Consider the following 230,686-nt stretch of genomic DNA (forward strand, 5'->3'; position numbering starts at 1 on the left):
CCCGCGCCCGGGTCGTCCGTCCCCGCGTCGCCCGCGCCCGGGTCGTCCGTCCCCGCGTCGCCCGCGCCCGGGTCGTCCGTCCCCGCGTCGTCGGACCCGGCGTCCACGAGCCGGTTCTCCTCGTCCGCGCCCCAGCCGGGCACATGGCCCTCGCGCTCGTACGAGTCGTACGCGGACCGGCCCAGGATCCCCGCCCAGCTGGCCGCCTCGACCCCGGTGATCTGCCACTCCCGCGGCGCCACGCCCGCGCCTGTCCGGGCGTCCGGGTCCCAGTCACCGGTGCAGGCGCTCAGGGAGGGGGAGTCCTGGCCGTCGCCGCGCGTGGCCCACGCCCCGGCCCTGAGCCCCGGCACCGAGGACGGGCCGATCCAGTCGCAGCGCCGCGCGGCGGCGCCGGTCAGGCCGGCCCCGCCCTGGCCCGGGGCGGTGGCCACGACCCGGGCGGGCGGGTCCAGCGGGGGTCCGCCGCAGTGCTGGGTCCTGGTGATGGCGTTGGCGACGTGGACGGCGGTGCGGAAGCCGGTGAGCGCGGTCGTGGCGTCGGCCCCGCCCGCCTCCGCTGCGCGTCCGTCGGTGACCTTGGCCGTGACGTACAGATCGGTCGTCGGGCGGACCCGGCCGTCCAGCCCGCCGAGGCAGTCGGCGACCAGCCAGGCGCCGCGCGCGCCGTACCGGCCGGTGGTGCCGGGCGCCGTGAAGGTGGCGCCGGGGCCGGGGCCGATGAGCTGGCGGGTCCGCATGCCCTGGGGTACGCCGGAGACCAGCGCCTCGGCGTGGACGGTGACCTCGTTGCCGCCGCCCCAGGACAGCGAGCAGTCGAGCAGGGAGCGGCTTTCCTGGCCGGGGGCGAGCATGGTGCCGTACTGCTCCAGCTGACCGGGGCGGGCGTCGCGTACCAGCCGTTCGAGGTCGCCGTACGGCAGGACGCCGTCGCAGGCCTTCCGTAACTGGTCACGGTTGGCGGCGAGATGGCCGCCGCCCTGTGCGCCGATCGCGATCACGGCACCGGTGACCAGTGCCGTGATCAGTACGAAGAGGGTCGCGTAGCGCAGCCACGCACGGTCCGTTGATCCGCCCATCCGCCGGTCACTCCACTCACCCCCTGATCGACTCCGTCCCCCCGGGCCGGGCGGGGACCGTACAAGGTGTGGCTCAGAAGACGGATTCGGCCTCGTCCATGCGGTGGTCCGGGACGGTCTTCAGCTCGGTGACCGCCTCGGCGATCGGCACCATGCTGATGTCGGTGCCGCGCAGCGCGGTCATCATGCCGAAGTCGCCGCGGTGGGCGGCCTCGACGGCGTGCCAGCCGAAGCGGGTGGCGAGCACGCGGTCGTACGCGGTGGGCGTGCCGCCGCGCTGCACGTGGCCGAGGATGACCGGGCGGGCCTCCTTGCCGAGCCGCCGCTCCAGCTCGGCCGCGAGCCGGTTGCCGATACCGGCGAACCGCTCGTGCCCGTACTGGTCGATCTCGCCCTTCTGGTAGTCCATCGCGCCCTCGGCGGGGTGCGCGCCCTCGGCGACACAGATGACGGCGAACTTCTTGCCGCGCGCGAAGCGCTCCTCGACCATCTTGACCAGCCCGTCGACCTCGAAGGGCCGCTCCGGGAGGCAGATGCCGTGGGCGCCGCCCGCCATGCCGGACTCCAGGGCGATCCAGCCCGCGTGCCGCCCCATGACCTCGACGACCATGACCCGCTGGTGCGATTCGGCGGTGGTCTTGAGGCGGTCCATGGCCTCGGTGGCGACGCCGACGGCGGTGTCGAAGCCGAAGGTGCGGTCGGTGGAGGAGATGTCGTTGTCGATGGTCTTGGGGACGCCGACGATGGGCAGCCCCGCGTCCGACAGCATGCGGGCGGCGGTCAGGGTGCCCTCGCCGCCGATCGGGATCAGCACGTCTATGCCGTAGTCGCGGGCGTGGTCCTTGGAGGTCTCACAGGCCTCGCGCAGCCGGGCGCGCTCCAGGCGGGAGGAGCCGAGGATGGTGCCGCCGCGGGCCAGGATGCCGCTCACGTCGTCGAGGTCGAGCTTGCGGTGACGGCCGTCGAGGAGTCCCTTGAAGCCGTCTTCGAAGCCGATCACCTCGTCCCCGTGGCCGGCGACGGCACGGTGCACGACCGACCGGATCACAGCGTTGAGGCCGGGGCAGTCGCCGCCCGCGGTGAGAACTCCGATGCGCATCGTGCTGTGTCTCCTGCTCCCTACGGGTAGATGTGAGCCAGTCCGATTGTTTCATGGGCGGGGTAGTGCTGTGTCCCCCATGCCGCGAGCGCCTTAACCACGGCCGCAGGTATTGTCAAGAAGACTGGGCCACCCAAATTGGCCAATTTGTATCCGAAGGATGCATGTAAGGAAAACGCCGAGGAAACGGAGAGCACGCGTGACGCGCAGCGTGTACGTGACCGGGATCGAACGGGGTGACGGCCGCCAGGTCGTCGAGCTGGGGGTCATGGAGCTGCTGACCCGCCATGTCGACCGGGTCGGCGTCTTCCGCCCCTTGGTGCACGACGACCCCGACCGCCTCTTCGACCTGCTGCGGGCCCGCTACCGGCTCAGCCAGCCGCCCGCCTCGGCGAGCGGCATGAGCTACGAGGAGGCGGCCGCCCTCCAGGCCGAGCAGGGCTCCGACGAGCTGGTGTCGCGGCTGGTCAGCCGCTTCCACGAGGTGGCCCGCGCGTACGAGTACGTCCTCGTCCTGGGCAGCGACTACGCCGGCACCAGCCTCCCGGACGAGCTGGGCCTGAACGCCCGGCTCGCCAACGAGTTCGGCGCCTCGGTGATCACGGTCGTCGGCGGCCAGGACCAGAGCGTGGAGGCCGTGCACGCCGAGGCGCACAACGCCTACCGCGCGTACGAGGCGCAGGGCTGCGACGTCGTCGCCGTCGTCGTCAACCGGGCCGCGCCGGACGACCGCGCGGAGATCGCCGAGCGGCTGGCCGCCCGGCTCCCGGTGCCCGGCTACGTGCTGCCCGAGGACGGGGCGCTGTCGGCACCCACCGTCTCGCAGATCGTGCGCACCCTCGGCGCCGACGTCCTGCTCGGCGATCACGCCGGACTCTCCCGGGACGTGCGGGACTTCGTCTTCGGCGGCGCGATGCTGCCCAACTTCCTGCCCGCCCTCACCGAGGGCTGCCTGGTGGTCACGCCCGGCGACCGCGCGGACCTCATCGTCGGCTCGCTCGCCGCGCACAGCGCGGGCGCCCCCGCGATCGCCGGGGTGCTGCTCACCCTGGACGAGCGGCCCGGCCCCGACATCCTGGCGCTGGCGTCCCGGCTGGCCCCCGGCACCCCGGTGGCGGCGGTGGCGGGCGGCTCCTTCCCGACCGCGGCCGAGCTGTTCGCCATCGAGGGCAAGCTGAACGCGGGCGCGCCGCGCAAGGCCGAGACCGCCCTCGGCCTCTTCGAGCGCCATGTGGACACCGCCGAGCTGACCGACCGCATCGCGGTGGCCCGCTCCGGCCGGGTCACCCCGATGATGTTCGAGCACGAGCTGATCGAGCGGTCCCGGTCCGGCCGCCGCCGGGTGGTGCTGCCCGAGGGCACCGAGGAGCGGGTGCTGCGCGCCGCCGACGTCCTGCTGCGCCGCGATGTGTGCGACCTCACACTGCTGGGCGACGAGGAGACGATCCGCAAGCGCGCCGCCGAACTGGGCATCCAGCTCGCCGAGGCGCAGATCGTCGACCCGCAGACCTCGCCGCTGCGGGAGCGCTTCGCGGAGAGCTACGCCAAGCTGCGCGCCCACAAGGGCGTCAGCTACGAGCTGGCCTACGACGTGGTCGCCGAGGTCTCGTACTTCGGCACCCTGATGGTCCAGGAGGGCCTGGCCGACGGCATGGTGTCGGGCGCGGCGCACTCCACCGCCGCCACCATCCGGCCCGCCTTCGAGATCATCAAGACCGCGCCGGGTGCGCAGATCGTCTCGTCCGTCTTCTTCATGTGCCTGGCCGACCGGGTGCTGGTGTACGGCGACTGCGCGGTCAACCCGGACCCGGACGCCGAGCAGCTGGCCGACATCGCCATCCAGTCGGCCACCACGGCCGCCCGGTTCGGGGTGGAGCCGCGGATCGCGATGCTGTCGTACTCCACCGGCACCTCCGGCTCCGGCGCCGACGTCGACAAGGTGCGCAAGGCGACCGAGCTGGTGCGCGAGCGGCGCCCGGATCTGCTGGTGGAGGGCCCGATCCAGTACGACGCCGCGGTGGACGCGGCGGTCGCGGCGACCAAGCTGCCGGAGTCCGAGGTGGCGGGCAAGGCCACCGTGCTGATCTTCCCGGACCTCAACACCGGCAACAACACCTACAAGGCCGTGCAGCGCTCGGCGGGCGCCGTCGCGGTCGGCCCGGTGCTGCAGGGCTTGCGCAAGCCGGTGAACGACCTGTCCCGCGGGGCCCTGGTCTCCGACATCGTGAACACCGTCGCGATCACGTCCGTCCAGGCCCAGTCCCAGATCCCTCCGGCCGTCCCGGCCGACCCGACACAGAAAGCGCAGACCGCGTGAACGGCTCCCGCGTCCTCGTCCTCAACTCCGGCTCCTCGTCCGTCAAGTACCAGCTGCTGGACATGGCGGACGGCGCCCGGCTCTCCTCCGGTCTGGTGGAGCGGATCGGGAACGGCCCCGTCGCCGACCACACGGCCGCGCTCAAGCAGGTCGCCGAGGAGCTGACGGCGCAGGGCCTGGGCCTGGACTCGCCCGAACTGGCGGCGATCGGCCACCGGGTGGTGCACGGCGGCACCCGGTTCACCGAACCCACCCTGATCACCGACGAGGTGGTCGAGGAGATCGAGAAGCTGGTCCCGCTGGCCCCGCTGCACAACCCGGCGAACGTCACCGGCATCAAGGTGGCCCGGGCGCTGCGCCCGGACCTGCCGCAGGTCGCGGTCTTCGACACCGCGTTCCACTCCACGATGCCGGAGTCGGCGGCCCGGTACGCGATCGACACCGGCACCGCCGACCGGTTCGGGGTGCGGCGGTACGGCTTCCACGGCACCTCGCACGCGTACGTGTCCCGGGCGACGGCGAAGCTGCTGGGCAAGGACGTCACCGAGCTGAACACGATCGTGCTGCACCTGGGCAACGGCGCCAGCGCCTCCGCCGTGCGCGGCGGGGTGTGCGTGGACACCTCCATGGGGCTGACCCCGCTGGAGGGCCTGGTCATGGGTACCCGCTCGGGTGATCTGGACCCGGCGGCGATCTTCCATCTGTCCCGGGTGGGCGGGATGTCGATCGACGAGATCGACACGCTGCTCAACAAGCGCAGCGGGCTGCTCGGGCTGTGCGGGGACAACGACATGCGCGAGATCGGCCGCCGCATGGGCGAGGGCGATCCGGCCGCGCAGCTCGCGTTCGACGTCTACATCCACCGGCTGCGGAAGTACGTGGGCGCGTACACCGCGGTGCTGGGACGGCTGGACGCCATCGCGTTCACGGCCGGCGTGGGGGAGAACTCCCCGGCGGTGCGGGAGGCCGCGCTGCGCGATCTGCCCGCGTTCGGCATCGAGGTGGACGCGGTGCGCAACGCGGTGCGCGGCTCCGCGGCGCGGCTGATCTCGGCCGGGACCAGCAGGGTCGCGGTGGCGGTGGTGCCCACCGACGAGGAGCTGGAGATCGCGAGCCAGACCTTCGATCTGGTCAGCGACTAGCCTTCGGATCGGCTTCGACTCGCCCTGAAATATTCCGCTCCGAAACAAACCGATAGGATCAGCCTCATGCGCCGTTCCAAAATCGTCTGCACACTGGGCCCCGCCGTCGACTCCTACGACCAGCTCAAGTCGCTGATCGAGGCCGGTATGAACGTGGCCCGCTTCAACATGAGCCACGGAAGCCACCCGGAGCACGAGGAGCGCTACCACCGCGTTCGCAAGGCGTCCGAGGAGACGGGGCGCGCGGTCGGCGTCCTCGCCGACCTCCAGGGCCCCAAGATCCGGCTGGAGACCTTCGCGGACGGACCCGTCGAGCTGGTCCGCGGGGACGAGTTCATCATCACCACCGAGGACGTCGAGGGCGACCGGACGATCTGCGGCACCACCTACAAGGGGCTGCCGGGCGACGTCTCCAAGGGCGACCAGATCCTGATCAACGACGGCAACGTCGAGCTGCGGGTCACCGCGGTCGAGGGCCCGAGGGTGCGGACGATCGTCATCGAGGGCGGGGTGATCTCCGACCACAAGGGGATCAACCTGCCGGGCGCGGCGGTCAACGTGCCCGCGCTGTCCGACAAGGACATCGAGGACCTGCGCTTCGCCCTGACGATGGGCTGCGACATGGTCGCGCTGTCCTTCGTCCGGGACGCGGCCGACGTCCGAGACGTGCACCGGATCATGGACGAGGTGGGCCGCCGGGTGCCGGTGATCGCCAAGGTCGAGAAGCCGCAGGCGGTCGCCAACATGGCGGACGTCGTCGCGGCGTTCGACGGCGTCATGGTGGCGCGCGGCGACCTGGCGGTGGAATACCCGCTGGAGAGGGTCCCGATGGTGCAGAAGCGGCTGATCGAACTGTGCCGCCGGAACGCCAAGCCGGTGATCGTGGCGACCCAGATGATGGAGTCGATGATCACCAACTCCCGGCCCACCCGCGCCGAGGCGTCCGACGTCGCCAACGCGATCCTGGACGGCGCGGACGCGGTCATGCTCTCCGCCGAGTCCTCGGTCGGCTCGTACCCGATCGAGACGGTCAAGGTGATGTCCCGCATCGTCCAGGCCGCCGAGGAGGAGCTGCTCTCGCGTGGCCTCCAGCCGCTGGTGCCCGGCAAGAAGCCGCGCACCCAGGGCGGTTCGGTGGCCCGCGCGGCGTGCGAGATCGCCGACTTCCTGGGCGCGAAGTCGCTGGTCGCCTTCACCCAGTCCGGCGACACCGCGCGGCGGCTGTCCCGCTACCGCGCCCAGCAGCCGATCGTGGCCTTCACCACCGATCCGGACACCCGTAACCAGCTGACGCTGAGCTGGGGCGTGGAGTCCTTCGTGGTGCCGTACGTGGAGCACACCGACGCGATGGTGGACCTCGTGGACGCCGAGCTGTCCAAGCTCGGCCGCTACTCCACGGGCGACATCATGATCATGACGGCGGGCTCGCCCCCCGGCGTCCCCGGCACCACCAACATGGTCCGGGTGCACCACCTGGGCGGCGAGAGCCGGTAACCACGCGGCTCCGATCGAGCGGCCGGGCTCCCTTCGGGGGACCGGCCGCTCAGCTCATGGCCCAGACGTACCGGTCGTCGACGGACGGCTCGCCGGCGGTACGGTCCGCGAACAGCTCCGCGATGTGCCGCGCGTCCACGGTCCGCGCGGCCCCGTCCGTGATCCGCACCCTGGCCCCCGCCTCGTCCAGGACCTCCACCGCCTTCCCCGGCAGCACGCGGTCGGTGATGTGCCGCGCGGACAGGGTGACGGCGGCGTCGAGGGCGGCGTCGGTGATGGTGACCTGGTGGTGGGCCTCGTACTCGCGGCGCAGCAGCTTCAGGATGCCGACGGCCTCGTCATGGGTGGGCTCGCCCACCGGGACGGTCTGGAAGTGCGCGCCGACGTCCCGGAGTTCGCCGTAGGCCCTGGGATCGGTGACGGCGATGATCCGCGGCCCCTTCCGCACCAGCGCGCGCAGCGCTTCGGCGTCGCCCGCCCGGACGTCGTCGACGAACAGCACCGTACGGTCCGGGTCCTCCACCGCCTCCCGGGCGGCCGTCGCCACGTCGACGGCCCGCAGCCGCACCTCGGCCAGGCCCGCCGGCACGTCGCCCTGGGCGATGCGCTGGGCGAAACCCGCGACGATCGACGTGCGCCCGGTGCCCGGCTCCCCCACCAGCAGGGCGTGGTGACGGGACTTGCGCATCAGGATCCGCATGATGTGCTGGATCTCCCGCTCACGCCCGACGACCACGGGCGGCGGCTCGGGGAGCGGTGCGGTGAGGATGCGGATGATCTCCTCCCGCACCTGCTGCGGGGTGGCGAACTCGCGCAGCAACCTCCCCCCGGTCCCCTCCCCCTCGCGCATCAGGCCCAGCAGCAGATGCTCCGTACCGATGTAGTTGTGGCCGAGCGTCAGAGCGTCCTTGAGCGCCATTTCCAGCGCCATCTTGGCCCGGGGCGTGAACGGGATGGCCCCGGTCGGCGGCTCGGTGCCGGAACCGGCACTCCTGATCAGCCGCTCCCGGACCGCGTCCCGCGTGATGCCGAGGGTGTGCAGAGCGGTCGCGGCCACGCCCTCCGCCGCGAACAGGCCCAGCAGGATGTGCTCGGTCCCCAGATGGGTGTGGTGGAGCTTCCGCGCGGCCTCCTGGCCCTCCATCAGGGCATGGCGCGCCCGGTCGGTGAACCGCGCGAAGAACTCGCGGGCCCCCCTTCCGGCAGGATCGCGGACCCGCTCCCGCATGGCCTCCAAGTCGATGCCGTAGGTCCCCAGGACCTCGATGGCGATGCCGTCCGGCTCACGCATGAGGCCGAGCGCCAAGTGCTCCGGACCGATGTGGTTCATGCCCAGATCGATGGATTCCTGGTGCGCGTCCTCCAGCACCCGCTTGGCCTCGGGGGTGAAGGGGAGGGTCCCGCGCGGCGTCACCGTGCCCCTGCCGAGGGTGCGCTCCACCTGCTCGCGCACCCCGGCCACGGGCACCCCGAGGCTTGCCAGGAACTCGGCGCCGGGGCTGTGCTCCTCCCGGATCAGGCCGAGCAGCACATGCTCCGTACCGATGTGGTGGTGGTTGTGCTCCCTGGCCTCTTCCTGGGCCAGCACCACCGCCCGCCGCGCCCGGTCGGTGAAGCGCTCGAACATCCCTCACCCCACAGCCTGGAGTACGGACAGATCCCGCCGGGCCCGCAGCGTGTGCGGATGGTCCGGGCCCAGCACCCGCTCCCGGTCGGCGACCAGCTCGCGCAGCAGTGCCGCCGCCTCGTCGCGCTCGCCCGTCCGGGCCAGGTTGTGGGCCAGCACATGGCGGGTGCGCAGCGTCGCCACGTCGTCCTCACCCAGGACGCGCCGCCGGTCGAGCAGCAGCAGCCGCAGCAGCCGTATCGCCTCCGGACGCCGCCCCGACTCGCCCAGGTTGACGGCGAGGAACTGGCGGCTGCGCAGGGCGTCCGGGTGGTCGGGGCCCAGCAGCCGGGCCTGCTGGGCGTGGATCTCCCGCAGCCGGTCCGCCGCGTCCCCGGGCGCACCGGCCCCGCCGCGCGTGTGCGCGAGCCACTGACGGGTGCGCAGCACCGCCGCGTGGCCGGTGCCCAGCAGGCTCTCCTGCTCCTCCAGCAGGGCGCCGAACGCCTCCGCCGCCTCCGCGTACTTCCCCGCCTCGCACAGCGCCACGGCGGCCTCGTGCCGGGCGGGGTGGTCGGGGAGCCGGTGGGCGCGGTTGCGGGCGAGGGCGAGCAGGGCGGCGTTCCGCGAGCCGCGCTGGAGGGGCGCGGGCAGGCCCTCCGCGGTCATGGTGGTCTGGAGCCGCCGGTAGACCTCGTCGATGCTGAGCAGTTCGGGCCCGCCGGCCACGCCGTCCCGCAGCAGCCGGATCAGCCGGCCGGTGAACGCCGTGTTCTTCTCGCCATCCTGGATCAGGGAGACCTCGTTGCCCTGGGAGGACGCCATCACATACGTGCCCGCCACGTCGACCTGCCCCATCACGGCGGCCTCGGGCCCGGCCATGGTGCCGCTCAGCGCGCGCCCGGAGAAGCAGCAGTCGAGGATGATGACCTTGGAGGTGGCGCGGCTGTCCAGGACGACATCACGCAGTTTGCGGTATTCCAGGGAGCCGAATTCGGGATCCGCCCATTCGCTGTCGGCCAGCGACAGATACAAATCCTGCCGCCTGGGGGCGATCAGGCCATGGCCGACGTAATAGACCAGCAGCAGGTCCTCCGCCTCGGCCGCCGTCGCCCGTAAGGAACGGCCTACGCGCTGAATATCCCCGCTGTCCAGCAGCACGGTGCAATGGCGGTCGGGGACGGCCCCGTACGCGGGATCGGTGAGGGCCGCGGCCAGATCCTCGATGGTGTCGCGCACCACGGGAAGGTCCGGAAGCTTCGGATCGGAATAGCGACTTGTGCCGATCAGGACTGCCCGCGAACGCTCGGAATCGGGCAACCGCATGGCTATTCCTCTTCTGCGCGCAACGCCTGCCGGAGAATCTCCTCGACGGACTCCTTGGTCACGTGCCGGGCGTCGATCTCCAGCCGCCGCCCGTCCGGGCGGTGGACCGTGACCTTGATGCCGGAGCGGCGCGGCTGGGCCAGCCAGGCCCGCAGCGAGGACGCGAGGACGGAGAGGGCGCCGCCCGCGCCCAGCGACACCACGAGCAGCTCCGCGGCCGCCCCCATCTCGCCCTCGCGCGGCGGTGCCGCCTTCGGCTTGACCCGGCCCGCCAGTTCGGGCTCGCCCTGCAGCCACTCGGCAAGCTGCTCCAGGCTTTCGTCCGGCTCCGGGCCGTCGACCGAAATATGGCTCTCCACCGCTGCCCCCCGTTTCCCCCCGGCGCGCGCCAAGCGGCATGGTGCGCGTCCGTGCGAACACTCAAGGTAATGATAGGGCCCGGCACGGACAAAAGCGCCCGCGGGCGCCGGGCGGTCGGCCCGGTGCCCGCGGGCGGCGCCCTCCGAGGAGGGCCTTGCGGCTCCCGAACAGGTATGTGGTTGTGCGGGGGTTATTCCCCTGTGTTGTACACGTGCATTCCCGGGATGGTCAGTTCGCCGCCGAACTGACCGGCCTGGGTGACCGTCACGTCGGTGAAGAACACCTCGGGGATGTTCACCGGCGGCGGGCTCTTCGGGCTGAAGGTGATCGGGATGATGCCCAGGAGGTTGCCCTTCAGCTCCTCGGTGTACATCGTGACGGTGCCGTTGCGGAAGGTCGAGGTGGAACCCTCGCGCGCCGCCACGTTGGTGGTCGTCCCGGCCGGGCCCTTGACCAGCTGGTGCAGGTCCTTGATGTCCACGCCGTCGGCGGTGAACTTGAGGACCTTCTTCGACTGGCCGTTGTGCGTCCTGACCTCGACGATGCCCTGGTAGTCCAGGCCGTGCAGGCTCAGCAGCGTGGACTTGAGGGTCCAGGGGTCGTCGGGCAGCGGGCTCGCGGTCGGCTCGTCATCGGCGTTGTTGTACGCGTCGGCGTCGAACTCGGGGCAGGGGTAGCCCTCCTTGCCGCCGTCCGCGCCGTCGCCGCTCGCCGACGGGGAGGGCTTCGGCAAGGTCTCGCCGGCCTTGTCCTTGGCGTCCTCGGCCGCCTTCTTCGCCTTGTCGACGGCGTCCTCGGTGGCTTCGCCGACCTTGTCCACCGTGTCCTTGACCGGGTTGTCGGCCTTCTCGCCGGTGGACGGGGAGGGGCTGGGCGAGGCGGAGGAGGCCGACGGGCTGGGCGAGGCGCTCGGCTCGGCCGACGCTCCGCCCTCGTCGGCCGTGGCCTTGTCGGCCTCGTCCGGGGTGAAGATGTCGTGCAGCTTGTCCCCGAGACCCAGCGGGTCCAGCGGGTTCGTGGTCTCGGACTCCGACGGACTCGGCGAGGCGCTGGGCTCCCCGGACTCCTCGTCGTCCCCGGTACCCGACGTGCCGGACGGGCTCGGGGTGGGGGTCGGCTTCGACGGTGTGGCGTCCCCGCCTCCGGACGAGCCGGACGCGTCGGACGGGGCCTTGGAGCCGGAACCGGACGTACCGTCCTGGTCCTTCGAGCCCGAGTCCTTGCCGTCCTTGCCGTCCTCGCCGCCCTTGTCCGCGTCGTCGGACGCGTCCTTCTCGCCCTGGGCGTCGTCCTTGTCGGCCTCATCCGGCTGGGAGACACACGGTCCGGCCTTGTAGCGGTCCTCGGCCCGGGTGGTCGCCGACGCCAGCTGCGGGGTCAGCCCCATGCCCATGAGCACGGCCGTCGGCATGGCGGCCAGCGCTATCGCCTTCCCCGCGGGCACCTGAAGGCGAGTGAGCACCGACTTCCTCGGCGCCGCATGCCGCGGTCCGGTTCTCGCCCGGCGCGGACTTCCGTCCGCGGCCTGCTCCTCTTCACCCCGCACGGTGCCTCCCATTCGTGGCTTCCTGGTCCGGTGCGGGTCCGGCCCCCGCCGGCTCCGGCACACCGCCATCGTCGGCGCCGTCCTCGGGCCCGGTTCCCGGTCCCCCGGCCGGCTGTGCCGCGGGGGCCTCGCCCGGTGCCCAGGCGACGCTCATGCCCCCACCGAAGAGGGCGAGCAGGAATCCGACCAAGAAGCCGCCGATGTTGGACACGGGCAGCGACACCAGGCCGAGCAGGATCGAGGCGACCCCCGCGAAGACCCGCACCATGGGCTGGAACCACATGGTCATGCCCAGCAGCACCAGCAGTACGCCGATGATGAGCGAGGCGGATCCGGCCGTGGTGGACAGGTTGATCGTGAACCCGCCCGCGTTCAGGTCGTTGTACGGGAAGTACATGATCGGCAGCCCGGCCAGGGTGGTGAGCAGCCCCGCCCAGAACGGACGCTGCCAGCGCCATGCCCTGAAAGTCTCCCGCCAATGGCTGATACGGTCACGCGCCCCCGGCGACTCGGCACTCATTGAAAACAGCTCCCTGGGGCTGGCGATCCAGTCGATCGCACGTCGTTCTCCTGCGGTACTGAACTGCGTGGCGCCTCAAGCGCTACTGGGCGTTGCCGGGTGAGGGGCAGCGCCGCGGCCCCCCACCCTTCCAGCTCAGCGCTTCAGAAGCACTCGTTCTTGCCCTTGCTGACCTTCATCGAAAGCCCGGAGAGCTTGAACGTGCCCGCGCTGGTCGCCCAGGCGGTCTGCTTCACACCGATCAGCGTCGCCGAATCGGCTTGCTGCGCGAACGAGCCGGGAAGGGCCTTGTCGCCCTTGTTGATCCCCGGACCCTTGTTCGCGTCGCCCGCCGCCACGCCGATGTCGATGCCGCGGAACGTCGCGTCGGCGTCCAGCTGGTCGAGGTCGATGAAGAGGTTCTTCGCCTCGACCGTCTTGCTGCCGTTACCGGCCGACAGCTTCAGCGACACATCGCCGAAGACCGGGACCGGGACGACCACCGACTGGCACAGGCCCTTGAGCTTGGCGCTCTTGAACGCCGACACCGCGACGGGGATGTTCTTCCCGCCGTGCTGGGTGTCTATGGCGCCGTACTGCGCGAAGCCCGTGCCGTCGAGCCGGTCGACCGCGACCTTGAATTGCTGGCCGGACACGTTGAACGAGGCCGCGAGCGCACCCTGTGACAGGGCAACGCCGATCGCGGCCGTGGCAGCAACGCTCGGGACCATGACAACGGCGAACCGCTTCCATCTTGTCCCGCCACGAGCCAGGGACTCCATGACTTTCCTCCTTCTCGGACGTACATCTCCGGCCGGGGCCGCGGCCCCGAACTGGGATGGGAGAAGTGCTACGTCCTCGGGAAGGAGAGCGCCCACGTCTCACAGGCGCGAACTGCACCCGCCGAAACACCGGCGATCACCCCCGAGCGACAACCACTGGCCACGCTTTCTCGCGCAACCTCCTGGACAGGCCCTGCCCGTTGGGCAGAGACCCCCCTGTCCACGGCCGGCGCCACTGCCGCCGGCCTGCTCGGTGGGGACCCACCCGCAGCACCGCGCCGACCGGCTGCCGGGCTTCGATGAGGATGGACCGAGCTTGGCTGATCGTGGTCCATTCACGGCCGGGGCACAAGGGGTTCGTTACTAGCGAGTAACGGACGGATAACCGATCCACGGCAGGCCGGTCCAGACCGGGCACGCAGGGTCGTCGCCCGACGGCCGGAAAGAAGGGGAGATTTAACGCCAAGAACGGACAAAGCCCGGGCGCCCACTTACTACCAGTAACAGCAGCCGCGTTTACCAAGTTTTGGTAAAGCGCGGCCGCTGTTCCGTTTGAGAGCCGAGAAGTCAGAACAGGACGCGCGCCAACGCGCTACGAGCTGTGACCACTCGGGGATCGTCACCGCCGATCACCTCGAAGAGGCCGAGCAGATGGAGCCGCGCCGCCTCACGGTCCTCACCCGCCGTACGCCGCACCGTGTCGACCAAGCGACCGAAGGCGTCCTCCACATGACCGCCCACCAAGTCCAGGTCGGCCGCCGCGATCTGCGCCGCCGGATCCGCCGGGCTGTCGGCGGCCTCCTTGCGCACCTGCTGCGCGTCCAGACCCTGCACCCGCTCCAGCAACTGGGCCTGGGCCAGACCGAGCTTCGCCTCCGCGTTGGCCGGGTCGTCGTTCAGCACGTTCTGGTACGCGCGGACGGCACCGCCGAGGTCGCCCGCGTCCAGTGCATCGTGGGCCGCGGCCAGCGCGCTGTCGTACGGGCCCGCGGGGACCGGGGCCTCCTGCTCCGCGTCCTCCGCGCCCGCCGCCTCGGCCGGCGCGCCCACGATGCCGAACTGCTGCTCCGCGGCCTGGATCAGCTGGTCCAGCACCTGGCGGATCTGCGCCTCCGGCGCCGCGCCCTGGAACAGCGGCACCGGCTGCCCGGCGACCACCGCGAACACCGCGGGGATCCCCTGCACGCCGAACTGCTGGAAGAGCATCTGGTTGGCATCGACGTCGATCTTCGCGAGGACGAACTTCCCCGCGTACTCCCCGGCCAGTCGCTCCAGGATCGGTCCGAGCTGCTTGCACGGCTCGCACCACTCAGCCCAGAAGTCGATGACGACCGGTACTTCGGTGGAGCGCTGCAGGACCTCCTGCTGAAAACCCGCCTCGTCGACGTCGAAGACCAGGCGCGTGGGCGCGGGCGCGCCCGTGCGGGCGGCGTCGGCCCGCGCCTTCTCCGCCTTCTGCTTCGCTTCCCCGGCCGCCTTCACCGCGGCGAGGTCGACCACTCCACTCATGGACATGTTCCGTGGCTGCATGGTCCTATCCTCCCCTCTCGACGCGGTGAATGGAAAAGCGCCTCGGCCGATCCGAAGGACAGGCCTGTCTTACGCTACGAGCCGTAGCGTAACCGGCCGGGACACCCGCGTCTACCTGCGAGTAGGGTCGTGCGCCATGAGCCCGCCCAAGCGGCGCACAGGGCGCCCCCGCAGCGAGGAGGCCGACCGTGCCATCCTCGGCGCGACGCGCGCCGCCCTGGTCGAGCTGGGCTGGGGAAGGCTCACGATGGGTGACGTCGCGGCCCGCGCCAAAGTCGCCAAGACGACCCTCTACCGGCGCTGGGCGGGCAAGAACGAGCTGGTCGTGGACGCGGTCGCGGCCGTCTTCGACGAGCATCTGCGGTCGGCCGACTGCGGCAGCCTGCGGGCGGACATCGAGAACGTGGTGGTGCGCTTCGCCGAACTGCTGGAGCTGCCCGAGACCAAGACGGCGCTGATGGCCGTGCTCGCCGAGGCCACCCACGACGAGGCGCTGGGCGCCCGGGTCCGGTCCGCGATCGTCGACCGGCAGAAGCGGCTGGTGCTGATCGGCCGGGAGCGCGCCCAGCTGCGCGGCGAACTGCCGCGCGAGGAGGATCCGGGTGCGGCGGCCCGCAACGCGGATCTGATATTCGACGTGATCGCCGGATCGGTGGTGCACCGGCTGCTGGTCAGCGCCGAGCCGGTGGACGCGGAGTGGGCCCAGGGCTTCTCGACGCTGCTGCTGCACGGGCTGACCGTGGCGGCGCTCCCCGGTGGCACGCCACCGGGGAGCGGGCCGGAAAGCGGCTAGTGCCGCGTCAGCCAAGGTTCACCCCGCTCGCCGCCCTGGCACGGCCATCTGCGGCGTTGCCGAATCGACCGAGTAGGCCCGCCCCCGGACTCCGTCCGGGAGGTGCCCCCGCGAGGCCGATCCGGCGCCTTGCATCTGACCGCACCAGGACGCCTCGCTACCGGGCAAACCTTGGCTGACGCGGCACCAGGGGTGTCTTGTCGATCAGGCCGGATCAGCGAGCGGCGTCTGGTGCGGGGGGCACCTCCCGGCGGTAGCCGGGGGAAGCTCGCAACCCGCGTGAGGAGAGCGCGGCGGCGCTGCGCGCGACGAGCGCGGGGCCGCGAGATGCCGCCCGCCGCGGCAGCGGCTGATGTCACAGCGGCGCCGGGAGCCCGGCATGATCGGCAAGACACCCCCTGGGGCGGTCAGAACCCGGCGGGCTCGGTGTAGACCCCCCACTCCTCGCGCAGCGCGTCGCAGATCTCGCCGAGCGTGGCCTCGGCGCGCACCGCCTCCAGCATCGGCTCGATCATGTTGGAGCCGTCCCGGGCGGCGGCCATCAGCGCCTTCAGCCCCTCGGCGACCTGGGCCTCGTCCCGCCCGGCCTTACGGGCCCCCAGGACCCGTACCTGCTCGCGCTCGACCTCGTGGCTGACCCGCAGGATCTCCAGGTCGCCGGTGACCGAGCCGTGGTGGCAGTTGACGCCGACGACCTTCTTGTCCCCCTTCTCCAGCGCCCGCTGGTAGGTGAAGGCGGACTCGGCGATCTCACCGGTGAACCAGCCGTCCTCGATGCCGCGCAGGATGCCGGAGGTGATCGGCCCGATGGGGTGCTGCCCGTCGGGGACGGCGCGGCGGCCGCGCTCCTTGATCTGCTCGAAGATCTTCTCGGCGTCGGCCTCGATCCGGTCGGTGAGCGCCTCGACGTACCAGGAACCGCCCAGCGGGTCGGCCACGTTGAGGATGCCGGTCTCCTCCATCAGCACCTGCTGGGTGCGCAGGGCGATCTCGGCGGCCTGCTCGCTGGGCAGCGCCAGGGTCTCGTCCAGGGCGTTGGTGTGCAGCGAGTTGGTGCCGCCGAGCACGGCGGACAGCGCCTCCACGGCGGTCCGCACGACGTTGTTGTACGGCTGCTGGGCGGTGAGCGAGACGCCGGCGGTCTGGGTGTGGAAGCGCAGCCACTGCGCCTTCTCGGACGTCGCCCCGTAGACGTCGCGCATCCAGCGGGCCCAGATGCGGCGGGCCGCCCGGAACTTGGCGATCTCCTCGAAGAAGTCGACGTGGGCGTCGAAGAAGAAGGACAGGCCCGGCGCGAAGGTGTTGACGTCCAGGCCGCGGGACAGGCCCAGTTCGACGTAGCCGAAGCCGTCGGCGAGGGTGTACGCCAGCTCCTGCGCGGCCGTCGCCCCGGCCTCGCGGATGTGGTAGCCGGAGACCGAGAGCGGCTTGTAGGCGGGGATGCCGCTCGCGCAGTGCTCCATCAGGTCGCCGATCAGCCGCAGATGGGGCTCGGGCGGGAACAGCCACTCCTTCTGCGCGATGTACTCCTTGAAGATGTCGGTCTGCAGCGTGCCGTTGAGCACCGCCGGGTCCACGCCCTGGCGCTCGGCGGCGACCAGGTACATGCAGAAGACGGGGACGGCCGGGCCGCTGATCGTCATCGAGGTGGTGACGTCGCCGAGCGGGATGTCCTTGAACAGGACCTCCATGTCGGCCGCGGAGTCGATGGCGACACCGCAGTGGCCGACCTCGCCGAGCGAGCGCGGATCGTCGGAGTCGCGGCCCATGAGCGTCGGCATGTCGAAGGCGACCGAAAGACCGCCGCCACCCGCCTTGAGGATCATCTTGTAGCGCTCGTTGGTCTGCTCGGCGTTGCCGAAGCCCGCGAACTGGCGGATGGTCCAGGCGCGGCCGCGGTAGCCGGTGGCGTAGAGGCCGCGGGTGTACGGGAACTCCCCGGGCCAGCCGATGCGCTCGAATCCCTCGACCGTGTCACCCGGCGCCGGCCCGTAGACCGGCTCGACCGGGTCCCCGGACAGGGTCGTGAAGTCCGCGTCGCGCTTGCGCGCCGCGTCGTACCGGGCCTGCCAGCGACGGCGGCCTGCCTCAATGCCTTCGGCGTCCATGTGTCAAATTTACTAGGACGTCCAAGTAATTGTCGATGGCTGACGGCACCGGACGGGCCGACCGGGTGAGCGATCGGCCCGTTGTCACAGGTCAGAGCGGTTCAGGCCTTCGCGGTCTGCGGCGCGGCGCCGCTGACGAGCGGCTCCAGCTCGCGGGAGACCTTGCGCTCGACGAAGAACGCCGCGGTCGGGATGGTGCCCGCGAGCAGCACCCAGGCCAGCTTGCCGAACGGCCACTTCGCCTTGGAGCCCATGTCGAAGGCGAAGACCAGGTAGAGGACGTACAGCCAGCCGTGCGCGATGCCGACGACGCTGGTGAACCCGGCCGCGCCGTCCACGTCCAGCAGATACTTGGCGATCACGCCGAGCGTCAGCAGGATCAGCAGCACACCGGTGATGTAGGCCATGGTCCGGTAGCGGGTCAGGACGCTTCGTTTCATGCGGTTGAGCGTAACCGCCCGTTCCGGGGCGATCTTCGCCGCCCCCGACCCCTCACTCGCCTTCGAAGTCCTGGGCGGCGATCCGCAGCGGGCGCAGCATGCGGAAGATCTCCCCGCACTCCTCGGCGTCGTACACCCCGAGCCCGAAGTCCATCGCCATCAGGTCGCGGGTGGCCGACTCGACCACCTCGCGGCCCTGGTCGGTGATGGTGGCCAGGGTGCCGCGGCCGTCGGCCGGATTGGGGCGCTTGGCGACCAGACCCGACTTGACCAGGCGGTCCACCGTGTTGGTGACCGAGGTCGGATGCACCATCAGCCGCTCGCCGATCTTGGACATCGGCAGCTCACCGGATTTGGAGAAGGTGAGCAGCACCAGCGCCTCATAGCGCGCGAAGGTCAGTCCATAGGGCTTGACCACCGCGTCGACCTGGCCGAGCAGGATCTGCTGGGCCCGCATGATCGAGGTGATCGCGGCCATCGACGGCACGGACCCCCATCGCTGCTTCCAGCGCTCGTCGGCGCGGGCGATGGGGTCGAACGGAAGGCTGAGCGGCTTCGGCACGGTACCGACCCTACCGGCCGGTCATATCGCGGTCAGCCCGGTCTCACCCCTCGAACCGGGGGTCCTGCCCGCCCCAGCACACCGTGCGCCGCACCTCCAGCGCGGCCAGGAGCGAGCACAGCGCGCCGACGCCGCCCGCCGGCACGCCCACCGGCAACGTCAGCCGGCCCGACCGCGCGGCCCCGACAGGGCCCCCGCCGGCACCTCGCGGCGGTCGGCGAACAGCCGCCGGACGGCCGCGCGGCGACTCCCCGAGCAGCGCCCCGCCGCCGCCCCGGACCCTGAGGTTGTCGTCATGCCCTGCCCGCGCGGGCGGCCCGGCTCCAGAGGACCGGCGCTACGCCGAGAGGTAGCGCTCCACCGTGTCCACCTTCTGGTTGAGGCCGTCCGTCACGCCCTGGCGGATGTCGGCCTTCAGGACGACGGAGACGCGCGGGGCACGCGCCTCCACCGCCGCCACGGCGCGCTTGACCACGGCCATGACCTCGTCCCAGTCACCCTCGATCGAGGTGAACATCGCGTCCGTGCGGTTCGGCAGGCCCGACTCGCGGACCACCCGCACCGCGTCCGCGACGTACTCCCCCACGTCCTCACCGACGCCCAGCGGGGTCACCGAGAAGGCGACGATCATACGTTGACCACGCCCTCGCGGCGGGCCCGGGCCGCGATCACACCGGCCTCGGCCTCGCGCTTGAGCTTGCGCTCGGCGAAGAAGCCGCCGGTGGGCAGGACGGAGAGGACGAAGTAGAGCGCGGCGGTCTGCCAGCCCCACTTGGTCTTGTTCCAGGCGTCCGCCCAGAAGACCACGTAGAGGATGAAGAGGACGCCGTGCACCATGCCCATCACCGGCACCGCGTTGAAGTCCGTCGTGCGCTTGAGCACCGAGCAGACGAGCAGCAGCAGGAAGGACACGGCCTCGGGCGCGGAGACCAGGCGGAGCCGGCGCAGCGCGGTGGCGGTCTTGAAGTCCACGAGAGCACCTTCGCATGAGGAGACACGGACAACGGATCGGAACAGGCGCTTGTGAAGCCATGCACAAGCGCTCCTATTGTCGCAGCCTCACCCGCGATCATTTCTCCAGGGTGGCGGGACCGATACCGTCGGCTCCGTGGCTCACTTTCGGCTCCAGGGATCCAGGGTGCTCGCCGTCGACCTGACCGGCGACTCCGTGAAGGCGAAGAACGGCGCGATGGTCGCGTACGAGGGGGACATGACCTTCAAGAAGAGGACGGGCGGCGGTGAGGGGCTGCGCGGCATGGTGACGCGGCGGCTCACCGGCGAGCAGATGGAGGTCATGGAGGTGAAGGGGCACGGCACGTGCTACTTCGCCGACCGGGCGAGCGAGATCAACCTGGTGTCGCTGCACGGCGAGAAGCTGTACGTGGAGTCCGGGAACCTGCTGTGCACGGACGCGGCGCTGCGCACCGGCACCTCCTTCACCGGGCTGCGCGGCTCCGCCCAGGGGAACGGGCTGTTCACCACGACCGTGGAGGGCACCGGCCAGGCGGCGATCGTCTCGGACGGCACGGCGATCGTGCTGCGCGTCACCCCGCGGACCCCGCTCCAGGTCGACCCGGGCGCGTACGTCGCCCACACCGGCGACCTCCGGCAGCACTTCCAGTCGGGCGTGAACTTCCGCGCGCTGATAGGCGAGAGCGGGGGCGAGGCCTTCCAGATCCGCTTCGAGGGCGAGGGACTGGTGTACGTGCAGCCCAGCGAGCGCGACACGATCGGGGGCGAGGTCTGATGCCGTTCACCACGCTCACCTCCCGCATGGTGGAGGCCCAGGTGACGCCGGGGCAGACGCTGTTCAGCCAGCGCGGCGCGATGCTGGCGTACCGCGGCCAGGTGCGGTTCACCCCCAGCATCACCGGAGGCCAGGGCGGCGTGATGGGCATGATCGGGCGGCGGGTGGCCAACGAGGCGACGCCGCTGATGACCATAGAGGGCCAGGGCACCGTGATGTTCGGCCACGGCGGCCACCATGTGCACGTGATCGACCTGGCCGGCGACACGCTGTACGTGGAGTCGGACCGGCTGCTGGCGTTCGACGGCTCGCTGCGCCAGGGCACGATGTTCCTGGGGTCGCAGGGCGGGGTGATGGGCCTGGTGCGCGGCCAGGTGACCGGGCAGGGGCTGTTCACCACCACCCTGGAGGGGCGGGGTTCGGCGGCGGTGATGGCGCACGGCGGGGTGATCGAGCTGCCGATCCAGCCGGGCCGTCCGGTCCATGTCGATCCGCAGGCCTATGTAGCCCACCGGGGTGATGTTCGCAATAAGCTCTCGACGGCCCTCGGCTGGCGCGACATGGTGGGCCGCGGCTCGGGGGAGGCCTTCCAACTGGAGCTGTCCGGCACCGGCACGGTCTACGTCCAGGCATCGGAGGAGAAGCTTTGAACGGCCCCGTCATCCACGACGCGTACACGCTGCCCGCCGACGACAACGTCAATCCGTTCGCCTTCAGCGTGGAGCTGGACGGGCAGTGGTTCCTGCAGAAGGGGAAGATGGTCGCCTACTACGGGCAGATCGGCTTCCAGGGGATCGGGCTCGGCCGGCTCGACCGGCTCGTCGCGGGCAGCTTCCACTCGCCCCTGCACGCCGCCGAGTGGGTGGTGGCCGAGGGCAAGGGCAAGATGGTGCTCGCGGACCGCGCCTTCGACGTCAACTCCTATGACCTGGACGAGGGGAACCTGACCATCCGGTCGGGCAATCTGCTCGCCTTCCAGCCGTCGCTGGCGCTGAAGCAGTCGATCGTGCCGGGGTTCCTGACGCTCATCGGGACGGGGAAGTTCGTGGCGGCGTCCAACGGACCCGTGGTCTTCATGGAGCCGCCGATCCGGGTCGATCCGCAGGCGCTGGTGGGCTGGGCGGACTGCCCCACGCCCAACCACCACTACGACCACGAGTATCTGCGCGGGGTCATGGGCGGCATCCGGGCGCACACCGGACTCGGGGGCACATCGGGTGAGGAGCACCAGTTCGAGTTCGTGGGCGCCGGGACCGTGCTGCTGCAGTCCACGGAGGAGCTGATGGCGGAGATAGCCGTCGGCGAGACAGGGGGTACCGGTTCGTGAGCGCGAGGACGCGGAGTGTAACGTCGAACAGGTGACCTCTAGTCCGAGACATCCATTGGTTCGGAATTCAACTTCTATAGGTAGAATACATCCCATGGAGACCGAGAACGGCACGCACTGGCTCAGCGACGAGGAACAGCGCGCCTGGCGCACCCACCTGGACGTCAGCCGGCTGCTGACCTACCAGCTCGAACGGGACCTCCAGCCGTTCGGCCTGACCATGAACGACTACGAGATCCTGGTCAACCTCTCGGAGTCGGAAGAGCGCCGGATGCGGATGAGCGACCTCGCCTCCGCCACCCTGCAGTCCAAGAGCCGTCTCTCCCATCAGATCACCCGGATGGAGAACGCCGGGCTGGTCCGCCGCGAGAACTGCGAATCCGACCGGCGCGGGCTGTACGCCGTCCTCACCGAGCACGGCTGGGACACCATGCGCAAGGTCGCGCCCCATCATGTCGAATCGGTGCGCAAGCACTTCATCGACCTGCTCGCCCCGGCGGACCTGGAGTCGCTGTACGGGGCGCTGGTGCCCGTGGCCGACCATCTCCGCGCCGAGCGCGGCCGGGTCTAGACCGCCGGAGCCTCAGCCGCGAGCGGCAGCCGCACCTCGAACAGTGCGCCGCCGCCCGGCGCCTCACCCACGGTCAGCGTGCCGCCGTGCCGCAGCACCACGTCCCGCGCGATGGCGAGGCCGAGCCCGGCCCCGCCGTCGTCGCGGCTGCGGGCGTCGTCGAGCCGTACGAACCGCTCGAAGATCCGCTCCCGTTCGGCCTCCGGCACCCCGGCGCCGTCGTCGGCGACCGCGACCACGCCCTCGGCGCCGTCCGCCCGCACCGACACCCGCACCTCGCCGCGCGCGTGCCGCTGCGCGTTGTCGACCAGGTTGCCCAGCACCTGGGTGAGCTGCCCGCGCGAGCCCGTGGCGGCCACCTCCGCCAGGTCGGTGCGCACCGGCACCCGGTCCCCGGTCCGCTGCTCCACCGTCTGGCGCACCAGCGTGTCCAGGGCCACCCTGCCGTCCCCCCGGGGCCGCTCCCCCGCGTCCAGCCGGGCCAGCAGCAGCAGATCGGCCGCCAGCCGCTGGAGCCGCACCACGTCCTCGACCGCGCCCGGCAGATCCAGCAGTTCGGGGTGGGCCACACCCACCTCCAGCTGGGTACGGAGCGAGGCCACCGGGGAGCGCAGCTCGTGCGAGGCGTCGGCCACGAACGCCCGCTGCCGCTCCACCGACGCCTCCAGCGCGGTCAGCGTCTCGTTGGTCGTCCGGGCCAGCCGCGCCACCTCGTCGTGCGAGCCGGGCTCGGGCACCCGCCGGGACAGATCCGTGCTCGCCGTGATCGCGGCCATCTCCCGCCGGATCCCCTCCACCGGCCGCAGCGCGCGCCGCGTCACCAGCCAGGTCACGGCGGCCACCACGAGCAGCAGCAGCGGCAGCCCGATCAGCATCGCCCGCCCCACCGTGCCGACCGCGTCGCGCTGGGTGGCCAGCGGCGCGCCCGCGTAGACGGTGACGTCCCCGCCGTGCGGGTCGGTGGCCTCCACGGCCGCCCAGCGGTAGTCGGCGGTGGTGCCGTCGATCCGGGCGGAGCCGTCGGCGTACCGCACGTCCCCGTCGACCTCGCCCTCCTCGCGCTCGCTGTCCGGCGGCACGGACACCGCACGCACCGACGGGCTGCCCGTCCCCGTCACGGCCTGAAGATCCTCGCTGACCGCCCGCACCCGGTGCTCGTCGTCGACCACCTGCACCGGGGTGTCGTCGTCCAGGTCCAGGGCGCGGTAGCCGGTCCCTGCGGCTATCTTCGAGGCCACCCCGCGCGCCTCCACCTGGGCGTGCAGCCCGGCCTGGTCCGCCAGGTTGCCGCGCAGCACCTGGAGCACCGCGAGCCCCGCGGCCACCAGCGCCACGGCCACCACCACGGTCGCGCCGAGCGCGGCCCGCGCCCGTACCGAACCGAACGCCCTACGCACGGAGCCGGTACCCCGCTCCCCGCACGGTCTCGATGAACCCGGGCCCCAGCTTGCGGCGCAGCGTGCTCACATACACCTCGACGATGTTGGGGTCGCCGTCGTACGCGAAGTCCCAGACGTGCTCCAGGATGTCCGCCTTGGAGCAGACGTCCCCGCCGTTCGCCGCCAGGTGCTCCAGCACCGAGAACTCCTTGGCGGTCAGGGACACCTCGTCCCCGTCCCGCTCCACCCGGCGCGCGCCCCGGTCCACCGTGAGCGCCCCCACCCGCACCACGGGCGAGGCCCCGGCGCCGCGCCGCCGCAGCAGCGCCCGGATGCGGGCGACCAGCACGACATACGAGAACGGCTTGGTCAGATAGTCGTCGGCACCGGTGTCCAGGCCCTCCGCCTCGTCGTACTCGCCGTCCTTCGCCGTGAGCATCAGGATCGGCACCTCGCTCCCGGCCGCCCGCAGGGCGCCGCAGACGCGGTAGCCGTTCAGCCCCGGCAGCATGATGTCGAGGACGATCAGGTCGTACGTGCCCTCCTGGGCCCGGTGCAGCCCTTCCCGTCCGTCGTGCACCACATCCACCGCGAACCCCTCGGCCCGCAGTCCCTTGGCGAGCGACAGGGCGAGCCGCCGCTCGTCCTCCACGATCAGCAAACGCATGGGGTCAGCGTCGCAGAGCCCACCTGAAGGATTCTTCAGGTGGGCTCCGGGACGCGGCTTCGCTACGAGCCCTCGGTGACCCCCGCCACCAGCTCGTCCGCCGCCGCGTACGGGTCCAGCTCGCCCGCGACGACCCGCTCCGCCAGCACGCCCAGGCGGCGGTCGCCGTGCAGATCGCCGATCCGGGCCCGCAGCGCGGTCACCGCGATCGTCTCGACCTCGCCCGCCGCCCGCCGCATCCGGCGCTCGGCCAGCACCCCGTGCTCCTCCATCCAGGCCCGGTGCTTCTCCAGGGCCTGCACGACCTCGTCGGTGCCCTCGGCGCGCGCCGCCACGGTCTTCACGATCGGCGGCCGCCAGTCCCCCGCCGCCCGGGCCTCGCCCAGGCCCAGCATGTGGTTCAGCTCCCGGGCGGTGGCGTCGGCGCCCTCCCGGTCGGCCTTGTTGACCACGTACACATCGCCGATCTCCAGGATCCCGGCCTTGGCCGCCTGGATGCCGTCGCCCATGCCCGGGGCGAGCAGCACCATCGTCGTGTCGGCCTGGGCGGCGATCTCCACCTCCGACTGGCCGACGCCGACCGTCTCCACGATGACCACCTCGCATCCGGCCACGTCCAGCACCCGGATGGCCTGCGGGGCGGCCCAGGCGAGGCCGCCCAGATGGCCGCGGGTGGCCATGGAGCGGATGTAGACGCCGGGGTCCGAGGCGTGCTCGGACATCCGGATCCGGTCACCGAGGAGCGCGCCGCCCGAGAACGGCGAGGAGGGGTCGACCGCGAGCACCCCGACCCGTTTGCCCGCCCTCCGGTACGCCGAGACGAGCGCGGAGGTCGACGTGGACTTGCCGACCCCCGGCGAACCGGTCACCCCGACCACGTACGCGCCCTGCGCCAGCGGCGCCAGCGCGGCCATCACCTCGCGCAGCCGGGGTGAGTCGCCCTCGATCAGCGAGATGAGCCGGGCGACCGCGCGCGGCCGCCCCCGCCGGGCCTGCTCCACCAGCGTGGGCACATCAGCGTCAGCCATGGATGCCGCGCTCCTCATCACTCGTACGGACAACAATCACTCGTACGGAAGAACCGCACGGGCCGGTTATGCCCCCGGGACGCGGACGATCAGCGCGTCGCCCTGGCCGCCCCCGCCGCACAGCGCCGCCGCCCCGACGCCGCCGCCGCGCCTCCGCAGCTCCAGGGCCAGGTGCAGCACGATGCGGGCGCCGGACATGCCGATGGGGTGGCCGAGGGCGATCGCGCCGCCGTTCACGTTCACCTTTTCGGGGGAAACGCCCAGGTCCTTCATCGACTGCACGGCGACCGCGGCGAAGGCCTCGTTGATCTCGATCAGGTCAAGATCGTCGACCGTCAGCCCCTCCTTGCCCAGCGCGTGCGCGATCGCGTTGGACGGCTGGGACTGCAGCGAGTTGTCCGGCCCGGCCACATTGCCGTGGGCGCCGATCTCGGCGATCCACTCCAGGCCCAGCGCCTCGGCCTTGGCCCGGCTCATGACGACGACGGCGGCCGCCCCGTCCGAGATCTGCGAGGACGACCCGGCCGTGATCGTCCCGTTCCCGCCGCCCGCGAAGGCCGGGCGCAGCTTGGCCAGGGACTCCACGGTGGTCTCGCCGCGGATGCCCTCGTCCTTGGCGAAGACGACCGGGTCGCCCTTGCGTTGCGGGATCTCGACCGGGGTGATCTCGGCGTCGAACAGGCCGTTCTTCTGGGCGGCGGCGGCGCGCTGGTGGGAGCGGGCGGCGACCTCGTCCTGCTCGGGGCGGCCGATGCCGAGCCGGGTGTTGTGCGCCTCGGTGGACTCGCCCATGGCGACGTTCTCGAAGGCGTCGGTCAGGCCGTCGTGGGCCATGGCGTCGAGCATCTGGATCGCGCCGTACTTGTGGCCGTCGCGGGAGCCCGGCAGCAGATGCGGCGCGTTGGTCATGGACTCCTGGCCGCCGGCCACCACGATGTCGAACTCCCCGGCCCGGATCAGCTGGTCGGCCAGCGCGATCGCGTCCAGTCCGGACAGGCACACCTTGTTGACGGTGAGGGCGGGCACGCTCATCGGGATACCGGCCTTGACGGCCGCCTGACGTGCGGGGATCTGCCCGGCACCGGCCTGCAGCACCTGCCCCATGATCACGTACTGCACCTGATCGCCGGTGACCCCGGCCCGCTCCAGCGCGGCCTTGATCGCGAAGCCGCCCAGGTCGGCACCGGAGAACGAGCGGAGGCTGCCGAGGAGGCGGCCCATGGGGGTACGGGCTCCCGCCACAATCACTGAGGTCGTACGAGTCATGGTGCGTTCCTCCACGAGGAGAAGGAAGTTAACGAGGGTTATCGTCAATGTACTGACGAGTACCCGCCCGGTCACCGCCCCATCGGTGTGATCGCGCGCACGTTGCGTAACCGGCCGTGCAGCGGTGCACTAAGCCCATGCTGACGAGAATCGACCACATCGGGATCGCCTGCTTCGACCTGGACAAGACCGTCGAGTTCTACCGTGCCACGTACGGCTTCGAGGTGTTCCACACCGAGGTCAACGAGGAGCAGGGGGTCCGCGAGGCCATGCTCAAGATCAACGAGACCTCGGACGGCGGGGCCTCGTACCTCCAGCTGCTGGAACCGACCCGGGAGGACTCCGCGGTCGGCAAGTGGCTGGCGAAGAACGGTGAGGGCGTCCATCACATCGCGTTCGGCACCGCCGACGTCGACGCCGACTCCGAGGCCATCCGCGGCAAGGGGGTCCGGGTGCTGTACGAACAGCCCCGACGTGGGTCGATGGACTCGCGCATCACCTTCCTCCACCCCAAGGACTGCCACGGGGTGCTGACCGAACTCGTGACCGCGGCGACACCCGGTGAAGCGGACCACTGAAGCGGACCACTGACCTACCCCTTCCCCGGCCGGTAGAGTGCAGGCTCGGCCGGGGTACGGGAATCGAAAGGGATCGGGGCCCGGCCCGGGCTGAGCCGATGATCTGACACCATTTCTTCGGAAGGGCCAGCTCCGGTCCGCCCGGCACGCATCACGCCGGGTCGGGGCCGCGAGGGACCGCAAGGGACTGCCAGGAACCGCGCGGTACGGAGCCGGCCGCCAACGCGACCAGGGGACGGATGGGACCGCGCAGTGCGGGGCTACGACCGCTACGAGCCTGACGATCACCTCTCGAAGTTCGAGGCCGAGATGGAGCGGCTGAAGAACGAGCGGGAGAAGGCCGTCCAGCACGCCGACGACCTCGGCTACCAAGTCGAGGTGCTGCGCGCCAAGCTGCACGAGGCGCGGCGCGCGCTGGCGAGCCGTCCTGCCTACGACAGCGCCAACCTCGGCTACCAGGCAGAGCAGTTGCTGCGGGACGCCCAGCTCCAGGCGGAGCAGGTGCGCGCCGACGCCGAGCGCGAGCTGCGGCAGACCCGTGCCCAGACCCAGCGGCTGCTCCAGGAGCAGGCCGAGCAGCAGGCCCGGCTCGAAGCCGAGCTGCACGCCGAGGCGGTGGCCCGCCGTCAGCGCCTGGACCAGGAGCTGGCCGAGCGCCGCGCCACCGTCGAGTCGCACGTCAACGAGAACGTCGCCTGGGCCGAGCAGCTGCGCGCCCGCACCGAGGCACAGGCCCGCCGGCTGCTGGAGGAGTCCCGGGCCGAGGCCGAGCAGGCGCTCGCCGCCGCCCGCGCCGAGGCGCAGCGCCTCGCCGACCAGGCCAGGGACCGGCTGGGCTCCGAGGCGGAGACGGCCCGCGCCGAGGCCGAGGCGATCCTGCGCCGGGCCCGTACCGAGGCCGAGCGGCTGCTGAACAAGGCGGGGGCGCAGGCCCAGGAGGCCACCGAGCACGCCGAGCAGCTGCGCACCTCCACCGCCCAGGAGTCGGACCAGGCCCGCCGGCACGCCGCCGAGCAGACCCGCGCCGCGGAGGCGCGGATGCTGGAGGCCGAGACGGCGCTGCGCGCGGCGCGCGCCGAGGCCGAGAAGGTGCTCGGCGAGGCGAAGGACGCGGCGGCCAAGCGGCTTTCGGCCACGGAATCGGACAATGAGCAGCGCGCCCGCACCGCCAAGGCAGAGGTCGCCCGGCTGGTCGGCGAGGCCACCAAGGAGGCCGAGGCGATCCGCGCCGAGGCCGAGCAGCTGCGGGACGACGCCCGCGCCGAGGCGGAGCGGCTGATCTCCGAGGCCGGTGAGGACGCCCGGGCCCGGGTCGCCGAGGACTCGGCGGCGCAGCTGGCCAAGGCGGCGCGCAGCGCCGAGGAGGTGCTGTCCCGCGCCTCGGAGAAGGCGCAGGCCACCACCAAGGCGGCGGCCGAGGAAGCGGAGCGGATCCGGCGCGAGGCCGAGGCGGAGGCCGACCGGCTGCGCTCGGAGGCGCACGACACCGCCAACCAGCTCAAGGGCGCGGCGAAGGACGACACCAAGGAGTACCGCGCCAAGACCGCCGAGCTGCAGGAGGAGGCGCGCCGGCTGCGCGGCGAGGCCGAGCAGCAGCGGTCGGAGGCGATCGCCGAGGGCGAGCGGATCCGGGCCGAGGCGCGCCGCGAGGCGGTCGAGCAGATCGAGGAGGCGGCCAGCACCGCCGAGGAGCTGCTGACGAAGGCCAAGCAGGACGCGGAGGAGACGCGTTCGGGCGCGACCAACGAGAGCGAGCGGGTCCGCACCGAGGCCATCGAGCGGGCGAACGCGCTGCGCCGGCAGGCGGATGAGCTGCTGAAGCGGGCCCGCGGCGAGGCCGAGGAGCTGGTGACCTCGGCCGAGGAGCAGGCCGAGCGGGTCAAGGAGGAGGCGGCCCGGACCGCCGAGGAGCTGCGCGAGGAGGCCGAGCAGGCGGCCGAGGCGCGGCGCAGCGAGGCCGAGGCCGAGCTGACCCGGCGGCACGAGGAGGCGGAAGCCCGGTTCAGCTCCGCCGAGCAGGAGCTGAACGACGCGCGGACCGAGGCCGAGCGGCTGCGCCGGGAGACCACCGAGGACATCGAGCGGCAGCGCTCGGAGTCCGCGGAGCGGCTGGAGGCCCTGCGTCAGCAGGCCGAGGAGGAGGCCGACCGGCTGCGCGACGAGGCCGCCGCCGACGCGTCCAACGCGCGCGCCGAGGGCGAGTCGGTGGCGGTGCGGCTGCGGAGCGAGGCCGCCGCGGAGGCCGAGCGGCTGCGGAGCGAGGCGCAGGAGACCGCGGACCGGGTGCGGGCGGAGGCGGCGAGCGCGGCCGAGCGGATCGGCGCCGAGGCCGCCGAGGTCCTGGCCGCCTCCCAGGAGGAGGCGGCGCGCCGCCGCCGCGAGGCCGAGGAGCTGCTGGGCGACGCCCGCGAGGAGGCGCAGCGGGAGCGTACGGCGGCGCGCGAGCAGGGCGAGGAGCTGCTGGCGGCGGCCCGGACCCGGGTGAGCGAGGCGCAGGCCGAGGCGCAGCGGCTGGTCGAGGAGGCCGAACGGCACGCGGCGGACCTGGTGTCGGCCGCCGAGCAGCACGCGCAGTCCGTACGGGACTCCGTCGCGGGGCTGCACGAGCAGGCCGAGTCGGAGATCACCGGGCTGCGGCAGGCCGCCGAGCACGCGGCGGAGCGCACCCGGCACGACGCGCAGGAGGAGGCCGACCGGGTCCGCGCGGACGCGTACGCGGAGCGGGAGCGCGCCTCGGTCGACGCCTCACGGGTGCGGCGGGCCGCGCACGAGGAGTCGGAGGCCGCCAAGGCGCTCGCGGAGCGTACGGTCGGGGAGGCGATCGCCGAGGCGGAGCAGCTGGGCGCGCGCTCCCGCGACGAGGCCAACCGGCGCCGCTCGGAGGCCGCGGAGCAGGCGGACCGGCTGCTGGCCGAGGCGAACCACGAGGCCGAGCGGCTGCGCGCCGAGGCCGACGCGACGCTGGACGAGGCCCGCAGGAGCGCCAACAAGAGCCGCGCGGAGGCCGCCGAGCAGGCCGACACGCTGATCAGCGGCGCCACGGAGGAGGCGCAGCGGATCGTCGCCGAGGCCACGGCGCGGTCGCAGGCGCTGCGGACGGAGGCGTCGGACGCGCGGGCGACCGCCGAGCAGGACGCGGCGCGCACCCGGGCGCAGGCCCGCAGCGACGCCAACAACATCCGCGCGGAGGCGGCGGCCCAGGCCGACCGGCTGGTCACCGAGACGTCGAACGAGGCGGACCGGCTGCTCGCGGAGTCCACCGCCGAGGCCGAGCGGCTGCGCGCCGAGGCCGCGGAGACGGTCAGCTCGGCGCAGCAGCACGCGGCGCGCACCCGCGCCGAGGCCGAGCGGGTCGCCGCGGAGGCGGCGGCCGAGGCGGAGCGCATCCGCACCGAGGCGCAGAACGAGTCCGACCGGCTGGTCGACAAGGCCCGCGAGGACGCCAACAAGCGCCGCTCCGACGCGGCCGAGCAGGCGGACCGGCTGGTCACCGAGTCCGCGGCGGAGGCCGAGCGGCTCACCGCCGAGGCCCAGGAGTCCGCGCTGCAGGCGACGGCCGCGGCCGAGGAGCAGGCGGATGTGATGGTGGGCGCGGCCCGCCAGGAGGCCGAGCGGCTGGTCTCGGAGGCCACCGCGCGGGCCAACGGTCTGGTGGAGAAGGCCCGTACGGACTCCGACACCATGCTGGCCGAGGCCCGCGGCGACGCCACCGCCATCCGGGAGCGCGCCGAGGAGCTGCGGGCGACGACCGCGGCCGAGGTGGAGGAGCTGCACGAGCGGGCCCGCCGGGAGTCGGCGGAGCAGATGAAGGCGACGGGCGAGCGGGTCGACAAGCTCGTCGCGGCGGCGACCGCGCAGCTGATGAAGGCCGAGGAGAAGGCGAAGACGCTGGTCTCGGAGGCGGAGACCGAGGCGAGCCGGGTGCGGATCCAGGCCGTGAAGAAGGCCGAGGGACTGCTGAAGGAAGCCGAGCAGAAGCGGATCGAGGCCGAGAAGGACGCCGAGCGCACCAAGTCCGAGGCGACGGCGGAGGCGAAGGAGATCGTCGACGAGGGCAAGCGCGAGCTGGAGCTGCTCAAGCGCCGCCGCGAGGACATCAACGCCGAAATCACCCGTGTCCAGGACGTCCTGGAGGCGTTGGAGTCTTTCGAGACCCCCGCGTCGGGCGGCGCGGGCGGCAAGGACAATGGCGGAGTCAAGACGGCGGCGGGAGCGGGAGCGACGCGGTCGAGTGGAAAGCGGTCCGATGGGTAGGGGAACACGGTCCGACGGATAGGTCCTGTCCGGCGGATCTTCGCGGATCAGCCCGCGGCGTCTGGTGCGGTGGATCGCAAGGCGGAGGGTCGTCCTCGTACCGGGTCGTACTCGGACGACGCGACAACGCAGCGAGGTGCCGTGCCAGGCGTCGCGGGCCCGCGAAGATCCGCCGGACAGGGCCTGGCTGCACCGGGCGTGTCGTGTCCGTATCATCCCGACGAGTGACAAGGTCTCCGTCTTACGTCCACTCAAAAGGCTGGACATTCTCCAGATCAAACGGACGTTGACTCGATGACACGCCGTTCGGCCCCCTAGGATTTGCTCTATCACCTCACCGGTCTCTTTCGACAGGAACCCCATGAGCGACACTTCCTCCCCCTTCGGCTTCGAGCTCGTGCGGCGTGGGTACGACCGCGGTCAGGTGGACGACCGCATTACCAAGCTCATCGCCGACCGCGACAGCGCGCTGTCCCGCATCACCTCGCTCGAGAAGCGCATCGAGGAGCTGCACCTCGAGACGCAGAACGCGCAGGCCCAGATCAATGACGCGGAGCCGTCCTACGCGGGCCTCGGCGCCCGGGTCGAGAAGATCCTCCGCCTCGCCGAGGAAGAGGCGAAGGACCTGCGCGAGGAGGCCCGCCGGGCCGCCGAACAGCACCGTGAGCTGGCCGAGTCCTCCGCCCAGCAGGTCCGCAACGACGCCGAGGCGTTCGCCGCCGACCGCAAGGCCAAGGCCGAGGACGAGGGCGCGCGGATCGTCGAGAAGGCGAAGGGCGAAGCCACCACGCTGCGTCAGGAGGCTCAGAAGGACGCCCAGTCCAAGCGCGAGGAGGCGGACTCCCTCTTCGAGGAGACCCGCGCCAAGGCCGCGCAGGCCGCCGCCGACTTCGAGACCAACCTGGCCAAGCGCCGGGAGCAGTCCGAGCGCGACCTGGCCTCCCGTCAGGCCAAGGCCGAGAAGCGGCTCGCGGAGATCGAGCACCGCGCCGAGCAGCTGCGCCTGGAGGCCGAGAAGCTGCGCACCGACGCCGAGCGCCGCGCCCGCCAGACGGTGGAGACCGCGCAGCGCCAGGCCGAGGACATCGTGGCCGACGCGAACGCCAAGGCGGACCGCATCCGCAGCGAGTCCGAGCGCGAGCTGGCGGCGCTGACCAACCGCCGCGACAGCATCAACGCCCAGCTGACCAACGTCCGCGAGATGCTGGCCACGCTGACCGGCGCCGCGGTGGCCGCGGCCGGGAGCCCGGGCGAGGAGGAGGCCGTCTCCCGCGGCGTCCCTGCCCAGCAGACCCGGTGACGCTCGGTCACGACTTAGCGCTTCGTGCCCCGCGCCGCCGACAGTAGCGGCGCGGGGCACACGCGTGTCCGGGCGCCCCGCCCCCTCGGGCGTGGCTCGCGTTAGCCTCAGAAGCGTGGACGACCTCAGCCTCGCCGCGCTCGGCTTCGGCGACGTGCCCGCCGAGGCACCGCTCAGCTATCCCGGGCGGCCCGTCACCACGCCGACGCTGCTCACCGGCGGCCGGCTGCACCCCCTCGACCCGGCGCTCCTGGCCCGGTACCGGCACCGGCATCCCGTCATCGCGGTCGGGTCCAATGCCTCGCCCGCCCAACTGCACCACAAGCTCAGCCGGCCCGGACGCCCCGCCACCGTGCCCATGGTGCCGGTCCGGGTGCACGGGATCATGGTCGGCTGCTCGGCGCACATCGCCCGGTACGGGTACGTCGCCTCCGCGCCGTACGGCGAGCCGGGCGCCCGCTCGCCCCTCGTCGTCAGCTGGCTCGACGACGCTCAGCTGGCCGTCGTGGACCGCACCGAGGTGCCCAACTACCGGCGGGTCCGGCTGCCCGGGGCGGACTTCCCCATGGTGCTGCCGTCCGGGGAGCGGCTGGACGCGGCGTATCTCTACGTCAGCACGCACGGCGTCCTCACCGCGCCCGGCTACGGCGGGCGGCCCCTGCCGGGCGGCGGCGACCAGGGCGCGCTGCTGACCCGGCTGCTCGCCTCCTCCGCGCGGCTGCGGGGCCTCCTCGGCCCCGATCCCGCCGCCTGGATCGGCCGGGCGGGCGCGGACGCGGCGGTGCGGACGGCGGGCACCCGGGTGTTCCACGACGAGGGCTGGGCCCGGCCACAGGATCACGATCCGCTCTCAACCCTGCCGTGACGGGAACCGCCAGGTGGCCGATAGGCTCCTAAGCCTCACGGGGGGCGAGGCGCCCCGACCCATTCGCACGAGGGGCGGAGCATGATCGAGGCAGTCGGCCTGACGAAACGCTATGGCGACAAGACGGCCGTGTACAACCTGTCGTTCCAGGTGCGGCCCGGCGCCGTCACCGGCTTCCTGGGTCCGAACGGCTCCGGCAAGTCGACCACGATGCGCATGATCCTCGGACTCGACGAGCCCACCGCGGGACACGTCACGGTCGGCGGCTACCCCTTCCGCAAGCTGCCCAACGCCCCGCGCCAGGTCGGCGCGCTCCTCGACGCCAAGGCCGTGCACGGCGGCCGCAGCGCCCGCCAGCACCTGCTGTGCCTCGCCCAGCTGTCCGGCATCCCGGCCCGCCGGGTGGACGAGGTGCTGGGCGTGGTCGGCCTGCAGAACGTCGCCCGCAAGCGCTCCAAGGGCTTCTCGCTCGGCATGGGCCAGCGCCTGGGCATCGCGGCCGCGCTGCTCGGCGACCCGCAGGTGCTGCTCTTCGACGAGCCGGTCAACGGTCTGGACCCCGAGGGCATCCTGTGGGTCCGCAACCTCATGAAGCAGCTGGCCTCCGAGGGCCGCACGGTCTTCGTCTCCAGCCACCTCATGAGCGAGATGGCGCTCACCGCCGACCAGCTGATCGTGATCGGCCGCGGTCAGCTGCTGGCGGACATGAGCGTCAAGGACTTCATCTCGTACAACTCCGCGGACTTCGCCCGGGTCCGCACCCCCGACGGCGAACCGCAGCAGCGCGAGAAGCTGACCGCCGCGCTGAGCGAGGCCGGGGGCCAGGTGCTGCCGGAGCAGGACGGCGCCCTGCGGGTGACCGGGCTGCCGCTGCCGCGCATCAGCGACCTGGCGCACTCGGCGGACGTCCGGCTGTGGGAGCTGTCCCCGCACCAGGCGTCGCTGGAGGAGGCGTACATGCGGATGACGCAGGGCGCCGTGGACTACCGCTCGACGGCCGACCAGCGGGCCGGGCTGCAGCAGCCGCCCGCCGGCTACGGCCCGCAGGGCGGGGCGTACGGCTACGCGCCGGGCGCGCCGGGCGTTCCGGGGCAGCCGCCCGGGCCGTACCCGCCCGGGACCGTGATGCCGGGGTACGCCGAACCGCCCGCCCCGGCGCAGGGCGCCGCCCCGGGCCAGGGCGCGGCCCCGGCGCCGCCCGCCGCCGCGCCCGCGCAGCCGCCGGCCGCTCCCCCGGTCCAGCCGCCCGCCTCCGCACCCGCCGACCTGACCAAGCGTGACAACGAGGACGCCCGATGACGACGCCGTACCAGCAGCAGGGCCAGGCGCCCGTCCCGCCGCAGACTCCGCCCCAGACTCCGCCCCAGGCACCGCCGCAGCAGCCGTACGCGCAGACGCCGCAGCAACCGCAGCAGGCACCACAGCAGGCACCGCAGCCACCGCAGCACCAGGCGCCGCACATCCCGCCGGGGTACGTCTCGCCGCCTCCCGGCGCGCCCGCGCAGCCGTACGCCGCCGTGGGCACCTACACCTCGCCGATCCCGATCCAGCGCACCCACCTCGGGAACGCCCTCGCCTCCGAGTGGACCAAGATCAAGTCGGTGCGCTCGACGATCTGGACGCTGAGCGTCATGGCCGCGCTGGTCGTCGGGATCGGCTTCCTGACGTCGGCGAGCACCGACGACAGCGACTACACCAGCGCGCCCACCACCCTCCCCGGGTTCTTCGGCGCCCTGCTCGGCCAGCTGTGCATCGTCACCCTCGGCGTGCTGGTGATCTCGTCCGAGTACGGCACCGGCATGATCCGCACGACCTTCACCGCCTCCCCGGCCCGCGCCCGGGTGCTGACCGCCAAGGCGCTGGTCTTCTTCGCGCTCTCGTTCGTCACCACGACCCTCTCGCTCGCCCTCGTGGCCTTCATCAGCTCCGGGATGCACAGCGGTCCGGGCGTCACGGATCCGACCAACGACCAGCTGATCGGCGCGACCCTCGGCGTCGGGCTGTATGTCTCCCTGCTGGGGCTGCTCTCGCTCGCCGTCGGCAGCATGCTGCGGCACTCGGCCGGTGCGATCACCACGATGCTGGGTGTGGTGCTGCTCCCGTCGATCCTCCCGGCGTTCCTGATGATGTCGCCGAGCCTTGCGGAGCTGGGCACGCAGATGCAGAAGTACTCCTCGCCCTTCGCGCTGGCCGCGCTCTTCCAGATCGATGACTCGGTGGGCTCGGGCTGGTCGCAGCTGGGCGTGCTGGGTGGCGTCACCGCGGCGGCCTTCGTCGGGGCGTTCGTGCTGCTGGAGAAGCGCGACGGGTAGCGACGACGGCGCGCGGCCGCCGCGGGCTCAGTACCGCGGGGCGTTACGGGACCGCTGGAGCTTGGCGCTCCGGCGGTCCCGCGCGTTCCAGCAGGCCTTGTGCCAGTGGCGCCGGTCGTCCACGCCCATGTGCCGCTGCCAGGCCACCACATGCGGCACCCCGGGCGGGATCTCCTGGTCGCATCCGGGGCAGCGGTAGTGCTTGGCGGCGGCCCCGCCGCCCACCATCCGCACCACCCACTCCTCGCCCTGCCAGCTCTCGGTGCGCTCCAACCCGTAACGGTCCGTGCCCAAGCGGTCAACGGACTTCTCGCCACCTCGGGGACGGTTTCGGCGTGGAGACACGGGGCACCTCGACAGGGCTGGGAGCTACTGACTGTGACCAGCGTACGCGCTACGGTCACGCACCCGGTAAGTCGTCATCCACAGCCACCCTCAGATCATCATGAAAGATACGTGCCAGACCGTGCCCTTGGCACGTGTCAGACGTTAATGCCAGTGAGGGGGATGCCCACGTCGGCGATGGAGCCACGACAAGGGAGGCAGCAGGCGATGCGTGTGGGGGCTTTCATTCTGGCCGCTCAATTTCCCGGCCAAGGACAGGAGGAGGCGCTGCACCGGGCGGTCCGCTCGGCCGAACTGTCCGAGGCCGCCGGGCTCGACGCGGTCTGGCTCGCCGAGCACCACTTCGTGCCGTACGGCGTCTGCCCGTCCGCCGTCACCCTCGCCGCGCTCCTGCTGGGACGTACCCGGCGCATAGGCGTCGGTACTGCGGTGAGCGTACTTCCGACCGCGCATCCCGTCGCGCTGGGTGAGCAAGCGGCACTGCTGCATCTCAGCTCCGGTGGCCGCTTCACCCTCGGCGTCGGGCGCGGTGGCCCCTGGGTGGACCTGGAGGTCTTCGGCGCCGGGCTGGGGGCCTACGAGCACGGCTACCCCGAAGCGCTCGACCTGCTGCTGCGCTGGCTGCGGGAGCCCCGGGTGGGGGCGGACGGGGAACGCTTCGCGTTCCGCGAGGTCCCGGTCGTACCGCGCCCGGACGACCCGGGCCGGACCGGCGTCCCGCCCGTGATCATGGCGTGCACCTCGCCGGGCAGTGTGCGGCTGGCCGCCGAGCGCGGGCTGCCCATGCTGCTCGGCATGCACTGCGGGGACGAGGAGAAGGCCGAGGCGGTCGGTCTGTGGAAGAAGTCCGCGCTGGCCGCGGGCCGTTCCCCCGAGGAGGTCGCGGCGGTGGCGGCGGAGCACGTCTCGGCCGGGGTGGTGCAGATCGAGGACGCGCGCCCGGCGGCCGTTGAGACCCTGACCAAGGCGATGCCGGGATGGTTACGGCAGGGGCTGGGCGCCCATGTCACCGTCGACGGCCGGGAGCGCCGGATGCGCGACCCCGTCGGCTACGCGGAGCTGCTGTGCGAGCTGCACCCGGTGGGCCCGCCCCGGCTGTGCGCCGACCGGCTGGCGGCGACCGCGGAGCGCACCGGCATCACGCGCTTCGCGCTGATGGTGGAGGGGTCGGGCGATCTGGCGGCCACGGAGCAGAACGTACGGCGTCTCGGTGGTGAAGTGCTGCCGCTCCTGCTCTGACACACCTCCCCCTGGTGGAGCGGCAGCGACATCGCGTCAGCAGTCGCGCAGCGTGGGCGACTGGTTCAGCAGCTGGCCCCGGATCGAGGTGAAGCGGGCCAGGCGGTCGTCGGACGACGCGTCGAGCGGGAAGACCGCCACCCGATGGCAGTTCTGGAAGGCGAGCCGCACCCCGAAGTGGCGCTGCAGCGCGCCACGTATCGCGTCACTCGCCAGCGCGCGGAGCAGCTGCCCGCGGGCCTGCTCGTCCGGCGGCGGCGTCTGGTTGTCGGCGAACTCCCCGCCGTCGACCTTCAGCTGGGCCACCAGAGAGCTGATCATCTCCCATGCGTACGGTAGGGAGTTCCGGACGCAGTCGACGAATGCGGCTTCGTCGACCTCGCCTCGCTCGGCCTGTTCCAGAAGGGCCGGTGAGACGTCGAGCGACATGGGTTCTCCTCTCGCGACCCCGAACACGGGGTCTCAGGGATGGGATGGGCGGACGGCGACGCAGCGTACCCGTCCGGCGACCGCCCGCTTCAAAGGTATTCCGGCCTCTGTGCCCGCACCACCAGAATGGGCACACAACCAGCCAATGCTGAACGGGTCCATCGCCGGACGAATCGCGTGGAGCCTTCGTGGTCGAGTAGCGTTGCGGACCATGCGTCTCGTCATCGCCCGGTGCTCCGTGGACTACGCCGGCCGCCTCACCGCCCACCTTCCCTCGGCACCCCGCCTGATCCTCGTCAAGGCCGACGGCAGTGTGTCCATTCACGCGGACGACAGGGCCTACAAACCCCTCAACTGGATGTCTCCGCCGTGCACACTGAAGGAAGGCGATGACAATGTGTGGACGGTCGTGAACAAGGCGGGCGAGAAGCTCATCATCACCATGGAGGACGTTCTCCATGATTCCTCGCATGAACTCGGGGTGGACCCCGGGTTGATCAAGGACGGCGTGGAAGCCCATCTGCAGGAGCTGCTCGCCGATCGGATCGAGACACTGGGCGATGGCTGGACGCTTATTCGGCGTGAATACCCCACTGCCATTGGCCCCGTGGACATTCTCTGCCGTGACGCGGACGGCACGACGGTGGCCGTCGAGATCAAGCGACGGGGTGAGATCGACGGCGTCGAGCAGCTCACGCGCTATCTCGAACTGCTCAACCGGGATCCGCACCTGGCCCCGGTGAAGGGCGTCTTCGCCGCCCAGGAGATCAAACCGCAGGCCCGTGTCCTCGCCACCGACCGTGGCATCGGGTGCGCCGTCCTCGACTACGACGCGCTGCGCGGCATCGAGGACGACAAGCTCCGCCTCTTCTGACCCCCCGGCCCACCCATTCCGGCCACGGTGGCCGATCACGCCCCGGCCGATTCGCTGCGCCTGTCCCCCACCGGACCCCCGTACGCCCCGAGGGCGTACGGGGGTCCGGCCTTACGCCGTGGTGCTCGATGCGGTCGTGGTGGACGTCGACTGGCTCGGGAGCGGGCCGCCGGCCGTGTTCGACGTGGTGTTGGTCGGCGACGTCGTCGGGGTGTCCGTCGGGGTGTGGGGCGGCGGCGTCGTGGGGGATGTGGAGGGGTCCGTCGGGGTGTGCGTCGGCTCCTGCGTGGGTTCTTGCGTCCTCGGCGGCGACGTCGGCGCCGACGGGCTCTGGGGCTGCGTCGGCTCACCGCTCGTGGACGGATCCGTCGGCCCACTCGTCCCGCTCGGGGTTCCGCTGCTCGTCGGTACCGAAGACGGCGACGACAGCGGCACATTGCTCGGCCCCGGCTGGGGCGCCCCCTGGCTGTGGGCGTTCGACGGCTCGTCGGCCGTCAGGTCCTTGTCGTCGTCCTGCCGCGAGGCCGACTCACGCGGCTTGACCCGGTCGGGCGCGTCCTTGTCGTCATCGCCGCCGAAGGCACCCAGAGCGGCGACGGTGCCGAGGACGGCCACCAGCAGCGCACCGGCGCCCGCCGCGACCAGGTTGCGCCGGGCGCCGGTCAGCGCGAGGGCTCGTAGCCCCTTCTTCTTGGCGGGCGGTGCCGCGAGCGTCGTGGTGGCGGCGGCAACCGGGGGTATCTTCGTGGTCTCGGCCACCACCGGGGTGACGACCGTGGTGGCGTTCTCCCCCGGAGCCGGGGCCGGCTCCGGTTCCGCTGCCGGCTCCGGTGCCGCTGCCGACTCCAGTGCCTCCGGACGGGTCCACGCGACGCCCGGGCCGAACGCACCGGCCATCGCCGCGCCCGTACGGTCGCTCACCAGCGCCAGCGCCCTGCGCCCCGCGACCATGCCGCGCTTGTCGGCGAGGGCGCCGCGCAGCCCGATGGACGCCTCCAGCTCGGCGCGGGCCCGGTCGAGGTTGCCGGTGCACAGGGCGAGGACGCCCAGCTCGTGGTGGAAGTACGCCTCGTCGGCGACCTGTCCGGCCAGCCGCGCGGCCTCCTGGCCGTGGCGTACGGCGCGTTCCCAGGCGCCCCAGTGCAACGCCGCCGCGAAGGCGGGGGCGGCGGCCCGGGCCAGCTCCACGGCGGCGTCGGCGTGACCGGCTTCCCGGTCGGAGACCAGGGCGGCCATCGCGGCGAGTATCGCGTCCGCCTCGACGGCGACCCGCTCGGGGGCCACCGAGGGGTGACCGGCCCACCAGGTGTAGTGATGGGCCACGGTGTGCGCCCGCCCGGCGGACTCGGCCGCGTCGCCCGCGTACCCCTCCGCCGCGAGCTGGGCGGCCACCCCGGCCGCCAGCCGGTAGTGCGGGCCGACGGTGGTGGCCAGGCCGTGGGCGAGGAGTTCGCCGAGGGCGGCGTCCGCGTGCGGGTCGTCGGTGAGGGCGGGCAGATGGGCCTGGTGCGGGCATTCGCCGCCGAGCGCGACCGCGAACCGCAGCGCGTCGCGGGCCGCCTCGCCCAGCCCCGCGGCGAGCAGCGCGGCCGGGGCGGCGGCTTCGGGGATCGAGGGCAGCGGGGCCGCGTCCTGCGGCTCGGCGTCAGCCTCAGCGGCGGCGGCACCCCCCGCCGTGTCCGCCACCGCCGCCTCGCGCTGCCGCAGCAACGCCCCCGCCTGTACGAACCGCAGCGGCAGCCCCTCCGACTCGAACCACAGGTCCGCCGCCCAGCTCGCCTCGTCCTCCTCCAACGGGCGCCGCAGGGCCCGCTCCAGCAGCTCCAGACCGGCGGTGCGGCTGAGCCCCGGGAGGGAGACCTCTTCGAGGTGCGAATCGGCGGACGGGGCCGGGACGTCCGGCGTGGCGGAGATCAGGAAGGCGCATTCCGGCGTCGCGTCGAGGAATTCGTCGAGCGCCGCGCCGCCGAACTCGATGTCGTCGAGGACGACGACCGCGCCGATCTCCTGCACCGCCTCCAGCAGTTCCGCCCGTTCGGGCCGGTGGAGCGGGGCGCGGTAGACGGCGGCGTACAGGTCGTACAGCAGGTCGGTGGGGGTGCGTCGATAGCCGGAGAGCCGTACGACGCCGTCGGGCGCCAGGCGTTCGCAGTCCGCGGCGACGGCCTCCAGCAGCACGCTGCGCCCGGCGCCGGAGGGTCCGGTGACCCGTACGGAGCGGCCGCGGGCCAGCAACCGGGCCAGCCGCTCGCGCTCCTCGTCCCGCTCCAGCATCGGCAGGTCGGGCACCACCGTGCCGGACGGCCGGGGCGGGGCCGCGGCGCGGCGCAGCTCGGCGCGCTGGTCGGGGGTGTGCCGCTCGGGCCGGGCGGGCCGGGCGGACCGCTCGGCGGGCGGGCAGGGCTCCACCTCGCTGCCGTCGACGGGGTTGACGGTCAGCAGATGGTCGCCGGCGACGATGCGTACGGTACGGACCGGCCCGGGGTCGGCGGTGCCCTCCGCCCCCCGCAGGACGGCCGAAGCACCGCCCCGGGCGGGCCGCCGGGCGGGCAGGCCCGACCGCGCGTCCGCGCCCGGCTGCTGCTGCGGCGCGGCGGCGGCCTCCGCGTCCCGCGGCTGCTGCGGCGCGGCGGCGTCCGCGGAACGCGGGCTCGGGTCGTCGTGGCCGTGCTCATGCGGTGCGCGGTTGTGCTGCTCCATGGCCCTGTGCCCCCCAGATGCGTGGCGCGCCGGTGTGTGCCGCCGTAGGGATGATGTCCGGCGAGTACCGGACAAGACCTCGTCACAGTATCCACCGGGCCCGGAACGCCCCGCGCCACCCCGGGATTCAGACGCGGGGCAGGCTCTCCGCCTCGAGGCCGCCCTCGATGGCCAGGATGCGGTGCAGCCGGGTGGCCACCAGCAGCCGCTGCATCTGGGGCGGCACCCCGCGCAGGACGAGCCGGCGGCCCGCCCGGCCCGCCCTCCGGTGCGCCCCCATGATCACGCCGAGCCCGGTGGCGTCCCAGGAGTCCAGCTCGGTCAGGTCGAGTACGAGATCCCCGCCGCCGGAGTCAACGGCGGTGTGCAGGGCCGTACGGGCGTCCGCCGCGCTCCGGACGTCCAGGCGGCCCCCGACGACCAGCTCGGCGTGGTCGCCCCTGATGTGCATATGCGCTCCCCTGGATGGTGCGTCGTCGTGTCGTCAATGCGCCATTTCTCTCTACAGAACTGACTGCCTCTCACCCGAGGAAGTTGCCGTCTGTAGGCGAACCGATACCGAATTCACCCGAGAGGGTGAGTTACGGGCCTGGCGCCGCACCAGGGCCCTCAGTAGCGGTAAAAGCCCCCACCGCTCTTGCGGCCGATGTCACCCGCGTCGACCATCCGGCGCATGATCTCCGGTGGCGCGAACTTCTCGTCCTGGGACTCGGTGTAGATGTTGTCGGTGGCGTGCAGCAGGATGTCCACGCCGGTGAGGTCGGCCGTCGCGAGGGGTCCCATCGCGTGACCGAAGCCCAGCTTGCACGCGATGTCGATGTCCTCGGCCGTGGCGACCCCGGACTCGTACAGCTTGGCGGCCTCGACCACGAGTGCCGAGATCAGGCGCGTGGTGACGAAGCCCGCGACATCGCGGTTGACGACAATACAGGTCTTGCCCACGCCCTCCGCGAACTCCCGTGCCGCGGCGAGCGTTTCGTCGCTCGTCTTGTAGCCGCGCACCAGTTCGCACAGCTGCATCATCGGGACCGGCGAGAAGAAGTGGGTGCCGACGACCCGCTCCGGGCACTCCGTCGCGGAGGCGATCTTGGTGATCGGGATGGCGGAGGTGTTGGACGCCAGGATGGTGTCGTCCTTGACCAGGCCGTCGAGGGTGCGGAAGATCTCCCGCTTGACCTCGATCTTCTCGAAGACGGCCTCCACCACGACATCCGCGTCGGCGGCGGCGTCGAGGTCGGTCGTGGTGGTGATGCGGGCCAGTGCCCGTTCGGCGTCCCCGGCGTCCAGCTTGCCCTTGGAGACGAACTTCTCGTACGAGGCGCGGATGCCGTCGGTGCCGCGGCGCAGCGCCTCATCGGTCACATCGCGCAGTACGACGTCCCAGCCCGCCTGGGCGGAGACCTGCGCGATCCCGGACCCCATGAGTCCGGCTCCGATGACCGCGAGCTTCTTGGCCACGACACACACCCCTTCGTCGACGTTCGGTGTGCGTGGACCTTAACGCCCGTTCACCCCTTCGGGCACCCCTTGGTAAGGCGCGTCACGGTGTGTTCTTCACCGCATAGTTGAGCACCGTGTCGCTGAGAAGCGACTCCATGACGTCGACCGCCCGCAGGGCGTCCTCGGCGACCTCGTCGGTCCCGCCGCCTTCCGCGAGGGCGCGGATGATGGAGCGCTGAACGGCGTTCTGGAGTCCGACGAGTTGGTGGGCGATGAACTCGGGGGTCGGGTCCTGCGGCGCGGCGGCCGCCTCCTCGCGCAGGGTCACTCCGAGATGGCCGACCGTCTTCCCCTGCATGGTGAAGAGCCTGGCCATGAGCGTCGGCGAGTCCACCATGACCTGACGGAACCGCTCGTAGCCCTCGCTCAGCCCGACATAGGGCTGGCGCTCGCGGATGTCCTGGCGCAGCTGCTCCAGCAGCGCCCGCGCCGCCGACTGGCCGACCGCGCGCTCCCGTACGAGGCGGGAGGGGCGGTCGACGACCTCGTCCTCGCGGTCGACGAAGAGGTCTTCCTTGGTCGGGAAATAGTTGTAGACCGTGTTGACCGAGACCTCGGCCGCCTCGGCGATCTCCGCGATCGTGACCGCGTCGAAGCCGCGCTCCATGAACAGCCCGGTCGCCACGTCCGAGATGTACTGCCTGGTCTGCCGTTTCTTCCGCTCCCTGAGCCCTTCCGCCATGCCCTCATCCTAGCTTCGCTGGGCTCACTTTATTTTTGGTGTCATTGCAAAGTTTAAGTGACTCTGCTTTTCTTGGCGGCATGCCAGTCATCGCCACGAGCGGGCTCGCCCGCACCTTCCACACCAAGCGCGGCCCCGTGGAGGCCGTCCGCGGCATCGACCTGACCGTCGAGGCCGGGGAGATCCTGGGCTTCCTGGGCCCCAACGGCGCGGGCAAGACCACCACGCTCCGCATGCTCACCACACTGCTCCCGCCCACCGGCGGCAGCGCCACGGTCGCCGGGCACGACCTCGCCACCGACCCGGGCGGGGTGCGGCGCCGCATCGGGTACGTCGCCCAGTCCGGCGGGGTCGACCCCACCGTCTCCGTACGGGAGGAACTGGTCACCCAGGGCCGCCTCTACCGGCTCCCCCGGCGCGAGGCCGTGGCCCGCGCCGGTGAACTGGCCGACGACCTGGGCCTGACCGGGTTGCTGGACCGCCCCTGCGCCGCCCTCTCCGGCGGGCAGCGGCGCCGTCTGGACATCGCGCTGGGCCTCGTCCACCGGCCCGGGATCCTGTTCCTCGACGAGCCGACGACGGGGCTGGACCCGGCCGGGCGCGCCGATCTGTGGGACCTCATCCGGCGGCTGCGCGCCGAGCAGGACATGACCGTCTTCCTGACCACCCACTACCTCGACGAGGCGGACGCGCTCGCCGACCGGCTCGTGGTCGTCGACCAGGGCCGGGTGGCCGCCGAGGGCACGGCGGCACGGCTCAAAGCCGAGTACGGCGGCTCGCCGGACGCCACGCTCCAGGACACCTTCATCGCCATCACCGGGCGCCGCGCCGCCCCCCACGACCCCGCCCCGCTCGCCGTCTGACCCCGGGAACTCCCATGCCTCACGTCATCTCCGACACGGCCCTGATCTTCCGCCGCTACGCCCGCCAGACCCTGCGCTCCAAGCCCGCCATGGTCTTCGGCCTCGTCCAGCCGCTGCTGTTCCTGGTCTTCTTCGGTCCGCTGCTCACCGGCATACCGCTGGGCGGCGAGGGCGACTCCTGGCAGACCATCGTCCCCGGCATCCTCATCCAGCTCGGCATGTTCAGCGCCTCGTTCGCCGGGATCGGCATCGTCTTCGAAAAGCGCACCGGCGTCATCGAGCGGATGCGGGTCACCCCGGTCAGCCGACTGGCCCTGCTCATGGGCCGGGTGCTCAAGGACGTCGTGCAGCTCCTGCTCCAGTCCGTGGTGGTCGTCCTCGTCGCCGTCGCCATGGGCCTGCGCGCGCCGCTGCCGGGCGTCCTGATCGGCCTCGGCTTCGTCGCCGCGCTGACCGTCTCGCTCGCCTCGCTCTCGTACGCGCTGGCCATGCGCGTGGAGTCGCCGCAGGGCTTCGCCCCCGTCATCAACTCCGTCACCATGCCCGCGATGCTGCTCTCCGGCATCCTGCTGCCGATGTCGCTCGGCCCGCGCTGGCTCGACATCACCTCGCACCTCGTGCCGTTCCGCTACCTCGTGGACGGCGTACGGGCCGCCTTCGCCGGGGACTACGGGGACGGCAAGATCGGGCTCGCGTGCCTGGTCGCCACCGGGCTCGCCGCTGTCGCCGTGACCCTCGGCACCCGGCTCTTCCGGCAGGCCGGCGCGTAGGCTCGGCCCCATGGTCAATCTCACCCGCATCTACACGCGCACCGGGGACAAGGGCACCACCTCCCTCGGCGACATGAGCCGCACCGACAAGACGGACCTGCGGATCGCCGCGTACGCCGACGCGAACGAGGCGAACGCGGCGATCGGAGTGGCCATCGCGCTGGGCTCGCTGCCGGCCGGGATCACCGAGGTCCTGGTCCGGGTCCAGAACGACCTGTTCGACGTGGGCGCCGACCTGTCCACCCCGGTGGTCGAGAACCCCGAGCATCCGCCGCTGCGCGTCCGGCAGACCTACATCGACAAGCTGGAGGCGGACTGCGACCGCTTCCTGGAGGAGTTGGAGAAGCTGCGCAGCTTCATCCTCCCCGGCGGCGCCCCGGGCGCGGCCCTGCTGCACCAGGCGTGCACGGTCGTACGGCGCGCGGAGCGCTCCACGTGGGCGGCCTTCGCCGAGCACGGCGACACCATGAACCCGCTCACCGCGACCTACCTCAACCGCCTGTCCGACCTGCTCTTCATCCTGGCCCGCTCGGCCAACAAGGAGGTGGGCGACGTCCTCTGGGTCCCCGGCGAAAACCGCTGAGGCGGGGCCTGCCCGAACGGGGTCGGCCCCGGACCCCCGGGCGGCCTCCGGAGCCCCCGCAACGAGGCCGCTGCCCACAGACGCGGTCGGCGCCGCTGGCGCAGCGCCCAGCCCGCTCGGGCTACTCGGTGCACTGTCGGTCGTGCATGGCCGCGTGTCCTGGCACGGTGGCGAGGCCCTCCGCGGAACGATCCCGGCTTACGGGCCGGGGCGCGCATCCCCGACAGACGTACCGCGTCCGTCCGGGCCCGGTCGGGGTGGACTCGTGGACCGTCGAGAGTTCCTCGTCCCTGCCGCAGCAGTCGCAGCGCCCGGGCGCGCCCGGTTGCAAGGCGGCGTCGGAGCGGCCAGCGTTGTGGATGCGCAGCAGTTCCTGACCGGTGTCGCACAGGCGGTCGCTGGTGCGGCAGGTAGGGCAATCCATCCCGTGTTCAAGGACGAGAGCGAACGCGACCTCGGGGGTGTCGGCCATCACGACCGTCCCGGCTGGATCGCGCGCCCCGTCTCCCGTGCGCGGCGCATGCTGCCAATGACGGCGAACACGTCGACCTGCTTCGGAAAGCTGGGCGCGCAGCCGGGGCACGCGTACGTGGTGCGGCCTCCGACGCTGGCGCCGTGCTCCATTCCGACGACGACCGGCTCGTCCGCCGACTGCTGGCAGCGCGCGCAGATCTGCCTCGTCATCGCTCGTCTCCCGGCTGGACTCCCAGCTCGGCCAGCGTCGCGGCGCGCAGCGCCTCGTAGAGGAAGACCGGGTCGGTGAGGTACTGATCACGCTGAGGTGGCACGCACCAGTGCACACCGGGCCCCTCCCCGCGGCTGACGGGCGGCACGCCCACGAAAACCGCCTGGGGCCCGTCTCCGAGTACGTCTGCGTACCGCAGGTTCCAGCCCGCGGCGGTGCCGGGCGGGATGAGGAAGTAGAGCCGGGCGCAGTCGGGGTCCGCGATGACCGCGCCGGCCGCTTCACCGAGCAACTCCAAGGCACGGTTGCCTGCGGCGGACCGCACTCGCACGGCGTCCCACCATTGGCCCGCACGGAGTGCCTCGATTTCAGTACCGTTCGGTGGTGTCCACTGGCTCGCCGTCTTCATGATCGCGTCGCCTCTCGTTCGACAGGTTCTGTCCACCGATACAACTGGGCACGGATGTTGGGAGACAGGGCTCCAGTAGGGGCCAGGTAGGGGCCAGCATGGAGCGCGTGACCATCGGGGAACGGATTCGGGAACGCCGGACCGAACTCGGCATGGGTCAAGGTCAGCTCGCCGTGAAGGTGAACCAGTTGGCTGGGCTGACGTCCGGAGGGTTAACCCGGAACGAGATCAGCCGGTACGAGAGAGGTCTTCGTAAGCCGCACGACTGGTTACCGTTGATCGCACGGGCGCTCGGAGTGTCCATCGGTTGGCTGACGGGCGCTCCCGCCCCTGCCCCGCTGGCATTGGCCGACGCGCTGGCCCAGCTCGAACAGGACCTCGGCATGACGATCAACCGGCGCACGTTCCTCACGGACAGCAGTGGCCTCGCGCTGTCCGTGATCCCATCCGGAGATCCCGGCTCCAAGGCCGTGCCCCCCGAGGCTGTGGCGTACTTCCGGCGTCAGCTCGATGACCTCTGGCGAGCCGACGCGGCACAGAGCCCGCGCCGGTTGATCCCGACCGCGGCCGCGCAATTCCAGATCGTCGCGCACCTGGCTACCAACAGCCACGGCGACCTCCGCAGGCGGCTATGGCAGACAGCGGCGGCTTTCACCGGACTGATCACCTGGCTCTACCAGGACGCCGGTCAGCTCGATCAGGCTTCAGCCTGGGGCACCCGCACGCTGGAGCTGGCCCACCGCGCTCACGACAAACAGCTCGTGGCCCATGCGCTGACCAACCGCGCCATGGTGGACATGGACCTCGGCGACGGCCCCACAACCGTAGAGATGGCCAGCGCGGCCCTGGCTGACGAGAAGCAGCTATGCGCCAAGGTCAAGGTCCAGGCACTTCAGCAAGCGGCCCACGGGCAGGCCCTGGTCGGCGACCGCAGAGCCTGCGACCAGCTACTCGACCGAGCTGGTCGACTCATTGATCGAATCGATGACGATCACCCGTGGGGCGTCGCGACCAGGACCCCGCTCTACCTGGAGATCCAGCGGGCCACCTGCTACAGCCGAATGCAGCTCGGCTCGGAAGCCGTTCGGCTGTGGGACCAGGTCATGCCCTCTGCGGAGTGGCAGAACTCCGGTGTCTTCGCCGCCCGTCAGGCGGCCGCGCTGGCAGACAGCAGGCGTCCTGACGAAGCGGTCGCAGCCCTGGAGGCTGCGGTACACGTAGCGGAAGAGGTCGAGTCCGCACGACTGCGCAGGGAATTGACGACCGCCTGGGAACGCCTGGCGCCGTGGCACCTCGCACCGCAGGGCCAAGAGGTGCGGGCGCTGTTCGACGGCATTGGGCTGCGGACCGCGCACTGAGGGTAGAGGCACCCCATGGCAGAACGAGACCCGCTGACAGCAGAGGAAGTCCAGGCGCATCTGGAACGCTGGGAAGGCTGGTCCGGGGACACGAGCCGGATCGGAAAGACCTACCAGCTCGATTACTACACGAGCATCAAGGTCATCAACGAGGTGGCCGAGGCCGCGCAGAAACTTCAGCACCACCCGGACATCGACATCCGGTGGGAGCGGCTGCACTTCAGCATCACGACGTACAGCGCTGGAGCGATCGTCACCCCGCTGGACTTCAAACTCGTGGCAGAGATCGAGCGCGTCACTGCCGCGCACGGGGCGAAGACCGCCCCCTAACTCGCGTCCGTGTACGTCCCGCTTGACGTTGGGGCCACCTTGGTTGGCGATGAGGGCGTTGGTGGGCATCCCTGCGCGCGAGAGGGGTGGGAACCGGGTGCTCGGCGCTGCGTTGTGACGGTCGGGCGTTGGCCCGGTGAGCTCGGAAGAACTGACCAAGCAATCATGTGAGAGCGTCCGCGTCCCCTGGAGAACGGGGACGCGGGACGCACTCCACTCGCCTGCGACCTGTGTAAACGGCCAATGGAAGTCGCCGGCATCGCGGCCCCGCGGGCGCGGCCCCGGAGCCGGGGCCCGGGACGCAGTCCCAGTAGGGCCCGGGGCAGAGCCCCAACTCAGAGCCAGGCGCACCCCCAGGCTGCCCAGGGGGCGTAGCCCCGACCGGGGCCCGGGTCACAACCCCGGGTGGGCCCAGGGGCGCAGCCCCGGAGCGGGGTCCGGGGGTGTCGCCCGCGGTTTCGGGGAGGGGCTAGCGCGGGGCGGGTTCGGAGGGCTCGCGCTTCGGCCAGAGGGTGTAGGACAGCCCGATGATCACGTTGATGCCGATCACGAGCAGCATCTTCGACTGCCACTCGCGCAGCGAGCCGATGTCGCCATCGTCGCCGACGTACCAGATCGCGCCCTGGAGCAGCGCCATCGCGATGGCCGCCGCCAGGATCCAGCGGGCGGCGGTCTTCCATTCGTGGGCCGCTCGCGCCATGCCGTACTTCGGCGGCTTCACCGGCGGCGGGCCGTGGAAGAAGCGGTGGGCCACCCGCTGGTCGACCCAGCGGATCGTCTGGTGGCCCAGGGCGACCGAGAAGCCGATGTAGACCGCGGCGAGCCCGTGCTTCCAGTCCGGTTCGGCGCCGTTCTTGAGGTCGATCGCGGTCGCCACGAACAGCACCAGCTCCAGCATCGGTTCGCACAGCAGCACGCCCACACTCGCGCGCGGCATCTTGGCCACGTACCGCAGCGCCAGCCCCACGGCCAGCAGCACCCAGAAGCCGACCTCACAGGCGATGATCAGCGCGACAATCACGGTCTCTCCTCTCGCTCTTCCTCACCGTCCCGCGCGATCCGGGCGTTCGCCTCGTCGCCCGTGACGAGACCCGGGTGCATCCTTCGATGTACGACGGGTGCGAGGAGGACCGGCCCGGAGGGGGAGGACCGGGGGCGCGCCGCGTGCTGTGATGGGGGCATGCCGCACCGCCTGCCGCGCCCCCACCGCGACGACATGCTCATCGGCCTCGCCGGGGTGTTCGGCGGGGTGCTGCTGTGGGCGCTGGGGCTGCACAACAATCCGCCGTTCTTCGGTACGCCCCGGTGGTTCGGGCTGGTCGCCCTGGTCGTCATCTCGGGGGCGGAGCTGCTGCGGCGTACGGCGCCGGTCGCGGGGCTCGGCATCGGGACCGTCGCCGTGGCCGTGGACCTGTGCAGCGGCGGGCTGGCCGCGACGCTGCTGATGTACACGGACCTGATCTACGCGTGCGTCATGTACGGCACCCCCGCCACCGCCCGCCGCGTCCCCCGGCTGTGCGTGCTGGTCACGGCGCTGGCGACGGCCGTGCCGCTGGCGGTCCTCCAGGAGCCGGAGACGCTGCTGATCGGCATGCTCGTCGCGGTGTTCACCATCAGCCCGGCGTGGACCGGGGTGCTGGTCCGCAACCACCGGGAGGAGGCCGCGGCCGAGCGGCTGCGCGCCGAGCAGACCGCGCTGCTGGCCGAGTTGGACCGCCGGGAGGCGGTCACCGCCGAGCGGGCCCGCATGGCCCGCGAGTTGCACGACATGGTGGCGGGCCACCTGTCCGCCATCGCCATCCACTCCACCGCCGCCCAGTCGCTCAAGGACCCGGCCGCGACGGAGGAGGCGCTCGGGGTCATCCGGGAGAACAGCGTGCGCGGACTGGCCGAGATGCGGCGGCTGATCGGGCTGCTGCGGGACACGCGCGACGCGGACCGGCCCTCCGCCGCGCCCACCCTCGACGCGCTGGACACCCTGCTGGAGCAGGCCAGGAGTGCCAGTTCACCGGGCGGGCAGGACTTCGTCCTGTCCGACGAACGCCCGCCGGACTCCGCCCCGCTGCCCGCCCCGGTCGAACTCGCCGCGTACCGCATCGTCCAGGAGTCGCTGACCAACGCCCTCAAGCACGCCGGGCCCGGCAGGGTGGATGTGACGCTGACGCACTCGGCGGACGGCGCGGACGGTGCGGACGGCGCCCTGGAAGTCCGGGTGACCAGCCCGTACGGTGAACGCCCCGCGCCCCGGGCACCCGGATCCGGCACCGGACTGGTCGGGATGCGGGAACGCGTGACGCTGCTCGGCGGCACCCTCGACGCGGGCCCCGCCCCCGGCCCCTCCGGCACGGTGTGGCGGGTGCGGGCCGCCCTGCCGCTGGGTGACGGGGCATGACGACCATCCATGACGGCACAGGAGTCGCGGTGCATCCGAAATCCGAGGAGCCCATCCGGGTGCTCGTCGCCGAGGACCAGGCCGCGGTGCGCTCCGGGCTCGTGCTCATCCTGCGGTCGGCGCCCGGCATCGAGGTGGTCGGCGAGGCCACCGACGGCGAGGAGGCCGTGGCGCGGGCCCGTGCGCTGTGCCCCGACGTGGTGCTGATGGACGTCCAGATGCCCCGGCTCGACGGGGTCTCCGCGACCCGTCAGGTGGTCGCCGAGGGGCTGGCGGACGTGCTGGTGCTGACCACGTTCGACCTGGACGAGTACGTCTTCGGCGCGCTGCGCGCCGGGGCGGCCGGCTTTCTGCTCAAGGACAGCGACGCGGCACGGCTGGTCGAGGCGGTCCGCACGGTCGCGCGTGGTGAGGGGCTGATCGCGCCCGCGGTGACCCGTCGGCTGATCGCGGAGTTCGCCAGGTCCGGCGCCGGGACGGCGGCCGATCCCGCCGTGCTCGCCGCGCTCGCCGCGCTCACCCCGCGCGAGCGCGAGGTGCTGGGCTGTCTGGGCCAAGGGATGTCGAACGCGCAGATCGCGACGCACCTGACCATGGCGGAGGCGACGGTGAAGACCCACGTCAGCCGGCTGCTCGGCAAGCTGGACCTGCGCAGCCGGGTCCAGGCGGCCGTCCTGGCGCAGGAATTGGGGGTGTGAGCCTTAAGGCTACGCGACGTTGACGCGCTGGCCGGGCGGGGCGGCCTCCAGCCAGGCCAGGAAGCCGGTCAGGGCGTCGTCGCTCATCGCCAGCTCCAGCCGCGTACCACTGTGGCGGCAGGCCAGGATCACCGCGTCGGAGAGCAGGGCCAGCTCTTCCTCGCCCTTGGGGGTACGCCGCTCCAGCACCTCGATCGAGGCGCGCTCGAGCGTCCGCCGAGGCCGGACCGCGTACGAGAAGACCCGGAACCACTCGATCCGGTCACCGTTGTAGCGGGCGATCCCGTACACCCACCCCTTACCGCTGGGCTCCGCCTCGGGTCCGGGCGCGCCCCAGCGCATGGAACAGTCGAAGGTGCCGCCGGACCGCTGGATCAGCCGCCGCCGCAGCCCGAAGACGAAGAGTCCCGCCACCACCAGCGCGACGACCACGCCGCTCACGAGCAGAGCGAGGACCATCTTCACCGACCTCCTCGCCTCATCCGGAAAAACCGCACCTGCATCGCCTCAGCCGCGGACCACTGAAGAGGAGCTCCAGCGAGGTCCGCGGCTGAGGTTTTCCGACCGTACGTGACAGGCTCAGTGCACTCCCGCCACCGCACGCAGCCGGACGTCGGCGCGCCGCTCGGCGGCGGCGTCCGCCTCCGACTTGGCGCGCTCCAGCGCCCGCTCCGCGCGCTTGACATCGATTTCGTCGGACAGCTCCGCGATCTCGGCCAGCACCGAGAGCTTCTCGTCCGCGAACGAGATGAACCCGCCGTGCACCGCGGCGACGACCGTCCCGCCGTCGCTCGTACGGATGGTCACCGGGCCGGACTCCAGCACACCGAGCAGCGGCTGGTGGCCGGGCATGACGCCGATGTCACCCGATGTGGTGCGCGCGATGACCAAGGTGGCCGTGCCGGACCAGACACTACGGTCCGCCGCGACCATCTCGACGTGCAGCTCAGCAGCCAACGTGGCTCCTCGGGTCTGAGACCTGCCGGGGACGACAGGGCTTTCGTCAAAGAATAACGGGCGTACGGAGAGGGGTGGGACCGGGCCCACCCCTCTCCTCAAGGCAGGACGCTCAGGAGACGCCCAGCTCCTTGGCCTTCGCCTTCAGGTCGTCCAGGCCACCGCACATGAAGAACGCCTGCTCCGGGAAGTGGTCGAACTCACCGTCGGCGATCGCGTTGAACGCGGCGATCGACTCGTCCAGCGGCACGTCCGATCCGTCGAGCCCGGTGAACTGCTTCGCCGCGTGGGTGTTCTGCGACAGGAAGCGCTCGATGCGGCGGGCGCGGAAGACGGTGAGCTTGTCCTCCTCGCCCAGTTCGTCGATGCCCAGGATGTTGATGATGTCCTGGAGGTCCTTGTACTTCTGCAGGATCGACTTCACGCGCGAGGCGCAGTCGTAGTGGTCCTGCGAGATGTAGCGCGGGTCCAGGATCCGGGACGTCGAGTCCAGCGGGTCCACCGCCGGGTAGATGCCCTTCTCCGAGATCGGCCGGGAGAGCACCGTGGTCGCGTCGAGGTGCGCGAAGGTGGTCGCCGGGGCCGGGTCGGTGAGGTCGTCCGCGGGGACGTAGATCGCCTGCATCGAGGTGATCGAGTGACCGCGGGTCGAGGTGATGCGCTCCTGGAGGATGCCCATCTCGTCGGCCAGGTTCGGCTGGTAGCCCACCGCGGAGGGCATGCGGCCGAGCAGGGTCGAGACCTCGGAACCTGCCTGGGTGAAGCGGAAGATGTTGTCGATGAAGAACAGCACGTCCTGCTTCTGCACATCGCGGAAGTACTCCGCCATGGTCAGACCGGCCAGGGCGACGCGCAGACGGGTGCCCGGGGGCTCGTCCATCTGGCCGAAGACCAGCGCGGTCTGCGGGAGCACGCCGGACTCGGCCATCTCCTCGATCAGGTCGTTGCCCTCACGGGTGCGCTCGCCGACACCGGCGAACACGGAAACGCCCTCGTGCAGCTTGGCCACACGCATGATCATTTCCTGGATGAGGACGGTCTTGCCGACGCCCGCGCCGCCGAACAGACCGATCTTGCCGCCCTTGACGTACGGGGTCAGCAGGTCGACGACCTTCAGGCCGGTCTCGAACATCTCGGTCTTGGACTCGAGCTGGTCGAACGCCGGGGCCTTGCGGTGGATGGCCCAGCGCTCGGTGACCTCGGACTCGGCCTCGGGCTCGTTCAGGATCTGGCCGAGGGTGTTGAACACCCGGCCCTTGGTGACGTCGCCGACGGGCACGGTGATCCCGGCGCCGGTGTCGGTCACCGCGGCCTGGCGGACCAGGCCGTCGGTGGGCTGCATGGAGATGGAGCGCACCAGGCCCTCGCCGAGGTGCTGCGCGACCTCGAGGGTCAGGGTCTTCTTCGCCCCGTCCTCGGCCGGGTCGGCGATCTCGACGTGCAGCGCGTTGTAGATCTCCGGCATCGCGTCGACGGGGAACTCCACGTCGACGACCGGGCCGATGACCCGCGCGACGCGGCCAGTGGCCACGCCAGCAGGAGCGGTCGGCTCAACAGTGGTGGTCATAGTTGTCAGTCACTCCCCGCAGAGGCGTCGGCCAGAGCGCTCGCGCCACCGACGATCTCGCTGATTTCCTGGGTGATGTCGGCCTGGCGGGCCGCGTTGGCAAGCCGCGTGAGCGACTTGATGAGCTCATCGGCATTGTCGGTCGCCGACTTCATCGCCCGCCGGGTGGCCGCGTGCTTGGAGGCGGCGGCCTGGAGCAGGGCGTTGTAGATACGAGCCTCGACGTACCGCGGCAGCAGGGCGTCGAGGACGTCCTCGGACGACGGCTCGAACTCGAAGAGCGGCAGCAGCTCGCCCTTCTTCTCCTGCCCCTCCGCCGACCCCGCGGCGCCAGCCGCTGATGTCGCTTCGAGGCTGAGCGGCAGCAGTCGGTCCTGGACCGGGGTCTGCGTCAGCATCGAGACGAACTCGGTGAACACGATGTGCAGCTCGTCCACGCCGCCGTCGGCCGTCTCCTGGAGCACGGCCTCGATCAGCGGTCCGGCGATCTTCTTGGCGTCGGCGTAGGTCGGGTTGTCGGTGAAGCCCGTCCACGACTCCGTGACCTTGCGCTCACGGAAGGAGTAGTAGGCGACGCCCTTGCGGCCGACGATGTAGGTGTCGACCTCCTTGCCCTCGCCGGTGAGCCGCTGCGTGAGCTGCTCGGCCGCCTTGATGACGTTGGAGGAGTAGCCTCCCGCGAGCCCGCGGTCGCTCGTGATGAGCAGCACCGCGGCACGGGTCGGGTTCTCGGCCTCCGTGGTCAGCGCGTGCTGGGTGGTGGAGCCCTTGGCCACGGCGCCGACCGCGCGGGTCAGCTCGGTGGCGTACGGGGTCGACGCGGCCACCTGGCGCTGCGCCTTGACGACCCGCGAGGCGGCGATCATCTCCATCGCCTTGGTGATCTTCTTGGTCGCGGAGACGGACTTGATCCGCCTCTTGTAGACCTTGACCTGGGCACCCATACTCAGCCCTCGCCCAGCAGCTTGCCGTCCGAGGTCTCGAACTGCTTCTTGAAGCCGTCGACGGCCTCGCCCAGTGCCGCGATCGTGTCGTCGGACATCTTGCCGCCCTCGACGATGCTGGTCAGCAGTCCCTTGTGCTCGCGGTGGAGGTGGTCCAGCAGCTCACGCTCGAAGCGGCGGACGTCCTCGACCGGCACGTCGTCCATCTTGCCGTTGGTGCCGGCCCAGATGGAGACGATCTCGTCCTCGGTGGAGTACGGGGCGTACTGGCCCTGCTTCAGCAGCTCGACCATGCGCGCACCGCGCTCCAGCGACGCCTTCGAGGCCGCGTCCAAGTCGGAACCGAAGGCGGCGAACGCCTCCAGCTCGCGGTACTGGGCGAGGTCCACGCGGAGGCGGCCGGAGACCTGGCGCATGGCCCGGTGCTGCGCGGAGCCACCGACTCGGGAGACCGAGATACCGACGTTGAGGGCCGGCCGCTGGTTGGCGTTGAACAGGTCGGACTCGAGGAAGCACTGACCGTCGGTGATGGAGATGACGTTGGTCGGAATGAACGCCGACACGTCGTTCGCCTTGGTCTCGACGATCGGCAGACCGGTCATCGAGCCGGAGCCCATCTCGTCGGAGAGCTTGGCGCAGCGCTCCAGCAGCCGGGAGTGCAGGTAGAACACGTCACCCGGGTAGGCCTCACGCCCCGGCGGGCGGCGCAGCAGCAGCGACACGGCGCGGTACGCGTCGGCCTGCTTGGACAGGTCGTCGAAGACGATCAGGACGTGCTTGCCCTCGTACATCCAGTGCTGACCGATGGCCGAGCCGGTGTAGGGCGCCAGGTACTTGAAGCCCGCCGGGTCGGACGCCGGGGCGGCGACGATCGTCGTGTACTCCAGGGCACCGGCCTCCTCCAGCGCGCCGCGCACGGACGCGATGGTGGAGCCCTTCTGGCCGACGGCGACGTAGATGCAGCGGACCTGCTTCTTCGGGTCGCCGGAGCGCCAGTTGTCGCGCTGGTTGATGATCGTGTCGACGCACAGCGCGGTCTTGCCGGTCTGCCGGTCACCGATGACCAGCTGACGCTGGCCGCGGCCGATCGGGGTCATGGCGTCGACGGCCTTGTAGCCGGTCTCCATCGGCTCGTGGACCGACTTGCGCTGCATCACCGTGGGGGCCTGCAGTTCGAGGGCTCGGCGGCCCTCGGTCTCGATCTCGCCGAGGCCGTCGATCGGGTTGCCCAGCGGGTCGACGACGCGGCCGAGGTAGCCCTCGCCGACGGCTACCGAAAGGACCTCGCCGGTGCGGTGCACCTGCTGGCCCTCCTCGATGCCGCTGAACTCGCCGAGGACAACGGCACCGATCTCGCGCTCCTCGAGGTTGAGGGCGAGGCCGAGGGTTCCGTCCTCGAACTTCAGCAGTTCGTTCGCCATGGCCGAGGGAAGACCCTCGACCCTCGCGATGCCGTCGCCGGCAACGCTGACCGTACCGACCTCCTCGCGCGAGGCCGCGTCCGGCTTGTACGCCTGGACAAAGTTCTCCAGCGCGTCCCGGATCTCCTCCGGCCGGATCGTGAGCTCCGCCATCTGGGTTCCCTGCTCTCCTTGTTGGGCCCGAAGTAAGTGACTACGGCCCAACTCGGGCCGCTTACATGCTTGTTGAGTTGGTGGCTGGATCAGCCGGCCATCCGCCGGCTCGCCTCTTCGAGGCGGTCAGCGATGGTCCCGTTGATGACCTCGTCGCCGATGCGCACGACGACCCCGCCGAGGACCTCGGGGTCCACGTCGAGATTGAGGTGCACCTGGTGTCCGTACAGTGCCGCCAGGGCGGCGCCGAGGCGCTCCTTCTGCCGGTCGCTGAGCGGAACCGCCGAGGTGACGACCGCGACCATCCGGTCCCGGCGCGCCGCGGCGAGCCTGGACAGCTCGTCGAGACCCGCCTCCAGGCTACGTCCGCGCGGCTGGGTCACAAGACGCACGACAAGCCGCTCGGTGACCCGGTCGGCCCGGCCGCCCAGCAGCTCGCGCACCAGTCCGGCCTTGGCCGTACCGCTCGCGCGCCGGTCGGCCAGCGCCGACCGCAGCTCGGACGAGGAGGAGATGATCCGGCCGAACCGGAACAGCTCGTCCTCGACGTCGTCCAGGGCACCGGCCCGCTGGGCCGCCACCAGGTCGGCGCTGCTCGCCAGCTCCTCGACCGCGTCCGCCAGGTCGCGCGAGCGCGACCAGCGGGAGCGGACCATGCCGGAGACCAGGTCCAGGACCTCGCCGCCGACCTGTCCGCTCAGCAGGCGCCGGGCCAGTTCGGCCTTGCCCTCGCCGGACTGCGCCGGGTCGGTGAGGACCCGGCGCAGCGAGACCTCACGGTCGAGCAGCGCGGTGACGGCGGCCAGCTCGTCGGCGGCGACACCCGCGTCGACGGACGTGTTGTCCATCAGCGCGTCGAAGCGCTCGCGCGCGGCAGCCAGTGCCTCCCTGCTCGCTCCGTTCATCGTCCAGCCTCGGCCTTCGAGCCGTCGGCCGCCTTGGCCTCGAGGTCGTCGAGGAAGCGGTCGATGGTGCGGCTCTGCCGGGCGACGTCCTCGAGGGACTCGCCGACGATCTTGCCGGCCAGGTCGGTGGCGAGCTTGCCCACGTCCTGGCGCAGGGCCGTACCGGCCTGCTTGCGCTCGGCCTCGATCTGGGCGTGACCGGCCGCGATGATCTCCTCACGCTGCCGCTGTCCCTCCGCGCGCATCTCAGCGATGAGCGCGGCACCCTGCTCCTGCGCCTCCTGGCGCAGTCGGGCGGCCTCGTGACGGGCGTCGGCGAGCTGGGCGCGGTAGTCCTCGAGGACCTGCTGCGCCTCGGCCTGAGTTGCCTCGGCCTTCTCCATTCCGCCCTCGATCGCCGCGCGGCGCTCGTCCAGAACACGGTTGATGTTCGGGAGGAGCTTCTTGGCGAAGAAGATGAAAACGATGGCGAAGGCGATCAGGCCGATGACAAGCTCTGGGATCGGCGGGATGAGCGGGTTCTCCTGCTCCTCCGCCAGGTGTACCAGGGCGTTCACATCATTGCCTTTCGTCGGATTCAGCTGGGCTTAGGCCGAAGCGTCAGCTGGTCGGGTAGACGAACGGCATAACCAGACCGATCAGGGCCAGCGCCTCACAGAGCACGAAGCCGAGGATCTGGTTGGCGCGGATCAGACCGGCAGCCTCGGGCTGGCGGGCCATGGCCTGGGTGCCGTTACCGAAGATGATGCCGACGCCGACACCGGGGCCGATCGCGGCGAGACCGTAACCGATCGAGCCGAGGTTGCCCTTGAGCTGGACAGCGGCGAGGGACGTCTCGAGAGCGGACATGCCGTTTCTTCCTTCTCTTTCACGGACCGGTGGGGGTTGGCCACCGGACACCCTTAAGGACGGGAGCTGACGTGGTACTCAGTGGTGCTCGGCGAGAGCACCCTGGATGTAGCTGCACGCCAGCAGGACGAACACGTAGGCCTGAAGGGCCTGGATGAACAGCTCGAAGGCGGTCAGCAGGATGGTCATGACGAACGAGACGCTCGCATAGGCGATCCCGATGCCATTCAGCAGGTACCAGCTGGCGATCGTGAAGATCAGCAGCAGCACGTGGCCCGCGAACATGTTGGCGAAGAGCCGGACGGCGTGGGTGAACGGCCGGATGATCAGGTTGGAGAGCAGCTCCAGCGCCATGACCACCGGCAGGACCCCGCCGAGCGACTTGTCGTAGCCGGCGATGTTCTTCCAGCCACCGACGAAGCCGTGCTTCTTGAAGGTGAGGCTGACCCACAGGATGTAGACGATCGCCGCGAGTCCCGCCGGGAAGGCGATGACCGACGTCACAGGGAACTGGGCCAGCGGGATCACGGACCAGAGGTTCATGATCCAGATGAAGAAGAACAGGGAGACCATGAGGGGGACGTACTTGTCGCCCTCCTTCTTCCCCAGGGCCTCGTAGACGACGCCGCGGCGTACGAAGTCGTAGCCCGCCTCGCCGATCATCTGGAGCTTGCCGGGGACGACCTTGGCCTTCCCGAACGCGGCCCAGAAGAACACGACCACGACGACGGTCCCCAGTAGGGCCAGCAGCATCGGCTTGTTGAACTCGAAGCCGCCGATCGTCGCGATCGGCTCGAACGTGAACGAGTGAAGCCCTGGGGCCGGGAAGCCGCACCCGTCGAAGATGTGGCAATCGGTCTCGAAGGCGAGCGTCTGGTCAGGACTCACCGCGAGCTCCTTCAGCGTGGCGCATGGGTACGGCAACCTCGATGTGTCGGCGCGGCGCATGGCCACGGAACGGCACTGGACTGGTTCTTACGAATGTGGGGGCGGCTTGTGGGCACAAGACCGATGGGCTCACGGGCAGCAGCTGCATGGGCCGCCGATTCCGTCCCGTGGAATCCGGGGGTTCAGCCGCCTGCGCCCGCTGTGCCTCAGATGAAACCGGACGATAGCAGGTGAGCGCAGGGGTCTTTATAGCGGCCCTACAGATCACGACGCGGACCCGGCGGGGGAGGCTTCCTTCTCCCTCGCCGGCTTCCGTTCGTCCTCGGCTTCCGGTTGCACGTAGAGAATCTTGGCCTTCATATGAGCACGGGTCTGCGCCGCGATCCACGTCAGTGTCGCAGCGAGCAGGGAGAACGCGAACGCCCGGGTGTTGAAGAGGGTGGTGTCCTTGAAGACGGCCAGCACAACCGCGATGAGCAGGAACTGCACCATGTAGAGCGCGAGCCCCATCATCTGGAACAACTGCGGAAGATACTTCGCGGTGCGCACGAGCACGATCAGGTCGATCGTCATGACCGCGGCCACGAGAACGGTCCCGAAAGCGGCCCCGATCGCGCCCTTTCCACCGGCGAGCACAGAACTGGCGGCAACGGCGACCACCCCGACCACGGCGGTGGGCACGGCGCAACTGAGCAGCGTTCTGGCGTCGTTGGACTGCATGAAGGGTTTCTCCGGCAAGAGTCGGAAGCAACGATTCGTCGTGGACGAGCGTATCCCCGGGTAAGGGAAGAACCTCACGGTGAAGGACCGTCGCACTACGGTCCCTGGGCTCTAGCACCGGGTTTAGTGAACGGTATCACAAACTATTTGATGAGGTCTTTACCTGTCCGATGTGCTGCACATCACACATGCGGGTGACGCAGTGCGCATGTGTTGACGCACTGCGTCACCGCTACTGCGGGGTTCCGATCTTCCTGCGATGAGTGAAGCGGGACCGGTCGCCGATCGCCGTGGCGCCGTTGAGCCCGGCGGGCAGCGGCTCGGGCGCGGCCGTCTCCGGCTGCTCCGGCTGCTCCGGTCCGGGCGCCCCGGCCGCCCCGGGCTCTTCCGCCCGGGCCGCCGGCGCGGTCCCGGCCGTCCGCGCGGGGACGGCCCGGCGGCGGTAGCGGGGCGGTACGAACGCCTCCGCCCACCGCGGCACCCGCGGGGTGAACCGCGGCAGCAGCAACAGCACCAGCCCCACCGCGCTCAGCACGACGATCGCGAGCACGAACCACACACCGGCCGAGTTCACCGAGTACGCGACCGCGCCGAAGGCGATCAGCGCCGACCAGAAGTACATGATCAGCACGGCCCGGCTGTGCGAGTGGCCGATCTCCAGCAGCCGGTGGTGCAGATGGCCGCGGTCCGCCGCGAACGGCGACTGGCCGCGCCAGGTGCGCCGGACGATGGCGAGCACCAGGTCCGCGAAGGGCACCGCGATGACGGTGAGCGGCAGCAGCAGCGGGATGTAGACCGGCACGGTGGCGTGCACCGCCGCCGTCTCGGATCCTGCGAACAGCTTCATCGCGTCCGGGTCCACCTGACCCGTGATGGAGATCGCACCCGCCGCGAGCACCAGCCCGATGAGCATCGAGCCGGAGTCGCCCATGAAGATCCGCGCGGGGTGGGCGTTGTGCGGCAGGAAGCCCAGGCACATGCCCATGAGGACGGCGGCGAACAGGGTCGCGGGGGCGGCGGCCTCCAGCCCGTAGCCGAACCAGATCCGGTACGCGTACATGAAGAACGCGGCGGCGGCGATGCAGACCATGCCGGACGCCAAACCGTCCAGCCCGTCAACGAAGTTGACCGCGTTGATGGTGATGACGACCAGAGCCACCGTCAGCAGCGTGCCCTGCCAGGGTGTCAGTGAGACGGGTCCCACACCGGGCACCGGCAGCCACAGGATGGTCAGGCCCTGGAGCACCATCACACCGGCGGCGATCATCTGGCCGCCCAGCTTGATGAGCGCGTCCACGCCCCACTTGTCGTCCAGCACACCGAGCAGCCAGATGAGCCCGGCGCCGGAGAGCAGCGCGCGCGGCTCGTTGGACGTTTCGAAGACATCCTTGAGATTGGTGAGGTGAGCGGCCACCAGCAACCCCGCGCACAGGCCGCCGAACATGGCGATGCCTCCGAGCCGCGGAGTGGGCTCACGGTGCACATCGCGGGCCCGGATCTCCGGCATCGCACCAGCGGCGATGGCGAACTTCCGCACCGGCCCGGTGAGCAGATACGTCACCGCGGCCACGATGCACAGAGTCAGCAGGTATTCACGCACCTATTCCCCAGACGTCGCGAGGCAGATCAGGGCCACACCCTAAGAGACCTCACCCTAGCCTGCTCCGGTTCCCGATGTGCCGGGGACCGGCAGTGGCGCACGGTGTTCCACGGCCACCTCGTCGAACCTTCTGCGCATGTACGACAGATCCTCCAGCAACCCGGCGGAGGTGACCGGGCGCGCCCGCTGTGAGGTGGCGATCCGCCCGATCGGCAGCGCCCCGGTCCGCTCCCACAGCAGCCTGCCGTCATCGCCGATGCGACCGCGGGTCTCGCCCCGGTTGTCCGGGTGCAGGCAGTACGGAATGTCGAGGTAGCCCGCGCGGAAGGCGCGCAGCAGGGCCTCCCCGATGTCCGGGTGGAGGTTCAGCACCGCCTCGGTGAGGGCGGCGGCCTCGCGGTAGGTCTGGGTGTCGGTCCCGGGGTCGGGCGCCCGGCCGGTGCGGGCGGCCGCCCGGTCCGCGTACTCCAGCGCGGCCACGTTCTCCTCGATGGTCGGGATGCGCCGGGATTCGGCCACGGTCTTGACGATCAGCCGCTCGGCCCCGCTCGCCACCGCCAGTTCGGCCGCCTGCCCCAGCAGGCGGTAGGCGCCGTGCTCGGTCGTCGGGTACAGCCCCATGTACGCGTACACCACCACGTGCCAGTCGTCGGTGGGCAGCAGTTCGCCGCACAGCCGTCGCAGCGCCGCCACCGCCTCCCGGTCCTGCCCGGGGTGGGTCTGCTGGGCGTAGCTCACGGACACGCTGCGCACCCCGTGCCGGATGAAGAACAGGGCCTCCAGCACGCTGATGGCGATCAGCTGGCTGGGCGGGCACAGCTGGCCCAGCATGCAGCCGCCGAAGGTCTCCAGATGCGGTTCCACGCCGCGCTCGCGCAGCCCCGCGAACACCTCGCAGCTCTCCCGCCAGTTCCGTACGGACTCGGCCAGCGGGGTGCGTCCGTAGGGCAGGCAGTACGACACCGGCCCGCCCTCGCTGGCGCCCAGCCCCAGCCGGGTCAGCGTCCGGAAGATGTCGGCCGGGGCGGCGGAGCCGTGCCGCACCTGGACCGGGAAGCCGGGGCCGCTCGCCGCCGAGAGGACCCAGCGGGTGACGCGCTCCTCATGGCTGACGATGGGGTAGCCGTTGAGGTCCTGGCCGTCGCGCAGCGCCCGTTCGACCGCCCGGAGGTGGCCGACCCGGGTGTGGGCGTCGAGCGTGATGGTGCCCACGGTGAACGCGTCGGCGGCCCGGGTGGCCGCCAGGCCCTCCCGCATCCGGCGCGGGTCGCCGAAGCCCATGCGCGGCTGCACCACCAGGCGGCCGTCTCCCCCGTGGGCGCGCACGAACGCGCCGAACCCCTCGCTCATCGGGCCGGGGCCCGGCCCGCGAGGGCGGGCGGGCCCGCCCGGAGGGCGTGGACGAAGCCGCGCAGGGCGGCGGCGGGGTCGGCTCCGTCGTCGAAGACCGCGTCGTAGCCCGCCGCCATCAGCTCGGCGGCCCGTTCGCTGTCCTCGCCCCCGGTGACGCCCAGCTTCCCGCCGATGACCACGGGGGTGGTGGCGAGCGGGCCGGCGGCGCGCAGCCGCCGGATGACCCGCAGGCCGTCCTGGTGACCGTGGCCGTTGACGCTGCTGATCACGACCATCTCGGGCCGCACCGCGCGGCACTCCTCCGTGAGGACGTCGTCGGGGACGCAGGGGCCGAGGTTGACCACGCGGTAGCCCAGCTCCTCGATCAGCAGTTGCAGGAACACCAGGTTCCAGGTGTGCGCGTCCGAGGCCATCGAGGTCACGACGACGGTCCGGGCCGCATGGTCCGGCGCCCGGCCCCCGGTCGTCTCCGGCGCCCCGCTCATCGGCCCTGCCCCGCGCATCGGCCTTCCAGGGGCAGCGGGGAGCGGATGTGCTCGATGCGTGAGACCGACAGGACCCGACCGCCGCGGACCACGGCCTCGGCGGGCGCGGGGCGGCCGAGGAACATCAGCAGGCTGGCGGTGGGCCCGTAGGCGCCGGTGTGGGGGATGGCGACGACGTCACCCTCCCCCAGCTCCGGCAGCTCGACCTCGCGGGCCAGCAGGTCACCGGGGGTGCACAGCGGCCCGGCCAGGGTGCCCTTGCCGGTCACCTCTCCGGCCCCCTCGACGCGTACCGACACCGGCAGGATCCGGCCGAGCCCGGACATGCCGCCGAAGGTGTTGATCCCGGCGTCGAGGATGACGAAGCGGCGGTCCCGGCTGGTCTTGACGTTGCTGACCGAGGCCAGCAGGGTGCCGCTGTCCCCGACCAGATACCGGCCGGACTCCACGGCGATCCGCGGCTCCCCCTGCCGCCAGCGCGGGAACCGCAGGTCCAGCGCGGCCTCCAGCTCGCCGCGCAGCCTGGGGTAGGCGTCACGGGCGCCGTGGCGGCCGTACGGCGCGGCGAAGCCGCCCCCGATGTCCAGCAGCCGCACGCTCACGCCCAGTTCGGCCTCGGCCCGGGCGGCCACCTCGATGGTGTGCCGGAACTCCTCGATCAGGGCGTCCTCGTCCTTGGCGTTGCTCTGCGAGAACAGGTGCAGACCGGCTATGGACGTGCCGGGCACGGAGCGCAGGCGCGGTGCCAGTCCGGCCACCGTCTCGCTGTCGATGCCGAACTGGGTGGGCTTGCCGGTCATGCGGATGCCGGTGCTGGCGCTCGCGGTGGCGCTGTTGATACGCAGCAGGCAGTCGGCGACCACTCCGTGGGCGCGGGCGGCCGCCCCGATGTGCTCCAGGTCGCCCGAGGATTCGGCGGAGAACGTCCGCACCCCGCGGGCGATGGCCTCGCGCAGCTCCCCGGGGGTCTTGCCGGGCCCGGTGTAGAGGATGTCGGCGGGCGGATATCCGCCCGCCAGGGCGGCGGCCAGCTCACCGGTGGAGCTGATCTCGGCCTTGCAGGCGGGGCCGTCGCCCTCGCGCAGGGCGCGCACCAGGTCGACGTGCGGGTTGGCCTTGAAGGCGTAGTAGACGTCGACGCCCTCGGGCAGCCAGCCGAACAGATCCCGCCGGGCGGCGTCGATCCGGTCCAGGTCGTAGACGTACAGCGGGGTGCCGTAGCGCCCGGCGAGGTCTTCCAGCGTCTCGTACCGGCTCACGTCTCGTCCTTTTCCAGCAGGGCCTCCAGTTCCTGGCGGGCGTTCTTGCCGTGCAGGGTGAAGGGGAACTCGGCGAGCACCCGGCAGACGGCCGGGATGCGGGTGTGGTCCAGGCGCAGCATCAGCTCGTCGGTGACGGTCTGCGCGTCGAGGTCGCCCTCGACGAACAGCGCCAGGTCGTGCCGGTCGTTCGGGGGCAGCGCGGCCGCGGCGCGGACGCCGGGGATGTCCATCGCGGCGCTTTCGATCTCCAGCGTGCTCATCCGGAAGCCCTTGCGCTTGAACATGTCGTCGCGGCGGCCCTCGAAGTACAGATAGCCGTCCGCGTCGAGGCTTCCGTAGTCGCCGGTGTGCAGACGGGGTTCGCCGGTCTCCGGGTCGGGGCGGAAGGTGCGCGCGGTGACCTCGGGGTTGCGCCAGTAGCCGCCCATGACGTGGGGGCCGGCCGCGACGATCTCGCCGACCTCGCCGGTGGGCACCGGGCGGCCCTCGGGGTCCAGGACCAGCACCCGGGTGCCGGGCAGCGGCAGGCCGACGGAGGCCGGCCGCTCGGTGTCCTCCTCGGGCGGCCGACGCGGTCGCCCGGCCGGAGGAACTGCTCGGCACGCACTTCATGAACCCGTCGTACCTGATCAAGATGGTGGAGGTGAGCCGGGGCCCGCGCACCGGCGACGCCGCCGTGGACGCGGTCGTCGCGCTGCTGGGCGCCATGGACCGGCGAGCCGTCCTGGTCCGGGACGCCCCGGGCTTCGTGACCAGCAGGCTGCTCCACCCGATGATCAACGCCGCGGCGCGCGTCGTCGGCGAGGGCACCGCCACGGTCGAGGCCGTGGACGAGCTGATGGAGGGGTGCCTCGGACACCCCACCGGCCCGCTGCGCACCGCCGACCTGATCGGCCTGGACAACCTGGCCGACTCCCTCGCCGTGCTGTACGAACGCACCGGCGACGAGGCGTGCAAACCCTGCGATCTGCTGCTGGCGAAGGTGCGCGACGGCGACCTCGGCCGTAAGTCCGGCCGCGGCTTCTACTCCTACGGAAAGGCGAAGTCCTGATGACCGACCAGCCCACCACCGCCCCAGTGACCGCCGCATCCATCGAGCAGGAGCTGCTGGGCTTCCTGGAGGAGCGCACCAAGACCTCGGTGCCGCCGACCCAGGACCTCTTCGCCTCCGGACTGGTGTCCTCGATGTTCGCCATGGAACTGGTCGTGCACCTGGAGCAGAACTACCAGGTCGCGATCGTCGGCGCAGACCTGAAGCTGGACAACTTCCGGACCGTCGCGCAGATGACCGAACTGGTGCTCCGGCTCCGTGACGCGTCGGCGGCGGTCGGCGGTGCCTGAGCGGCGTGCCGACCCGCTCGCCGGCGGGCTCGCCGACGAGCTGAAGGCCCTCGACGAGCTGATCGGCGACCAGCCCGAGCACTGGGACCTCGACGGGCAGATACCCCGCCACCTGCTCAGCACGCTCGGCGCCCAGGGATGGCTGTGCGCCGAAGTGGCCACGGCCCACGGCGGGCGGGGCCTCAGCAGCCGGGCCAACGGGGAACTCACCGCCCACGTGGGCAGCCGGTGCAGCTCGCTGCGCAGCGTGATGACCTCCCAGGGCATGGCCGCCTGGACCATTCAACGGCTGGCCGACCCGGACCAGTCCGCCGAGCTGCTGCCCGAGCTGGTCAGCGGCCGGCTGGCGGCGGTGGGGTTCAGCGAGACCGACGCCGGTTCCGATCTGTCGACGATGAGCACCACCATCACCCTCGACGGTGACTCGGTCGTCCTCGACGGCCACAAGGTGTGGGTGACGGGCGCGTCCTACGCGGACCTGCTGGTCGTCTTCGGTCAGTGCGAGGGCGGCGCGGCCGCTGTGGTGGTGCCCGCCTCGGCGCCCGGTGTGACGGTGGAGCGGGTCGCCGACCCGATGGGATGCCGGGCCGCGGGCCACGCCAACCTCCGGTTCGACTCGGTGCGGCTGCCCGCCACCAGTGTGCTCGGCAGCCCCGGCGCACCGCTTCCGCTGCTGGTCACCACCGCGCTCGCCTACGGCCGCATCTCGGTGGCCTGGGGGTGCGTGGGCATCCTGCGCGCATGCCGCAACACCGCGGCCAAGCACGCCGCCACCCGCAAGCAGTCCGGCAGGCCGCTCAGCGAACACCAGCTGGTCGGGCGCCATCTGGCCGAACTGTTCGTCGCCGAGCAGACCGCGTCCCGGGCGTGCGAGCACGCCAGCGAGTGCTGGGACGCGGGCTCTCCCGACATGGTCATCTCCACCGTGCTCGCGAAACACGTCAGCGCCGGTCACGCCGCCACGGGGGCCGCCGCGGCGGTCCAGGTGATGGCGTCGGCGGGGGCCCGGGACGGCCATGTGGTGGCGCGCGCGTACCGGGACGCGAAGCTGATGGAAATCATCGAGGGCAGCAACGAGATCTGCCAGTTGATCCTGGCACAGCACGCCGTTTCCACGGCGGAATGACGAAACAGGGGGAATGATCCGTGTCTGAAAAACCGGCCACGGTGAAGTGCTTGGTCTGGGATCTGGACAACACGCTCTGGCAGGGCACCCTGCTGGAGGACGATTCCGTGACGCTGCCGGACGCGGTGCGGGAGCTGATCGTCACACTCGATTCCCGTGGCATTCTGCAGTCCGTCTCCAGCAAGAACGACTACGATCTCGCCTGGGCCAAGCTCGAAGCGCTCGGAATCGCCGAATACTTCGTCCTGCCCCAGATCGGCTGGGGACCCAAGTCGAACGCGGTGCGCACGATCGCCGAACGGCTTAAGTTCGCGCACAGCGCCATCGCGTTCATCGACGACCAGCCCGCCGAGCGCGCCGAGGTCACCTTCCATCTGCCGGATGTCCGGTGTTACGAGGCGGACCAGCTGCTCACCCTGGCGGGCCTGCCGGAATTCAGCCCCGAGACGGTGACCGTCGATTCCCGGCGGCGCCGCCAGATGTATCAGGCGGGATTCCAGCGGGAAGCCGAACAGGCCGCCTTCAGCGGTCCGGACGAGGAATTCCTGCGGTCCCTGAAGCTGGAGATGACCATCGGGCGGGCGACCGGGGAACAGCTCTCCCGCGTCGAAGAACTCACCCTGCGCACCAGCCAGATGAACGCGACCGGGGTGCACTACTCCGACGCGACGCTGCGCGGACTGCTGGCCGACCCCGGCCATGAGGTCCTGGTGACCACCATGGCGGACCGATTCGGCCCGCACGGCGCGGTCGGTGTGATGCTGCTCGAGACCCGGCCCGATGTCTGGAACCTCAAGCTGCTGGCCACGTCCTGCCGGGTGGTCTCGTTCGGAGCGGGCGCGGCGATCCTCAACTGGCTGATCGACGAGGCGGCCCAGGCCGGCACGCATCTGGTGGCGGACTTCCGGCGCACGGACCGCAACCGCATGATGGAGATCGCCTACCGGTTCGCCGGCTTCACCGCCGACCCGTGTGCCTGTGGCGCCGGGCTGCCCGAGCCGGGCGCGCCGGAGATCGAGCGGCTGCACCTGGTGCCCGAGCGGCGGGAGCCGCACCCCACCCTGACGCTCACCGCTCCGGCCCTCGCCGCGGACCATGCGGCGGCAAGGGCCTGAACGAGGCGCTCGGCTTCAGAGCTTGCGCAGCAGGGTGATGCCGTCGGCCACCGGAAGGAGCGAGAGCTCCACCCGGTGGTCGTCGCGCAGGGAGGCGTTCAGTTCGCGAATGGCGACGGTGTCGGCGTCCTGTGCGGCGGGGTCGATCACCCGGCCGAAGAAGAGGGTGTTGTCCACGGCGATGAGCCCGCCGGGCCGCACGAGGTCGAGAGCCGCCTCGTAATAACGGCGGTAGTTCGTCTTGTCGGCGTCGATGAACACGAAATCGAATGCGCCCGCCCCGACTTCGGCGAGCAGTCCGGAAAGCGTTTCACCGGCGTCGCCGATACGGACGTCAATACGGTCCGCGACATCCGCTTTGGTCCAGTACTCGGCGGCGATGTCGGGCCATTTGCTGGTGATATCGCAGGTGACCAGGCGTCCGTCCGACGGGATCGCGCGGGCCATGCACAGGGTGCTGTAACCGGTGAACGTCCCGATCTCCAGTACGTTACGGGCCTCGATCAGGCCGACCAGAAAGGCCAGGAACTGGCCCTCTTCGGCCATGACCTGCATGGCCTGCCCCATGGGCAGTTCACCGGTGAGTTCCCGGAGGTCACGCAGAATGTCGTCTTCCCGCAGCGATACCTCGCGCACGTACGACAGGATTTCCGATGAGGACTCGACTTGATTCGCCATGCCCTCAAAATATTACCGGACATCAGGACAACGCAAGGGCAGGCAAATTACTGAGCATAGGGCGGAAAAGCGGCGGCCAGTTCCCTGACTTCCGCGCGCACCCCGCGCGTCCCGGGCGCGGATTCCTCCTCGCGCAGGGCGATCGTCAGCAGCGCGCCGATGCGTTCCATCTCCCCCTCCCCCATGCCCTGCGTCGTGACCGCGGCGCTGCCCAGCCGCAGTCCCCGGACGCAGCCGCCGGGTGCGGTGGCGGAGGCCAGCGCACAGGTGTCCAGGATGATCCCGGCGGCCGCGCACCGGGCCTTCGCGTCACGCCCGTCGAGCCCCAGCGGGGACACATCGACGGTGATCATGTGGGTGTCGGTGCCTCCGGTGGCCACCGTCAGCCCCTCCGCCGCCAGCCCGTCGGCGAGGGTGCGCGCGTTGGCGACGACCTGCCGGGCGTACGCGGCGAACGCGGGCGTGGCGGCCTCACCGAACGCCACCGCCTTGGCCGCCACACTGTGCATCTGGGCGCCGCCCTGGGTGAAGGGGAACACGGCCCGGTCGACCCGCTCGGCCAGGTCCGCGCCGCACAGCAGCATGCCGCCGCGCGGCCCGCGCAGCACCTTGTGCGTGGTGGCGCACACCACGTCCGCGTACGGCACCGGGCTCGGCGCCGCCTTCCCGGCCACCAGACCGATCGGGTGCGCGGCGTCGGCGACGAGATACGCGCCCACCTCGTCGGCGACGGCCCGGAAGGCGGCGTAGTCCGGATGACGGGGGTAGGAGATCGAACCGCACACGATCGCCTTCGGGCGGTGGGCGAGCGCCAGCTCGCGCAGCCGGTCGTAGTCGATCAGCCCGGTGGCCGGGTCGACGCCGTAGCCGATGAAGTGGAACCAGCGGCCGGAGAAGTTCGCCGGGGAGCCGTGGGTGAGGTGGCCGCCGTGCGGCAGCGCCATCGCCAGCACCGTGTCACCGGGCCGCAGCAGCGCGGCGTACGCGGCGAGCACCGCGGAGGAGCCCGAATGCGGCTGCACATTGGCGTGGCTCGCGCCGAACAGCGCCGTCGCCCGGCCCTGGGCCACCCGCTCGGCGAGGTCGACCTGCTCGCAGCCGCCGTGGTGACGGGCCCCGGGATAGCCCTCGGCGTACTTGTTGGCCAGCGGTGAGGCCAGCACGGCCAGCACGGCCCGCGAGGTGTGGTTCTCCGCGGCGATCAGCTGCAGACCGCCCCGGACGCGCTCCAGCTCGCCCATGATGATGCCGGCCAGCTCGGGGTCCTGCCGGGCCAGCTCGCCGAAGTCGGGCCCCCAGGGGACCGCGCTGACGGCCATCGCGTGCTCACATTCGTCGGGCGTCACCCCCAATGTAGGCCCGCGGCCGAAGCAGCGCGCGCCGCCACCGACAGCCAAGGCCGGAGCCTCGGCCGGAGCCGGGGGCTACGCCGGGGCCGGGACCCCCGTCAGAGCGGTGACGACCGGGTCCAGCGCCTGGTTGATCTCGTCGCCGATGGAGCGGAAGAAGGTGATGGGCGCCCCGTACGGGTCGTGCACCTCGTCCGCCTCCTCGTTCGGCGCCAGCAGCCAGCCGCGCAGCGCGGCCGCAGCCTGGACCAGGGAGCGGGCGCGCTCGACCACGCCGCCCGCCTCCTCCGGGTCGGGCAGCGTCGCGGGGTCTATGGCCCGTACCAGCCGGGTGAACTCCTTGAGCGTGAAGGTGCGCAGCCCCGCCGAGTGGCCCATCGAGATGACCTGGGCCCGGTGGTCGCGGGTCGCGGTCAGCACGAGGTCGGCGCGGATGACGTGCTCGTCCAGCAGCTCCCGGCCGAGGAAGCCGTCCGGGTCGGCGCCGAAGTCGGTCAGGACGGTGGCGGCGTGCGCCTCCATCGGCGCGCCCTCATGGCCCCAGGTGCCGGCGCTCTCCACGATCAGCCCGCTGGTGCGGGCGGTGCCGAGCCGGTGGGTGAGGGCGTGCCGGGTCAGCCGCTCGGTGATCGGCGAGCGGCAGACGTTGCCGGTGCTGACGTGGAGGATGCGGAACGAGGTCTCGGGGTGCTTCGCCCGGTGTTCCGCTATGCCACGGCCCGTCTCCGGGGCTGTCAATTCGCCACCTCGAGGTCGGGTACGACCTCACGGAGCTGCTCGGCGGTCAGCGCGCCCGCCCGCAGCAGCACCGGGACCTTGCCGGTGACGTCGACGATGGAGGACGGCACCGCCGCCGGGGTCGGGCCGCCGTCGAGGTAGACCGAGACGGAGTCGCCCAGCATGTCCTGGGCGGCGTCGCAGTCCTGCGGGGACGGGTGTCCAGTGAGGTTGGCGCTGGAGACCGCCATCGGGCCGAAGTCGGTCAGCAGCTCGATCGCGACCGGGTGCAGCGGCATCCGTACCGCGACCGTGCCCCGGGTCTCGCCCAGGTCCCAGGTCAGCGACGGCTGGTGCCGGGTGACGAGGGTGAGCGCGCCGGGCCAGAAGGCGTCGACCAGTTCCCAGGCCATCTCGGAGAAGTCGGTGACCAGGCCGTGCAGGGTGTTCGGGGAGCCGACCAGGACGGGGGTGGGCATGTTGCGGCCCCGGCCCTTGGCCTCCAGCAGATCGCCGACCGCCTCCGCGTTGAAGGCGTCCGCACCGATGCCGTAGACGGTGTCGGTGGGCAGCACGACCAGTTCGCCGCGGCGGACGGCGGACGCGGCCTCGCGCAGGCCGGTCTTGCGGTCGGTCGCGTCCCCGCAGTCGTATCGCCGTGCCATTATCGGTCCTCCTCGTACGTGGCCAGTGTGTGGTGCGGTGCCGCGGTCACGGCATGGCCTTCCGCGCGGTGGCGAATCGAGGCCGTTTGTTCAGGTCGGGGTGGTCGGCGGCGTCCGCCCAGCCACGCTCCTCCGTGAAGATCCACGGCACCTGGCCGCCCTGGGTGTCTGCGTGCTCGATGACGACCACGCCGCCCGGGCGCAGCAGCCGGTGGGCCGTGCGCTCCAGGCCGCGGATCACATCGAGGCCGTCCTCACCGGAGAAGAGCGCGAGCTGGGGGTCGTGGTCGCGCGCCTCCGGCGCCACGTACTCCCACTCGGTCAGCGGGATGTACGGGGGGTTGCTGATGACGAGGTCCACCTGCCCGTCCAGCTCGGGCAGGGCCGTCAACGCGTCTCCTCGCTGGAGAACGACGCGGGACCCCTCGACGTTCTTGCGGGCCCACTGCAGGGCGCCCTCGTCCAGCTCGACGGCGTGCACCCGGGAGCGGGGCACCTCCTGGGCGAGGGCCAGGGCGATGGCTCCGGAGCCGGTGCACAGGTCGACGATGAGGGGTTCGACGACGTCCATGGCCCGGACCGCGTCTATGGCCCAGCCGACGACCGACTCGGTCTCCGGGCGGGGGACGAAGACGCCGGGGCCGACCTGCAGCTCCAGGTAGCGGAAGAAGGCCCGGCCGGTGATGTGCTGCAGGGGTTCGCGGGCCTCGCGGCGGGCGACCGCCTCCCAGTAGCGGGCGTCGAAGTCGGCGTCGGGGACGCCGTGCAGCTCCCCCCGCTTGACGCCGTGCACGAAGGCGGCCAGCTCCTCCGCGTCGAAGCGCGGGGAGGGCACGCCCGCGTCGGCCAGCCGCTGGGTGGCCTGGGCCACCTCGGCGAGCAGCACATTCACTGAATTTTCCTCCAGCCGGTCCGTAGTTGCGAAGAGGAAGTCCTACTGGGCCGCGGCGAGCTTCGCCGCCGCGTCGGCGTCGACGCACGCCTGGATGACGGGCGCCAGCTCTCCGTCGAGCACCTGATCCAGGTTGTACGCCTTGAAACCGACCCGGTGGTCCGAAATGCGGTTCTCCGGAAAGTTGTACGTACGGATGCGCTCGGAGCGGTCGACGGTGCGGACCTGGCTGCGGCGCGCGTCCGACGCCTCCCGCTCGGCCTCCTCCTGGGCGGCGGCCAGCAGCCGCGAGCGCAGGATGCGCAGCGCCTGCTCCTTGTTCTGGAGCTGGCTCTTCTCGTTCTGGCAGGAGACGACGATGCCGGTGGGCAGGTGGGTGATGCGCACCGCGGAGTCGGTGGTGTTCACCGACTGGCCGCCGGGGCCCGAGGAACGGTAGACGTCGATCCGCAGGTCGTTGGGGCCGATCTCGACCTCGACCTCCTCGGCCTCGGGTGTGACCAGCACACCGGCCGCGGAGGTGTGGATGCGGCCCTGGGACTCGGTCGCGGGCACGCGCTGCACCCGGTGCACCCCGCCCTCGTACTTCAGCCGGGCCCACACGCCCTGGCCGGGCTCGACGGTGCCCTTGGCCTTCACGGCCACCTGGACGTCCTTGTAGCCGCCGAGGTCGGACTCGTTGGCATCGATGATCTCGGTCTTCCAGCCGATCCGCTCGGCGTACCGCAGATACATCCGCAGCAGGTCGCCGGCGAACAGCGCGGACTCCTCGCCGCCCTCGCCCGCCTTGACCTCGAGGATGACGTCCTTGTCGTCGCTGGGGTCGCGCGGGACCAGCAGCAGCCGCAAGCGGTCGGTCAGCTCCGCGCGGTGCAGCTCCAGCTCCTTGACCTCGTCGGCGAAGTCCGGGTCGTCCTGGGCCAGCTCCCGGGCCGTCTCGATGTCGTCCCCGGCCTGCTTCCAGTCGCGGTAGGTGCCGATGATCGGCGTCAGCTCGGCGTAGCGCTTGTTCAGCCGCTTCGCCTCGCGCTGGTCGGCGTGGACCGCGGGGTCGGCGAGCCGCTTTTCGAGGTCGGCGTGTTCGCCGATCAGTTCCTCGACCGCCTCGAACATGAGGGCTCCCTGAGTGGGTCTGCGTGGACGCGGGGGGGTACGGGACGGACATGACGGCCGACGGGCCGGTCGACGGGCCGCGTGGCGGGCCGGGCGACGGGTCGGCCGACGCAAAACGCCGGTCCGGTCGCCCCTGCGCGGGGGCGACCGAGGACCGGCGCCGTGCGGGTCGCTACTTCTTGGCGGACCCGGCGTTCTTGCCGAAGCGGGCCTCGAACCGCGCCACACGGCCACCGGTGTCGAGGATCTTCTGCTTGCCCGTGTAGAACGGGTGGCACTCGGAGCAGATGTCGGCACGGACGGTGCCGCCGCTCATGGTGCTGCGGGTGGTGAAGGACGCGCCACAGGTGCAGCTGACCTGGGTCTCGACGTACTCGGGGTGGATGTCGCGCTTCAAGGGATTCTCCTGGTTCCTCGGGAGGGCTCCGGGTCGACGGGCGGGTTTGCACGTCGTGAACCGGGGCCGACGATCCAGTTTGCCAGCACTGGCCGCATCCCCCAAAACCGGGGGTGGGACCGGGATATTCCCGGCCCCGTCCGACATCCGCCGCGGGGTCCTACTTGACCACCTTGCCGGCGTCGTTCGCGTCGCCCGCGGACCCCTTGGTGGCGGCCGCCGGGATGGGCCGGTCCGCGCGCAGCGCCTTCCAGATCAGCTTGGTCTTCGACTCCATGGGCAGCACCCGGGCCGGGTCGTTCGGGTCGTACTGGACGGGCAGCGTCGTCATCTTCATGTTGCCCGAGCCGATGCCCTGGAGGCTCTTGGCGAAGCCCGACAGCTTGTTGACCGAGGCCAGCTCCGAGTCGGTGGTGAGCGCCTTGGTGGAGGTGTTCGCCAGGTCGTACAGCTTCTTCGGGTTGCCGAAGAGGTCGACGTGCTTGATCTGGTCCAGGAGCGCCTTGACGAACGCCTGCTGGAGCTTGATCCGGCCGAGGTCGCTGCCGTCGCCGACGCCGTGCCGGGTCCGCACCAGGCCCAGCGACTGCTCGCCGTTGAGGGTGTGCGGACCCGCGGCCAGGTCGAGGTGGCTCTTGGGGTCGTGGATCGGCTGGGTGGTGGTGATGTCGACGCCGCCGAGGTCGTCGATCAGCTGCTGGAAGCCGGAGAAGTCGACCTCGAGGAAGTGGTCCATGCGTATGCCGCTCATGGCCTCGACGGTCTTGATGGTGCAGGCCGGGCCGCCCGCCTCGTAGGCGCTGTTGAACATCGCCGCCTGGACGGCGGGGGTCTCCTTGCCGTCCTTGACGCACGAGGGGCGGTGGACGAGCGTGTCGCGCGGGACGCTGATCACGCTGGCCTTCTTACGGCCCTTGTAGACGTGGACGATCATCGCGGTGTCGGAGCGCGAGGTGCCCTCGTCCGTGCCGTACTTGGCGTTCTTCCCGGCCCGGGAGTCGGAGCCGAGGACGAGGATGTCCATGGAGCCGTTGTCGACGTTCTTGGGGCGGTCGGATCCCAGGGCGGCGTTGACGTCGACGCCGGTGAGGTTGCCGTTGAGCTTGTAGTAGAGGTATCCGGCCCCGGCGCCACCGAGGACCAGGACGGAGGCGACCGACAGGACGGTGACGTGCGTGGCCCTGCGGCGGGCACTGGGCCGCCTTCGGCGGCGGCCGGAGGGGCGGCTGGAGGCGCCTCCGCGGGATCGGTGGCGGCCCGGGTTCACCGGCGTGCTCTGCTGGTCGTCGGCCATGTGCTCCTCAGTCCTCGTATCCCGGGTACCCCCTGCCGTCACGGTCAGGCGTGGCGTCGCGGATTCGACCTGACAGATGACAGGCCGAGCGCCAGGGTTGCATATAGAGTTCTGCTCGTTTTCCTCTGGGCCGACCGGGGCGCCCTTCGTCCCCTTCGTCCGCCTTACCGCTCTCACCTGCGCTTTCGCAGGTGATAAGGGCATCGAGACCGTTCCGTGACTGTCCCTTTTGATGTGGTTCACCTCTCACAAAAAACCGAGGCCTCCCCGCGCTGCGGGAAGGCCTCGGATGACGGAGCGTGATCAGCTCCTGGGAGATCCGTGAGCGGTCAGTCGCCGTTGTTGCCCGGGGTGGGCGTGGTCTTGGCGATCTGCATCAGGAACTCGGCGTTCGACTTCGTCTGCTTCATCTTGTCGAGCAGCAGCTCGATCGCCTGCTGCGAGTCGAGCGCGTGCAGCACCCGGCGCAGCTTCCAGACGATGTTCAGCTCCTCCGGCGCCAGCAGGATCTCTTCCTTACGGGTGCTCGACGGGTCGACGTCGACCGCCGGGAAGATGCGCTTGTCGGCGAGCTTCCGGTCGAGCTTGAGCTCCATGTTGCCGGTGCCCTTGAACTCCTCGAAGATCACCTCGTCCATGCGCGAGCCGGTCTCGACCAGCGCGGTGGCCAGGATGGTCAGCGAGCCGCCGTCCTCGATGTTCCGCGCGGCGCCGAAGAACTTCTTCGGCGGGTACAGCGCGGTCGAGTCGACACCACCGGACAGGATGCGGCCGGAGGCGGGCGCCGCCAGGTTGTACGCGCGGCCCAGACGGGTGATGGAGTCCAGCAGCACGACCACGTCGTGGCCCAGCTCCACCAGCCGCTTGGCCCGCTCGATCGCCAGCTCGGCGACGGTGGTGTGGTCCTCGGCGGGACGGTCGAAGGTCGAGGAGATGACCTCGCCCTTGACCGAGCGCTGCATGTCGGTGACCTCTTCCGGCCGCTCGTCGACGAGGACGACCATCAGATGGCACTCGGGGCTGTTGCGGGTGATCGCGTTGGCGATCGCCTGCATGATCATGGTCTTACCGGTCTTCGGCGGGGCCACGATCAGACCGCGCTGGCCCTTGCCGATCGGCGCGACCAGGTCGATGATCCGGGTCGTCAGGCCGCCGGCCTCGGTCTCCAGCCGCAGCCGGTCCTGCGGGTAAAGCGGCGTCAGCTTGCCGAACTCGGGCCGCCCACGGCCGGTTTCGGGCGCCATGCCGTTGACCGAGTCGAGGCGCACCAGCGCGTTGAACTTCTCGCGGCGCTCGCCCTCGCGCGGCTGGCGGACCGCGCCGGTGACGTGGTCGCCCTTGCGCAGACCGTTCTTGCGGACCTGGGCGAGCGAGACGTACACGTCGTTCGGGCCCGGCAGGTAGCCGGAGGTACGGATGAACGCGTAGTTGTCGAGGATGTCGAGGATGCCCGCGACCGGGATCAGGACGTCGTCCTCGGAGACCTGCGGCTCGTTGCCGAAGTCGTCACGGCCCCGGCGGCCACGGCGGTCGCGGTAGCGGCCGCGGCGCCCGCGGCGCCCGCCCTCGAAGTCGTCCTCCCCGTCGTCGGGGCGCTGCTGGCCCTGGCCGCGCCCGTCGCGCTGCTGACGGCCGCCACCGCTCTGCTGGCCGTCGTCGCCCTTGCCGCCGCGGCCGCGGTCGCGCTGGCCGCCGCGCTCACGGCGGTCGCCCTTCTGGCCGCGCTCCTGACGGTCGCCGCCCTTGGCGCCCTTGCCGTCGGCGGAATCCGCCGCCACGTCGCCCTTGGCCTCGGAGCGGGCCGAGGTGTCGGTCCGGGGCTCCGTGCGGGTGTCGACCGCGGTGGCCGTGCCCCCCGCCTCGGCGGTGGCGGTGGCGGGCGCGGTCGCCCGGCGGCGACGGCGCTCACCGGCCGGCTGCTCGTCGGCGGCCGGCTCCCCGGACTGGCCCGGGATGTCGATCTGCGCTTGCGCCGCGGCCTTGTCCGCCTTGCCGCCCTTGCCCGACTTCTCGGCATCCGCGGCCTGGTCGGCCTTCTCGGCCTTGGCGGCCTTCTCCTGCTTACCCGCGTCCGCGCTGTCGTCGCCCGTACGGGCCTTGGAGGTCGCACGGCGCTTCGGCTTGGTCACCCCCTCGGCGGCGGACGGGGCGGCCTCGGAGCCCTGGGCTCCGCCGCCGGATGCGGCCTGCTTCTCCTTGATGACCTCGATCAGCTGGCTCTTGCGCATCCGCGCGGTGCCCTTGATGCCCAGGCCCGAGGCGAGCTGCTGCAGCTCCGCCAAGACCATGGCGTCAAGGCCGGTGCCCGAGCGGCGCCGCCGCGGGGCAGTGCCAGTGGCAGCACCGGTGGCAGGCGCGGAAGCGTCCGTGGCGGGCGCGGCGGCATTGCCGACACCGCTGTCGGAGGTGCCGGAGGCGTTCACGCCCATCAGATCGGTGGTGTCGCTCACGAAGGGTCCTTCCCTGGAGCGGGCGTCGGCCTGTCTGGCTCGGCGACCGGTTGTGCTGTCCGGCTGTGGTCCTTCCGTTACGGACCGGGCCGGGGCGGTGGTCCGCCGGTACGGCGGAGAGAACATTCATGGTTCCGGCGCGACGGAGGGTTCACTCGAATCCGCCACGCCGATTCCGGTGCGTGCACGACACTGCTCAGGCAGGCTGCTCAGGCAGTGTGGGAGGCTCCCGGAAGAAGGGTGGTCCCGGATGGGGACACTGAGCACTGAGCCTCCGCTTACATCCAAGAGGCTTCAAGTGCAGACTTGAGGTTAACACTACCGGATCCAACAAACATTCCCCCTCTCCAACCGGCAATCGAGTTGTGCGGGGCCCGGGGAACGCCCCGGGCGGCTGGTCAGCTGAGCGGCAGGACGCTCGCCCCCCCGGCGTCGAGAGCCAGCCGGTTGGCCGCCCATCCCTCACCCGCCAGCCGTGCGACCTTGTCGGCCGCACCGTCCTCGACCAGCGCGAGCACCGTGGGGCCCGCGCCGGAGACGACCGCGGGGACGCCGTCCGCACGCAGCCGGTGCACCAGGCTCACGCTGTCGGGCATCGCCGGAGCGCGGTATTCCTGGTGGAGCCGGTCCTCCGTCGCCGCGAGCAGCAGCTCGGGGCGCCTGGTCAGGGCCTCCACGAGCAGGGCCGCCCGCCCCGCGTTGATGGCCGCGTCCACATGCGGGACGGTGCGCGGCAGCAGTCCGCGGGCGGTCTCCGTGAGCACCGGCTTCCCGGGCACGAAGACCACCGGAACGATGGAATCGGCAGGGTCCATTCTGATCGCCCGGGCGGCTCCCGCCTCCGTCCAGGCGAGGGTGAAGCCGCCGAGCAGACAGGCGGCGACGTTGTCGGGGTGGCCCTCGATCTCGGTGGCCAGCTCCACCAGCGCCTCGTCGTCGAGCTTCTCGGCGCCGCCTATCGTCACGGCGCGCGCGGCGGTGATGCCGGCGCAGATGGCGGCGGAGGAGGAGCCGAGCCCGCGGCCGTGCGGAATGCGGTTGGCGCAGACCACCTCGAGGCCGCGCGGCTGCCCGCCCAGCAGGTCGAAGGCGGTACGGAGGGACCGTACGAGCAGATGACTCTCGTCGCGCGGCAGACTCCCGGCGCCCTCGCCCGCGATGTCGACGTGCAGACCGGAGTCGGCCACCCGGACCACCACGTCGTCGTAGAGCCCCAGGGCGAGACCGAACGCGTCATAGCCGGGACCGAGATTGGCGCTCGAGGCGGGGACGCGCACTCGGACGGCGGCGGCGCGGAACGCTGGACCGGCCATCGCTCGATGACTCTCCTTGTGTGACGTGAGATTGCTCGAAGAGGTACGGAACACCGCGGGGGCCACCGTGACGGGACGGCGACGCCATGAACGCTCTGCGTCGGGGCGGATTCAGTACAGCCTATCGAAGGAAGGTTCTGTGGCGACATAGGGCGCACGGGAGGCGCACGATGCGTGTCGCACTCCCTGTCGTCGACCGGGTCCACTCTACTGGAGGGTTTCCCATGCCCTCATCGTTCCCGCGCATCTCGTCCACCACTCGAGTGGATCTTGAGATCACCCCATGGGACGGAGGCGGCAGGAAACGGCCACACACCCCCTGACGTGGGCCGCAGCCGGGACCGCGGGCTCAGGGCGCGGACCGGAGCGCACCTTCCGGACCGGGACCGCACGGCCCCTGACGCGGAGATCCACGGGCCGGGCCGGGGACGCCGAAGACGGCGCCCCGGCCCGCCGCGCGTGCTACGCCAGCCCGAGCCGCACGGCCGCCGCGTCGGCGTCCACCGGCACGATGACCGGCTGCGGGGCGCCCGCGACCGCCCAGTCGGGGTCCTTCAGGCCGTTGCCGGTCACCGTGCACACGATGCGCTGGCCCGGGTCGACCTTGCCCTGCTCGGCCGCCTTCAGCAGCCCGGCCACGCTCGCCGCGGAGGCGGGCTCGACGAAGACGCCCTCCTGGGAGGCGAGCATCCGGTAGGCGGCGAGGATCTGACGGTCGGTCACCTCGTCGATGAACCCGCCCGACTCGTCCCGCGCCCGCTCGGCCTGGGTCCAGGACGCCGGGTTGCCGATCCGGATCGCGGTGGCGATGGTGGCCGGCTCCTTGACCGGCTCGCCGCGCACGATCGGGGCCGAGCCCGCCGCCTGGAAGCCCCACATCCGGGGGGTACGGGAGGCGGGGCCGCCCTCGGCCGCGTACTCCTGGTAGCCGCGCCAGTAGGCGGTGATGTTGCCCGCGTTCCCGACCGGCAGGACGTGGACGTCGGGCGCGTCGCCGAGCATGTCGACGATCTCGAACGCCGCGGTCTTCTGCCCCTCGATACGGGCCGGGTTGACCGAATTGACCAGCGCCACCGGGTACTTCTCGGACAGCCCGCGCGCGAGCGTCAGACAGTCGTCGAAGTTGCCGTCGACCTGGAGGATCTTCGCGCCGTGCACCAGCGCCTGGCCCATCTTGCCCAGCGCGATCTTGCCCTGTGGGACCAGCACCGCGCAGACCATCCCGGCCCGCACCGCGTACGCCGCGGCCGAGGCCGAGGTGTTTCCGGTGGAGGCGCAGATGACGGCCTTCGCACCGGCCTCCTTGGCCGCGCTGATCGCCATCGTCATGCCGCGGTCCTTGAAGGACCCGGTGGGGTTGGCCCCCTCGACCTTGAGGTGGACCTCGCAGCCGGTGCGCTCGGAGAGCACCTGCGCGGGCACCAGCGGCGTCCCGCCCTCGCGGAGGGTGACGACCGGGCTCGTCTCGCCGACCGGGAGGCGGTCGCGGTACTCCTCGATGATGCCGCGCCAGCCGTGCCACTGGCGGGTGCCGGACGTGCGAGGCCCGGCGTCAGCAATTGCGTTCATGATTTCCCTTTTTCTCCGCTCGCCCTCTACTCGGCCTCTGCTCCGCCTCTGGCCTGCTATCGGCCCGCTACTCGCCCTCGACCCGCATGATGCTCGCGACATCGCGGACGGTGTCGAGCCGGCGCAGTGTCTCGACGGTCGCCGAGAGCGCGGCATCGCTCGCGCGGTGGGTCACGACGACGAGGGACGCCTCGCCGTCCTTCCCCTGCTGGCGGACCGTATCGATCGACACGCCGTGCTCGGCGAAGACTGTCGCGACCTGAGCGAGAACACCCGGTTTGTCGGCGACATCGAGGCTGATGTGGTAGCGCGTGACGACCTGCCCCATGGGGCTCACCGGCAGGCGGCTGTACGCCGACTCGCCCGGCCCGGCGGAGCCCGCCAGCTTGTTGCGGCACGCCGCGACCAGGTCGCCGAGGACGGCCGAGGCGGTCGGCGAACCGCCCGCGCCCGGTCCGTAGAACATCAGCTGACCGGCGGCGTCGGCCTCCACGAAGACCGCGTTGTACGCCTCGCGGACCGAGGCCAGCGGATGGGCCAGCGGAATCATCGCCGGGTGCACCCGCGCGGTCACCGACCGGCCGTCGGCGGCCCGCTCGCAGATCGCCAGCAGCTTGACGGTGCACCCCATGCGCTTGGCGGAGGCGATGTCGGCGGCGGTCACCTCGGTGATGCCCTCACGGTGCACATCGTCGAGGGTGACCCGGGTGTGGAAGGCGATCCCCGCCAGGATCGCGGCCTTGGCGGCGGCGTCGAAGCCCTCCACGTCGGCGGTCGGGTCGGCCTCGGCGTACCCGAGGGCGGTGGCCTCGTCCAGCGCCTCGGAATACCCGGCTCCGCTGCTGTCCATCCGGTCGAGGATGAAGTTCGTGGTGCCGTTGACGATGCCGAGGACGCGGTTGATGTTGTCGCCCGCCAGCGACTCGCGCAGCGGCCGCACCAGCGGGATCGCGCCCGCGACGGCCGCCTCGTAGTAGAGGTCCGTGCCGCGCGCCTGGGCGGCGGCGTGGAGCGCCGCGCCATCCTTGGCGACCAGCGCCTTGTTGGCCGACACCACGCTCGCGCCGTGCTCGAAGGCGGTGGTGATCAGCGTACGGGCGGGCTCGATCCCGCCGATGACCTCGACGACCACATCGATGTCCCCGCGCTTGACCAGCGCGGTCGCGTCGGTGGTCACCAGCTCGGCCGGTACGCCCTCCCGGACCCGCCCCGGGCGGCGCACCGCGATCCCGGCCAGCTCGACGGGAGCGCCGATGCGCGCCGCGAGGTCGTCCGCGTGCGTCGTCATGATGCGCGTCACCTCTGAGCCGACGACTCCACAGCCCAGCAGCGCCACTTTCAGCGGACGCGTACGCATCATCCGACCTCGCTTCTCATCCATCTAGGTGGTGCACCAGTCTCATGCACTGGACGGGGTTTCCAGGCCCCGGGTCCAGTATCCGAGATTTCTTTCCCGCCGATCGATCTACGCCGATCGATCTACGCCGACCGATCCCGCTAACCGACGTCGAGCCGCAGAAGATCCTCCTCCGTCTCCCGGCGGACGATTTCCCGCGCCTCACCACCCCGGACGGCGACGACCGGCGGACGCAGCGCGTGGTTGTAGTTGCTGGCCATCGAGCGGCAGTACGCGCCCGTGGCCGGGACGGCGATCAGATCGCCGGGCGCCAGGTCGGCGGGCAGAAAGGCGTCCCGTACGACGATGTCGCCGGACTCGCAGTGCTTGCCGACGACCCGGGACACCATCGGCTCCGCCGTGGACGAACGGGAGACCAACGACACCGAGTACTCCGCATCGTAGAGCGCCGTACGGATGTTGTCGGACATGCCCCCATCGACGCTGACGTACGTCCGCAGTCCCGGCAGCTCCTTGACCGTACCCACCTCGTACAGCGTGAACGCCGTCGGCCCGACGATCGCCCGCCCCGGCTCGACGGACAGCCGCGGCACCGCGAGCCCCGCCACCTCACATTCGCGGTGGACGATCTCCCGCAGCGCCTTCGCGATGTCCTGCGGCTCCCTCGGATCGTCCTCCGGCGTGTACGCGATGCCGAGGCCGCCGCCGAGGTCGATCTCGGGCAGCTCCACCCCGTGCTCGTCCCGGACCTCCTTGAGCAGCCCCACGACGCGGTGCGCGGCGACCTCGAAGCCGGAGGTGTCGAAGATCTGCGACCCGATGTGCGAGTGCACGCCGATCAGGTCGAGCCCGTCGAGCTTCAGCGCCCGCCGCACCGCCTCGGCCGCCTGCCCGCCCGCGAGCGGAATGCCGAACTTCTGGTCCTCGTGGGCGGTCGCGATGAACTCGTGCGTATGCGCCTCGACGCCGACCGTGACCCGGATCTGCACCTTCTGCCGCTTGCCCAGCCGCTGCGCGATGTGCGCGACGCGGACGATCTCCTGAAAGGAATCGAGCACGATGCGCCCGACGCCCGTGCTCACGGCCCTTTCGATCTCCCTGCCGCTCTTGTTGTTCCCGTGCAGCGCGATCCGCTCGGCGGGCATCCCGGCGGCGAGCGCGGTGGCCAGCTCCCCCTCGGAGCAGACGTCGAGGTTCAGCCCCTCCTCGTGCAGCCAGCGCACGACGGCGCGGCACAGGAACGCCTTCCCGGCGTAGAACACGTCCGCGTCCTCCCCGAACGCCTCCCGCCAGGCCCGGCAGCGGGCGCGGAAGTCGTCCTCGTCGAGGAAGTAGGCGGGCGTCCCGAACCGCTCGGCGAGCGTGGCGACGTCGATCCCGCCGACGCTCACCACTCCTTCGTCACTCCTGGTGACCGTCCGGGACCAGACCCGGGCATCGAGCTGATTGAGATCGGCGGGCGGCGCGGCGTAGTGCCCCTCGGGCAGAACATCGGCGTGACGGGGCCCGGCGGGGTGGGCGGAACGGCTCATGCTGTCTCTCTCATTGATCAAATGCGTTTCGGGGCGCTGATGCCAAGCAGGCGGAGGCCATTGGCGAGCACGATGCCGGTGGCCTCGGCGAGACGTTTTCGCCGCGTACCGGGAAGGAAGGCGTCAGCGGTGGCAACGAGGTGACGAGCGACCCGATCAGGCGCCCGGTGCCGGGCGGCGGCCTCGACGGTACGGGGAAAGTCGCCGAGCAATCCAAGCAGCACGGCGTCGTCAGCACTCTCTCCACCGTCGACCGCACCCTCGACGGCCCGATGGGCGAGGGCATGCGCGTACCGCACCCGGAAGAGCGGATTCCCCTCCCGCTGCGACAGTAGGTGCGCCGGCTCCAGATCCGGAAGGTCATGCGCGGCGGGCCGCAACAACCCCCACCGAGCAGCATCGGAACCCAGCCGAGTGAGCAGCTCCCGCGCCCCGACCCCGGCCCCCCGCACAGCGACAACCTCCCCGCCGACCTCTACGTCGGCGGACCCCCCGCACCCCTCAACAAGCCCGATGACCACATGCAGCACCAGCGCCGCCCGCACCTCGTCGGCGGGCGCGAAGCGCGCGCGCACCCCCGCGAGCCCGTCCCCCAGCCCGTACGCATCCCCCTGCTCCAGCACGACCGCAAGCAGCTGCTCATGCGCCCCGGCCTCAAGGGTGATGTTCAGGAATCCAGGCCCGGCGATCTCCACGGCCGCGACCCCAGGCGCAGAGACGAGCCGCCGCCGCAAAACCTCGGCGATGCCCGCGGCAGCCCCTGGCCCCCGCCCCCGCGCGAGCTGCAACGCCACGTTGGTCGCGTAATCCCCGCACCCGGGCCGCGGCGGGGTCTGCACCTTCACCCGCTCCGGCACATCGACACACAGCTCGTCGGCCTCGACGGCGCGACGCACAGTGTGCAGCACAGTGCGGGAGAGCTGGGCGGGTGTCACGGCACCAGCGTATGGGAGGAGGGGGGTGCCTCCGCGAACCGGTTTCGCCCCTCGGACGACCACGCACCGTCTCGCGGAGACCGTGGGCTCGGGAGGCCCACCGACCAACCCACGACCTCGGCTAGCCGGTGGGCCCCACAGCCGGCTCAGCATCACCGGGCGCCGCCGCCCCAGCGGTCCCTCGCTTCATCAGCCGCCCCACGAGCGTCACCAGCTCGGCAGGCTCGAAGGGTTTCGCCAGAAAGGCATCCACCCCCAGCGCCTGTCCCCGGTCCACTTCCACCTGCGTACACGCACTGATCATCGCGACCGGCACCTGCCGGGTCCGCGCGTCAGCACGCAACCTGGACGCCGTCTGCAGCCCATCCAGTCTGGGCATCACGACGTCGAGAGTGATCACATCGGGCCGCACCTGGTGAACGATCTCCAGGCACTCGGCACCATCGGCCGCGGTCACGACCTCGAAGCCCTCCAGCTCGAGGTTGACCCTGATCAGCTGCCGGATGACCTTGTTGTCGTCGACGACAAGGACCCGGCCGGACAAGCCAGGCACACCCTGAAGGGTAGGCGCGCCCCCGCCCCCGCGTCCGCGTTTTGCCCACTTCCACCCCGTGCGAGGGACCTTTCCCCCACTCCCCTGCACCCCGCCCTCCCCATGCGGTATACCCCCCTCCGCTCCCGCCCGCCCCCTGCCTCCGCCCGCTCCCGATAAGCGTTCATGACCACCCTCTGCGAGCTGATAGTGTTCTACCTGTCGCCGCGAGACAGCAGCGACAGGCAAGCCCCCGTAGCTCAGGGGATAGAGCAACGGCCTCCGGAGCCGTGTGCGCAGGTTCGAATCCTGCCGGGGGCACCTTGGTGAGGTGCCTGAGGATCCCGTTACCAGCGGAAACGCTGCGATCGGGATCCTTTTCCATATACAGGCGCGCGCCGCCAGGAGCGGCCCCACGCCAGGTCCTGTAGACGGGTGCGGCCTACTCCTCTTCCAAATTGAAAGCGCGGACGCCACGGCCATTGAAGAATGAGGGCCATGGTTGCAATCATCCGCACGGATGCCAGGGAAGAGAAGCACATCAAGTCGTGGTGGCGCCCACGAGCGGACGGCAGCGCGCCTCGATGGGTTACGACCCAGTATCACGAGCACTGGCGAGGTAGACACGTCACCCTGATCGTCACGGGTTCACATCGAGGCGCCCCTCAGGTGACCTATGTTGCACGGGCCAGCAAGGTACCCGGCCCCGGAGATGACCTGAAGAGACGCATTGAGGTCACACGCCCCTACCGCCTGGCCTCACCAGTTCCATGGTCAGCACTTGAGGAAGCAGTCCCTCCGCTCTCTCGGCGATATTTATTGCGTGATGGCGCTCTCCCTGACGGCGCCGGCAGGCACCTACTGAGAGCTCTGCGGCAACTGGCCAGCGATGTGGGTCCCCATCTTGAAGCTCTCGGAGCAAGGGACGAGTCCACAATTGTGGACACACCCGCAGCCAGATTGTTGATTGACGAGCGTGACGCGAGCCTCACCTCATTTCGCATGGCGGATTTCGACCCAGCAGAGCTCGTTGATTGGGACGCATCCGACGAAGCCGACGACGTTCCCTTCATCGCCCGGCTCCAGACACGCAACGGCCCCGCTCACGAGGACGACCTGATTGCGCACGACGCACAGCGCTTTGGCGACTGGCTAGGACCAGAGGACTGGCTGCAGAGGTCAGCTTGGGCCGGATTCAGACAAGGCGAGCAACGCCTTGTCATCTACAACGCGAATCGGAAAGCCGCAGAGAAGACCCTCGGTGTCGACCTCATCTATTACCACGAGACGCGCGACTGCTTCGTGCTGGTTCAATATAAAAGGATGTCGAAAAGCGGGACATCCGAATGGCGCTACTACCCGAGCGGCGACAGCAACCTTACTGAACAGCTTGAACGCATGCGGGCAATCGACGACGAATGCGGCAAGCTGAGGTGCGATACAGACGACTATCGCCTCAGCGCTAAACCTTCATGGCTCAAGCTATGCCAAGGTGACTCCCTCATGACAGACGCAAGAACTCTGACACCTGGCATGTACCTAGCGCGCGAGCACTTTGATCAACTCCACAAGAAATTTCGAGCTCCAGGGCAACCGAAATCCTTCAGCCGTAAGACAGTCGAGCGCTATCTCGACAATACTGAGTTCACCGACCTTGTCGCCGGCGGATGGGTAGGAACGGCAGGTTTCGGATCAGAAGGAGTGCAACAGCAACTCGAATTGAGTCTCGACGGTAGTCGAGAAGTAGTGTTCGCAGCGGTGTCCGGCCCTTCTCCATCCAAGCCACAACGAATGCAGCGACGTCGAGACAGAGGCGCAACCGCCCAGCGTCCGTGATGGCCTCACGCCTCGCCCCCGCAAAGACCAACGCCCGCCCCGGGCTGCACGCTTCACCACGTCCTTCCATCCACCTCCACACCATCAGGAATGGTCTAGCGTGACAATGAGCACTGTCCCTTGTACGCCCCGTCCCCAAAGGGGAGGCCCCACGTGCACATCGCGCCCCTCAGCCCCGAGGACCCCACCGAGCTCGGCGGGTACGAGTTGCTCGGCAGGATCGGGCACGGCGGCATGGGGCAGGTGTATTTGGGGGAGTCGCCGGGCGGGGAACCGGCTGCCGTCAAGGTGATCAAGCCGTCTGTCGTGGACTCGCAGACGCGGCAGAGGTTCGCGCAAGAGGTGGAGATCCTCAAGGCGGTGTGGGGCGCGCGGATAGCCGCCCTGATGGACGCCGACGTGGAGGCGGACCCCCCGTGGCTGGCCACCGAGTACGTGGAGGGGCTGGACCTGAGTCGGCACGTGGGCACTCACGGTCCGTTGTCCGCCCTGCTCACCGCCTCTCTGGGCGCGACACTCGCCGAGGCGCTGGCGACCGTACACAAGCAGGGTCTGCTGCACCGCGACCTCAAACCCGCCAACGTGCTACTGGGCCCGAACGGCCCCAAGATCATCGACTTCGGGCTCGCCGTGTTCGCCGAGTCGAGCGTGTCGCTGACTTCCCCGAACACGGTCGTCGGCACCCCTTCCTGTATGCCCCCCGAGCAGGCGAACGGCGAAAGGCCGCTGACTCCCGCGGTCGACGTGTACGCGCTGGGTGCCGTGCTGCTGTTCGCCGCCTCGGGCCATCTCCCCTACCGGGCCGACAACATCCACGTCCTGTTCCACCAGATCATCGACCCCACGACCGCTCCGGATCTGTCCGGGGCGCCGGAGGAGCTGGGGCCGCTGCTGACGGCGATGCTGGCCCACCAGGCCCAGGACCGGCCCCCGCTCGACGACGTGGTGCGGCAGTGCCGGACGCTGATCGAAGCGCAGGGGCTCAAGGTTGCCCAGGCGCGGCGCAGGCTCACCAGCTACACAGCCGCTCCAGCGCACCTCCTGGACGAGCTGCTCGGCGGCCCCCGAAGCGAGGCGTCATCGCAGACGCTCTCGAATGGCCAGCAGGTCTCGGATTCCCAGCCACTCTCGGAAGCGGCCAACGCCCCAGCCGACGCTCCGCCCGGCCGACAGCAGCCTCCGGTACCGCCTCCGGCCGCCCCGAGCCGCCCTGACCGCGCTTCCGCAGACGCCGCCGCACGGCCTCCCGTCCGTCCGCAGGACCGCAGCGGCACCGGGCGGCGATCACTGCGGCACAGTGCCCAGGCCCGTATCACCGCACAGCGACTGCGCGAGGCATACGCCGCCAGTGCGTCCTTCTGACCCATACACCCGTCTGACCCGCGATACTGAACAGGCCCTTGACGGGCCCCACGTACGACCGAACCGCCTCAGGAGGCCACGGGTGACCGCCGTCCAGACCAGTGCGGAGCGCAGCGGCGCCACAGCGGACCGGACGGTGCAGGAGCAGTACCCGGCCGGTGCCCAGGTCCTCGTACGGGACGAGGAGTGGCTGGTCAGGAGCTCCGCGCCAACGACGGACGACGGCACCAAGCTTGAGGTCGTCGGGGTGTCGGAGTTCGTACGCGACCAGGAGGCCGTCTTCTTCTCGGGCCTGGACCGGATCGAGCTGCTGGACCCGCGCGACACCCAGCTGGTCCGGGACGACTCGCCGAACTACCGGCGCTCCCGCCTGTTCCTGGAGGCCGTGTTGCGCCGCACCGCGCTGCCCCAGTCCGAGCGCCGCCTCGCCCTGGCCGACTCGTTCCTGCTGGATTCCCTGCCGTACCAGCGGCGCCCCGCCGAGCTGGCCCTGTCCGGCGCGAACCTCCGCCCGCGCCTGCTGATCGCCGACGTGGTGGGCCTGGGCAAGACGCTGGAGATCGGCTTGACGCTCGCCGAGCTGATCCGCCGCGGCCGGGGCGAGCGCATCCTCGTCGTCACCCCGCAGCATGTGCTGGAGCAGTTCCAGCAGGAGCTGTGGACGCGGTTCTCCATCCCCCTGGTGCGGCTGGACTCGGTGGGCATCGAGCGGATTCAGCGGGAGATCCCGGCCGGCCGCAACCCCTTCACCTCCTTCAAGCGGGTCATCGTCTCCATCGACACCCTGAAGAACACCAACCAGTACCGGCACCATCTGGAGCAGATCCGCTGGGACGCCGTCGTCATCGACGAGTCGCACAACCTGATCAATCGCGGCTCCCTGCGCAACCAGCTCGCGCAGATCCTCGCCCCCCGCACCGACGCCCTGATCCTGGCCTCCGCCACCCCGCACAACGGCGACGCGAGGTCGTTCGCCGAACTGATCGGCCTGCTGGACCCGGCGGCCATCCGCGACCCGGAGAACTACCGCGCCGACGACATCAGGCACCTGTTCATCCGCCGTACGAAGATCAGCCCCGAGGTCCGCGAGCAGATGAAGGGCCAGTGGGCGGACCGCGGCCCTTCTCAATCGGTGCACTGCCCGGCGACCCCCGCCGAAGAGAAGATCTTCGAGGAGCTGGCATCCGTCTGGCTCCCCCACGACGGCGGCCCCTCGGTCAGCTCGGTCCCCCTCTTCCCGTACACGCTGCTGAAGTCGTTCCTGTCGTCCTGCGCGGCGCTGCGGGCCACCGTCTCCGCCCGCATCAAAACCCTGGAGAAGAAGGACGCCCCGCGGGCCACGGCCGACGAACTGGCCGCCCTGGGACGGCTCTCGGAGCTGGCCGCCGATCTCACCGAGGCCGATTCGGCGAAGTTCTCCGCCCTGGTGCACCAGCTCAAGGAGGAGATCGGTGTCGGCCCCACATCCGACGCACGGGTCGTGGTCTTCTCCGAACGCGTCCAGACCCTCCAATGGCTGGCCGGGGTGCTCCCGGCCGCGCTCGGCTTCAAGGGCCGGGCGGCCCGCGACTGCGTCCGCGTCATGCACGGCGGCCTCTCCGACGAGCAGCAGATGGCCCGTGTGGAGGAGTTCAGCCTGGCCGACACGCCCGTACGGGTGCTGCTGACCGGCGATGTGGCCTCCGAGGGCGTCAACCTGCACCGCCAGTGCCACCAGCTGGTGCACTACGACGTGCCGTGGTCGCTGATCCGCATCGAGCAGCGCAACGGACGAATCGACCGTTACGGGCAGGCCCGGCCGCCGCAGTTCCGCGCGCTGATCCTGACCAGTGAGGTCGAGGGCGCCAAGGACGACACGGTCGTCGCCGAGCGGCTGCTGGGCCGTGAGGACGAGGCCCACCGCTCCCTGGGCACGGCGGAGGCCGTGACCGGCCTGTACCGGGCGGAGGCGGAGGAGAAGTCCCTCATCCAGGACCTGCTGCGCGGTAAGACCGTGGACGAGTCGCTGGACTCCCGCCGCCCCGGCGCGGACGACGAGGACTCGGGCATGGACGACTTCCTCGCCGACTTCTTCGGCCCCGTAGGCGAGGAACCGGCGGACCAGTCCGGCCCGGAGGACTCCGCGCGTACGGGCGAGTCCGGCGCGGCTTCGGCGGCGTCCGCGCGCGCCGCCGGATCTCCCGTGCTCCCCCGCCTCTTCGACTCGACCGCGCACTTCCTGGACGAGGCGCTGGGCGAGGTCTACCCCGACGCCCACGACCGGCTGGAGCTGGACCGCGACCCGCAGTCGGGCCTGCTCTCCTTCCAGCCGCCCGCGGATCTCGTCCACCGCCTCAAGGCCCTGCCCATGGATTACCTCCGTGAGCAGCGGCTGCGCGAGCGGCTTCTCGTCACCTTCAACCGCCGCCTGGCGGAGCACTCCCTCCAGCGAGCCCGGGAGTCGTCCACCTCCAGCTGGCCGGAGATCTCGCTGCTGACGGACCTGCATCCGGTCGTCGAATGGCTCACCGACAAGGTTCTCGTCCGCCTGGGCCGCCAGGAGGCCCCGATGATCACCGCAAACGTGGCGGAGCCGATCTACCTCGTCCAGGGCGTGTACTCGAACAAGCTCGGCAGGCCCACCGTCGTCAAGTGGATGGGCGTGACGCGCAGGGGCGCGGTCGACGACGACATGGTGTCGCTGCTGCGCCGCTGCGGGGTCGGCCCGAGCATGGCCAACAAGCGCCACTTCCGCGAGCCCAGGCCGCTCCACGAAGCCCTGCCCGACGTCCTGAGCGCAGCGGAGGCGTTCCTCGACGAGCGGCGGGACGCCTGGGACGAGCCGCTGCGCGAGCCCATCGCGGAGTACAAGCGCCGCCTGGCCACCTGGGACCAACCGACCCTCGCCGGGGAGCGCGCCAAGGAGCGCCTGGCCGACCTCGCCGACTCCCTGCTGACGACGGGCCGGCCCATGCTGCGGGTCCTGGCGGTGCTCCTTCCGGACCCCGACCGCAAGCCGGACCCCGCCCGCAAGCGCGACGCTGACGAGCCGCCGCCCGTCGTCCTCGGTCCCCCGCCGCTGTCCGTGCCCGCCGCCTGGTGGCTCTCCGCCCCCGTGACCCGCTGAGAGAAACTGTCATGACGTACGACTCCCTGGTCAACCGCGGCGACTACTTCTCGGCCCACTACCTGGCCGAGGTACTGCCCAAGGACCTCAAGTCGGGCCTGCTCCAGGCGTGGAAGGAGCGCGAGGACGCGGCGAAGTCCGCCGCGCCGAGCGACGCCCCGGAGCCCGGAGAGCCGGAGACGGCGGCTCCCGGCCGCGGGGAACTGCCGGTGACGCCCCGGGCCGGGCTGCGGGAACTGCGCCGCTCCTACTTCAGGGCCCGCTCCTTCTTCGCTCTTCCCGAGGACGAGGACGGCATCGTCGCGGCGCGCGACACCGACGACGACACGCTGACGTACGGTTCCCCGCAGTGGCGGGAGCGGGTGCAGGCCCTCAACGCCGAGGTGCTGCGCGCCCTCGGATACGACGCGAAACCGCGCACCCTCACGGTGGAGCGCGCGCGGCAGACGTACGAGGTCCCGGTCGCGCATGCCGAGAAGGGCCTGGTCGCCCTGGACTGCGGCTGGGCGGCCGAACCGGACGCGGCCCTCGACTCCGAGGGCCCCGGACGGCTGCTGGAGAAGGTCGCGCTCGACGGCTCGACCACCCTGCCCACGGGCTCGAAACTGGCCTCGTTCCTGTTCGCCTGCGAGGAGCCACCCCGGTATGTGCTGCTGCTCGGCGGCGGGGTGATCGTGCTCGCCGACCGCGCGGTGTGGGGCGAGGGCCGCTACCTCGCGGTCTCCCTGGACACAGCGTTGCAGCGCAACGACACCAGGGCAGGCGGCGAACTCGACACCGTCGCGGCGCTGTTCGGCGCGGACTCGCTGCGTACACCGGAGGAGGGCGGCGAGAACCCCCTCGCCGAACTCCTCGGCAAGTCGGCGAGGCACGCGGTGGGCGTCTCCAGCGAGCTGCGCGACGGGCTGCGGACGAGCGTCGAGCTGATCGCCAACGAGGTGCTGGCCCGGCTGCATGAACAGGGCATCCGCCCCGAGGACATCGGCGAACTGCCCGAGCTGGGCCGCCAACTGACCCGCGAGTCGCTGCGCTACCTGTACCGCATCCTGTTCCTGCTGTACGCCGAGGCTCGCCCCGAGCTGGGCATCCTGCCCGCCGACTATCCGGAGTACCAGCAGGGATACGGGCTGGGGCGGCTCGCCGAGCTGATCGCCGACCGGCAACCGGTCGGCGAGGAGGCCCGCAGGGGCGTCTACCTGTACGAGTCGCTGGACCTGCTGTTCCACAAGGTGCAGGACGGCTACCGCCCGCGCCGCACCCACGGCGTGGCGACGGATCCGGCGGACGAGAAGACCAGCGAGGACGTCGGCCTGCGCTTCGAGCCACTGCACAGCAAGCTGTTCGAGCCGGAGTCGATCCGCCTGATCGGCGCCGACACCCTCCCCGACCCGCGCCACGACTCCGACGAGGCGTTGGCCCGGGGCGAGTCCGTCCGCTACCTCGACACGCGGCTGCGCAACGCCACGCTGTACGAGGTGCTGCACCGCCTGATGATCACGCAGGGGAAGAGGGGCGAGCGCGGCGGCTTCATCTCGTACGCCCAGCTCGGCATCAACCAGCTCGGCGCGGTGTACGAGGGCCTGATGTCGTACAGCGGCTTCATCGCGGGCGAGGAGCTGTACGAGGTCGCCAAGGGCGGCGACCCAAAGGACGGCTCCTGGCTAGTGCCGAAGTCGAAGATCGACGAGTACCCGGACTCGGTCTTCGTCACCCGCCGCGATCGGGACACGGGCGAGGTGATGCGGGCCCGGTACGCGCCGGGTGAGTTCGTGTACCGGCTGTCGGGCCGCGACCGGCAGACCTCGGCGTCGTTCTACACGCCCGAGTCGCTGACCAAGGTCACCGTGCAGCTCGCCCTCCAGCACCGCCTGGACCAGGACGGCACGGACACCGAGGCGCGGGAGCTGCTGGACTGGCGTATCTGCGAGCCGGCGCTCGGCTCCGGCGCGTTCCTCAACGAGGCGATCAACCAAGTCGCCGCAGAGTATCTGCGGCGGCGGCAGGGCGAGTTGGGGCGGTCGATCGACACCGACCAGTACGCCGTCGAGTTGCAGAAGGTGAAGGCGTACATCGCGCTGCACAACTCATATGGCGTCGACCTCAACGAGACGGCCGTGGAGCTGGCCGAGGTCTCCCTGTGGCTCAACACCATGCACCCGGGCATGGAGGCCCCCTGGTTCGGCCTGCACCTACGGCGCGGCAACTCGCTCATCGGCGGGCGGCGCGAGGTGTACGCGGCGGACCGGCTGAAGAAGGGCGGCTGGCTCGGGGCTACTCCGGAGCGCTTCCCGCTGGCGGACGCGCTGAGGGGTGAGCCGTTGCCGGAGGGCGCGGTGCACCACTTCCTGCTTCCGGCGAAGGAGTGGGGCGCGGTCGCGGCCGAGAAGGAGGCGAAGGCGCTGGCGCCGGAGGCCGCGAAGGCGCTGGCCGCGTGGCGGAAGGCGATCACGAAGTCTCCGACGGCGAAGCAGACGGCCCGCCTTCAGGGGCTGGCCCGACGGGCCGAGTACCTGTGGGGGCTGGTGGTGCGGCGGCTGGAGCTGTCCGAGCGGGACATCTCGCGGCGGATCGGGGTATGGGGCGCGGAGGACGAGTGGCTGCGCAAGCCGGAAGTCGCGGTGCAGCGGGAGAAGGTGCTGGCGGACCTGCACGCGGAGGACACCCCGTACTGGCGGCTCAAGAAACTCATGGACGCCTGGTGCGCGCTGTGGTTCTGGCCTGTGCAGAGCGCTTCACTGCTGAACGGTACGGATGAGCAGTACGCGCGCGCGGAGGCGCTGGCGGAACGGGCGGCGGAGTTCGAGGCGGGGGCGGAGTCTGGTCCGGCTGCGGCTGGTGAGGAAGACTCCGGGGTGCTGATGGCGTGGGAGGCGGACGCCCTTCCCGGCTTCGGCGCTGAGCCGAAGCAAATGGCGCTGACCCGCGACTCGGTCTCCCGCCGCCGTACAGGCCGCCGCGTGGAGCAGGTCAAGGGCCAGCGCCGCCCGGTTATCCCCTTGGCGAACCTGGACGACTGGCTCGACTTCGCGGAAGCGCTGCTGGGCACGCAGGACGTGCCGGACGAATCGTTCGTCTCAACGTTCGAGACGCTGGACGACCTCTACGTGTACGAGGAAGAACTGCCCGAGTGGATGGGCATGGACCGCTTCCATTGGCTGGAGATCCGGTTCCCGTGGACGGCGGTCGCGAAGGATGTCGCGAAGGCGCAGGGGTTCTTCCACTGGGAGCTGGAATTCGCGCAGGTGTTTGCGCGGGGTGGGTTTGACTTGCAGGTGGGGAACCCGCCGTGGGTGCGGCCGCGGTGGCAGGAGGACCTGGTTCTTGCGGAGTTGGAACCCTGGTTTGTGCTGGCGGACAAGCCGAGCACGGCGGAATGGCGCCTCCGCAAGGATGACGTGCTGGCCACGCGTGCGGACGGCCAAGATTTCCTCCTCAACGAGCTGACCGCCCATGCGGGGGCCGTCGCCACGCTCGGCAGCCCGGCTACGTATCCGCTCCTTATTGGTACGCAGGGTGACCTCTACCGGGCGTTCATGGCTCGTGTATGGCAGCAGATTGCAATGCACGGCAGTGCAGGCCTGATCCACCCGGATACGCATTTCGGCGGCGTACGTGAAGGGGTCATCCGGTCCGCCGCGTATCGGCATCTTCGGGTCCACGCCCACTTTGTGAACTCAGCAAACTGGGCATTCGAGGACCTCAACCGTTCCGCAGAGTTCGGAATGCACATCTACGGCACACCGCAGAAGCCTGACTTTCTTCACCTCAGCGAGCTCCGCGACTCGAACGTTCTGCCCGATTCACTGATCCACGACGGAACAGGCTCGGCGCCCGGCATCAAGCACAACGGCTCGTGGGACATCCGGCCGCACCGCCAGCGCGTGGTGCATGTGAACGTAGACTTGCTCACCAGCTGGCAGGATTTGACCGGATCGGCGGGTCAAGCGGCACAGGCCCCTCTGCTGTACCCGGTCCTCGTCGGTGAGCAAGGGGCGATCGAGGCGCTGACCGCCTATGGGCGGAGTCTGGACGATCACGACCCGATGATCTCAAGCGGGTACCACGAAACCGGAGACAAGAAAGCTGGGCGGATCCGCTGGAGCAACCGGGCTGTCTCCGATCTCACAGACGTAATCCTCCAGGGGCCGCACTTCGCATCGGCGCTTCCCTTCTCAAAGGAGCCGAGGATCCCCTGCCGGAGCAATCGAGACTGGAACTTGCTCGCGCCGTCCAAGCTGCCCGAAGCATACGTTCCCGTAACCAACTACGTGCGGGGAACCGGCGAAGCAACGACTGCGCAAGACTCCTACCGACTGGCATGGCGAGTCATGATCCCCTTCGACAGCAGCCGCTGTCTGCACGCCGCGCTCATCCCGCCCGGGCCCAGCCACGTCCACACCGTGCACTCGACGGCTCTCGAAGACAACCACTTGACCACCCTCAACGCGGGCTTCTGGGCCACTCTGCCACTCGATTACCTGCTGCGCATTACCGGCCGCTCGCACCTGCAAGTCGCCGAGGCCCGCAAGATGCCAGCCCCCGACCCAACGCACCCCCTCGCCCCTGCCCTCCTCCTTCGCACCCTCCGTCTGAACGCCCTTACCACGCACTACGCACCGCTCTGGGCAGAGCTATTCGACCCCCGCTGGGCGGGCTACGAGGAGTGGGCCAACCCCCACTGGCCCGTGCTGAAGCCCCTCGCAGCTGGCCTCAACCCGGCCTGGGAGTACAGCACCCCGCTCCGCAGCGAGCACGAGCGTCGCGCCGCGCTTATCGAGTTGGACGCTCTCGTCGCCGTTTGGCTCGGTATCACCGCCGACCAACTCGCCGCGATTTTCAAGTCGCGCTACCCGCAACTGTACGACTACGAGTCGGCGACCTACTTCGACGCCAACGGCCGGAAGGTCGCCGCCGACTTCAACACGTACGGCCACGGCCAGACCAAGCAGGATTACCTCGATCTCCTCGCCCACCTAGAGGACCCGGAACGCACCCCGCCCCCGGCCGGCTTCCAAGCCCCGTTCTACAAGGCGGATCGTGAAGCGGAGATGAGAGCCGCGCACGCGCACTTCCAGGCGCGGCTGGATGCGGAGATCGCCGCCGGGCGCTGGGCACCGCCGGTTCCCGAAGGAGCAAATGCGTAGTCGGTAGGTAGCGGCTCGGCGCAGGTCTGCCCCTGACACGTCGTGTCAGGGGCAGACCTCAACGTTCGAACGCCGGAAGGCGCTACCGGGCGGCGAAATTGACGAACGCGGTCCAGGCAGAAGCCCCCACCATAAGACCCGGGCGGGTTATGTCCTTCGAGTCGCGCACATGGATGGCCTCAGGACAGGCAGCCACCTCCACGCAGTTGCCGCCTCCCGCACTGTGACTTGACTTGCGCCACACCATGGCGACTTCGACGCACTCCCCACCCGACCCCGTGCTGTAGCTGCTCTTGAACCACGCCAACTCAGGCGCGGCTGCAGTGGTCCGCTCCACGTTCATAGGTCTCCCAGCAACTTCTCGATGAAGGCAAGCGATGCGCGCGGAGTGAGCGCTTGGGCCCTGAGAATGCCGTACTGCTCCTCGATCTCTCGGACTTGTTTGCGCTCTGAATACAGACGGCTGTCCTTGTGCCCCTCCACGTAGGCGATCCTCCGCCCATCGCGTGTCTCAATCAAGGTGAAGGGGCCATCAAGCCCGGCGTGTTCCTCCACCTCTGTTGGCATCACCTGAATTTCAACGTTGCGGCACTGTCCGTAGATCATGAGTTGCTCAAGCTGTCCGCGCATCACCGACCGGCCACCGAGCGGCCTCCGGAGCACAGCCTCCTCGATGACGAAGCTGATGGTGGGCGGCGGCGTCTGTGCGAAGAGCTCCTGGCGGGCTAGGCGCGCCGCCACCCGTTGCTCGATGACCTCCTCCAGCAGCAAGGGCCGCCACATGGTGAATACCGCGCGGGCGTAATCCTTGGTCTGCAGCAGGCCGGGCACAGCTTTAGTCGCGTACACATGCAGCTCGACCGCCCCAGCCTCGAACCTCGCCGCGTCCTGGAAGAACGGCGGGTACTGCGCCTTCTCCATCTCCTCCTTCATCTCCAGGAGGACGCCACCCGCGTCCAGCACCTCGTCCGCCCGGTCGATCAACCGGGGCGGGGGGATCCGCCGACCCTGCTCGTAGGCGGCGATCGTGGACACCGAGTACCCGACCATCGACGCGAACTCCGGGCGTTCCAGACCCGCCCGCAGCCGACAGCACTTCAGCTGCCGCCCGAACACCCGCACAATGCCCGAGTTGACCTCCGGTTCCGGGCCCGGATCAGGCTGCTGCCCATCCCCCAGGCCCGCCGCCCCCTCGTTCTCCACACCCATCGGTTCGCTCATCTCCATAACCGCCTCTCCGGCCAACGCAACCCCGCGTCGTTCGTCACGCTCCGCCCCGCCTACACGCGCATTCCGGCCACGTACAGCGACAGCCCGTGTGCGCGTCGTATCTGGTCACGCTAAGACCACGCCGGAAGCGTGGACCACATGAACAGCGAGAATTCCCCCGTACAGGGGGCCACCACCCACGCCCCCAAGCCCGCTCCCGCCGAGACCGACCCCGCCCAGACCAGCCACCCCCACCTCCTCCGCGAGTTCTCGATGCGGTTCACGTCCTCGCGGCACGGTGCTCGCCTCGCCCGTCGCCTCGTCTCGCACCGGCTGGACACGTGGGGCCACCCGTACGACGGCCGCGCCAACGAGACGCTGACGCTGATCACCGCCGAGCTGACCGCGAACGCCATCCGCCATGGGCACGTACCCGGCCGGGACTTCCGCGTCCGTCTGACCGAGACCGGGGATACCCTCCGCGTCGAGGTCACCGACACCCGTACCGAACGCGTACCGCCTCTGACCACCCAGGAACCGCCGGGCGACATCGAGTCGGGCCGGGGCCTGCTCATCGTCGTCCAGCTGGCGACCCGTTGGGCGGTCGCCCCGCGCGAAAGCGGGCCCGGGAAGACTGTATGGGCGGAGCTGCGCATCCGCTGAGGGACGCGTAGCCGTCACCGGCCAGCCGTTTTCACGCCGACGGCCAGCGGTTTCCACAAGTGGAAGCGCCCGTTGTCAGTCCCGGGGACTAACGTCGTGCGTTCCGTGTAGGGCGTGAGCCCGCACGGCCCGACCACACCACGGAAGCCCAGGGGGGACGCACCGTGACCACCACGCCCAACGACTCGACCGGATACCGGATCTCCATCGTCGACGAGGACCCGTTGCGCGCACGTAAGGAGGCGCGGGAACTCCTCGCCGAGATCGCCGACGCCGATCCGGGCGCGGCCCTGGACGTGCCTCGGAAGGGCACGCCCGAGGACACGGCGCTCGGGGCCCTGGACAAGGGCGGGCTGTCCGTCGACACGATCGGGGTGCTGATCAGCGCCGGCTCACTGGTCGTGGCCGGGGTGCAGCTCTGGCTGTCCCGCGTACCGCAGCGGACGATCATCGCCAGGCGACCCGACGGCGCGAGCCTTCAGATCACGGGCAGGGAGGCGCGCGAGGACGACGGGCTGATCGATCGGTTCTTCGCGGCCGACGGCGAGCCCGCCGACGGCCGCGAGGGCGACGACGGCGACGCGACGACGGCGGGTTGAACGCGCATGGCCGACAACGACCGGTACGCGATGCTCGTCGGTGTCTCCACGTACGACAGCGACGCCTACCACGATCTCCCGCCCGTCCGCGCCGACCTGCACTACATGCGGGCGGTACTGGAGAACACCGAGATCGGCATGTACAACGACTGCGCGATGGTCGCCGAGCCGACCCGCGCCGAGATGCTGCACGCCATTGAGAAGTTCCTGGAGGAGCGACAGCCGAGCGAGACGGCCCTGCTGTACTTCAGCGGACACGGAGAGTTCTGCGAGGACGACAACCAGCTGTACTTTCTCACCCGGGACGCGGACCCGGACGACCTGCCGGGCACGGCGGTACCGGCCGAGTTCCTGGAGCGGATGCTCCAGTCCTGCCGTGCCTCGTCGAAGCTTGTCCTGCTGGACTGCTGCTCCAGCGGGTCCGTCGTCCAGGGCTGGACCGCCAAGGGCGCCCCAGGCGATGCCGACGAGCGGCCCGCGCCCAGCACCCTGCTGCGGCCTACGGGCGTGTACTTCATCACCGCGTCCGACGCGTTGCAGTCCGCGTCCGCGATGGCGCCGTCCGGGTCCACGCTCGGCACGTCCCGGTTCACCGGTGAGATCGTGGAGGGACTGCGGAACGGGCGGATCAAGGGCGGCGGCTGGATCACACCGGACGACCTGTTCGACTACCTGACGGCGCAGATGGCGCGCAACGGCGTGCCGGAGGAGCAGCGCCCCACCAAGTCCACGATCCGGGCCACCCGGAGCCTGCCCTTCGCCCGGTCGGTGGCGCGTACCGTCCACCTCCCGACGCCGCCGCGTGACGCGACGGAGGTGGCGCGGCGGTCCCCCGCCCTGCTGAAGGCCCGGGAACTGGCGGCGCTCGACGCGCGGGACGGCGTGGACTGGCAGCGGCTGCTGCACTACTACGTGCAGTGCCTCACCGCCGAGGCGGCGGCCGGCATGCTGCCCGACCGCGATAAAGAACGGGATTCGGGGTACTTCCTGCTCGGCAGGGACGAGGAGATCATCCAGTCGGGGCGGGGTTCGACCTTTCGGGCACCCGGCAAACTGTCCAGGCCGCAGGCCCGGCAAGACCGGGGCACCAGCGACGCGGGAACACAGCAGGAGTACTGGTACGGCTATCCGGCCATCACGCTCCCCGTACGCGAGGGAGGCGGCCGGGGACGCCGTACGCCCGTGATGATCGCGCCGCTGTTGATCCAGCAGATGGACCTCGCGCCGGACGAGAACGGCCAGGACGTACTCCGGCCGACCGGGGTGCCGGCCCTGCACACGGGCGTCGTCTCGGAACTGCTCGACACGGACGACGCGGCCGACCTCATCGCAGGCTGGCAGCCGACCTGGCAGGAAGGCAACGACGCGCAGATGCTGCGGGCCGTGCGGCAGTTGCTGGAGGAACTGAAGCTGCCGGAGCTGGAGCCACTCGATCCGTCCGCGCTCAGCGAGCGGACGGTGAATGAGGCGCTGCGGCCCGGCGCGCACAACGCGGCCGTCCTGTTGGTGCCGTCCGGTGCGGAGGCGAACGCGACGCAGGGGTTGGTGGACAACCTGCTGCAGATGTCGACGCGGACCGGGCAGATCCCCGGCACCGCGCTGGACGCGCTGCTGAGCAGTGGCGAGGCGGACGCGGAGACGGAGTCCCCGGCCGTCGTGGTGGCGCCGGGGCCGTGCAACGAGAGCCAGGAGCTGGTGGTCTCATCGGCGATGACGCGGGCCCTGACGGTCGCCACGGGGCCGCCCGGTACGGGCAAGAGCGAGGTGGTCACAGCCACCGTCACCACCTGTGTCGCCGCCGGGCAGTCGGTGCTGGTCGCGTCCACGAACAACGAGGCGGTGGACGTCGTCGCCAAGCGCTGCGACGACGTAGCGCCGGGGCTCATGATGCGGACGGGCAACGCGAAGGCGCTGAAGGAGGAGGCCGAGAAGCTGGAACGGCTGCTCGGCGAGCCCATCGAGGCCCCGCGGCGGGGTTCGGCGACCGTGGGCGGGGAGCTGCGCAATACCCGTACGCGGGCCGCCCGGCAGCGGGAGGAGGCGGAACGCCGTGTCGGCGAGGAGAGGCGACTGCTGGACCTGCTCCGGGAGCGGAAGGAACGGGCCGACGCGCTGGAGCTGCCGCTGACACTGCTGGAGTCCGCGTGGGCGGCAGCGACGGCCGGGAACGGTGCGGCCGCGCTGGGCCGCTGGGAGGGCAGGGCCCGGAAGGCGGCCGGGGCCCACCGGTGGCTGCTCGGTGGGTGGCGCAGGGCGCGGGCACTGGCCGCGCTTGTCGCGGCAGCCGAGACCTCAGAGGGCGAAGGCCCACCGTGGCCGGGGTGGGCGAACGAGCGGCCCGTGCCGCCGGAGCTGCTGGAGGCCCTGGCGGATGCGGTGGCCGTGGAGCGTCGGCTGCGGGAACTCGTACCCGGGCACACCGAGTGGGACGAAGACGGGCTGAAGCAGGAGCGGTTGGAGACGGCGGGTGCCCTGTCGGAGCTGTCCGCGGACCTGTCCCGGGCGGTGTCGGCGGAAGCGCTGACGCAGGCGCGCGGGCTGATAGGGCAGCGGCTCCAGGCTCTGCGGGCCCGTCGGGGATTCCGGAAGAGCCAGCAGAACCTGATGGCGCACCTCAAGGGCTGGGCCATCAGCACCCACTCGGTGCGGCAGCTCGAACTCACCCCGAAGATGTTCGACCTCGTCGTCATCGACGAGGCCAGCCAGTGCTCGATACCGTCGGTGCTGCCGCTGCTCTTCCGGGCCCGGCGGGCACTGATCATCGGTGACCCGATGCAGCTGGGCCACATCGCCGACATCGCGCCGCAGCAGGAGCGGCAGGCGCGGGTCCGGGCCGGGCTGAGCGCGGCGCAACTGGAGGACCATCGGCTCACGTATCACGTGCACTCGACGTACCACGCGGCCGCGCAGCACGGTGACACCGCCCTGCTGCTCGACGAGCACTACCGGTGCCACCCGCGGATCGCCGACGTCGTCAACGGCTACTGCTACGCGGGCCAGTTGCAGGTGCTCACCGACGTACGGCGGCAGGTTCCGGCACTCGACCCGGTGGGGGCGGCCGATCCGGCGCCGGTGCTCGGCTGGGTGGACGTACCGGGCGGCGAGTCGGCGCGGGGCGGCGACGGACAGTCCTGGCGCAACGACGCCGAGGCCGGGGCCGTGCGGCGAGTGGTGGACGAACTGCTCGCGCGGCTGCCGCAGGACGCGACGGTGGGCGTGGTGACGCCGTTCCGGGCGCAGAAGCAGGCGCTGGCACGGGTGTGGCGCGACGACGACCGGGTGCGGGTGGGGACGGTGCACGCCTTCCAGGGCGGGCAGCGCGACGTGATGGTGCTGAGCCCGGTGGCCACGCTCAACACCCCGCCGAGGACGACACACTGGGTGGCCGGCCAGGTCAACCTGTGGAACGTGGCGATCACACGGGCCAAGTCTCAACTGATCACGGTGGGCAGCCACGCGTTCTGGCAGGGGCAGAGCGGTCTGCCCGCGATGCTCGCCGGGCGCTCGGTGCCGCTGGGGGCGGGGCCCGGTGACGATCACGGCGTGGGCGCCGGGGACGCCGTCGGTGGCACGCAGGGTGCGGTCGGTCCGGGGACCGCGTTCCGCGAGGAGCTCGCCGACCGGCTTCAGCAGTACCTCGGCGAGCGTGGCATCACCGATGTGGAGCGCGCGGCAGTCGTCGGCGGCCACGCGGTGGATCTGCTGTTCACGGGGGACGGGGAGAACACGGCGGTACTGATCGACACGGGTCCGCCGCCCGGCCAGGACCCGGCACGGCACCTGCGGCTCACCCACGCCCGGGGTGATCTGCTCACCGGGCTGCCGTCCGGTGGGCACGGGGCGAAGGCGTGCGAGGTGGGCCGGGTGGTGCGGGTTCCGGCGTGGCGGATCCTGGCGGGGGAGGACATGCTTGCGCCGCTGTTCGACTGAGCCCGCCCGCGCTCAGGTCGTAAGGGACAGGGTCGGGGCAGCTCTACCGAAGGCTCCGGACGACGTAGGTCATGTGCTGGACATTCCCGGCCCGCAGCCAGTCCATGACCTGCCCCGTGCCTTTGCTGGACGCCAGAGGGCCGTCGGCACAGTCGCGCAACCAGGTCTCCCCGGCGCTGGCAGACGCTCCCCTGAACTCAGGTAGATCGCGGAACCGGCGCGCCGCCGCCCGGACGCTCGCCGTACGGTCGGGGCCGCCGTTCAGCACCTTGCACAGCACGAACCAGTCGTCGGTGGTGTAGCGGAGGAGGCCCCACGGTGGGCCTCCGCCGCCCTGCACTTGAGCAAGAGCAGTGACTGACTGCACGCCGTAGTCGCCATACGTGAGCCGCGACAGATAATCGCGGCCGCTCGCCTGCACCTCGCTCCACATGTGCCAGTCGGCACGGGGTTCTTCGTGAAGCTCTCCCAGTTCCAGCATGTCGTCCGTGGCCCGGGGGAAGCTCCCGCCGAGAACGGCGGCCGTGCGCCAGGTCGTCAGGGGGCGCAGGGCGTCCAGGGCCCGCAGGGCCTCCTTGCCCGCGTCGGGGCGGCCGGGAAGGACGCTGCCCAGGTCCAGCAGCAGATCGACGGGCACGTCGGGTGCGGCCCGGCCCAGGAGTTGGCCAACTGCTTCGGTCGTACGACCGTCCCACTCCCCCGACACGCCTACGCGAATGCCGACCCCGCAACCGTAGCGGTGAGCTGTCCCCAGGGCGGCGGACTGCTGGGCCATACCGCGCTCGGGCCCGGTGACCGGGCGGAGCAGGCGGGAGAGCCCGGTGCACTCGGAAAGGATCTCCGCGAGTGCCGGTACCTGCACCTCCTCGGCGAACGGGGCATCGAGCCAGCCGGGATGACGGCGGTGTGCTCCTCTCACCTTGTTCAGTTCCCTCTGCCAACGGGCCTTCGTCAGCCCCGACGCGGGCGTTCCGGGGCACGGCGGAAGGTTCCACAGCGGGGCGATCGCGGCCTGTATGTCCGGCCGGACATCTTCGTAGGCCATCCGGGCCTGCTGCCGGACGGGTAGGACGGGAACGTAGAGCGGTTCGGCCATCGCGGCTCCCCCTCGGCACTGCCCGCGCACTTTCCCTTCTCGTCAGGATCGGCGGACGGCAAGACGCCGGAAAGAGAGCCCTTTCGGCCCGGATGACTGGAACCGGCAAGTACCTGGTACCGCTGTGACGCAGGATGTACTGTTTGTGATGCTCGGTGGCCGGTCACTTCATGTGAACGGCGCACGTGGGGGACTGAGTGCTGTTCAGCCAAGTGCGTGTGATCCGTCCGCCGTGCGCCGGAGCAGTCCGCCGGGCCCTTGGCGCCCCGGCCGTTCACGATTGGCGCGAGGCTTGAACCACCGCTTAATGAGGCTGACGGTGCGCAACTTCCGCACCCTGACCGATACCAAGCTGCCGCTCGGGCCCTTGACCGTCATGGTCGGCCCCAACGCGGCGGGCAAGTCGAACGTCCTGCATGCTCTGGAGTTCCTGGGCGATGTGACCCGGAAGGGGATCGAGCCGGCGCTTGAAGAGCGGGGCGGTTTCGATGTCCTGGCCTTCCGCGGCGGTCGGAAGCCGGTGTCACGGATCACCGTTGGCGTTGAAGGCATCTGGTCCGACTTCGCGTCGGAGGAAGCGCCGGACCGCTACGAGCTGAGCGTCTCGCGCACCCGGCTGCCGGAGGGATCCCGCGAGCGTTACTCGACACATCGACGGGAGCGCTTCACGCAGCATCCGGTGAAGGACGCCGAGACGTCGGTGGAACTGACGAGCGGTTCCTTGACGGTCAGCAGCCCGTTGGAGGCCGACGGCGCCAACGGCGCGGTCAACGTCGGACGCATGACATCCGCCTTGCATCAGGATCGGCTGCTGTCGCAGTCCGATGACAGCCCTTCCGCTGTCGCCGTCGGAGCGGTGAGGCGGCACCTCTCCCAGATCCGGGTGTTCGACCCGGACGTGCGCAAGGCCCGGCAGCCGTGGGGAATCAGCGATTCCGGCCGGTACCTGAAGAGCGACGCGTCCAACCTCGCGGACTTCCTGCGCGGGCTCAAGGAGGACGGCGACGCCTGGGAGTTCCTTCTTGAGGACGTCCGGAAGGTCGTCCCTCAGATCCGCGACATCCATCTGGTGAACCCTCCGGACTTCGCCTCGTACCGAACGGCGGTGGAACTGGAGGAAGAAGGCCTCCGGGGCCGCACGCGCCTGACCGAGGCATCGTGGGGCACCGTCCGCATTCTGTGCATGCTCGCGATCTTCCATGACCCGAATCCGCCGCTGCTGACGTGCATCGAGGAGATCGATCACGGCATCCACCCGCACGCGCTGGCCTTGATGGCGGAACGGCTCCGTGAGGCGAGCGAGCGGAGCCAGTACCTGGTCACCACGCATTCACCGATCTTCGTCAACGAACTGGAGCCCGAGGAGTTCGTGCCCTGCGAACGCCGCACCAGCGGCGCCTCCGTGATTCCGGCACGGAGGCTGAGCGACACCCGCCGGGTCGTGGAGGTGTCGGAGTACGAGCCCATAGGGAATCTGTGGTTCTCGGGTTCTGTGGGCGGCACGCTGTGAGCCGCGCTCCGGGCCGACAGCGGTCGGTCATCGTGGTCGCCGGCGAGAGCGAAAACGACCGAAGAGTGCTCCAGCACTTGATACCCGCTCTTTTCCCCAGGTGCCCCAAAGTCGTGACGATCAACGACAAGATCAGGCTCGCGCCTGCCCAGTTGCAGCTCAGCCCCCGGATCGAAACGTTACGCAAGAACGCGCGAACCAAGGCGGCATCAGTCGGGGCCGAGCTTGCGGGCATCGTCATTCACGCCGACCTGGACAAGGTCTCGAACGAGACGTACGACCAGGTCCGGGACAAGATCACGGCCCAACTCCGGAAGAACATCCCCTGCGACACTGCACTGGCGCTTTCCGCTGTGGAGATGGAGTCCTGGCTGATGCTCTTCCCCGCCGCCTTCCCCAAGGTGAGACGCGGCTGGGAAATGAGACCGGAGGACTGCCGGAAGGACCTCACCAAGTTGGCCAACCCGAAAGAACACCTCAAGAAGCACCTGGGCAAACCTCCGTACCGGGAGTCGGACTCCCCGACAATCATGGCAGCGGCCGTGGAACTCGGTCACGTCAGCGCTCGCCCGAGCGGCAACAACCGGTCATTCCGCGACTTTGCCGACGAACTGGCAGGCTGGAAGAAATAGGCATCGGGCTCGTGGCTCGGCTCACCGGCGACAGGGGCTGTCAGCGCCCCCCTATACGGTGGTATGGATCACCAGGGCACCAGCATCGCAAGGGGGACCGTCGTGAAGCCCACCATGGCCGCCGCGCAGCTGCGCGGCAGTCTGACGCAGTACCTCACGACGACGTACGCCCTCGCCGACGAGGACACTCGAAGCGCCCTCGAACGCTTCCTCGGGCACCCCGAGACCGGGATCTTCCGAGGTCCGTATCTGCGGATCAGGACGCCGTTCCACGTCGCCGAAGACGGCTGGCAGCGGGACGTGGAGGGAGCGGCGGGGTTCCCGGGGTTCGTGCCGTGGCGGCACCAGGCGAAGGCGTGGGCCCGGCTGTCCACGCTGCGCGGGCCCGCCCAGCCGACTCTGGTGACGACCGGCACCGGCTCCGGCAAGACGGAGTCGTTCCTCGTCCCCGTGCTGGACCACTGCCGACGGCGGAAGGCCGAGGGGCGCGGCGGGGTCAAGGCCGTTCTGCTGTATCCGATGAACGCGCTCGCCACCGACCAGGCGGGGCGCATCGGGGAGTACCTGGCGCGGCCGGAGCTGGCGCAGGTCACTGCGGGCCTCTACATCGGCGACCGGCCCGACACCGACTTCCGGCGGGTGATGACGCGCCGGGAGGAGATGCGGGTGTCCCCGCCCGACGTGCTGATCACCAACTACAAGATGCTGGATCTGCTGCTCCAGCGCGGGGAGGACCGGAGCCTGTGGGAGGGCGCCGACCTCACCTATGTCGTGCTCGACGAGTTCCACACGTATGACGGCGCCCAGGGCACTGACGTCGCGATGCTGTTGCGCCGACTGGCCGCCGCCACCGGAGCGTCCCGGCCCGGCAGGCCGCTGGGGTCGATCTGCCCGGTGGCGACCTCGGCCACGCTCGGCGAGGGGGCTCCGGACAGCCGGGCCGGGGGCGTCCTCGACGTGGCGGAGCGGGTGTTCGGGATGCCGTTCCCCGCGGACGCGATCATCGGCGAGGAGCGGATGACCGCCGATGAGTTCACCGGGTCCGTGGACTACGAGCTGGACGAGCCACCCTCCCCGCAGGAGGTGGTGGCGGTGTCCGGCGGGCCGGACGTGGAGGCACACCCCGACCTGCTGGATCTGGACGCCCTCGCCACGAGGCTGCTGGGCCGCTCCGGGCTGGACGCCTTCCGCATCGGGCGGCTGCTGAAGCGGCACGACTTCACCCATGGCGTGCTGTCCCTGCTGAGCGGGGAGCCGCTGGACGAGTGGGCGCTGCGGGACCGGCTGGCCCGGTTCGGCTACTCCTGGGGCCGTACCGCGCGGGAGAACCCGCGGCTGGTGCTCCAGGCACTGGGCCGGTTCGTGGCACTGCTCTCGGCTGCCCGCGACCCGGAGTCCGATGAGCGCAGGCCCCGGCCGCTGCTGCACATCGAGGCGCATCTGTGGGTGCGGCCCGTGACGCGGGTGCTGCGTGGCGTGGGGCGCGCCCCGGAGTTCCGCTGGTACGAGGACGACCGGACCGCCGCCCGGCGGGCCGCGCTCAGTGCCGCGCCACCCGGCGACGAGGATCCGGACACCTCGTCCGGGGGCTGGCCGTCGTCCTCGGCGAGCAGCCCGCAGCCGCTGCCCGGTGCCGATACGGCGCCACGCCCCGCCCAGGTACACCTGCCCGCCGTGTACTGCCGCAACTGCGGGCGCTCCGGGTGGGCGGCGCTGTCCCCCGAGGCCGACCCCCAGCAACTGGTGACGGCGCAGGACCGCATCTGGCGAGCCGCCGTGGGGCGGGACAAGCGGCGCATCCGTTACTTCATCTCCGCCACCCACGGCGAGCGGCAGCAGGCGCTCGACGCGCTGACCGGGGCACGGCCCACGGACGGCAAGGGCGACCCGCTGTCGGTCGTGGTGCTGGACGGCGGCCAGGGCACCTACCGGCTGCCCACCGCCGGAGACGAAGGCGAGCTCGTCGACGCCTGGTTCGCGCGGGCCCTGCTCGACAAGAAGACCGCCGACCGCGCAGCGAAGGACGACCGCTGCCCGGCCTGCCACACCGACAACAGCATCCGCTTTCTCGGCACGGCCCAGGCGGCCCTGGCCTCGGCGGCCGTGACCCAGCTGTTCACCGGCGGCGACATCGCGCTCGTACCGGAAGAGCGCAAGACGCTGCTGTTCAATGACTCCACGCAGGACGCGGCGCATCGCGCCGGGTACGTCGCCAACGCCTCGTACAAGTTCTCGCTGCGTTCGCTCCTCGCCCACAACCTCGACGACTCGGGAGCGCCGACCGCCCTGAACGAGCTGATCGGCCATGTCCTGGACTCGGTGGACGACCCGGACGCGCTGGCCGCCGTGGTGCCCCCTGACCTGCACGACGAGCCGGGCGTCGACCGGCTGCTGTCCGGCCGCGGCACCGGCGACGCGCGGACCTGGAAGCTCATCGGGGAGCGGCTGGCCTTCGCGACCGTGATGGAGTTCGGGCTGCGGAGCCGCATGGGGCGCACCCTGGAGCTGACCCGCACCGCGGCCGCCGAGGTCGTCGTGGCCGAGCCCGACCGCGTCACGGACCTCGCCCGCGACCTGCATCTGTCCCTGCCCGGCCAGCTGCTGGCGGGAAACGGCCTGCCCACGCCCGAGCGGTATCTGGCGTATGTGCGCGGGCTGCTGGAGCGACTGCGGATGCGCGGCGCCGTACGGCACCGCTGGCTGGACACCTGGATCAAGGAAGCCGGCAGCGATCGCTACCTCATCTCCGGGCGCAGGCCGGACGGCATGCCGGCCTTCCCCGAGGGGGTCGCGCCGCCGCGCTTCCTGCTGGACGGGCAGAAGGACCGGTCCGAGTTCGACGCGATCACGGGACGTCTGGGCTGGTACCAGGACTGGACCCGCAGGTGCCTGGGGCTGGACGCCGCCGGGGCCGTGGAGTATCTGCGCAGGCTGCTGCCCGCCCTCGCCGAGGAAGGCGTCCTGGCGGCGCGGGCCACCCGGGACCGGCAGACCCGGGTCTACGGGCTTCAGCCGGGGCACATCCAGGTGCGGCTGCTCGGCGACGCGGTCGTCAACAAGGCCTTCGTCAGCTGCGAGGACTGCGGCTGGCAGCAGGTCGTAGCGCCCGAGCGGCGCACGCGCTGGTACGGGCATCCCTGCCCCAGGTACCGCTGCGGGGGGCGGCTGACCGCGCCCCAGCCGGGCATGCCCCGCAACGGAGCGGGGCTCCCCCACCTCGGCGGCGTCGTGCAGGAGCGGGACTACACCGGCGACTACTACCGCCGCCTCTATCTGACGGGCGGCACGTTCCGTGTCGTCACCGCCGAGCACACGGGCATGCTCAGCCGCCCGGAGCGGGAGCGGGTCGAGCGCACCTTCAAGGCGGGAACGCACTACACCGACCCCAACGTGCTGTCGTGCACGCCGACACTGGAACTCGGCATCGACATCGGCGATCTGTCGGCCGTACTGCTCGGCTCCCTGCCCGCTGGGCCGGCCAACTACGTACAGCGCGCCGGGCGGGCCGGACGGCACACGGGCAACGCGCTGGTGGTCGCCTTCGGCGGACGCAAGGCACGCGACCTGTACTACCTGGATGACCCGAAAGAGATGATCGCCGGGACCATCCTGCCTCCTGGCTGCTACCTGTCTGCGGTGGAGATCCTGCGCCGCCAGTACACGGCCCGGCTGCTGGACCTCGCGGCCCGTGGCGACCTGAGGACCTCCGACGGCGAGGTGCTGGCGCCGCTCCCCCGGCTGTCGTCGGCCCTGTTCGGAACGAGCGGATGGTGCCAGGACCTGGCCGATGCCGCGCAGACCCGTGGCACCGAGTTCGTCGAGGAGTTCCTGGCCCTGTTCCCGGACAGCAGCGGCGGCCGAGAGCCCGACGGCTCCGACGGCGCGGGCGTCTCGGCGTACGCGGCCGAGGCACTGAGGGCGTATGCGACCAGCGGCATCGTGCGCGCCCTCCAGGAGGCCGAGGAGGACTGGACGGGGCGGCGCGAGGAGCTGCGACGCAGGATCGCCGCGATCGACGAGGCCGCCGGGCAGCTGGCCCGGTCGGACGAGACACAGAACCACGAGCGGCGCGAGTTGCTGGCCGAGCGCCGCGGCGCCGGGGACCTGCTGCGGGAGCTGAGCCAGTCAAGCGCCCACGCCACCCTGGTGGAGCTCGGTCTGCTGCCCAACTACAGCCTGACCGACACCACCACGCAGCTGGAAGCGACGCTCTACTGGTCCGAGAATCCGAGCGAGGAAGACGGCGAACAAAAGGCAGGCGCCGAGGAGGGACCGGTCCGCAAGATCTACCGCAGCGAGACGCGGGACTACGAGCGGTCCCGCAAACTGGCGCTCACCGAACTCGCCCCTGGTAACTACTTCTACGTCAACGGCTACCGCCATGCCGTACGCGCCCTCGACATCGGCAGCCCCGACCGCAGGGCCTGGTCCGTGTGGCGGCTCTGCCCCGCCTGCGGATTCGTGCGCACCGAGCACGAGGACGCCGAGAACAACACCGACCCGTGCCCGCGCTGCGGCGGGCGGGAAATCGCCGACGCGGGCTGTGTGCAGTACGTGCTCCAGCCGAGGCGAGTGTTCTCCCGCGACAAGCGAGACGACGCCCGGGTGCGCGACGACCGCGATGAACGGGATCGCAAGCACTACGCGGTCCTCACCACCGTCGACATCGATCCGGACCGGCTCGCTCCTGGTTCCTGGCGGCACGACACCGCGGTCTTCGGAGTGGACTTCACCCGCCATGCGAAGATCCGGACGCTCAATCTGGGGCTGGACCGTGAGGACGGCAGCAGCACGGTGCCCCTGGCGGGGCGGGACGTGCGGATCAACCCGTTCTTCGTCTGTACCAGTTGCGGCGGGGCGACGGCCGATGGGCGTCCCGTGGTGGACGTGGAGCAGCACGCGCTGACCGAATCGGGAGCGGCGAGCACCCCGGCCGCGAGGCACCATCTGCTGTGGTGCCCGCGTCGCCGCGTCAGGGGCTCCTCGACCGGCGCGGAAGGGCAGGGCAGGGGGCAGGACGTGCCGCTGCTGCTCGCGCACGAGCTGACCACGGAGGCGGTGCGCATCCTGCTGCCCGCGTCGATGGCCCGGGTCAAGGAGCGACTCGCCTCGTTCACCGCCGCGCTGTTCGCGGGCATAGCGGCCCGCTACGGCGGCGATCCCGACCACATCGACATCGCCGAGGCGACGATGCCCGACCACGCCGGCGGCATGGGCGCGGACTGGCCGAGGCGCTTCCTCGTCGTGTACGACCGGCTGCCCGGCGGCACCGGATACCTGCACCGGCTTGCGTCCGCCGACGGCTTCCGGGAGGTGCTCCTCAAAGCGCGTGAGGTCATCGAGGAGTGCGCGTGCCGCGAGAAGGGGCTCGACGGCTGCCACCAGTGCCTGCTGCGACGGGTCCCGGCCGCCGACTACGACAAGGTGAGCCGCAACGAGGTCCGGCAGATGCTGGACGAATTGCTCGGCGCCGACGGCGAGCGCTGGCGGACCTCGCGGGTCGCCACGACACGGCACATCCCGTTGCAGCGGCAGGCCGAGAGCGACCTTGAAGTCCTGTTCATCGACACGCTCCAGGACTGGGCCAAGCTTGCCGAGTCCAAGGCCGCCGCGGACACGTACACCACATCAGCGGGCACGTACGCCCTCGATCTGCGGCTGACGGCGGCGGACGGCACGACGGTGAGCTGGCGCGTCTCCCAGCAGCGCGCGCTGGACGGCACCCGGCCCGATTTACTCCTCGAACGGCTCGACGCCCCCGGCCCGCGCGTGGCCCTGTATCTCGACGGCTACGCCTACCACGCCACCCGCGAGCACAACCGGCTCGCCGACGACGCCATGAAGCGGACCCGGCTCAGGGCCGAGGGTCTGCGGGTGTTCCAGCTGACCTATTACGACGTCAAGGAGTGGCGTCAGTATGTCAAGGACACCGGGTACGCGGCAGCAGGGCCGAGCGATCCGGTGTGGGAGCCGTACGGCACGAACGGCCGGAAGCGCGCCCGTGACTACTACGAGCGCGTGGGCCGGGGTCTGCCCGGTGAGCTGGCCGAAACGATGTGGGTCAATCCGGCCCAGCTGCTCCTGGCCTATCTGCGCGCCCCGGAACCCGGGCGCTGGCAGCGTCGGGCGGAGGCGGTGGCCGCGGGCCTGAGCGGGATGGACGGCACGCGTACCGCCGCCCTGGTCGGTGAAGGCGTCGGCGAGGGCATCCGGGAGGTGCTGCGCGGCGGCGCTCCCTCCGGGGCCGCCGGGCCGGTGCGGCTGCTGTCCGGCCCGGACGCATCGGGCTGCAACCTGGTGCTGGCCGCAGACGGCAGGCGCACACCGCCGGTGTGGACGGGACTCGCCCTCCTGGACGACGGCGATGCGGCTCTGGCCGACGAGCAGGTGCACAAACGGCGCTGGCGGGCCTGGCTGTACTGGAGCAACGTGCTGCAGTTCCTGGAGCACGGCGGCGGGGACAGCGCCCAGCTGACGACGAGCATGCTCGACGGTTTCACCACCGAAACGCTCATCGTGACGGGCGGAGTGGGCTGGCTGACGTCGACGCGGATCCCGGTCCCGGCACAGGCGGAAGAGCCCGCCGTCCCCATCGTCGCCGCACCGGCCGTGCCCGCTCCCACCCGGGGTGAGAAAGTCCCGCGCCAATCCGAGGCGGGCGAAGCGACCACGGACACCGGTCCGAAGCGGGACCCCGGCTGGGACCGGGTCATCGAATACCTCGATCCGGAGGAGCCGGGGCTCGCCGACCTCGCGCACGCGCTGGCGGGCGCGGGTGTGCCCGCGCCCCAGGACGGCTACGAATTGGACCGGCACGGGTGGCAGGCCGAACTGGCCTGGCCCGACGCACGTATCGGAGTGGTCCTGGCACCCCGTGCGGACCGCGACGAGCCAGATCACGAGGCAGCGGACCGGGACAAGGCGTTCGCGGCCGCGGGCTGGGAGGTCCGCACCGCCACGGCATGGGACGGGGCGCGACTGAGCGACCGCCTCACCGGCCAGGAGCACAACAGCACGGTCACCAGGAACGGGGAGTCGAAGCGATGAACACCTCGGGCGTCACTCTGCGCCTGCTCGACAAAGCCGACAAGGAGATCCTCAAGCTCCCCCGTACGGTCAAGGGCGCGTTCTTCGACTTCCAGCACAAGTTCAAGACCAACCCGCACACCGCAGGGCTCAAACTCCAGCAGCTCAAGGGCGACAGCAGGCTGTGGTCGGCGAGAGTCAACGACGAGTACCGTGCACTGCTGCTGCGGCTCGCCGAGGACGACTGGCTGATCGTCTCCGTCAAGCACCGCAAGGACGTCTACGACCGGCTGTCGTACGGCGTCAACCAGGTCACCGGCGGTATCGAGTATGTGGACCTGGAGGTGGTGGAGGACAGCGTTCTGCGCCGTCTGCCGACTCCGCCCGCTTCCAAGCCCGCACCCGATGCGGCCGAGGCGTCTGCCCCACCCGAGTCGGCACGGCCACTGTTCGCCGACTGGACCGACGAACAACTGCTGGACCTGGGCGTCGCCGAACCTCTGCTTCCGGTCATCCGCACGCTCACCACCGAGGACCAGTTGCTCGGTCTGGTCGAGTACGCGCCGCAGCTCACCGGCGAAGTGCTGCTATCGCTGTTCGACGGGGCGTCCTACGACGACGTCCTCGATCAGGTGACGAAGCCTATGGCCACCGCCGAGCCGGTCGACCGGGAGGACTTCGCGGCAGCCGCACAGCGTCCGGCAACGGTCGTCACTACGACGGACGAAGCCCTTCGGGAGGCGCTGGAAAGCGGCGACTTCGGCCGCTGGAAGGTCTTCCTGCACCCCACTCAGGCCAAGCTGGTCGAACGACGCTATAACGGCCCCGCCCGGGTGGGCGGCGGCCCCGGTACCGGCAAGACCATCGTCGCCCTGCACCGGGTACGGCATCTCGTGCGGCAGCTTTCCCCCGGCCGCGACAAACCCGTCCTGCTGACGACCTACAACAAGAACCTCGCCGCCGACCTGCGCTCCCGGCTGCTGGAACTGGGCGGGGAGGAACTGCTCGCCCGGGTCGACGTGAGCCACGTCGACCAACTGGCGCTGCGGATCGTCCGGGAAGCCGAACCCGGCAACGGCAAGCAGACCATCGACGACAGCCAGGCGGTACGGGAATGGCGTGCGCTGCTCGATGAGCTCGGGGAGAACACCTGGGACCCGGAGTTCCTGCACGAAGAGTGGACGCAGGTCATCCTCGGACAGGCGGTCGGCACCCGCACCGACTACTTCCGTGCCCGGCGTGCCGGTCGCGGGCGGAACATCGGCCGCGCTGAGCGCGCCGAGATCTGGCAGCTCGCCGAACGCTTCACCCAACGGCTCGACCGTCTCGGACGGCAGACCTGGGATCAGGTGGCCGAGCGCGCCGCTCGACTGGAAATGGGCCGTGAGCAGCGCATCCTCGCCATCGCCCGCCAGCGGGAAGAGGCGGGCGGCCTCGACAACGTCCACCTTGCGGACGGCTCGGGGGGTTGGCTGCGTTACCGGTACCGACACATCGTCGTGGACGAAGCTCAGGACCTGCGGCCCGCCCACTGGAAGATGCTGCGGGCGATGGCTCCCCATGGGGCGGACGACCTGTTCCTGGTCGGCGACACACACCAGCGCATCTACAAGAACCAGGTGACGCTCGGCAGTCTGGGCATCCATATCCGCGGTCGCTCCTCGAAGCTGAGCCTCAGCTACCGTACGACCCGGCAGATCCTGAGTTCCGCCTTGGCCGTACTCGGGGAAACCGAGTACGACAACCTCGACGGCAGCGCAGAAACGCTGGCCGGCTATCGGTCGGTGCTAAGCGGCAGCCGACCGTCCGGGCACCCGTTTCCGGACTGGGCCTCAGAGCGGGACGGCATCGCCGCCCTCATCAAGGAGTGGGACGCGGAAACGGATCCAGATACTCCGCATGAGCAGATCGCCATCTGCGTGCCGACCAACCAGATGGCGGCCGAGGTGGGCCACACACTCAAGCTGCACGGCATCCACTCGGTCGAAATCCGTTCCGACGGCCCGCACGGCACCGGCGGAGTGCACATCGGCACCATGTTCCGGTTCAAAGGGCTGGAGTACCGGCGAATGATCATCGCCGGTGTGACGGATGGTCTCGTGCCCCGGGAGGCCGTGAACGCGTTGCGCGACACGAACCCCGTGCGATACCGGCACGAGATTCAGCGAGCCCGCTCCCTGCTGTTCGTAGCGGCCACCCGGGCACGCGACACCGTGGACCTCTTCTGGCACGGGACCCCCAGCCCATTTCTGAGTTCCTCGTTGACAGACGCGCAAGAGAGAATCGGCCGATAAATTTCGGCGAGGCCAGGCCCCAGGTGAGGTACAGACGCAGGCAGAACCCGCTCGGCATGGCCGCGGGTACTACCCCCGGCCATGCCGAGTGAAGGAATAAGGTGCCCCCCGAATGCCCGCCCTACATCACAGGCTCTGTTGACGGAACCATTCCAGCGTCTCGGCAAACCGCACCAGCCCACCGCCGCGCAGGACGCCCAGCGGAAAGCTCGGCCGTCGCCGGGGCAATTCCGCATCGGGGACGGTCAGCGTCACTCCAGGAATCGCCCGGATGCGGTCACGAAGCTCCGCAAGCAGCCCCGGCCTGGTGAACGGCTCCCGCCTCGCCAAGTACGCGAAAACGACTTCGACGACCCCCGACCGCGGATAGATACTCACGGGCCATGTCGAACCCTGCGAGCCGTTTCCATCGCGGAGCATGGGCGCACAGCTCGTCTCCTCGGCGAGGCCGTATCCGAGCCACCCTCCATCCGCCTCCCACTTACGCAGCAGGGTCAGCAACCCATCAGCCAGGTCGGGGTGGTGAGCGCTGAGCAACCTGCCAAAGTTCTCCGCACGGTCGGTGATGGTGCTCTCGGCCTCGGATGCCGCCGCCTCCTCGAACACCTCGCGGGGCCTGTCAAGACCGGCCAGATCGGCCAGCTCTTCCGTGGTCAGCTTCTGTTCATGGTCGGCCACCGCACCGTTGAAACGGACGCCCTCACGCTCGAGCGCCTCACGCTGGGTCTCCTTACGGCCGTCGAGCCAGGCGAAGTCGGGAGAAGACGTGCCGTTGGCCCGAAGTACCCGATGGGCGTGGGGGACATCGGTGCGGGTGGCCAGATAATTTCCGACAGTCTGAGGAGAGCCGGCTCCGGTCACCGCGGCGAGGTCCTTATATGTGGTCCACCTGCCGGAGGGCAGGGCCGCCAGCACCTTCCTCAACCGCAGCCACTCCGAGCGCTCACCGGACTGACCGCCGTCGCCCGCGACAGGCCCGGGCCACATGCGCACCGCACGATCGGCGAGTCGGCCGGCGCGGCTGAGAATCTCCTTCCTCCCCCAGCGTTCGGTGGCGGCAATCTCCCGATTCATCCGCAGGGCGCTCTGGTCGAAGATCTGCTGCTTGCGCTCGTAGGGGTGGTTGGACAGGCGTGTGTTCTCACCAGTAAGGGTCAGATTGCCCAGAGTGTGTACGAGCGTCTCGTGCAAATCCTCCGCCCGCTCCGCCTCCTCTGCATCCTCGGCGAGCATGGCGAGCCATTCCTGTCCGGGCCGTTGCGGAAGTACGTGCTCGATGGTCGCCCAGGCCCGCGAGAAGTCGACCGGCTCCGGAGCCATGTAGTCCTCCTCGAACCGCCGGAGCACGTAGGCGCGATGGCGGCTGCTGCCCTGCCAGTAGAAGGGCTGGGTACGGATCGCCTCACGCAGGTCCTCGTCCCGTGGCCACCCCCGCCGCAGGCCGGACAGATAGCGGCGTACAGCCTCCGGCAGCGAACGGTCCCGCTCAATACCCGAAGGCAACGTGGCCAGAATCTGCCGAACGCTGTGCGACGGTTCCCGACAGATCATGCGCCGGACCAGGAAGCTCTCCACAAAGGCGAGCGCTTCGACAGCCTCCCTGGGCTCGACCGTCCCACGATCCACCCGGTCCAGAACATGGAGTGCCGGAGGATAATGGGCTTCCCCGCTCCACTGGACAAGACGCTGCAGCACCGCGCGCAACTCGCCGTCGGGCTCGCACTCGGGCTCGAAGACCCGCATGAGCAGGTGGCCAAGGCGCCGGAGTCGAGCCAGATCGTCCCGTAGCCCTTCCTCACCGGAAGCAGCGACAATCCGGCCCATTCGGCGTTGTTGTCCCTGGTAGACGTCGCTGACGGTGGCCCGCGACTGTCCCTGCAGAACGAGGTCCAGCCACGCCAGAGTGGTCAGTCGCTCGGGCCCGAGTTCCGTCTGCAGAGGAAGCCATAGCTTGTCGTACACATGCTCGCCCAGACGCGGGAGCTGCATGAACACATAGTTGCGCAGGAGGTCGGCCTGACTCAGCGGCTTGCCTGTGTTGTTCAGGGACTCGAAGATTCGAAAAGCGTTGTCCTGTGGTCCGGCAGTGATCGTCACCAGCGTAAGCCGGTGCCGCAACGCCTGGTCGATGTGACGAACGGTGTCCCACTCGCCGACGGGGTCATACTCGGCCAGCGCCGCCAGGAAGAACCGGTAAGCGACGCCGATACTGTCGTCCCCACCCGCCCGGGGATCATTGTTGACACATGCGAGGTACGAAGGCCGGTCGGCCTGTGTCGGGAGCAGGCGGTAGGAGTCGAGGCCACCGTAGTCCTCTTCGTTGATCAGGTACCTACGGTGAATGAGATCGGCCTTGGTCTTATCAAACGTCCGCACGTGATCACGAAGTGCACAGGCAAGCAGCATCAGCGTGGTCAACCGCTGCTGACCATCGATGACGACCCAGCGTTGCACAGTGTCGGGCATGGGCGGGCGGGGATCGAGCACCAGCGAGCCGAGGAAATGGCCGCTGAGGGCCTGTGACGCGTCCGAGCCGATCGTCGCCTGCTCCACCAAGTCGTCCCACAGCCGTTGATGGTCGTCGACATCCCAACTGTAGGTGCGCTGATACAGCGGAACCTGAAATTGGTTGTCCCCCTGTATCAGCCGCTCGAAGGTTGTCTCCCGTGCTTCCACCTGTCCTCCGCCTCCCCCTGTGCCGGGACCTTCCGCCCGGCGCCCCTAAGGCTGACAACCTAACGAGGATGCATCGTGGGGGCAGGGTTACCTGAGCATTTCGGGTTTCTCCGCCATCTTGGCCGAAACCCGTGATACGCCCAGGTAGGCCCGCAACGGTCCACGGACGCCGGACATACAGCCACACCGCTGGAGCTACCGGACCATCCGGAAAACAGTCCGCCCCATGTCATACGACGATTCTCAACCGGCCATGGGCCTTGACCCGCAGTCTTGGACACGGGCTATGCGGCTTGGGCCAGGGTAGTTGATGTTGTGTCGAGTGCTGTCTCGTAGGCGATGGGACTGCGTTGTCCGAGGCGGGAGTGGCGGCGTCGGGTGTTGTAGCGGTTGAGCCAGCGGAACGCGTCGAGGCGGGCCTCGCGTTCGCTGGACCAGGTCTTGCGACCCTGAAGGGTCTCGCGTTTGAACGTCGCGTTGAAGGACTCGGCAAGCGCGTTGTCCGCCGAGCTGCCGATCGCGCTCATGGACTGGCGGACGCTTGCCTGGCGGCAGGCGTCGGCGAAGGCCCGGCTGGTGTACTGGGCCCCGTGGTCGGTGTGCATGATCGCCCCGGCAAGGCTGCCGCGGGTCCGTTCGGCGGCGGCCAGGGCCTCGATGACGAGGCCGGTGCGCATGTGGTCCGCGATGGCCCAGCCGGCCAGGCGGCGTGAGGCGAGGTCGATGACGGTGGCCAGGTAGAGGAACTTCCCGCTGTCCAGCGGGAGATAGGTGATGTCGCCGACGTACTTCGTGTTCGGCTCGCTTGCCGTGAAGTCGCGGCCGATGAGATCCGGGGCCTTCGCCGCGGCCGGGTCCGCAACGGTGGTGCGGTGCCTGCGACGCAGCCGCACGCCTGCCAGGCCGATGCTCCGCATCACACGCGCGATCCGCTTGTGGTTGATGCGCTCGCCCGCCTCGCGCAGTTCGGCGGTGATCCTGGGGACGCCGTAGGTGCCGTCCGACTCGCGGTGCACGGCCCGTATCCGGGTGGCGAGGCGGGCGTCGGCCGCCTGCCGGACGGCCCGGTCCGCGGCCGTCCGACGCCAGTAGGAGAAGCTGGAGCGGGCGATGCCCAGGATGGTGCACAGCCGCTTCACGCCGTAGCGGCGGTGGTGGTCGGCGACGAACTGGAAGCGGTTCACCAGCGCGTCTCCCCGGCGAAATACTTCGCTGCCTTGCGCAGGATCTCGCGTTCCTCCTCCAGCTCACGGACCTTCTTGCGCAGGGCTGCGTTCTCCTCCTCCAACGGCGTCGGTGGCTCGGTCGGCACCTCCGCCCGGCGTCCCCGAGGCCGGCTCGCGCCAGCTGCCCGCACCCAGTTCCGCAAGGTCTCGGGATTGATCCCCAGATCGGCGGCGACCTGTCGGATCGTCGCCTCGGGCCGCGACTGGTACAGCGCGACCGCGTCCGCCTTGAACTGCGGCGGATAGTTCTTCATGACCACGAGATGTCCGTTCTCAGATCCTCAGGATCCAGTGTCTCGTGTGTCCAGGATCAAGGGTCAAGGCCCCGTCGGACGTCCCGGGCTCCGGTCGTACAGGCGCGGCTTTAAGGAGCCGGTTGTGGGTTCACAGACCGTGCTGGTCGAGGAGCAGTATCAGGTTGCGTTTGCGCTTCTGGGCGGTGCGCAGGGCAGTGGCGTACGCGGTGAACTCCTCCGGTGTTCCGAGGCAGCGGTGGCAGTCGCGGATGCTCAGCAGCAGACTGACGAGTTCCTCGTACACCGCGTTGCCGGTCTGCTTGGTCAGCGGATCGATCAGGCGCAGGTAGACGCCGAGCGCGTCGGCGGGGCGGGTGGGGCGGGCCTGGTCGGCGAGCGTGAGCCACTGCCGGTCGTCGGCGTCGGTCTCGGTGGCAGCCTCCCAGGCGGCGTCGACGTCCTTGTCATCGAGCAGCGCATCGATCAAGAGGGGGCCGCCGTACCGGCCCTGTTGGCGCCGCCCCGCATCGGCGCGTAGCAGGGCGAGCGCCCCCTCACGCTCGGCCTGCCAGCAGTCCGCAGCCCGGGCAGCGGCTCGCAGTTGCTGGTACGCGAGCAGGGTGCGGCGGGCGCCGAAGTGGTCGCGGCGCAGGACAACAGCATCGGGGAGCCGGTCCGCCTGCGCGTAGCGTTCACAGAGGTAGTCGACAAGGGCCGTGTCGACGGCGGCGAGGTCGCGGGCGTCCTGGATGCCGCGTTCCGCCCAGCGCAGAGCCTCGTCCGGGCGCCGGGCGGTGCCCAGCTCTTGGGCGATGACCAGATGCGTGCGGCCGTTCGGTGACAGGTCGGACGCGTGCACGGCGATCACCGCGTCGACGTCACCTCCCGCCTTGGCCACACGCTCCATCAGGTACTTCTCCGCCCAGCCGCGGCGGTTGCCCTGCCACGCCTCGACCGCCGACTTCCGCAGGACGGTCATTCCCGTGTCGCCGAGGATTTCCTCGTAGTCGAGCGGATCGATGTCCGTGAGGCCGTCGCCCACGTCGCCGAGCGCATGACCGACCAGCCAGCGCGAGCTCCTCGGGATCAGGGCGTGCCGCACGGCAGGCTTCGAGGTGGGCGTCGGCGAGGTCTGTACCGACCTGCCCGAGCCAGCCGTCGGAGTCGTCGACGTTCTCCACCGCGTCGGCGAGCAGCTTCATCGCCTCCCGCGCCAGGCTGATCGCGTCGTCGGCCCGGCCCGAACCGGTGAGCGCGCCGATCGCGGACACCGCCTGCCCGGCCTGGTCGGCGTAGGCGCGGGCGTCGGCGTACTCGACGTACCCATATTGCGCGAACGGTGAGATGTCCAGCAGATCGCGGATACGGGCGCGGACCGCGGCGAGGTCTTCGCGAGCGCTGGCGGCTCGAAGCTGCAGGCGGCGCCGCAACTGCCGGTCCTCGCCGATCTGTTCCCGCATCAGAGCGAGCAACTCATCCTTGGACAGGTCGGACAGCCACCCGTCAAGGTCCTGCGCACGGTCCTGGGCCGCCTTTCGCTGCCGCGGCAGGCTCTCCCGTTGGGCGAGCATGGTCAGGCCGAGGGCGACCAGGTGCTTGCAGAAGTTGCCCTCCATACCGTACGGGCAGTCACACTCGCCGGACAGCCCGCCGGGCCCGTCCAGCGCCAACGCCACCTCGTACCGCTCCGTGCCATGGACACTCGCGGTGACCCAGCTGGCACCGACCTCGACTCCGCACACCGCGTCCAGGTAGCCGAGCCCCCGTTCGAAGGAGCGTGGACCGGCCAACGCCCGCAGAGCCGACTCACTGAACCCTTCCATGGCCTTCCTCCGCGCTCGTGCCGTCCGCTGCCCCGGCAGCCGCTCTCCAGGAGGCTTGCCCGCCGCTCCCCCGGGTTACTGCCACGCGCGGACCATGTCTTCCGGGCCCCAGTGCGCCGCGAGCGGCAGGCCGTCCTCAATGCCGCAGCGGGAGACGGCGACGAGCGGGGTGTCCGGTTCGGCGCCGGGCACCGCGAGCATGTCCCGGGCCAGAGAGTCGTACTCGCGTCGGCCAAAGGGCTGGGACTCCAGCCACTTGATGGAGCCGATGAAGTGCACCGCGCTCGCCACCGGTTCGCGGTCGGCACCGATCAGGTCGATCTCGGGGTTGTTCTGCCGGTTCCACCAGCCGCCGACCGCTTCCGTGTGGGGCCATCTGTCATCGGGGAGCAGGCGCAGCAGCGACTCACGGATGACCGGCTCGACCGCACGTCCTCGCCAGGTAGTCCACGAGCGCTCGATGCGCTCCAAGGCGAGATCTCCGCGGCCGCGTTCGATGAGCGGGATTCCCCGTTGCAGGAAGGCCAGCCAGAAGCGGAGGTAGGGGTCAGCAATGCGGTAGCGCTTGTTCTTGGTGTCGGCCTTGGCCGATAGCGGCAAGTCGGTGGCGAGGACGCGCTTGGCCTGCAGGGTCTGCAGCAACGGGGACAGCGTCCCCGAGGGCAGCGCGCCAGCGCCGCCGGCCTGCGCGGCGATGGTGGAGAAGGTCCGCTCGCCACTGCCGACCGCCTCCAGCACCGCCCGCGCGTGCGAAGCCTCGGGGAACTCCCCCAGCAGCGACAGTTCGCCCGCTACCAGCAGCGGGGACAGCGGGCTGGCCACGGCCTCGCGTAGGAAGTCCGTACGCCCCATCCCAGGCCGCCACGACTGGACGATCTCGGGGAAGCCCCCGGTGATCAGTAGGGCGTCCACGGCGTCCGCCGCGTCCAGGCCCGTCATCACCTGCACGTCGGCCAGGTGCAGCGGCCGTACGGTCATCTTCGCGGCCCGGCCGAAGAACGGACGGCCGTAGGACTGCAGCGCCTCCATCACTGACATATCGCTGCCCACCAGGATCAGCAGGACCGGCTTGGCAGACAGGTGGCGGTCCCAGACCGTCTGCAGCGCCCCTTCGAATTCCTGGTCCTGCTCCACCAGCCACGGCACTTCGTCGATCACCGCGATACTCGGGGCATCGTCCGGGATGGCGACGGCCAGAGAACGCAGCGCCTGGTTCCAGTCCGCAGCGTGCAGTCCGGCCACCAGTTCCGCACCGGGCAGCGGGGACTGCGCAAGCGCCGCTGAGAAGTCCGCTCGTTCGGCGACGGCGTTACGGCCCCGGGTCGCCTGGAAGACCACGTACGGAACCCCGGACCGGTCACAGAACTCCTGGACCAGACGAGACTTCCCCACCCGACGCCGCCCCGTCATGATCACAGCCTGGCCCCGGGTGGCTCCCGCGCCCCCGGTCACGAGACCCAGTTGCCTGGTCAGCAGGTCGAGGTCAGCAACCCTGCCCTTGAACTCCATCCCCGCTCCGCCTCTCCAGTCAAACATAGTTTCGATCTTACGTAGATTGAATCTTACTTAGATGCTAGCCCCCTTCTTTGAGCACCGCAGGCGACACGTCTTCCCCCTCGGGTCGCCAGAGCCAGAATGGCTATGTCCTCGGAAAGCTCCGGAACCTCACGGCATCGACCAGGCGATCAGGGAGCGAGCATCCGTCATGGTTTGGCCGACAGGCCCCTGCCTTTTTTGAGACGTTGCGTCAGTTCAACAAGATCCTGGGGAAGAACTTCGTCACGAAGTACGGGACCAAGCAGGGAATCATCGTTCTCGGCCGAGTGGCACCGTTCGGTATAGGCGCTGTGATCGGCGGGGGCGCCAACGCCGCCGTCGCCGCTCTTGCGGTGAAGGCCGGTCGTCGCGCGTTCGGCCCGCCCCCTACGTCGTGGCCGGGCTGACGCGCGGCACGCCGCCAACCACCGAGCACTCGCACGGCTGACCTTCGGTGCGCCCCAGGGCATCGAGCGCCCCGCCTCCGCCATCGGAGTCGACGGCACTGCGGCGTGCTGGGGGCGCCCACTTACCGCGCCCCCGCCCGATGGAACGGCCCATCGCGATCGGCCCAGTCATCGCCGGGCCCGGCCGGTCGAGTGGGCGTATTCGGTGGGGGTCTGGCCGTACTGCTTCTTGAAGGCACGGATGAAATGGCTGCTGTCGGTGAAGCGCCACTGTGCGGCGAGTTCCGAGACGTTCGGCCGGCCGCCCGGGGCCGCCAACGCGAGCCGGGCTTGTTCCAGCCGCCTGCGGCGGATGTACGCGGCCACTGACTCCTCGGTCCGGGCGAACGCCCGGTGCAGCGTCCGTACGGAGACGTTCAGTTCGCGGGCCAGGGCCGCGGGGGAGAGATCAGGATCGGTGAGGCGGCTGTCCGCGATGTCCATGGCCGCTTGGGCCAGCGCGGGGGCCAGCAGGGGCTCACGGTCGTCGAACGCTTGCATGAGCACCCCCTTGACCAGTTCGATCAGAGAGTTGCGAGCGGCTCGGACACCGGCAGCGGAGAGGTCGTTCAGCGTCGCGTCGACGATTTTGGTGTACGCCATGAGCAGACGCAGTTCGGGCGAGTCGGCCGAACCGACGATCGCCCGGTCACGGATCAGCGGCCTGAGCTGCGACGCCGGCAGGATCAGCACTTTCGCCGTCGTGCGCGGTTGCATCTCGAACCGCACCGGAGGGCCGTTGTGCCGCACGATGAACTGCCCGCCCGGTACGGAGGCGTCGCCCTGGCCGCGCGGACCGATGAAGCGCCACTCGCCACGCCCCATCACATGCACCAGGACCCGGTCGTCGAGGCGGTGGGAGGCACCCCGGGTGCCGCCCGCCATCGACTCGCCGTAGAGTCCCGCGACCACCGTGTCGTGCACCTTGGACGCGCGGACCCTGACCCGGAAATCACCCGAGCCGAGCGGCTCCATGGGCGGCAGCGGCAGCGTCTCCCCGATCTGCGCCTCCCATCCGCGCCGGAAGACCTCGAAACCGTCCCGCGCGGTGCGCGGAGCCGTGACGTCCACGAAGAAGTTCCTCGCCGGCCCGCCGAGCCGCGGTGCGGTGTCTCCCGTGTCGCTCATGGTCATACGGCACGCATCTTCCTGGCACGGATATGCCATCAGAGTAGCGCGATGGTACAAGCGCGCACCGTGATGATCTGCCTAGGCTGAGGGGCGCGGACGATACCGAAAGCGCGGAGGACGATGCCGAAAGCGCGGAAGCCGGGGCGCGCCTCTCCCGAAACGGACAGACGGCGTCCCGGGTCCAACGCCGTGCCGCTCATGGAGCCGTCACGTCGCCGGGCGTGTGAAATTCCACGGGCTCGCTTTCATGCTTTCCGCTCCCCTGGTGAATCCTGAAAGGTTTTTACTGCCATGTCTGACACGAATGGTGGCACCGACGTCGCGTCGAGTGACCCCGCAGCCGATGCCGCGGCCGTCTTCGACCTGCTGATCGGCTTGGTTCGCGCCCAGGTCCTGAGGGGTGTGGCGGCGCTGCACATCGCCGATCACCTCTCCGACGGAGCCTTGACGGCCGGGGAAGTGGCCGAGCGTGAGGGAAGTCATCCGCAGGCCACGTACCGACTGATGCGCGCCGCCTCGTCGTTGGGCCTGCTCAGCCACGAGGGGGAGCAGCGTTTCGCTCTCACCGGCCGGGGCCGGCTGCTGCGTTCGGATGTGCCCGGCTCCCTGCGCTCCTTGGTACTGGCCCAGACCGGCTCGGCGCACTGGCGGTCCTGGGGCCACTTCCCCGAGGCCGTGCGGCAAGGGGAGAGCCAGACCAAGCAGGCGCTGGGGATGGACGTCTTCGAGTATTTCGGGCAGCCGGAGAACGCCGAGGAGGCGGCTCTCTTCGCTCAGGCGATGGGCGACATGTCCAGCCTGGTGACGCAGGGCGCCGTGGCCGCGGTCTCCACCGCCGGTGTGTCCACCGTTGTCGACGTCGGCGGTTCGAACGGTGATTTCGTCCTGGCGCTGATGGAGGCGAACCCCCAGCTCAACGGGCAGGTCCTCGATCTGGCTCACGTCGTCGACGGCGCACGCGCCGAGGCCGAGAAGCGTGGTCTGTCCGACCGGTTCTCCACGGTGGCGGGCGACTTCTTCGTGGAGGTTCCCCCGGCGGACCTCCACCTGCTGAAGACGATCCTGCACGACTGGGACGACGCCCAGTGCACGACCATCCTGCGGCATTGCAGGGACGCCGTGAACGAGGGGGGACGCGCGCTGGTCGTCGAGATGGTCATCGGCGAGATCGGTCAGCCCGACGCGGCCGCCCTGTCCGACATGGCCATGCTGACCATGACGAACGGCATGGAACGCGACCTGGACGCGTTCGACGCCCTCTTCTCGGCCTCGGGGTGGCGCCGGTCGAAGACGTACCCCGTGGGCGGCGGGTACTTCGGCATGGAGCTCGTCGCCATCTGACGCCCCCACGCGCGGATACTCTCGCCGGTGGCCCGTGACGGGCCACCGGCGAGCCGCGTGTCGCGCCCCCGTACGTCGCGGGGTCTTCGCGCGGGTCAATGACTCCAGGAGACCATTCCGTCCGCGGCGACCAAGGCGGCCAGGACGGCGAGATCGGTGACGCCGAGTGCCATGCCGAACCAGGCTCGTCCTCGCCGTGACGTGCCGCGGCACAGGGCCAAGGTGGCCAGCACCATGGCGATGGGGCCGAGGAAGATGTTCGCCACCAGGAGACCCGGGAGGCCGAGCATGAAGGACGCGACAGCCATGTCGTCGGCGTCCCGGACACCGGTTTTCTTCGTGGTCGTACCTGTCGGGCCGGGCTTTACCGGGACGGTCGACCGCATGTCAGGAATCTCCTTCGCCACGTCCGGAGAGGCGTTCTCGCACCGTGAAGACGACCAGCCAGGCGATGATCAGTGAGCCGGCGACCAGGCTGACGGTGACCGGGATATGGGCGACGGCGCCCACGAAGACCCCGAAGAAGAGCAGCGCGAAGACAATCGGCACCATGGTCTGCCTCGTTCCACTTCTCACCGCATGGCGGTTTCTCGTTCGGGCTGCGGGTCGGCGCTCGGGGCCGCCGGTTCCTGGGGCCGGGGGGCCGGGCGGCGTCCGGGGAGCCACCAGTTCCAGCGGCCCATGAGACGCATGGACGCCGGCACGAGCAGGAGTCGCACGAGGGTGGCGTCGAGGATGATGGCGACGGCCATGCCGAACCCGAGTTGCTGGATGGGGACGATGCCGGCGAATCCGAAGGCCCCGAAGACGGCGACCATCAGCAGTGCGGCGCCTGAGATCAGGGGGGCGGTGCGGGTGAGACCGCGGGCCACGGACTCCGTGTTGTCCCCGGTCGCCAGGTATTCTTCGCGGACCCGGTCGAGGAGGAAGACCTCGTAGTCGGTACTGAGGCTGAACAGCAGCGCCAGCAACAGCACGGGGACGAAGTTCTGCAGGTAGTTGGTCTGCTCGAAGTTCAGCAGGTCGGTACCCATGCCGCGCTGGAAGACGAGTACGAGGACACCGTAGGTCGCGGCGATCGACAGCAGGTTCATGGCGATGGCCTTCAGCGGCAGCAGGAGCGACCGGAAGGTCAGCAGGAGTACGACGTACACCGCGGCCAGCATCACCATGATGACGATGGGCAGGCCATCCTGGATGACGTCGTTGGCGTCGAGGCCTTCGGCCGTTTCGCCGCCGATCACGGCGTCCAGTGAAGCGGGGAGCTTGTCCGCCTCGTCCTGGACGCGGTGCAGCAGACTCCGCGCGGCATCACTGGATGCCTTGGTGTCCGGGACGACCTCGAAGACGACGGTCCGGTTGTCGCCGGCGACGTAGTGGCGGATCGTGTCGTGGGCGTCGTCGGGCAGCCGGTTCATGACGGGGTCGGCGAGGGCCGTGAAGGGGGCCTTGGGGCTGACCGCCTTCAGCGCGGGCAGGGCCGAGTCGACGCGGTCGACATGCGGCAGCTCCTCCAGGCGGTTGCTGAACCCGGTCAGCTCCTGGGCCTGCGCCGATGTCTCCAGGGGGCTCTTGGAGGTGATGACCACCTGGAGGGGCGAGGTGGTGCCCACCCCGAACGCGTCCTGTACGTGGTCGTAGCCGACCCGGACCTGTGAGGTGCCCGGGAGGATACGGGCGTCGGGGGAGAACGTGCGCAGCTGCGCGGCCGGCGCGGCCAGTGCGAGCAGCGCGATGCTCGTCGCACCGAGGAAGAGCACCGGGCGTGCCATGACCTTCAGGGCGATGCGGTACCAGCGGCTGGACTCCTCGCCTGCCACCGCGCTCGCCGCGCCCGCGTCCGCGTCCGGCCGGCGGCGGGGAAGGCGTATGCGGCCGGCGTTGATCCGGTTTCCCAGGATGTGCAGCAGGACCGGGAGGAAGACGACCGCCGTCAGCACGGAGAAGGCGACGACCACGGTGGCGCCGAGGGCGAGGGAGAAGATGACGTTGAGATCGATGAGGAACAGCGTGCACATCGCGAGGACGATGGTCACGCCGGAGGCGATGACGGTGTGCCCGGAGGTGCGCAGGGTGGCGGCGACGGCGGTTTCGACGCTCTGCCCCTTGGCGAGTTGCTCCTTGAACCGGGTGATCATGAAGAGGGAGTAGTCCACTCCGACGCCCAGCCCCAGCATGGTGGCCGCGTTCTCCACGAACACCGACAGTTCGTAGTGCTGGGAGATCGGTGCCAGCAGGCCGAGCGTGAAGACGATGGCGGAAACGCCCACCGCGAGCGAGACCAGGGCCGCGGCGACGCTGCGGAAGAGGAGCAGCAGGATCACGATGATCAGGGGCATCGTGATCAGCTCTGCCTTGGTCAGGCCCTCCTGGCTGAGGGTGTTGACCTCGCCCCAGAAGGAGGAGGGGCTCACCAGGGAGACCTCAAGTCCCTTGGCCTCGAAGCGGTCCGTCAGGTCCTCCTGGACCTTGGGGAGTTCGCGGCGGGCGGCGCCGTCGTCGAGGTCGAGGGCCAGCGAGTCGGTGACGGTCCGGTGGTCGTCGCCGGCGTACGGGGACCTGTTCTCGGCATCGAGCGTGGTCCATCCGCTGACGTCCGTGACCTTCAGCGTCTTGTCCCCCTGGACGTAGCGGGTGACGTCCAGGGCCCGTTCCTCGAATCGGGGGCTGTCGGTCTTGTGTGCCTTGTCGTGAATGACAAGGGTGACCGTGGTCTTGCCCCGCCCCTTGAATCCGTGTTCGAGCTGGCGGGCGGCCTTGTCCGAGTCGGACCCGGACACGTACCAGCCTCCCCCGCTCAGCGAGTCGGCGATCGACGAGGCGCCGAGTCCGCTGACGGCCAGGGCCACCAGCCACAGCGCCAGCAGCGGCCAGCGCGCCTTGCCGATCGCCCGGGAGATTCGGGCCGCGAACCCGCCGGTGAGCGGCGGAGGTGAGGTGTGCGGAGTCATATGAGGCCTTACGGTGGAGGATCTGAGGAGAACGCTGGATAATGACTGACCCCGAGTCTTTGACCGACCCCGAGTCGGCGACTCTCGGTCGGTTAGTATTCTTGGAGGTCATATGGGAGTCAAGTCTCGGCGCGCCGAGTACGCAGCACTGACACGTGCCGCCTTGCTCGACGCGGCCGCGGAGTTCTTCGCCGAGAAGGGTTTCGACGTCACGTCCATCGACGAGATCGCCACCGAGGCGCGTGTGAGCAAGGGGGCCGTCTACCACCACTTCGCCGACAAACGGGCCATTTTCGACGAGGTCTTCCAAGTGAGCCAGGCGGAGGTTCTGGCGCACGTCAGAAAGGCGATCACCACGGCGAGCGGCGACGAGGACGACCGGCAGCCGTGGCTGGTCGCCGTGACCGCCGTACAGGACTTCCTGGACAGCTACGTCACCGACGCGCGCAAGCGGTCGCTGCTGCGGCAGTCCGCCAGCGTGCTCGGCGTGCGCCGTTGCCGGGAGATCGACGACGAACTGGCGCTTCCCCTGGTGCTGGGGCTCCTGGAGGAGCTGCGGGCCCGTGGAGAACTCAAGGATGTGTCGATCAAGATGGCGGGCACAGTGATCTTCGGGACGCTGTGCGAGGCGGCGACCACGCTGGCCCTTGCCGACGACCACGAAAAGGCCGGCCGTGAGGCATCCCAGGTCGTCAGCCACATGCTGTCCGGCCTGCTCAAGAATGCCTCTTGACGGCACGAAGGGATGCCGGCGGGAAAGCGGCGCGCACAACGGCGGGCCCGTAACCCCAGCGACTCAGGGTTACGGGCCCGCGATGACGGGAATCGGCCGACGTTCCCGGCCGTGCTGATCACACGGAACGGGAGTTGCCCTGCTCCGGCGACGCGGCGGCGGGTCCGCGGATCGGGTCCACCGGGTCCATCGGGTCCATCGGGTCCGGAGACCGGACGGTCAGCCGCGCGCCGCCCTGGCGAGCGAGACGAGTTCGCGCAGACCGCCGAGCAGGGTGAAGGGCCACCGCGCCGCCGCGCTCCACCGCCCCGCGGCGCGGCGCGTGGCCCGGTGCACATCCACCACGACGTGGCGGCGCACGGGTTCCCCGGCGAGGATCTCGGCTGACATCCGGGCGCTGAGCGCGCCGAACTGCAGCGAGGCGTAGACGAGTTGCGGAACGCTGTAGTCCGTCTCGCCCAGGTGTGCGCGGGCGTTGTCCAGCATTTCCACCGGGATGAAGCGCACCGGGATCGCCTTGAACAGCAAGGACCACACCATGGCCTGGTCGACCATGGCCGAGGTGATCTTCCCGTCGAACGGGCGTGCGTGGGGCTTTCGGTAGTCGTAGAACCGGATGTACTGGGTGCCGGCCATGTCGTATCCGGTCAGCACCGGCCGCCCCGCGCGCGCCGCGGCCTCGTGGAGGCGGTACTTCGCCTGCCACCCTGACCGTTCGGTGACATCGACGCCATCGATGACCACGGCGCACCGGCCGACCAGATCCTGGGCGTTGTCCTCGGTGACACCGTCCGTCACCACCTCCACGCGGGCGTGCGGGTTGATCTCCGTCACCCGCCTGGCCGCGACCTCGGCCTTGTGCCGGCCGATGTCGGTGTACGCCGCGTGCTGACGGTTGAGGTTGTTCAGCTCGAACTCGCCGACATCGACCAGGATGAAGTCCTGGACACCGAGGCGGGTGAGGGGTTCCACCGCCGCGCCCCCGGTGGAACCGCAGCCGGCGATCAGAATCCGCGCCCGGGACAGTTCGTCCTGCGCCCGGTCGGATATGAAACCGCGGTTGCGTTCCGTGAACTCCTGGTAGAACTCCCGCAGCATGATGTCTTCCGCCATCAGGCAGCCACCTCTACAGGGATCTCCACGTGTTTGACCGTCCCGGACAGCTCCGCCATGAGCCCCCGCAGAGCGCGGATCGGCGAGGCATCGGCGACGGCCTGTTCCAGGAGCTTGCCGCGCTTCGCGATTTCGTCGAGCTCCGGGGTCCACGCGCAGAAGGGGAGGACCTTCTCGCGCGCGATGTACATGGGGTGCATGAGGTCCCGCCGGCTCAGTGCCGGCGTGGTGCCTGTCAGCAGATGCACATCGAGTCCGAGGAGCACGAGGTGGCGCAGGGCCACATGCTCTTCCACATCGCCGACCAGCAGCTTGATCGAGCCGCCTGACGCGTGGACGGCCATGGTGATCCCGGCCAGCAGTTCCAGGGTGATCCGCAGACGCTGCGCCCGATCGGTGACGTCGTGCGCCTGTACGAAACGCTTCACCTCCCTGATCTCGTGCGTGTTCAGCGCCGCCGCGTCGGGCAGCACGGTCTGCAGGCGCATCGCGTGCGCCTCCTCGCAGGGGAACAGACGGCGGTCCGGGGCGAGCAGTGGGCGCGGCTCGGGGTCCTTGCCGTGGGCGAGCGCCACATATCCGAGGATCCGGCCGCTGTCCGCGTCCGTGGTGATGACGTGGGTGTCGGCGTCGTGGAACTCCCGGATCGGCTCACAGAACAGTGACTGCTCGAAGACCACGTCCTCGCTCGCGTACCCCGCCCGCAGGTATCCCGACAGGCGGAACCCGGCCAGCCCCAGAAGGTACCGTTCGGGAATCGACGCGGTGTGCGCCGCGATGGTGACAAGCCCCCGCCCATGAGCGGACCGGTGTAAGAGCGCGTCGTTCTTCTCCAGCTCCGCGGCCATGCGGTGGTAGCTGAGCCGACTGTGCATGCGGAGGATGTCCTGGATGTAGCGGCGCCTCACCTCGTCGGTCAGAAGAGCCGACGCGTGTCCCTCGGGGAGTTCGAGCGGGACACTCCGCGGGCCGGGCACGGAGGCGGATCCAGCCGTGACCCGATGCTCGTTCATATCAGAAGTCTTCTTCCTCATACAGGGCCTCGGTGATAGCCAGCGCGAGGACCTCTGGGGTGCCCTCGTAGATACGGGCGCCGAAGGACTCACGCACGAGCTTCTCCATCCCGTACTCGCGCAGGTAACCACGGGCGCCCATCAGCGACATGGCCTCCTGGGTCACCTCGATGGCGGTGCGGTCGGCGAAGAGCTTCGCCGTGGCCGGCGCGAACACCGGCGCCGGAATCTCGGTGTCGGCGGCCTGAGCCGCCTGGAGGTACATCAGCCGGGACGCCTCGATCTTGGAGGCCATCTCGGCGAGCTTGCGGGCAGAGAACTGATGCTTGTACAGGGGGATGCCGCCCTGGACGCGGTCGGCGCACCACTGCTTGGCGATGTCGAAGGCGCCACGGGCGATGCCGGTGGAGAGGGCGGCAACGGTGGCGCGGGCCATGTTCATCTGCTGGATGTTGATGAGCATGCCGTTGCCCTCGCCCCCGACGACATTCTCCGCGGGCACGCGGACATTGTCGAAGATCAGCTCGCTTCCGAGGCAGGCGCGGTAGCCCATCTTGTCGGCGACCGGACCGCGGGTGACGCCGGGAGAGTCGAGCGGGACGATGAACGCGGTGAGTCCGGTGGCGCCGGGGTGTCCTTCGATGTTGGCGTAGATGGAGCCGAACTCCGCCACCTTGGCATTGGTGATGAACCGCTTGCGGCCGCTGAGGAGGTAGCTGTCACCGTCCTTCCGGGCCCGCATGACGTCCCGGGCGTGCTCGGCGTTCTCCGGTATGAGCAGATCGCACCCCGCCTCGTCCTCGGTGATGCCGTTGCAGGCCAGGACCGGCTCGTCGCCGGAGAACAGCGGCAGGAAGCGGGACTGGAGATTGGTGTCCGCGGACAGCAGGACGGGCGCCTGCCCCAGGAGCGTGGCGCCGAAGATCAGTGCGGTGCCGGCGCAGGCCGCGGCGATCTCCTCGAGCGCCACGGCAACGCCGAGGACACCGAGGCCAAGGCCCCCGTACTCCTTGGGGACCACGAGACGCAGCAAACCGGCCTCGTGCCCCTTGCGGACCAGCTCCCAGTCGAAGTCCTCCGCCGCGGCGCGGTCGTTGTCCGCGACGCGGGGACGGACCTCCTTCTCGACGAAATCCCGTACGTGCTGACGGAGTTCCTGGATCTGGAGCGGTTCGGTGAGGAAGTCGACAGGCTCAAGGCCGGCGGTGTTGTTCATGACTCTACGGTGCTCTTTCGTGTTGCCTGGCAGGGGGTTTTCAAGATCACGTACGGGGCTCCCCGCACGGGTCAGACGGGCAGACCTTCCGATGCGGCGATGTCGGGATACTGGTCGAACGCGGGCTGCAGCAGCGGGACGAACTCGAGCACCTTGGACACGCTGCCCTTGATACGGACCTTTCCGGTGGCGAGGGCCACAGGCATCAGCAGCTTCCCCAGCCACAGGCTGTGTGCCGTGTCGCAGCTCATCTTGATGCGGATATTGGCGGGCTGCGAGGGAGCGCCGTCCTGCACCGCGTCCGGCGTGACGGAGAGTTCGATATCCGGTTTCGTCTGGATGAGGTGCAGCGTGATACCGGCGTCACGCATCCGCTGGGTGAATGTTTCGTCCTTCAGCAGAAGGCCGAAGAGGTCCGTGAAAATGCGGCGTGCTTGATCACTGGATTCAAACACAGGCATGACAGTCTCCTCGTATCGAGATGATGGAATGACGCCCGTGACCGGGCACGCGCGGGAGTGGGCAGGAAGGTGAAAGGGCGGCGCAGGCCCCTCTTGCTCTGGAACCCGCGGGCAGAACGCGCACAGCGGCCGCCGCGTACAACATTTTTCCGTTTCCCCGATTCCCACTTTCTCCGCACCGAGCCCTCCGACTCCCGCGAGGGAGGGGGAGGTCCCCGGGCGGCGACCACCGGTATACCGCATCCGGTCACATACTCATATTCGGTCGCCGACGCTCGGTCAGTGCGATTGGACCATGGCACCAAGGCCCCGCCGCGTCAAGTTACTTGCTGGTCACACGCCTGAAGCTCAACAGTCGCTCAGATACCGGGCGCAGGAGCGAAGACGTCGACCCGCCCCCGTCGTCACTCCTGGCACGCAAGACGTACCGGAAGGCCATCAGGTTTCAATTGGGCGCGCACTGAACGCATTTGACGGCAACGGCAGGCGTGCCGACCCCCTCGCACCGGGACCGGGAGCGGAAACCGGAAAGCGCTTTCCCCCTTGATACCGACCGAGATGGCCGGCTCCAAGCCGGTCGGATACCACACCGCCGAAAGGCGTTCCCGCGCGCCCGTGAGCCGCGACATGTAGTGAAACCTCTAGTTCGCGGCTGTAGTAAGATCCCTAATCCAAGCCCCGGTCCCGGCGAGGGCATCCGGGTCGGCGACCGCCGCACCGCACGCGTTTTGAGATGCGCTTCGGCGAGATATGCGCGGCCGGACGCCTCCGAAGGCCACGGGGTCATCAAGACCGGACGCCTGAATCCGTGAGTTCACCCCGGCCCCTTACGGGCACCGAGCAGATGGCGCGTCGACTCCGCGGCGCGGACCGCCGCGTCCCCACAACAGTTGTTGAACAGGACGTGAACTTCGTCGGCATGGCCGGCCATGCCGCGCAGGCGCGGAGCCCATTCCTCCAGTTCCCCGGGCGCGTAGGTGTGACGGAAGCGCTCCTCCTTGGTGCCGGTGCCCCAGGCATTGTTGCGGCCGTGGAAGCGGACTACCGCCAGGTGGGGTGAGGTGACGGGGGTGACCGGGGGGATCGAGGTGGGGAGGGTCTGGACCACGTCCACGGCTACGGCGGACATGCCCCAGCCCCTGAGCATCGCCTCGGTCTCGGCTCGCTCGCCGTCCTGCCACCAGCCGGGGTGGCGGAACTCCACGGCGACCGGCCACCCGGCCGTACGGCGTGCGCATTGGGCCAGGAACGCCTTCGACCGTGCGTCGCCGGGGGCGAACCAGGGCGGGAACTGGAAGAGGAGGGTGCCGAGGCGCCCAGCCTTCTTCAGCGGTTCGAGCGCTCCGGTGAAGCGTTGCCACACCTCGTCCAGCAGCGCCGGGTCGATGGCCCGGTGCCCTGCCCGGCAGCCACCGGACAGGGCGGGACGCAGGTCGGCGGGCAGGGCGTTCGGGGTCGTCGGGTGGCCGGTGAGCAGGGAGAACGCCTTGACGTCGAAGCGGAAACCGTCCGGGGTGCGCTCGGCCCACAGGGCGCTGTTGCGGGTGCTGGGCAGCGCGTAGTACGTGGCGTCGACCTCGACCACGGGGAACTGGGCGGCGTAATACCGCAGTCTGCCCTCGGCATCGCGCTGCCCCGGCGGGTACCAGCCGCTGGACAGCAGCGCGCGATCCGTCCATGAACAGGTGCCGACCAGAATCTCACCCATGCCCTGCCGACTACCCCAGGTCGGGGTCGACGGCACCGCCGGGTCCGAACCTCACGCGTCGCGTACGTTTCGACCGCGACCACGAAGTCCCGCTGGGCTTCCCACCGACCGGGAACGCTGGCGCCGTACCGTGACACATGGTCAAGGGCTGACAGTGGCGTTGAAGGACACACGTGCGGCGCCGCACACCTTCCGGGAGGACCTGTGTTTCCGCCTACCGTCATTGTGGGTCTGCACGGAACCCTCAAGCGCGATGCGTGGTTCGACCAGGTCGTGGAGCAGGACGACGAACGTTCCGTTGAGGAGGATCTTCTCGGGCTCGCGATTGATCGGGCTGGTTCCTACGGCTGGCAGTCCCTGACGAGCCGGCTTCACGAGGGTGGAAAGGTCATCGCCCGCCATGAGCCCACTTCCTGGGCCCAGGAGGAGGTCGGCGGCGACTGGACGCAGGATGGCAGGGTCCATCAGCTGGCCTGGCTGCGGGCTGGAGTCCTTACCGATCCTCCGCGCCTCGGCCTGCCCGTCCGGCCGATCGCTTTGGTGTTGGCCGAGACGCTGGCTCGCGTGGGCACGGTGACGTTCACCGGCCTGCACGCCCTGCTGCCGCTGCGGGCGGCCGAACGCAACACGGCTTTCCACCAGACCGAGTTGGCACCGTGGTTCGGCCTGGCCGATCCGGATGCCCGGTACGAGGTGGTGGTCACCGTCTCCTGCCACCCCCAGGAGGGCGGGGCGGGCGAGCGGGATGTGATGGCCATCTGTGAAGCGGTGCGGGAGATGGCGCAGGGGGCGGTGGATGTCTCCGTCTCCGTGGCGGGAGGCGATCTGCCGGGGTTGGATCTCGATCTCGACCGTGTGCCGCACACCGAGGGGATGCGTGAGGTGATGCGGTTGAGCTGCCGTACGCGGGAGTGGTCACCGGACATCGCGGTGTGGCTGGTGGAGATGGTCGCTGACGGTTCGCGTGGGGCGGGGCGGTCCGTGCCGGCCGTGGTGACGGTCTCGTTGGCATCTGCCCCGACCTAGGGGCAAGGGCGCGTTTCGCACTGGCTCCGTCGGGCCGGCTGCGGCATTGGGAGCGCGCCCATATCCCCTTCACTCCCTCACGAACGACGGAGGAAGATCACGCATTCCTGTGCAGCGACGTCAACTTCTCCTGAGCCGCCGCCCGTCGCGCCCCGCCGGAGCCATCGCCTCCGGCGGGGTTCGACGATTCGGCGGTCTCGTCCGGCGTATCCGGGGAACTAGGTATCCCCAGTCGTTGAGAGGAGTTGGAGACATGACTCACTTGGCCGGCGGGATACGGGCGGGCGCGATCGGTGCCGTGGGGCTCCTCGCGTGCGGCGTGCTGACCGCGTGTGGGAGCGACGGCGACTCCGGGGGCAAGGACCGGAAGACCTCGTCGGCGGCGGCGAGCGGCGGTGGAAGCGGCAACGGCGGCACGACCGCCGTCCGCACCGCGTACCGCAAGACCGCCGAGGAGGAAACGGCGCGGATGACCCTCCGGACGGAGACGTCGGCCGCCGGGAAGTCGGCGGTCGCGCGGGGTGAGGGGGCCATCGACCTCGAGGACGGCGACAGCACCATGACCATCAGCGCCGGTGGTCAGAAGGTCGAGCAGCGCGTCGTCGACAAGGTGGTCTACCAGAAGCTTCCCCCCAAGCAGCGCGCGCAGGTGCCCGGTGACAAGCCGTGGATCAAGATCGATCTGAAGAAGGCGGCCGCCGAGCAGAACAGCGGCAGCAGCAACCAGATCAACGACCCCGCGCAGTCCGCGTCGTACGCCAAGGGCATCACCGACCGGAACACCGAGAAGGTCGGCACGGGCACGGTCGACGGTGTGAAGACCACCCGCTACCGGGTCACCGTCGACATCGACAAGCTCTCCGGCGCCGCCGCGTTGAAGCGCCAGGTCGGCCCCACCGTCCCGATGGACGTCTGGCTGGACGACCAGGGCCGCATCCGCCGCCAGCAGATCACCATGAACATCAAGCCCACCGATCAGCCGAAGGGGACGGCCGCCCCGAAGAAGCTGACGGTGCGCACGCTGATCGAGTTCTCCGACTTCGGCACCGAGGTCGACCCCAAGGCCCCGCCGGCGGGGCGGACCACCGACATGACGGGCAAACGGTGAGCGAGCATCCTCCTTGAAAATGGCCTTTTCCGCCGCACAGGGCGGCGGGCGCGTCACCTCATCGAGATCTCAACCGGGGTGCTCCTCGAAAACGCAGGCCGAGCAGATCACAGTCCCCGGTGGTCCAGGATGCGCATCAGGTTGCGCTTACGCTTCTGCTCCGTGCGGAGCCGGGCGACGTACGCGGTGAAGTCGTGCGGCGTGCCGAGTTCTTCGTGGCAGGCACGGGCCTTGGTCAGCAAGTCGGCGATCCGGGCGTAGGTGCCGTTGCCGGTGTGCCGGCAGCACGATTCGATCTGCCGCGTGTAGACCGCGAGCGCCTCGGCGGGCCGTGTGGTCGCCGAGGCGTCCGCGAGCCGCAGCAACTGGTCAGCGGTGGCCAGACCGGGTGCGGCCGCCCACGCGGCGTCGAAGTCGGCGTCATCGGTCAGCGCGTCGATGAGGACCGCGCCGCCCCACTGGCGTTTCCGGTTCCCCTCGGCGTCCACGCGGAGCTGCTCGAGTGCGGGCGGCCGCTCGGTGTCCCAGAGTCCGACCGCTCGGGCGGCGGTGCGCAGCGCACGGTAGGTGTGCAGGGACCGGTCCGACTGGAAGTGGTCGCGGCGGACGGTGAGGGCGTCGGCGGGGCGGCCATCGCGCGCGTAATGTGCTGCGAGGTGGTCGACGAGGCCGCGATGGGGACGTTCGTCCTCGGCCGCGGCATGGCGCAACCCGCGTTCGGCCCACTCCAGGGCCTCGTCAGGACGCCCTGCCGCGTCGAGTTCCTCGGCGATCGTCAGGTGGGTGTATCCGTTGGCCTCGAGCGAGGCAGCACGGACAGCGATCAGCTCGTCCAGGTTGCCCACGGCCCGCGCCAGGGACTCCAGGAGGGACCGTTCCGCCGAGCCGGACGGATTGCGGCGGTGGGCCTCCGCTGCCAGGGCGCGCAGCGCGGCCAGACCTTGGACGCCCAGGACCTCACGGTAGTCGGCCGGTTCGACCTCGAGGTATTCTCCGCCGTCGCCGAGGCAGTGGTCGATCAGCCACTGGGCGGTCTCGTCCGGGTCGGGCGGTGCGGCGAAGCAGGCGGCCAGGTGTGCCCGCTCCAGGTCCTCGGCGGCTTCGGCGATGCTTCCGTCGGAGTCGTCCGCCGTCTCGTACACACCCACCACCCGGCGGATGCCCTCCCGGGCCACGGCCACCGCGACGGCGCCGTGCCCGTCCGCCGCGAGGTCGCGGATCGCCTGTGCCGCGCGGGTGACCTGGGCGGCGTAGCCAGGGGCGTCCTCGTAGGCGATGTATCCGTACTGGGTGAAATCGGCCGGGTCGAGCAGGGCGGTGATGTCGGCGCGGACCGCGCTGGTGTCACCGCCCGCCGCCGCCACCCGCAGCGCCAGCTTGTTCTTGAAGTCCGCGTCCTCGGCGAGCCGTTCCCTCACCAGCCTCAGCAACTCGTCCCGGCCGAGTCCGTCGAGCCAGGTGTCCAGCGCGGCATCGCGCATGACCGCTTCCTCGCGCAGTGCGGGCAATCGGTCGGCTTCGCGCAGCGCGGTGAGGGCGACGGCGACGCAGTGCTTGCAGAAGTGGCCGTCCTCGCCGTACGGGCAGGTGCAAGCGGCTCGCAGGCCGTCTTCGTCTTCCAAGGCGACGCTGTAGCGCTCCGTGCCCTGCACGCGCGCGCTGATGCGCCGCGAGTCGACGTGCAACGGGCCTACCGCGTCCACATAACCGAGGCCGCGCTCGTAGGACCGGGGGCCGGCGAGCCGGCGCACGTCCGACTCCGTGTAACGGGCAGCGCTCATAGGCCAATCCAATCGCACACAGCCGACTCCGGTCCGCCTTCTACCTCCGTACGCCCCTGGGCGATAGGCTGCCAGTCCGCTCCATGCTCTGGCGAATGCCGGTCAGGCTTTGCCCAACGCCTCGCGCACGTCATGTGTGAACGACTGCCATGACGCGAGCTGCTTGACAGGCCCTTCGCGAGTTGAACTCCCCAAGCTCAACGTCGCTTGAGCCGCCTCAACCGACCCACAAGATGCGACAATGGCTCGGCGCCTGATACCCGCGAGCCAAATCAAGTTGAGGGTACCCTCTGCATCTCCTGCAAGAGAATTATTTCAGCCAAGGAGCGTTTGCATGGAATATTCACATCCTTCCCCCCGCCGTATCAGCCGGAGAGCTTTATTAGCAGCGGCTATCGTCGCACCCCTCGTCAGCACAGCCCTGATCACCCCGACCGCATCGGGCGCCGAAGCGGACTCGCCGGTGTTGCAGATCATGACGTACAACCTCGAGGGTCGGGGCACCGCCGGACCAAGCTGGAAGCACCGCAGGCCGGTCGAGCGTGCGATGTTGCGGCAGGCGCAGCCACACATCATCGACACGCAAGAAGGCGACCACAGGCAGGTGAAGCAGGTCGCTGTTGACCTCGGCGAGAACTACGGATGGATCGGCAAGGGACAAAACGGCGGCCACAAGGGGATTATCAACGCGATCTTCTTCGACAAGCGCCGCCTGAAGGTCCTCGGGCACAACACGTTCTGGCTCTCAGCCACACCCACCAAGGTCGGCTCGAACACGTGGGGCGCCAAGCACATCCGCACCGCCACCTGGATCCACTTCCAGGACAAACAAGACAGCGGCCGCGACTTCTACGTCCTCAACACCCACTTCGACAACGGAAAGGGACAGCACTCCGACGACGTACGTCTCAAGAGTGCCAACCTCGTAGGAAAGTGGATTTCCCGCCTCCCCGCCTCCAAACCAGTTTTGGTGTCCGGCGACTTCAACTCCGCCGCGGAGAAGACTCAGGTCTACACCCGGCTGCTCAACCGCAGCGGACTCGTCGACACCTGGAAAACCGCCACTACACGCGCCAATGAGTACGGCACGCACACGGGACACAAGGCACCCAAACCGAACGGCGGCCGTATCGACTGGATCCTCTCCGATCCAAAGGTCACGACCGATCACACGGAGACCAACATCTTCTCCAAGGACGGCCTGACCCCCAGCGATCACCTACCCGTGCAGGCATGGGTCCGCCTGCGATAAGCGGGGCCGGCCGTTACGGGAGGAGGACCCGCCGGGCGGGGATCCCGGCAGTGCTCGCCTGCGGCTCCAGCGGCACTACCTCGCCGGTGGGGGTGACGTAGGACAGGCACAGCTCGGGGCGGCGGTTTTTCGCAGGTTCACGACGTGGAATGCATGCCGGGATCCCCGAGCGGGGATCGGCGCTGAAGTGGCGACGACCGCGCTCACCCGCGGGAGGGAGTGGTCAGAGGGCACGGCAGGTCCGGGGCCCAGGCGTTGGGGTCGCACGTCACCACGGCCAGGGAGAGGAAGGACGTGCGGCCTACGTAGAAGCCCAGGGAGACGTCGCCGCCTTGGGTCAGACGGTCCGCGGCGGTGGCTACCAGGTGGGACAGGCGGGCGGTGTCGGCTTCCTGGCGGGAGAGGAAGCCCGGCGCGTGTTCGGTGAGCTGTTGGCCCAGCCAGGTGGCGGCGTCCTTGGGTTCGTGGAAGGTGGCGCGGATGAGGGCGGGGGTTTTGAGGAGCCAGTACGCCGTCTCCATGGGGGGCAGCTCCGAGCGGCGGAAGGTGTCGAGGAGGGCGCGGTAGTGCTCCTCGTCCTCCGGGGTGGCCGGGGGCAGGGGGCGGTCGGGGAGGCGGCGCCGGATCTCGTGGTCGAACAGCTCCTTCTCGCCCAGCCAGGAGTACGCGTGGAGGTGCACGCGTCAGCCGTTCCCCCTGGGGGTGAGGGGGAAGGCCACTGATGGGGTGATGACCTGCCTAGGAGACCTCGACCTTGGCGGTCGTGTCGTAGAAGCAGAGGTGGTTCTTGATCTCGGCCACGGCGTCGAGCGGCTGCGGGTACGCCCAGACCACGTCCGGGCGCGGTTCGGCGCCGCTGTCCGGGCCGATGTACGTCCAGTACGCCGCCTCGCCCTTGAACGGGCAGGTGGTGCGGGTGTCGGTGGGCTCGAACAGGGTCAGGTCCACGTCCTCCGGCGGGAGGTAGTAGCGCACCGGCAGGCCGGTCTCGTGGAGCAGCAGCGGGCGGTCCGTCTCGGCGACGACCTGGCCGTCGATGGTGACCTTGACGTGCTGCGCGCCACGCGTCACGTCCACGCGGTGGCCGGTGCCGGAGCCGGTGTGGGGGTGAGTGGGCATGATGGGGGTCCTCCTCGGGTGGGTCCGTGTTCAGTTCAACGCTCACCCTCGGCCGGGGATTCCGTCTCCTCGCGGGGCCAGGGGCGGCCGTCCTGGGCTTCGACCTCACGGTTGAAGCGGGTCAGGGCCTCGCCGAAGCGGGACAGGTCCTCCGGAGTCCAGTCCTCGAGCAGCCGGGCCAGGCTGGTGCGGCGGCGGTCGCGTTCGGCGGTGAGGCATGCGGTGCCCAGGGCGGTGACGCGGAGCTTGCGGGCGAGGCCGCCGTCGGGGTCCGGGATGCGCTCGACCAGGCCGCCGCGGAGCAGGGCGCCGGTCTGGCGGTTGACGGTCGAGACGTCGAGCTGGAACGCGTCGGCGAGCTGGCCGATCGACATCGCGCCCTCCGTGTCCAGGCGGGTGAGGAGGAGGTAGGCCGAGCGGTCCAGGCGGTCGGCGCACGACTCGCCACCGGACGCCTTGCGGTCCCGGGGTGTCAGGACGTGACACCTGGCGACCAGCATCAGCTCGCGTTCCAGCCGCTCCAGCACGCTTCCTCCTCGTCGCCCCTGCTCCATGCAACTGAAGTGTGCACGATACACATCATGTGTAGGATGCACATCTCCTGCTCATCCCCGTTGTACCGCTTGGAGGCCGCATCCGCATGGCCCAGTCAGCCCCAGCCCGCGTCGAGGAGCCCTTGAGCGCCGCGCCGCCCGGCAACTCGCTCCCGCAGCGCGAGGTCGGTGGCGGTTTCGTGGCGGTGCTCGCGTTCTGCGGCATCGCCGTTTCGGTGATGCAGACGCTGGTCGTCCCGCTCGTGAGCGAGCTGCCGCAGCTGCTGCACACCACCAGCTCGAACGCGTCCTGGGTGGTCACCGCGACCCTGCTCGCGGGGGCCGTCTCGACTCCCGTCATGGGGCGGCTCGGGGACATGTTCGGCAAGCGCCGGATGCTGATGATCGCGCTGACGCTGCTCGTCGTCGGCTCGCTGACCTGCGCCGTCACCTCCGACCTGGTGGTGATGGTGGTCGGCCGGGCCATCCAGGGCGGGGCGATGGGCGCCATTCCGCTGGGCATCAGCATCATGCGGGACGAGCTGCCGCCGCAGAAGCTGGGCTCGGCGATGGCCCTGATGAGCTCCTCGCTCGGCATCGGCGGTGCGCTGGGGCTGCCGGCCGCCGCGTTCGTCGCGCAGCACACCAGCTGGCACGTGCTGTTCTACGGGGCCGCCGGGCTGGGCGCGATATCGATCGCGCTGGTGCTCGCCGTCGTCCCGGAGTCCGCCGTACGCACCCCCAGCCGCTTCGACCTGGCCGGCGCGGTCGGGCTGACGGCCGGACTGGTGTGTCTGCTGCTGCCCATCACCAAGGGCGGCGACTGGGGCTGGGCGAGCGGTACGACGCTCGGGCTGTTCGGCGCGGCCGCGGTGATCCTGCTGCTGTGGGGGCTGTTCGAGCTGCGGACCGCCGAACCGCTGGTCGACCTGCGGACCACCGCGCGTCGTCAGGTGCTGCTGACCAACCTCGCCTCGATCATGGTCGGCTTCTCGTTCTACGCGATGTCGCTGATCCTGCCGCAGCTGCTGCAGCTGCCAAAGGCCACCGGCTACGGGCTGGGGCAGTCGATGGTCATGGCGGGGCTGTACTTCGCCCCGATGGGCGTGGCGATGATGCTGGTATCGCCGCTGTCCGCACGCATCAATGCCTCCCGCGGTCCCAAGGTGTCGCTGGTCAGCGGCATCATCGTGATCGGCGCGACGTACGGCGCGGGCCTGGTGATGATCGACCACATCTGGCAGATCGTGGTGCTCTCCACCGCGCTCGGCATCGGCATCGGCATCGCGTACTCGGCCATGCCGACCCTGATCGTCAGCGCCGTCCCCGCCCGTGAGACGGGCGCGGCGAACGGTCTGAACACCCTGATGCGGTCCATCGGCATGTCCACCTCCAGCGCGGTGGTGGGGGTGATCCTGGCCCACCAGACGACGGACTTCGGCGGGGTCCCGCTGCCGAGCAAGGACGGCTTCCAGACGTCGTTCATGGTGGCGTGCGCCGCCTCGGTCGTGGGTCTGCTGATCGCCTTCTGCCTGCCCGCGCGGCGCCGGGTCTCCTCGGGGAGTGTGTCGTCCGCGCCGGCCGCGGGCGTTTCCGTGCCGGAGGAGCGTGTCCCTGAACAACACGTCGCGGAGCACGTCTCGAAGCACGTCGAGGAGGACGTTCCCGCCCTCACCGGCAGCGTCATCCACGGCCGGGTCCTCGGCGCCGACGGCGCCCCGCTGGCCGACGCCGCCGTCACCCTGATCGACACCGGCGGCCGCCAGCTCGGCCGTACCGTCAGCGGGGGCGACGGCGGCTACACCGTGACCGTGCCCGGCAGCGCGAGCGTCGTCCTCATCGGCTCGGCCCCCGGCCACCGGCCACAGGCCGCCACGCTGCTGGTGTCGGACGTCCCCGTCCTGTGCGACCTGCGGCTCGCCGGAGGCGGCGGGCTGACCGGGTCCGTCCGGGCCGAGGGCGGTGGGCCGCTGGCCGGGGCCACCGCCACCGCGACCGGCGCGGACGGCGAGGTGGCGGGTTCGGCGAGGACGGACGAGAAGGGTGAGTTCGCGCTTCCGGAGCTGGCCTCCGGCACGTACGCGCTGACGCTCAGCGCCGAGGGGCACCGGCCGCACGCCACCCAGGTCGAGCTGACCGCCGGTGAGCCGGTGCGGGTCGAGGTGTCGCTGCGGCCCGCGGCCCGGGTCCGGGGCACCGTACGTGACCAGGGCGGAAAGCCGCTGGAGGACGCCCGTGTGGCGCTGCTGGACGCCTCCGGCGATGTCGTCGGGCAGTCCATCACGGGCGCGGACGGGGCCTTCGGCTTCGAGGGGCTGACCGGTGAGCACTACACGGTCGTCGCCAGCGGTTACGCCCCGGCCACCCGGCCGGTCACGGTCGGCGGCGATACCCCGGAGGCCCGGGACGTGGACCTGTTGCTGAGCCACGGCTGAGGAGCGAGCCGACAGGTCCGGCCGGGTCCGGGAACACGGGCCCGGCCGGCCGGGTACAGCGGGCATCGGCACAACGGTCATGGACCCCCGGCGGCGCTGCTCCCGCTCTCATTCCTCGGGCAGGCTCTCCCACGCCTCGCCCTTGCGGAACAGCTCGTATCCCTCCGCGTCCGCGATCGACTCCGCCTCCGCGCGGCTGCGGACGGAGATCTCGTAGGTGTGGCTGTCGACCGTCGCGTGGACACCCTTGCCGTCGGTGATCGTTTCGATCGAGTGCGTCTCGTAGATGACGCGCCCCGGCTCGGCCTTGCTCCAGACCACGTGCATGCTCACTGCCATCGGATCACTCCCGAAGACGAGCCCCCTGGTTTCAGGGTCTCACGGCGCGCGGCTACCGCCTTCCGAAGATCGCCACATGCGCCAGGGCCAGTACCGCGAGCGCTCCGCCGAACCACATCACGCCGACGAGCGCGATCCCGTCCGCCGCCCGGCCGCCGAGGAGCGCGCCGAGCGATATCGCGATGTTGAAGACGCCGACGAACAGCGCCGAGGCGGCCTCCCGCGCGTCCGGCGCCGCGTGCAGCACCCAGGTCTGCGAGGTCACCGACACCCCGCCGTACGCCAGCCCCCACAGCACCAGCAGCGTGACCGCCCCGCCGAGGGTGCCACCCGCTACGGGGACGAGCAGGACCGCGGTGGCCAGCACGGCGAAGATGACCATGAGGGTGCCGCGCGGGGCGCGGTGGGCGGTGGCGCCCGCCAGGAAGTTCCCGGCGATGCCCGCCACGCCGTAGGCCAGCAGCAGGGTGCTGATCAGCCCCGCCCGTACGCCCGAGACGTCCTCCAGCACCGGGCGGACGTAGGTGTACGCGCCGAAGTGGCCGGTGACCAGCAGCAGCATGGTGATCAGCACGACCCGCAGCCGGGGGTTGCGCAACAGCCCCGGCACCTCGCGCAGCCGGATGGTCTCGGTGGCGGGCAGCGGCGGCAGGGTGACGGCGAGGGCCGCGGCGATCGCCAGCGCGAGCGCGCCCATCCCGGCGAACGCGGCGCGCCAGTGGACCAGGTCGCCGATGAACGTCCCGACCGGTACGCCGAGGACGGAGGCGACGGCGATCCCGCTGAAGACCAGCGAGGTGGCGGGGCCCGCGGACTTTTCCGGTACGAGCCGTACGGCGAGCCCCGCGGCCAGGGACCACACCCCGCCGATGCACACCCCGACCAGCACCCGGGCCAGCAGCAGCACGGCGAAGCCGGGCGCGAGGGCGGAGGCCAGGTTGGCCGCCGCGAGGAGCACCATCAGGCCACACAGCACCAGCCGCCGGTCGAGGCGGCCGACGGTGACGGTCAGCAGGGGCGCCGCCACGGCGGCGACCAGGCCGGGCACGGTCATGGCCAGGCCCGCCGTGCCGGGCGAGACGCCCAGCGCGGAGCCGACGGAGGTGAGCAGACCGACGGGGAGCATTTCCGTGGTGACGACGGAGAAGGTGCCGAACGCCACGGCGACGACGGCGAGCCAGGCTCTGAGCGGCGAGTGCGCGGGGGTGGCTGACCCGGATGCGCCTGCCGGAGCGGTGAGTTCCGTGGTAGTGGGCGTGGTATCCGACATGACTCAATTGACTTGCTTCCCCTTCCTGAAGGGAAGGGGAAGCCCTACGGCTTGCGCTGTAGAGATCCCGGAGCCGCGTCAGCCGCGTCAGATGACCCAGAGCCGCTGAAGTGTTCGGTAGTCGACCACGGCGATGCCCTCCTCTCGGAGGATGTCGCGCGCCCTCGATGAGGTCAGGAAGGCGTGGTCGGTGCTGCGCACCTGCCAGCCGCCGGGGTCGGCCGCCCGGGCGCCCGCGTCGTCCAGTCCCGGGTGTACGGCCCATTCGCTGAGCCCGGGCGGCAGGTCGCGCAACAGCCGGGCGTAGTGGTCGGCCTTGCCGTCGAGGCCGAGCGCGAAGCTGTCCAGGAACGGATGGTCGAGGGCGGGCAGTCCGCGCCGCCGCAGCGCGCGCCGCGCCGGGTCGAGCCAGATCCGTACCGCCAGGCCGTATTCGGCGGCCAGGGCGAGCGTCAGGTCGCGGATGTCCTCGCGGCCGCCGTCGGCCAGACAGTGCCAGTCCAGATGGGCGGGGGCGAGCCCGGCGTCCCGTACGGTCTCGATCTGGGCGCGGAACTCGCGCTCGACCTCCGCCGGGCGGGCCCGGGCCAGCAGTTCCGGTATCCCGGCGTGGTCGTACAGCTCCCCCGCCGCGTTCAGCAGCGACGGCACTCGCTCCGTCGGCGACAGCGGACCCCAGGGGATGCGGGGCAGGTCGCGGACGAGCGTGAGATGGACCCCGAACGGGATGTGCGGCCGCTCGCGCAGCAGTTGCATCGCGTGCGGCGCCGCCGGGCACGGCACCATCAGGCTGCACGACGCCGCGATGCCATGCTCGATGGCCTCGATGACCGCGGTGTTCACGGCCGGGTACATCCCGAAGTCGTCGGCGTTGACCAGGAGCGCGCGGGCGCCGGCGGCCAGGCCCAGCAGTTGGGTGGACGCGGCCCGGGGCGCGGGGTCCGCCGGCTCGGCGAGGTCCATCAGCGGGTCTCCCTGCGCATGCACACCCGTGGCCACCGGTCCAGCCCGTGCCCGGCCTCGCTGCGGCGGATCTCCCACAGCCCGGGGGTCAGTTCGTCCTCCGCCAGGGCCCGGAAGCCGCAGCGGGCCGCGTAGTAGGGGGCGTTCCACGCCACGTCCACGAAGGTGGTCAGGGTCAGCGCGGGTACGCCGTCGGCGGCGGCCCGCGCCGCGACGTGCTCGATCAGCGCCCGGCCCACCCCGCGGCGGGCGCTGTCCGGGTGCACCGAGATCTGCTCGATGTGCGTGTTCCCGTCGACGGGGTCGGTGATCACGTAGGCCACGGCCCGGTCCGTGCCGTCCACCGCCACCCAGGCGCGCCCGGCGCGCTGATAGCGCCCCAGTTCGGCCAGGGTCAGGGGCTCGTCATCGGCGATTTCGTCCATCCCGATGTCCCGGAAGCACCGTCCGGCGGCGCGCTCTATGTCCTGGAGTCGGGGAAGTTCCTCAAGGGTGCTCGTTCGAATCCGCACCCCACCATCATCCTCCGGTGCCGAGCGGTGTCCGAGCGCCGTCCGGGGCCCGACCGGAGACCGGTCGGGTGGTGCGTCAACTGCGCTGGTCAGCATGGGGCGTCGGGGCTCGGTGGCGGGGCCGGGGCGGTACTGGCCCGGCCGGTAGGGGCGTGGAGCGGCAGCGGTGGCGAGTCAGCCGAGGCGGTCGCGGGCGAACAGCTCGTTCAGCTCGCCCTGCGGGATCTGGGCCTCCGCGAACGTCAGCGTCCCGCGCTCCAGCAGCTCCCGGGCGCTGTCCCGTACGAAGCCCAGCGCGGCGCGCGCGATGCTGCCGCCGAGGCTGAGGCGGGCGACGCCGGCGGAGCGCAGGGCGTCGGCGGTGAGGCTGGTGGCGCCCAGGCCCATGACCACGTTGAGCGGGCCGTCGACCTCGGCGACCAGGGTGGTGATGCTCGCGAGGTCGTTGACGCCCGGTACGTAGAGGCAGTCCGCGCCCGCCTCCCGGTACCGGTTGGCGCGCCGGATCGCGTCGGCGAGGGGGGCCGGGGAGCCCAGCAGCAGGCCGTCGGTGCGGGCGGTGAGCACGAAGCCGCCGCCCGCGTCCGCGGCCTCGCGGGCGGCGGCGATCCGGGCGACGGCCAGCTCCTCGTCGTACAGCCGCCCGTCCGCGAAGTCCTCGATGTTGCCGCCCGCGAGGCCCGCGCCGACGGCCAGCCGGACGGTCTCGGCGACCACCTCGGGCTCCGCCCCGTACCCGTCCTCCAAGTCACCGTTGACGGGCAGGTCCACCGCCGCGGTGATCTGGTGGACGCGGTCGAACATCTCGGCCCGGGAGACCGCCTTGCCGCCCTCCGGGATGGTGTGGTCGGGCCTGCCCAGGGAGAACGCGATCCCGGCGCTGGTCGTCGCCAGCGCCTGGAACCCCGCCTCGGCCAGCACGATCGCGCTCCCGGCGTCCCAGGCGTTCGGCATCAGGAAGCCGGTGCGGTCGTCGTGGAGACGGCGGAAGGCGGCGGCGTGGCGGGTGACCATGGGACGGTTCCTCTCCGGCGGGACGGCTCGCGCTCGTGCTCGGCGTGCGCGTGCTCGGCGTGCTCGTGCACTGAGGGAACCACACCGCACCGACAACGCGTCGCAGCGATCATGAATGAGGATGTGCGGGATCTGATCGACGACTGGGATTCCATCCACCAGGGCTACTACCTGGGCGATGAGGAAGAGATCGACGCGGTGGTGACGCGGTGCGTGGACCGGCTCGAAGAGGCCCGCGCCACGCACGGCGCCGGCTCTCCCGAAGTGGCGTTTCCGGCCCTCGGCCTGGTGCTCATGCACGGCCATGTGATGTGGCATTCGGCCCCCGGCGTCGCGGACCGGGCCGCCGCCGCGCTGCGCGCCGTCGCGGCGGACGGGGCCGGAGCCCCCTGCGACCATGCGGGCCACCCGAGCGACCAGGGGCTGGGCATCGGGCCGTTGGAGGCCTTTCCCACGGCTCTTGAGCTGTTCGCAGACCCCGGCAGCGAGGACGTGTCCTGGGATGAACTCCACCAGTGGGCCGGCCCGGACGGGGACGAACTGCCGCTGTCCGAGCTGGAGCCCCACTGGCGCTGTCCCCGCACCGTCGCCGGATTCGCCTCGGCGGCCGCCGAAGCCATCCGTCCGGCCGCGTCGGCCGGCGCCTGATCCGGACGCGCCCCGGCCGCCTCAGTCGCCGGCCGCGCCCTGCGCGATGGCCGCCTCGACCTCCCCGGTCCGGGCGGCCTCCTCGGCGGCGAAGCGCTCGGCGTCCAGGCGCTGCGCCACCTCCTCGTCCTCGGTCATCAGCAGGTCCAGGTTGCTGTCGCCGAGCTCCAGGACGCCCATGTCGACGTAGGCGCGCTGCAGGCGTTCGCCCCACAGGCCGATGTCCTTCACGCACGGCACGATGCGGCTGAAGAGCAGCTTGCGGAACATGTGGAGGTACGGGGAGCGCTCGGCGTACTCCTCGGCCTCGGCCTTCGGGATGCCCAGGTTCTCCAGGACCTCGACGCCGCGCAGCCGGTCGCGCATGAGGTAGCAGCCCTCGATGACGAACTCCTCGCGCTCGCGCAGCTCCCCGTCGGTCAGGTCGCGGTAGTAGTCGCGCAGCGCCATCCGGCCGAACGCGACGTGGCGGGCCTCGTCCTGCATGACGTACGCGAGGAGCTGCTTCGGCAGCGGCTTGTCGGTGGTGTCGCGGATGAGGCCGAACGCGGCGAGGGCCAGGCCCTCGATGAGGACCTGCATGCCCAGGTAGGCCATGTCCCAGCGGGAGTCGCGGAGGGTGTCGCCGAGCAGCGCCTGGAGATGGTCGTTGATCGGGTAGACCATGCCGATCTTCTCGTGCAGGAAGCGGCCGTACAGCTCGGCGTGGCGGGCCTCGTCCATGGTCTGGGTGGCGGAGTAGAACTTGGCGTCGAGGTCGGGCGCCGATTCGACGATGCGGGCGGCACACACCATCGCGCCCTGTTCGCCGTGCAGGAACTGGCTGAACTGCCAGGAGGCGGCGTGGCGGCGCACCTCGGCCCGCTCCCGCCCGGACATCCGGTCCCAGTGGGGTGTGCCGTAGAGGGCCAGGGCCTCGTCGGGGGTGCCGAGCGGGTCGTACGGGTCGACTTCCAGGTCCCAGTCGATCCGCTTGGCCGCGTCCCACTGCTTGTCCTTGCCCTTCTGGTACAGGGCGAGCAGCCGGGCCCGGTGGTCGTCGTACTCCCAGGCGAACCGGGCGGCGCCGGCGGCGGGCACCTGCCACATCGGGTCGCCGGGATCCATGGCGTAGAGCTCCTGCGTCGACACGGCGTCTCCTTCGCCTCGCTGCGCTCCCCCGCTCGCGGCAGGCTCACACGGCCGTCGCACGAGGGTCAACAACCGGGCCCCAGGGGATTGACGGGCTTGCTGACACAGAGTCTCATAAGGGATGTCCAGCCGCGACCACTTCGACGAGGTGCCTTACAACCATGACGACCGCGACCGCATCAGGCGCGCCCCGGGACGCACTCGGGCTCCTCAAGGACCGGGAACGGGTGGCGGAGCGGCTGCTGCGGGCCTCCGCCCGGCACTCGTTCGACCCCGACACCGAACTGGACTGGGACGCGCCGTTCGAACCGGACAAGTGGTTCTGGCCGCCGGAGCTGGTCTCCCTCTACGACACCCCGATGTGGCGGCGGATGTCCGAGGAGCAGCGGATGCTGCTGGCGCGGCACGAGGCGGCGGCGCTGGCCTCGCTCGGCATCTGGTTCGAGATCATCCTGATCCAGCTGCTCACCCGGCACATCTACGACAAGCCCCCGACCAGCGCCCACGTCCGCTACGCGCTCACCGAAATCGCCGACGAGTGCCGCCACTCCAAGATGTTCGCGCGGCTGATCACCAAGGGCGGCACCCCCGCGTATCCGGTCACCCGGCTCCACCAGAACCTGGGCCGGTTCTTCAAGACGTTCTCCACCACGCCCGGTTCGTTCACCGCCACCCTGCTCGGCGAGGAGGTCCTGGACTGGATGCAGCGGCTGACGTTCCCCGATGAGCGCGTCCAGCCGCTGGTGCGCGGCGTGACCCGGATCCACGTGGTGGAGGAGGCGCGCCACGTGCGGTACGCCCGGGAGGAGCTGCGCCGCCAGATGGCGCGGGCGCCGCGCTGGGAGAAGGAGGTGACCCGCGTCGGCTCGGGCGAGTTCGCCCGGGTGTTCTCGCTCGCCTTCGTCAACCCCCAGGTGTACACGGACGTCGGCCTCGACCGGCGGGCGGCCGTGGCCCAGGTGCGGGCGAGCGGGCACCGCCGCGAGGTGATGCGCGGCGGCGCCCGGCGGCTGACCGAATTCCTCGACGACGTCGGGGTGCTGCGCGGTGTGGGCCGCAAACTGTGGCAGAGCAGCGGCCTGCTGTAGGGGGTGCCTTGCCCCCTCCGGCACCGGCCCGCCCCTCGCCACCTGCCCGGGTGCGGTTACGCTGCCAGGCATGACGACGACCAGTGGCACCGCCCCGGCGGACGCGGACCGGGCGGCCGCGGCGCCCCCGGCCACCGCGCGCCGCGGGGCGTACCGCAGGCTCAGCGTCGAGGCGCGGCGCGCCGAACTGATCACCGCCGCGCTCGGCCTGTTCGCCCACCGCGCGCCGGAGGACGTGTCGCTGGACGATGTCGCCTCGGCCGCCGGGGCCTCCCGCCCGCTCGTCTACCGCTACTTCCCCGGTGGCAAGCAGCAGTTGTACGAGGCGGCGCTGCGCAGCGCCGCCGACGAGCTGGAGGGGTGCTTCGAGGAGCCGCGGACCGGCCCGCTCAGTGCCCGGCTGGGCAACGTGCTGGACCGCTATCTCACCTTCGTGGACGAGCACGACGCGGGGTTCAGCGCGCTGCTGCACGGTGGCAGCGTGGTCGAGACCTCGCGGACGAGCGCCATCGTGGACGAGGTGCGGCGGGCCGCGGCCGAGGAGATCCTGCTGCACCTGACGGCGGAGGAGCCCGCCGAGAAGCCCGGCGCCCGGCTGCGGATGATGGTGCGCACCTGGATCACGGCGGTCGAGGCGGCCTCGCTGATCTGGCTGGACGAGAACAAGCAGCCGCCGGCCCGGGAGCTGCGGGACTGGCTGGTGGACCACTTCGTGGCGCTGCTGACCGCCACCGCGGCGACCGATCCGCAGGCGGCCCGGGCGATACGGGCGGCGCTCGCCGCGGAGCCCGCGCACGGCCCGGTGGGCGCGCTGGTGCGGCGCGTGGCGCCGGTGTTCGACGAGGCGCGGCACCTGCTGTGAAGCCCCGGACGCGGTGAGGGTGGTGGCGCGGTGAGGAGCGAGGAGACGCCGTTCGTCGGCGGGCCGCTGGACGGCCGGGTGCTGCCGGTGCTGGTCGGCGCCACGGGGCAGCCGCCGAAGACGTACGAGGTGCCGGTCCCGGACGAGGACGGCGGGCCGCCGGCCGTGTACGTCTACCGCCGCGTCCCGGCGGGCACCTCCCGGCGGCTGGGGCTGATCCGGGGGTGGGCTTACGCATACGACCCGGAGGGCAGGCCGGGCGGCGGGCCGAAGTGGCCGTGGTCCAAGCGGGGCTGAGCGGCGTGGCCGAAGGGCGTTCCATCGCCCGCGATCGCCCTCCGCACGGGTGACCGTATTGGGCCGACTTGCCCATCATTCCCCAGAAGATACGACTGTCACGCCGCGTTCCTGCTGAGGTGGTCGTCGGACCCCGTTTCCGCAGCCGGAGGTGTGAGCCCGTGTCAGGACGGATCGTAGGCTCGGTCTGCGCGGCAGCGATCACCGCCGCCGCCGCGCTCGTCCCGCCCGTCCCGGCGGCCACGGCCGCCCCCGCCCTCCCTTCCTCCCGGCCTGCCGACCGGTCAGTCGCCGGGCTGCTCACGCAGCTCAAGACGCTGTACCGGAAGGCGGAGGAGGCGACCGAGGCGTACAACGCGACCGAGGAGAAGCTGCGCAGACAGCGGACGAAGACCCGGGAGCTGACCGACGACCTCGCCCGCAGCCGCACCCACCTGGCCGCCAGCCGGGAGGACGCGGGGCGGCTGGCCCGCCAGCAGTACCAGGGCCACACCCAGCTCTCCGCGTACACCTTCCTGCTGACGCTGCTCACCCCGCATCCGGAGGACGCCGTCGACCAGGCGCGCGAGCTGGACCGGGCGGCGGGCCGGGAGGCCGCCGTGGTGGAGCGGCTGACCAAGGGCGAGCGGCACGCCGACGCCCTCGCCACCCGGGCCCGGGCCGCCCTGGACAAGCAGCTCTCGCTGAGCGCGAAGAAGAAGAAACAGCGCGACAAGGTCAAGAAGCGGCTCACGAAGATCGAGAAGATGCTCGCCTCACTGACCGCCCGCCAGATCACCCAGGTGGCGGAGAAGGAGCGCGAGGAGACCGAGAAGCGGCAGCGCAAGCTGCTCGCCTCCGGGGCGCTGGGCGGGGCCACCCGCCGGTCCCAGGGCGCCGCGGGCCCGCCGCCCCTCCCGGACCCCGGCCAGGACCAGAGCCAGAGCCAGAGCCAGGACCAGGGCACGCGCACGGGCACGGGCACCGGCACGGGCGGCGGTCAGGACACCGGCGGCGGTCAGGGCGCGGGCGCCGCTCAGCCCCCGGGCGGCCCGGACGGGGGCACGGGAGGCGGCACGGCCACCACCCCCGTGGCGCCGAAGACCCCCGGGCGGCTCCCGATGGCCTCGGCGTCGGCCGGGCAGCGGGCGCTGCGGTGGGCGCTCAACCAGATCGGCAAGCCGTATGTGTGGGGCGCCGAGGGGCCGAACGCCTTCGACTGCTCGGGGCTGACCTCCCAGGCGTGGGCGCACGCGGGCCGCACCATTCCGCGCACCAGCCAGGAGCAGTGGCGACGGCTGCCGAGGATCTCGCTCAGCCAGATCCGCCCCGGCGACCTGGTGATCTACAACAAGGGCGCGAGCCATGTGGCGATCTACGCGGGAGGCGGCCAGGTGGTGCAGGCGCCCCGGCCCGGCACCACGGTGCGGCTCTCCCCGCTGGCGTCCAATCCGGTGCAGGGCGTGGTCCGTCCGGGCCCGGCCCGGGGCTAGTGCCGCGTCAGTCAAGGTTTGCCCGGTAGCGAGGCGTCCTGGTGCGGTCAGATGCAAGGCGCCGGATCGGCCTCGTAGTGGGCCTACTCGGTCGATTCGGCAACGCCGCAGATGGCCGTGCCAGGGCGGCGAGCGGGGTGAACCTTGGCTGACGCGGCACTAGAGGTCAGGAGGCTTCGGCGTCCGCCTCGTCCGCCTCGTCCACCTCGTCCGGGGAGGTCAGGGAGGTCAGGGAGGCGAGATAGGCCGCCGCCTTCTGTGGTTCGTAGAAGAAGTCTTCGAAGTCGGCCGGGTCGTCGAAGCCGTTGGCGATCCGGTCGGCCACCGGTGGCAGGTCGCCGCCCGCGCCGAGCAGTTCCATGATGTGCCCGGGCGGCGGGGCCAGCATCGTGTTGGACCACTTGGTCACATGCCGGGCGGTCGCCCAGTAGCGGTCGAAGGTCTTCCGCATCCATGCCGCGTCGAACGGCCGGTCGCCGTGGGCGACGATGCTGTCCAGGTAGGAGGCGGCGCACTTGGCGGCCGAGTTGGAGCCCTGGCCGGTGATCGGGTCGTTGGCGACCACCACATCGCCGACGCCGAGCACCAGGCCGCCGCCGGGCAGCTCGCCGATCGGGTCGCGTACGGTCGGGGCGTACCGCCCGGCGAGCGTGCCGCCCGCGTCGGTCAGCTCGACCTTGGTGGCCCGCGCGTACTCCCAGGGAGTGAACCGCTCCATCAGCTCCAGCGTGGTGGCCAGGTGGTCGGACGGGTCGGTGATGCCGTGGAAGGCGTCGGCCGGGCCGCCCGGGACGGCTTCCCAGAAGAGGATGTCGGCGCGCCCGCTGATGGTGAGGGCCGGCATGACGAACAGCTCGCCGACGCCGGGGACCAGATTGCAGCGCACCGCCACGACGTCCGGGTGCTCGGGGCGCGGGCCGAGACCGTGCACATAGCTGACGGCCAGCGCACGCTGCGGGGTGTCGTACGGGGAGCGGGCGGCGTCGCGGCCGAAGAGCGCGACCAGTTCGCCCTTGCCTGCGGCCACCAGCACCAGATCGTGGCTCTGGGTGAAGAAGTCCAGGTCGGAGACGGCCACACCGTGGATGACCAGTCGGCCGCCGCGCTGTTCGAACAGCTCCATCCAGCCCGCCATCTTGATCCGCTGGTCGACGGACTGCGCGTACCCGCCGAGCCGGCCGACCCAGTTGATGGCGCGGGAATGGGGCCCCCGGGGCGTCGGCGGCCCGGCGACGGACATGCCGAGGCCCTCGATGCGCGGCGCCTGCTCGTCCCAGAAGTTGAGCTTCAGGTCGCGCTCGTGCTGGAGCGCGGTGTGGAACATGCATTGCGTGGACATGACGCGTCCGGAGCGGATCTCATCGGCGGTGCGGTTCGCCAGCAGGGTGACCTCGTAGCCCTCGGCCTGGAGGCCGAGGGCGAGCTGGAGGCCGGACTGACCGGCTCCGACGATGAGTATCTTCCGCATGAAGTGACTCTCTCTCAGGCTCAGGACAGGAAAAGGAACAGGGCATTCCATTCCGCGAGCGGAGCCGAGATTAGTTCACTCGGGCGAAACGTCAACGGCGTGACGTACCAGCGCCAGCAGCGCGTCCACCACCGTGACCCGCTGCCGGGCGTCCATCGTCACCACCGGCACCTTCGGCGATACCGAGAGCGCGTCCCGGACGTCCTCCGGGCCGTAGAGCGGGGTCCCCTCGAAATGGTTGACCGCCACCACATACGGCAGGCCGAGGCTTTCGAAGTAGTCCAGCGCCGGGAAGCTGTCCTCAAGGCGCCGGGTGTCGGCCATCACGACCGCCCCGATCGCCCCGCGCATCAGGTCGTCCCACATGAACCAGAACCGCTGCTGGCCCGGGGTGCCGAAGAGATAGAGCACCAGATCGGATTCGAGCGTGATCCGCCCGAAGTCCATCGCGACGGTCGTGGTCAGCTTCTCGGGCGTCGCGCCGAGGTCGTCCACGTCCTCGCTGGCCTGCGTCATCAGGGCCTCGGTCTGCAGCGGAGTGATCTCCGAGACCGAGCCCACGAACGTCGTCTTCCCGACGCCGAAACCCCCCGCTATCACTACCTTGGTGGCGATCGGCGCCCGTGAGCGGTCCGTCTGCCAGCTTTGGAGCCGTTCTTCGGCGCCGGGTATACCGGCGCCGGGTATCTCCGACACATGCGGCGGCGTCACCGTCATCGTCTCAGAGTCTGCGAAGTCCAACGAGCACCCTTTCGAGCAACGCGCGATCCGGCTGTCCGGGGCCCCGCCCGGTGCCGTACACACGGATCTTTCCCTGGTCGGCGAGGTCGCTGAGCAGGACGCGCACCACGCCCAGCGGAATCTTGAGCATCGCGGAGACCTCCGCGACCGAACGCATTCTGCGGCACAGCTCGATGATGGCCCGTATCTCCGGCGGCATCCGCGCGCCAGGCGTGTCCGGTGCCGGGTCCAGTGGCCCGTCCACCGGCCCGTCCGCGGGCTCCAGCGACGCCACGAACGTCTCCACGAGCAGCACGTGCCCCGAGCGGGTGCGGCCGCCGGTGAGCGAGTACGGACGCACCCGGGCCGGTCTGCGAGCGGCCCGGCCGGACCCTGCCGTCACTGCGCCGACTCCAGCGACCTCCGTAGTTCCGAACGCAGTTCGGGGGTGAGCACATGCCCGGCCCGGCCCACGAACAGCGCCATGTGGTACGCGATGACGGACATGTCGCAGTCCGGCGTGGCGTGCACCCCCAGCAGCGAACCGTCGCTGATCGACATGACGAAGAGGCTGCCCTCGTCCATCGCCACCACCGTCTGCTTGACGCCGCCGCCGTCCATCAGCTTCGCCGCGCCGAGCGTCAGGCTGCCCAGCCCCGACACGATCGTCGCGAGGTCCGCGGTGGAGCCCTTCGGGCCGTCCTGGGTCGCCGGGCCCGCGGGGGCGGCGGTGTGCCGCGCGTCGGAGGACAGCAGCAGCAGCCCATCGGACGAGACGACCGCCACCGAGCGGACGCCGGGCACCTCCTCGACCAGGCTCGACAGCAGCCAGTGCAGATTACGGGCCTGGGAACTCAACCCGTAGGTACTACTGGGCGCATTCACCCGCGTGCCTCCTCAACCGTGCCGCCCCCGTCCTGCGCCCCCGTTTGCGCCGTGCCACGCTGCCCGTCCGTTCCCCTCTGCCCGTCCGTGCCGCGCCGTCCGGCCGCGCCCCGTGCGGCGATCTCGGCCTCCACGTCCCGGCGGCCGTCCCGCGCACCGCGCTGAAACCCGCCCAGCCTACGCCGCAATTCCTCCGCGTTCACCGACCCGGTGCGCTCCTGCGGGTCGGGGTCGCGACGGGCCACGTTCCGCGGTGTCCGCTTGGGAAGTCCCTTGCCCGTGCGCGGCAGTTGGCCGGTCGCCTCCGGGGCGTGGGAGTGCTGGTCGGGGCCGATGGCGTACGGGTCGCGGGGCTGATGCCGCGGCTCCGTCGGCTCCGGCTCCTCCCACCGCTCCGGCCGCGGCCCGCCGGGACCGGCCGGGCCCCAGGCGTCCGCGCCCGCGGGCCGTACGGCGCGGCTGTCGAACGGCTGCTCGCCGCCCGGCACGGTCAGCTCCATCGTGCGCTCGACGACGGACCCGGCGGGGTCGGCGGGGCCGGCCGGCTCGTCGGCCATGAACGCCTTCGGGGTGCGCTTCGGCAGGACCGGCAGCTCCTCCCCCGCGCCGGGGATCCCCGCGCCGGGGGCCGGGTGTCCGCGCGGCGGCGTGGGCTCCATGAGGTACGGGTCCTCGTCCTCGGCGGCGCCCGCCCAGGCCTCGCCGGGGGCCGCCCACGACACCGCCTCGGGGCCCGCGTCCACGCCCGCGGCGGACGGCTCGCCGGGGGCCGGCTCCGGCTCGGGCTCTCGCTCCGTACGGTCCGCGTCGCCGGCGGCCGCCGCACGGCGCTGGCCCGGTACGGCCGGTGCGGGCGCGCCCTCCGCCTCGGCGGCCGGGGCGGGGGCGGACGGACGGCCGTGGGACGGGAGGGTGTTGCCGTTGGCCTCGGCCGCGGCGCCCGGGAAGCTCGGAAAGGCAGCCAGGCCGGTGCCGCCGAGCGCGCCGCCCGCGGCGGCCGGCGGGGCGGGCGGGAGTCCGGCGCCGGGCGGACCCGACGGGAGGATCTTGGTGGGCAGGACGACGATGGCGGCCACCCCGCCCGGCTGCTGCTCGCGCAGCGACACCCGTACGCCGTGCCGTGCGGCGAGCCGGGTCACCACGTACAGGCCGAGCCCCAGCGGATCGTCCGGCTGCGGGCCCTGGCAGTACTCGGGGACCGGGTCGGCGAGCCGCTCGTTCAGCTCCGTGAGCCGCTCGGGCGTCATGCCGATGCCCTCGTCCTGGACGGAGAGCATGACCTCGCCGCTTTCCAGCAGCCAGCCGGACACCTGCACCGCCGCGTCCGGCGGCGAGAACGTCGTGGCGTTCTCCAGCAGTTCGGCGATCAGATGGCTGACGCTGTCCGCGGCGAACCCGGCGACCTGGGCGTGCGGCGGCAGCGACTGGATGTGCACCCGGTCGTACCGCTCGACCTCGCTGATCGAGGCGCGCAGCACGTCCAGCAGCGGCACCGGGCCCGGGTGGTTCGCCTGGTGCTCGGAACCCGCGACGATCAGCAGGTTCTCACCGTAGCGGCGCATGCCGGTGGCGAGGTGGTCGAGCTGGAAGAGCGTTTCGAGGCGGTCGGGGTCCTGCTCCCGCTCCTCCATGGACTCGATGATCGCCAGTTGGCGTTCGATCAGCCCGAGGCTGCGCAGCGCCAGGTTGACGAAGCTGCTGTGGACCCGGGCGCGCAGCCCCTCCAGCCGGGTGGCGACCGCGTCCCGTTCGGCGCGCAGCTCGGCCGCCTCGTCCACGAGCCGCTGCCGCTCGCCGACCAGCCGGGCGCGGTCGCCGTCGAGCCGGGTCAGCCGCTCGTGGTGGCGCAGCGCGGCCTGGTGGAGTTCGTTGACCGCCCGTACGGCGTCGGCGAACTCGTCGTTGCGGCCCTTGTAGGCGATCGGCTCCTGGGCGGCCGGGTCGGCGGCGACCCGGCGGGCGCCGAGCCGCAGCGCGGCCAGCGGGCGGGTCATCGAGCGGGCGCTGTGGATGCTGGTGCCGAGGGCGAGCAGCAGACAGGCACCGGCCAGGGCGACGCTCACCTCAAGGGCGGTGACCTCGTCGTCGCGCAACTGCCCGAGCCGGGTGATCTCGGTGGAGGCGAGCGCGGACTCGGCCCCGCGCATCCGGTCGATGCGGGCGGTCAGCGCCGCTTCGAGGCGGCTCTTGTCGATGAACAGCTCCTGGCCGGAGAGCTGGGGCTGATCGGTGAGCCGGTCGAGGTAGCGCTCGGCGGCGGTGACCTCGGTGCCGTTGACGGTGCGGTCGTAGGCGTCGCGGGCGGAGGCCGGGGCGAGCTGGTGGAAGTCGGCGAGCGCGGACTGCTCGCGCACCCGGGTGCGCTGGGCGGCCGCGGTCAGCGGGGCCCGGCCGTCGCGGTCGGCGAGCGCGGCGAGCAGCAGCCCGCGGGTGGCGGACGCCTCCTCCACGGCGCGGCCGAGCGGTGCCAGCGCGGGGGCGGGGCCCGTGTCGGCGCCGGCCGGGAGCTTGCGGGCGAGGGTGTCGGCGACCCGGTTCAGCGCCTGGACGGCCTCGGTGTACGCGTCGAAGACGTCGAGGGACGAGCCCTTGCCGGTCAGGGCCTGCTGACGGATCTCGGGAAGGGTGCCCAAGCGCGCGGCGAGGGCGGCCGGGACCTCTCCGCGCACCTCGGCGACCTGCCGGTCGACGCGGGCGCGCTGGTCCTCGGAGACGCCACCGCCGTCGGTGGTGGTGCGGCCCGCGGCGACGAAGGCGATCATGGCGTCGCGTTCGTCGGCGAGGGAGTGCGCGAGGGCCACCGTGCCCCGGTTGGCCTCGGCGAGGTCGACCAGCTTCTGTGCCTCGGTGGCGTCGTCGAGGGCGCTGAGGACGGCGGGGGCACCGGCGGCGAGGACGGCGATGGAGACGAGGGCGACGGACGCGGTCAGCCGGTTCCGGACGCGCGCGGGGCGCCCCCGGGGCGGCTGCGGGGCCGGGGCTCCGGGCGGGGAGTCCGCGGCTAAGGAGACCCCGGCTGCCGACGAGGGTCCGGCTACCGGGGACCCGTCCGCCGGAGGGAGTCCGTCCGCCGACGAGGGCTCCGCCGGGGGAGGGGGCTCCGCCGCCGGGGGGAGCCCGCCGGTCAGCTGCTCATGCCCCTGCTCACGCTGATCGCGAGGCTCACTGATGTGCTCGCGCTTGGTGCCCCGAAGCCGCTTCTTCCGCACCGGTGCTCACCATCTTTTCTCGCCCGACCGCTGTGGTTCCAGACCGCTGTGGTGCCAGAGGTGACGACACATCAACTCCTGCGCTTCCCCACCTCCGGCGGGGATTCCGACCCTTCCAGGGACGACTCCGGGGCGGGTGCGCATCACCCACCCGGCCCACCCGAACGAGTGAACCGCATTGCGTAGTTGAGCACCAACTTTCGTCACGGACCATACCCGGCGGCCGAATTTCCCGGGCTGGAAAACGCTTGCCCGTCCTGGCAGGATGCGCATCCCCCTGCCCACCTTCCAGCGGACCTGTCCGCCCGCCTTCCGCGCACCTTCCGCGCACCTTATCCGGCCGCACCCGGAGCGGGAGCGGCCGGCGGCCGTCCGGCAGACTGACCGCATGCGCATCGAACTCGCGACCGCCCCCGGCGATCCGCGGCGCCCCAACGAGGACTACGCGTCCGTGGCCCTGCCCGCCTCCGGGCACGGCGGCGCCCTCGTGGTGCTGGATGGGGTGACCCCGCCCGAGGGCGACGCCGGATGCGCCCACGGCGTGCCCTGGTACACCGCCCGGCTCGGTGGCGCGCTGCTCGAACTGGCCGGTTCGCGGTGGGACACGGCCCTGGCCGACTGCCTCGCGTACGCGATCGCGCGTACCGCCGAGGCACATCGTTCAACTTGTGACCTTTCTCACCCCCTCACCCCGCAGGCGACCGTGGTCGCGGCGCGCTGGGACGCGGACCGGATCGAGTACCTGGTGCTCTCCGACTCCGTCCTGCTCATCGAGCGGACCGGGGGCGGGGTGACGGCCGTGCTCGACGACCGCATCGACCGGCTGCGCGCCGAGGGGCGGCGGGTCGCCCCGCTGCGCAACCTCGAAGGCGGCTTCTTCACCGCCGCGGCCGATCCGGCCGTCGCCGCCAAGGCGGTCACCGGCAGCCTGCCGCGTACGGAGGTACGGGCGCTGGCGGCCCTCACCGACGGGGCGTCGCGCTGGGTCGAGGTGTTCCGCGAGGGCAACTGGGACGCCTGCCTCGGGCTGCTGCGCAAGGAGGGGCCGCAGGCGCTGATCGACCGGGTGCGGGCGGCGGAGCACGCCGACCCGGACCAGGCGGCCTTCCCGCGGGGCAAGGCCCACGACGACGCGGCGGCCGTCCTCGTCGAGCCGTAGCCGGAGCCATAGCCGGAGCCGCCGAACTTCCGAACCGCGCGGGCCGGCACCGGCTCATCCGGGAGCCGGGTACCGCAGTCGCCACGTCCACGTCGCCGGATCGGCGCGGCTCGCCGATCCTGACGTACATGAGCGCCCTACTGGTCCCGCTCCGCGCGGGTCGTCTGCCCGGGTTCGTCGGCTTCCTGCGTGCTGTTCAGCCGGTGCAGCAGCCGCGCGAGTTCGGCGACTTCGCTGCGCTCCCAGGCGGCGAGCCGACGGGCGTACCGCGCGCGCCGCGCGATCCGGACCCGCCGGAAACGGGCCCGGCCCTCGTCCGTCAGCTGCACCAGGAAGGCCCGGCCGTCCGCCGGGTCGGGCGCCCGGGTCACCAGCCCGAGCCCTTCCAGGGCGCGCAGCTGACGGCTCATCGTCGCCTTGCCCACACCGATGTAGGCCGCGAGGTCCGTCGCACGCTGCTCCCCCGCGTCCTCCAGGCGCATCAGCAGCCCGTACGCGGCGGATTCCAGGTCGGGGTGGACCTCGCGGGCCAATTCGCCCGAGGAGGCGCGGGCGCGGCGGAGGAAGACCGCCAATTCCCGCTCCAGCGCCAGGAACGCATGGTCCACACCAATTCCGCCCACGGCGCCGCCCTCACCCTCCTCGGGGGGCGTTGCCCCGTTGTTGTGCACGTCAGAGCCCTCTCCGGGTTTTCACATCGTGAAAGTTTCTTGCACGCACGGCTGTTACCGCAGCTCCATCAGTATTTCGCAGGATTAGACCAACGGCAGCCCGCCCCAGCCCTTCCCCGTCGCTATCTACGCCCGTAGCGTCATTCGTGACATGGCCATTCCAATATCACCCCCGACCGCATGTCTTCCCCGCTCCCCCCACCGAGGCTTCGGAGGCACGCCATGCCTGTGCACAGACCCGGCCCCACCCGGCGCACCCCCAGCGCGCTGATCGGCCTGCTCGCCGCCCTCCTCACCACTCTCCTCACCGCGGCCTTCGCCCTGTCCGGCCCCGCGTCCGCCGACGACGACCCGGCCGTGGACGGCGGTACGAAGGCCATCCCCCACCCCGAGGACGACTGGGCGGGCTCACAGATCCTCAAGCACGAGGGCGGCTCCACGACCGGCGAACCGCCGTCCGATCTGCTCGCCACCGTAGAAGGCGTGGACGTCAGCAGCCACCAGGGCAACGTCGCCTGGTCGACCCTCTGGAGCAGCGGGGTCAAGTTCGCCTACGTCAAGGCGACCGAGGGCACCAGCTACACCAACCCGTACTTCGCCCAGCAGTACAACGGCTCGTACGACGTCGGCATGATCCGTGGCGCGTACCACTTCGCCCTGCCGGACAACTCCTCGGGCGCCGCCCAGGCCAACTACTTCGTCGACCACGGCGGCGGCTGGTCCAAGGACGGCAAGACACTGCCGGGCGCGCTGGACATGGAGTACAACCCCTACGGCGCCACCTGCTACGGCAAGAGCGCCGCCGCGATGGTCAGCTGGATCAAGGACTTCACCAGCACCTACAAGGAGCGCACCGGCCGCGACCCGGTCATCTACACCTCCACCAGCTGGTGGAAGAGCTGCACCGGCAACTCCAGCGCCTTCGGCGCCGTCAACCCGCTGTGGATCCCGCGCTACGGCTCCTCCGTCGGTGAGCTGCCGGCGGGCTGGGGCTTCCACACCATCTGGCAGTACACCTCCTCCGGCCCGACGGTCGGCGACCACAACCTGTTCAACGGCGCGCAGGACCGGCTGAAGGCGCTCGCCAACGGCTGAGCCGCCACTTGCCCCGCGGTGCCCCTTCGCCCTCCAGTGCACGGACCGGTCTGTCTGTACGCTGGAGGGCACCGGCACCACCCGAGGAGCATGACCATGAGCGGCACCCGGCCCTCCGCCCGCGACCGGATCCTGTCCACCGCGACCGAGCTGTTCGACGCCCATGGCGTACGGGGTGTCGGGGTGGACCGGATCATCGCCGAGTCGGGCGTGGCCAAGGCGACGCTGTACTCCCACTTCCGCTGCAAGGACGAACTCGTCCAGGCCTATCTGCGCTCGACGGACACCCACTGGCGCGGGGCGCTGACCGCGGCCGCCGAGGCGGCCGGGCCCGATCCGCGCGACCAGCTCACCGGGCTCTTCGACGCGCTGGTCGCGGCGACCGTACGGGACGGCTTCCGTGGCTGCGCGTTCGTCAGGACCGGGAGCGAGTCGAAGCCGGGAACGGACACGCACGCCGCGACGGCCGAGCACAAGCGGGCCGTACGTGACTGGCTGACCGGGCTCGCCCGGGCGGCCGGGGCCGCCGACCCCGCGCGGCTCGCCCTCCAGATCTCGCTCCTCATCGACGGCGCGATGGCCTCGGCGGCGCTGGACCCCCGGCCGGAGTTCGCGAAGGCGGCCCGGGAGGCGGCGCGGACGCTGGTCGCACAGGCGTGCCCGGCGCGGGTGTAGCGCCCCGGACACGGGAGAAGGGCCCGGACACGGGAGAAGGGCCCGGCCGCGAGCGGCCGGGCCCTTGCCGTGGGTCTGTTACGCGAGGGCGAGGTCACGCTCCCGCGGCATCCCGGCCGCGAGAGCCGCGCGGTAACGCTCCTGGTGCGCGGCGAGCGCCGCGTCGTCCAGCCCGTGCGTGCCGTGGACGACGAACGGCTCCTCGTAGGCCATGCCCGTGATGTTCGCGGTCGCGTCGAAGGGCCTGAGCAGCTCGGTGACCGTGAAGCGGTTGAACCCGTCGGGCCGGTACACCTCCTCCGACGCACCCGCCGTGGTGGCGACCCGCAGCGCCTTGCCCCGCAGCGAGGTGCCGTTCGAGCCGTACGCGAAGCCGCGCAGGAACACCTCGTCCAGCCACTTCTTCAGCAGCGGCGGCGCCGAGTACCAGTAGAAGGGGAACTGGAGCACGATCCGGTCGTGCTCCAGGAGGAGCCGCTGCTCCCGCTCGACATCGACGAGCAGATCCGGGTAGGCGGCGTACAGGTCGTGGAGCGTCACGCCGTCCACCGGCCGGGCGGCCTCGGCGAGGGCGGCGTTGACGCGGGAGGCGGCGAGGTCGGGGTGGGCGAGGACGACGAGGGTGCGCACGGCTTTCCTCCGCGAGGCGACACAGGGGGCGGCATGCGAGGCATGCGAACAGACAGGTCTGTCTGGTTCAGCGCCCACGCTACCAGACAGACCTGTCTGGAAGCCAAGGGCGTTCAGTCGCGGGGGAACTCGTCGGTCTTGAGCGTCAGCCCCACGACGGTGTCGGTCAGATCGAGTTCCCTGCCGAAGGACGCGGACAACTCGGTGAGGTAGTCGCCGTCCTTGGGCTCGGTGAAGACGTGACACCGGCCGGCGTACGCGTCGACGATCAGGTAGACGGGCACCTCGGCCGCCGCGTAGGCCAGCTTCTTCGGTCCGTAGTCGTTCGCGGCCGTGCCCTTCGAGATCACCTCGGCGACGAACTCGACGTCCTGGCAGCGCCACAGACCCTTGGAGTCCATGGCCGCGCCCTTCGCGATCAGGGTCACGTCGGTCGCGAAGCCGTTCAGGTGGCCGGGGTAATCGATACGGACATCCGACTTGATCCGCCTGCGCGGGTATTCCGTCCGCAGCTGCTCGATGATGTCCAGGATGATGTCCCAGTGGGTGTCCCGCTGCGGCGACATGAAGATGTGTCCCTCGACGATCTCGACCTTGATTCCCTCGGGGACGGGCATCTGCTCGAGCCACTCGAACATCATGTCCAAGGTCCGCTCGTCGCCGCTGTCGGCCATCTCGATCCTGTCAGTGTCGATCTGGTCAATCTCCATGACGGTCACCGTGCCGCTCCTCCCCGCCGCACACCGAACGTATGCAGCCGGTTCGTCCAACGATACGCACGGCCGACAGGTCACGCGTGGCCCGGAACCCCGTTCGACACGGGGTTCCGGGCCACGGTCACCGGCGGCGTCCGTCACGCCGCCACCGGGACCTCCGGGGCGCTCGCCGAGGCGGGCTGGAGGGCCAGTTCCAGGACCTGGCGGACGTCCGAGACGGGGTGGACGTCGAGCTTCTCCAGGACCTCGGCCGGCACGTCGTCCAGATCCGGCTCGTTCCGCTTGGGGATGATCACGGTGGTCACCCCGGCCCGGTGCGCCGCCAGCAGCTTCTGCTTGACGCCGCCGATCGGCAGCACCCGCCCGGTCAGCGAGACCTCGCCCGTCATCGCCACGTCCGGCCGCACCTGGCGGCCCGACAGCAGCGAGGCCAGGGCGGTGGTCATGGTGATGCCCGCGCTCGGTCCGTCCTTGGGCACCGCACCGGCCGGTACGTGGAGGTGGATGCCGCGTTCCTTGAGGTCGCCGACCGGCAGCTCCAGCTCCGCGCCGTGGGAGCGCAGGAACGACAGGGCGATCTGGGCGGACTCCTTCATGACGTCGCCCAGCTGACCGGTGAGGGTCAGCCCCGCGCCGCCCGTCTCGGCGTCCGCGAGCGACGCCTCCACGTACAGCACGTCGCCGCCCGCGCCCGTCACCGCCAGCCCGGTCGCCACGCCCGGTACGGCGGTGCGGCGCTCGGCCGGGTCCTGCGCGGACTCCGGGGTGTGGTGGGGCCGCCCGATCAGCGGACGCAACTCCTCCACACCGACCTCGAACGGCAGCTCGCGCGTCCCCAGCTCGTGCTGGGCCGCGACCTTGCGCAGCAGCCGCGCGATGGAGCGCTCCAGGGTCCGTACGCCCGCCTCCCGGGTGTACTCCCCGGCGAGCTTGCGCAGCGCCTCGTCCGTCACCGCGACCTCGCCCGGCTCCAGACCGGAGCGCTCCAGCTGCCGGGGCAGCAGGTGGTCGCGGGCGATGGTGACCTTCTCGTCCTCGGTGTACCCGTCCAGCCGCACCAGCTCCATGCGGTCCAGCAGCGCCTCCGGGATGGCCTCCAGGACGTTGGCCGTGGCCAGGAAGACCACGTCGGACAGGTCGAGTTCGACCTCCAGGTAGTGGTCCCGGAAGGTGTGGTTCTGCGCCGGGTCCAGGACCTCCAGCAGGGCGGCCGCCGGGTCGCCGCGGTAGTCGGAGCCGACCTTGTCGACCTCGTCCAGGAGGACCACCGGGTTCATCGAGCCCGCCTCCTTGATGGCCCGTACGACCCGGCCGGGCAGCGCGCCCACGTACGTACGCCGGTGGCCGCGGATCTCCGCCTCGTCACGGACGCCGCCCAGCGCGACCCGGACGAACTTCCGCCCCATCGCGCGGGCCACGCTCTCACCCAGGCTGGTCTTCCCGACGCCGGGCGGGCCGACGAGCGCCAGCACGGCCCCGCCGCGCCGGCCGCCCACGATCCCGAGGCCGCGGTCGGTGCGGCGCTTGCGCACCGCCAGGTACTCGGTGATCCGCTCCTTCACGTCCTCCAGGCCCGCGTGGTCGGCGTCCAGCACCGCCTTGGCGCCCTGGATGTCGTACGCGTCCTCGGTGCGCTCGTTCCACGGCAGCTCCAGGACGGTGTCCAGCCAGGTGCGGATCCAGCTGCCCTCGGGGCTCTGGTCGCTGGCCCGCTCCAGCTTGTCGACCTCCTTCAGCGCCGCCTCGCGCACCTTCTCGGGCAGCTCGGCGGCCTCGACCCGGGCCCGGTAGTCGTCGGACTCGTCCTCGGGATCGCCGTTCAGCCCGGCCAGCTCCTTGCGCACGGCCTCCAGCTGCCGCCGCAGCAGGAACTCCCGCTGCTGCTTGTCCACACCCTCCTGGACGTCCTTGGCGATCGACTCCGCCACGTCCTGCTCGGCGAGGTGCTCGCTCAGCCAGGTGACGGCCAGCTTGAGCCGGGCCACCGGGTCGGTGGTCTCCAGCAGCTCCACCCGCTGGGCGACGCTGAGGAAGGGCGAGTAACCGGAGTTGTCGGCCAGCTGCGAGACATCGTCGATCTGCTGCACCCGGTCCACGACCTGCCAGGCACCGCGCTTGCGCAGCCAGCTGGTGGCCAGCGCCTTGTACTCCTTCATCAGCTCGGTGACGGCACCGGGCAGCGGATCGGGCACGATCTCCTCGACCGTGGTGCCCTCGATCCACAGCGCGGCCCCGGGCCCGGTCGTCCCGGCCCCGACCCGCACGCGCCGCACCCCACGGATGAGCGCCCCGGGATCACCGTCGGACAGCCGGCCCACCTGCTCGACGGTGCCGAGCGTGCCGATGCCCGCGTACGTCCCGTCGACACGCGGCACCAGCAGCACCCGTGGTTTCCCGCCATCGGACCGAGCGGCGGCCTGCGCGGCCTCCACCGCGGCCCGTACGTCGGTATCGGAAAGGTCCAGCGGCACCACCATGCCGGGCAGCACTACCTCGTCATCGAGAGGCAACACGGGCAGGGTGAGCGGTGTGGACAGCGAAGCCATGATCTCCCCTTCGGCAGGCAAGTTGAGCTATGCAGACTCAATGCCCGTGAGCCCCCAGGTGTTCCCGACCCGGTGTTCGCTGTGAGCGATCAGGTGCCGGCGCACACCAGCGCGTCTGTCTGACGGCGGGACGCGCGCCGGGCGGCTGGCGGGCGGTCTGGGCCTGGTCGGTGCAGCCGGGTCCGGAGCGGGCGGCATGGTGGACGGCGGGCGTGTTGTTCGCCATGGGCACGGTCGCCTACGCGGTGCGGGGCGCCCGCCCGGAGGGTCCGGCTCCGCGCCGCTGAGCCACGCGGCGGACGTACGGCCCGCAGGCGGTGCCGGTCAGCAGGGCCAGGGCGTGGCCCCAGTCGCTGAGGGGGTCGAAGTGCAGCAGGCTTCCGGCGATCAGGGCCGCGCCGATGCCGCCGATCAGGGCCCAGCGCGGCCGGGGCGGGAGCAGGCCGGCGAGGGCGCCTGCGCAGGCGATCAGGCCGTAGCTGACGCCGTAGTCGAGGCGGCGCAGCGAGCTGTCGGGGAGGTGGCCGATGGCGACGGACGCGGCGACCGGGATCTCGGTGAGCAGCGTCGCGAGGACGTGGCCGAGCACGAAGACGCCGGCGGTGCGCAGTCCGCCGACGCGGTGTTCGAGCGCGGAGAGCACGAGGAGGAAGGCGACGAGATACGGCGAGGTGATGCCGCCCACCACCCACAGCGCGCTGGCCAGCAGGGTGAGCAGAGGCCGCTGGGAGAGGTTGGAGACGTCGGTGCTGGAGCCGGTGAGCAGGTCGTGGACGGTGCGGGGGTCGCCGAGGTGGGCGTAGAGGCCGGTGCCGAGGAGGATCAGGGAGTAGCAGAGGGTGAACGGGGTCCCGGTGGGGGCGGGCAGGAGGTCCCGGAGCCGGGGCCGCCACCAGGGGGCGCGGCGGGGCCCGCGGTCCGGTATCCGGGGGGTGGCGGCGTCGGGGGCGACCGGGCCCGGCCCGGCTGGGCGGGGTGCCTCCGCGACCGGGCCCGGCCGGGTTGGGCGGGGCGCACCCGCGACCGGTCCCGCCCCGGCCGGCCGGGGCGCCGGGCGGCCCGGGCCGTGGAGGGGGGACGTCACGTCTGCGGGCGCCACGGTCCGTTCCACCGATGTCGTCACCACGGGCTCCTTCCTCGCCACCGGCCGCTCCCGGCCGTATGCCGCGTATGTCCGCGCAGACGTCCCAACAATCATCGGTCCGTGAGTCATCTCGCCGGTCCCGCGATGTGAAGGCCGCCACATCCATCCGTTGGACCGGCGGCCCGCCACGGCGCGAGGATGGGCCGGTCAGCTCACGCGAGGAAGCCCGGGAGGACCCACCTCATGCAGTCGCCCCACGACATCGCCGACGCCCGGCCGGTCATCGTCGACCGCCGCGAGGGCCCCCATGGCGAGGTCGTGTTGCGGCGGCGGGGAGGGGACGACGCGGCCGGCGGCGGCGCGGCCGGTGAGGGCGGCCGAGGGGGCGGGGCCGTCTTCGAGATCATCGCCAATGGGTGCTTCCTCATGGACACCTCCGACGGCCGCTCCGAGCGCCTGCTGATCCGCGCCGCGCTCGGCGCGCTGCCGCCCGGCCGCCGCTCCCCCGCGCTGCTCATCGGCGGGCTCGGCGTCGGGTTTTCGCTGGTCGAGGCGGTGTCGGAGCCCCGGTGGGGGCGGATAGCGGTGGTGGAGCGGGAGGCCGCGGTGATCGACTGGCATCGGGACGGGCCGCTGGCGGCGGTGTCCGGGGAGGCGCTGGCCGATCCGCGGGCGGAGATCGTGCACGCCGATCTGGTGGCGCATCTGCGGGCCGGCACGGACGGCGCGGAGCCTTACGACGCGCTGTGTCTGGACATCGACAACGGCCCCGACTGGACCGTCACCGAGGACAACGACGGGCTGTACTCCCCCGCCGGGCTCGCCGCCTGCGCGGCCCGCCTCACCCCCGGCGGAGTACTGGCCGTGTGGTCGGCCCAGCCGTCGCCCGCATTCGAGCAAGCTCTCCGGAATGCCGGGTTCACAGGGGTGCGTACGGAAGAGATCGCCGTTGCCCGGGGTGTTCCCGACGTGGTCCATCTCGGGATTCGAGGCGCGTAGCCGAGCCGCGTAGGCTGCCCTTACGCTTGCTTGCCTACGAACAGTGGCCGGGCTTTGACCAGGCGCGGAGCGTTAAGTTGCGACACACGTGTGACGGTAGGCGGCCGCGGATTCATGGGAACGACGCAGGGGCGGGCGTATGGAGCAGATGCACAACGGCCACAACGGGGGCGCCACGACCACCCCGGGCGCACAACGCCGGATCCTCGTCGTCGAGGACGACCCGACCATAGTGGACGCCATCGCGGCCCGGCTGCGCGCCGAGGGATTCCAGGTGCAGACGGCCTCGGACGGCCCGGCGGCCGTGGACACGGCCGAGGCGTGGCAGCCCGATCTGCTGGTCCTCGACGTGATGCTGCCGGGCTTCGACGGCCTGGAGGTCTGCCGCCGGGTGCAGGCGCGGCGGCCGGTGCCGGTCCTGATGCTGACCGCGCGGGACGACGAGACCGACATGCTGGTCGGGCTCGGGGTCGGCGCCGACGACTACATGACCAAGCCGTTCTCGATGCGCGAGGTGGCGGCCCGGGTGCACGTGCTGCTGCGCCGGGTCGAGCGGGCGGCGCTGGCCGCGAACACCCCGCGCAGCGGGATCCTGCGGCTGGGTGAGCTGGAGATCGACCACGCCCAGCGGCGGGTGCGGGTGCGCGGCTCGGACGTGCATCTGACGCCGACCGAGTTCGACCTGCTGGTCTGCCTGGCGAACACTCCGCGCGCGGTGCTCTCGCGGGAACAGCTGCTGGCCGAGGTGTGGGACTGGGCGGACGCCTCCGGCACCCGGACCGTGGACAGCCACATCAAGGCGCTGCGCCGGAAGATCGGCGCGGAGCGGATCCGTACGGTGCACGGTGTGGGCTACGCCCTGGAGACGCCCGCGGCATGAGGAAGCCTCCCGGGACCCCGTGGGCTCTGGACCGGCACCTCCGGCGGGTCCGGAGCCTCCCCCGGAGCGAGCGGATCCGCGCCACCTGGGCCCAGGTGTGGGAGGCGCTGCGGCCGTTCGACCCGTACCGCTCGGTCAAGGCGGCACTGGGCGCGCTGGTCATCGGGTCGGTCATCATCACGACCCTGCTGGTGTTCGCGGCGATGCACTCGGACACCGAGCTGCGCGTGATCACCGTCTTCTCGATCATCGCCTCGCTGCTGATCACCCAGTTCGTGGCGCACGGGCTGACCGCCCCGCTGGACGAGATGACCCTGGTCACCAAGGCGATGGCGCACGGCGACTACACCCAGCGGGTGCGGGCGGCCCAGCGCCGGGACGAGTTCGGCGACCTGGCCAGTTCGTTCAACCGGATGGCGGCCGACCTGGAGGCGGTGGACACCCACCGCAAGGAGCTGGTCGCCAACGTCTCCCACGAGCTGCGCACGCCGATCGCGGCGCTGCGGGCGGTGCTGGAGAACGTCGTGGACGGCGTCTCGGAGGCGGACCCGGAGACGATGCGGGTCGCGCTGCGCCAGACCGAGCGTCTCGGCCGGCTGGTCGAGCAGCTGCTGGACCTGTCGCGGCTGGACAACGGGGTGGTGCCGCTGCACGCTCGCACCTTCGAGGTCTGGCCGTATCTGGCCGGGATCCTCAAGGAGGCCAGCATGGCCAAGGGGGCGGACGCGGGCTCGGGCAAGCACACCCGTAAGGACGTCCATCTCGACCTCGACGTCTCGCCGCCGGAGCTGTCCGCGTACGCGGACGCCGAGCGGCTGCACCAGGTCATGGCCAACCTGATCGACAACGCGATGAAGCACAGCCCGGCGCACGGCCGGGTGAGCGTGCGGGCGCGGCGCGGTGAGGGGCCCGGAAGCCTGGTGCTGGAGGTGCAGGACGAGGGCCCGGGCATCCCGGAGGCGGAGCGGCACCGGGTGTTCGAACGGTTCAACCGGGGCAGCCTCTCGCCGAACCCGGCGGGTCCGGCGGGTCCGGCAGGTACGGCGGGTCCGGCGCCCGGCACCCGTCCGCGGCCCGGCCAGGGCAGCGACGGGGGGACCGGTCTGGGTCTGGCCATCGCGCGCTGGGCGGTCGATCTGCACGGCGGCCGGATCGGGGTGGCCGAATCCTCCCGGGGCTGCCGGATCAAAGTCACCCTTCCGGGGGACGTCCAGAGATCAAAATTGACGTAAAGTCGAAGTCGGAAGCGCACATCTGAGCGGTGTGGGTGCACTTTTGCGTTCCCACATCCCGGACGGTTACAGCGGAACCACGTGTGTTTCCCGCCACGCCATGCGCTGAAACCCGCCGCTGAGTGTGACTTAGACGACTATGACCAGTGCGGCCTGCACGTAAGGGGCCAAGAGGCGTAGCCTTTATTCCCGCTGTCCACCACCTTGTGAAGCGGAAGAGGGCGGTTACCGCCGTGTCGCCACAGTCCCCCAACACCTCGAGCGTCTCGACCGACGAGCAGGACGGGCAGGGCACCAGCCCTGCCGCTGCCTTCGGCCCCAATGAGTGGCTCGTCGACGAGATCTACCAGCAGTACCTCCAGGACCCGAACTCGGTCGACCGAGCCTGGTGGGACTTCTTCGCCGACTACAAGCCGGGCCAGGACACCGGTTCCTCGGTGGCCACGCCACCACAGGGAGTGACCGGAGGCGCTGCCCCGGCTCCCTCCGCTGCCCCGGCGCCCGCGAAGGCCCCGGCCGCGCCCGCGAAGCCCGCCGAGGCCAAGCCCGCGGACGCCAAGCCGGCCGCCGCCGCTCCGGCCCCCGCGAAGCCCGCCGCGGCCCCCGCGGCGAAGGCTCCGGCCCCGGCCAAGCCCGCGCCGGCCAAGCCGACCCCCGCCGAGCCCACGGTCTCCGCGAAGCCCGCGAAGGCCGAGCCGGCCGTTGGTCCCGAGCTGGTCACGCTGCGCGGCCCGTCCGCCGCCGTCGCGAAGAACATGAACGCGTCGCTGGAGCTGCCGACGGCCACCTCGGTCCGCGCGGTCCCGGTGAAGCTGCTGTTCGACCAGCGCATCGTGATCAACAACCACCTCAAGCGCGCCCGCGGCGGCAAGGTGTCCTTCACGCACCTCATCGGCTACGCCATGGTGCAGGCGCTGAAGGCGATGCCCTCGATGAACTACTCGTTCACCGAGAAGGACGGCAAGCCGACCCTGGTCAAGCCGGAGCACATCAACCTCGGCCTCGCCATCGACCTGGTCAAGCCCAACGGCGACCGCCAGCTCGTCGTCGCGGCGATCAAGAAGGCCGAGACGCTGAACTTCTTCGAGTTCTGGCAGGCCTACGAGGACATCGTCCGCCGCGCCCGCGCGAACAAGCTGACGATGGAGGACTTCACCGGCGTCACCGCCTCCCTCACCAACCCGGGCGGCATCGGCACCGTGCACTCGGTGCCGCGGCTGATGCCCGGCCAGGGCCTGATCGTGGGCGTTGGCGCGATGGAGTACCCGGCCGAGTTCCAGGGCACCTCCCAGGACACCCTGAACAAGCTGGGCGTCTCCAAGGTCATGACGCTGACCAGCACCTATGACCACCGGGTGATCCAGGGCGCCGCCTCCGGCGAGTTCCTGCGGGTCATGAACCAGCTGCTGCTCGGCGAGAACGACTTCTACGACGAGATCTTCAAGGCGCTGCGCATTCCGTACGAGCCGGTCCGCTGGCTCAAGGACATCGACGTCAGCCACGACGACGACGTCACCAAGGCGGCCCGGGTCTTCGACCTGATCCACGCCTACCGGGTCCGCGGCCACGTCATGGCCGACACCGACCCGCTGGAGTACCGCCAGCGCAAGCACCCCGACCTCGACATCATCGAGCACGGGCTCACCCTGTGGGACCTGGAGCGCGAGTTCGCGGTCGGCGGCTTCGCCGGCAAGTCCATGATGAAGCTGCGCGACATCCTGGGCGTGCTGCGCGACTCGTACTGCCGCACCACCGGCATCGAGTTCATGCACATCCAGGACCCGAAGCAGCGCAAGTGGATCCAGGACCGCGTCGAGCGCAGCCACGACAAGCCGGAGCGCGAGGAGCAGCTGCGCATCCTGCGCCGGCTCAACGCGGCCGAGGCGTTCGAGACCTTCCTGCAGACGAAGTACGTCGGCCAGAAGCGGTTCTCCCTGGAGGGCGGCGAGTCCGTCATCCCGCTGCTGGACGCGGTGCTGGACGCGGCCGCCGAGTCGCGCCTGGACGAGGTCGTCATCGGCATGGCCCACCGCGGCCGGCTCAACGTCCTGGCCAACATCGTCGGCAAGTCGTACGCGCAGATCTTCCGCGAGTTCGAGGGCAACCTCGACCCGAAGTCGATGCACGGCTCCGGCGACGTCAAGTACCACCTGGGCGCCGAGGGCACCTTCACCGGCCTCGACGGTGAGCAGATCCAGGTCTCGCTGACCGCCAACCCCTCCCACCTGGAGGCGGTGGACCCGGTCCTGGAGGGCGTCGCCCGCGCCAAGCAGGACATCATCGGCAAGGCCGGCACGGACTTCACCGTCCTGCCCGTCGCCCTCCACGGCGACGCCGCCTTCGCCGGCCAGGGCGTGGTCGCCGAGACGCTGAACATGTCGCAGCTGCGCGGTTACCGCACCGGCGGCACCGTGCACATCGTCATCAACAACCAGGTCGGCTTCACCGCCGCCCCGGCCGCGTCCCGCTCCTCGATGTACGCCACCGACGTGGCGCGCATGATCGAGGCGCCGATCTTCCACGTCAACGGCGACGACCCCGAGGCCGTCGTCCGCGTCGCCCGGCTGGCCTTCGAGTTCCGCCAGGCGTTCAACAAGGATGTGGTCATCGACCTCATCTGCTACCGCCGCCGCGGCCACAACGAGACCGACAACCCCGGTTTCACCCAGCCGCTGATGTACGACCTGATCGACAAGAAGCGCTCGGTGCGCAAGCTCTACACCGAGTCGCTGATCGGGCGCGGCGACATCACCCTGGAAGAGGCCGAGCAGGCGCTGCAGGACTTCCAGGGCCAGCTGGAGAAGGTCTTCACCGAGGTCCGCGACGCCGTCTCGGCCCCGGCCCAGCCCGAGGTCCCCGAGCCGCAGCCGGAGTTCCCGGTGGCGGTGAACACGGCGGTCTCCCAGGAGGTCGTCAAGCGGATCGCCGAATCCCAGGTCAACGTCCCCGACCGGATCACCGTCCACCCGCGGCTGCTCCCGCAGCTGCAGCGGCGCGCGGCGATGATCGAGGACGACACGATCGACTGGGGCATGGGCGAGACCCTCGCCATCGGCTCGCTGCTCATGGAGGGCACCCCGGTCCGGCTCGCCGGACAGGACTCCCGCCGCGGCACCTTCGGCCAGCGCCACGCGGTGCTCGTCGACCGCGAGACCGGTGACGACTTCACCCCGCTGCTCTACCTCTCCGACGACCAGGCCCGCTACAACGTCTACGACTCGCTGCTCAGCGAGTACGCGGCGATGGGCTTCGAGTACGGCTACTCGCTGGCCCGCCCGGAGTCGCTGGTCATGTGGGAGGCGCAGTTCGGCGACTTCGTCAACGGCGCGCAGACCATCGTCGACGAGTTCATCTCGTCCGCCGAGCAGAAGTGGAACCAGACCTCCGGCGTCACCCTGCTGCTGCCGCACGGCTACGAGGGCCAGGGGCCGGACCACTCGTCCGCCCGCATCGAGCGCTTCCTCCAGCTGTGCGCGCAGAACAACATGACGGTCGCCATGCCGACGCTGCCGTCGAACTACTTCCACCTGCTGCGCTGGCAGGTCCACAACCCGCACCACAAGCCGCTGGTCGTCTTCACCCCGAAGTCGATGCTGCGCCTGAAGGCCGCGGCCTCGAAGACCGAGGAGTTCACCACCGGCGCCTTCCGCCCCGTCATCGGTGACGAGACGGTGGACCCGGCCGCGGTCCGCAAGGTGATCTTCTGCTCCGGCAAGGTCTACTACGACCTGGACGCGGAGCGTCAGAAGCGCGGTGCGACGGACACGGCCATCATCCGGCTGGAGCGGCTGTACCCGCTGCCGGGCGCCGAGGTCCAGGCCGAGATCGCCAAGTTCTCGGGCGTCGAGAAGTTCATCTGGGCGCAGGAGGAGCCGGCCAACCAGGGCGGCTGGCCGTTCATGGCCCTCAACCTGATCGACCACCTGGAGCTGGCGGTCGGCGAGGACGTCCCCGCCGCCGAGCGGCTGGTCCGCGTGTCGCGCCCGCACTCGTCCTCGCCCGCGGTGGGGTCGAACAAGCGGCACCAGACGGAGCAGCAGGCGCTGGTGAGCGAGGCCTTCGACCTCTGACGGTCCCGTATCGCGTACGGAGGGCCCGGCTCCCGCTTCACGCGGGGCCGGGCCCTCCGGCGTACGGCTGCTCAGATCGGCAGCGGCTCGAAGTCCCAGAGCGGCCGGATACGCTCACGGGCCGCTACGGTCTCGGGGTGGTGCAGCCCCAGGACGGTGGCCAGCGCCCGCTCAGCGGTCGCTTCGATCCTCCCCGCCTCGTCCCGTCCGTCGCGGATCGCGAGCAGGTCGGCGGCCAGCGCGACCTGCGCCAGCAAGGTCAGCGGATGCCTCTCCCCGAGCACCTTGGCAGCTCGCCGCACGGTCTCCCGGTTCATCGCACAAGCGTCCCTGGGCCGCTGGGCCGCCGACGCGTTGAGTGCGATGCCAAGCGTCCAGGGATGGCGCGGGCCAAGCGCGGAGGCCATGTCTGTCAGGGCCCCTTCCAGCTCCCGAGCCCTTTCGTCCGCTTCCGTCAGGACGAGCGCGCGATTTGCCTTGGCACCGATGGTGTACGGGTGCTGGGCCCCCAACCCATGTGTCGTAGTGGACCACCAGTCGCTCGCCGATCTGCGCCGCCCGGCCCCCCGGCGGGCAGGGGCACCACGGCCAGCCAGCGCAGCAGGGCCCGCTCGGCCGCGTCCTCGCCCAGCCGCCGCAGGTCGAGGGTGGCTATCGGGTCCACGCCGGACGACAGCACACAGTCCCCCGCGACCACGGCCATGGGGAGGTGGGCGGCGCGGAGCAGGGTGGCGACGGTCTTCTCCCAGTCGATGCCCGAGCGGGCTCCGGCGGCGAAGAAGTGCTCGCTGAACAGCAGGATGAGGGTGACCTCATCGGCGGAGCGCTGCTCCAGGGCTCCGGGGAACGCGGGGCCCCGGAGCGACGCCGTCACGCGCTGTCCGTTCGACCGCAGCACGTGGGCGATCCAGTCCGCCCACAGCCGGTCCTCGTCCGCGTGGACGACGGCGAAGGAGCGGGGAGTCGCCGGAGGCGAGTCCCCCGCCACGTCGGCCGCGGCGCTCTTCTCCCGGGCCCGCAGCCGCGCCAGCTCGCGTTCCAACTGCCGCGCCCAGTCATACGCCAGCCGCAGCTCCGCCGGCTCCTCCGCCTGCTCGGCGGCCTCCTCCTCCTCGGTCTGCAGCTGGTGCTCCAGCGCCTCGCACCGGCGCTCGGCCGCCAGCGCCTGGCGTCGCGCCTGCGCCAATTCGGCTTGCAACCGGGCGACTTCCTCACGCAGCCGGTCCCGTTCGGTCCGTAACCCCTCGTGCTCCCCGCGCAGCCGGTCCACCTCCGCCTCCCGCTCATCGCGCTCCAGCGAGGCCGACAGCGCCGCCTGCCGCTGGTCGACCTCCATCTCGGCGATGCGCTGTTGCCGTACCAGCAACGCCTCCGACAGCGCCTCCGCCCGCACCTCGGCCTGCTGCCGCTGCCGGTCGGCGTCGGCGAGCTGGTCACGCAGCCGCTGCAGCTCCCAGCCCACCCTGTTGGTGACCTGCAACGCCCGCCGTTGCAGGGCGTGCACATGGGCCATCACCTCGACCGAGGAGGCCCGCCCGGTGGCCTTGGCCGCATGGGTGAGCAGCTGATCCACGAACTCGGCGGGCGGTACGACCGTCCCGTTGAGATAGCGCGAGACGGTCCCCGCGTCGTAGTGCACCCGTACGGCGAAGACCCGCAGCGACACCCCCAGCGCGCCGAACAGCTCCCGCAGGCTCCGGGCCACGCACATCGTGAACGTACCGCCCGGCGCCCTCGCCGGTCTCACGAAAGCAGGTCGAAGATGCCGAACCGCCGCCCCACCACCCTCCTCACCCTGACCGCCGCCGCCCTCACCGGCGCCGTACGGGCGGTGGTGTCCTGGCTCCTCGGCCGGGCGGTGGAATGACCGTGCCGGGGTCGCCCGGCCGGGCGGTCCGGCCGCCGGCGGTGACGGTCAGGCCGAAGTCGTACAGCTCGCCGTCCGCGGCCGGCGGTCGCCGCGGGACGCATATCCTGGGCCGGTAGATCCGCCACACCCACCCCGGAGCGACCCTTGTACTTCACCGACCGCGGCATCGAGGAGCTCGCGCAGCGACGCGGCGAGGAGGAAGTCACCTTCGAGTGGCTCGCCGAGCAGCTGCGGACGTTCGTCGACCTGAATCCGGACTTCGAGGTGCCGGTGGAGCGGCTGGCGACGTGGCTGGCCCGGCTCGACGACGAGGACGACGACATCTGACCGGGAGTGACGCGCGGTCTTTGACCGCGCACTCACCGAGGGGATCGCCGCCCAGGCCGTGTACGGCGCCTCCCGCGCCGATCCGGAACGGCTCGCGGAGCCGGCCCTGACCCGGCTGCCCTGGAACAGGAAACGGCGTAGCCGCTACGCCACCACCGGGCCGCGGCCCGGGGTGCCCGCTTCGTGGTCGAGGCGTGGGTCGGAGACCAGGACGGCCTGCTGGAGGCGCTGGAGCTTGGCGGAGGGCTCCAGACCCAGCTCCTCGGTCATGGTCATGCGCAGCCGGTGGTAGACGCCGAGGGCGCGGGTGCGCTGGCCGGAGCGGTGAAGGGCCAGCATGTACTGGCTGTGCAGGCCCTCGTGGAAGCGGTGCTCGACGACGAGCGAGGCGAGGTCGCTCAGCACCTCCAGATGGCCGCCGAGCCGCAGCCGGGTCTCGATGCCGCGCTCGATGACGGTGAGCCGGGACTGCTCCAGCCGGGCGACCTCGGCCTGCAGCGGGCGGCCGTGCGGGGAGACGTCGACCAGGGCGGGGCCCTGCCAGAGGGTGAGGGCCCGCCGGAAGGCGGTGTCGGCGGACCGTTCGTCGCCGACCTCCAGGGCGCATTCGGCCCGGGCGACCAGGGTGCGGTAGTCGTGGACGTCGAGCTGGCCGGGGCGCACCACTAACGCGTAGCCGCCGGGCCTGGTCTGCAGGACGTCGCGGGTGACCGTGGCGGAGGACGTGCCGAGCACCTGGGCGAGCAGTTTGCGCAGATGCAGGATGTACGTCTGCAGGGTGGTGATCCCGGTGCGCGGCGGCTGATCCCCCCACAGCTCGGCCATCAGCGACTGCACCGGCACCATGCGGCCGTCGTTGAGGAGCAGCAGGGACAGGACTTTGCGCGGCTTCATCGCGCTGGGGACTCCGGACAGAGCGCCGTGGCGCAGGGTCAGCGGTCCGAGAACGTTCGCACGCATGGGTGCCACCTCCTCGCACGTCATGTGCGGTACGCGCGGACAATCAGGTCGGCGGCCTTCTCGCAGATGGCCGTGGCGTCGACGGCGGCGATGGGGCGGGTGCCGTACATCGACTGGTGCAGGCCCTGCTGGACGATGAGGGCCACGAACTGCTGGGCGGCGGAGGCGGGGTCGGGGACGTCCAGCTCGCCCCGGTCGGTGCGGCGGCCGAGCATCTCGGCCAGGTATTTCACCAGTTGCCGAGGCTCGCCCTCGGCGCAGGCGGGGCGCAGCGCGGGGTGGCGGGCGACTTCGGCGATGACCAGGCGGCGCAGCGCGGAGGCGCGTTCGTCGAGGAGTACGTCGAGGACGCGGTGGCCGAAGGCGGTGAGGGCCGCGCGGACGTCCCTCCCGTCGTCCTCCGCGGAGGGGGTGTGCGGCGATTCGGGCGCGAAGCCCGCGGCGACCCGCTCCCGTTCACCGTCGACGGCGGCGAGGAACAGCCGTTCCTTGTCGCCGAAGTGGTTGTAGACGGTCTGCTTGGAGACCCGCGCCCGGTCCGCGATGACGTCGACGCCGGCCCGGGTGTAGCCCTCGCGCAGGAAGACGGCGACGGCCGCCTCCAGTATCGCCTGGCGCTTGGCGGGCTGCGGCCCCGCCGGCCGTCCCGCGGCGCCGCGCCGCGGACCGTTGTCCGTCCGCAACGGTCCAACCTCCTCGCTGTGAGCCGGTCTTGCCTTGATGGACCTGTGAGTCTAGCCTTCCCTCACTACGATGGACTAGGCCGTCCAGTCCATTTAATTCACCATCGCGTACGCGTCCAGGCGCCGTGCACGAGTCATGAGGAGAGCGCTCGATGAGCACACCGGAGAACAGCGATGCCCTGCGGCACCTCACCCTCGCGCCGGAGGCGCAGAACCAGCTGTTCCTGGAGGCCCGCACGGCCAACACCTTCACCGACGAGCCGGTGACCGAGGAGCAGGTCCGCGCCATCTACGAGCTGGTGAAGTACGCGCCCACCTCGATGAACCAGCAGCCGCTGCGCATCGTCATCGTGCGGTCGGAGGAGGCCCGCGGCCGGCTCGTGCCGCACATGATGGGCATGAACCAGGAGAAGACCGCGAAGGCGCCGCTGGTGGCGATCCTCGCCGCGGACCTGGACTTCCACGAGGAGCTGCCGAAGCTCGTCCCGTTCATGGAGAACCCGCAGGCCATCTTCGCGGAGCCGGGCTTCCGGGAGGCGTCGGCGAAGTTCAACGCGGCGCTGCAGGTGGGTTACTTCATCCTGGGTGTGCGCGCCGCCGGGCTCGCGGCCGGGCCCATGACCGGCTTCGATCCCGTCGCCGTCTCCAAGGAGTTCTTCGGCGACGGCCGCCACCAAGCGGTCTGCGTCGTCAACATCGGCAAGCCGGGGCCGAACTCCTGGATGGGCCGTCTGCCGCGGCTGGAGTACGACGAGGTCGTCACCACCGTCTGACCGGTCCCTGACCCCTGTCCCCCACAGGCGGGTCGCCCGCCCTCACGGCAACGGGGGCGGGCGGCCTGGGGGGGGCCGCGCCGATGGCCGGTGTCAGCTGTCGATCACGCCAGCTTCCGCCCCGGTCAGCTTTCGCTCACGTTCCAGCTTCCGCCCCGGTCAGCTTCCGCTCACGTTCCAGCTTCCGCTCATGTGTCAGCTTTCGCTCCGGTCAGCTTCGATCAGGTCGTGGAAGGCCACGGTGTCGAAGATGTCCTCCATCCTCGTCGCCCTGCCGTCCCGCATCGTCCACGAGTGGACGAAGTCCAGGGTGGCGGTTCTGCCGCCGCGCGACGTCACCTCCCGGGTGCCGAACACCACGACCCGGTCGCCCTGCTCGATGAACTCCTCCGGCGCGAGTCTCATCCCGCCCAGCACGCTCGGGACGTGTGCCAGGAACTCCTTGATCCCCGCGTGGCCCAGCTTGGTGCCGCCGAGGCCGTACTTCGCCATCCCGGCCGGGTGGACCCACTCGACGTCCGGGTGCATGGCCGACAGGATCCCCTCGACGTCGCGGTCCCGGAACCCCGCGTAGGCGGCGCGGATGACCTCGATGTTGCGTGATGCCACGGTCTTCGTCTCTCCTCAGGCGGCGTAGGCCGGCTTGATGTGCTCGGGATGGAGGGCCTGGAGCGTGCGGCGTACGCCCTCGCGCCACGGCACCCGGCAGGGGCCGGTGATCTCCCGGCGGCGCGTGGGGGCGAACTGGTACGTCTCCCGCGTCACCTCACTCGGTACGAGCCGCGCCTCGATCCCGCTCAGCTCCTCCAGGTACCGCACCAGATCGGTCATCCCGACCGGTTCGTCGCCGCCCCAGTTGACCAGGGTGGCGGGGGACGCCGCGGCCGCCCACAGTGCGGGCACCTGGGCGACCAGGTCGTCGGTGTGCAGCAGCGAGCACCAGTTCTGGCCCTCGACGGGCACCGGGATGGGCTCGCCCGCGAGCATCCGCTTGAAGTACAGCATCGGCACCCCGCCGTAGCCGCCCGGGCCGTACGCGATGTTGAGCCGGGCGATGGTGGTCGGCAGGTTCAGCACCCCGGCGAACGCCCGCACCGCGCCCTCGGCGGCGATCTTGCCCACGGGGTAGCAGGGCAGCCAGTCGGCCACGCCGTCGACGGGGTCGTTCTCGGCGTACGGATGGTCGAGGGTCTGCCGCTTGTACAGCGCGCCGGTCGAGACGAACAGGAACGACTCGGCGGTACGGCAGTGGGTCATCAGCCGTCCGCAGGCGATGGAGTTGACCTCGGCGGCGGCGTTGAAGTCGCCGTCCTCGCCACGCCGCACCGCCGAGTGGAAGACATGGGTGAAGTCGTCCGGCAGCCCCTCATAGCCCGACTCCCCCAGGTCGTTCATGTCCCAGTGGAAGGTGGTGATGCCCCGGGCGCGCAGCTCCTCCTCGACGCCGGGAGTGCCGAACCGGCCCAGGCACCACACCTCGTTGTCCGCCGCCAGGGCCTCCGCCACCGGCCGGGCGACCTGCCCGCTGGCGCCGGTGATCAGGATCTTCTTGCCTTCCACCGTGCTCTTCTCCTCTTCCGTGGTCCTGCTCATCCGTCGCCCAGCGCGCGGTCCAGCTCCTTGCGGAGGATGGCCTGGAAGGCCGCGACGTGCTGGGGCCCCATGAGGGTGTAGTGCTCACCGGGGACGTCGACATACCGGTTCGGCTCCGTGGTGTGCTCGTCCCATCTGCGGAGTTCGTTGTTCAGCCAGTCCTCCTTGGTGCCGCGCAGCGGGATGGCGTAGAAGACGGTCATGGAGCGGGTGGTGCCGCTGGGCCGGTAGGTGCGGCCCAGGCCGGTGAGCCCGTGGGCCAGCTCGGCCCAGGCGGTGAACTTGTCCAGGTCCAGGTCGAGTTCGGCCAGCCGGCGCTGTGGGGCGAACCGCAGCAGACGCGCGAGCTGTTCCCGCTGGGGCAGGGCGCGCAGCTCGCCCGGGAGGTCGAGGGACTGTTTCTTGTTGATCAGGTCGAGGAAGAAGGCGAGATTGACGGCGGTCTCGATGAAGTCGAGTTCGTCCATGCGGTACTTGATGTGCGGCGGCAGGTTGAAGCTGCCGGTGAAGTCGACGCGCTCGCCCTCCGCCTCCAGCGCCTTGGCGATCTCGAAGGCCACGGCGCCGCCGTACGAATACCCGGCGACCGCGTACGGGCCGTGCGGCTGCCGGGCGCGGATCGCCCGCACGTAAGCGTCCACCATCTCCTGGAAGCTCTCGAAGGGCTTCTCCCCTTCGTTGAACCCGCGGGCGCGCAGCGCGTAGAACGGCCGGTCGCCGACGAAGTACTTGGCGAGGTTGACGAAGACCAGCACCTCACCGACGCCCGGGTGCACACAGAACAGCGGGGTCTTCGTGCCGCCCGTCTGCAGCGGCACGATCGGGTCGTACTCCTCGGGCGCGGACGGGCCGCCGCCGGTCAGCCGGGCGGCGAGCTCCCGCACCGAGGGCGAGGTGAGCACGGTGATGACCGGCAGATCCGTCACCCCGAGCCGCCGGATGACCTGGTGCCGCAGCCGCAGGATGTCCAGTGAGGTGCCGCCGAGGTCGAAGAAGCTCGCCGTCGCGCTGATCCGCTCCGCGGTGGTGTCGAACATCTCGGCGTAGATCCCGGCGAGGACCCGTTCCGTCTCGCCCTCCGGCGGGGTGTGGCCGCCCAGCCGCCGGGTGGTCAGCTCCGCCACCCGCTCGATGACCTCGTCGAAGCCGCCGGACTCCAGCCGCCTCCGCATCCGCCGGCGCAGCGTCTTGCCCAGGCTGGTCTTGGGGAACGCGTCCCGGGGCAGCGGCAGGATGAGGGACGGCCGGAAGCCCCAGTGGATCACCACGGTGGAGCGCACGGCGGTGATCAGACGGTGGAGTCCGGGCTCGTCGTCGTCCGCGAGTTCGGGGTGGAGGGCGATCACCAGCTGCTCGGTGTCGCTGCCCGGGCGGCGGGTGGGGAACGCCGCGACATAGCCGCCCGCCACCCCGTCGAGCTGCTCCAGCGCGGCCTCCATCTCATGGCTGAAGTAGTTGACGCCGTTGACGATGATGCTGTCCTTGCTGCGTCCGACGAGGGTCAGCCGGCCGTCGTCGATGCGGCCGAGGTCGCCGCTGCGGAACCAGCCGTCGGGGGTGAAGGCCTCCTTGGTGGCGGCCTCGTCGTTGTAGTAGCCACCGGTGATCATCGGCCCGCTGAGCTGGAGTTCCCCGACCTCGCCCGGGGGCAGCGGCCGGTGGTCGTCGTCGGCGACCCGGATGCTCAGCCCCTCGACGGGGGTGCCGAGGTTGGCGAACTCCTGGCCCACGTCGGTGACGGGAAAGGCACGGTTGTAGATGGACCCGGCGCAGGTCTCGGTCATCCCGAAGGCGGGCCAGAGGACGGAGGCCCGCAGTCCGTACGGGGCGTAGTGGGCGAGGAACGCCTCGCCGGTGGCGACGACATTGGCCTCGCCGCCGCTCACGATATGCCGCAGCGAGCCGAGGTCGAGCCCTTCCCCGCCCGCCGATATCTCCTCGGACAGCTCCCGGGCCGATGCGTTCAGCGGGCCCAGGAGGAAATTCGGGGTGAAGGTCATCGTGACCTTGTGGCGGGAGATGATGCGGAGAAAGTTCAGCGGTTCCTCAAGGACGACCGACGCCTCCGTATGCAGTTGTTCGGCGCCGACGTACAGCGGCAGCATATGCGCTTCCAGAAGCGCGGCGACATGGTCGTAGGAAATCCAGTTGAAGGTGGTGTCGGCGTCCGTGAGTTGCTGCTTTCCGGCCTTTCCGGCCATGGACGCGAGAATGTTTCCATGGGTGAGCATGACCGCTTTGGAATTCCCGGTGGAGCCGGAGGTCAGCACCAGCAGGGCAAGGTCCTCCGGTGCGGCGATATGCGCCGGCGCCCCGCCGTCCGCGGCGGGCGCGCTGTCCGCGTCCCGCAGGCGCTCCACCGTGGCCACGGCGAGCCCGGGCACATCGGGCAGCTCGGCGCCCATCGCCTCGGTGGTGACCAACAGCGGACGGTCCAGAAGCCCGTCGACGTGGGAAAGCTGGGCAGCCCAGCGGGCCGGGTCGCCGGGGATCGGCACCATCGGGCACGGTACGAACCCGCCCAACAGACAGGCCCAGAAGACCGTCAGGAATTCCCGCTGATCCTCCAGCAGCAGGGCCACCTTGTCGCCCGGCCGCAGCCCGTAATCGCGAAGCGGAGTGAGGAGTTGGCGCGCGGACCGCAGAAGTTCCGGATACGTCTGACGTGTTGTGGCGCGATCCGCCTCCGCCGTCACGTAACGTACCCCGGAATCGGGGTGGTGGTGGGCCGCCCGCAAGAGTAACTGGGCGACGGAGCGCAGATCCTGAGAATCGCGCGGCACCGAGTATTTGAAGGGTTGTGACGCCATTACCTTCACTGCCCTCTTTCTTCCCGATTCTGGGGGCACGAAGGTAACAGTCTCGAACATTCGTACTCCATGATGCTCCACCAGTGCTCTAGCGATGCTCTAGCAAAATCCGGATACCTCCGCGCGGATGCCTTTGTCGCGCGGAGGCATCCGGGCCGGGGTGCCTCGCCCCGGCCCGGGACGGGCTTGACTCCAGCGACCCGCGACATATCGTGTGTGGTAAGACGCGATATGTTGCGTGACCGCATTCAGCCAGGGAGGCCAGGGATGTCAGCCCGGTCAGAGTGGTCGTTCGGCGAACCACAGAAGCTCACCTTCGACGAGCCCGTCTCCGCGCTCCACGTACGCATCGTGGACGGCACGGTCAACGTGGTCGGGACCGACGGCGGCCCCGCCCGGCTGGAGCTCTCCGACATCGAGGGCCCACCGCTGAAGGTGACCCTGCGGGACGGCACCCTGAGCGTCGCGTACGACGACCTCCCGTGGAAGGGCCTGCTCAAGTGGCTCGACCGCAAGGGCTACCACCGCACCGTCCACGTCACCCTCGCCGTGCCCACCTCCGCCGCCGCCTCGATCGGGGTCGTCACCGCCTCCGCCGTCGCCTCCGGGCTGGGCGGCCGGACGGAGGTGCGCGGCGTGTCGGGCGACGCCACCCTCGTCGGGCTGACCGGCCCGGTGCGCGCGGACACCGTCTCCGGCCGGGTCGAGGCCCAGGCCGTCACCGGCGAACTGCGCTTCAACTCCGTCTCCGGCGACCTCACCGTCATCGAGGGCTCGGGACCGGTCGTCAAGGCCGACTCCGTCAGCGGCAACATGGTGCTCGACCTCGCCCCGAGCACGGAGCGCGCGGACATCAGCCTCACCACCGTCTCCGGTGAGATCGCCATCCGGCTGCCGCACCCCGCCGACGCCAGGATCGAGGCCAACACCGCGAGCGGGCCCGTCTCCAACGCCTTCGAGGATCTGCGGGTCACCGGCCGGTGGGGCGCCAAGCGGATCACTGGGAACCTGGGCTCGGGCCGGGGCAGCCTCAAGGCCACCACCGTCTCCGGCGCGATAGCGCTGTTGCGGCGCCCACCCGTCGAGGGGGAAGGGGACGGGGACGGCTTCCGTGACGGGCCGCCCGGCGGCGCCGACAGCACGGCGGGAAGCCCGGCCACCACCGACAGCTCCGGCACCACCGGCGGTCCGCAGGGAAAGGTCCTCTGATGCCCCCCGTATTCGCCCACGGCCGACTCCGCCTGTACCTGCTCAAGCTGCTCGACGAGGCCCCGCGCCACGGCTACGAGGTCATCCGGCTGCTGGAGGAGCGCTTCCAGGGGCTGTACGCACCCTCCGCGGGCACCGTCTACCCGCGCCTGGCCAAGCTGGAGGCCGAAGGCCTGGTCACCCACACCACCGAAGGCGGCCGCAAGGTCTACTCCATCACCGACGCCGGACGCGCCGAACTCGCCGACCGCAGTGGCGAACTGGCCGACCTGGAGCTGGAGATCCGCGAATCGATGGCCGAACTCGCCGCCGAGATCCGCGAGGACGTCCGCGGCTCCGCCGACGATCTGCGGCGGGAGATGCGGGAGGCCGCCCGGCAGGCCCGCACCTCCGAAGGCGGCGCGGGCCCACAGGGCCCCTGGGACGGCCCATGGGAGGGCGGCGAGAGCTGGCGGCAGGCGAAGGAGGAGATGCGGCGCGCCAAGGAGGAGTGGAAGGAACAGGCCCGCCGCGCGAAGGAGGAGAGCCGCCGCGCCCGGCAGGACGCCCAGCGCGCCCGTAAGCAGGCCAAGGACGCCCAGGAGTTCGCGCTCGAAGAGGTCCAGCGGGTCGCCCGGCGCGTCCAGGAGCAGACGCAGGAGCACATCCGGGCGGGCGACTGGCAGCGGGCGGTACGGGACGGGCTCGGCGAGGTGTCCCGCAGCATGAGCCGGCTCTCCCGGCAGGGCGTGTTCCCGCCGGGGTGGACGGGCCCGGACGAGGGGACGAGGACCACCGGCCCGCACGCGGACGCACCGGAACCGGCGCCCGGCCCCGCCCAGCACGGGGGCGGCGGTGGCGGCGGTAACGGTGACGGGGGCGGTGGCGGCGGTAACGGTGACGGGGGCGGCGCACCGGCCGAGCCCGCCTGGGCCACGGAGTTCACCCCGTCGGACAACCCCGCCCGCGATCTGGACCGGCTGCTCGACCGCTTCCGCGACGACATCCGCGACGCCGCCCGGGACCACGGGGTGACCGATGCCCAACTGGCCGACGCCCGCCGCCGGCTGGCGGAGACGGCTGCCCGGATCACCGGTCGGCTGCGCGGCCCCGCCGGGGAGTAGCCCCGGGCGCGCGTCCGGCCGCGGGACGAGGCGCCGCAGTAGCCTCGCCGGTATGCGACTGGAGACCTCCGAGGCGCGGCGGCGCTTCGCTCGTGCCCGGGTGCTGCGGCTGGCCACCACCGACGAGAGCGGCCGGCCGCATCTCGTGCCCGCCACCTTCGCGCTCACCGCCCCGGACGGCGCGGACGCCCCGGACGGCCCGGACGGCCCGGCCACCGTGGTCACCGCCGTGGATCACAAGCCCAAGCGGCACCAGGACCTGAAGCGCCTGCGCAACATCCACACCAACCCGGCGGTCTCCCTCCTGGTCGACCACTACGACGAGGACTGGCGGCAGCTGTGGTGGGTGCGGGCCGACGGCCGGGCGCGGATCGTTCCGGCCGAGGCCGCGGCCGAACGGGCGGACCCGGTGCGACGGCTGGTGGAGAAGTACCCGCAGTACGCCGACCAGCCGCCGCGCGGACCGGTGATCGCCGTCGAGGTCACCCGCTGGTCGGGCTGGGCGTTCGGCGGGGACTCGGCGGCCCGCTGATCAGCCCTCTCCCTCTCCGCCCCCTTCACCGTCTTCGTCCTGGTCGCGCGGGCAGTCGAACGCGCCGCTCGGCCCCCAGGTCTTCGCCTCGTCGCCGCTGTCACGTATGCCGCACTCCAGCGCGATCTCCGGTGAGGTGCCCCTGGTGTCGTGCAGGATGAGCAGCCGCTTGTTGACCGGCGTCTTGTCGCCCTTGCCGAAGATCAGCGAACCGCTGGCCCCGCGCAGCCCCTCCGCTCCGCCCACCCCTTGCTCCAGCGCGGACTGCACCCCGCCCCGCCCGAAGGGCGCCGTGCCCGCGCTCTGGTACGCCGCGTTGATCCCTTCGGACAGCACACCGAGCGCGTCCGAGGCGAGCGGCACCCGGGCGTCATTGCTCCACAGGTCGCTCCCGTAGGCGGCGGCATACCTCCGGCGGAAGTCGTCGCCCTTCACATTGGGCGAGCTGTCCTTCGCCAGGCCCTGCGCCGCGTAATACAGCCGCAGCCTGGGGTGCTTCTCGCTGGGGTGCTGCTGCTCGACCACCGCGTTGTCGAGGTCGTTGCCACCGAGCACGGTCGATTGGCCGTTGCAGCCGGTACGGCCGTCGAAGTCGTCGAGGAAGTTCTCGAATTCATGGGCACGGGCCGCCCAGTACACCACCGTGCGGGGCTCCTCCTTGAGCCTCCGGCAGATGCTGTCGGCCATCTGGGAGGTGTGGGAGACCCATTCGTCCCCTTGGCCCTTCCGCTCCGGGGTCGGCGCGGCGGAGGGCCGCTGGACCGGATACCAGATGCGGTGGACGTCGTGGAATTCCTCGGCGAACCGGTCGCCGAGATTCGCGCTGTAGATGTCGGTCGGATCCCCGATCACCACCGCCTTCTTGGCGGGTGCGCAGGTCCCGGGCGCGGTCTGCACGATATTGGCGTGCCGCGCGAAGTCCGCCGCGACGCGCGCCTCCCGGCGGTTGTCGGGAGCGACCTGGCGGTACATCGGCGAACGCTGCATCTCCTCGGCGGTCGCCGCGGTGCCGATCATGGGCAGCCCGGCCCCGGCGAGGATGTCCCGGGCGCGGAGGGTGCCCGGGCGGCTCTGGCCGAGGCCGACCACGCCCAGGAACTGCTCGCCCTGCCCGGCGCGCTCGGCGGCCTTGACCTCCTTCGCGAGTGCCGTGGCCGCCCCGGGCGCCCGGGAGAAGCCCTCGCCCGCGTCCATCAGCCGGACCTTCAGCCAGACCTTGCCGCTCTTCTGCTGATCCGCCTGTTCGTTGATCTCCTCCTGGGCCAGCGCGATGCCGCGCACCTCGGGGATGGCGCCGCTGTACATGGCCTCGCCCCAGTCGTCGGCGGTCACCGGCACCCCCAGATAGCCGACCGTCCGGACCGTGTCGCCCGAGCGGGCCGCCTTGTCGGCTCGCCCGTTCTCCCGGGTGATGGCGGCCACCGCATCGCCATAGACGGCCCGCGGACTCCGGTCCGGTGGGCGGCTCCGCCCGCCGCCGGCCCCACCGGTCCCGGACACCGCCGGGGCCGACGACGCGCCGCTGCCGCCGAGGCAGGCGGTGTCGCTGCTCGCCGTCACCACGACCACGCCGTACCCGCCGAGCAGCCCGAGCACGGTGACGCCCGCCACCGCCGCGACGGCGGCCTCCACCCGCGGCGCCGCGTCGGAACGGCTGCGGCCGACGGCGATCTCCGGATTGCGGCCGAGCCAGCGCGCCGCGTCCTCGTCGTCCGCATGCGGCTCCACGCCCACCCGGACCACCCGGGCGCCGCCCGCGCCGGTGGTCCCGATCCACGACTTCAGCGTGATGGCGGCCTCGGCGAAGCTCTCCGTGCGCTCCTGGCCCGGACTCACCGCGGCCAGCAGCATCACCCCGGTACACCCCGTCTCCTCGACCGCCTGGGGGAACTGCTCCAGCAGCCGGCCGGTGTCGTCGCCGAGGGCCGGCGGCTGCGGGAAGACGAGCACGACGCGATGGCGGCGGCGCCGCCCCCAGGGCGAGAGCCGGGGGTGGCGGAAGGCCCGCTCGAGGTCGGCGAGCAGCGCCCGCAGCAGCACATCGACGATCGGCTCGCGCCGCGCGACGCCGGGCGTGCCCACGGTCAGCCGACAGGCGTCGGCGAAGAAGCCGGGCCCGCCCTCGGGCAGTTCGGCCCAGCTGCGGTACCAACTGCCCCTGCGGGTCATCCGGCGGCCATGGCGCCACCCGTACCACCAGCGCGGAAGCAGGCCGAACAGCGGCCGGCGCAGCCAGTACCAGGCGGTTCCCGGGATGGTCGGCGGCGGCACCTCCCCGCCGCTCACGGCCTGCAGGGCGCGCAGGACGACCGAGTCGGCGCAGCGCGCCTCGTAGCTCCGGTTGCGCAGCTCCGTGGCCTGAGTGCCGGGCAGGCATCCGGCGAGGTCGGTCTCGACGATGCCGCGCATCAGCCGGAACTGGGGCAGTCTCAGTCTGCCGAAGCCGCCGGGCCGGTTGCGCAGCAGCTCCTCCTCGATCTTCTGGAACGTGACCCCCACGTGCTCCTGACGCGGGGCCTCGGCCTCGCCCGCCACCTGGGCGAACGGAACGCGGGCGCGGCCGCCCGCGCTGAAGCGCGCGCACAGGCCGTCGGCGATCCGCCCGGCCTCGGGCCCCTCCGTCAGCTGGGTGAGCAGGATCTGCGGGGCCGGGCCGCGATGGCCCGGCGGCAGGGTGACGAGCTGTTCGAGCGCGTCGATCAGCAACTCGATTTTCGGCAACGGCGGTACTGAAGCAATCATGTGCATCCCCCCGGCACGATTATCCGCACCCACTCCGGAGAGCACCAGACCCTTTACCAAGAGTGATGACAAGTCATCGCTCTCGACCGTGACCGATCGAACAGGAGTGCAATCTGCGCCAGATGTGACCGCCGGTCGGTCCGCCATGACCCCCGCGACCGTCAGTCCCTCAGACCGCCAGTCCGTCAGCCCCTCAGACCGCCAGACCGCCAGACCGTCAGACCGTCAGACCGCCAGACCGTCAGACCGTCAGCACGACCTTGCCGAACAGATCGCCGCCCGCCATCTTCTCGAACCCCTCCCGCGCCCGGCCCAGCGGCAGCACCGAGTCGATCACCGGCCGCACCCCCCGCGCCGCGCAGAAGCTCAGCAGGTCCTCCAGCTCGTCCTTGCCGCCCATCGTCGACCCGACGACCTTCAGCTCCAGGAAGAAGATCCTGTTCAGCTCGGTGGCCTGCGGGTTGGGGCCACTGGTGGCGCCCGAGATGACGAGCGTGCCCCCGGGCTTGAGGGACTTCACCGAATGCGACCAGGTCGCGGCGCCGACCGTCTCGATCACCGCGTCCACCCGCCGCGGCAGCCGCTCCCCCGGCTCGTACGCCCCCTCGGCGCCGAGTTCGACCGCCCGCTTGCGCTTGGCCTCGTCCCGGCTCGTGGCGAGCATCCGCAGCCCGGCGGCGGCACCCAGCACGATCGCGGCGGTGGCCACGCCGCCGCCCGCGCCCTGCACCAGCACGCTGTCGCCGGGCCGTACGCCCGCGTTGGTGAACAGCATGCGGTAAGCGGTCAGCCAGGCCGTCGGGAGGCACGCGGCCTCCTCGAAGGACAGTTCCTTGGGCTTGGGCAGCAGGTTCCAGGTGGGGACGGCGACCTTCTCCGCGAAGGTGCCCTGGTAGCGCTCGGTGAGGATGGTGCGGGGCTCACGCGGTCCGACGCCGTGGCCGCTCTGGCCGATGACCGAGTGGAGGACGACCTCGTTGCCGTCCTCGTCGACCCCGGCGGCGTCACAGCCGAGGATCATCGGCAGCGCCTCCTCGCCGAGTCCGACCCCGCGCAGCGACCACAGGTCGTGGTGGTTGAGCGAGGCGGCCTTGACGCTGACGGTCGTCCAGCCGGGCCGTGCCTCCGGCTCGGGGCGCTCGCCCAGTTCGAGGCCGCTGAGCGGCTGGTCGTGGTCGATACGTGCGGCATAGGCAGCGAACATGATCCCGACCATAGGCCCGCGGCGGGGGACGACGGAACCACGCCCCCCATTTTTGAGGCTCGGTTCAGAACGGGGGCACCCGAGCGCCGGCGCACTCACGACGCGGGGCCGGGCCGCCCCGTGGGCGGCCCGGCCCCGTTACGCCGGTCGGCGAAGGCTCAGCGGCGCGCCACGCCCTCCGCGCGGGCGGCGGCGGCCACGGCCGCGGTCACGGCCGGGGCGACCCGCTCGTCGAAGGGCGACGGGATGACCTTGTCCGCGCTCAGCTCGTCGGCCACGACGGAGGCCAGGGCCTCGGCGGCGGCGAGCTTCATGCCCTCGGTGATCCGGGAGGCCCGGACCTGGAGGGCACCGGCGAAGATGCCGGGGAAGGCGAGCACGTTGTTGATCTGGTTCGGGAAGTCGCTGCGCCCGGTGGCGACCACGGCCGCGTGCTGGTGCGCGACCTCGGGGTGGATCTCCGGGTTGGGGTTGGCCATCGCGAAGATGAAGGCGCCGGGCGCCATCTTCGCCACCGCCTCCTCCGGCACGGTGCCACCGCTGACGCCGATGAAGACGTCGGCGCCGTCCAGCGCGGTCTCCAGCGAACCGGTGAGCCCCGCCTTGTTGGTGAAGCCGGCCAGCTCGCGCTTGACCTCGGTGAGGTCGTCGCGGTCCGGGGAGACGACGCCCTTGCGGTCGCAGACCGCGACGTCTCCGATGCCCGCCTCGGTGAGGATCCGGGCGATGGCCACACCGGCGGCGCCCGCGCCGGAGATGACGGCGCGCAGCTGGCCGAGCGCGCGGTCGGTCAGCTTGGCCGCGTTGCGCAGGGCGGCCAGGGTGACGACGGCCGTGCCGTGCTGGTCGTCGTGGAAGATCGGGATGTCGACGCGCTCCTGGAGCTTGCGCTCGATCTCGAAGCAGCGGGGCGCGGAGATGTCCTCCAGGTTGACGCCGCCGAACGAGGGCGCGAGCCGGACGACGGTCTCGACGATCTCGTCCACATCCCGGCAGTCGAGCGCGATGGGCACCGCGTCCACGCCGCCGAACTGCTTGAAGAGGATCGCCTTGCCCTCCATTACCGGCAGGGACGCCTCGGGGCCGATGTCGCCGAGCCCGAGCACCGCGCTGCCGTCCGTCACCACGGCCACGACCTGGGACTTCCAGGTGTAGTCATGGACGAGTTCGGGCTGCTCGGCGATCGCGCTGCAGACCTTCGCGACGCCCGGCGTGTAGGCGAGGGACAGATCGTCCCGGTCACGCACGGGCACGGTCGCCTGGACGGCCATCTTGCCGCCCCGGTGCAGCGCGAAAGCGGGATCGAAGGGCTCTCCGTCGGTCACTCCGCCGGCTCCTTCGTCGCTGTCGTTTGCGCTGTCGCTGCGAGGATTCACCATCTCCGCTGCCACTTTTTGACCCCTTTGTCGTTTTTCTGTCGAGGGTAACCGCCCCAGGTTGGGGGCGGGCGGGCACCGCGTCCGGCGCCGCGCGGCAGATGCCCGCCACGCGGAATCAGATACGGACGCCGGGCGCGTCGCACTCGCGCCCTGAGCCCCGGATGAGGGGGTAGCCGTCTGTTCTACCGGAAGCGTGCACCCAGAACGAACGGCTTCCGTAGTGGTGGTGTTCGGAAACTTCTCATAACCGTCGGAAGCGGTCGAAGCAGCCTCGAATATGCATGCCGCCGTCACGCGTCATTCGCCGCATGATCACAATTTCGTACCGCTCCCCACACCTGGGCTGTACAGCCCGGTGTCCGTTTCCTGTGCACCACGGGGATCGCCCGTTATCCGATTTTGACATGGATCGCCGCCCGAGCGTGCCCGTCCGGATGGCAAGATGCCCCAATCACACGAGATCGCGACACTCACACGCGTGTTCCCGAACCTCGGACATCCCTTCACCCCGCCGGAGGAACCAGCATGACCGCCAGCTTCACGCGTCGCCGGGTCACCACGAAGTCCCGGACGGTCGCCGTCGGCGCCATCGTGGCCGTGGGCGCCCTGCTGCTGACGGGCTGTGGCGACCAGACCGACAAGGCGAAGACGGGAGGCTCCGGCAACGCCGCCGAGAAGGGGCCGCTCTTCAGCAAGCTGCCGAAGAAGATCCAGGACGCGGGTGTGGTCAAGGTCGGCTCCGACATCAACTACCCGCCGGTCGAGTTCAAGAAGAACGGCAAGGTCATGGGGCTCGACCCGGACCTGGCGGACGCGCTCGGCAAGGTGCTCGGCGTCCGGTTCGAGTTCAACAACGCCACGTTCGACACCCTGCTGTCCGGTCTGCGCTCGCAGCGCTACGACATCGCCATGTCGGCCATGACGGACAACAAGGGCCGTCAGCAGGGCGTCGACCCCGACACCGGCAAGAAGGCCGGTGAGGGCGTCGACTTCGTCGACTACCTGACCGCCGGTGTCTCGATCTACACCAAGAAGGGCGACGACCAGGGCATCAAGACCTGGGACGACCTCTGCGGCAAGAAGATCGTCGTGCAGCGCGGCACCGTCTCGCACGACCTGGCCAAGGCCGAGTCGAAGAAGTGCGAGAAGAGCGGCAAGAAGAAGGTCGCGGTCGAGGCCTACGGCAATGACACCGAGGCCCAGACCCGGCTGCGCGGCGGGGGCGCCGCGGCGGGGGCCAGCGACTTCCCCGTCGCCGCGTACGCGGTGAAGACCTCCGGCGGCGGCAAGGACTTCCAGCTGGTCGGCGACCAGGTGGAAGCCGCCCCGTACGGCATCGCCGTCTCCAAGGACAACACCGAGCTGCGTGACGCCCTCCAGCAGGGGCTCGCCCTCCTCATCGCGAACGGCGAATACGACAAGATCGTCGCGAAGTGGGGCGTCAAGGACGGCGCGGTCGCCAAGGCGATCATCAACGGCGGCAAGTGACCGGCCGACCTCCCGCTCGCATGCTCGCGCTGAAAGGCACTCATCCGTGACAACGAAGATCGACAAGGCGGGGCCCGTCGGCACCCCGTCTCCCGCGCCGGAGGACATCAAGGCCATCCCGGTGCGGCACTACGGCCGCTGGGTCTCCGCGGTCGTCACCATCGCGCTGCTGGTGACGCTCGTCTACGCCTTCGCCGAAGGCGATGTGAACTGGGCCGCCATCCCGGATTACTTCTTCGACGGCGAGGTCCTCAAGGGCGTCCGCAACACCATCTGGATCACCATCCTGGCGATGGTGCTCGGTGTGGCCCTCGGCATCGTCCTGGCCGTGATGCGGCTGTCGAAGAACCCGGTGACGTCCTCCATCGCCTGGGGCTACATCTGGTTCTTCCGCGGCACCCCGGTCTATGTGCAGCTGCTGGTGTGGTTCAACCTGGGGCTGGTCTTCCACTACATCAACATCATGCCGATCTACAAGGACGAGTGGTCGGACTTCATGACCCCGTTCCTGGCCGCCCTGCTGGGCCTCGGGCTGAACGAGGCCGCGTACATGGCGGAGATCTGCCGGGCGGGCATCCAGTCCGTCGACGAGGGCCAGACCGAGGCCGCGCAGGCGCTGGGCATGAGTCACGCCAAGACGCTGCGCCGGGTCGTCCTGCCGCAGGCCATGCGGGTGATCGTGCCGCCGACCGGCAACGAGTTCATCAACATGCTCAAGACCACCTCGCTGGTGATCGCCGTCCAGTACTGGGACCTGCTGCAGGCCACCTCGGAGGTCGGCCAGAACTCCGGCGCCACCGCGGAGATGCTGTTCCTCGCCGCCGCCTGGTACCTGATCCTCACCTCGGTGCTGAGCGTGGGCCAGTACTACCTGGAGCGCTACTACGCGCGCGGCACCACCCGGAACCTGCCCGCGACGCCGCTGCAGCGCATCCGGGTCAACCTGCTGTCCGGCTCCAACCGCCAGGGGATGTGAGCGTATGAACGCCATGGTGAAGGCCGAGGGCGTCCACAAGTCCTTCGGCGCCGTCCAGGTCCTCAAGGGCATCGACCTGGAGGTCGCGCCCCGCGAGGTGTTCTGTCTGATCGGCCCGTCCGGCTCCGGGAAGTCCACCTTCCTGCGCTGCATCAACCACCTGGAGAAGATCAACTCCGGGCGGCTGTACGTGGACGGCGACCTGGTCGGCTACCGGCAGAAGGGCGACAAGCTCTACGAGCTGAAGGACCGCGAGGTCGCCGCCAAGCGCCGCGACATCGGCATGGTCTTCCAGCGCTTCAACCTCTTCCCGCACATGACCGCGCTGGAGAACGTGATCGAGGCGCCGGTGCAGGTCAAGGGAGAGAGCAAGGCGGTCGCCCGGGAGCGCGCCGGCAAGCTGCTGGACCGGGTGGGCCTCGCCGACAAGGCGGGCAACTACCCCTCGCAGCTCTCCGGCGGCCAGCAGCAGCGGGTCGCGATCGCGCGGGCGCTGGCCATGGAGCCGAAGCTGATGCTCTTCGACGAGCCGACCTCGGCGCTCGACCCGGAGCTGGTCGGCGACGTCCTCGATGTGATGCGCGGGCTCGCCGAGGACGGCATGACGATGATCGTCGTCACGCATGAGATGGGCTTCGCCCGGGAGGTCGGGGACTCGGTCGTCTTCATGGACGACGGGGTGGTCGTCGAGGCCGGACTCCCGCGTGAGGTGCTGACGAATCCGCAGCACGAGCGGACGAAGTCGTTCCTGTCGAAGGTGCTGTAGGGAGACGAGGCGAGGGCGGTACGGGGCTGTGAGGCTCGGTACCGCCCTCGCGCCGCTTCCACGAGCGCCGCTTCCACGAGCGCTGCTGCTACGTGAGCGCTGCTACGTGAGCCCGAACACCTACTTGAGCCCGAGCACCATCGCGTCCGAGACCGAGCACCACACGGGCCGCGCCTCGGCGAACCCCGCCTCGCGCAGCGCGTCCGCGTGCCAGCCGGCGGGCTGCACCTCGCCGTCCTCGTGGTCGCCGTCCGCCGGATTCCCGAAGATCGTGAACCGCTCGGCGACGGGCCCCACCAGTCCACCCAGTCCTGGGCTCCCTCGGCCTTGGCCCGGGCCTGCCGCTCCTTGCGGTACGCGCGATCCGCGGCGTTGAGCCGTGGCGTGTCCGGGTCCGTCATCGCGTTCCTCCATGTCGTAGCCCGTAATACCCTGGCACACAGACCGCCTATTACTTGACCTGACCGAAACCGACCATAGACCGCCCCCGTAAGGACCACAAGTGGAACTGGCTTATTACTCAGATCTCGCCGTGCGTCTGGTCAACAGCGAGGAGCCCGCACGCGGCACCGACGCGCTCACCTCGGTCGAGGCCGTACGCACCCTCTTCGGCGAGAGCGGGCAGTCGGCCCGGCGCGCGACGGACGCCGACGTCACCCGGCTGCGGTCGGTACGGGCACGGCTGCGCGCGGTCTTCGAGGCGGCGGCGGACGGGGACGAGGTCCTGGCGGTGGACCTGCTCAACGCGCTGCTCATCGAGTTCCCGGTGAGCCCGCAGATCTCCGGGCACGAGCTGCGGGACGAGGACGGCCGCCCCGACTGGCACATGCACATCGCCGACTACGCCGCCAACGCCAGCGCCGGATTCGCCGCGACCGCCTCCATGGGGCTCGCGTTCCACCTCACCGAACTGGGCGCGGACCGGCTCGGCATCTGCGAGGCCCCGCCCTGCCGCAACGTCTATCTCGACACATCGACAAATCGATCCCGGCGCTACTGCTCGGACCGCTGCGCCACCCGCGCCAACGTCGCCGCCTACCGCGCCCGTAAACGCCTCGACGCGGGCCGCCCGGCCGACGCCGCGCCCACCCCGCGCACGGCGTCCCTGGCCCGCGACCGCGACCGCACCGGCCGCACCGCCGACAGCGCCCACGACAGCAGCCCCGCCGTCGACAGCTGACCCCGGCGCCCGGTCCGCCCCGGCAGCGGCCGCACCCGCAACCACGCCCGGGCCACCACCAGCTCGTCCGGCACGGCCCCGAACTCCCGGCTGTCGTTCTCCACGTCCGGGTTGTCCCCCATCACCCACCAGCCGCCCTCACGCCGCTCCACCGCGCGCTTGACGATGAGCAGGTCCTGCCGGAAGGGATGCCGCAGCACCACCACGTCCCCCGGCCGCACGGGCACCCCGTACCGCACCACCAACTGGTCGCCCGGATACAGCGACGGCTGCATCGACGGGTTGTACACCTCGGCCAGCCCCATCCGCAGCAGGCCGTGCTGCTCGCGGTCCCTCTCCTGCCCGCGATCACGCAGCTGCTCCTGCATCACGGCACCTCCGGTCCGTACTCCGCCATCCGCCCCACCATCCCAGGTCACACTCCCGGGAACCCCGGAGTGTCACCGGACTTTTGACCTAAGCCCCCCGGGGCACCCGAGAAAAGCCTTCCCGCACGGAGTAATCTCGCACCTGAGAAGACGATCACGAATGGAAGGACAGCTCTATGCTCTCCCGCCTGTTCGCCCCCAAGGTTCAGGTCAGCGCGCACTGCGACCTGCCGTGCGGCGTGTACGACCCGGCCCAGGCCCGCATCGAAGCCGAGTCCGTCAAGGCCATCCAGGAGAAGTTCCAGGCCAACGAGGACCCGCACTTCCGCGCCCGCGCCACCACCATCAAGGAGGAGCGCGCGGAGCTGGCCAAGCACCACGTCTCGGTGCTGTGGAGCGACTACTTCAAGCCCCCGCACTTCGAGAAGTACCCGGAGCTGCACCAGCTGGTCAACGAGACCCTGAAGGCGCTCAGCGCCGCCAAGGGCTCCACCGACCCGGCCACGGGCCAGAAGGCCCTGGACTACATCGCCCAGATCGACAAGATCTTCTGGGAGACCAAGAAGGCTTGATCTTCGATCATTGCCTTTGACGTGCGGGTTCCTTGATCCGCTGGTTGTACAGTCCGCACCCGGTCCGCAGGCCGCCGAGCACGGCGTCCATTACGGACCGGGTGCGGTCTTCTTCGCCCGGCCACAGGTGGGCGTAGATCCGCAGCGTGATGACGGCGGACGCGTGGCCGAGGACGAGCTGGACCTGCTTGACGCTTGCCCCGCCGGCAATGAGGGCGGAGGCGAAGAAGTGGCGCAGGTCGTGGGTCACCATGTGCGGCAGCCCGACGGGCTTGCGGCCTCGCGCCCGGCCGCCTCGCCCTCCGCCGCCTGGAGCGTCCTGCGGGCGCAGTTCCACTCCGTCTTCCAGCCGAGCAGCTCGCCTATGCGCACGCCTGATCCGGCGAGCGTGACGACGGCCGCGCGGAGGTCCGGCGGCATAACGCGGGCCATGGCCTCGACCTGCGCGACCGTGGGCGGGGTGATCTCCTCGTCCGGTATGGGCGGGAGGGTGATCCGGCGGCACGGGCTGGACGCGATGACCTTGTCCTCGACGGCCGCGGCCATGGCGCGCACGAGGACGTCGTAGACGTTGCGCACACTGCCGGGGCCGAGTTGCTCGGACAGGTTCTTGAACAGGACCTGGAGGTCGTTGCGGCGTGTCGCCGTCATGGCGCGGGAGCCGAGCACCGGGACGAGATGGAGCCGGAGCGTGTTGTCGGTAATGCGCTCGGCCGCCTCGCCTGCGGGCGCCAGCGTCGCTCCGGCCGAGCGGACCTCTGCTGCCTGGGCGATACGGTCGAGCGCGTCCTCGACGGCGTCGGCGTCCTGCCACCGGTCGGCCTTACCCAGCCGTTCGAGGTGTTCCAGCGCATGGGCCGGAAGTGTGCGCAGGCGCTCCTGGCCGAGGACGGGCAAGGGCGGAGCCGTACGGGTGCCGTGCAGAACCACGGCCGCGGCGACGCCGTCGAGGTCGTCGGCCTCGCGTACTGAAGGTCCGAGGTCCTCCATGAGCATGCCGAGCCAGCCCTCCCGGACGGCGGAGGCGTGTACCTGGGGGACGGGAACGCCGAGGGTGTGGGCCAAGCGGAGGGCCTGGTCCTCGCTGTCGAAGGGCTTCTTCGCGTACTTGAAGATGGCCGTGGAGCCGTAGGGGAAGGTCACGCGCTCGACGCCGGACATGGACGACACGCGCACCTCCTCTCGGGCGGCGGTAGTTCGGCCGGTTGCGGTGAGCAGGTTGTCAAGGAGTTCGGCGCTGGGGTTCGTGGTCACGCGGGGGCTCCGGGGAGGGGTGGTGGCGTCCGGGGCGGGCGAGGGATGCCAGCCCGCCCCGGAGCCTGATCGGTGGGTTACGCAGCGGGGTTCACGCGGTGGGCCAAGGCCTGCTCGATCCAGCCCGTTTGAACGCGGCGAGGTCGTCACGGAAGTTCGCCATCGAGGCACCGTAGGGCGCGACCACGCCGCCGGACTGGTCCGGCACGGACTGGCAGCCGTGCACGAGCCGGCCGCCGAGCGCGGCGTGGGCCTTGATGGACTCGATCCGACGGTGCTCGTTGAACCAGCCGCCGCGGTAGACCTCGTCGAGCATCCCGCCCATCTCGTCGTCCAGGTCGAAGACGACGGACGTCGCGACGGGGAAGAACCAGCACGGCCCGACGTTGGAGATGTGCCCGTCCAACTCGACCTTGTTGAGCGCCATGAGCGTGGCCGCCTCGCGGAGCATCCGCAGGTGGTCGGTGGTGATCTGCGGCAGGCCGAGGCCGGCCAGGTGCTCGTCGCGGAAGAGGTAGGCGTATACCTCATACGCGGTGGCCAGGACCCGGGCGGCGTCGGAGGTCGACTCGCTGTGCTGCTTGATGAAGTCGAGCGCGAGCTGCTCGACCGCGCTCTCGGTCGTCTCGTCCACGTCCAGGAGCCGGGACTTGACCAGCTCCCCGTCGGCAACGAGCCAGGTGTTCGACTCGAAGCGGAAGAAGTACTCGGCCTGGGCGATCGTGATGCGCCGGCCGTCGACCTGGATGCCGGGCAGGCGGCTCCAGCGCGGGTCGAACGCCTCGGGCAGCTCCACCGTGATGGCCGTGGTATCGATGGTGGTCACCGTGTCTCCGTCTCTGATTGGCCGGGTTCAGGCACAGGAATGCCCGAGCCCGGTGTGGGCGTACGGAACTTCGGGGTGCCGCCCGGACCAAGGGGAGCCTGGATCACGGTCGCGCCGTTCCGGGCGGCTGCTGATAAGTGAACCGGTGGTCACGCTGAGTAGGTACGGTGGAAGGCAGTTGAAGCGGTATACGCGGTTTACAGCTCCGGAGTGGAGGCGATCGTGGCGGCGCAGAGAGACCCCATTTCCCGTCTGCGCGACGTCATCGCGGCGGCCGACTGCACCTACGAGGCCCTCGCCCGAGACGTGCGACGTATCGCCGCAGAGAACGGCGAGGTCCTCCAGACCAACAAGTCGGCCATCTCGCACTGGGTGAACGGCACCCGCGCCCCGTCGGGCCGGGTAGGTCAGTACCTGGCTGAGGCGCTGTCCCGCCGAGCGGAACGCACGATCACCCAGACCGAGATTGGCCTCCAGGCCGGTGATGACGAAGCGCCGACGGAATCCGTCCCAGTCCTCGCGGTCACCGACCTGGGTCGCGCCGACGTTGGACGCCGCCGCTTCCTCGCCATCGCGGCCTTCACCACCGCCGGCGTCGCCATGCCCCTCGGCTACGACCACGAAGCCACCACCCGGATGCTCCGCGCCCGCACCGGCACGTCCCTGGTCGGCACGGAGGACGTGGACGTCGTACGCCAGATCACCGCAGCCTTCAGCGCCGCCGACGAACACCTCGGCGGCGGGTACGGCCTGACCACCGTCACCGCGTACCTCGCCGACACCGCCGCCCCCATGCTGCCCGGGCGCTTCCCCAGCGAAGCCTTACGCCGGGCCGCCTTCGGCGCCGTCGCCGAACTGGCCTACCTCGCAGGGTGGAAGCACCACGACCTCGGCCAGGAAGGCGCCGCCCAGCGCTACTACCAGGTCGGCTACAGGCTCGCTTGCGAAGCCGACCCCCACGGCCACGCCGCCTGGATGATGCGTGCACTCGCCCACCAGGCCCTCAGCCTCAAGCAACCCCACCACTGCGTTGACCTCGGCGAAGGCGCCCTAAGCGCAGGTCTCGGCCACGTCGACGGCCAGGCCGAGGCCCTCCTCCACATCACCCACGCCCGCGCCTACGCCGCCACCGACGCGAACCCGTCAGCCGCACGCGCCCTGCTCGCCACCGAGGACGCCCTCCTACGAGACGACGGCCCCCAGCCCAGCTACTCCTGCGTCAGCGGCCCCGCCGCCGGTACCGTGGCCAGCCACACCGCCCGCACCCTGACCGACCTCGCCGACCACATCGGCACCGAGCAGCAGCACCGCGACGCCCTCACCCGCTGGGATCCGGAGAAGTACAAGCGCGTCCACGCCCTCACCCACGCCGACCTCGGCGACAGCCTCGCCGCACAGGCCCGCGCCGACGAAGCCATCGCCGCATGGACCCAGGCCCTGGTCCTCATGGAAGGCATGACCTCCGACCGAACTCGCAAGGCGATCACCGCGATCCGCTCCACCCTCGCGGTCTACCAGCGCCACCGCGTTCCGGGTGCCGCCGATCTCGCACGCCGCGCCCGCGAGGCCCTCGCCTAACATGCCCAACAACCCGCCCGACGAAGGGAACACCGTGGCCCAGCAGACAGATGCCCAGCCGAAGGCCCTGAAGCCGGCGCTCAAATCGATGACCCTGCTGGTCGCCGCCGTCATCGTCCACGACAAGACCACCAACCGAGTCGTCCTCCTCCAGCGCAGCGAGAACGCCAAGTTCGCCCAGGGTCTGTGGGACCTCCCCGTTGGCAAGAGCGAGCAGGGCGAACCGATCACCGAGACCGCAGTCCGTGAGCTGTTCGAAGAGACGGGCCTGACCGTGAAACCGGAGGCCCTGAAGGTCGCCCACATCATCCACGGCGCCTGGGGCGTCGAAGCCCCCAACGGCTTCCTCACTGTTGTTTTCGCGGCCCACGACTGGACTGGCGAACCCGAGAACCGCGAACCTCGAAAGCATTCCCAGGTCCGTTGGGTCGACGCCGACTCCATCCCCGAGAACTTCGTGGACACCACCTCCAGCGCCCTCCACCGGTACCTCACGGGGGGCGCTGAAGTCTCCCTCGACGGCTGGCGATAGGAACGTCGATGCCGCTCCAGCTGGAGGACGGCCTCCTCCAAGTTCGACCGGACTACCGGTGGGCCTTCCGATTTGAATGCACCGGTCGGGCATCCCTCGGGACTGGCTCGCTACCCCGGCGACATCTGGCTTCTTGTCGCTCATGTCGCCGACGAGGAGACGGCTACGATTTCCCGATGATCCGATCGATCGAGCGGCGGTGCCTTGGCCGCGCCATACAGGAGGAACGCCTTGACGCAGCACCACCTCCGTTTCGCCCCGGAGATCCTCGCCCGCCTCGGTGAAGAACTGGTCCCACACTCGGATTTGGGCATCATGGAACTCGTCCGCAACGCTTACGACGCGGATGCAACGCTCTGCCGACTGCAGATGAGTGAAGCCGAGCAGCCCGGCGGAACGCTCATCGTCTCTGATGACGGCGACGGGATGACGGCGGATCAGCTCGCCAATGGCTTTCTCCTCATAGGAAAGTCCGGAAAGTCATCTAACACCCACACCCGGACCGGTCGGCGAAAGGTGGGCGAGAAGGGGTTGGGCAGAATTGCCGCCCTGCGCCTCGGCACCCATGTCACCGTACGTACACGCTCCATCGACGAACCGGACGTCGAGCACACGCTGACTATTGACTGGGACCGCATCGATGCGTCCGACGCAGTGGAAGACGTCCCGCTGGCAATCAAGAGCCAGAAGAGCGAGGGCGATACCGGCACGACCGTCGAGATCACGGGGCTCCGCCAAGGAATCGCCCAGCAGGACGCAGACCGTCTCGCCCGATCGGTACTCATGCTCACGGGCCCCTTCGCCGATGGCTCGGCGTTTCGCGTAACCTGCGACTCCCCGGAGTTCGAGAACTTGGCCAAAGTCATCACGGCGGATCTGCTTCAGTGGGTCGAGTTCCGTCTCGTAGCCGAGTTGGACGAGCAGGGCAAGGCTTCCGCGACCCTCTACAACTGGCGTGGTGAAGTCATTAAGTCAGCGGGTCACGTCGATGTGGGCAGGAAGCGCCAAGGGCGTGGCAATCGCGATGCGCCTCTGACGTTTTCCGCGCCGCCAGCCACGTTCGAGATGTGGATGTTCAATCTCAACCCCGGGGCTTCCAAGGAGGTTCGGTTCGCGCAGCAGCCCACAGCGGAGATCAAGGAGTGGCTCAAGCAGGTGGGCGGGGTTCATCTATACCACCGGGAGCTCCGCGTGCAGCCCTACGGAGACGTGGGGAACGACTGGCTGATCATCAACCTGCGGCGTGCAGCGAGCCCCGAAGGTCGCGCGTCCACGAACAACTCCGTTGGCCGCATTCAGGTGGAGGACCCTGCCGAGCTTCTCCAGCCCAAGACGGACCGTAGTGGTTTCGTCGACAACCTGCAGTTCCTCGAACTGCAGGAGTTCGCAAAGCGCGCCTTGGACTGGTCGGCGGAGCAGCGACTGGAGCTGCGGGAGCAGCGTCGCATTGGCGCGGCGCCCAAGGCTCGCGACCGGGTCAAGGAAGCCGAGAAGCAGTTCCGCCACCTCTTGGAGTCCATCAGCCCGAAGGATCCCGAGGGGCCGACTCTGGACGGAGTAGCTGATTCCGCGGTATTGGAGTCCTTCACCGCCGGAGCCTCCGAGGTATTCGACTCTCAGCGTCAGGAAATCGAAGCGCTCCGCGAAGACCTCCTCTTGTACCGCACCCTGGCCACGGTCGGCACCAGCACCGCCGTATTCGCACACGAGGCGATGAAGCCGGCGGCCCGCATCATCAACGAGGTCAAGACGGTCAGTCGCCGGGTCAAGCAGCACGTATCGGAGGACGAATACAAAGAAAGGTTCCACTCGTCGGTCGAGAACTCGATCGACAGCGCCAAGACCCTGGAGACCTTCGCCCGCCTCCCATTGACCCTCCTGACAAAGAACAAGCGACAGGTCACCGACGTCGACTTCGACCGGGAGTGCCCGGCGATCATCCGGCTGTTCTCCCGCTACCTCGACGAGCGCGGAATCCAGGTCGAGTATGACCTTGACGCGGAAGGCGCGATCGTCCGCAGCACGATCGCCGACATCGAGTCGATCCTGTCCAATCTGATCGTGAACGCCGCACATGCCTTCACACGCACGGATGCCATCCGGCCAGAGCGTACGATCCGCGTCAGAACGCGCTTGGTCGCGGAAGGAGACACAACTCGCCTGAGCCTCTGCGTTGATGACTCGGGTCCGGGAATCAAGGACATCTCGCTGAGCGCGATCTGGCTGCCGGGCAAGACGACACGCGACAATGGGACCGGCTTGGGCCTCACGATCGTCCGGGACATCGTCGCTGACCTCGGAGGCACGCAAGAGGCCCGTGGTCACGGCGAGTTGGGAGGCGCACGTATCATGGTCTGGCTTCCGACCCAAGTCGCCGGGGGCCAAGGGGCATGAGCTGGGGGGCCAAGTGAGCGTACGTCCGTTGGCAGAGGGATCGTCGGTCGTGGTCATCGACGACGACGTCATGGACGCGAGCAGCATCACGCATCCACTCCAGGACGCGGGCTTCCGCACGGAGATGATCACTGAGTTCGCACCCGGCCAGGACGCCGACACATTCCTCGCCTCCCTCGGCAATCGCTACGACGCCGTGGTGTGCGACCACATCCTCGGCGGGCGGGGTAACGCCCGCTTCACGGGCGCAGAACTGGTATGCAAGGCCAATCGGAGAGCTGGCACGCCGTTACCCGCCGTCCTCATCAGCAGCCACGTCAACACCGATCAGAACGGGGCGATTCTGCGCTGGCGCGAGGGCATTCCGAGCGTTGTCGACAAGAGCGACGCCTCCGACGCGGTGGTCGACGCTCTCCGATACACGCTGGACGAGCTCACGGGAAACCTTGCGCGGGAACGGCGTGCCTTCGCGACTCCGATCGAAGTCCTAGATGTCCGGTCCGAGGGCGAGGAACCACAGGCGAAAGTGGTCGTGGTCGGCTGGAAGATCGACTCCTCTGTCTGGATGCCGTTGCGCCCCATCGAGGAGGCCACAGGTTTGCGTCCGGAAGAGCTTCCCGGCCGGTGGCTTGAGGCCGAGGTGAACTGCTACGCGAAGGAAGCCTCCGCCCTCTTCTACCGCAACATCATTCTCGCTCCCGATCTGCCGCAGGAGTGGCTCACCGCATGACCGATCCGACCACGCCCACCGAACTGGCGCTCAGCCAGCAAACAGAAGCAGACTTAGCTGTCACCGTCCTGGACGTTGGGCACGGTAACTCCGCCGTCGTGCGCGATGGTTCGACCTGCGCCGTCATCGATGCGGCCCCCGGCGACATCGTCCAGCGCGAACTGGATCGTGTCGGATGCGGGCACATCGAGCACCTGATCATCTCGCACTCGGACCAGGACCACGCCGGTGGCGGCCCGCAGATTCTGCTCGATCCGCTGCGCACGGTGGGAACCGCCTGGTTCAACCCGGATGCGAAGAAGAACAGCCGAATCTGGGAACGATTGATTCGAGCCGTTCATACACGTCACAGGCGCGGCGGCTTCGGCGGGCACCAGATGCTGCACACGGAGACTCCTCAGACGCTGCATTGCGGTCGGGCAAGGCTCGAGGTCTGCCACCCCAGTTTCCTGATGGCCGGCACCGGCCCAACGGAGACCTCCCCGACCTTCGGCAAACTGGACACAAACACCGTGTCCATTGTGGTCCGCGTACACCTGGAGGAAGAGCCCGCCGTCCTCCTCGCGGCCGACATGGACGCAGTGGCACTCAAGCACATTCAAGAAAACGGCCATCAGCTGTCGGCACCAGTCCTCGTCTTTCCCCACCACGGAGGACTCCCGGGCAAGGCCGATCCTCAGTCCTTCGCCAAGGCCCTCACGGAGCTGGTGGCCCCTCGACTGGTCATCTTTTCCATCCGGGGCGGACTGCGCCCCGCCAATCCTCATCGGGAGATCATGGCGGGTGTGCGACTGGCGGCACCAGACGCCCACATCGCATGCACGCAGTTGTCCGTCCACTGCCATGAGGAGAAGCAGCTCGTCACCGACCGGCATCTGGCGGTCATCCCGGCAGCCGGCCGCAAATCTGGCCGGTCCTGTGCGGGCAGCGTGACGGTGACACGCGTCGAGGCAGGACTGCGCTTTGACCCGCCGCTGGAGACTCATCGGTCGTTCGTCGACAGCGGTACCGTAATCAGCCCGCTTTGCCGACTCCCCATCCCCGGTCCGCGGAAGGCTCCCAGCAACGTCGGCCTAGAGGAAGCGGCTGATGGGACATAGGACGATGGGATTTGGTGATCCGATTCCAACGCCCCTGGCCCTGCTCCAGAATGACACCGCAGTCAATCCAAACACTTGATCCAGGACGTCATCCCTTCCGGATCAGCAGGAGGGGACACATGAGCATTGCGGCCTACGAGGCGTACGCACGTCAGCTTGAGACCTTGGTTACCGACGTAGCCTCAGGTCATTGGCGCCGTGTGGCGAACGACGTGACACATGCCCTCAACGGCCAGGCGTCGGCGGAACTGCGACGCACAGTTTCACGAGCCGACCGCCGCGCCACCGGTTCCTTCTTCACGACAGGAAGAGTCCTGCAGTCGTACCAGGAACTGTTGGCGCGCAGCACTGCACCCGGACGGACACCCGTTATCTGGGACCCCACCTGTGGCGGAGGAGACCTGCTCATCGCCGGCACGGCACAGTTCCCACTAGGGGCGACACCAGCGAAAACGCTCACCCTGTGGAACCGCCGGGTGAGGGGCCACGACCTTCACGATCCCTTTGTGACGGTGGCGCGCATGCGGCTGGTCCTAGCCGTGCTGGAACGTCATCGCACTGTCGGATCCGAAGCCCCACTCATGGAACACCGATGGCGCACCGCCTTCCCGCAGGTGCAGGTCGGCAACGGTCTGCAGGCGTTGCGTGAAGCTTCCGAAGGCCGTGGCTTCGGAGGCCGACTGCTTCTGAACCCCCCCTACGGCATGGATGCAGCGCTCCCCGGCTGTACATGGTCGACGGGTAAGACATCCTTGGCAGCGACGTTCACAGCTCAGGCGGCAGCCGCGATGGCTCCCAGCGGGAGGCTCTTCGCCGTCCTGCCCGACGTACTGCGCAGCGGCAGCCGCTACCGGGCTTGGCGAGGCCAGCTCGCCGAGCGGCTGGAAATGGAGGCGATCCGCCCGCACGGCCTCTTCGACGACCACACCGACGTAGACGTCTTCCTGCTCTCCGCCATACGGAGAGCAGGCGGCCACCCCGGCGCGGTCGCCTGGTGGCCGCCGTCCGCCGTCACCACGGACAGCGCCTTAGGCAACCATTTCCGCGTTGGAGTCGGCCCTGTCGTCGACAACCGAGACCCCCATGACGGACCAATGGTTCCCTATCTCACGGCTAAGGAACTGCCTGGCCAAGGCGAGATGGGCCTTCCACTGCGCAGGCGCCGCTTCGGTGGGCGTTTGCTTGATCCCCCGTTCGTGGTCATGCGCCGTACATCCCGGCCAGGGCAGGGGGCTAAGGGAGGCGCCCGTGGAACAGGGATTCTCATTCAAGGTGACCAGTCGGTGGCCGTGGACAACCACCTGATCGTGGCGGAGCCGCTGACAGGTGGCGTTGCACGCTGCCGGGAGCTGCTGGAAGTGCTGGACGGACCAAAGGTCGTCCACTGGCTCGACGAACGCATTCGCTGCCGCCACCTGACCGTCACCGTAGTCCGATCACTCCCCTGGGGCTGACCTGCGCAACGGGTAGGGAGTTGGAAGACGGCCGGCCCCGGACAGGATCAGTCCGCACACAGTCCGCAGGACACCCGATCAGGACCGTCGCCCCCCGTCGCCAGCCAACACGAGAAGACCAGGTCAGTGACCTGTAGCGACCTGGCCCATTACTGGGAGACCAAGAAGGCCTGACCCGGCCCTGGGGCCCTTGAGTCCCCCTGCCCGCACCCGGCCCGCCACCCGCGGCCGGGTGCGGTCTTCGTTCACGCTCCGCACCCGGCACCGCCTCTGGTTGATGCCCCGCCGAATGTGGACGAGGCTGGAATACGTGGACGAAGCGGGCGCGGCGCGGGTCACCGTCAGCGGTGACGCCACGGTGACCGGCTGGAACGACGGTGCCCGGCGGCTACTCGGCTATCCGCCGTCGGAGGTGGTGGGGCGGTCCGCCGCGGCGCTGCTGGCCGAGCCGGCCGAGGGCGTGGTGGAGCGGGCCCGGGCGGTGCGGACGCGCTGGCGCGGCACGGTGGCGGTGCGCCACCGCGACGGGCGGCGGGTTGAGGTGGCGCTGCTGGCCCACCGCGTCGGGGACTCCTGGCTGCTGGTCGCCCCGCCGGCCGCCGACGACGCCGCGGCACCCACCGATGTGACGCTGCTGACCTGGGCGTACGCCCAATCGCCCTGCCCCATGGCGGTCTACGACACCGATCTGCGGCTGCGCAAGGTGAACGCCGAGATGGCGCGCGTCATCGGCCTCCCCGAGGGGGACCTCCACGGGCTGCGGCTCGCGGACATCGCCGGGACACTGCGCAGCGAGGGCCTCGAGGCGCTGATGCGGCACGTGCTGCGCACCGGCGAACGGCGCCATATGGAGACGTATCCGCGCACCGGCGGCGAGGAGCGGGAGCACGCCTGGTCGGCCCACTTCGCGCCGCTGAAGGCCAAGGACGGCCAGGTGCACGGCGTATGCCTGGCGGCGCACGACATCACCGAGCAGTACCGGGCCCGGCAGCGGCTGCTGCTGCTGAGCGAGGCCAGCGTACGGATCGGCAGCACCCTCGACATCACCCGCACCGCCCAGGAGCTGGCCGAGGTGTGCGTACCCCGGCTCGCCGACTTCGTGACCGTCGATCTGCTGGACCGGCTCGACCAGGACGAGGAGCTGCCGCCCGGCCCGCTCACCGGACCGGTCGTGCTGCGCCGCATCGCCCAATATTCGATCTACCCGGGGGTTCCGGAGGCCGCGGTCGAAATGGGGCAGGTGAACACCTACCCGGAGGCGTCCCCGATGGCCGAGTGCCTGGCGGCGGAGCGGGCCATCATCTACGCCGCCGACGATCCCCTCATCAGCGAATGGGGCGCTCTCAAGCCGGTCCGCGCCGCCAAGATCCGGGAGTTCGGCATCCACGCGGTCATGTCCGTGCCGATCCGGGCCAGGGGGACGACCCTCGGGGTGGCCGTGTTCACCCGTCACCACCGTCCCGGAGGGTTCACCCAGGACGATGTGCTGCTGGCCGAGGAGATCACCACGCGGGCCGCGGTCTGTGTGGACAACGCGCACCGCTTCACCCGGGAACGCGACACCGCGCTCGCCCTGCAGCGCAGTCTGCTGCCGCAGGCGGTGCCGCGGCCGTCGGCGGTGGAGGTGGCCTCCCGCTACCTGCCCGCCGGGCCGTACACGGCGGCGGGCGGCGACTGGTTCGATGTCATTCCGCTGTCCGGGGCGCGGGTCGCCCTGGTGGTGGGCGATGTGGTCGGCCACGGCATCCAGGCGTCGGCCACCATGGGGCGGCTGCGCACCGCGGTGCGGACCCTCGCCGATGTGGATCTGCCACCGGACGAACTTCTCACCCATCTCGACGACCTGGTGATCCATCTTTCGGCGGAGGCCGGGGACGAGGAGACCGCCGGGGACGTCGGCGCCACCTGTCTGTACGCGGTCTACGACCCGGTCTCCCACCACTGCTCGATGGCCGCGGCCGGGCACCCGGCGCCGGCCGTGGTCACCCCCGGCGGCCCGGTGGAGTTCCTCACCCTGCCGGTGGGCCCGCCGCTCGGGGTGGGCGGGCTGCCGTTCGAGACGATGGACCTAGAACTGCCCGAGGACACCGTGCTCGCCCTCTACACCAACGGCCTGCTGGGCGGCTGGGACCGGGACGTCGACGAGGGGCGCGTGCTGCTGGCCGACGCGCTGGCCCACCCCGCCGCCTCGCTGGAGGGCACCTGCGACTCCGTCCTGCGCGCGCTGCTGCCCGAGCACGGCGTGCTCGACGACGTCGCCCTGCTCCTCGCCCGGACCCGCGCCCTGGACGCGGCGCACGTGGCCACCTGGGACGTGCCCGCCGACCCGGCCTGTGTCGCCCGCTCCCGCCGGGACGTCACCGAGCGGCTGACCGCCTGGGGGCTGGACGAGGCGGTGTTCACCACCGAACTGGTCGTCAGCGAGCTGGTCACCAACGCCATCCGGCACGCGATCCCGCCCATCCAGCTGCGCCTGATCCACAACGAGTCGCTGATCTGCGAGGTGTCCGACGCCAGCAACACCGCCCCGCATCTGCGCCGCGCCCGCACCTTCGACGAGGACGGCCGCGGGCTGCTGCTGGTCGCCCAGCTCAGCCGGCGCTGGGGCAGCCGGCAGACCGCCGAGGGGAAGACGATCTGGGCGGAGCAGCGGCTGCCGGGCGCGCCGCCCGACCTCGGCTGATCCGCTGTTCGCGACGGGGATGTCAGTACCCCGTGGGAGGCTTCACGGGCAGCTCGCACCGGACGAAGGGGGACGCGTATGCGCGCCGGAGGATTCTCGACCGCACGGCTGGACCGGATGCGGGACGTCATGGCCGGCCATGTGGAAAAGGGCGAGGCACCCGGGCTCGTCATGGCGCTCAGCAGGCGGGGTGAGACGCATGTCGAGGTGATCGGTACGAAGGCGGCCGGCACCGAGGACCCGATGCGCCGGGACACGATCTTCCGGATCGCCTCGATGACGAAGCCGGTCGTCGCGGCCGCGGCGATGATCCTGGTCGAGGAGTGTGTGCTGCGGCTGGACGAACCGGTGGACCGGCTGCTGCCCGAGCTGGCCGGCCGCCGTGTGCTGCGCCGGATCGACGGGCCGCTGGAGGACACCGTTCCGGCGATCCGCCCGATCACCCTGCGCGATCTGCTGACCTTCCGGCTCGGCTTCGGCATGCTGACGGGCCCGCGGGAGGACACGTATCCGGTGGCTCGTGCCGCCCAGGAGCTGGGGGTCGGGGTGGGGATGCCGGACCCCGCCGCGGCGCCGGACCCCGATGAGTGGATGCGCCGCCTGGGCACGCTGCCGCTGATGCACCAGCCGGGCGAGAAGTGGATGTACCACACCGGCTCCCAGGTGCTGGGCGTGGCTCTGGCGCGGGCCACCGGCCGCCCGCTGGAGGAGTTTCTGCGGGAGCGGATCTTCGAACCGCTGGGCATGGCGGACACCGGTTTCCACGTACCGCCGGAGAAGCTCGGCCGGCTGGCCACCTCGTACGTCGTCGACCCCGGGACGGGGAAGCTGGAGCGGTACGACGGGGTCGAGGACAGCCGGTGGGCCGCGCCGCCCGCGTTCCCGGACGGCGGCGGGGGTCTGGTCTCCACGGTCGACGACTATCTGGCGTTCGGCCGGATGATGCTGGACCGGGGGCGGTTCGGCGACGGCGAGCGCATCCTGTCCCGGCCGTCGGTGGAGCTGATGACGACGGACCAGCTGACGCCCGCCCAGAAGGCGGTGTCCGGGCTGCTCCCCGGCGCGTGGGACAACCTGGGCTGGGGGTTCGGGGTTTCGGTGGTCACCGGGCGGGACGGCGTCGCGGCGGTGCCGGGGCGGTTCGGCTGGGACGGCGGGCTCGGCACCTCATGGGCCTCGGACCCGGCGGAGCGGATGGTGGCGGTCCTGCTGACCCAGCGCTCGCAGTTCCCGGTGTTCTCCCCGGTCTATCTCGACTTCTGGACGCTGGCCTACCAGGCCATCGACGACTGAGGCGGCGAGACCTCAAGCACCGTCCGACGGGCCCGCGAGGCCGATGTCGGCCAGCGGCACCGGCGGACGGGCGTCGCGGATCCGCACCAGCGGGCTGTCGTTGCGCAGCAGCCACTGGCGGTAGGCGTCGCTCGCCCAGGCGATCTCCAGGTACGCGTTCTCCAGGTCGGCGAAGAGCGCGTCGACGTCGGCGGAGCCGGCCCGGTCGCCCGCGTCCGGCACGCGCGAGGCCAGGTACAGCCCGACCCCCAGCGGATCCCCGTGCAGCGGCCGCACCGCCATGCCCGCACGCGACCGGGCCGTGGGCTGGCAGGGGGCGACGACCTCACCGGAGGCGACCAGATGGCTGGCGGTCAGATAGTCCCCGTACACCACCCGGGGGTTGAGCCCGGCGGCGCTGAGGACCCGGCGCAGCCCGGGCCCTTCGCCGTCGCCCGTCGGGTCGACCATCCACTGGTCGCCGGCGAGGTCCGTGAGCCGCACCACCGGTGCGGCGGCGGCCGGATGCGTCTCGGCGAGGGCCACGAACTGCGGCTCGCGGGCCAGCAGCACCCGCCGCCGCACGCTGTCGGGGACCCGCAGCGGGGCGCCCTCGACCTCGTGGACGAACGCGGCGTCGAGCTGCTGCTCGGCGACCAACTCCAGCAGCGCGTTCGCCGACACGTCGATGTGGATGGTGGTGTCGGCGTCCGGGAAGCGGGCCCGGAGCCTGCGCAGCCAGCCGACCACGGCCCCGCTGCCGGTGCTGCCGATGCGCAGACACTCGCCCGCGGTCTGCCCCACCTCCAGCCGGACCTCGCTGACCAGGGTGTTCATCTCGGCCACGATGGGCCGGGCCCGGTTGAGCAGGGACCGGCCGAGCGGGGTGGGGCGGCTGCCGGTGACCTCCCGCGAGAACAGCCGGCCACCGATGGTGTTCTCGATGCGCCGGAGCTGTGTCGTCAAAGAGGGCTGGGTCATGCCCAGTTGGCGCGCCGCCTTCCGTAGGCTGCCGGTGTCGGCGATGGCGCACAGTGCACGAAGGTGCCTCACCTCGAGCTCCACGGCGGGAGCATAACGGCGCCCTCGCGCGTCACACCAGACACTGAAACCGCGCCAATTCCCCTTTCTGTGGGGCGAGTCGGCGAGCCGGCAAGGATACCCGGGGATCGGCCCGGCCGGCGGCGGGATATGCCATGGCACTATCGCCGGTTGGCATCTCCGCGCCGCGCCGGTTCTCCTCAAGACTCTGCGGCACCAAGAGTTCATCCCAGGGCTCCCACCGCCGCGTCCCACACGGCGGCCGGGGCCCGAGGACGATGAGGAGCCCCCCACATGGCACTTCCCAAGTTGGCGCTGTCCGCGACCCTCGGCCTCGGTCTGGCGGCGAGCCTCGCCGCCGTGCCCGCGTCGGCGGCCACGCCCGGCCACACCACGACCACCACGACCGCCACCTCCGCCGGGTATGTCCCCGGCGCCGAGGACAAGGCCGACACCGACGCCTTCATCAAGGCCGTGATGAAGTCGGCGCTGGCCAAGCGGGCGAAGGCGCCCAGCGCCACCGCCGCGGTCACCGTCACGTACAGCGCGAGCTCGGCGCCGACCTACAAGTCGGTGATAGCGAGAAGCACCCAGATATGGAACGCCGCGGTGAGCAACGTGAAGCTGCGGGAAGGCAGCAGCCCGGACTTCACCTACCGCGAGGGCAACAGCTCCAACGGTTCGTACGCGAGCACCGACGGACACGGCCGCGGCTACGTCTTCATCGACTACGCACAGAGCCAGCAGTACGACCAGACGCGGATCGTCGCACACGAGACCGGCCATGTACTCGGTCTGCCGGACCACTACTCGGGCCCGTGCAGCGAGCTGATGTCCGGTGGCGGCCCGGGCACGTCCTGCAAGAACTCGCAGCCGAACGCGGCCGAGATCAGCCGCGTGAACCAGTTGTGGGCCAACGGCCTTGCCGCCCTGCAGAAGAAGGACCTCGCCAAGGCCCACTGAGCACAGCGGACCACCCATGAGCCCCTGAACCACTGATCAGGGCACGCCGCCCGCACCCGGACCCCCGACGCCGGTGCGGGCGGCCGGTGTTTCCCCGAAAGGCCCCACCCGAAAGCGCCGCACGCGGGGCGCTCCCGCTCACGGGCGGAGGTACGGTGTATTCACCAAGGTTTCGCGCATTTCGGCCGGAAATTCCTCCAGGCCGGGGCCGGCCCCAGGGAGTGAACACCATGGAGACCATCGTCACCGTGGCCGTGATCCTGGCGATGATCGCCGTGGGTGTGCTGGTGATCCACCGACTCAACGCCCAGAACGGCAACAAGATCGCGGCCGAGCGCCACAGCGAGGTCCCGGCCCGCCACCGCCACCGCTCCCGTCGCCACGGCTGGGGCCGCGGGCGGCCCCACCGCGGCCACCGGGTGGCGCCGCCGCGCGTCTGACCCGCCACTCCCCGGCCGGCACGCCCGGCGCGTCACTCCTCGCCGACCGCCTCCTCCAGCGTGGCCACCGCACCGAGCGCGTCGAGCAGCCCGCCCACCCGCAGGGTGCGCAGGATCAGGGGGTCGTCGCACACCAGCCGCAGCCGTCCGCCGCGGTCGGCGACCCGCCGCTGGGCGCGGCACAGCAGCCCCAGACCGGAGCAGTCGAAGAAGGTCGTGGGCCGTAAATCCACCACCACCTCGGGCGTCCCGGCACCCGTGGCGGCGTCCAGCGCCGGGCCGACGCATCCGAGCCCGGCGATGTCGATCTCGCCGTGCAGGGCCACCACGATGTGGCCGCCGACCCGGGACGTGCGGGCGTACGGGGGCGGGGCCGGGTGGCCCGGCAGGCGTAAGTCACCGGCGGCCGCGCCGGAAACCGGCGCTTCGCCCGGCGTCGCGTCCGACGTCCCCTGGGGCACGGGTGCGCCACGGGGAGCGCCTTGCTGCGACATCACGAATTCCCCTCGGAACGGCACACTGCCCCCTTTCACCGTCCTCGGACTCCCGGAAGCGGGCAGAGTGGAGCGTCGGGTGCGGATCCGCCGGGCCCTGGGTGACGTGCAGGCGAGCGTAAGGGGGTGACCGTCGGTTACAGAGAGAGGGACGCGGCATTCCCCCAGCAAAAAACCCTCGTTCGAGTGAAATTCTTTTCTTCCTATTGACGCCTGATCAGCTGCGCTACAGGCCGTATCCGCACGTCATACGCGCCTCAGGCACGTACGCGTCTCAGGCAAGGGTGTCGCCACTCCCCCCGGCCGCCGCGTTCCCCGCGCCCGCGACCGCCGGTGCCAGATCCTCCAGCACCTCGAAGGCGTCCTCCAGCCGGACCATCCGCAGCAGCCGCAGGAACCGCGGATCGACGATGACCAGCCGCAGCCGGCCCTCCCGCTCCAGCACACGATTGCGCAGGCGGCACAGTAACGACACCCCGGCGCAGTCCAGGAAAGTGACGTGCCGCAGATCCAGCACCAGATCCGGGCATCCCGTACGGGCCAGGGGTTCGAGCCGTGCGGAGATCCGTCCCGCGGCGAAGATGTCCAGCTCTCCCGCGACCTCGGCGACCGTGACACCGCCCAGCACCTGTACACGGACACCGAAGGCGGGCCGATCATCGAACATGCAAGCCTCCTCGGCAGGGTGGAGGCGCGCGACACCGGAGCTCTGGGGGTGACACGACGTCCGGGCGGGGTGCGTGCACCGCCGGGGTCCAGGCCGGCCCTTCAGTACATGACATACCCATCTATCAGCTGACCAGTCAAAGAACGGCACGGCACGTGTCGTTGGCCTATGTGGCATCAGGAGGGGCCACTCCGCGCCAATCGTTACTCATCAGTAAACGCAGCGGTCTTCTCATGCCCCCCCTTGTTGAGCGTGAACATGCCATTCGGCACCCCCCAGGCCCGGCCCTACGTCGAGCAGCGCACCCAGAACCCCGGGGGCCAGAAGCAGGCCATCGTCCTCGACATCGACAACACCTCGCTGGACGAGACGGCCAAGCGCGCGGAGATCGAGAAGAAGGGCTACACGATCATCGCCAACGTCGGCAACACCGCCACCGACCTGACCGGCGGCCACGCCGAGAAGACCTTCAAGCTCCCGGACTACGACGGCCGGCTGTCCTGGCCGGGGCGGTCCTGAGCGCGGTGGCGGCCCTCGCGAGGAGCCGCCACCGACGGCTGGGAAGGCCGAAAGCTCCAGATCTGCGGGCAATACGTTGTCACCTGCCCGCGCACCGGACCGTCCCGTGTGCCCCAAGACTGGACGGATGACCGGATCACGCGTACGGGCGCTCGGCCACTACCAGCCCGCGAAGGTGCTCACCAACGACGACCTCGCCACCATGGTCGACACCAGCGACGAGTGGATCCGCGCCCGGGTCGGGATCCGCACCCGCCATGTGGCACGCCCCGACGAGACGGTGGACGAGATGGCGGCGGCGGCCGCCGCCAAGGCCCTCGCCCACAGCGGCCTCGCCACCACCGACATCGACATGGTGCTGGTCGCCACGTCCACCGCGATCGACCGCAGCCCCAACATGGCCGCCCGGGTCGCCGCCCGGCTGGGCCTGGCCCATCCCGCCGTCATGGACATCAACGTGGTGTGCGCCGGGTTCACCCACGCCCTGGCCACCGCCGACCACGCGATACGGGCCGGATCGGCCACCTCCGTGCTGGTCATCGGCGCAGACAAGTTCACCGAGGCCGCCGACTGGACCGACCGCTCCTCCTGCGTCCTGCTGGGCGACGGCGCGGGCGCGGCCGTGGTGACGGCGGCCGAGGAGCCGGGCATCGGTCCGGTGGTGTGGGGTTCGGTGCCCGAGATGGGCAACGCCGTCCGTATCGAGGGCACCCCGCCGCGCTTCGCGCAGGAGGGCCAGTCCGTCTACCGCTGGGCCACCACCCAACTGCCGCCCATCGCCCGCGCGGTGTGCGCCCGGGCCGGGATCGAACCGGCGGACCTGGCCGGGGTCGTGCTCCACCAGGCCAACCTGCGGATCATCGAACCGGTCGCCCGCAAGATCGGCGCGGTCAACGCGGTGATCGCGCGCGATGTCGTGGACTCCGGGAACACCTCGGCGGCCAGCATTCCGCTCGCCCTGTCCAAGCTGGTCGAACGCGGCGAGATCCCCTCCGGGAGCCCGGTGCTGCTGTTCGGCTTCGGCGGCAACCTGAGTTACGGCGGCCAGGTCATCCACTGCCCGTAGAGGGGCTCCCGGTGTCCGATTCGTTCAAGACCGGCCGGTCGCGTGCTGCCTACGCTGCCCGTATGACACCACGATTCGACGCGCTCGGCCTGGCCGTCGCGGACATGGCCGCCTCCCTCGCCTTCTACCGCCTGCTCGGCCTGGACATCCCCGCCGGCGCCGAGACCCAGCCGCATGCCGAGGCCACCCTGCCGGGCGGGCTGCGCCTGATGTGGGACGCGGCCGAGACCCCGCAGCCCAGCGGGCCGGGACGGATGGCGCTGGCCTTCCTGTGCGACGGCCCGGCCGGGGTGGACGCCACGTACGCGAAGCTCACGGAGGCGGGCGTGACAGGCTCCAAGGAGCCCTGGGACGCCTTCTGGGGCCAGCGCTACGCGACCGTCCTGGACCCTGACGGCAACCAGGTCGACTTGTTCGCCCCGCTGCCCGGCTGACGGCACCGCGCGAGGACACCGGCGGGCCAGGGGTGTCTTGTCGATCATGCCGGGCTCGCGGGGTCCGGCACACACGCTCGCCGCGTTGTCGTCGTCGCACGCAGCGCCGCCGCGCTCTCCTCCTCCGCCTTGCGATCGCACGCCCCGGGCCCCGCTCCCTGAACCGGCCTGATCGACAAGACACCCCCTACCCCAGCAGCCCGCCCAGCGGTACGCCCGCCAGCCCCCGCACCTCGCGCGCCAGATGCGCCTGGTCCGCGTACCCGGCCACCGCCGCCACCTCGGCGAACGGCATCCCGCCGCGCGCCAGCTCCAGGGCCCGGTTCAGCCGCAGCACCCGCCCCAGCGTCTTGGGCCCGTACCCGAAGGCCGCCAGCGACCGCCGGTGCAGCTGCCGGGCGCCCAGGCCCACCACGCGGGCCACCTCGGCCACGCTCCGCCCGCCCGAGAGCCCCGCCACGACCTCGCCCAGCACCGGATCGACGGGCTCCGCGTCCCGCAGCCGGTCCAGCGCCACGGCCTCCAGCACCCGCCCCACTCGCCCCTCGCAGGCCCGCTCCCTCAGCCGGCGCACCTCGGCCTCCGGCCAGAGCGCGGCCAACGGCACCCGCTGGTCACGCAGTTCACAGGCGGGGGAACCCAGCACCGAGGGGCCCGTGCCCGGGGCGAAACGCAGCCCCACGGCCCGCGTTCCCGCGGGCCCACCGGCCAGATGGGCCCGGGTGTCGGGCCCGGCGACCAGCAGCCGGCCGCCGATCCAGATCAGGTCCGTACAGCCGTCGGGCAGCACCCGCTGCGGCCCGGCCCCCAGGGTGCGGGACCACACCACCGCGCCGCCGCCCAGCCGCGACGCCCGCTCCCGGTAGTCGCTCCCGCCGCCGCTCTCGCTCAAGGGACCTCGCGCAGATACATCGCACCACAGGAGTGGCAGAAGGGCCCGGAGTCGCCCGAGGCCCACAGGTCCGCCGCCTGCGTCTCGGCATCCGGGGCCAGCTCACGGCCGCACATCGCGGTCGTGCCGTTGCCCCGGACCATGTGCCAGATCTTGACCGGCGCACCCGCCACCCGCCCGGAGCTGCCTTCCTCGTACTCCGCGCGCATCTCGTGCTGCATGGCGCCACACCTCCCGCTGACACCACCATGCTCCCGCCGCCACGGGCGCGGCGCCACCCTGGGGCCCGGGAAGCCGTCGGGGAAGCCGGGCTAGAAGACCGACCACCCGGTCACCGTGGTGAAGTGGTCCAGCGCCGCCACCCCGGCCACCGAGTTGCCGCGGGCGTCCAGCCCGGGACTCCATACGCACAGCGTGCACCGCCCCGGGATCACGGCGATGATCCCGCCGCCCACACCGCTCTTGCCGGGCAGCCCGACACGGTAGGCGAAGTCGCCCGCCGCGTCGTACGTCCCACAGGTGAGCATGACCGCGTTGACCCGCTTCGCCTCGCGCCGCGACAGCAGCCGGGAGCCGTCCGCCCGCAGTCCGTGACGGGCCAGGAAACCGCCCGCGAGGGCCAGGTCGCGGCAGCTCATCTCGATCGAGCACTGCCAGAAGTAGTGCTCCAGGACGGTCGGCACGGGGTTGTCGAGGTTGCCGTAGCTCGCCATGAAGTGGGCGAGGGCGGCGTTGCGGTCGCCGTGGCCGGACTCGGACTCGGCGACGACCGGGTCGAAGGACAGATCGGGGTTGCCGCTCTCGGCGCGCAGGAAGTCGAGCATGGTGGTGCTGGCGTCGCCGGTGAGGCTGTGCAGCCGGTCGGTGACGACCAGCGCGCCGGCGTTGATGAACGGATTGCGCGGGATGCCGTTCTCGTGTTCCAGCTGCACCAGGGAGTTGAAGGGGTTGCCCGAGGGCTCCCGGCCGACCCGCCGCCACAGCTTCTCCCCGTCCTGCGCGAGGACGAGCGCGAGGCCGAACGCCTTGGAGATGGACTGCACGGAGAAGGGCCGCCGCCAGTCGCCGACACCGGTGACGTTGCCGTCGACGTCCGCGAGGGCGATGCCGAAGCGGTCCGGGTCCACCGCCGCGAGCGCGGGGATGTACTGGGCCACCTGCCCCCGGCCGATGTGGGGCGCCACCTGGGCCGCGACCTCGTCGAGTACGTCCTGGTAGTGCATGGTGCTGTGGTTCTCCTGCGCGTCGTCGGGCGGATCAGACGCACCATAACGAGCGCTCTCAACCGCCCCTCCACCAGGAGTCGATGACCAACCGTGTTTTTGGGTAAGCATACGGTGATACAGGCGGGTCGCGACCGGCGGCCGCCGCACGATCGGAACGGAGGCGGTCATGGCCTCACCCATGTCCGCGGGGGACTTCCTGGCGGCACTGGAGAACGAGGGCCTGCGCGTGGTGCAGGTCGGCGACTGGCGGAACCACAACCGCAACCACAAGGGGCCGTGGGGCCCGGTGCACGGTGTGATGATCCACCACACCGTTACCTCCGGCACCGACCTCACCGTCGAGATCTGCCGCGACGGCGACGAGGCGCTGCCCGGCCCGCTGTGCCACGGCGTGATCGCCAAGGACGGCGGAGTGCATCTCGTCGGCTACGGCCGCGCCAACCACGCGGGGCTCGGCGACGACGACGTCCTGCGCGCGGTGATCGCCGAAAAGGCGCTCCCGCCCGACAACGAGGCCAACACGGACGGCAATCGCGCGTTCTACGGCTTCGAATGCGAAAACCTCGGTGACGGCGAGGACCCGTGGCCCGAGGTCCAGCTGGACGCGATCGCCCGGGCGGCGGCCGCGGTCTGCCGCCGCCACGGCTGGACCGAGCGGTCGGTGATCGGCCATCTCGAATGGCAGCCGGGCAAGATCGACCCCCGGGGGTTCACGATGGCCTCGATGCGCGCCCGCATCCGTGAGCTGCTGACGTAAGAGCCCCTTGGGAGCGGCGGGCCCCGGCCGGAGGCGGTCAGGGCCCGCCTTCGGCGGTCTCCTCCCGGTAGGCCGCCGCCTCCTCGAGGTCCAGTCGGCGCAGCAGCGTACGCAGCATCTCGTCGTCGATCCGGCGCGCGTCCCGCAGCTTCACGAACACCGCGCGCTCGCTGCCGATCACCTCGCGCGCCAGCCTGCGGTAGGTGTCGTCCGCCGACTCGCCCGTCACCTCGTTGACCGTGCCCAGCCGTTCCCACACCGCGTTGCGGCGCCGCTCCAGCACGTTGCGCAGCCGGTCGGCCAGAGGTGGCGGCAGTGTGTTGCGCTCGTCGGCGAGGAGTTCGTCCAGCCGGTCCTCGGCGGCCCGGGACGCCTGGGCCTGCGCCTGCGCCTCGGCGAGCGTCTCGGCCTGGAGATCGGGCCCCGGCACGCCCAGCGCGCGGATGAGGGCGGGCAGGGTGAGCCCTTGGAGGACCAGGGTCCCGATGACGGTGGTGAAGGCCAGGAAGAGGATCAGGGTGCGGGCGGGGAAGGCGCCTCCGCCGTGCACGGTCTCCGGGATCGAGAAGGCGATGGCCAGGGACACCACTCCGCGCATCCCGGCCCAGCCGATGATGACCGGCGCCCGCCAGTCGGTGCCGGGCTCCCGCTCCCGGATCTTGCGGGAGAGCGCGCGCGGTACGAAGGTCGCCGGGAAGACCCAGACGAACCGTACGGCCACCACGGCCAGGAAGACGGCGGCCGCGTACCAGGCCGCCTCGCCCGCCCCGTACTCCCCCAGGCCGCCCACCACGAACCGCAGTTGCAGCCCGATCAGCGCGAACACGGCCGACTCCAGGATGAAGGCGATCATCTTCCAGACGGCCGCCTCCTGGAGCCGGGTCGCGAAGTCGACCTGCCAGGAGCGGTGCCCGAGGTAGAGCGCGACCACCACGACCGCCAGCACGCCCGACGCCTCGACCTGTTCGGCGGCCGCGTAGGCGGTGTAGGGGATCAGCAGCGAGAGGGTGTTCTGCAGCAGCGGATCGCGCAGCCGGGTGCGCAGCCAGTGCAGCGGCACCATGAGGACCAGGCCGACGCCGACGCCGCCCACCGCGGCGAGCAGGAACTCCCCGGCGGCATGGCTCCAGGTGGCGCCCTCGCCCACCGCGGCGGCGAGCGCCACCCGGTAGGCGGTGATCGCGGTCGCGTCGTTGACCAGGGACTCGCCCCGCAGGACGGTCGTCAGCCGGGAGGGCAGCCCGACCCGGCGGGCGATGGCGGTGGCCGCCACCGCGTCCGGCGGGGCGATCACCGCGCCCAGCACCAGGGCGGCGGTCAGCGGCAGATCGGGCACCAGCAGATGGGCGATCCAGCCGACGGCGAGGGTGGCGAACAGCACATAGCCGAACGACAGCAGCGCCACCGGCCGCAGATTGGCGCGCAGGTCCAGATAGGAGCTGTCGAGCGCGGCGGTGTGCAGCAGCGGGGGCAGCACCAGGGGGAGCACGATCTCCGGCTCCAGGGTGTAGTCCGGCACCCCCGGCAGATACGAGACCGCCAGCCCGGCCGCGACCAGCAGCAGCGGCGGGGGCACGGGGGTGCGCCGGGCCGCGCCCGCGACCGCCGCACTGCCCGCGACCAGCATCAACAGTGGAGTGACATCCATGCCCCGTCCCGTCCCGTTTCATCAGCCCGTCAGCATTTAGTCTGGCAATCATGAAGGAGTGCCCACATGTTCCTGCCCTGCCGCGCCCCGAACCGGAGCCACAGGCGAACACCTGCCGCGAGTGCCTGGCGCTCGGCAGTCATCCCGTGCAGCTGCGGATTTGTCTGGAGTGCGGCCATGTAGGGTGCTGCGATTCATCGACCTATCGACACTCCACACGGCACTTCGAGGAGACCGGGCATGCCGTGATGCGCAGCTTCGAACCGGGCGAGGACTGGCGCTGGTGCTACGTGGACCTGCTGATTGTCTAACCGACCCCGGCCCCCGGGGCGGGGCGGACGGGCGCGCCGGGGACCGATGCGCGGAGGAATCCGCCACCGCGTTGTCGGCGCGGCGAGCTAGCCTTCACCACATGATCCGATCAGCCAAGCCGTCCGACGTCCCGGCCATCCTCGCGATGATCCGCGAGCTGGCCGCGTACGAGCGGGCACCGCAGGAGGCCAAGGCCACCGAGGAGCAGCTGCGCGCGGCGCTCTTCGGGGAGCATCCGGCGGTGTTCGCGCTGATCGCCGAGGAGATCGGCGACGGGGCGGCCGGGCCGGTCGGGTTCGCCCTGTGGTTCCGTAACTTCTCCACCTGGACGGGCACCCACGGGGTGTATCTGGAGGATCTGTACGTCACACCGCGAGCCCGCGGTGGCGGCCACGGCAAGGCGCTGCTGGCCGAGCTGGCACGGATCTGCGTGGAGCGGGGATACGCCCGCTTCGAATGGTCGGTGCTGGACTGGAACGAACCGGCGATCGGCTTCTACGCGTCCCTCGGCGCGGAGCCGATGGACGAGTGGACCGTGCGAAGGCTGTCGGGAGAGCCGCTGCGGGCGCTGGCCGCCCAGGCTCCGGGCATAGCTTCGACCAGCGGTTCGTTGAGTGAGGCGACATCTCTTTCGAATTGAGACCGCAGACCCCTAGCCACGCTGCGTACTCATATGCTTACTATGAGTGATATCGGGAATGTTCATCTCGGGAGTTCACCCGTGACGGGGGCCGTGCTTCGTCCGGGCGACACCGAGTGGCAGATCGCGATAGCGTCGCAGCCGAACCGCACATAGCGCCGGTCCGTTATCCCTCCACCATAAGGGCATATGGCCGACGCTCCAATCAGCTCAGCTCAAACAGCTTGTGTCACCTTGGAGGTGAGGGTGTCCCAGATCGCAGGCGAGCCCGGGACCCAGGACTTCGTGGAAGTCCGGCTGCCCGCTGCGGGGGCCTATCTGTCGGTGCTGCGTACGGCGACCGCCGGCCTGGCAGCCCGCTTGGACTTCACCCTCGACGAAATCGAGGATCTGCGCATCGCGGTCGATGAGGCCTGCGCGATCCTGCTGCAGCAAGCCGTCCCCGGCAGTGTGCTGAGCTGCGTCTTCCGATTGATCGACGACGCACTGCAGGTGACCGTGGCGGCTCCGACCACCGATGGCCGCGCTCCCGAGCGCGACACCTTCGCCTGGACGGTGCTCTCCGCACTGGCGGGCAAGGTGGATTCGACCGTCGCCGAGGACCGCACGGTCAGCATCAGCCTGTACAAGGAGCGCGGCGCCGGCCCCGGACAGCCGTGACGGAAAAGGGGGCTCCGTGAGCACTGCATCATCGCGGGGAGTACGCACCCCGGCCATCCCGCACCCGCCGGCCCGACCGCATCCCGCGGACTCGGAGGCGGCAGGAGACCGACCAGAGCGGGCGGACCACATGGATCAGCACGAGCAGGAGCAGGTGCATCAGCAGCACGATCCGCACGACCGGAGTGGCGCGCGGGCGATGTTCGTCGAGCTGCGGGGGCTTCCCGAGGGCTCCACGGAGCGGGCCGAGCTGCGCAACAACCTCGTGCGCATGCACCTGCCCCTGGTCGAGCACCTGGCCCGGCGCTTCCGCAACCGCGGCGAGCCGCTGGACGACCTGACCCAGGTGGCCACCATCGGACTGATCAAGTCCGTGGACCGGTTCGACCCGGACCGCGGTGTGGAGTTCTCGACCTACGCGACCCCCACGGTCGTCGGCGAGATCAAGCGGCACTTCCGCGACAAGGGCTGGGCAGTGCGGGTGCCCCGCCGGCTCCAGGAGCTGCGGCTCTCGCTGACCACCGCCACCGCCGAGCTGTCCCAGCGGCACGGGCGCGCCCCGACCGTCCACGAGCTGGCCGAGCACCTGGCCATCTCCGAGGAAGAGGTGCTGGAGGGCCTGGAGTCCGCCAACGCGTACAGCACGCTGTCGCTGGACGTACCGGACACGGACGACGAGTCCCCGGCGGTGGCGGACACCCTCGGCGCGGAGGACGAGGCACTGGAGGGCGTCGAGTACCGCGAATCCCTCAAGCCGCTGCTGGAGGATCTGCCGCCGCGCGAGAAGAAGATCCTGCTGCTGCGGTTCTTCGGGAACATGACGCAGTCGCAGATCGCGCAGGAGGTCGGCATCTCCCAGATGCACGTCTCACGGCTGCTGGCGCGCACCCTCGCCCAGCTGCGGGACAGGCTGCTGGTGGAGGAGTAGCGAGCGGTGCCCGGGGCGAGCCCCGGGCACTCCCTGAGCGGGAAGTTCCTAGGCGTCGCGCGGGCCGATGCCCAGCGCCTCGGTCGCGGTCGGGTTGATGAGCAGCCCCAGGACGGTGACGGCCGCGACGGCGGTCAGCACACCGATGGCGATCAGCCCGCCACCGTTCTGCACCAGTGTCCAGGCCACCGGCAGCGCCATCAGCTGGGTGATCATCGCGGGGCCGCGGCTCCAGCGGCGGCGCAGCCACAGCCCGCGGGCCGCCAGCAGCGGCAGCAGGGCCAGGGCGAGCACGGTGATCCCGAGCGTCTCCGCCTGCTCCGGGCTCTCCGGGTTCCCGGCCAGGCCCATGATCAGGACATAGACACCGAAGCCCACGAGCACCAGGCCCTCGACACCGGCGAGCGCCGCGGCCACGGTCAGCCGGACCGGCCGGGGCCCCGCGGGCGCGGCACCGGCCTCGGCGGGCTCGGCGGCGTCGGCGGCCTTCGCGGAGGGCCGGGCGGTCTTGGTGGCCGTCTTGGCGGGGGCGGGCTTCTTCCTGCTCACCCCAGCAGCGTAGCCGCCGTTGGCCCCCGGCGGGCGGCCCCGGGGTTCGGGGAACGGCCCGACGGGTCGGTAGGCTGGCGCCCATGCGCGCACTCCTCGTGGTCAATCCGGCAGCAACCACCACCAGTGCCCGCACCCGCGACGTCCTGATCCACGCGCTCGCCAGTGATCTGAAGCTCGACGTGGCGACCACGGAGTACCGGGGGCACGCACGCGACCTGGCCCGTCGCGCGGTCGACAGCGGCACCCATGAGCTGGTCGTGGCGCTGGGCGGCGACGGCACGGTCAACGAGGTCGTCAACGGGCTGCTGCACGACGGTCCCGCCCCGGGCGAGTTGCCGCGCCTCGCGGTGGTCCCCGGCGGCTCGACCAATGTGTTCGCCCGCGCCCTCGGCCTGCCCAACGACGCCGTCGAGGCGACCGGCGCCCTGCTGGACGCGCTGCGCGACGGCACCGAGCGCACGGTGGGCCTCGGTCTCGCGGCCGGCACCCCGGGTACCGCTGACGAGTCGGTGCCCGCCCGCTGGTTCACCTTCTGCGCGGGCTTCGGCTTCGACGCGAGCGTGATCGGCCGGGTCGAGCAGCAGCGCGAACGCGGCAAGCGGTCGACCCACGCGCTGTACATACGGCAGGTGATGCGCCAGTTCTTCGGGGAGCCGAACCGGCGGCAGGGCACCATCACTCTCGGACGGCCCGGCCAGGACCCGATCCGGGAGCTGGCGCTGTCCATCGTCTGCAACACCTCCCCGTGGACCTTTCTGGGCAACCGCCCGGTCTACGCGGCGCCCCGCGCGTCCTTCGACACCGCCCTCGACGTGCTGGGACTCGCCAAACTGTCGGCTCCGGCGATGACCCGCTACGCGACCCAGCTGCTGACGTCGACGCCCGAGCGCGGGCCCCACGGCAAGCATGTGGTGGGGCTCCACGATCTGACGGACTTCACCTTGCAATCCCAGGCGCCACTGCCGTTCCAGATGGACGGAGACCACCTAGGACTGCGTACGAGCGTGACGTTCACAGGCGTACGCCGTGCACTGCGTGTGATTGTGTGAGTCAGACCCCATAAAGTCCTTGTAGTCGAACGTTTAGGCTGGGATCCACCCCCGGGAAGTACGGCTGTGATACAGCCGACACCAAGGAATCAAAAAAAACTTTCCGGAAGGGGTTGTATCCGCCGCCGAGGTTTGCGAATCTCTTCTTGGCGATCGGGACGGCCCCACAGAAGGCCCCCTTGAGAGCCCGAACCCCCTCCTCAAATCCACGGGAACGCACCAGCGCCCAAACTGGCGGCGTCCCTGTCCTTGTCGAGGGATTCGTGAAAGCGTTCACATTCACAAGCAACAAGCCCGCAATACGAGGAGATGGAGCAGCCATGGACTGGCGTCACAACGCCGTTTGCCGCGAGGAAGACCCCGAGCTGTTCTTCCCCATCGGCAACACCGGTCCTGCGCTGCTGCAGATCGAGGAAGCCAAGGCCGTCTGCCGCCGCTGCCCCGTCATGGAGCAGTGCCTGCAGTGGGCGCTTGAGTCCGGCCAGGACTCCGGCGTCTGGGGTGGACTCAGCGAGGACGAGCGCCGCGCCATGAAGCGCCGTGCCGCTCGGAACCGGGCGCGGAACGCCAGCGCCTGACCCTGAGACACCCCGTGGCCCCCGAGCCGCAGCGCGCAGTAGCCCCGATGCGCACAGCAACGTGAGCTTTTGAGCCCCGGACCATCCTGGTCCGGGGCTCAGTGCGTTGCCCGGCCGCCCGTCCCCGGCGACAGGCCCCGTGAAGGGGCCGTGAAGATGCTCAAGTCTTCTCGGCACGCACCGGTATGTCGAGGACCACACGTGTGCCGCGCTCCGGAGCCGGCACCATGTCGAAGGTGCCGCCGAGTTCGCCCTCCACCAGGGTGCGGACGATCTGGAGGCCGAGGTTTCCGGCGCGCTGGGGGTCGAACCCCTCGGGCAGCCCGCGCCCGTCGTCCTGGATGATCACCATCAGCCGGCTCTCCTCGCCGGTGCCGCCGCGCACCGCCGAGACCTCGACCGTGCCCTGCTCCCCCGGCCCGAAGCCGTGCTCCAGCGCGTTCTGCAGCACCTCGGTGAGGACCATGGACAGCGGGGTGGCCACCTCGGCGTCGAGGATCCCGAAGCGTCCGGTGCGGCGGCCGGTGACCTTGCCGGGCGATATCTCGGCCACCATGGCCAGCACCCGGTCGGCTATGTCGTCGAACTCGACCCGCTCGTCGAGCGTCTGGGACAGGGTCTCGTGGACGATCGCGATCGAACCGACCCGGCGCACCGCCTCGTTGAGCGCCTCCCGCCCCTGGGCGGAGTCCATGCGGCGGGCCTGCAGCCGCAGCAGCGCGGCCACGGTCTGCAGGTTGTTCTTCACCCGGTGGTGGATCTCCCGGATGGTGGCGTCCTTGGTGATCAGCTCCCGCTCGCGGCGGCGCAGCTCGGTGACGTCCCGCAGCAGGACGAGCGAGCCGATGTGCACACCCTTGGGCTTGAGCGGGATGGACCGCAGCTGGATGACGCCGTTCTCGCCGCTTTCGACCTCGAACTCGCGGGGCGCCCAGCCGCTGGCGAGCTTGACCAGCGCCTCGTCCACCGGACCGCGCGCGGGGGCCAGTTCGGCGGTGGTCTCGCCCAGGTGGTGTCCGACGAGGTCGGCGGCGAGTCCGAGCCGGTGGTAGGCGGAGAGGGCGTTGGGGCTGGCGTACTGGACCACGCCGTCCGCGTCGAGCCGGATCAGCCCGTCGCCGACGCGCGGTGAGGCGTCCATGTCGACCTGCTGGCCGGGGAAGGGAAACGCTCCGGCGGCGATCATCTGGGCCAGGTCGGACGCGCTCTGGAGATAGGTCAGCTCCAGTCGGCTGGGGGTCCGCACGGTCAGCAGATTGGTGTTGCGGGCGATGACGCCGAGGACCCGGCTCTCCCGGCGGACCGGGATGGACTCCACCCGGACCGGGACCTCTTCGCGCCACTCGGGATCGCCCTCGCGGACGATCCGTCCCTCATCGTGCGCGGCATCGAGCATGGGACGGCGGCCACGGGGAACGAGATGGCCGACCATGTCGTCCTGATAGGAGGTGGGCCCGGTGTTGGGCCGCATCTGCGCGACCGAGACATAGCGGGTGCCATCGCTGGTGGGCACCCACAGGACGAGATCGGCGAAGGAGAGGTCGGAGAGCAGTTGCCACTCCGATACCAGCAGGTGGAGCCACTCGAGATCGGATTCGTCGAGGGCGGTGTGCTGGTGTACGAGATCGTTCATGGAGGGCACATGGCGAGCCTACCCGGACAAGGGATGACCCTATTCGCACACAAGCGTGGACAGACGATACTGGTCTAGTCCAGAATGGCCATCGATGCGATCTTCCGCTCTCCCCGCACAGGAGGGCGGATCGGAGGCACACGGCGCGCTCTGCCCTGACCGCTCCGTACGCCTCTTGAGGTCGGCTGCTCGGCCGACGAGCTCCGGGCTGCGGTGCCGGGTGGGTTGAGGGTCCCGCCCCGGCGCCGCGGCCCGCGGGTGTTTTTGTGGGCCCGCCCCTGAAGCCTCAGCGCGTCTCGGTGACCTTCGCCAGCGCGCGCGGCGCGTCCGGGTCCTGTCCCCGGGCGATGGTCACCTCGTACGCCAGCATCTGCAGCGGCAGGATCTCCAGGATCGGCTGGACCTCCTCGGCGACGCCCTCGGTGGGCAGGGGGAAACCGGCGGACGCCCGGTCCACCTCGGCCTGGCTGCCGATCACCACGAGATCCGCGCCACGCCCGCGCAGCCGCTCCAGGACCGGCTGCAGCGCCTGGCCTCCCTTGCCCTCGGTGACGATCGCGATCACCGGCGAGATGTTGTCGACCATGGCGAGCGGGCCGTGCAGCAGGTCGGCGCCGGAGTAGGACAGGGCCGGGATGTAGCTGGTCTCCATGAGCTTCAGGGCCGCTTCCTTGGCGGTGGGGTAGCCGTAGCCCCGGGAGGTGAGGACCATCCGATCGGCGAACCGGTAGCGGCCCGCGAGCTGCCTCACCTCGTCCTGGCGGTCCAGGATCTGCTGGGCGAGGTCGGGCAGCACCTTGGCGGCCGCGCCGTCGCCGCCGCGCAGCCCCTCGACGAAGAGATAGAGGGCGAGGAGTTCGGCGGTGTAGGTCTTGGTGGCGGGCAGCGCCTTCTCCGGCCCGGCCAGCACGTCGATGTGGAATTCGGCGGCCCCGGCCAGCGGGGAGTCCGCGTTGTTGGTCACGGCCAGGGTGATCGCCCCGGCCGCGCGGGCGGCCTCGGTGGAGGCGACCAGGTCGGGGGAGCCGCCGGACTGACTGACGGTGATCACCAGTACGTCGGTGAGGTCCTGCCGCGCGCCGTACGCGGTGGTGGTGGACATGGAGGTCAGGCCGCAGGGCTTGCCCAGCAGCACTTCCAGCAGGTACTTCGCGTACAGCGCCGCGTTGTCCGAGGTGCCCCGGGCGGTGAGCAGGACGAAGCGCGGTGCGCGCGCGGCGATCCGCTCGGCGGTCTCGCGGATCTTCGGAGCGCCCTGGTCGAGAATGCGGCGCAACACCGCGGGCTGCTCGTTCATCTCGCCGGACATGATCCGGCCCGGCTGATCGCTGTTCGGGGCCGTCGTCGTGGCGGACATACTGGGTGCCTCCAGTGGGCTGTGCCGGTGGTGCGTGGGATGTCAGTGCCCGGCCTCGTTGCCGGTGGTGACGCGGGTCGTGACGCCGGTGATGACTTCCGCGGCCGCCCGCCCGCAGACCCGGGCGGCGCCGTGGGTCGCGATGTGCGGAGCCCCGCGGGGCGGTGCCTGGGGCACCCCCATCTCCACGACGACCGTGTCCGGCCGGGCGGCGAGCAGGGTGTCCAGGACGCCCGCCATCCAGCCGTGGCGG

Annotated in this window: 199 protein-coding genes, 1 tRNA gene and 7 pseudogenes (1 of these 207 cut by a window edge); 88 read left to right on the forward strand and 119 right to left on the reverse strand. The window is 70.7% G+C overall.

Annotated elements, in window-relative coordinates:
- On the reverse strand, window positions 1–1,079 hold a 1,079-nt coding region (locus tag ASC60_RS42055; RefSeq protein ID WP_055547588.1), incomplete at its 3' end, for a hypothetical protein.
- 73 nt (window positions 1,080–1,152) lie between these two features.
- Window positions 1,153–2,178, reverse strand: coding sequence for an ATP-dependent 6-phosphofructokinase (locus ASC60_RS06125; protein WP_055547590.1), 1,026 nt, complete (start codon window positions 2,176–2,178; stop codon window positions 1,153–1,155).
- A gap of 199 nt (window positions 2,179–2,377) precedes the next feature.
- Here ASC60_RS06125 and pta point away from each other — a divergent pair, with 199 nt between their 5' ends.
- The 3 genes from pta (at window position 2,378) to pyk (ending at window position 7,131) form a co-directional block, all read left to right on the forward strand.
- Window positions 2,378–4,495, forward strand: coding sequence for a phosphate acetyltransferase (gene pta / locus ASC60_RS06130; protein ID WP_055547592.1), 2,118 nt, complete (start codon window positions 2,378–2,380; stop codon window positions 4,493–4,495).
- Window positions 4,492–5,637, forward strand: a complete 1,146-nt coding sequence (locus ASC60_RS06135) for an acetate kinase (RefSeq protein ID WP_055547594.1) — start codon at window positions 4,492–4,494, stop codon at window positions 5,635–5,637. Before pta ends, ASC60_RS06135 begins: the two co-directional genes overlap by 4 nt.
- A 66-nt stretch (window positions 5,638–5,703) precedes the next feature.
- On the forward strand, window positions 5,704–7,131 hold the full coding sequence (pyk, locus tag ASC60_RS06140; RefSeq protein WP_055547596.1) for a pyruvate kinase: 1,428 nt from the start codon (window positions 5,704–5,706) through the stop codon (window positions 7,129–7,131).
- Window positions 7,132–7,180: 49 nt separating this feature from the next.
- Here pyk and ASC60_RS06145 read toward each other — a convergent pair whose 3' ends face one another.
- From ASC60_RS06145 to ASC60_RS06175, 7 genes are all read right to left on the reverse strand, one after another.
- Window positions 7,181–8,758, reverse strand: a complete 1,578-nt coding sequence (locus tag ASC60_RS06145; RefSeq protein ID WP_055547598.1) for an ATP-dependent Clp protease ATP-binding subunit — start codon at window positions 8,756–8,758, stop codon at window positions 7,181–7,183.
- Between the two features lie 3 nt (window positions 8,759–8,761).
- Window positions 8,762–9,976, reverse strand: coding sequence for a tetratricopeptide repeat protein (locus ASC60_RS06150; protein WP_370592889.1), 1,215 nt, complete (start codon window positions 9,974–9,976; stop codon window positions 8,762–8,764).
- An 89-nt stretch (window positions 9,977–10,065) separates the two neighbouring features.
- A complete protein-coding gene (locus ASC60_RS06155) occupies window positions 10,066–10,422 on the reverse strand; it encodes a hypothetical protein (protein WP_055547602.1) in 357 nt (118 codons plus the stop codon).
- Window positions 10,423–10,613: 191 nt separating this feature from the next.
- Window positions 10,614–11,981, reverse strand: coding sequence for a hypothetical protein (locus ASC60_RS06160; protein ID WP_055547604.1), 1,368 nt, complete (start codon window positions 11,979–11,981; stop codon window positions 10,614–10,616).
- Window positions 11,959–12,489 carry a DUF6114 domain-containing protein gene (locus tag ASC60_RS06165; RefSeq protein ID WP_055547606.1) on the reverse strand — a complete coding sequence of 177 codons (531 nt, stop codon included), beginning with the start codon at window positions 12,487–12,489 and terminating at the stop codon, window positions 11,959–11,961. The genes ASC60_RS06160 and ASC60_RS06165 overlap by 23 nt, the downstream gene beginning before the upstream one ends.
- Before the next feature lie 143 nt (window positions 12,490–12,632).
- Complete coding sequence (locus tag ASC60_RS06170) at window positions 12,633–13,250, reverse strand: DUF6230 family protein (RefSeq protein ID WP_055547608.1); 618 nt, start codon at window positions 13,248–13,250, stop codon at window positions 12,633–12,635.
- 567 nt (window positions 13,251–13,817) lie between these two features.
- The gene (locus tag ASC60_RS06175; RefSeq protein ID WP_199830883.1) at window positions 13,818–14,780 is read right to left on the reverse strand and encodes a tetratricopeptide repeat protein; all 963 of its coding nucleotides are present in this window, start codon (window positions 14,778–14,780) and stop codon (window positions 13,818–13,820) included.
- Window positions 14,781–14,916: 136 nt separating this feature from the next.
- Between ASC60_RS06175 and ASC60_RS06180 the strand changes: the two genes are divergently transcribed.
- On the forward strand, window positions 14,917–15,573 hold the full coding sequence (locus ASC60_RS06180; protein ID WP_055547612.1) for a TetR/AcrR family transcriptional regulator: 657 nt from the start codon (window positions 14,917–14,919) through the stop codon (window positions 15,571–15,573).
- 407 nt (window positions 15,574–15,980) lie between these two features.
- Here the strand turns inward: ASC60_RS06180 and ASC60_RS06185 are convergent, their stop codons facing one another.
- From ASC60_RS06185 to ASC60_RS06205, 5 genes are all read right to left on the reverse strand, one after another.
- Window positions 15,981–17,681 (reverse strand): methylmalonyl-CoA mutase, encoded by a 1,701-nt coding sequence (locus ASC60_RS06185; RefSeq protein ID WP_055547614.1) that lies wholly within the window; start codon window positions 17,679–17,681, stop codon window positions 15,981–15,983.
- Window positions 17,682–17,782: 101 nt separating this feature from the next.
- Window positions 17,783–18,121, reverse strand: a complete 339-nt coding sequence (locus ASC60_RS06190; protein WP_055547616.1) for a DUF3817 domain-containing protein — start codon at window positions 18,119–18,121, stop codon at window positions 17,783–17,785.
- A gap of 52 nt (window positions 18,122–18,173) precedes the next feature.
- Window positions 18,174–18,683 (reverse strand): MarR family winged helix-turn-helix transcriptional regulator, encoded by a 510-nt coding sequence (locus tag ASC60_RS06195; protein WP_055547618.1) that lies wholly within the window; start codon window positions 18,681–18,683, stop codon window positions 18,174–18,176.
- Window positions 18,684–19,020: 337 nt separating this feature from the next.
- On the reverse strand, window positions 19,021–19,314 hold the full coding sequence (locus ASC60_RS06200) for an MTH1187 family thiamine-binding protein (protein WP_055547620.1): 294 nt from the start codon (window positions 19,312–19,314) through the stop codon (window positions 19,021–19,023).
- Window positions 19,311–19,655, reverse strand: a complete 345-nt coding sequence (locus ASC60_RS06205) for a DUF3817 domain-containing protein (RefSeq protein WP_055547622.1) — start codon at window positions 19,653–19,655, stop codon at window positions 19,311–19,313. The genes ASC60_RS06200 and ASC60_RS06205 overlap by 4 nt, the downstream gene beginning before the upstream one ends.
- 136 nt (window positions 19,656–19,791) lie before the next feature.
- On the opposite strand from ASC60_RS06205, the gene ASC60_RS06210 reads away from it, so the two are divergent.
- The 4 genes from ASC60_RS06210 to ASC60_RS06225 all read left to right on the forward strand — a co-directional run bounded on the left by ASC60_RS06210 (window position 19,792) and on the right by ASC60_RS06225 (window position 22,328).
- Window positions 19,792–20,430: an AIM24 family protein gene (locus ASC60_RS06210; protein WP_079038215.1), complete on the forward strand. Its 639-nt coding sequence runs from the start codon at window positions 19,792–19,794 to the stop codon at window positions 20,428–20,430.
- On the forward strand, window positions 20,430–21,080 hold the full coding sequence (locus ASC60_RS06215; RefSeq protein WP_055547626.1) for an AIM24 family protein: 651 nt from the start codon (window positions 20,430–20,432) through the stop codon (window positions 21,078–21,080). Before ASC60_RS06210 ends, ASC60_RS06215 begins: the two co-directional genes overlap by 1 nt.
- Entirely contained in the window at window positions 21,077–21,757 is a 681-nt protein-coding gene (locus ASC60_RS06220; RefSeq protein WP_055547628.1) for an AIM24 family protein, read from the forward strand. The genes ASC60_RS06215 and ASC60_RS06220 overlap by 4 nt, the downstream gene beginning before the upstream one ends.
- 94 nt (window positions 21,758–21,851) lie before the next feature.
- Window positions 21,852–22,328, forward strand: coding sequence for a MarR family winged helix-turn-helix transcriptional regulator (locus ASC60_RS06225; RefSeq protein WP_055547630.1), 477 nt, complete (start codon window positions 21,852–21,854; stop codon window positions 22,326–22,328).
- Here the strand turns inward: ASC60_RS06225 and ASC60_RS06230 are convergent.
- The 4 genes from ASC60_RS06230 to ASC60_RS06245 all read right to left on the reverse strand — a co-directional run bounded on the left by ASC60_RS06230 (window position 22,325) and on the right by ASC60_RS06245 (window position 26,650).
- Window positions 22,325–23,725 (reverse strand): HAMP domain-containing sensor histidine kinase, encoded by a 1,401-nt coding sequence (locus ASC60_RS06230; RefSeq protein ID WP_055547632.1) that lies wholly within the window; start codon window positions 23,723–23,725, stop codon window positions 22,325–22,327. The two genes, ASC60_RS06225 and ASC60_RS06230, sit on opposite strands and share 4 nt — an antisense overlap.
- Window positions 23,718–24,374 (reverse strand): response regulator transcription factor, encoded by a 657-nt coding sequence (locus tag ASC60_RS06235; protein ID WP_055547634.1) that lies wholly within the window; start codon window positions 24,372–24,374, stop codon window positions 23,718–23,720. The genes ASC60_RS06230 and ASC60_RS06235 overlap by 8 nt, the downstream gene beginning before the upstream one ends.
- Before the next feature lie 62 nt (window positions 24,375–24,436).
- A complete protein-coding gene (gene meaB / locus ASC60_RS06240; protein ID WP_055547636.1) occupies window positions 24,437–25,402 on the reverse strand; it encodes a methylmalonyl Co-A mutase-associated GTPase MeaB in 966 nt (321 codons plus the stop codon).
- Between the two features lie 66 nt (window positions 25,403–25,468).
- Window positions 25,469–26,650 (reverse strand): acetyl-CoA C-acetyltransferase, encoded by a 1,182-nt coding sequence (locus tag ASC60_RS06245; RefSeq protein WP_055547639.1) that lies wholly within the window; start codon window positions 26,648–26,650, stop codon window positions 25,469–25,471.
- A 155-nt stretch (window positions 26,651–26,805) separates the two neighbouring features.
- Here ASC60_RS06245 and mce point away from each other — a divergent pair, with 155 nt between their 5' ends.
- From mce to ASC60_RS06275, 6 genes are all read left to right on the forward strand, one after another.
- Entirely contained in the window at window positions 26,806–27,246 is a 441-nt protein-coding gene (gene mce, locus ASC60_RS06250) for a methylmalonyl-CoA epimerase (protein ID WP_055547641.1), read from the forward strand.
- Between the two features lie 252 nt (window positions 27,247–27,498).
- Window positions 27,499–31,500: a polarized growth protein Scy gene (gene scy, locus ASC60_RS06255; protein ID WP_055547643.1), complete on the forward strand. Its 4,002-nt coding sequence runs from the start codon at window positions 27,499–27,501 to the stop codon at window positions 31,498–31,500.
- Between the two features lie 361 nt (window positions 31,501–31,861).
- On the forward strand, window positions 31,862–32,800 hold the full coding sequence (locus ASC60_RS06260; RefSeq protein WP_055547645.1) for a hypothetical protein: 939 nt from the start codon (window positions 31,862–31,864) through the stop codon (window positions 32,798–32,800).
- A 115-nt stretch (window positions 32,801–32,915) separates the two neighbouring features.
- Window positions 32,916–33,665, forward strand: coding sequence for a hypothetical protein (locus ASC60_RS06265; protein ID WP_055547647.1), 750 nt, complete (start codon window positions 32,916–32,918; stop codon window positions 33,663–33,665).
- 81 nt (window positions 33,666–33,746) lie between these two features.
- Entirely contained in the window at window positions 33,747–34,964 is a 1,218-nt protein-coding gene (locus ASC60_RS06270; protein WP_055547649.1) for an ABC transporter ATP-binding protein, read from the forward strand.
- Window positions 34,961–35,977 (forward strand): ABC transporter permease, encoded by a 1,017-nt coding sequence (locus tag ASC60_RS06275; protein WP_079038216.1) that lies wholly within the window; start codon window positions 34,961–34,963, stop codon window positions 35,975–35,977. Before ASC60_RS06270 ends, ASC60_RS06275 begins: the two co-directional genes overlap by 4 nt.
- 27 nt (window positions 35,978–36,004) lie before the next feature.
- Here the strand turns inward: ASC60_RS06275 and ASC60_RS06280 are convergent, their stop codons facing one another.
- Window positions 36,005–36,322, reverse strand: a complete 318-nt coding sequence (locus tag ASC60_RS06280) for a hypothetical protein (protein WP_055547651.1) — start codon at window positions 36,320–36,322, stop codon at window positions 36,005–36,007.
- 207 nt (window positions 36,323–36,529) lie between these two features.
- Here ASC60_RS06280 and ASC60_RS06285 point away from each other — a divergent pair, with 207 nt between their 5' ends.
- Entirely contained in the window at window positions 36,530–37,561 is a 1,032-nt protein-coding gene (locus tag ASC60_RS06285; protein WP_055547653.1) for an LLM class flavin-dependent oxidoreductase, read from the forward strand.
- A 36-nt stretch (window positions 37,562–37,597) separates the two neighbouring features.
- Here the strand turns inward: ASC60_RS06285 and ASC60_RS06290 are convergent, their stop codons facing one another.
- Entirely contained in the window at window positions 37,598–37,990 is a 393-nt protein-coding gene (locus ASC60_RS06290; protein ID WP_055547655.1) for an SCO5389 family protein, read from the reverse strand.
- 211 nt (window positions 37,991–38,201) lie between these two features.
- Here ASC60_RS06290 and nucS point away from each other — a divergent pair, with 211 nt between their 5' ends.
- The gene (nucS, locus tag ASC60_RS06295; RefSeq protein WP_039937600.1) at window positions 38,202–38,864 is read left to right on the forward strand and encodes an endonuclease NucS; all 663 of its coding nucleotides are present in this window, start codon (window positions 38,202–38,204) and stop codon (window positions 38,862–38,864) included.
- A gap of 111 nt (window positions 38,865–38,975) precedes the next feature.
- On the opposite strand, the gene ASC60_RS06300 is transcribed toward nucS, so the two are convergent.
- The 4 genes from ASC60_RS06300 to ASC60_RS06315 form a co-directional block, all read right to left on the reverse strand.
- Window positions 38,976–41,564 carry an ATP-binding protein gene (locus ASC60_RS06300; protein WP_055547657.1) on the reverse strand — a complete coding sequence of 863 codons (2,589 nt, stop codon included), beginning with the start codon at window positions 41,562–41,564 and terminating at the stop codon, window positions 38,976–38,978.
- 127 nt (window positions 41,565–41,691) lie between these two features.
- A complete protein-coding gene (locus ASC60_RS06305; protein ID WP_055547659.1) occupies window positions 41,692–42,015 on the reverse strand; it encodes an STAS domain-containing protein in 324 nt (107 codons plus the stop codon).
- Window positions 42,016–42,173: 158 nt separating this feature from the next.
- Window positions 42,174–43,022, reverse strand: a complete 849-nt coding sequence (locus tag ASC60_RS06310; protein WP_055547661.1) for a 3-hydroxyacyl-CoA dehydrogenase family protein — start codon at window positions 43,020–43,022, stop codon at window positions 42,174–42,176.
- 82 nt (window positions 43,023–43,104) lie between these two features.
- Window positions 43,105–43,746, reverse strand: a complete 642-nt coding sequence (locus tag ASC60_RS06315; RefSeq protein WP_055547663.1) for a TetR/AcrR family transcriptional regulator — start codon at window positions 43,744–43,746, stop codon at window positions 43,105–43,107.
- A gap of 80 nt (window positions 43,747–43,826) precedes the next feature.
- Here ASC60_RS06315 and ASC60_RS06320 point away from each other — a divergent pair, with 80 nt between their 5' ends.
- The 3 genes from ASC60_RS06320 to ASC60_RS06330 are packed head-to-tail and all read left to right on the forward strand — an operon-like array spanning window position 43,827 to window position 45,962.
- Entirely contained in the window at window positions 43,827–44,609 is a 783-nt protein-coding gene (locus tag ASC60_RS06320) for an ABC transporter ATP-binding protein (RefSeq protein ID WP_055547665.1), read from the forward strand.
- 14 nt (window positions 44,610–44,623) lie between these two features.
- Complete coding sequence (locus ASC60_RS06325) at window positions 44,624–45,379, forward strand: ABC transporter permease (RefSeq protein WP_055547668.1); 756 nt, start codon at window positions 44,624–44,626, stop codon at window positions 45,377–45,379.
- Window positions 45,380–45,389: 10 nt separating this feature from the next.
- On the forward strand, window positions 45,390–45,962 hold the full coding sequence (locus ASC60_RS06330) for a cob(I)yrinic acid a,c-diamide adenosyltransferase (RefSeq protein ID WP_055547670.1): 573 nt from the start codon (window positions 45,390–45,392) through the stop codon (window positions 45,960–45,962).
- 471 nt (window positions 45,963–46,433) lie between these two features.
- Here ASC60_RS06330 and ASC60_RS06340 read toward each other — a convergent pair whose 3' ends face one another.
- Entirely contained in the window at window positions 46,434–46,646 is a 213-nt protein-coding gene (locus tag ASC60_RS06340; protein WP_055547674.1) for a hypothetical protein, read from the reverse strand.
- Entirely contained in the window at window positions 46,643–46,978 is a 336-nt protein-coding gene (locus ASC60_RS06345) for a hypothetical protein (protein WP_234356821.1), read from the reverse strand. The genes ASC60_RS06340 and ASC60_RS06345 overlap by 4 nt, the downstream gene beginning before the upstream one ends.
- A gap of 185 nt (window positions 46,979–47,163) precedes the next feature.
- Between ASC60_RS06345 and ASC60_RS06350 the strand changes: the two genes are divergently transcribed.
- Together ASC60_RS06350 and ASC60_RS06355 are read left to right on the forward strand one after the other, a co-directional pair.
- A complete protein-coding gene (locus ASC60_RS06350) occupies window positions 47,164–48,414 on the forward strand; it encodes a helix-turn-helix domain-containing protein (RefSeq protein WP_159043210.1) in 1,251 nt (416 codons plus the stop codon).
- 15 nt (window positions 48,415–48,429) lie between these two features.
- Window positions 48,430–48,744 (forward strand): 4a-hydroxytetrahydrobiopterin dehydratase, encoded by a 315-nt coding sequence (locus tag ASC60_RS06355; protein ID WP_055547680.1) that lies wholly within the window; start codon window positions 48,430–48,432, stop codon window positions 48,742–48,744.
- 469 nt (window positions 48,745–49,213) lie between these two features.
- Here ASC60_RS06355 and ASC60_RS06360 read toward each other — a convergent pair whose 3' ends face one another.
- Window positions 49,214–49,765, reverse strand: coding sequence for a hypothetical protein (locus tag ASC60_RS06360; protein ID WP_055547682.1), 552 nt, complete (start codon window positions 49,763–49,765; stop codon window positions 49,214–49,216).
- A 159-nt stretch (window positions 49,766–49,924) separates the two neighbouring features.
- On the opposite strand from ASC60_RS06360, the gene ASC60_RS06365 reads away from it, so the two are divergent.
- Both ASC60_RS06365 and ASC60_RS06370 read left to right on the forward strand, forming a co-directional pair.
- A complete protein-coding gene (locus ASC60_RS06365; protein WP_055547684.1) occupies window positions 49,925–51,136 on the forward strand; it encodes a sensor histidine kinase in 1,212 nt (403 codons plus the stop codon).
- Entirely contained in the window at window positions 51,133–51,834 is a 702-nt protein-coding gene (locus ASC60_RS06370) for a response regulator transcription factor (protein ID WP_055547686.1), read from the forward strand. The genes ASC60_RS06365 and ASC60_RS06370 overlap by 4 nt, the downstream gene beginning before the upstream one ends.
- Before the next feature lie 9 nt (window positions 51,835–51,843).
- Here ASC60_RS06370 and ASC60_RS06375 read toward each other — a convergent pair whose 3' ends face one another.
- The 15 genes and pseudogenes from ASC60_RS06375 to ASC60_RS06445 all read right to left on the reverse strand — a co-directional run.
- The gene (locus ASC60_RS06375; protein ID WP_055548703.1) at window positions 51,844–52,293 is read right to left on the reverse strand and encodes a DUF2550 domain-containing protein; all 450 of its coding nucleotides are present in this window, start codon (window positions 52,291–52,293) and stop codon (window positions 51,844–51,846) included.
- A 120-nt stretch (window positions 52,294–52,413) separates the two neighbouring features.
- A complete protein-coding gene (locus ASC60_RS06380; protein ID WP_055547688.1) occupies window positions 52,414–52,791 on the reverse strand; it encodes a F0F1 ATP synthase subunit epsilon in 378 nt (125 codons plus the stop codon).
- Window positions 52,792–52,903: 112 nt separating this feature from the next.
- Window positions 52,904–54,358 carry a F0F1 ATP synthase subunit beta gene (gene atpD, locus ASC60_RS06385; protein WP_055547690.1) on the reverse strand — a complete coding sequence of 485 codons (1,455 nt, stop codon included), beginning with the start codon at window positions 54,356–54,358 and terminating at the stop codon, window positions 52,904–52,906.
- Between the two features lie 5 nt (window positions 54,359–54,363).
- Window positions 54,364–55,302 (reverse strand): F0F1 ATP synthase subunit gamma, encoded by a 939-nt coding sequence (locus ASC60_RS06390; protein ID WP_055547692.1) that lies wholly within the window; start codon window positions 55,300–55,302, stop codon window positions 54,364–54,366.
- A gap of 2 nt (window positions 55,303–55,304) precedes the next feature.
- Window positions 55,305–56,876 (reverse strand): F0F1 ATP synthase subunit alpha, encoded by a 1,572-nt coding sequence (atpA, locus tag ASC60_RS06395; protein WP_055547695.1) that lies wholly within the window; start codon window positions 56,874–56,876, stop codon window positions 55,305–55,307.
- 89 nt (window positions 56,877–56,965) lie between these two features.
- Window positions 56,966–57,781: a F0F1 ATP synthase subunit delta gene (locus ASC60_RS06400; protein WP_055547697.1), complete on the reverse strand. Its 816-nt coding sequence runs from the start codon at window positions 57,779–57,781 to the stop codon at window positions 56,966–56,968.
- A complete protein-coding gene (locus ASC60_RS06405) occupies window positions 57,778–58,338 on the reverse strand; it encodes a F0F1 ATP synthase subunit B (RefSeq protein ID WP_055547699.1) in 561 nt (186 codons plus the stop codon). The genes ASC60_RS06400 and ASC60_RS06405 overlap by 4 nt, the downstream gene beginning before the upstream one ends.
- 43 nt (window positions 58,339–58,381) lie before the next feature.
- On the reverse strand, window positions 58,382–58,630 hold the full coding sequence (gene atpE / locus ASC60_RS06410; protein WP_055547701.1) for an ATP synthase F0 subunit C: 249 nt from the start codon (window positions 58,628–58,630) through the stop codon (window positions 58,382–58,384).
- A 78-nt stretch (window positions 58,631–58,708) separates the two neighbouring features.
- Window positions 58,709–59,518 (reverse strand): F0F1 ATP synthase subunit A, encoded by an 810-nt coding sequence (gene atpB, locus ASC60_RS06415; RefSeq protein ID WP_055547703.1) that lies wholly within the window; start codon window positions 59,516–59,518, stop codon window positions 58,709–58,711.
- Between the two features lie 264 nt (window positions 59,519–59,782).
- A complete protein-coding gene (locus ASC60_RS06420) occupies window positions 59,783–60,238 on the reverse strand; it encodes a hypothetical protein (protein ID WP_055547705.1) in 456 nt (151 codons plus the stop codon).
- 232 nt (window positions 60,239–60,470) lie between these two features.
- Window positions 60,471–61,838 (reverse strand): MraY family glycosyltransferase, encoded by a 1,368-nt coding sequence (locus ASC60_RS06425; protein ID WP_055547707.1) that lies wholly within the window; start codon window positions 61,836–61,838, stop codon window positions 60,471–60,473.
- Between the two features lie 54 nt (window positions 61,839–61,892).
- The gene (locus ASC60_RS06430) at window positions 61,893–63,188 is read right to left on the reverse strand and encodes a methylaspartate mutase (protein ID WP_055547709.1); all 1,296 of its coding nucleotides are present in this window, start codon (window positions 63,186–63,188) and stop codon (window positions 61,893–61,895) included.
- Entirely contained in the window at window positions 63,185–63,676 is a 492-nt protein-coding gene (locus ASC60_RS06435) for a cobalamin B12-binding domain-containing protein (protein WP_055547711.1), read from the reverse strand. Before ASC60_RS06435 ends, ASC60_RS06430 begins: the two co-directional genes overlap by 4 nt.
- Window positions 63,673–64,935 (reverse strand): decarboxylase, encoded by a 1,263-nt coding sequence (locus tag ASC60_RS06440; RefSeq protein ID WP_055547713.1) that lies wholly within the window; start codon window positions 64,933–64,935, stop codon window positions 63,673–63,675. The genes ASC60_RS06435 and ASC60_RS06440 overlap by 4 nt, the downstream gene beginning before the upstream one ends.
- A pseudogene (locus ASC60_RS06445) lies at window positions 64,932–65,504 on the reverse strand (AMP-binding protein); the annotation flags it as partial. The pseudogene ASC60_RS06445 and the gene ASC60_RS06440, both read right to left, overlap by 4 nt.
- Between ASC60_RS06445 and ASC60_RS06450 the strand changes: the two are divergent.
- The 4 genes and pseudogenes from ASC60_RS06450 to ASC60_RS06465 all read left to right on the forward strand — a co-directional run.
- Window positions 65,504–65,989, forward strand: a pseudogene (locus tag ASC60_RS06450) (3-hydroxyacyl-CoA dehydrogenase family protein); the annotation flags it as partial. The pseudogenes ASC60_RS06445 and ASC60_RS06450 sit on opposite strands and share 1 nt — an antisense overlap.
- Window positions 65,989–66,279 (forward strand): acyl carrier protein, encoded by a 291-nt coding sequence (locus tag ASC60_RS06455; protein WP_055547715.1) that lies wholly within the window; start codon window positions 65,989–65,991, stop codon window positions 66,277–66,279. The pseudogene ASC60_RS06450 and the gene ASC60_RS06455, both read left to right, overlap by 1 nt.
- 40 nt (window positions 66,280–66,319) lie before the next feature.
- On the forward strand, window positions 66,320–67,405 hold the full coding sequence (locus ASC60_RS06460) for an acyl-CoA dehydrogenase family protein (protein ID WP_055548705.1): 1,086 nt from the start codon (window positions 66,320–66,322) through the stop codon (window positions 67,403–67,405).
- A gap of 20 nt (window positions 67,406–67,425) precedes the next feature.
- On the forward strand, window positions 67,426–68,520 hold the full coding sequence (locus ASC60_RS06465; RefSeq protein WP_055547717.1) for an HAD family hydrolase: 1,095 nt from the start codon (window positions 67,426–67,428) through the stop codon (window positions 68,518–68,520).
- Window positions 68,521–68,535: 15 nt separating this feature from the next.
- Here the strand turns inward: ASC60_RS06465 and ASC60_RS06470 are convergent, their stop codons facing one another.
- From ASC60_RS06470 to ASC60_RS06540, 15 genes are all read right to left on the reverse strand, one after another.
- Entirely contained in the window at window positions 68,536–69,198 is a 663-nt protein-coding gene (locus tag ASC60_RS06470; RefSeq protein ID WP_055547719.1) for an O-methyltransferase, read from the reverse strand.
- Between the two features lie 47 nt (window positions 69,199–69,245).
- On the reverse strand, window positions 69,246–70,517 hold the full coding sequence (glyA, locus tag ASC60_RS06475; protein ID WP_055547721.1) for a serine hydroxymethyltransferase: 1,272 nt from the start codon (window positions 70,515–70,517) through the stop codon (window positions 69,246–69,248).
- 105 nt (window positions 70,518–70,622) lie between these two features.
- A complete protein-coding gene (locus ASC60_RS06480; RefSeq protein WP_055547723.1) occupies window positions 70,623–71,285 on the reverse strand; it encodes a protein-tyrosine-phosphatase in 663 nt (220 codons plus the stop codon).
- Window positions 71,282–71,929 carry an L-threonylcarbamoyladenylate synthase gene (locus tag ASC60_RS06485; RefSeq protein ID WP_055547725.1) on the reverse strand — a complete coding sequence of 216 codons (648 nt, stop codon included), beginning with the start codon at window positions 71,927–71,929 and terminating at the stop codon, window positions 71,282–71,284. The genes ASC60_RS06480 and ASC60_RS06485 overlap by 4 nt, the downstream gene beginning before the upstream one ends.
- A gap of 46 nt (window positions 71,930–71,975) precedes the next feature.
- A complete protein-coding gene (gene prmC, locus ASC60_RS06490) occupies window positions 71,976–72,821 on the reverse strand; it encodes a peptide chain release factor N(5)-glutamine methyltransferase (RefSeq protein WP_055547728.1) in 846 nt (281 codons plus the stop codon).
- A 42-nt stretch (window positions 72,822–72,863) separates the two neighbouring features.
- Entirely contained in the window at window positions 72,864–73,934 is a 1,071-nt protein-coding gene (gene prfA / locus ASC60_RS06495; protein WP_055547730.1) for a peptide chain release factor 1, read from the reverse strand.
- 172 nt (window positions 73,935–74,106) lie between these two features.
- Window positions 74,107–74,331, reverse strand: a complete 225-nt coding sequence (rpmE, locus tag ASC60_RS06500) for a 50S ribosomal protein L31 (protein WP_055547732.1) — start codon at window positions 74,329–74,331, stop codon at window positions 74,107–74,109.
- Window positions 74,332–74,491: 160 nt separating this feature from the next.
- Window positions 74,492–75,625 carry an LCP family protein gene (locus ASC60_RS06505; protein WP_079038220.1) on the reverse strand — a complete coding sequence of 378 codons (1,134 nt, stop codon included), beginning with the start codon at window positions 75,623–75,625 and terminating at the stop codon, window positions 74,492–74,494.
- Window positions 75,626–75,954: 329 nt separating this feature from the next.
- Window positions 75,955–78,075: a transcription termination factor Rho gene (gene rho, locus ASC60_RS06510; protein WP_055547734.1), complete on the reverse strand. Its 2,121-nt coding sequence runs from the start codon at window positions 78,073–78,075 to the stop codon at window positions 75,955–75,957.
- A gap of 398 nt (window positions 78,076–78,473) precedes the next feature.
- Window positions 78,474–79,388 carry a homoserine kinase gene (thrB, locus tag ASC60_RS06515; protein ID WP_055547737.1) on the reverse strand — a complete coding sequence of 305 codons (915 nt, stop codon included), beginning with the start codon at window positions 79,386–79,388 and terminating at the stop codon, window positions 78,474–78,476.
- A gap of 462 nt (window positions 79,389–79,850) precedes the next feature.
- Window positions 79,851–80,957: a threonine synthase gene (thrC, locus tag ASC60_RS06520; protein ID WP_055547738.1), complete on the reverse strand. Its 1,107-nt coding sequence runs from the start codon at window positions 80,955–80,957 to the stop codon at window positions 79,851–79,853.
- A gap of 67 nt (window positions 80,958–81,024) precedes the next feature.
- Window positions 81,025–82,317, reverse strand: coding sequence for a homoserine dehydrogenase (locus ASC60_RS06525; RefSeq protein WP_055547740.1), 1,293 nt, complete (start codon window positions 82,315–82,317; stop codon window positions 81,025–81,027).
- 137 nt (window positions 82,318–82,454) lie between these two features.
- The gene (gene lysA / locus ASC60_RS06530) at window positions 82,455–83,846 is read right to left on the reverse strand and encodes a diaminopimelate decarboxylase (RefSeq protein ID WP_055547742.1); all 1,392 of its coding nucleotides are present in this window, start codon (window positions 83,844–83,846) and stop codon (window positions 82,455–82,457) included.
- A gap of 17 nt (window positions 83,847–83,863) precedes the next feature.
- Entirely contained in the window at window positions 83,864–84,781 is a 918-nt protein-coding gene (locus ASC60_RS06535; protein ID WP_055547744.1) for a hypothetical protein, read from the reverse strand.
- A gap of 121 nt (window positions 84,782–84,902) precedes the next feature.
- The gene (locus ASC60_RS06540) at window positions 84,903–85,334 is read right to left on the reverse strand and encodes a response regulator (protein ID WP_234356823.1); all 432 of its coding nucleotides are present in this window, start codon (window positions 85,332–85,334) and stop codon (window positions 84,903–84,905) included.
- A 228-nt stretch (window positions 85,335–85,562) separates the two neighbouring features.
- Between ASC60_RS06540 and ASC60_RS06545 the strand changes: the two genes are divergently transcribed.
- The 5 genes from ASC60_RS06545 (at window position 85,563) to ASC60_RS06560 (ending at window position 96,761) form a co-directional block, all read left to right on the forward strand.
- Window positions 85,563–85,634 (forward strand) — tRNA-Arg (locus tag ASC60_RS06545).
- A gap of 618 nt (window positions 85,635–86,252) precedes the next feature.
- Window positions 86,253–87,149: a hypothetical protein gene (locus ASC60_RS41505; protein ID WP_159043211.1), complete on the forward strand. Its 897-nt coding sequence runs from the start codon at window positions 86,253–86,255 to the stop codon at window positions 87,147–87,149.
- A 153-nt stretch (window positions 87,150–87,302) separates the two neighbouring features.
- Window positions 87,303–88,511: a serine/threonine-protein kinase gene (locus tag ASC60_RS06550; protein ID WP_055547746.1), complete on the forward strand. Its 1,209-nt coding sequence runs from the start codon at window positions 87,303–87,305 to the stop codon at window positions 88,509–88,511.
- An 82-nt stretch (window positions 88,512–88,593) separates the two neighbouring features.
- Complete coding sequence (locus tag ASC60_RS06555) at window positions 88,594–91,617, forward strand: DEAD/DEAH box helicase (protein ID WP_079038221.1); 3,024 nt, start codon at window positions 88,594–88,596, stop codon at window positions 91,615–91,617.
- Between the two features lie 11 nt (window positions 91,618–91,628).
- Entirely contained in the window at window positions 91,629–96,761 is a 5,133-nt protein-coding gene (locus tag ASC60_RS06560; RefSeq protein WP_055547748.1) for a hypothetical protein, read from the forward strand.
- 82 nt (window positions 96,762–96,843) lie between these two features.
- Here the strand turns inward: ASC60_RS06560 and ASC60_RS38845 are convergent, their stop codons facing one another.
- Both ASC60_RS38845 and ASC60_RS06565 read right to left on the reverse strand, forming a co-directional pair.
- Window positions 96,844–97,104, reverse strand: a complete 261-nt coding sequence (locus tag ASC60_RS38845; RefSeq protein ID WP_079038222.1) for a DUF397 domain-containing protein — start codon at window positions 97,102–97,104, stop codon at window positions 96,844–96,846.
- Entirely contained in the window at window positions 97,101–97,982 is an 882-nt protein-coding gene (locus ASC60_RS06565; protein ID WP_055548711.1) for a helix-turn-helix transcriptional regulator, read from the reverse strand. Before ASC60_RS06565 ends, ASC60_RS38845 begins: the two co-directional genes overlap by 4 nt.
- Before the next feature lie 147 nt (window positions 97,983–98,129).
- On the opposite strand from ASC60_RS06565, the gene ASC60_RS06570 reads away from it, so the two are divergent.
- From ASC60_RS06570 to ASC60_RS06580, 3 genes are all read left to right on the forward strand, one after another.
- A complete protein-coding gene (locus ASC60_RS06570) occupies window positions 98,130–98,633 on the forward strand; it encodes an ATP-binding protein (RefSeq protein WP_079038223.1) in 504 nt (167 codons plus the stop codon).
- Window positions 98,634–98,797: 164 nt separating this feature from the next.
- Window positions 98,798–99,232, forward strand: coding sequence for a hypothetical protein (locus tag ASC60_RS06575; protein WP_055547752.1), 435 nt, complete (start codon window positions 98,798–98,800; stop codon window positions 99,230–99,232).
- A gap of 6 nt (window positions 99,233–99,238) precedes the next feature.
- Complete coding sequence (locus ASC60_RS06580) at window positions 99,239–103,162, forward strand: AAA domain-containing protein (protein WP_055547754.1); 3,924 nt, start codon at window positions 99,239–99,241, stop codon at window positions 103,160–103,162.
- Between the two features lie 43 nt (window positions 103,163–103,205).
- Here ASC60_RS06580 and ASC60_RS06585 read toward each other — a convergent pair whose 3' ends face one another.
- The gene (locus ASC60_RS06585) at window positions 103,206–104,258 is read right to left on the reverse strand and encodes a beta family protein (protein WP_055547756.1); all 1,053 of its coding nucleotides are present in this window, start codon (window positions 104,256–104,258) and stop codon (window positions 103,206–103,208) included.
- Between the two features lie 307 nt (window positions 104,259–104,565).
- On the opposite strand from ASC60_RS06585, the gene ASC60_RS06590 reads away from it, so the two are divergent.
- The 4 genes from ASC60_RS06590 (at window position 104,566) to ASC60_RS06605 (ending at window position 115,720) form a co-directional block, all read left to right on the forward strand.
- Window positions 104,566–105,768 carry an AAA family ATPase gene (locus ASC60_RS06590; RefSeq protein WP_267892780.1) on the forward strand — a complete coding sequence of 401 codons (1,203 nt, stop codon included), beginning with the start codon at window positions 104,566–104,568 and terminating at the stop codon, window positions 105,766–105,768.
- Between the two features lie 113 nt (window positions 105,769–105,881).
- Entirely contained in the window at window positions 105,882–106,400 is a 519-nt protein-coding gene (locus tag ASC60_RS06595; protein WP_234356825.1) for a hypothetical protein, read from the forward strand.
- A gap of 102 nt (window positions 106,401–106,502) precedes the next feature.
- On the forward strand, window positions 106,503–113,447 hold the full coding sequence (locus ASC60_RS06600; protein ID WP_055548713.1) for a DEAD/DEAH box helicase: 6,945 nt from the start codon (window positions 106,503–106,505) through the stop codon (window positions 113,445–113,447).
- Window positions 113,444–115,720, forward strand: a complete 2,277-nt coding sequence (locus tag ASC60_RS06605) for a UvrD-helicase domain-containing protein (protein WP_055547762.1) — start codon at window positions 113,444–113,446, stop codon at window positions 115,718–115,720. The genes ASC60_RS06600 and ASC60_RS06605 overlap by 4 nt, the downstream gene beginning before the upstream one ends.
- Window positions 115,721–115,846: 126 nt before the next feature.
- Here the strand turns inward: ASC60_RS06605 and ASC60_RS06610 are convergent, their stop codons facing one another.
- The 4 genes and pseudogenes from ASC60_RS06610 to ASC60_RS06630 form a co-directional block, all read right to left on the reverse strand.
- Window positions 115,847–118,396, reverse strand: a complete 2,550-nt coding sequence (locus ASC60_RS06610) for a DUF262 domain-containing protein (protein ID WP_055547764.1) — start codon at window positions 118,394–118,396, stop codon at window positions 115,847–115,849.
- A gap of 284 nt (window positions 118,397–118,680) precedes the next feature.
- A protein-coding gene (locus ASC60_RS06615; RefSeq protein WP_107097000.1) for an IS3 family transposase occupies window positions 118,681–119,882 on the reverse strand; the annotation gives its coding sequence in 2 pieces (ribosomal slippage) (window positions 118,681–119,591 and window positions 119,591–119,882; 1,203 coding nt in all).
- Between the two features lie 124 nt (window positions 119,883–120,006).
- Window positions 120,007–121,681, reverse strand: a pseudogene (locus ASC60_RS06625) (SWIM zinc finger domain-containing protein).
- Window positions 121,682–121,756: 75 nt separating this feature from the next.
- A complete protein-coding gene (locus ASC60_RS06630; RefSeq protein WP_055547770.1) occupies window positions 121,757–123,190 on the reverse strand; it encodes a DUF234 domain-containing protein in 1,434 nt (477 codons plus the stop codon).
- A gap of 77 nt (window positions 123,191–123,267) precedes the next feature.
- On the opposite strand from ASC60_RS06630, the gene ASC60_RS42645 reads away from it, so the two are divergent.
- Window positions 123,268–123,624, forward strand: a complete 357-nt coding sequence (locus ASC60_RS42645) for a hypothetical protein (protein ID WP_234356826.1) — start codon at window positions 123,268–123,270, stop codon at window positions 123,622–123,624.
- Between the two features lie 168 nt (window positions 123,625–123,792).
- Here the strand turns inward: ASC60_RS42645 and ASC60_RS42650 are convergent, their stop codons facing one another.
- Window positions 123,793–124,791, reverse strand: a complete 999-nt coding sequence (locus tag ASC60_RS42650; RefSeq protein WP_159043212.1) for a helix-turn-helix domain-containing protein — start codon at window positions 124,789–124,791, stop codon at window positions 123,793–123,795.
- 294 nt (window positions 124,792–125,085) lie between these two features.
- Here ASC60_RS42650 and ASC60_RS06640 point away from each other — a divergent pair, with 294 nt between their 5' ends.
- Complete coding sequence (locus ASC60_RS06640; RefSeq protein WP_055547773.1) at window positions 125,086–126,135, forward strand: methyltransferase; 1,050 nt, start codon at window positions 125,086–125,088, stop codon at window positions 126,133–126,135.
- A 95-nt stretch (window positions 126,136–126,230) separates the two neighbouring features.
- On the opposite strand, the gene ASC60_RS06645 is transcribed toward ASC60_RS06640, so the two are convergent.
- Genes ASC60_RS06645 through ASC60_RS06650 form a run of 3 tightly spaced genes read right to left on the reverse strand, consistent with a single transcriptional unit; the run spans window position 126,231 to window position 129,086 of the window.
- Window positions 126,231–126,521: a hypothetical protein gene (locus tag ASC60_RS06645; protein ID WP_055547775.1), complete on the reverse strand. Its 291-nt coding sequence runs from the start codon at window positions 126,519–126,521 to the stop codon at window positions 126,231–126,233.
- Window position 126,522: 1 nt separating this feature from the next.
- Window positions 126,523–126,687, reverse strand: a complete 165-nt coding sequence (locus ASC60_RS42065; RefSeq protein ID WP_199830884.1) for a hypothetical protein — start codon at window positions 126,685–126,687, stop codon at window positions 126,523–126,525.
- Window positions 126,688–126,707: 20 nt separating this feature from the next.
- Window positions 126,708–129,086 (reverse strand): MMPL family transporter, encoded by a 2,379-nt coding sequence (locus ASC60_RS06650; protein ID WP_055547777.1) that lies wholly within the window; start codon window positions 129,084–129,086, stop codon window positions 126,708–126,710.
- A gap of 163 nt (window positions 129,087–129,249) precedes the next feature.
- Here ASC60_RS06650 and ASC60_RS06655 point away from each other — a divergent pair, with 163 nt between their 5' ends.
- Window positions 129,250–129,819 carry a TetR/AcrR family transcriptional regulator gene (locus ASC60_RS06655; protein WP_055547779.1) on the forward strand — a complete coding sequence of 190 codons (570 nt, stop codon included), beginning with the start codon at window positions 129,250–129,252 and terminating at the stop codon, window positions 129,817–129,819.
- 219 nt (window positions 129,820–130,038) lie between these two features.
- On the opposite strand, the gene ASC60_RS06660 is transcribed toward ASC60_RS06655, so the two are convergent.
- The 5 genes from ASC60_RS06660 to ASC60_RS06680 all read right to left on the reverse strand — a co-directional run bounded on the left by ASC60_RS06660 (window position 130,039) and on the right by ASC60_RS06680 (window position 135,330).
- On the reverse strand, window positions 130,039–130,932 hold the full coding sequence (locus ASC60_RS06660; RefSeq protein ID WP_055547781.1) for a ThiF family adenylyltransferase: 894 nt from the start codon (window positions 130,930–130,932) through the stop codon (window positions 130,039–130,041).
- Window positions 130,932–131,945, reverse strand: a complete 1,014-nt coding sequence (locus ASC60_RS06665; RefSeq protein ID WP_055547783.1) for a hypothetical protein — start codon at window positions 131,943–131,945, stop codon at window positions 130,932–130,934. Before ASC60_RS06665 ends, ASC60_RS06660 begins: the two co-directional genes overlap by 1 nt.
- Before the next feature lies 1 nt (window position 131,946).
- A complete protein-coding gene (locus ASC60_RS06670; RefSeq protein ID WP_055547785.1) occupies window positions 131,947–133,161 on the reverse strand; it encodes an acyl-CoA dehydrogenase family protein in 1,215 nt (404 codons plus the stop codon).
- Window positions 133,162–133,232: 71 nt separating this feature from the next.
- Window positions 133,233–133,622, reverse strand: a complete 390-nt coding sequence (locus ASC60_RS06675; RefSeq protein ID WP_159043213.1) for a hypothetical protein — start codon at window positions 133,620–133,622, stop codon at window positions 133,233–133,235.
- Window positions 133,623–134,436: 814 nt separating this feature from the next.
- Entirely contained in the window at window positions 134,437–135,330 is an 894-nt protein-coding gene (locus tag ASC60_RS06680) for a DUF72 domain-containing protein (RefSeq protein WP_055547789.1), read from the reverse strand.
- A gap of 225 nt (window positions 135,331–135,555) precedes the next feature.
- On the opposite strand from ASC60_RS06680, the gene ASC60_RS06685 reads away from it, so the two are divergent.
- Together ASC60_RS06685 and ASC60_RS06690 are read left to right on the forward strand one after the other, a co-directional pair.
- Window positions 135,556–136,356, forward strand: a complete 801-nt coding sequence (locus ASC60_RS06685) for a hypothetical protein (protein WP_159043214.1) — start codon at window positions 135,556–135,558, stop codon at window positions 136,354–136,356.
- 253 nt (window positions 136,357–136,609) lie between these two features.
- On the forward strand, window positions 136,610–137,464 hold the full coding sequence (locus ASC60_RS06690) for a hypothetical protein (RefSeq protein WP_055547793.1): 855 nt from the start codon (window positions 136,610–136,612) through the stop codon (window positions 137,462–137,464).
- A 107-nt stretch (window positions 137,465–137,571) separates the two neighbouring features.
- Here the strand turns inward: ASC60_RS06690 and ASC60_RS06695 are convergent, their stop codons facing one another.
- On the reverse strand, window positions 137,572–139,245 hold the full coding sequence (locus tag ASC60_RS06695; RefSeq protein ID WP_055547795.1) for an SWIM zinc finger domain-containing protein: 1,674 nt from the start codon (window positions 139,243–139,245) through the stop codon (window positions 137,572–137,574).
- A gap of 334 nt (window positions 139,246–139,579) precedes the next feature.
- On the opposite strand from ASC60_RS06695, the gene ASC60_RS06700 reads away from it, so the two are divergent.
- The gene (locus tag ASC60_RS06700; protein ID WP_063787080.1) at window positions 139,580–140,497 is read left to right on the forward strand and encodes an endonuclease/exonuclease/phosphatase family protein; all 918 of its coding nucleotides are present in this window, start codon (window positions 139,580–139,582) and stop codon (window positions 140,495–140,497) included.
- Window positions 140,498–140,700: 203 nt separating this feature from the next.
- On the opposite strand, the gene ASC60_RS06705 is transcribed toward ASC60_RS06700, so the two are convergent.
- Genes ASC60_RS06705 through ASC60_RS06715 form a run of 3 tightly spaced genes read right to left on the reverse strand, consistent with a single transcriptional unit; the run spans window position 140,701 to window position 142,116 of the window.
- Window positions 140,701–141,177, reverse strand: coding sequence for a hypothetical protein (locus ASC60_RS06705; RefSeq protein WP_055547799.1), 477 nt, complete (start codon window positions 141,175–141,177; stop codon window positions 140,701–140,703).
- A 58-nt stretch (window positions 141,178–141,235) separates the two neighbouring features.
- A complete protein-coding gene (locus ASC60_RS06710) occupies window positions 141,236–141,616 on the reverse strand; it encodes a DUF427 domain-containing protein (RefSeq protein WP_055547801.1) in 381 nt (126 codons plus the stop codon).
- Between the two features lie 35 nt (window positions 141,617–141,651).
- Window positions 141,652–142,116, reverse strand: coding sequence for a MarR family winged helix-turn-helix transcriptional regulator (locus tag ASC60_RS06715; RefSeq protein WP_234356863.1), 465 nt, complete (start codon window positions 142,114–142,116; stop codon window positions 141,652–141,654).
- Between the two features lie 140 nt (window positions 142,117–142,256).
- Here ASC60_RS06715 and ASC60_RS06720 point away from each other — a divergent pair, with 140 nt between their 5' ends.
- Window positions 142,257–144,584 carry an MFS transporter gene (locus ASC60_RS06720; protein ID WP_055547804.1) on the forward strand — a complete coding sequence of 776 codons (2,328 nt, stop codon included), beginning with the start codon at window positions 142,257–142,259 and terminating at the stop codon, window positions 144,582–144,584.
- Window positions 144,585–144,692: 108 nt separating this feature from the next.
- Here the strand turns inward: ASC60_RS06720 and ASC60_RS06725 are convergent, their stop codons facing one another.
- From ASC60_RS06725 to ASC60_RS06745, 5 genes are all read right to left on the reverse strand, one after another.
- A complete protein-coding gene (locus tag ASC60_RS06725; protein ID WP_055547806.1) occupies window positions 144,693–144,923 on the reverse strand; it encodes a hypothetical protein in 231 nt (76 codons plus the stop codon).
- A gap of 52 nt (window positions 144,924–144,975) precedes the next feature.
- Complete coding sequence (locus ASC60_RS06730) at window positions 144,976–146,193, reverse strand: MFS transporter (RefSeq protein ID WP_079038228.1); 1,218 nt, start codon at window positions 146,191–146,193, stop codon at window positions 144,976–144,978.
- A gap of 87 nt (window positions 146,194–146,280) precedes the next feature.
- Complete coding sequence (locus ASC60_RS06735) at window positions 146,281–147,156, reverse strand: polysaccharide deacetylase family protein (protein ID WP_079038229.1); 876 nt, start codon at window positions 147,154–147,156, stop codon at window positions 146,281–146,283.
- A complete protein-coding gene (locus ASC60_RS06740; protein ID WP_055547808.1) occupies window positions 147,156–147,668 on the reverse strand; it encodes a GNAT family N-acetyltransferase in 513 nt (170 codons plus the stop codon). The genes ASC60_RS06735 and ASC60_RS06740 overlap by 1 nt, the downstream gene beginning before the upstream one ends.
- Window positions 147,669–147,842: 174 nt before the next feature.
- A complete protein-coding gene (locus ASC60_RS06745) occupies window positions 147,843–148,682 on the reverse strand; it encodes an isocitrate lyase/phosphoenolpyruvate mutase family protein (RefSeq protein ID WP_055547810.1) in 840 nt (279 codons plus the stop codon).
- A 123-nt stretch (window positions 148,683–148,805) separates the two neighbouring features.
- Between ASC60_RS06745 and ASC60_RS06750 the strand changes: the two genes are divergently transcribed.
- Window positions 148,806–149,330: a hypothetical protein gene (locus ASC60_RS06750; protein WP_055547812.1), complete on the forward strand. Its 525-nt coding sequence runs from the start codon at window positions 148,806–148,808 to the stop codon at window positions 149,328–149,330.
- A 21-nt stretch (window positions 149,331–149,351) separates the two neighbouring features.
- Here the strand turns inward: ASC60_RS06750 and ASC60_RS06755 are convergent, their stop codons facing one another.
- Window positions 149,352–150,461 (reverse strand): ferritin-like domain-containing protein, encoded by a 1,110-nt coding sequence (locus ASC60_RS06755; RefSeq protein WP_055547814.1) that lies wholly within the window; start codon window positions 150,459–150,461, stop codon window positions 149,352–149,354.
- 161 nt (window positions 150,462–150,622) lie between these two features.
- Here ASC60_RS06755 and ASC60_RS06760 point away from each other — a divergent pair, with 161 nt between their 5' ends.
- The 4 genes from ASC60_RS06760 (at window position 150,623) to ASC60_RS42070 (ending at window position 154,180) form a co-directional block, all read left to right on the forward strand.
- The gene (locus ASC60_RS06760) at window positions 150,623–151,549 is read left to right on the forward strand and encodes a diiron oxygenase (protein ID WP_055547816.1); all 927 of its coding nucleotides are present in this window, start codon (window positions 150,623–150,625) and stop codon (window positions 151,547–151,549) included.
- Between the two features lie 70 nt (window positions 151,550–151,619).
- Window positions 151,620–152,411 (forward strand): TetR/AcrR family transcriptional regulator, encoded by a 792-nt coding sequence (locus ASC60_RS06765; RefSeq protein ID WP_234356827.1) that lies wholly within the window; start codon window positions 151,620–151,622, stop codon window positions 152,409–152,411.
- Window positions 152,412–152,441: 30 nt separating this feature from the next.
- Window positions 152,442–152,708, forward strand: coding sequence for a hypothetical protein (locus tag ASC60_RS06770; RefSeq protein WP_055547818.1), 267 nt, complete (start codon window positions 152,442–152,444; stop codon window positions 152,706–152,708).
- A gap of 161 nt (window positions 152,709–152,869) precedes the next feature.
- Complete coding sequence (locus tag ASC60_RS42070; protein ID WP_234356828.1) at window positions 152,870–154,180, forward strand: NlpC/P60 family protein; 1,311 nt, start codon at window positions 152,870–152,872, stop codon at window positions 154,178–154,180.
- A gap of 166 nt (window positions 154,181–154,346) precedes the next feature.
- Here ASC60_RS42070 and ASC60_RS06780 read toward each other — a convergent pair whose 3' ends face one another.
- The 5 genes from ASC60_RS06780 to ASC60_RS06800 all read right to left on the reverse strand — a co-directional run bounded on the left by ASC60_RS06780 (window position 154,347) and on the right by ASC60_RS06800 (window position 160,462).
- Window positions 154,347–155,648 (reverse strand): styrene monooxygenase/indole monooxygenase family protein, encoded by a 1,302-nt coding sequence (locus ASC60_RS06780; protein ID WP_055547822.1) that lies wholly within the window; start codon window positions 155,646–155,648, stop codon window positions 154,347–154,349.
- A gap of 75 nt (window positions 155,649–155,723) precedes the next feature.
- Window positions 155,724–156,365, reverse strand: a complete 642-nt coding sequence (locus tag ASC60_RS06785; protein ID WP_055547824.1) for an ATP/GTP-binding protein — start codon at window positions 156,363–156,365, stop codon at window positions 155,724–155,726.
- 4 nt (window positions 156,366–156,369) lie between these two features.
- On the reverse strand, window positions 156,370–156,771 hold the full coding sequence (locus tag ASC60_RS06790) for a DUF742 domain-containing protein (protein ID WP_055547826.1): 402 nt from the start codon (window positions 156,769–156,771) through the stop codon (window positions 156,370–156,372).
- Window positions 156,768–157,253: a roadblock/LC7 domain-containing protein gene (locus ASC60_RS06795; RefSeq protein WP_055547828.1), complete on the reverse strand. Its 486-nt coding sequence runs from the start codon at window positions 157,251–157,253 to the stop codon at window positions 156,768–156,770. Before ASC60_RS06795 ends, ASC60_RS06790 begins: the two co-directional genes overlap by 4 nt.
- Window positions 157,250–160,462 carry a nitrate- and nitrite sensing domain-containing protein gene (locus tag ASC60_RS06800; protein WP_055547830.1) on the reverse strand — a complete coding sequence of 1,071 codons (3,213 nt, stop codon included), beginning with the start codon at window positions 160,460–160,462 and terminating at the stop codon, window positions 157,250–157,252. Before ASC60_RS06800 ends, ASC60_RS06795 begins: the two co-directional genes overlap by 4 nt.
- A 388-nt stretch (window positions 160,463–160,850) precedes the next feature.
- Between ASC60_RS06800 and ASC60_RS06805 the strand changes: the two genes are divergently transcribed.
- Complete coding sequence (locus tag ASC60_RS06805) at window positions 160,851–161,621, forward strand: protein phosphatase 2C domain-containing protein (protein WP_055547832.1); 771 nt, start codon at window positions 160,851–160,853, stop codon at window positions 161,619–161,621.
- 137 nt (window positions 161,622–161,758) lie between these two features.
- Here the strand turns inward: ASC60_RS06805 and ASC60_RS06810 are convergent, their stop codons facing one another.
- Window positions 161,759–162,244 (reverse strand): MarR family winged helix-turn-helix transcriptional regulator, encoded by a 486-nt coding sequence (locus ASC60_RS06810; RefSeq protein ID WP_107097019.1) that lies wholly within the window; start codon window positions 162,242–162,244, stop codon window positions 161,759–161,761.
- A 270-nt stretch (window positions 162,245–162,514) separates the two neighbouring features.
- Between ASC60_RS06810 and ASC60_RS06815 the strand changes: the two genes are divergently transcribed.
- Both ASC60_RS06815 and ASC60_RS06820 read left to right on the forward strand, forming a co-directional pair.
- On the forward strand, window positions 162,515–163,387 hold the full coding sequence (locus ASC60_RS06815; protein WP_055547836.1) for a lysozyme: 873 nt from the start codon (window positions 162,515–162,517) through the stop codon (window positions 163,385–163,387).
- 96 nt (window positions 163,388–163,483) lie between these two features.
- Window positions 163,484–164,062 carry a TetR/AcrR family transcriptional regulator gene (locus tag ASC60_RS06820; RefSeq protein ID WP_055547838.1) on the forward strand — a complete coding sequence of 193 codons (579 nt, stop codon included), beginning with the start codon at window positions 163,484–163,486 and terminating at the stop codon, window positions 164,060–164,062.
- Between the two features lie 78 nt (window positions 164,063–164,140).
- Here ASC60_RS06820 and ASC60_RS06825 read toward each other — a convergent pair whose 3' ends face one another.
- The 4 genes from ASC60_RS06825 to ASC60_RS06840 all read right to left on the reverse strand — a co-directional run bounded on the left by ASC60_RS06825 (window position 164,141) and on the right by ASC60_RS06840 (window position 169,077).
- A complete protein-coding gene (locus ASC60_RS06825; RefSeq protein ID WP_055547840.1) occupies window positions 164,141–164,692 on the reverse strand; it encodes an NAD(P)H-dependent oxidoreductase in 552 nt (183 codons plus the stop codon).
- Between the two features lie 113 nt (window positions 164,693–164,805).
- The gene (locus ASC60_RS06830; protein WP_055547842.1) at window positions 164,806–165,411 is read right to left on the reverse strand and encodes a Uma2 family endonuclease; all 606 of its coding nucleotides are present in this window, start codon (window positions 165,409–165,411) and stop codon (window positions 164,806–164,808) included.
- A gap of 134 nt (window positions 165,412–165,545) precedes the next feature.
- Window positions 165,546–167,954 carry an endopeptidase La gene (lon, locus tag ASC60_RS06835; RefSeq protein WP_055547845.1) on the reverse strand — a complete coding sequence of 803 codons (2,409 nt, stop codon included), beginning with the start codon at window positions 167,952–167,954 and terminating at the stop codon, window positions 165,546–165,548.
- Window positions 167,955–168,192: 238 nt separating this feature from the next.
- Complete coding sequence (locus tag ASC60_RS06840; RefSeq protein ID WP_234356830.1) at window positions 168,193–169,077, reverse strand: rhomboid-like protein; 885 nt, start codon at window positions 169,075–169,077, stop codon at window positions 168,193–168,195.
- A 204-nt stretch (window positions 169,078–169,281) separates the two neighbouring features.
- Here ASC60_RS06840 and ASC60_RS06845 point away from each other — a divergent pair, with 204 nt between their 5' ends.
- The 4 genes from ASC60_RS06845 to ASC60_RS06860 all read left to right on the forward strand — a co-directional run bounded on the left by ASC60_RS06845 (window position 169,282) and on the right by ASC60_RS06860 (window position 176,219).
- Window positions 169,282–170,037 carry a hypothetical protein gene (locus ASC60_RS06845; protein WP_055547847.1) on the forward strand — a complete coding sequence of 252 codons (756 nt, stop codon included), beginning with the start codon at window positions 169,282–169,284 and terminating at the stop codon, window positions 170,035–170,037.
- A gap of 139 nt (window positions 170,038–170,176) precedes the next feature.
- Complete coding sequence (locus tag ASC60_RS06850) at window positions 170,177–170,917, forward strand: response regulator transcription factor (protein WP_055547848.1); 741 nt, start codon at window positions 170,177–170,179, stop codon at window positions 170,915–170,917.
- Complete coding sequence (locus ASC60_RS06855) at window positions 170,914–172,149, forward strand: cell wall metabolism sensor histidine kinase WalK (RefSeq protein ID WP_234356831.1); 1,236 nt, start codon at window positions 170,914–170,916, stop codon at window positions 172,147–172,149. Before ASC60_RS06850 ends, ASC60_RS06855 begins: the two co-directional genes overlap by 4 nt.
- Before the next feature lie 233 nt (window positions 172,150–172,382).
- Complete coding sequence (locus ASC60_RS06860; protein WP_055547850.1) at window positions 172,383–176,219, forward strand: multifunctional oxoglutarate decarboxylase/oxoglutarate dehydrogenase thiamine pyrophosphate-binding subunit/dihydrolipoyllysine-residue succinyltransferase subunit; 3,837 nt, start codon at window positions 172,383–172,385, stop codon at window positions 176,217–176,219.
- A gap of 71 nt (window positions 176,220–176,290) precedes the next feature.
- On the opposite strand, the gene ASC60_RS06865 is transcribed toward ASC60_RS06860, so the two are convergent.
- Window positions 176,291–176,536 carry a hypothetical protein gene (locus ASC60_RS06865; RefSeq protein ID WP_055547852.1) on the reverse strand — a complete coding sequence of 82 codons (246 nt, stop codon included), beginning with the start codon at window positions 176,534–176,536 and terminating at the stop codon, window positions 176,291–176,293.
- A gap of 137 nt (window positions 176,537–176,673) precedes the next feature.
- On the reverse strand, window positions 176,674–177,924 hold the full coding sequence (locus ASC60_RS06870; RefSeq protein WP_159043216.1) for a helix-turn-helix domain-containing protein: 1,251 nt from the start codon (window positions 177,922–177,924) through the stop codon (window positions 176,674–176,676).
- Window positions 177,925–178,233: 309 nt separating this feature from the next.
- Here ASC60_RS06870 and ASC60_RS06875 point away from each other — a divergent pair, with 309 nt between their 5' ends.
- Complete coding sequence (locus tag ASC60_RS06875; RefSeq protein ID WP_055547856.1) at window positions 178,234–178,416, forward strand: DUF6104 family protein; 183 nt, start codon at window positions 178,234–178,236, stop codon at window positions 178,414–178,416.
- A 144-nt stretch (window positions 178,417–178,560) separates the two neighbouring features.
- On the opposite strand, the gene ASC60_RS06880 is transcribed toward ASC60_RS06875, so the two are convergent.
- Window positions 178,561–179,376, reverse strand: a complete 816-nt coding sequence (locus tag ASC60_RS06880; protein ID WP_055547858.1) for an AfsR/SARP family transcriptional regulator — start codon at window positions 179,374–179,376, stop codon at window positions 178,561–178,563.
- Between the two features lie 20 nt (window positions 179,377–179,396).
- Window positions 179,397–180,059: a TetR/AcrR family transcriptional regulator gene (locus ASC60_RS06885; protein ID WP_055547860.1), complete on the reverse strand. Its 663-nt coding sequence runs from the start codon at window positions 180,057–180,059 to the stop codon at window positions 179,397–179,399.
- A gap of 152 nt (window positions 180,060–180,211) precedes the next feature.
- Between ASC60_RS06885 and ASC60_RS06890 the strand changes: the two genes are divergently transcribed.
- Window positions 180,212–180,832: a malonic semialdehyde reductase gene (locus ASC60_RS06890; RefSeq protein WP_055547862.1), complete on the forward strand. Its 621-nt coding sequence runs from the start codon at window positions 180,212–180,214 to the stop codon at window positions 180,830–180,832.
- 195 nt (window positions 180,833–181,027) lie between these two features.
- Here ASC60_RS06890 and ASC60_RS06895 read toward each other — a convergent pair whose 3' ends face one another.
- The 3 genes from ASC60_RS06895 to ASC60_RS06905 are packed head-to-tail and all read right to left on the reverse strand — an operon-like array spanning window position 181,028 to window position 185,235.
- Window positions 181,028–181,441, reverse strand: coding sequence for a nuclear transport factor 2 family protein (locus ASC60_RS06895; RefSeq protein ID WP_055547865.1), 414 nt, complete (start codon window positions 181,439–181,441; stop codon window positions 181,028–181,030).
- Between the two features lie 15 nt (window positions 181,442–181,456).
- On the reverse strand, window positions 181,457–182,425 hold the full coding sequence (locus ASC60_RS06900) for an NAD(P)-dependent oxidoreductase (protein ID WP_055547866.1): 969 nt from the start codon (window positions 182,423–182,425) through the stop codon (window positions 181,457–181,459).
- Entirely contained in the window at window positions 182,422–185,235 is a 2,814-nt protein-coding gene (locus ASC60_RS06905; RefSeq protein WP_055547868.1) for a non-ribosomal peptide synthetase, read from the reverse strand. Before ASC60_RS06905 ends, ASC60_RS06900 begins: the two co-directional genes overlap by 4 nt.
- 267 nt (window positions 185,236–185,502) lie before the next feature.
- On the opposite strand from ASC60_RS06905, the gene ASC60_RS06910 reads away from it, so the two are divergent.
- The 3 genes from ASC60_RS06910 to ASC60_RS06920 are packed head-to-tail and all read left to right on the forward strand — an operon-like array spanning window position 185,503 to window position 188,079.
- A complete protein-coding gene (locus tag ASC60_RS06910; RefSeq protein ID WP_055547870.1) occupies window positions 185,503–186,444 on the forward strand; it encodes a DUF4097 family beta strand repeat-containing protein in 942 nt (313 codons plus the stop codon).
- Window positions 186,444–187,547 carry a PadR family transcriptional regulator gene (locus tag ASC60_RS06915; protein WP_055547872.1) on the forward strand — a complete coding sequence of 368 codons (1,104 nt, stop codon included), beginning with the start codon at window positions 186,444–186,446 and terminating at the stop codon, window positions 187,545–187,547. The genes ASC60_RS06910 and ASC60_RS06915 overlap by 1 nt, the downstream gene beginning before the upstream one ends.
- A 52-nt stretch (window positions 187,548–187,599) precedes the next feature.
- A complete protein-coding gene (locus tag ASC60_RS06920; RefSeq protein ID WP_055547874.1) occupies window positions 187,600–188,079 on the forward strand; it encodes a TIGR03668 family PPOX class F420-dependent oxidoreductase in 480 nt (159 codons plus the stop codon).
- On the opposite strand, the gene ASC60_RS06925 is transcribed toward ASC60_RS06920, so the two are convergent.
- From ASC60_RS06925 to ASC60_RS06935, 3 genes are all read right to left on the reverse strand, one after another.
- Window positions 188,080–190,821: a hypothetical protein gene (locus ASC60_RS06925; protein ID WP_055548725.1), complete on the reverse strand. Its 2,742-nt coding sequence runs from the start codon at window positions 190,819–190,821 to the stop codon at window positions 188,080–188,082.
- A gap of 241 nt (window positions 190,822–191,062) precedes the next feature.
- Window positions 191,063–192,025, reverse strand: a complete 963-nt coding sequence (locus tag ASC60_RS06930) for a zinc-binding dehydrogenase (protein WP_055548728.1) — start codon at window positions 192,023–192,025, stop codon at window positions 191,063–191,065.
- Between the two features lie 158 nt (window positions 192,026–192,183).
- Window positions 192,184–193,416 carry an NADP-dependent malic enzyme gene (locus tag ASC60_RS06935; protein WP_055547876.1) on the reverse strand — a complete coding sequence of 411 codons (1,233 nt, stop codon included), beginning with the start codon at window positions 193,414–193,416 and terminating at the stop codon, window positions 192,184–192,186.
- Window positions 193,417–193,929: 513 nt separating this feature from the next.
- Here ASC60_RS06935 and ASC60_RS06940 point away from each other — a divergent pair.
- The 3 genes from ASC60_RS06940 to ASC60_RS06950 are packed head-to-tail and all read left to right on the forward strand — an operon-like array spanning window position 193,930 to window position 196,634.
- On the forward strand, window positions 193,930–194,892 hold the full coding sequence (locus ASC60_RS06940; protein WP_055547878.1) for an ABC transporter substrate-binding protein: 963 nt from the start codon (window positions 193,930–193,932) through the stop codon (window positions 194,890–194,892).
- A 46-nt stretch (window positions 194,893–194,938) separates the two neighbouring features.
- Window positions 194,939–195,868, forward strand: a complete 930-nt coding sequence (locus ASC60_RS06945; RefSeq protein ID WP_055547880.1) for an amino acid ABC transporter permease — start codon at window positions 194,939–194,941, stop codon at window positions 195,866–195,868.
- Window positions 195,869–195,872: 4 nt separating this feature from the next.
- Window positions 195,873–196,634, forward strand: a complete 762-nt coding sequence (locus ASC60_RS06950) for an amino acid ABC transporter ATP-binding protein (protein WP_055547882.1) — start codon at window positions 195,873–195,875, stop codon at window positions 196,632–196,634.
- A gap of 120 nt (window positions 196,635–196,754) precedes the next feature.
- On the opposite strand, the gene ASC60_RS42075 is transcribed toward ASC60_RS06950, so the two are convergent.
- Entirely contained in the window at window positions 196,755–196,931 is a 177-nt protein-coding gene (locus ASC60_RS42075; protein WP_199830885.1) for a hypothetical protein, read from the reverse strand.
- 205 nt (window positions 196,932–197,136) lie between these two features.
- On the opposite strand from ASC60_RS42075, the gene ASC60_RS06955 reads away from it, so the two are divergent.
- Window positions 197,137–197,814, forward strand: a complete 678-nt coding sequence (locus ASC60_RS06955; protein WP_055547884.1) for a CGNR zinc finger domain-containing protein — start codon at window positions 197,137–197,139, stop codon at window positions 197,812–197,814.
- Here ASC60_RS06955 and sodX read toward each other — a convergent pair.
- Window positions 197,739–198,182 (reverse strand): annotated as a pseudogene (gene sodX, locus ASC60_RS38865) (nickel-type superoxide dismutase maturation protease); the annotation flags it as partial. The gene ASC60_RS06955 and the pseudogene sodX sit on opposite strands and share 76 nt — an antisense overlap.
- 176 nt (window positions 198,183–198,358) lie before the next feature.
- Between sodX and sodN the strand changes: the two are divergent.
- Window positions 198,359–198,754 (forward strand): superoxide dismutase, Ni, encoded by a 396-nt coding sequence (gene sodN / locus ASC60_RS06960; RefSeq protein ID WP_055547886.1) that lies wholly within the window; start codon window positions 198,359–198,361, stop codon window positions 198,752–198,754.
- 7 nt (window positions 198,755–198,761) lie between these two features.
- On the opposite strand, the gene ASC60_RS42655 is transcribed toward sodN, so the two are convergent.
- The 3 genes and pseudogenes from ASC60_RS42655 to ASC60_RS06975 form a co-directional block, all read right to left on the reverse strand.
- Window positions 198,762–199,007 (reverse strand): tyrosine-type recombinase/integrase, encoded by a 246-nt coding sequence (locus ASC60_RS42655; protein WP_055547888.1) that lies wholly within the window; start codon window positions 199,005–199,007, stop codon window positions 198,762–198,764.
- 467 nt (window positions 199,008–199,474) lie between these two features.
- Window positions 199,475–200,008, reverse strand: a pseudogene (locus tag ASC60_RS42080) (aminoglycoside phosphotransferase family protein); the annotation flags it as partial.
- 77 nt (window positions 200,009–200,085) lie between these two features.
- Window positions 200,086–200,834 (reverse strand): annotated as a pseudogene (locus tag ASC60_RS06975) (hypothetical protein).
- 222 nt (window positions 200,835–201,056) lie between these two features.
- On the opposite strand from ASC60_RS06975, the gene ASC60_RS06980 reads away from it, so the two are divergent.
- The 8 genes from ASC60_RS06980 (at window position 201,057) to ASC60_RS07015 (ending at window position 212,598) form a co-directional block, all read left to right on the forward strand.
- Entirely contained in the window at window positions 201,057–202,412 is a 1,356-nt protein-coding gene (locus ASC60_RS06980; protein WP_055548729.1) for a hypothetical protein, read from the forward strand.
- A 1-nt stretch (window position 202,413) separates the two neighbouring features.
- The gene (locus ASC60_RS06985; RefSeq protein ID WP_055547890.1) at window positions 202,414–202,944 is read left to right on the forward strand and encodes an NUDIX domain-containing protein; all 531 of its coding nucleotides are present in this window, start codon (window positions 202,414–202,416) and stop codon (window positions 202,942–202,944) included.
- 231 nt (window positions 202,945–203,175) lie between these two features.
- A complete protein-coding gene (locus ASC60_RS06990) occupies window positions 203,176–205,338 on the forward strand; it encodes a sensor histidine kinase (protein WP_055547892.1) in 2,163 nt (720 codons plus the stop codon).
- Window positions 205,339–205,387: 49 nt separating this feature from the next.
- Window positions 205,388–206,068, forward strand: coding sequence for a hypothetical protein (locus ASC60_RS06995; protein WP_055547894.1), 681 nt, complete (start codon window positions 205,388–205,390; stop codon window positions 206,066–206,068).
- Window positions 206,065–207,168: a ComEC/Rec2 family competence protein gene (locus ASC60_RS07000; protein ID WP_055547896.1), complete on the forward strand. Its 1,104-nt coding sequence runs from the start codon at window positions 206,065–206,067 to the stop codon at window positions 207,166–207,168. Before ASC60_RS06995 ends, ASC60_RS07000 begins: the two co-directional genes overlap by 4 nt.
- Before the next feature lie 119 nt (window positions 207,169–207,287).
- Window positions 207,288–208,622 (forward strand): hypothetical protein, encoded by a 1,335-nt coding sequence (locus tag ASC60_RS41510; RefSeq protein ID WP_159043217.1) that lies wholly within the window; start codon window positions 207,288–207,290, stop codon window positions 208,620–208,622.
- Window positions 208,623–208,911: 289 nt separating this feature from the next.
- Window positions 208,912–211,305, forward strand: a complete 2,394-nt coding sequence (locus tag ASC60_RS07010) for a SpoIIE family protein phosphatase (protein WP_055547902.1) — start codon at window positions 208,912–208,914, stop codon at window positions 211,303–211,305.
- A 78-nt stretch (window positions 211,306–211,383) separates the two neighbouring features.
- The gene (locus ASC60_RS07015) at window positions 211,384–212,598 is read left to right on the forward strand and encodes a serine hydrolase (RefSeq protein ID WP_055547904.1); all 1,215 of its coding nucleotides are present in this window, start codon (window positions 211,384–211,386) and stop codon (window positions 212,596–212,598) included.
- A gap of 12 nt (window positions 212,599–212,610) precedes the next feature.
- Here the strand turns inward: ASC60_RS07015 and ASC60_RS07020 are convergent, their stop codons facing one another.
- A complete protein-coding gene (locus tag ASC60_RS07020; protein ID WP_079038233.1) occupies window positions 212,611–213,642 on the reverse strand; it encodes a LysR family transcriptional regulator in 1,032 nt (343 codons plus the stop codon).
- A gap of 270 nt (window positions 213,643–213,912) precedes the next feature.
- Between ASC60_RS07020 and snpA the strand changes: the two genes are divergently transcribed.
- Window positions 213,913–214,581, forward strand: coding sequence for a snapalysin (gene snpA, locus ASC60_RS07025; RefSeq protein WP_055547906.1), 669 nt, complete (start codon window positions 213,913–213,915; stop codon window positions 214,579–214,581).
- A gap of 230 nt (window positions 214,582–214,811) precedes the next feature.
- On the forward strand, window positions 214,812–215,021 hold the full coding sequence (locus ASC60_RS07030; protein WP_055548733.1) for a hypothetical protein: 210 nt from the start codon (window positions 214,812–214,814) through the stop codon (window positions 215,019–215,021).
- A 32-nt stretch (window positions 215,022–215,053) separates the two neighbouring features.
- On the opposite strand, the gene ASC60_RS07035 is transcribed toward ASC60_RS07030, so the two are convergent.
- Both ASC60_RS07035 and ASC60_RS07040 read right to left on the reverse strand, forming a co-directional pair.
- Window positions 215,054–215,515, reverse strand: a complete 462-nt coding sequence (locus ASC60_RS07035) for an STAS domain-containing protein (RefSeq protein WP_234356832.1) — start codon at window positions 215,513–215,515, stop codon at window positions 215,054–215,056.
- Window positions 215,516–215,789: 274 nt separating this feature from the next.
- Window positions 215,790–216,182 (reverse strand): STAS domain-containing protein, encoded by a 393-nt coding sequence (locus tag ASC60_RS07040; protein ID WP_055547908.1) that lies wholly within the window; start codon window positions 216,180–216,182, stop codon window positions 215,790–215,792.
- 276 nt (window positions 216,183–216,458) lie between these two features.
- On the opposite strand from ASC60_RS07040, the pseudogene ASC60_RS07045 reads away from it, so the two are divergent.
- From ASC60_RS07045 to ASC60_RS07055, 3 genes and pseudogenes are all read left to right on the forward strand, one after another.
- Window positions 216,459–216,701, forward strand: a pseudogene (locus ASC60_RS07045) (HAD family acid phosphatase); the annotation flags it as partial.
- Between the two features lie 127 nt (window positions 216,702–216,828).
- Window positions 216,829–217,767: a beta-ketoacyl-ACP synthase III gene (locus ASC60_RS07050; protein ID WP_055547910.1), complete on the forward strand. Its 939-nt coding sequence runs from the start codon at window positions 216,829–216,831 to the stop codon at window positions 217,765–217,767.
- A gap of 62 nt (window positions 217,768–217,829) precedes the next feature.
- Window positions 217,830–218,201: a VOC family protein gene (locus ASC60_RS07055; RefSeq protein ID WP_055547911.1), complete on the forward strand. Its 372-nt coding sequence runs from the start codon at window positions 217,830–217,832 to the stop codon at window positions 218,199–218,201.
- A gap of 187 nt (window positions 218,202–218,388) precedes the next feature.
- On the opposite strand, the gene ASC60_RS07060 is transcribed toward ASC60_RS07055, so the two are convergent.
- The 3 genes from ASC60_RS07060 to ASC60_RS07070 form a co-directional block, all read right to left on the reverse strand.
- Window positions 218,389–219,093 (reverse strand): helix-turn-helix domain-containing protein, encoded by a 705-nt coding sequence (locus tag ASC60_RS07060; protein ID WP_055547912.1) that lies wholly within the window; start codon window positions 219,091–219,093, stop codon window positions 218,389–218,391.
- Window positions 219,090–219,314: a hypothetical protein gene (locus ASC60_RS07065; RefSeq protein WP_055547913.1), complete on the reverse strand. Its 225-nt coding sequence runs from the start codon at window positions 219,312–219,314 to the stop codon at window positions 219,090–219,092. The genes ASC60_RS07060 and ASC60_RS07065 overlap by 4 nt, the downstream gene beginning before the upstream one ends.
- A 90-nt stretch (window positions 219,315–219,404) precedes the next feature.
- A complete protein-coding gene (locus ASC60_RS07070; RefSeq protein WP_055547914.1) occupies window positions 219,405–220,316 on the reverse strand; it encodes a glutaminase in 912 nt (303 codons plus the stop codon).
- 169 nt (window positions 220,317–220,485) lie between these two features.
- Between ASC60_RS07070 and ASC60_RS07075 the strand changes: the two genes are divergently transcribed.
- Window positions 220,486–221,076 (forward strand): N-acetylmuramoyl-L-alanine amidase, encoded by a 591-nt coding sequence (locus tag ASC60_RS07075; RefSeq protein ID WP_079038235.1) that lies wholly within the window; start codon window positions 220,486–220,488, stop codon window positions 221,074–221,076.
- A 37-nt stretch (window positions 221,077–221,113) separates the two neighbouring features.
- On the opposite strand, the gene ASC60_RS07080 is transcribed toward ASC60_RS07075, so the two are convergent.
- Window positions 221,114–222,724, reverse strand: a complete 1,611-nt coding sequence (locus tag ASC60_RS07080) for a Na+/H+ antiporter (protein ID WP_055547915.1) — start codon at window positions 222,722–222,724, stop codon at window positions 221,114–221,116.
- Window positions 222,725–222,774: 50 nt separating this feature from the next.
- On the opposite strand from ASC60_RS07080, the gene ASC60_RS38870 reads away from it, so the two are divergent.
- The 4 genes from ASC60_RS38870 (at window position 222,775) to ASC60_RS07095 (ending at window position 225,264) form a co-directional block, all read left to right on the forward strand.
- On the forward strand, window positions 222,775–223,035 hold the full coding sequence (locus ASC60_RS38870) for a UBP-type zinc finger domain-containing protein (RefSeq protein ID WP_079038236.1): 261 nt from the start codon (window positions 222,775–222,777) through the stop codon (window positions 223,033–223,035).
- A 101-nt stretch (window positions 223,036–223,136) separates the two neighbouring features.
- On the forward strand, window positions 223,137–223,676 hold the full coding sequence (locus ASC60_RS07085; protein WP_055547916.1) for a GNAT family N-acetyltransferase: 540 nt from the start codon (window positions 223,137–223,139) through the stop codon (window positions 223,674–223,676).
- 246 nt (window positions 223,677–223,922) lie between these two features.
- Window positions 223,923–224,336: an anti-sigma regulatory factor gene (locus ASC60_RS07090; RefSeq protein WP_009715155.1), complete on the forward strand. Its 414-nt coding sequence runs from the start codon at window positions 223,923–223,925 to the stop codon at window positions 224,334–224,336.
- A gap of 16 nt (window positions 224,337–224,352) precedes the next feature.
- Window positions 224,353–225,264, forward strand: a complete 912-nt coding sequence (locus ASC60_RS07095; RefSeq protein WP_063787081.1) for an RNA polymerase sigma factor SigF — start codon at window positions 224,353–224,355, stop codon at window positions 225,262–225,264.
- 48 nt (window positions 225,265–225,312) lie between these two features.
- Here the strand turns inward: ASC60_RS07095 and ASC60_RS07100 are convergent, their stop codons facing one another.
- On the reverse strand, window positions 225,313–225,813 hold the full coding sequence (locus ASC60_RS07100) for a hypothetical protein (RefSeq protein WP_055547918.1): 501 nt from the start codon (window positions 225,811–225,813) through the stop codon (window positions 225,313–225,315).
- 83 nt (window positions 225,814–225,896) lie between these two features.
- On the opposite strand from ASC60_RS07100, the gene ASC60_RS07105 reads away from it, so the two are divergent.
- Both ASC60_RS07105 and ASC60_RS07110 read left to right on the forward strand, forming a co-directional pair.
- Window positions 225,897–226,865, forward strand: coding sequence for a diacylglycerol kinase family protein (locus tag ASC60_RS07105; protein ID WP_055547920.1), 969 nt, complete (start codon window positions 225,897–225,899; stop codon window positions 226,863–226,865).
- Between the two features lie 320 nt (window positions 226,866–227,185).
- Window positions 227,186–227,443, forward strand: coding sequence for a WhiB family transcriptional regulator (locus tag ASC60_RS07110; RefSeq protein ID WP_003953983.1), 258 nt, complete (start codon window positions 227,186–227,188; stop codon window positions 227,441–227,443).
- A gap of 160 nt (window positions 227,444–227,603) precedes the next feature.
- Here ASC60_RS07110 and ASC60_RS07115 read toward each other — a convergent pair whose 3' ends face one another.
- The 3 genes from ASC60_RS07115 to ASC60_RS07125 form a co-directional block, all read right to left on the reverse strand.
- The gene (locus tag ASC60_RS07115) at window positions 227,604–229,076 is read right to left on the reverse strand and encodes a sensor histidine kinase (protein WP_055547922.1); all 1,473 of its coding nucleotides are present in this window, start codon (window positions 229,074–229,076) and stop codon (window positions 227,604–227,606) included.
- Between the two features lie 286 nt (window positions 229,077–229,362).
- Window positions 229,363–230,433, reverse strand: a complete 1,071-nt coding sequence (locus ASC60_RS07120) for an SIS domain-containing protein (RefSeq protein WP_055547923.1) — start codon at window positions 230,431–230,433, stop codon at window positions 229,363–229,365.
- Between the two features lie 42 nt (window positions 230,434–230,475).
- Window positions 230,476–230,686 carry the final stretch of a glycoside hydrolase family 3 protein gene (locus ASC60_RS07125; RefSeq protein WP_055547925.1) on the reverse strand. The gene runs 1,361 nt beyond the window's last position, so only the last 211 of its 1,572 coding nucleotides appear in the window; the start codon falls outside the window, past its right edge; it ends in the stop codon at window positions 230,476–230,478.

The organism is Streptomyces sp. NBRC 110028, assembly GCF_001417735.1.
Taxonomy (GTDB): Bacteria; Actinomycetota; Actinomycetes; order Streptomycetales; family Streptomycetaceae; genus Streptomyces.

Coding starts and splice junctions, on each gene's coding strand:
- ASC60_RS06175 (WP_199830883.1), bottom strand. CDS start 14,780: ATGCAGCCACGGAACATGTCCATGAGTGGAGTGGTCGACCTCGCCGCG.
- ASC60_RS06880 (WP_055547858.1), bottom strand. CDS start 179,376: ATGCGTGCGAACGTTCTCGGACCGCTGACCCTGCGCCACGGCGCTCTG.
- ASC60_RS07065 (WP_055547913.1), bottom strand. CDS start 219,314: ATGCAGCACGAGATGCGCGCGGAGTACGAGGAAGGCAGCTCCGGGCGG.
- ASC60_RS06200 (WP_055547620.1), bottom strand. CDS start 19,314: ATGATCGTCGCCTTCTCGGTGACCCCGCTGGGCGTCGGTGAGGACGTG.
- snpA (WP_055547906.1), top strand. CDS start 213,913: ATGGCACTTCCCAAGTTGGCGCTGTCCGCGACCCTCGGCCTCGGTCTG.
- ASC60_RS06695 (WP_055547795.1), bottom strand. CDS start 139,245: ATGAGCGCTGCCCGTTACACGGAGTCGGACGTGCGCCGGCTCGCCGGC.
- ASC60_RS06950 (WP_055547882.1), top strand. CDS start 195,873: ATGAACGCCATGGTGAAGGCCGAGGGCGTCCACAAGTCCTTCGGCGCC.
- ASC60_RS38845 (WP_079038222.1), bottom strand. CDS start 97,104: ATGAACGTGGAGCGGACCACTGCAGCCGCGCCTGAGTTGGCGTGGTTC.
- ASC60_RS06580 (WP_055547754.1), top strand. CDS start 99,239: ATGGCCGACAACGACCGGTACGCGATGCTCGTCGGTGTCTCCACGTAC.
- ASC60_RS06300 (WP_055547657.1), bottom strand. CDS start 41,564: ATGGAGCAGCACAACCGCGCACCGCATGAGCACGGCCACGACGACCCG.
- prfA (WP_055547730.1), bottom strand. CDS start 73,934: ATGTTCGAGGCGGTCGAGGAACTGATCGGCGAACACGCCGACCTCGAA.
- mce (WP_055547641.1), top strand. CDS start 26,806: ATGCTGACGAGAATCGACCACATCGGGATCGCCTGCTTCGACCTGGAC.
- ASC60_RS07055 (WP_055547911.1), top strand. CDS start 217,830: ATGACACCACGATTCGACGCGCTCGGCCTGGCCGTCGCGGACATGGCC.
- ASC60_RS06470 (WP_055547719.1), bottom strand. CDS start 69,198: ATGGCGAATCAAGTCGAGTCCTCATCGGAAATCCTGTCGTACGTGCGC.
- ASC60_RS06290 (WP_055547655.1), bottom strand. CDS start 37,990: ATGTCGCTCGACGTCTCACCGGCCCTTCTGGAACAGGCCGAGCGAGGC.
- ASC60_RS06570 (WP_079038223.1), top strand. CDS start 98,130: ATGAACAGCGAGAATTCCCCCGTACAGGGGGCCACCACCCACGCCCCC.
- ASC60_RS06190 (WP_055547616.1), bottom strand. CDS start 18,121: ATGAAACGAAGCGTCCTGACCCGCTACCGGACCATGGCCTACATCACC.
- ASC60_RS06930 (WP_055548728.1), bottom strand. CDS start 192,025: ATGTTCGCTGCCTATGCCGCACGTATCGACCACGACCAGCCGCTCAGC.
- ASC60_RS06850 (WP_055547848.1), top strand. CDS start 170,177: ATGGAGCAGATGCACAACGGCCACAACGGGGGCGCCACGACCACCCCG.
- ASC60_RS06700 (WP_063787080.1), top strand. CDS start 139,580: ATGGAATATTCACATCCTTCCCCCCGCCGTATCAGCCGGAGAGCTTTA.
- glyA (WP_055547721.1), bottom strand. CDS start 70,517: ATGGCCGTCAGCGCGGTCCCCTGGGGGCCCGACTTCGGCGAGCTGGCC.
- ASC60_RS07105 (WP_055547920.1), top strand. CDS start 225,897: ATGCGCGCACTCCTCGTGGTCAATCCGGCAGCAACCACCACCAGTGCC.
- ASC60_RS07000 (WP_055547896.1), top strand. CDS start 206,065: ATGACCGATCCGACCACGCCCACCGAACTGGCGCTCAGCCAGCAAACA.
- ASC60_RS07070 (WP_055547914.1), bottom strand. CDS start 220,316: ATGCACTACCAGGACGTACTCGACGAGGTCGCGGCCCAGGTGGCGCCC.
- ASC60_RS06690 (WP_055547793.1), top strand. CDS start 136,610: ATGACTCACTTGGCCGGCGGGATACGGGCGGGCGCGATCGGTGCCGTG.
- ASC60_RS07050 (WP_055547910.1), top strand. CDS start 216,829: ATGACCGGATCACGCGTACGGGCGCTCGGCCACTACCAGCCCGCGAAG.
- ASC60_RS06900 (WP_055547866.1), bottom strand. CDS start 182,425: ATGAGCAGGACCACGGAAGAGGAGAAGAGCACGGTGGAAGGCAAGAAG.
- nucS (WP_039937600.1), top strand. CDS start 38,202: ATGCGTCTCGTCATCGCCCGGTGCTCCGTGGACTACGCCGGCCGCCTC.
- ASC60_RS06905 (WP_055547868.1), bottom strand. CDS start 185,235: ATGGCGTCACAACCCTTCAAATACTCGGTGCCGCGCGATTCTCAGGAT.
- ASC60_RS06355 (WP_055547680.1), top strand. CDS start 48,430: ATGGCAGAACGAGACCCGCTGACAGCAGAGGAAGTCCAGGCGCATCTG.
- ASC60_RS06180 (WP_055547612.1), top strand. CDS start 14,917: ATGAGCCCGCCCAAGCGGCGCACAGGGCGCCCCCGCAGCGAGGAGGCC.
- ASC60_RS06315 (WP_055547663.1), bottom strand. CDS start 43,746: ATGGCGGAAGGGCTCAGGGAGCGGAAGAAACGGCAGACCAGGCAGTAC.
- ASC60_RS06400 (WP_055547697.1), bottom strand. CDS start 57,781: ATGAACGGAGCGAGCAGGGAGGCACTGGCTGCCGCGCGCGAGCGCTTC.
- ASC60_RS06640 (WP_055547773.1), top strand. CDS start 125,086: ATGTCTGACACGAATGGTGGCACCGACGTCGCGTCGAGTGACCCCGCA.
- ASC60_RS06145 (WP_055547598.1), bottom strand. CDS start 8,758: ATGTTCGAGCGCTTCACCGACCGGGCGCGGCGGGCGGTGGTGCTGGCC.
- ASC60_RS06920 (WP_055547874.1), top strand. CDS start 187,600: ATGCGACTGGAGACCTCCGAGGCGCGGCGGCGCTTCGCTCGTGCCCGG.
- meaB (WP_055547636.1), bottom strand. CDS start 25,402: ATGGCTGACGCTGATGTGCCCACGCTGGTGGAGCAGGCCCGGCGGGGG.
- ASC60_RS06330 (WP_055547670.1), top strand. CDS start 45,390: ATGGTCAATCTCACCCGCATCTACACGCGCACCGGGGACAAGGGCACC.
- ASC60_RS06435 (WP_055547711.1), bottom strand. CDS start 63,676: ATGAGCGGGGCGCCGGAGACGACCGGGGGCCGGGCGCCGGACCATGCG.
- ASC60_RS06715 (WP_234356863.1), bottom strand. CDS start 142,116: ATGCTGGTCGCCAGGTGTCACGTCCTGACACCCCGGGACCGCAAGGCG.
- ASC60_RS06815 (WP_055547836.1), top strand. CDS start 162,515: ATGCCTGTGCACAGACCCGGCCCCACCCGGCGCACCCCCAGCGCGCTG.
- ASC60_RS06735 (WP_079038229.1), bottom strand. CDS start 147,156: ATGGACCTCGCCGAGCCGGCGGACCCCGCGCCCCGGGCCGCGTCCACC.
- ASC60_RS06375 (WP_055548703.1), bottom strand. CDS start 52,293: ATGGTCCTCGCTCTGCTCGTGAGCGGCGTGGTCGTCGCGCTGGTGGTG.
- ASC60_RS06670 (WP_055547785.1), bottom strand. CDS start 133,161: ATGAACAACACCGCCGGCCTTGAGCCTGTCGACTTCCTCACCGAACCG.
- ASC60_RS38870 (WP_079038236.1), top strand. CDS start 222,775: ATGAAGGAGTGCCCACATGTTCCTGCCCTGCCGCGCCCCGAACCGGAG.
- ASC60_RS06910 (WP_055547870.1), top strand. CDS start 185,503: ATGTCAGCCCGGTCAGAGTGGTCGTTCGGCGAACCACAGAAGCTCACC.
- ASC60_RS06325 (WP_055547668.1), top strand. CDS start 44,624: ATGCCTCACGTCATCTCCGACACGGCCCTGATCTTCCGCCGCTACGCC.
- ASC60_RS06630 (WP_055547770.1), bottom strand. CDS start 123,190: ATGGAGTTCAAGGGCAGGGTTGCTGACCTCGACCTGCTGACCAGGCAA.
- ASC60_RS07040 (WP_055547908.1), bottom strand. CDS start 216,182: ATGTTCGATGATCGGCCCGCCTTCGGTGTCCGTGTACAGGTGCTGGGC.
- ASC60_RS42650 (WP_159043212.1), bottom strand. CDS start 124,791: ATGAGCGACACGGGAGACACCGCACCGCGGCTCGGCGGGCCGGCGAGG.
- atpD (WP_055547690.1), bottom strand. CDS start 54,358: ATGACCACCACTGTTGAGCCGACCGCTCCTGCTGGCGTGGCCACTGGC.
- ASC60_RS06720 (WP_055547804.1), top strand. CDS start 142,257: ATGGCCCAGTCAGCCCCAGCCCGCGTCGAGGAGCCCTTGAGCGCCGCG.
- ASC60_RS07110 (WP_003953983.1), top strand. CDS start 227,186: ATGGACTGGCGTCACAACGCCGTTTGCCGCGAGGAAGACCCCGAGCTG.
- ASC60_RS06855 (WP_234356831.1), top strand. CDS start 170,914: ATGAGGAAGCCTCCCGGGACCCCGTGGGCTCTGGACCGGCACCTCCGG.
- ASC60_RS06215 (WP_055547626.1), top strand. CDS start 20,430: ATGCCGTTCACCACGCTCACCTCCCGCATGGTGGAGGCCCAGGTGACG.
- lysA (WP_055547742.1), bottom strand. CDS start 83,846: ATGAGCCGTTCCGCCCACCCCGCCGGGCCCCGTCACGCCGATGTTCTG.
- ASC60_RS07085 (WP_055547916.1), top strand. CDS start 223,137: ATGATCCGATCAGCCAAGCCGTCCGACGTCCCGGCCATCCTCGCGATG.
- ASC60_RS06765 (WP_234356827.1), top strand. CDS start 151,620: ATGACGACGACCAGTGGCACCGCCCCGGCGGACGCGGACCGGGCGGCC.
- ASC60_RS06185 (WP_055547614.1), bottom strand. CDS start 17,681: ATGGACGCCGAAGGCATTGAGGCAGGCCGCCGTCGCTGGCAGGCCCGG.
- ASC60_RS06645 (WP_055547775.1), bottom strand. CDS start 126,521: ATGCGGTCGACCGTCCCGGTAAAGCCCGGCCCGACAGGTACGACCACG.
- ASC60_RS06710 (WP_055547801.1), bottom strand. CDS start 141,616: ATGCCCACTCACCCCCACACCGGCTCCGGCACCGGCCACCGCGTGGAC.
- ASC60_RS42655 (WP_055547888.1), bottom strand. CDS start 199,007: ATGGTGACCCACGACCTGCGCCACTTCTTCGCCTCCGCCCTCATTGCC.
- ASC60_RS06985 (WP_055547890.1), top strand. CDS start 202,414: ATGCCCAACAACCCGCCCGACGAAGGGAACACCGTGGCCCAGCAGACA.
- ASC60_RS07030 (WP_055548733.1), top strand. CDS start 214,812: ATGGAGACCATCGTCACCGTGGCCGTGATCCTGGCGATGATCGCCGTG.
- ASC60_RS06505 (WP_079038220.1), bottom strand. CDS start 75,625: ATGGCCGACGACCAGCAGAGCACGCCGGTGAACCCGGGCCGCCACCGA.
- ASC60_RS07075 (WP_079038235.1), top strand. CDS start 220,486: ATGGCCTCACCCATGTCCGCGGGGGACTTCCTGGCGGCACTGGAGAAC.
- sodN (WP_055547886.1), top strand. CDS start 198,359: ATGCTCTCCCGCCTGTTCGCCCCCAAGGTTCAGGTCAGCGCGCACTGC.
- ASC60_RS06585 (WP_055547756.1), bottom strand. CDS start 104,258: ATGGCCGAACCGCTCTACGTTCCCGTCCTACCCGTCCGGCAGCAGGCC.
- ASC60_RS06160 (WP_055547604.1), bottom strand. CDS start 11,981: ATGGGAGGCACCGTGCGGGGTGAAGAGGAGCAGGCCGCGGACGGAAGT.
- ASC60_RS06845 (WP_055547847.1), top strand. CDS start 169,282: ATGCAGTCGCCCCACGACATCGCCGACGCCCGGCCGGTCATCGTCGAC.
- ASC60_RS06915 (WP_055547872.1), top strand. CDS start 186,444: ATGCCCCCCGTATTCGCCCACGGCCGACTCCGCCTGTACCTGCTCAAG.
- ASC60_RS06270 (WP_055547649.1), top strand. CDS start 33,747: ATGATCGAGGCAGTCGGCCTGACGAAACGCTATGGCGACAAGACGGCC.
- ASC60_RS06785 (WP_055547824.1), bottom strand. CDS start 156,365: ATGACGGTGACGCCGCCGCATGTGTCGGAGATACCCGGCGCCGGTATA.
- ASC60_RS06340 (WP_055547674.1), bottom strand. CDS start 46,646: ATGACGAGGCAGATCTGCGCGCGCTGCCAGCAGTCGGCGGACGAGCCG.
- ASC60_RS06485 (WP_055547725.1), bottom strand. CDS start 71,929: ATGGCACGGCGATACGACTGCGGGGACGCGACCGACCGCAAGACCGGC.
- ASC60_RS06605 (WP_055547762.1), top strand. CDS start 113,444: ATGAACACCTCGGGCGTCACTCTGCGCCTGCTCGACAAAGCCGACAAG.
- ASC60_RS06865 (WP_055547852.1), bottom strand. CDS start 176,536: ATGAACCGGGAGACCGTGCGGCGAGCTGCCAAGGTGCTCGGGGAGAGG.
- ASC60_RS07115 (WP_055547922.1), bottom strand. CDS start 229,076: ATGAACGATCTCGTACACCAGCACACCGCCCTCGACGAATCCGATCTC.
- ASC60_RS06320 (WP_055547665.1), top strand. CDS start 43,827: ATGCCAGTCATCGCCACGAGCGGGCTCGCCCGCACCTTCCACACCAAG.
- ASC60_RS06665 (WP_055547783.1), bottom strand. CDS start 131,945: ATGAACGAGCATCGGGTCACGGCTGGATCCGCCTCCGTGCCCGGCCCG.
- ASC60_RS06430 (WP_055547709.1), bottom strand. CDS start 63,188: ATGAGCGAGGGGTTCGGCGCGTTCGTGCGCGCCCACGGGGGAGACGGC.
- ASC60_RS06650 (WP_055547777.1), bottom strand. CDS start 129,086: ATGACTCCGCACACCTCACCTCCGCCGCTCACCGGCGGGTTCGCGGCC.
- ASC60_RS06165 (WP_055547606.1), bottom strand. CDS start 12,489: ATGAGTGCCGAGTCGCCGGGGGCGCGTGACCGTATCAGCCATTGGCGG.
- ASC60_RS06455 (WP_055547715.1), top strand. CDS start 65,989: ATGACCGACCAGCCCACCACCGCCCCAGTGACCGCCGCATCCATCGAG.
- ASC60_RS06285 (WP_055547653.1), top strand. CDS start 36,530: ATGCGTGTGGGGGCTTTCATTCTGGCCGCTCAATTTCCCGGCCAAGGA.
- ASC60_RS06730 (WP_079038228.1), bottom strand. CDS start 146,193: ATGTCGGATACCACGCCCACTACCACGGAACTCACCGCTCCGGCAGGC.
- atpE (WP_055547701.1), bottom strand. CDS start 58,630: ATGTCCGCTCTCGAGACGTCCCTCGCCGCTGTCCAGCTCAAGGGCAAC.
- ASC60_RS06890 (WP_055547862.1), top strand. CDS start 180,212: ATGAGCACACCGGAGAACAGCGATGCCCTGCGGCACCTCACCCTCGCG.
- ASC60_RS06560 (WP_055547748.1), top strand. CDS start 91,629: ATGACGTACGACTCCCTGGTCAACCGCGGCGACTACTTCTCGGCCCAC.
- ASC60_RS06675 (WP_159043213.1), bottom strand. CDS start 133,622: ATGCCTGTGTTTGAATCCAGTGATCAAGCACGCCGCATTTTCACGGAC.
- ASC60_RS06125 (WP_055547590.1), bottom strand. CDS start 2,178: ATGCGCATCGGAGTTCTCACCGCGGGCGGCGACTGCCCCGGCCTCAAC.
- ASC60_RS06725 (WP_055547806.1), bottom strand. CDS start 144,923: ATGGCAGTGAGCATGCACGTGGTCTGGAGCAAGGCCGAGCCGGGGCGC.
- ASC60_RS06760 (WP_055547816.1), top strand. CDS start 150,623: ATGACGACCGCGACCGCATCAGGCGCGCCCCGGGACGCACTCGGGCTC.
- ASC60_RS06925 (WP_055548725.1), bottom strand. CDS start 190,821: ATGATTGCTTCAGTACCGCCGTTGCCGAAAATCGAGTTGCTGATCGAC.
- lon (WP_055547845.1), bottom strand. CDS start 167,954: ATGGCTTCGCTGTCCACACCGCTCACCCTGCCCGTGTTGCCTCTCGAT.
- ASC60_RS07120 (WP_055547923.1), bottom strand. CDS start 230,433: ATGTCCGCCACGACGACGGCCCCGAACAGCGATCAGCCGGGCCGGATC.
- ASC60_RS06525 (WP_055547740.1), bottom strand. CDS start 82,317: ATGATGCGTACGCGTCCGCTGAAAGTGGCGCTGCTGGGCTGTGGAGTC.
- ASC60_RS06260 (WP_055547645.1), top strand. CDS start 31,862: ATGAGCGACACTTCCTCCCCCTTCGGCTTCGAGCTCGTGCGGCGTGGG.
- thrC (WP_055547738.1), bottom strand. CDS start 80,957: ATGAACGCAATTGCTGACGCCGGGCCTCGCACGTCCGGCACCCGCCAG.
- atpA (WP_055547695.1), bottom strand. CDS start 56,876: ATGGCGGAGCTCACGATCCGGCCGGAGGAGATCCGGGACGCGCTGGAG.
- thrB (WP_055547737.1), bottom strand. CDS start 79,388: ATGGCCGGTCCAGCGTTCCGCGCCGCCGCCGTCCGAGTGCGCGTCCCC.
- pyk (WP_055547596.1), top strand. CDS start 5,704: ATGCGCCGTTCCAAAATCGTCTGCACACTGGGCCCCGCCGTCGACTCC.
- ASC60_RS06420 (WP_055547705.1), bottom strand. CDS start 60,238: ATGCAGTCCAACGACGCCAGAACGCTGCTCAGTTGCGCCGTGCCCACC.
- ASC60_RS06235 (WP_055547634.1), bottom strand. CDS start 24,374: ATGCGTTTGCTGATCGTGGAGGACGAGCGGCGGCTCGCCCTGTCGCTC.
- ASC60_RS06590 (WP_267892780.1), top strand. CDS start 104,566: ATGAGGCTGACGGTGCGCAACTTCCGCACCCTGACCGATACCAAGCTG.
- ASC60_RS06820 (WP_055547838.1), top strand. CDS start 163,484: ATGAGCGGCACCCGGCCCTCCGCCCGCGACCGGATCCTGTCCACCGCG.
- ASC60_RS07035 (WP_234356832.1), bottom strand. CDS start 215,515: ATGTCGCAGCAAGGCGCTCCCCGTGGCGCACCCGTGCCCCAGGGGACG.
- ASC60_RS06680 (WP_055547789.1), bottom strand. CDS start 135,330: ATGGGTGAGATTCTGGTCGGCACCTGTTCATGGACGGATCGCGCGCTG.
- ASC60_RS41510 (WP_159043217.1), top strand. CDS start 207,288: ATGAGCATTGCGGCCTACGAGGCGTACGCACGTCAGCTTGAGACCTTG.
- ASC60_RS06170 (WP_055547608.1), bottom strand. CDS start 13,250: ATGGAGTCCCTGGCTCGTGGCGGGACAAGATGGAAGCGGTTCGCCGTT.
- ASC60_RS06805 (WP_055547832.1), top strand. CDS start 160,851: ATGCGCATCGAACTCGCGACCGCCCCCGGCGATCCGCGGCGCCCCAAC.
- ASC60_RS07080 (WP_055547915.1), bottom strand. CDS start 222,724: ATGGATGTCACTCCACTGTTGATGCTGGTCGCGGGCAGTGCGGCGGTC.
- ASC60_RS06365 (WP_055547684.1), top strand. CDS start 49,925: ATGCCGCACCGCCTGCCGCGCCCCCACCGCGACGACATGCTCATCGGC.
- ASC60_RS07015 (WP_055547904.1), top strand. CDS start 211,384: ATGCGCGCCGGAGGATTCTCGACCGCACGGCTGGACCGGATGCGGGAC.
- ASC60_RS06660 (WP_055547781.1), bottom strand. CDS start 130,932: ATGGCGGAAGACATCATGCTGCGGGAGTTCTACCAGGAGTTCACGGAA.
- ASC60_RS07010 (WP_055547902.1), top strand. CDS start 208,912: ATGTGGACGAGGCTGGAATACGTGGACGAAGCGGGCGCGGCGCGGGTC.
- ASC60_RS06565 (WP_055548711.1), bottom strand. CDS start 97,982: ATGAGCGAACCGATGGGTGTGGAGAACGAGGGGGCGGCGGGCCTGGGG.
- ASC60_RS06370 (WP_055547686.1), top strand. CDS start 51,133: ATGACGACCATCCATGACGGCACAGGAGTCGCGGTGCATCCGAAATCC.
- ASC60_RS06390 (WP_055547692.1), bottom strand. CDS start 55,302: ATGGGTGCCCAGGTCAAGGTCTACAAGAGGCGGATCAAGTCCGTCTCC.
- ASC60_RS06780 (WP_055547822.1), bottom strand. CDS start 155,648: ATGCGGAAGATACTCATCGTCGGAGCCGGTCAGTCCGGCCTCCAGCTC.
- ASC60_RS06940 (WP_055547878.1), top strand. CDS start 193,930: ATGACCGCCAGCTTCACGCGTCGCCGGGTCACCACGAAGTCCCGGACG.
- ASC60_RS06745 (WP_055547810.1), bottom strand. CDS start 148,682: ATGGTCACCCGCCACGCCGCCGCCTTCCGCCGTCTCCACGACGACCGC.
- ASC60_RS06305 (WP_055547659.1), bottom strand. CDS start 42,015: ATGCACATCAGGGGCGACCACGCCGAGCTGGTCGTCGGGGGCCGCCTG.
- ASC60_RS42065 (WP_199830884.1), bottom strand. CDS start 126,687: ATGGTGCCGATTGTCTTCGCGCTGCTCTTCTTCGGGGTCTTCGTGGGC.
- ASC60_RS06275 (WP_079038216.1), top strand. CDS start 34,961: ATGACGACGCCGTACCAGCAGCAGGGCCAGGCGCCCGTCCCGCCGCAG.
- ASC60_RS06225 (WP_055547630.1), top strand. CDS start 21,852: ATGGAGACCGAGAACGGCACGCACTGGCTCAGCGACGAGGAACAGCGC.